The 222,468-nt window shown below is 32.9% G+C and carries 211 protein-coding genes, 7 pseudogenes and 4 riboswitches; of the genes and pseudogenes, 186 read left to right on the top strand and 32 right to left on the bottom strand.

The features are described from left to right. Nucleotides 1–222 precede the first annotated feature (222 nt). The 10 genes from def (at nt 223) to spoVM (ending at nt 9,298) form a co-directional block, all read left to right on the top strand. On the top strand, nt 223–696 hold the full coding sequence (gene def, locus CN925_RS19010; RefSeq protein WP_098848387.1) for a peptide deformylase: 474 nt from the start codon (nt 223–225) through the stop codon (nt 694–696). A gap of 8 nt (nt 697–704) precedes the next feature. Then, complete coding sequence (gene fmt / locus CN925_RS19005) at nt 705–1,649, top strand: methionyl-tRNA formyltransferase (RefSeq protein ID WP_098848386.1); 945 nt, start codon at nt 705–707, stop codon at nt 1,647–1,649. A gap of 1 nt (nt 1,650) precedes the next feature. After that, nucleotides 1,651–2,997 (top strand): 16S rRNA (cytosine(967)-C(5))-methyltransferase RsmB, encoded by a 1,347-nt coding sequence (gene rsmB, locus CN925_RS19000; protein ID WP_098848385.1) that lies wholly within the window; start codon nt 1,651–1,653, stop codon nt 2,995–2,997. A 2-nt stretch (nt 2,998–2,999) separates the two neighbouring features. Beyond that, nucleotides 3,000–4,091 carry a dual-specificity RNA methyltransferase RlmN gene (gene rlmN, locus CN925_RS18995; RefSeq protein WP_180233019.1) on the top strand — a complete coding sequence of 364 codons (1,092 nt, stop codon included), beginning with the start codon at nt 3,000–3,002 and terminating at the stop codon, nt 4,089–4,091. Nucleotides 4,092–4,095: 4 nt separating this feature from the next. Continuing rightward, nucleotides 4,096–4,848 (top strand): Stp1/IreP family PP2C-type Ser/Thr phosphatase, encoded by a 753-nt coding sequence (locus CN925_RS18990; protein WP_098848384.1) that lies wholly within the window; start codon nt 4,096–4,098, stop codon nt 4,846–4,848. Between the two features lie 8 nt (nt 4,849–4,856). Next, nucleotides 4,857–6,839 (top strand): Stk1 family PASTA domain-containing Ser/Thr kinase, encoded by a 1,983-nt coding sequence (gene pknB, locus CN925_RS18985; RefSeq protein WP_098848396.1) that lies wholly within the window; start codon nt 4,857–4,859, stop codon nt 6,837–6,839. A gap of 20 nt (nt 6,840–6,859) precedes the next feature. Next, a complete protein-coding gene (gene rsgA, locus CN925_RS18980) occupies nt 6,860–7,741 on the top strand; it encodes a ribosome small subunit-dependent GTPase A (protein WP_098848383.1) in 882 nt (293 codons plus the stop codon). 2 nt (nt 7,742–7,743) lie between these two features. Further along, a complete protein-coding gene (gene rpe / locus CN925_RS18975; RefSeq protein WP_098848382.1) occupies nt 7,744–8,388 on the top strand; it encodes a ribulose-phosphate 3-epimerase in 645 nt (214 codons plus the stop codon). A gap of 90 nt (nt 8,389–8,478) precedes the next feature. Continuing rightward, entirely contained in the window at nt 8,479–9,120 is a 642-nt protein-coding gene (locus CN925_RS18970; RefSeq protein ID WP_098848381.1) for a thiamine diphosphokinase, read from the top strand. 94 nt (nt 9,121–9,214) lie between these two features. Continuing rightward, on the top strand, nt 9,215–9,298 hold the full coding sequence (spoVM, locus tag CN925_RS18965; protein ID WP_056470930.1) for a stage V sporulation protein SpoVM: 84 nt from the start codon (nt 9,215–9,217) through the stop codon (nt 9,296–9,298). A 95-nt stretch (nt 9,299–9,393) separates the two neighbouring features. Here spoVM and rpmB read toward each other — a convergent pair whose 3' ends face one another. Next, nucleotides 9,394–9,582, bottom strand: a complete 189-nt coding sequence (rpmB, locus tag CN925_RS18960; RefSeq protein ID WP_025568947.1) for a 50S ribosomal protein L28 — start codon at nt 9,580–9,582, stop codon at nt 9,394–9,396. 343 nt (nt 9,583–9,925) lie between these two features. On the opposite strand from rpmB, the gene CN925_RS18955 reads away from it, so the two are divergent. The 59 genes and pseudogenes from CN925_RS18955 to dpaB all read left to right on the top strand — a co-directional run. Continuing rightward, nucleotides 9,926–10,288: an Asp23/Gls24 family envelope stress response protein gene (locus CN925_RS18955; protein WP_088012978.1), complete on the top strand. Its 363-nt coding sequence runs from the start codon at nt 9,926–9,928 to the stop codon at nt 10,286–10,288. Nucleotides 10,289–10,311: 23 nt separating this feature from the next. Then, nucleotides 10,312–12,000 (top strand): DAK2 domain-containing protein, encoded by a 1,689-nt coding sequence (locus CN925_RS18950; protein WP_098848380.1) that lies wholly within the window; start codon nt 10,312–10,314, stop codon nt 11,998–12,000. 228 nt (nt 12,001–12,228) lie between these two features. Then, nucleotides 12,229–12,891 (top strand): L-serine ammonia-lyase, iron-sulfur-dependent subunit beta, encoded by a 663-nt coding sequence (gene sdaAB / locus CN925_RS18945; protein ID WP_098848379.1) that lies wholly within the window; start codon nt 12,229–12,231, stop codon nt 12,889–12,891. 18 nt (nt 12,892–12,909) lie between these two features. After that, entirely contained in the window at nt 12,910–13,791 is an 882-nt protein-coding gene (sdaAA, locus tag CN925_RS18940; RefSeq protein WP_098848378.1) for an L-serine ammonia-lyase, iron-sulfur-dependent, subunit alpha, read from the top strand. Beyond that, nucleotides 13,791–15,839, top strand: coding sequence for an ATP-dependent DNA helicase RecG (gene recG / locus CN925_RS18935; RefSeq protein WP_098848377.1), 2,049 nt, complete (start codon nt 13,791–13,793; stop codon nt 15,837–15,839). Before sdaAA ends, recG begins: the two co-directional genes overlap by 1 nt. Before the next feature lie 103 nt (nt 15,840–15,942). Then, entirely contained in the window at nt 15,943–16,509 is a 567-nt protein-coding gene (gene fapR / locus CN925_RS18930; protein ID WP_097975511.1) for a transcription factor FapR, read from the top strand. Nucleotides 16,510–16,521: 12 nt separating this feature from the next. Beyond that, nucleotides 16,522–17,517, top strand: a complete 996-nt coding sequence (gene plsX / locus CN925_RS18925) for a phosphate acyltransferase PlsX (RefSeq protein ID WP_098848376.1) — start codon at nt 16,522–16,524, stop codon at nt 17,515–17,517. 13 nt (nt 17,518–17,530) lie between these two features. Continuing rightward, nucleotides 17,531–18,481 (top strand): ACP S-malonyltransferase, encoded by a 951-nt coding sequence (fabD, locus tag CN925_RS18920; protein ID WP_098848375.1) that lies wholly within the window; start codon nt 17,531–17,533, stop codon nt 18,479–18,481. Next, nucleotides 18,475–19,218: a 3-oxoacyl-[acyl-carrier-protein] reductase gene (fabG, locus tag CN925_RS18915; protein ID WP_098848374.1), complete on the top strand. Its 744-nt coding sequence runs from the start codon at nt 18,475–18,477 to the stop codon at nt 19,216–19,218. The genes fabD and fabG overlap by 7 nt, the downstream gene beginning before the upstream one ends. Before the next feature lie 67 nt (nt 19,219–19,285). After that, on the top strand, nt 19,286–19,519 hold the full coding sequence (gene acpP, locus CN925_RS18910; protein WP_088012963.1) for an acyl carrier protein: 234 nt from the start codon (nt 19,286–19,288) through the stop codon (nt 19,517–19,519). 95 nt (nt 19,520–19,614) lie between these two features. Further along, nucleotides 19,615–20,358 carry a ribonuclease III gene (rnc, locus tag CN925_RS18905; RefSeq protein WP_098848373.1) on the top strand — a complete coding sequence of 248 codons (744 nt, stop codon included), beginning with the start codon at nt 19,615–19,617 and terminating at the stop codon, nt 20,356–20,358. 158 nt (nt 20,359–20,516) lie between these two features. Beyond that, nucleotides 20,517–24,089 (top strand): chromosome segregation protein SMC, encoded by a 3,573-nt coding sequence (gene smc, locus CN925_RS18900; protein WP_098848372.1) that lies wholly within the window; start codon nt 20,517–20,519, stop codon nt 24,087–24,089. Nucleotides 24,090–24,103: 14 nt separating this feature from the next. Continuing rightward, a complete protein-coding gene (ftsY, locus tag CN925_RS18895; RefSeq protein WP_098848371.1) occupies nt 24,104–25,096 on the top strand; it encodes a signal recognition particle-docking protein FtsY in 993 nt (330 codons plus the stop codon). Nucleotides 25,097–25,325: 229 nt separating this feature from the next. Continuing rightward, complete coding sequence (locus tag CN925_RS18890) at nt 25,326–25,658, top strand: putative DNA-binding protein (RefSeq protein WP_098848395.1); 333 nt, start codon at nt 25,326–25,328, stop codon at nt 25,656–25,658. Between the two features lie 16 nt (nt 25,659–25,674). Beyond that, nucleotides 25,675–27,018 carry a signal recognition particle protein gene (ffh, locus tag CN925_RS18885; protein ID WP_098848370.1) on the top strand — a complete coding sequence of 448 codons (1,344 nt, stop codon included), beginning with the start codon at nt 25,675–25,677 and terminating at the stop codon, nt 27,016–27,018. 135 nt (nt 27,019–27,153) lie between these two features. Further along, on the top strand, nt 27,154–27,426 hold the full coding sequence (gene rpsP, locus CN925_RS18880; RefSeq protein WP_025569022.1) for a 30S ribosomal protein S16: 273 nt from the start codon (nt 27,154–27,156) through the stop codon (nt 27,424–27,426). A 14-nt stretch (nt 27,427–27,440) separates the two neighbouring features. Continuing rightward, complete coding sequence (locus CN925_RS18875) at nt 27,441–27,668, top strand: KH domain-containing protein (RefSeq protein WP_025569023.1); 228 nt, start codon at nt 27,441–27,443, stop codon at nt 27,666–27,668. 275 nt (nt 27,669–27,943) lie between these two features. Next, a complete protein-coding gene (gene rimM, locus CN925_RS18870) occupies nt 27,944–28,459 on the top strand; it encodes a ribosome maturation factor RimM (protein ID WP_098848369.1) in 516 nt (171 codons plus the stop codon). Continuing rightward, on the top strand, nt 28,459–29,205 hold the full coding sequence (trmD, locus tag CN925_RS18865; RefSeq protein WP_098848394.1) for a tRNA (guanosine(37)-N1)-methyltransferase TrmD: 747 nt from the start codon (nt 28,459–28,461) through the stop codon (nt 29,203–29,205). Before rimM ends, trmD begins: the two co-directional genes overlap by 1 nt. Nucleotides 29,206–29,335: 130 nt before the next feature. Continuing rightward, nucleotides 29,336–29,680 (top strand): 50S ribosomal protein L19, encoded by a 345-nt coding sequence (rplS, locus tag CN925_RS18860; protein ID WP_098848368.1) that lies wholly within the window; start codon nt 29,336–29,338, stop codon nt 29,678–29,680. Nucleotides 29,681–29,834: 154 nt separating this feature from the next. Further along, on the top strand, nt 29,835–30,389 hold the full coding sequence (gene lepB, locus CN925_RS18855) for a signal peptidase I (protein ID WP_098848367.1): 555 nt from the start codon (nt 29,835–29,837) through the stop codon (nt 30,387–30,389). Nucleotides 30,390–30,434: 45 nt separating this feature from the next. After that, nucleotides 30,435–31,334: a ribosome biogenesis GTPase YlqF gene (gene ylqF / locus CN925_RS18850; RefSeq protein WP_098848366.1), complete on the top strand. Its 900-nt coding sequence runs from the start codon at nt 30,435–30,437 to the stop codon at nt 31,332–31,334. Nucleotides 31,335–31,403: 69 nt separating this feature from the next. Continuing rightward, complete coding sequence (locus tag CN925_RS18845; protein WP_286138523.1) at nt 31,404–32,177, top strand: ribonuclease HII; 774 nt, start codon at nt 31,404–31,406, stop codon at nt 32,175–32,177. Nucleotides 32,178–32,528: 351 nt separating this feature from the next. Continuing rightward, on the top strand, nt 32,529–33,689 hold the full coding sequence (sucC, locus tag CN925_RS18840) for an ADP-forming succinate--CoA ligase subunit beta (protein ID WP_098848364.1): 1,161 nt from the start codon (nt 32,529–32,531) through the stop codon (nt 33,687–33,689). Nucleotides 33,690–33,705: 16 nt separating this feature from the next. Further along, nucleotides 33,706–34,620, top strand: coding sequence for a succinate--CoA ligase subunit alpha (sucD, locus tag CN925_RS18835; RefSeq protein WP_098848363.1), 915 nt, complete (start codon nt 33,706–33,708; stop codon nt 34,618–34,620). 211 nt (nt 34,621–34,831) lie between these two features. Next, nucleotides 34,832–35,716, top strand: a complete 885-nt coding sequence (dprA, locus tag CN925_RS18830) for a DNA-processing protein DprA (RefSeq protein WP_098848362.1) — start codon at nt 34,832–34,834, stop codon at nt 35,714–35,716. A gap of 240 nt (nt 35,717–35,956) precedes the next feature. After that, on the top strand, nt 35,957–38,032 hold the full coding sequence (topA, locus tag CN925_RS18825; RefSeq protein ID WP_098848361.1) for a type I DNA topoisomerase: 2,076 nt from the start codon (nt 35,957–35,959) through the stop codon (nt 38,030–38,032). 308 nt (nt 38,033–38,340) lie between these two features. Next, a complete protein-coding gene (gene trmFO / locus CN925_RS18820) occupies nt 38,341–39,645 on the top strand; it encodes an FADH(2)-oxidizing methylenetetrahydrofolate--tRNA-(uracil(54)-C(5))-methyltransferase TrmFO (protein WP_098848360.1) in 1,305 nt (434 codons plus the stop codon). Between the two features lie 64 nt (nt 39,646–39,709). After that, complete coding sequence (gene xerC / locus CN925_RS18815; protein WP_098848359.1) at nt 39,710–40,609, top strand: tyrosine recombinase XerC; 900 nt, start codon at nt 39,710–39,712, stop codon at nt 40,607–40,609. A 47-nt stretch (nt 40,610–40,656) separates the two neighbouring features. Next, a complete protein-coding gene (gene hslV, locus CN925_RS18810) occupies nt 40,657–41,202 on the top strand; it encodes an ATP-dependent protease subunit HslV (protein WP_098848358.1) in 546 nt (181 codons plus the stop codon). An 11-nt stretch (nt 41,203–41,213) separates the two neighbouring features. Then, a complete protein-coding gene (hslU, locus tag CN925_RS18805; RefSeq protein WP_098848357.1) occupies nt 41,214–42,605 on the top strand; it encodes an ATP-dependent protease ATPase subunit HslU in 1,392 nt (463 codons plus the stop codon). An 84-nt stretch (nt 42,606–42,689) separates the two neighbouring features. Beyond that, nucleotides 42,690–43,469 (top strand): GTP-sensing pleiotropic transcriptional regulator CodY, encoded by a 780-nt coding sequence (codY, locus tag CN925_RS18800; RefSeq protein ID WP_098848356.1) that lies wholly within the window; start codon nt 42,690–42,692, stop codon nt 43,467–43,469. A 1,094-nt stretch (nt 43,470–44,563) separates the two neighbouring features. Further along, a complete protein-coding gene (locus CN925_RS18795) occupies nt 44,564–45,334 on the top strand; it encodes a FliA/WhiG family RNA polymerase sigma factor (RefSeq protein WP_098848355.1) in 771 nt (256 codons plus the stop codon). 478 nt (nt 45,335–45,812) lie between these two features. Further along, nucleotides 45,813–46,511 carry a 30S ribosomal protein S2 gene (gene rpsB / locus CN925_RS18790; RefSeq protein ID WP_056470859.1) on the top strand — a complete coding sequence of 233 codons (699 nt, stop codon included), beginning with the start codon at nt 45,813–45,815 and terminating at the stop codon, nt 46,509–46,511. A gap of 127 nt (nt 46,512–46,638) precedes the next feature. Continuing rightward, complete coding sequence (tsf, locus tag CN925_RS18785; protein ID WP_098848354.1) at nt 46,639–47,523, top strand: translation elongation factor Ts; 885 nt, start codon at nt 46,639–46,641, stop codon at nt 47,521–47,523. A gap of 92 nt (nt 47,524–47,615) precedes the next feature. Further along, nucleotides 47,616–48,338, top strand: coding sequence for a UMP kinase (pyrH, locus tag CN925_RS18780; protein WP_098848353.1), 723 nt, complete (start codon nt 47,616–47,618; stop codon nt 48,336–48,338). A gap of 2 nt (nt 48,339–48,340) precedes the next feature. Further along, nucleotides 48,341–48,898 carry a ribosome recycling factor gene (gene frr / locus CN925_RS18775; protein WP_098848352.1) on the top strand — a complete coding sequence of 186 codons (558 nt, stop codon included), beginning with the start codon at nt 48,341–48,343 and terminating at the stop codon, nt 48,896–48,898. Between the two features lie 188 nt (nt 48,899–49,086). After that, the gene (locus CN925_RS18770) at nt 49,087–49,866 is read left to right on the top strand and encodes an undecaprenyl pyrophosphate synthase (RefSeq protein ID WP_098848351.1); all 780 of its coding nucleotides are present in this window, start codon (nt 49,087–49,089) and stop codon (nt 49,864–49,866) included. A 17-nt stretch (nt 49,867–49,883) separates the two neighbouring features. Further along, a complete protein-coding gene (locus CN925_RS18765) occupies nt 49,884–50,672 on the top strand; it encodes a phosphatidate cytidylyltransferase (RefSeq protein ID WP_098848350.1) in 789 nt (262 codons plus the stop codon). Between the two features lie 33 nt (nt 50,673–50,705). Continuing rightward, on the top strand, nt 50,706–51,857 hold the full coding sequence (gene dxr, locus CN925_RS18760) for a 1-deoxy-D-xylulose-5-phosphate reductoisomerase (RefSeq protein WP_098848349.1): 1,152 nt from the start codon (nt 50,706–50,708) through the stop codon (nt 51,855–51,857). 13 nt (nt 51,858–51,870) lie between these two features. After that, the gene (rseP, locus tag CN925_RS18755; RefSeq protein ID WP_098848348.1) at nt 51,871–53,127 is read left to right on the top strand and encodes an RIP metalloprotease RseP; all 1,257 of its coding nucleotides are present in this window, start codon (nt 51,871–51,873) and stop codon (nt 53,125–53,127) included. 219 nt (nt 53,128–53,346) lie between these two features. Next, nucleotides 53,347–55,044 carry a proline--tRNA ligase gene (locus CN925_RS18750; protein ID WP_098848347.1) on the top strand — a complete coding sequence of 566 codons (1,698 nt, stop codon included), beginning with the start codon at nt 53,347–53,349 and terminating at the stop codon, nt 55,042–55,044. Nucleotides 55,045–55,168: 124 nt separating this feature from the next. Then, nucleotides 55,169–58,066 (top strand): annotated as a pseudogene (locus CN925_RS18745) (PolC-type DNA polymerase III); the annotation flags it as partial. A gap of 735 nt (nt 58,067–58,801) precedes the next feature. Then, nucleotides 58,802–60,628 (top strand): group II intron reverse transcriptase/maturase, encoded by a 1,827-nt coding sequence (gene ltrA / locus CN925_RS18740; RefSeq protein WP_098848346.1) that lies wholly within the window; start codon nt 58,802–58,804, stop codon nt 60,626–60,628. Nucleotides 60,629–60,740: 112 nt separating this feature from the next. Continuing rightward, a pseudogene (locus CN925_RS18735) lies at nt 60,741–62,153 on the top strand (PolC-type DNA polymerase III); the annotation flags it as partial. Nucleotides 62,154–62,396: 243 nt separating this feature from the next. Next, nucleotides 62,397–62,870, top strand: coding sequence for a ribosome maturation factor RimP (gene rimP / locus CN925_RS18730; RefSeq protein WP_097975469.1), 474 nt, complete (start codon nt 62,397–62,399; stop codon nt 62,868–62,870). A gap of 17 nt (nt 62,871–62,887) precedes the next feature. Then, nucleotides 62,888–64,012 carry a transcription termination factor NusA gene (nusA, locus tag CN925_RS18725; RefSeq protein ID WP_098848344.1) on the top strand — a complete coding sequence of 375 codons (1,125 nt, stop codon included), beginning with the start codon at nt 62,888–62,890 and terminating at the stop codon, nt 64,010–64,012. An 8-nt stretch (nt 64,013–64,020) separates the two neighbouring features. Continuing rightward, complete coding sequence (gene rnpM, locus CN925_RS18720; RefSeq protein WP_098848343.1) at nt 64,021–64,290, top strand: RNase P modulator RnpM; 270 nt, start codon at nt 64,021–64,023, stop codon at nt 64,288–64,290. Beyond that, nucleotides 64,287–64,586 carry a YlxQ family RNA-binding protein gene (locus tag CN925_RS18715; RefSeq protein WP_098848342.1) on the top strand — a complete coding sequence of 100 codons (300 nt, stop codon included), beginning with the start codon at nt 64,287–64,289 and terminating at the stop codon, nt 64,584–64,586. The genes rnpM and CN925_RS18715 overlap by 4 nt, the downstream gene beginning before the upstream one ends. 23 nt (nt 64,587–64,609) lie before the next feature. Continuing rightward, on the top strand, nt 64,610–66,793 hold the full coding sequence (gene infB, locus CN925_RS18710) for a translation initiation factor IF-2 (protein ID WP_098848341.1): 2,184 nt from the start codon (nt 64,610–64,612) through the stop codon (nt 66,791–66,793). Between the two features lie 288 nt (nt 66,794–67,081). After that, entirely contained in the window at nt 67,082–67,429 is a 348-nt protein-coding gene (rbfA, locus tag CN925_RS18705) for a 30S ribosome-binding factor RbfA (protein WP_025568543.1), read from the top strand. A 72-nt stretch (nt 67,430–67,501) separates the two neighbouring features. Beyond that, nucleotides 67,502–68,413, top strand: a complete 912-nt coding sequence (gene truB, locus CN925_RS18700) for a tRNA pseudouridine(55) synthase TruB (protein WP_098848340.1) — start codon at nt 67,502–67,504, stop codon at nt 68,411–68,413. A gap of 72 nt (nt 68,414–68,485) precedes the next feature. Next, nucleotides 68,486–69,427, top strand: coding sequence for a bifunctional riboflavin kinase/FAD synthetase (gene ribF, locus CN925_RS18695; protein ID WP_098848339.1), 942 nt, complete (start codon nt 68,486–68,488; stop codon nt 69,425–69,427). Between the two features lie 139 nt (nt 69,428–69,566). After that, nucleotides 69,567–69,836, top strand: coding sequence for a 30S ribosomal protein S15 (gene rpsO / locus CN925_RS18690; RefSeq protein ID WP_098848338.1), 270 nt, complete (start codon nt 69,567–69,569; stop codon nt 69,834–69,836). A 221-nt stretch (nt 69,837–70,057) separates the two neighbouring features. Continuing rightward, entirely contained in the window at nt 70,058–72,172 is a 2,115-nt protein-coding gene (gene pnp / locus CN925_RS18685) for a polyribonucleotide nucleotidyltransferase (protein ID WP_098848337.1), read from the top strand. Between the two features lie 394 nt (nt 72,173–72,566). Then, the gene (locus CN925_RS18680; RefSeq protein ID WP_098848336.1) at nt 72,567–73,547 is read left to right on the top strand and encodes a polysaccharide deacetylase family protein; all 981 of its coding nucleotides are present in this window, start codon (nt 72,567–72,569) and stop codon (nt 73,545–73,547) included. Nucleotides 73,548–73,648: 101 nt separating this feature from the next. Continuing rightward, nucleotides 73,649–74,890 (top strand): M16 family metallopeptidase, encoded by a 1,242-nt coding sequence (locus CN925_RS18675; RefSeq protein WP_098848335.1) that lies wholly within the window; start codon nt 73,649–73,651, stop codon nt 74,888–74,890. Nucleotides 74,891–75,124: 234 nt separating this feature from the next. Further along, nucleotides 75,125–76,027, top strand: a complete 903-nt coding sequence (dpaA, locus tag CN925_RS18670; protein ID WP_098848334.1) for a dipicolinic acid synthetase subunit A — start codon at nt 75,125–75,127, stop codon at nt 76,025–76,027. Beyond that, a pseudogene (dpaB, locus tag CN925_RS18665) lies at nt 76,024–76,449 on the top strand (dipicolinate synthase subunit B); the annotation flags it as partial. The gene dpaA and the pseudogene dpaB, both read left to right, overlap by 4 nt. Before the next feature lie 35 nt (nt 76,450–76,484). Here the strand turns inward: dpaB and CN925_RS18660 are convergent. Next, nucleotides 76,485–77,981 (bottom strand): recombinase family protein, encoded by a 1,497-nt coding sequence (locus CN925_RS18660; protein WP_098848333.1) that lies wholly within the window; start codon nt 77,979–77,981, stop codon nt 76,485–76,487. Between the two features lie 121 nt (nt 77,982–78,102). On the opposite strand from CN925_RS18660, the gene CN925_RS18655 reads away from it, so the two are divergent. From CN925_RS18655 to dapA, 6 genes and pseudogenes are all read left to right on the top strand, one after another. Continuing rightward, nucleotides 78,103–78,279 (top strand): cell division protein FtsZ, encoded by a 177-nt coding sequence (locus tag CN925_RS18655; protein WP_098848332.1) that lies wholly within the window; start codon nt 78,103–78,105, stop codon nt 78,277–78,279. Nucleotides 78,280–78,581: 302 nt separating this feature from the next. Further along, on the top strand, nt 78,582–79,115 hold the full coding sequence (locus CN925_RS18650) for a hypothetical protein (RefSeq protein ID WP_098848331.1): 534 nt from the start codon (nt 78,582–78,584) through the stop codon (nt 79,113–79,115). Between the two features lie 145 nt (nt 79,116–79,260). Further along, nucleotides 79,261–79,443: pseudogene (gene spoVFB, locus CN925_RS21660) on the top strand (dipicolinate synthase subunit B); the annotation flags it as partial. A 181-nt stretch (nt 79,444–79,624) separates the two neighbouring features. Next, the gene (asd, locus tag CN925_RS18640) at nt 79,625–80,668 is read left to right on the top strand and encodes an aspartate-semialdehyde dehydrogenase (protein WP_142339252.1); all 1,044 of its coding nucleotides are present in this window, start codon (nt 79,625–79,627) and stop codon (nt 80,666–80,668) included. A 25-nt stretch (nt 80,669–80,693) separates the two neighbouring features. After that, on the top strand, nt 80,694–81,923 hold the full coding sequence (gene dapG, locus CN925_RS18635; protein ID WP_098848329.1) for an aspartate kinase: 1,230 nt from the start codon (nt 80,694–80,696) through the stop codon (nt 81,921–81,923). 20 nt (nt 81,924–81,943) lie between these two features. Next, the gene (dapA, locus tag CN925_RS18630; protein ID WP_098848328.1) at nt 81,944–82,837 is read left to right on the top strand and encodes a 4-hydroxy-tetrahydrodipicolinate synthase; all 894 of its coding nucleotides are present in this window, start codon (nt 81,944–81,946) and stop codon (nt 82,835–82,837) included. Between the two features lie 83 nt (nt 82,838–82,920). Here dapA and CN925_RS18625 read toward each other — a convergent pair whose 3' ends face one another. Beyond that, nucleotides 82,921–84,453 carry a multicopper oxidase family protein gene (locus CN925_RS18625; protein WP_098848393.1) on the bottom strand — a complete coding sequence of 511 codons (1,533 nt, stop codon included), beginning with the start codon at nt 84,451–84,453 and terminating at the stop codon, nt 82,921–82,923. Between the two features lie 353 nt (nt 84,454–84,806). Here CN925_RS18625 and CN925_RS18620 point away from each other — a divergent pair, with 353 nt between their 5' ends. From CN925_RS18620 to mutL, 32 genes are all read left to right on the top strand, one after another. Then, the gene (locus CN925_RS18620; RefSeq protein ID WP_098848327.1) at nt 84,807–86,477 is read left to right on the top strand and encodes a ribonuclease J; all 1,671 of its coding nucleotides are present in this window, start codon (nt 84,807–84,809) and stop codon (nt 86,475–86,477) included. A 167-nt stretch (nt 86,478–86,644) separates the two neighbouring features. Next, the gene (locus tag CN925_RS18615; RefSeq protein ID WP_286138522.1) at nt 86,645–87,328 is read left to right on the top strand and encodes a ClpP family protease; all 684 of its coding nucleotides are present in this window, start codon (nt 86,645–86,647) and stop codon (nt 87,326–87,328) included. Then, nucleotides 87,325–87,537 (top strand): YlzJ-like family protein, encoded by a 213-nt coding sequence (locus tag CN925_RS18610; RefSeq protein ID WP_098848325.1) that lies wholly within the window; start codon nt 87,325–87,327, stop codon nt 87,535–87,537. The genes CN925_RS18615 and CN925_RS18610 overlap by 4 nt, the downstream gene beginning before the upstream one ends. 123 nt (nt 87,538–87,660) lie before the next feature. Then, nucleotides 87,661–90,048 (top strand): DNA translocase FtsK, encoded by a 2,388-nt coding sequence (locus tag CN925_RS18605; RefSeq protein ID WP_098848324.1) that lies wholly within the window; start codon nt 87,661–87,663, stop codon nt 90,046–90,048. Between the two features lie 61 nt (nt 90,049–90,109). Continuing rightward, a riboswitch (purine riboswitch) is annotated at nt 90,110–90,211 on the top strand. Nucleotides 90,212–90,454: 243 nt separating this feature from the next. Then, nucleotides 90,455–91,180, top strand: a complete 726-nt coding sequence (locus CN925_RS18600; protein WP_098848323.1) for a GntR family transcriptional regulator — start codon at nt 90,455–90,457, stop codon at nt 91,178–91,180. Between the two features lie 168 nt (nt 91,181–91,348). Beyond that, entirely contained in the window at nt 91,349–92,446 is a 1,098-nt protein-coding gene (locus CN925_RS18595; protein ID WP_218937242.1) for a BMP family lipoprotein, read from the top strand. Nucleotides 92,447–92,697: 251 nt separating this feature from the next. Beyond that, on the top strand, nt 92,698–94,221 hold the full coding sequence (locus CN925_RS18590; RefSeq protein WP_098848321.1) for an ABC transporter ATP-binding protein: 1,524 nt from the start codon (nt 92,698–92,700) through the stop codon (nt 94,219–94,221). Next, complete coding sequence (locus tag CN925_RS18585) at nt 94,218–95,285, top strand: ABC transporter permease (RefSeq protein ID WP_098848320.1); 1,068 nt, start codon at nt 94,218–94,220, stop codon at nt 95,283–95,285. The genes CN925_RS18590 and CN925_RS18585 overlap by 4 nt, the downstream gene beginning before the upstream one ends. A 3-nt stretch (nt 95,286–95,288) precedes the next feature. Continuing rightward, the gene (locus tag CN925_RS18580; protein ID WP_098848319.1) at nt 95,289–96,236 is read left to right on the top strand and encodes an ABC transporter permease; all 948 of its coding nucleotides are present in this window, start codon (nt 95,289–95,291) and stop codon (nt 96,234–96,236) included. 300 nt (nt 96,237–96,536) lie between these two features. After that, complete coding sequence (yfmF, locus tag CN925_RS18575) at nt 96,537–97,814, top strand: EF-P 5-aminopentanol modification-associated protein YfmF (RefSeq protein WP_098848318.1); 1,278 nt, start codon at nt 96,537–96,539, stop codon at nt 97,812–97,814. Continuing rightward, complete coding sequence (gene yfmH / locus CN925_RS18570) at nt 97,814–99,097, top strand: EF-P 5-aminopentanol modification-associated protein YfmH (RefSeq protein ID WP_098848317.1); 1,284 nt, start codon at nt 97,814–97,816, stop codon at nt 99,095–99,097. Before yfmF ends, yfmH begins: the two co-directional genes overlap by 1 nt. Nucleotides 99,098–99,283: 186 nt before the next feature. Beyond that, nucleotides 99,284–100,012, top strand: a complete 729-nt coding sequence (ymfI, locus tag CN925_RS18565) for an elongation factor P 5-aminopentanone reductase (RefSeq protein ID WP_098848316.1) — start codon at nt 99,284–99,286, stop codon at nt 100,010–100,012. 112 nt (nt 100,013–100,124) lie between these two features. After that, the gene (locus CN925_RS18560) at nt 100,125–100,916 is read left to right on the top strand and encodes a DUF3388 domain-containing protein (protein ID WP_098848315.1); all 792 of its coding nucleotides are present in this window, start codon (nt 100,125–100,127) and stop codon (nt 100,914–100,916) included. 20 nt (nt 100,917–100,936) lie between these two features. After that, nucleotides 100,937–101,830 (top strand): helix-turn-helix domain-containing protein, encoded by an 894-nt coding sequence (locus CN925_RS18555; protein ID WP_098848314.1) that lies wholly within the window; start codon nt 100,937–100,939, stop codon nt 101,828–101,830. 72 nt (nt 101,831–101,902) lie between these two features. Next, nucleotides 101,903–102,481, top strand: coding sequence for a CDP-diacylglycerol--glycerol-3-phosphate 3-phosphatidyltransferase (gene pgsA, locus CN925_RS18550; RefSeq protein ID WP_098848313.1), 579 nt, complete (start codon nt 101,903–101,905; stop codon nt 102,479–102,481). A 24-nt stretch (nt 102,482–102,505) separates the two neighbouring features. Next, complete coding sequence (locus CN925_RS18545) at nt 102,506–103,765, top strand: competence/damage-inducible protein A (protein ID WP_098848312.1); 1,260 nt, start codon at nt 102,506–102,508, stop codon at nt 103,763–103,765. A gap of 249 nt (nt 103,766–104,014) precedes the next feature. Beyond that, the gene (recA, locus tag CN925_RS18540; RefSeq protein WP_098848311.1) at nt 104,015–105,058 is read left to right on the top strand and encodes a recombinase RecA; all 1,044 of its coding nucleotides are present in this window, start codon (nt 104,015–104,017) and stop codon (nt 105,056–105,058) included. Between the two features lie 468 nt (nt 105,059–105,526). Next, complete coding sequence (gene rny / locus CN925_RS18535; protein WP_069034493.1) at nt 105,527–107,098, top strand: ribonuclease Y; 1,572 nt, start codon at nt 105,527–105,529, stop codon at nt 107,096–107,098. A gap of 215 nt (nt 107,099–107,313) precedes the next feature. Then, nucleotides 107,314–108,105 carry a TIGR00282 family metallophosphoesterase gene (locus tag CN925_RS18530; RefSeq protein WP_098848310.1) on the top strand — a complete coding sequence of 264 codons (792 nt, stop codon included), beginning with the start codon at nt 107,314–107,316 and terminating at the stop codon, nt 108,103–108,105. A gap of 127 nt (nt 108,106–108,232) precedes the next feature. After that, complete coding sequence (gene spoVS / locus CN925_RS18525) at nt 108,233–108,493, top strand: stage V sporulation protein SpoVS (RefSeq protein ID WP_044893696.1); 261 nt, start codon at nt 108,233–108,235, stop codon at nt 108,491–108,493. A gap of 210 nt (nt 108,494–108,703) precedes the next feature. Further along, complete coding sequence (locus CN925_RS18520; RefSeq protein WP_098848309.1) at nt 108,704–109,630, top strand: dipeptidase; 927 nt, start codon at nt 108,704–108,706, stop codon at nt 109,628–109,630. A 230-nt stretch (nt 109,631–109,860) separates the two neighbouring features. Next, the gene (locus tag CN925_RS18515) at nt 109,861–111,618 is read left to right on the top strand and encodes a 2-oxoacid:acceptor oxidoreductase subunit alpha (RefSeq protein ID WP_098848308.1); all 1,758 of its coding nucleotides are present in this window, start codon (nt 109,861–109,863) and stop codon (nt 111,616–111,618) included. Continuing rightward, the gene (locus tag CN925_RS18510) at nt 111,605–112,471 is read left to right on the top strand and encodes a 2-oxoacid:ferredoxin oxidoreductase subunit beta (RefSeq protein ID WP_098848307.1); all 867 of its coding nucleotides are present in this window, start codon (nt 111,605–111,607) and stop codon (nt 112,469–112,471) included. Before CN925_RS18515 ends, CN925_RS18510 begins: the two co-directional genes overlap by 14 nt. A gap of 213 nt (nt 112,472–112,684) precedes the next feature. Continuing rightward, a complete protein-coding gene (locus CN925_RS18505; RefSeq protein ID WP_180233018.1) occupies nt 112,685–112,849 on the top strand; it encodes a hypothetical protein in 165 nt (54 codons plus the stop codon). 50 nt (nt 112,850–112,899) lie between these two features. Continuing rightward, entirely contained in the window at nt 112,900–113,145 is a 246-nt protein-coding gene (locus CN925_RS18500; protein ID WP_098848305.1) for a hypothetical protein, read from the top strand. A 215-nt stretch (nt 113,146–113,360) separates the two neighbouring features. After that, nucleotides 113,361–113,906 (top strand): GNAT family N-acetyltransferase, encoded by a 546-nt coding sequence (locus CN925_RS18495; protein WP_098848304.1) that lies wholly within the window; start codon nt 113,361–113,363, stop codon nt 113,904–113,906. A 205-nt stretch (nt 113,907–114,111) separates the two neighbouring features. Beyond that, a complete protein-coding gene (mraY, locus tag CN925_RS18490; RefSeq protein WP_098848303.1) occupies nt 114,112–115,062 on the top strand; it encodes a phospho-N-acetylmuramoyl-pentapeptide-transferase in 951 nt (316 codons plus the stop codon). A gap of 739 nt (nt 115,063–115,801) precedes the next feature. Continuing rightward, nucleotides 115,802–117,331 (top strand): tRNA (N6-isopentenyl adenosine(37)-C2)-methylthiotransferase MiaB, encoded by a 1,530-nt coding sequence (gene miaB / locus CN925_RS18480; protein WP_098848301.1) that lies wholly within the window; start codon nt 115,802–115,804, stop codon nt 117,329–117,331. After that, nucleotides 117,331–117,777: a YlbF/YmcA family competence regulator gene (locus CN925_RS18475; RefSeq protein ID WP_098848300.1), complete on the top strand. Its 447-nt coding sequence runs from the start codon at nt 117,331–117,333 to the stop codon at nt 117,775–117,777. The genes miaB and CN925_RS18475 overlap by 1 nt, the downstream gene beginning before the upstream one ends. 271 nt (nt 117,778–118,048) lie before the next feature. Beyond that, nucleotides 118,049–118,594: an outer spore coat protein CotE gene (cotE, locus tag CN925_RS18470; RefSeq protein WP_098848299.1), complete on the top strand. Its 546-nt coding sequence runs from the start codon at nt 118,049–118,051 to the stop codon at nt 118,592–118,594. Between the two features lie 152 nt (nt 118,595–118,746). Continuing rightward, the gene (gene mutS / locus CN925_RS18465; RefSeq protein ID WP_098848298.1) at nt 118,747–121,392 is read left to right on the top strand and encodes a DNA mismatch repair protein MutS; all 2,646 of its coding nucleotides are present in this window, start codon (nt 118,747–118,749) and stop codon (nt 121,390–121,392) included. A 317-nt stretch (nt 121,393–121,709) separates the two neighbouring features. Beyond that, on the top strand, nt 121,710–123,653 hold the full coding sequence (gene mutL / locus CN925_RS18460) for a DNA mismatch repair endonuclease MutL (RefSeq protein WP_098848297.1): 1,944 nt from the start codon (nt 121,710–121,712) through the stop codon (nt 123,651–123,653). A 121-nt stretch (nt 123,654–123,774) separates the two neighbouring features. Here the strand turns inward: mutL and CN925_RS18455 are convergent, their stop codons facing one another. After that, a complete protein-coding gene (locus CN925_RS18455) occupies nt 123,775–124,440 on the bottom strand; it encodes an O-methyltransferase (RefSeq protein ID WP_180233017.1) in 666 nt (221 codons plus the stop codon). A gap of 184 nt (nt 124,441–124,624) precedes the next feature. Between CN925_RS18455 and CN925_RS18450 the strand changes: the two genes are divergently transcribed. Beyond that, complete coding sequence (locus tag CN925_RS18450) at nt 124,625–125,002, top strand: VOC family protein (protein WP_098848295.1); 378 nt, start codon at nt 124,625–124,627, stop codon at nt 125,000–125,002. Between the two features lie 49 nt (nt 125,003–125,051). Here the strand turns inward: CN925_RS18450 and CN925_RS18445 are convergent, their stop codons facing one another. Continuing rightward, nucleotides 125,052–125,537 (bottom strand): QueT transporter family protein, encoded by a 486-nt coding sequence (locus CN925_RS18445; RefSeq protein WP_056470694.1) that lies wholly within the window; start codon nt 125,535–125,537, stop codon nt 125,052–125,054. Nucleotides 125,538–125,542: 5 nt separating this feature from the next. Further along, nucleotides 125,543–125,587: riboswitch (PreQ1 riboswitch) on the bottom strand. A 183-nt stretch (nt 125,588–125,770) separates the two neighbouring features. Here CN925_RS18445 and CN925_RS18440 point away from each other — a divergent pair. Further along, nucleotides 125,771–126,724 (top strand): carbohydrate kinase family protein, encoded by a 954-nt coding sequence (locus CN925_RS18440; protein WP_098848294.1) that lies wholly within the window; start codon nt 125,771–125,773, stop codon nt 126,722–126,724. Nucleotides 126,725–126,907: 183 nt separating this feature from the next. Here the strand turns inward: CN925_RS18440 and CN925_RS21420 are convergent. Both CN925_RS21420 and CN925_RS18435 read right to left on the bottom strand, forming a co-directional pair. Beyond that, nucleotides 126,908–127,039: pseudogene (locus tag CN925_RS21420) on the bottom strand (NADH-dependent alcohol dehydrogenase); the annotation flags it as partial. Nucleotides 127,040–127,062: 23 nt separating this feature from the next. Continuing rightward, nucleotides 127,063–127,599 (bottom strand): flavodoxin family protein, encoded by a 537-nt coding sequence (locus CN925_RS18435; RefSeq protein WP_098848293.1) that lies wholly within the window; start codon nt 127,597–127,599, stop codon nt 127,063–127,065. Between the two features lie 239 nt (nt 127,600–127,838). On the opposite strand from CN925_RS18435, the gene CN925_RS18430 reads away from it, so the two are divergent. From CN925_RS18430 to hisC, 6 genes are all read left to right on the top strand, one after another. Continuing rightward, the gene (locus CN925_RS18430) at nt 127,839–128,159 is read left to right on the top strand and encodes a winged helix-turn-helix transcriptional regulator (RefSeq protein WP_098848292.1); all 321 of its coding nucleotides are present in this window, start codon (nt 127,839–127,841) and stop codon (nt 128,157–128,159) included. Nucleotides 128,160–128,481: 322 nt separating this feature from the next. Further along, nucleotides 128,482–129,597 carry a 4-hydroxyphenylpyruvate dioxygenase gene (hppD, locus tag CN925_RS18425; RefSeq protein ID WP_098848291.1) on the top strand — a complete coding sequence of 372 codons (1,116 nt, stop codon included), beginning with the start codon at nt 128,482–128,484 and terminating at the stop codon, nt 129,595–129,597. Between the two features lie 12 nt (nt 129,598–129,609). Further along, nucleotides 129,610–130,221, top strand: a complete 612-nt coding sequence (locus tag CN925_RS18420) for a flavin reductase family protein (protein ID WP_098848290.1) — start codon at nt 129,610–129,612, stop codon at nt 130,219–130,221. A gap of 4 nt (nt 130,222–130,225) precedes the next feature. Next, nucleotides 130,226–131,122: a fumarylacetoacetate hydrolase family protein gene (locus CN925_RS18415; protein WP_098848289.1), complete on the top strand. Its 897-nt coding sequence runs from the start codon at nt 130,226–130,228 to the stop codon at nt 131,120–131,122. 10 nt (nt 131,123–131,132) lie between these two features. Continuing rightward, the gene (locus CN925_RS18410; RefSeq protein WP_098848288.1) at nt 131,133–132,284 is read left to right on the top strand and encodes a homogentisate 1,2-dioxygenase; all 1,152 of its coding nucleotides are present in this window, start codon (nt 131,133–131,135) and stop codon (nt 132,282–132,284) included. Between the two features lie 174 nt (nt 132,285–132,458). Continuing rightward, nucleotides 132,459–133,541 (top strand): histidinol-phosphate transaminase, encoded by a 1,083-nt coding sequence (gene hisC / locus CN925_RS18405; protein WP_098848287.1) that lies wholly within the window; start codon nt 132,459–132,461, stop codon nt 133,539–133,541. 123 nt (nt 133,542–133,664) lie between these two features. On the opposite strand, the gene CN925_RS18400 is transcribed toward hisC, so the two are convergent. Then, complete coding sequence (locus CN925_RS18400; RefSeq protein WP_098848286.1) at nt 133,665–134,090, bottom strand: SRPBCC family protein; 426 nt, start codon at nt 134,088–134,090, stop codon at nt 133,665–133,667. A 23-nt stretch (nt 134,091–134,113) separates the two neighbouring features. Continuing rightward, the gene (locus tag CN925_RS18395) at nt 134,114–135,133 is read right to left on the bottom strand and encodes an aldo/keto reductase (protein WP_098848285.1); all 1,020 of its coding nucleotides are present in this window, start codon (nt 135,131–135,133) and stop codon (nt 134,114–134,116) included. Between the two features lie 337 nt (nt 135,134–135,470). Between CN925_RS18395 and CN925_RS18390 the strand changes: the two genes are divergently transcribed. The 5 genes from CN925_RS18390 to CN925_RS18370 all read left to right on the top strand — a co-directional run bounded on the left by CN925_RS18390 (nt 135,471) and on the right by CN925_RS18370 (nt 138,253). Continuing rightward, nucleotides 135,471–135,686: a hypothetical protein gene (locus tag CN925_RS18390; protein ID WP_286138507.1), complete on the top strand. Its 216-nt coding sequence runs from the start codon at nt 135,471–135,473 to the stop codon at nt 135,684–135,686. Between the two features lie 33 nt (nt 135,687–135,719). After that, nucleotides 135,720–135,998 (top strand): hypothetical protein, encoded by a 279-nt coding sequence (locus CN925_RS18385; RefSeq protein WP_098848284.1) that lies wholly within the window; start codon nt 135,720–135,722, stop codon nt 135,996–135,998. Nucleotides 135,999–136,266: 268 nt separating this feature from the next. Next, nucleotides 136,267–136,797 carry an SF0329 family protein gene (locus tag CN925_RS18380; RefSeq protein WP_098848283.1) on the top strand — a complete coding sequence of 177 codons (531 nt, stop codon included), beginning with the start codon at nt 136,267–136,269 and terminating at the stop codon, nt 136,795–136,797. A 420-nt stretch (nt 136,798–137,217) separates the two neighbouring features. Then, nucleotides 137,218–137,757 carry a PepSY-associated TM helix domain-containing protein gene (locus CN925_RS18375; RefSeq protein ID WP_098848282.1) on the top strand — a complete coding sequence of 180 codons (540 nt, stop codon included), beginning with the start codon at nt 137,218–137,220 and terminating at the stop codon, nt 137,755–137,757. 157 nt (nt 137,758–137,914) lie between these two features. After that, entirely contained in the window at nt 137,915–138,253 is a 339-nt protein-coding gene (locus tag CN925_RS18370) for a DUF5655 domain-containing protein (RefSeq protein WP_098848281.1), read from the top strand. Between the two features lie 80 nt (nt 138,254–138,333). On the opposite strand, the gene CN925_RS18365 is transcribed toward CN925_RS18370, so the two are convergent. After that, nucleotides 138,334–138,945, bottom strand: a complete 612-nt coding sequence (locus CN925_RS18365) for a flavin reductase family protein (RefSeq protein WP_098848280.1) — start codon at nt 138,943–138,945, stop codon at nt 138,334–138,336. Between the two features lie 102 nt (nt 138,946–139,047). On the opposite strand from CN925_RS18365, the gene CN925_RS18360 reads away from it, so the two are divergent. The 14 genes from CN925_RS18360 (at nt 139,048) to CN925_RS18300 (ending at nt 149,575) form a co-directional block, all read left to right on the top strand. Next, nucleotides 139,048–139,734, top strand: a complete 687-nt coding sequence (locus CN925_RS18360) for an ArsR/SmtB family transcription factor (protein WP_098848279.1) — start codon at nt 139,048–139,050, stop codon at nt 139,732–139,734. Nucleotides 139,735–139,871: 137 nt separating this feature from the next. Beyond that, nucleotides 139,872–140,048, top strand: coding sequence for a hypothetical protein (locus CN925_RS21415; RefSeq protein WP_180233013.1), 177 nt, complete (start codon nt 139,872–139,874; stop codon nt 140,046–140,048). A gap of 382 nt (nt 140,049–140,430) precedes the next feature. Continuing rightward, nucleotides 140,431–141,348: an ATP phosphoribosyltransferase regulatory subunit gene (locus tag CN925_RS18355; RefSeq protein ID WP_098848278.1), complete on the top strand. Its 918-nt coding sequence runs from the start codon at nt 140,431–140,433 to the stop codon at nt 141,346–141,348. Then, nucleotides 141,345–141,992 carry an ATP phosphoribosyltransferase gene (gene hisG / locus CN925_RS18350; RefSeq protein ID WP_098848277.1) on the top strand — a complete coding sequence of 216 codons (648 nt, stop codon included), beginning with the start codon at nt 141,345–141,347 and terminating at the stop codon, nt 141,990–141,992. Before CN925_RS18355 ends, hisG begins: the two co-directional genes overlap by 4 nt. Then, nucleotides 141,973–143,259, top strand: a complete 1,287-nt coding sequence (gene hisD / locus CN925_RS18345; protein WP_218937241.1) for a histidinol dehydrogenase — start codon at nt 141,973–141,975, stop codon at nt 143,257–143,259. Before hisG ends, hisD begins: the two co-directional genes overlap by 20 nt. Beyond that, the gene (gene hisB, locus CN925_RS18340; protein ID WP_098848275.1) at nt 143,256–143,834 is read left to right on the top strand and encodes an imidazoleglycerol-phosphate dehydratase HisB; all 579 of its coding nucleotides are present in this window, start codon (nt 143,256–143,258) and stop codon (nt 143,832–143,834) included. Before hisD ends, hisB begins: the two co-directional genes overlap by 4 nt. After that, entirely contained in the window at nt 143,835–144,458 is a 624-nt protein-coding gene (gene hisH, locus CN925_RS18335) for an imidazole glycerol phosphate synthase subunit HisH (protein ID WP_098848274.1), read from the top strand. Beyond that, on the top strand, nt 144,436–145,167 hold the full coding sequence (gene hisA, locus CN925_RS18330) for a 1-(5-phosphoribosyl)-5-[(5-phosphoribosylamino)methylideneamino]imidazole-4-carboxamide isomerase (RefSeq protein WP_098848273.1): 732 nt from the start codon (nt 144,436–144,438) through the stop codon (nt 145,165–145,167). The genes hisH and hisA overlap by 23 nt, the downstream gene beginning before the upstream one ends. Further along, nucleotides 145,137–145,895, top strand: coding sequence for an imidazole glycerol phosphate synthase subunit HisF (gene hisF / locus CN925_RS18325; protein ID WP_098848272.1), 759 nt, complete (start codon nt 145,137–145,139; stop codon nt 145,893–145,895). Before hisA ends, hisF begins: the two co-directional genes overlap by 31 nt. Nucleotides 145,896–145,906: 11 nt before the next feature. Continuing rightward, nucleotides 145,907–146,554 carry a bifunctional phosphoribosyl-AMP cyclohydrolase/phosphoribosyl-ATP diphosphatase HisIE gene (hisIE, locus tag CN925_RS18320; protein WP_098848271.1) on the top strand — a complete coding sequence of 216 codons (648 nt, stop codon included), beginning with the start codon at nt 145,907–145,909 and terminating at the stop codon, nt 146,552–146,554. Continuing rightward, entirely contained in the window at nt 146,551–147,375 is an 825-nt protein-coding gene (gene hisJ / locus CN925_RS18315) for a histidinol-phosphatase HisJ (RefSeq protein WP_098848270.1), read from the top strand. The genes hisIE and hisJ overlap by 4 nt, the downstream gene beginning before the upstream one ends. Before the next feature lie 290 nt (nt 147,376–147,665). Further along, a complete protein-coding gene (locus tag CN925_RS18310) occupies nt 147,666–148,124 on the top strand; it encodes a DinB family protein (RefSeq protein WP_098848391.1) in 459 nt (152 codons plus the stop codon). Between the two features lie 151 nt (nt 148,125–148,275). Next, nucleotides 148,276–148,827, top strand: a complete 552-nt coding sequence (locus CN925_RS18305) for a GNAT family N-acetyltransferase (RefSeq protein WP_098848269.1) — start codon at nt 148,276–148,278, stop codon at nt 148,825–148,827. 172 nt (nt 148,828–148,999) lie between these two features. After that, nucleotides 149,000–149,575 carry a GNAT family N-acetyltransferase gene (locus tag CN925_RS18300; RefSeq protein ID WP_098848268.1) on the top strand — a complete coding sequence of 192 codons (576 nt, stop codon included), beginning with the start codon at nt 149,000–149,002 and terminating at the stop codon, nt 149,573–149,575. 46 nt (nt 149,576–149,621) lie between these two features. Here the strand turns inward: CN925_RS18300 and CN925_RS18295 are convergent, their stop codons facing one another. Together CN925_RS18295 and CN925_RS21655 are read right to left on the bottom strand one after the other, a co-directional pair. Then, the gene (locus tag CN925_RS18295; protein WP_098848267.1) at nt 149,622–149,804 is read right to left on the bottom strand and encodes a hypothetical protein; all 183 of its coding nucleotides are present in this window, start codon (nt 149,802–149,804) and stop codon (nt 149,622–149,624) included. Between the two features lie 89 nt (nt 149,805–149,893). Next, nucleotides 149,894–150,028, bottom strand: a complete 135-nt coding sequence (locus CN925_RS21655) for a hypothetical protein (protein WP_286138498.1) — start codon at nt 150,026–150,028, stop codon at nt 149,894–149,896. A 102-nt stretch (nt 150,029–150,130) separates the two neighbouring features. Here CN925_RS21655 and CN925_RS18290 point away from each other — a divergent pair, with 102 nt between their 5' ends. Beyond that, nucleotides 150,131–150,274 carry an imidazoleglycerol-phosphate dehydratase gene (locus CN925_RS18290; protein WP_098848266.1) on the top strand — a complete coding sequence of 48 codons (144 nt, stop codon included), beginning with the start codon at nt 150,131–150,133 and terminating at the stop codon, nt 150,272–150,274. Between the two features lie 142 nt (nt 150,275–150,416). Here the strand turns inward: CN925_RS18290 and CN925_RS18285 are convergent, their stop codons facing one another. Beyond that, nucleotides 150,417–150,881: a hypothetical protein gene (locus tag CN925_RS18285; protein ID WP_098848265.1), complete on the bottom strand. Its 465-nt coding sequence runs from the start codon at nt 150,879–150,881 to the stop codon at nt 150,417–150,419. 208 nt (nt 150,882–151,089) lie between these two features. Between CN925_RS18285 and CN925_RS18280 the strand changes: the two genes are divergently transcribed. Together CN925_RS18280 and CN925_RS18275 are read left to right on the top strand one after the other, a co-directional pair. Further along, nucleotides 151,090–153,843: a dynamin family protein gene (locus CN925_RS18280; RefSeq protein ID WP_180233015.1), complete on the top strand. Its 2,754-nt coding sequence runs from the start codon at nt 151,090–151,092 to the stop codon at nt 153,841–153,843. 62 nt (nt 153,844–153,905) lie between these two features. After that, nucleotides 153,906–154,234, top strand: a pseudogene (locus tag CN925_RS18275) (IS1595 family transposase); the annotation flags it as partial. Nucleotides 154,235–154,280: 46 nt separating this feature from the next. Here CN925_RS18275 and CN925_RS18270 read toward each other — a convergent pair. Together CN925_RS18270 and CN925_RS18265 are read right to left on the bottom strand one after the other, a co-directional pair. Continuing rightward, the gene (locus tag CN925_RS18270; RefSeq protein WP_098848263.1) at nt 154,281–154,847 is read right to left on the bottom strand and encodes a nucleotidyltransferase family protein; all 567 of its coding nucleotides are present in this window, start codon (nt 154,845–154,847) and stop codon (nt 154,281–154,283) included. A 189-nt stretch (nt 154,848–155,036) separates the two neighbouring features. Then, nucleotides 155,037–155,291: a hypothetical protein gene (locus CN925_RS18265; protein WP_098848262.1), complete on the bottom strand. Its 255-nt coding sequence runs from the start codon at nt 155,289–155,291 to the stop codon at nt 155,037–155,039. 628 nt (nt 155,292–155,919) lie between these two features. On the opposite strand from CN925_RS18265, the gene CN925_RS18260 reads away from it, so the two are divergent. The 8 genes from CN925_RS18260 (at nt 155,920) to abc-f (ending at nt 168,835) form a co-directional block, all read left to right on the top strand. Then, the gene (locus tag CN925_RS18260; protein ID WP_098848261.1) at nt 155,920–156,648 is read left to right on the top strand and encodes a GntR family transcriptional regulator; all 729 of its coding nucleotides are present in this window, start codon (nt 155,920–155,922) and stop codon (nt 156,646–156,648) included. After that, nucleotides 156,645–158,189, top strand: coding sequence for a gluconokinase (gene gntK / locus CN925_RS18255; protein ID WP_098848260.1), 1,545 nt, complete (start codon nt 156,645–156,647; stop codon nt 158,187–158,189). The genes CN925_RS18260 and gntK overlap by 4 nt, the downstream gene beginning before the upstream one ends. An 18-nt stretch (nt 158,190–158,207) precedes the next feature. Next, the gene (locus CN925_RS18250; RefSeq protein ID WP_098848259.1) at nt 158,208–159,554 is read left to right on the top strand and encodes a GntP family permease; all 1,347 of its coding nucleotides are present in this window, start codon (nt 158,208–158,210) and stop codon (nt 159,552–159,554) included. A 733-nt stretch (nt 159,555–160,287) separates the two neighbouring features. After that, nucleotides 160,288–161,643 carry a branched-chain amino acid transport system II carrier protein gene (brnQ, locus tag CN925_RS18245; RefSeq protein WP_098848258.1) on the top strand — a complete coding sequence of 452 codons (1,356 nt, stop codon included), beginning with the start codon at nt 160,288–160,290 and terminating at the stop codon, nt 161,641–161,643. A gap of 182 nt (nt 161,644–161,825) precedes the next feature. Then, nucleotides 161,826–163,214 carry an amino acid permease gene (locus CN925_RS18240; protein WP_098848257.1) on the top strand — a complete coding sequence of 463 codons (1,389 nt, stop codon included), beginning with the start codon at nt 161,826–161,828 and terminating at the stop codon, nt 163,212–163,214. A gap of 223 nt (nt 163,215–163,437) precedes the next feature. After that, a riboswitch (cobalamin riboswitch) is annotated at nt 163,438–163,637 on the top strand. A 146-nt stretch (nt 163,638–163,783) separates the two neighbouring features. Further along, complete coding sequence (gene metE / locus CN925_RS18235; RefSeq protein WP_098848256.1) at nt 163,784–166,075, top strand: 5-methyltetrahydropteroyltriglutamate--homocysteine S-methyltransferase; 2,292 nt, start codon at nt 163,784–163,786, stop codon at nt 166,073–166,075. A gap of 13 nt (nt 166,076–166,088) precedes the next feature. Beyond that, nucleotides 166,089–166,583 carry an acyl-CoA thioesterase gene (locus CN925_RS18230; RefSeq protein WP_098848255.1) on the top strand — a complete coding sequence of 165 codons (495 nt, stop codon included), beginning with the start codon at nt 166,089–166,091 and terminating at the stop codon, nt 166,581–166,583. 419 nt (nt 166,584–167,002) lie between these two features. Beyond that, entirely contained in the window at nt 167,003–168,835 is a 1,833-nt protein-coding gene (abc-f, locus tag CN925_RS18225; protein WP_098848254.1) for a ribosomal protection-like ABC-F family protein, read from the top strand. 86 nt (nt 168,836–168,921) lie between these two features. Here abc-f and CN925_RS18220 read toward each other — a convergent pair whose 3' ends face one another. The 3 genes from CN925_RS18220 to CN925_RS18210 all read right to left on the bottom strand — a co-directional run bounded on the left by CN925_RS18220 (nt 168,922) and on the right by CN925_RS18210 (nt 171,410). Beyond that, complete coding sequence (locus tag CN925_RS18220; protein WP_098848253.1) at nt 168,922–169,500, bottom strand: VanZ family protein; 579 nt, start codon at nt 169,498–169,500, stop codon at nt 168,922–168,924. An 85-nt stretch (nt 169,501–169,585) separates the two neighbouring features. Beyond that, nucleotides 169,586–169,960 carry a hypothetical protein gene (locus tag CN925_RS18215; protein ID WP_142339250.1) on the bottom strand — a complete coding sequence of 125 codons (375 nt, stop codon included), beginning with the start codon at nt 169,958–169,960 and terminating at the stop codon, nt 169,586–169,588. A 631-nt stretch (nt 169,961–170,591) separates the two neighbouring features. Further along, nucleotides 170,592–171,410 (bottom strand): YitT family protein, encoded by an 819-nt coding sequence (locus CN925_RS18210; protein WP_098848251.1) that lies wholly within the window; start codon nt 171,408–171,410, stop codon nt 170,592–170,594. A gap of 165 nt (nt 171,411–171,575) precedes the next feature. Between CN925_RS18210 and exaC the strand changes: the two genes are divergently transcribed. Both exaC and CN925_RS18200 read left to right on the top strand, forming a co-directional pair. After that, complete coding sequence (exaC, locus tag CN925_RS18205) at nt 171,576–173,093, top strand: acetaldehyde dehydrogenase ExaC (RefSeq protein ID WP_098848250.1); 1,518 nt, start codon at nt 171,576–171,578, stop codon at nt 173,091–173,093. A 948-nt stretch (nt 173,094–174,041) separates the two neighbouring features. Continuing rightward, nucleotides 174,042–174,314, top strand: coding sequence for a hypothetical protein (locus tag CN925_RS18200; protein ID WP_098848249.1), 273 nt, complete (start codon nt 174,042–174,044; stop codon nt 174,312–174,314). Between the two features lie 138 nt (nt 174,315–174,452). Here the strand turns inward: CN925_RS18200 and CN925_RS18195 are convergent. After that, nucleotides 174,453–174,828 (bottom strand): annotated as a pseudogene (locus CN925_RS18195) (hotdog domain-containing protein). 126 nt (nt 174,829–174,954) lie between these two features. After that, nucleotides 174,955–175,281: a YnfA family protein gene (locus tag CN925_RS18190; protein WP_098848248.1), complete on the bottom strand. Its 327-nt coding sequence runs from the start codon at nt 175,279–175,281 to the stop codon at nt 174,955–174,957. A 270-nt stretch (nt 175,282–175,551) separates the two neighbouring features. On the opposite strand from CN925_RS18190, the gene CN925_RS18185 reads away from it, so the two are divergent. Further along, a complete protein-coding gene (locus CN925_RS18185) occupies nt 175,552–176,892 on the top strand; it encodes a PQQ-dependent sugar dehydrogenase (protein WP_483295213.1) in 1,341 nt (446 codons plus the stop codon). 160 nt (nt 176,893–177,052) lie between these two features. Next, on the top strand, nt 177,053–177,526 hold the full coding sequence (locus CN925_RS18180; RefSeq protein WP_098848246.1) for an NUDIX hydrolase: 474 nt from the start codon (nt 177,053–177,055) through the stop codon (nt 177,524–177,526). A 243-nt stretch (nt 177,527–177,769) separates the two neighbouring features. Here the strand turns inward: CN925_RS18180 and CN925_RS18175 are convergent, their stop codons facing one another. Together CN925_RS18175 and CN925_RS18170 are read right to left on the bottom strand one after the other, a co-directional pair. Continuing rightward, the gene (locus CN925_RS18175; protein WP_098848245.1) at nt 177,770–177,895 is read right to left on the bottom strand and encodes a GapA-binding peptide SR1P; all 126 of its coding nucleotides are present in this window, start codon (nt 177,893–177,895) and stop codon (nt 177,770–177,772) included. 352 nt (nt 177,896–178,247) lie between these two features. Further along, entirely contained in the window at nt 178,248–179,444 is a 1,197-nt protein-coding gene (locus CN925_RS18170) for an FAD-dependent monooxygenase (protein ID WP_098848244.1), read from the bottom strand. 286 nt (nt 179,445–179,730) lie between these two features. On the opposite strand from CN925_RS18170, the gene CN925_RS18165 reads away from it, so the two are divergent. Then, nucleotides 179,731–180,201, top strand: a complete 471-nt coding sequence (locus tag CN925_RS18165; protein WP_098848243.1) for a UPF0158 family protein — start codon at nt 179,731–179,733, stop codon at nt 180,199–180,201. Nucleotides 180,202–180,340: 139 nt separating this feature from the next. Here the strand turns inward: CN925_RS18165 and CN925_RS18160 are convergent, their stop codons facing one another. Further along, nucleotides 180,341–180,898, bottom strand: a complete 558-nt coding sequence (locus tag CN925_RS18160; RefSeq protein ID WP_098848242.1) for a hypothetical protein — start codon at nt 180,896–180,898, stop codon at nt 180,341–180,343. 171 nt (nt 180,899–181,069) lie between these two features. Here CN925_RS18160 and CN925_RS18155 point away from each other — a divergent pair, with 171 nt between their 5' ends. After that, entirely contained in the window at nt 181,070–182,107 is a 1,038-nt protein-coding gene (locus CN925_RS18155; RefSeq protein WP_069034425.1) for a M42 family metallopeptidase, read from the top strand. A gap of 38 nt (nt 182,108–182,145) precedes the next feature. Here CN925_RS18155 and CN925_RS18150 read toward each other — a convergent pair whose 3' ends face one another. Next, nucleotides 182,146–183,042, bottom strand: a complete 897-nt coding sequence (locus tag CN925_RS18150; RefSeq protein WP_286138488.1) for a L,D-transpeptidase family protein — start codon at nt 183,040–183,042, stop codon at nt 182,146–182,148. 474 nt (nt 183,043–183,516) lie between these two features. On the opposite strand from CN925_RS18150, the gene CN925_RS18145 reads away from it, so the two are divergent. The 7 genes from CN925_RS18145 (at nt 183,517) to CN925_RS18115 (ending at nt 194,939) form a co-directional block, all read left to right on the top strand. Further along, nucleotides 183,517–185,145 (top strand): glycoside hydrolase family 13 protein, encoded by a 1,629-nt coding sequence (locus CN925_RS18145; RefSeq protein ID WP_098848240.1) that lies wholly within the window; start codon nt 183,517–183,519, stop codon nt 185,143–185,145. A 381-nt stretch (nt 185,146–185,526) separates the two neighbouring features. Next, on the top strand, nt 185,527–187,263 hold the full coding sequence (locus tag CN925_RS18140) for an ABC transporter ATP-binding protein (protein ID WP_098848239.1): 1,737 nt from the start codon (nt 185,527–185,529) through the stop codon (nt 187,261–187,263). Further along, nucleotides 187,263–189,050: an ABC transporter ATP-binding protein gene (locus CN925_RS18135; RefSeq protein WP_098848238.1), complete on the top strand. Its 1,788-nt coding sequence runs from the start codon at nt 187,263–187,265 to the stop codon at nt 189,048–189,050. The genes CN925_RS18140 and CN925_RS18135 overlap by 1 nt, the downstream gene beginning before the upstream one ends. Before the next feature lie 278 nt (nt 189,051–189,328). Then, complete coding sequence (locus tag CN925_RS18130) at nt 189,329–189,856, top strand: YcxB family protein (RefSeq protein ID WP_098848237.1); 528 nt, start codon at nt 189,329–189,331, stop codon at nt 189,854–189,856. Between the two features lie 202 nt (nt 189,857–190,058). Further along, nucleotides 190,059–192,332, top strand: a complete 2,274-nt coding sequence (locus tag CN925_RS18125) for an ATP-dependent DNA helicase (RefSeq protein WP_098848236.1) — start codon at nt 190,059–190,061, stop codon at nt 192,330–192,332. A gap of 79 nt (nt 192,333–192,411) precedes the next feature. Then, nucleotides 192,412–192,515, top strand: a riboswitch (SAM riboswitch). An 82-nt stretch (nt 192,516–192,597) separates the two neighbouring features. Next, nucleotides 192,598–193,767, top strand: coding sequence for a trans-sulfuration enzyme family protein (locus CN925_RS18120; protein WP_098848235.1), 1,170 nt, complete (start codon nt 192,598–192,600; stop codon nt 193,765–193,767). 5 nt (nt 193,768–193,772) lie between these two features. Then, a complete protein-coding gene (locus CN925_RS18115) occupies nt 193,773–194,939 on the top strand; it encodes a trans-sulfuration enzyme family protein (protein WP_098848234.1) in 1,167 nt (388 codons plus the stop codon). Between the two features lie 110 nt (nt 194,940–195,049). On the opposite strand, the gene CN925_RS18110 is transcribed toward CN925_RS18115, so the two are convergent. Continuing rightward, nucleotides 195,050–195,472 carry a hypothetical protein gene (locus tag CN925_RS18110; RefSeq protein ID WP_098848233.1) on the bottom strand — a complete coding sequence of 141 codons (423 nt, stop codon included), beginning with the start codon at nt 195,470–195,472 and terminating at the stop codon, nt 195,050–195,052. 379 nt (nt 195,473–195,851) lie between these two features. Here CN925_RS18110 and CN925_RS18105 point away from each other — a divergent pair, with 379 nt between their 5' ends. The 3 genes from CN925_RS18105 (at nt 195,852) to CN925_RS18095 (ending at nt 198,820) form a co-directional block, all read left to right on the top strand. Then, nucleotides 195,852–197,306 carry an NAD(P)/FAD-dependent oxidoreductase gene (locus tag CN925_RS18105; protein WP_098848232.1) on the top strand — a complete coding sequence of 485 codons (1,455 nt, stop codon included), beginning with the start codon at nt 195,852–195,854 and terminating at the stop codon, nt 197,304–197,306. Between the two features lie 148 nt (nt 197,307–197,454). Further along, nucleotides 197,455–198,249 (top strand): class I SAM-dependent methyltransferase, encoded by a 795-nt coding sequence (locus tag CN925_RS18100; protein WP_098848231.1) that lies wholly within the window; start codon nt 197,455–197,457, stop codon nt 198,247–198,249. 100 nt (nt 198,250–198,349) lie between these two features. After that, on the top strand, nt 198,350–198,820 hold the full coding sequence (locus CN925_RS18095) for a hypothetical protein (protein ID WP_098848230.1): 471 nt from the start codon (nt 198,350–198,352) through the stop codon (nt 198,818–198,820). Nucleotides 198,821–199,048: 228 nt separating this feature from the next. On the opposite strand, the gene CN925_RS18090 is transcribed toward CN925_RS18095, so the two are convergent. Further along, nucleotides 199,049–199,732: a DUF554 domain-containing protein gene (locus CN925_RS18090; RefSeq protein ID WP_098848229.1), complete on the bottom strand. Its 684-nt coding sequence runs from the start codon at nt 199,730–199,732 to the stop codon at nt 199,049–199,051. An 87-nt stretch (nt 199,733–199,819) separates the two neighbouring features. Further along, nucleotides 199,820–200,632 (bottom strand): MerR family transcriptional regulator, encoded by an 813-nt coding sequence (locus tag CN925_RS18085; RefSeq protein WP_098848228.1) that lies wholly within the window; start codon nt 200,630–200,632, stop codon nt 199,820–199,822. A gap of 235 nt (nt 200,633–200,867) precedes the next feature. Between CN925_RS18085 and CN925_RS18080 the strand changes: the two genes are divergently transcribed. From CN925_RS18080 to arsC, 8 genes are all read left to right on the top strand, one after another. Beyond that, a complete protein-coding gene (locus CN925_RS18080; protein ID WP_098848227.1) occupies nt 200,868–201,416 on the top strand; it encodes a histidine phosphatase family protein in 549 nt (182 codons plus the stop codon). 57 nt (nt 201,417–201,473) lie between these two features. Next, the gene (locus CN925_RS18075; protein ID WP_098848226.1) at nt 201,474–201,923 is read left to right on the top strand and encodes a hypothetical protein; all 450 of its coding nucleotides are present in this window, start codon (nt 201,474–201,476) and stop codon (nt 201,921–201,923) included. Between the two features lie 377 nt (nt 201,924–202,300). Then, the gene (locus CN925_RS18070; protein ID WP_353616076.1) at nt 202,301–204,298 is read left to right on the top strand and encodes a penicillin-binding transpeptidase domain-containing protein; all 1,998 of its coding nucleotides are present in this window, start codon (nt 202,301–202,303) and stop codon (nt 204,296–204,298) included. Nucleotides 204,299–204,685: 387 nt separating this feature from the next. Continuing rightward, nucleotides 204,686–204,874: a DUF2187 family protein gene (locus CN925_RS18065; RefSeq protein WP_098848225.1), complete on the top strand. Its 189-nt coding sequence runs from the start codon at nt 204,686–204,688 to the stop codon at nt 204,872–204,874. A 1,182-nt stretch (nt 204,875–206,056) separates the two neighbouring features. Continuing rightward, nucleotides 206,057–206,374 (top strand): ArsR/SmtB family transcription factor, encoded by a 318-nt coding sequence (locus CN925_RS18060; protein WP_098848389.1) that lies wholly within the window; start codon nt 206,057–206,059, stop codon nt 206,372–206,374. 59 nt (nt 206,375–206,433) lie between these two features. Further along, on the top strand, nt 206,434–206,871 hold the full coding sequence (locus tag CN925_RS18055; protein WP_098848224.1) for an ArsI/CadI family heavy metal resistance metalloenzyme: 438 nt from the start codon (nt 206,434–206,436) through the stop codon (nt 206,869–206,871). A gap of 19 nt (nt 206,872–206,890) precedes the next feature. Continuing rightward, nucleotides 206,891–207,934, top strand: a complete 1,044-nt coding sequence (gene arsB / locus CN925_RS18050; RefSeq protein ID WP_098848223.1) for an ACR3 family arsenite efflux transporter — start codon at nt 206,891–206,893, stop codon at nt 207,932–207,934. A gap of 23 nt (nt 207,935–207,957) precedes the next feature. Next, on the top strand, nt 207,958–208,365 hold the full coding sequence (gene arsC / locus CN925_RS18045) for an arsenate reductase (thioredoxin) (RefSeq protein WP_098848222.1): 408 nt from the start codon (nt 207,958–207,960) through the stop codon (nt 208,363–208,365). Between the two features lie 206 nt (nt 208,366–208,571). Here arsC and htpX read toward each other — a convergent pair whose 3' ends face one another. Both htpX and CN925_RS18035 read right to left on the bottom strand, forming a co-directional pair. After that, complete coding sequence (htpX, locus tag CN925_RS18040; RefSeq protein ID WP_098848221.1) at nt 208,572–209,444, bottom strand: protease HtpX; 873 nt, start codon at nt 209,442–209,444, stop codon at nt 208,572–208,574. A gap of 89 nt (nt 209,445–209,533) precedes the next feature. Continuing rightward, a complete protein-coding gene (locus CN925_RS18035) occupies nt 209,534–209,668 on the bottom strand; it encodes an FbpB family small basic protein (protein WP_098848220.1) in 135 nt (44 codons plus the stop codon). Between the two features lie 821 nt (nt 209,669–210,489). Here CN925_RS18035 and CN925_RS18030 point away from each other — a divergent pair. From CN925_RS18030 to CN925_RS18015, 3 genes are all read left to right on the top strand, one after another. Beyond that, complete coding sequence (locus CN925_RS18030; RefSeq protein ID WP_098848219.1) at nt 210,490–210,672, top strand: hypothetical protein; 183 nt, start codon at nt 210,490–210,492, stop codon at nt 210,670–210,672. A gap of 596 nt (nt 210,673–211,268) precedes the next feature. After that, a complete protein-coding gene (locus CN925_RS18020; protein WP_098848217.1) occupies nt 211,269–211,643 on the top strand; it encodes a hypothetical protein in 375 nt (124 codons plus the stop codon). 511 nt (nt 211,644–212,154) lie between these two features. Further along, nucleotides 212,155–212,799 (top strand): formylglycine-generating enzyme family protein, encoded by a 645-nt coding sequence (locus CN925_RS18015; RefSeq protein ID WP_180233020.1) that lies wholly within the window; start codon nt 212,155–212,157, stop codon nt 212,797–212,799. 223 nt (nt 212,800–213,022) lie between these two features. Here CN925_RS18015 and CN925_RS18010 read toward each other — a convergent pair whose 3' ends face one another. Beyond that, nucleotides 213,023–213,307: a hypothetical protein gene (locus CN925_RS18010; protein ID WP_098848215.1), complete on the bottom strand. Its 285-nt coding sequence runs from the start codon at nt 213,305–213,307 to the stop codon at nt 213,023–213,025. Between the two features lie 97 nt (nt 213,308–213,404). Between CN925_RS18010 and CN925_RS18005 the strand changes: the two genes are divergently transcribed. The 7 genes from CN925_RS18005 to CN925_RS17980 all read left to right on the top strand — a co-directional run bounded on the left by CN925_RS18005 (nt 213,405) and on the right by CN925_RS17980 (nt 216,380). Further along, the gene (locus CN925_RS18005) at nt 213,405–213,647 is read left to right on the top strand and encodes a hypothetical protein (protein ID WP_098848214.1); all 243 of its coding nucleotides are present in this window, start codon (nt 213,405–213,407) and stop codon (nt 213,645–213,647) included. 110 nt (nt 213,648–213,757) lie between these two features. Next, nucleotides 213,758–214,060, top strand: a complete 303-nt coding sequence (locus tag CN925_RS18000; protein WP_098848213.1) for a tetratricopeptide repeat protein — start codon at nt 213,758–213,760, stop codon at nt 214,058–214,060. 151 nt (nt 214,061–214,211) lie between these two features. Further along, the gene (locus CN925_RS17995; RefSeq protein ID WP_098848212.1) at nt 214,212–214,733 is read left to right on the top strand and encodes a GNAT family N-acetyltransferase; all 522 of its coding nucleotides are present in this window, start codon (nt 214,212–214,214) and stop codon (nt 214,731–214,733) included. Nucleotides 214,734–214,918: 185 nt separating this feature from the next. After that, nucleotides 214,919–215,170, top strand: a complete 252-nt coding sequence (locus CN925_RS21650) for a hypothetical protein (RefSeq protein WP_286138484.1) — start codon at nt 214,919–214,921, stop codon at nt 215,168–215,170. A 39-nt stretch (nt 215,171–215,209) separates the two neighbouring features. Continuing rightward, nucleotides 215,210–215,545: a hypothetical protein gene (locus CN925_RS21645; RefSeq protein ID WP_286138482.1), complete on the top strand. Its 336-nt coding sequence runs from the start codon at nt 215,210–215,212 to the stop codon at nt 215,543–215,545. A 149-nt stretch (nt 215,546–215,694) separates the two neighbouring features. After that, on the top strand, nt 215,695–215,928 hold the full coding sequence (locus CN925_RS17985) for a hypothetical protein (RefSeq protein WP_098848211.1): 234 nt from the start codon (nt 215,695–215,697) through the stop codon (nt 215,926–215,928). Nucleotides 215,929–216,170: 242 nt separating this feature from the next. Beyond that, a complete protein-coding gene (locus tag CN925_RS17980) occupies nt 216,171–216,380 on the top strand; it encodes a hypothetical protein (protein ID WP_098848210.1) in 210 nt (69 codons plus the stop codon). A gap of 96 nt (nt 216,381–216,476) precedes the next feature. Here the strand turns inward: CN925_RS17980 and CN925_RS17975 are convergent, their stop codons facing one another. After that, nucleotides 216,477–216,695 carry a hypothetical protein gene (locus CN925_RS17975; protein ID WP_098848209.1) on the bottom strand — a complete coding sequence of 73 codons (219 nt, stop codon included), beginning with the start codon at nt 216,693–216,695 and terminating at the stop codon, nt 216,477–216,479. A gap of 515 nt (nt 216,696–217,210) precedes the next feature. Here CN925_RS17975 and CN925_RS17970 point away from each other — a divergent pair. From CN925_RS17970 to CN925_RS17945, 7 genes are all read left to right on the top strand, one after another. Then, nucleotides 217,211–217,414: a hypothetical protein gene (locus CN925_RS17970; RefSeq protein WP_098848208.1), complete on the top strand. Its 204-nt coding sequence runs from the start codon at nt 217,211–217,213 to the stop codon at nt 217,412–217,414. A gap of 157 nt (nt 217,415–217,571) precedes the next feature. Beyond that, on the top strand, nt 217,572–217,748 hold the full coding sequence (locus CN925_RS21410) for a hypothetical protein (protein WP_180233014.1): 177 nt from the start codon (nt 217,572–217,574) through the stop codon (nt 217,746–217,748). 82 nt (nt 217,749–217,830) lie between these two features. After that, a complete protein-coding gene (locus tag CN925_RS17965) occupies nt 217,831–218,586 on the top strand; it encodes an AAA family ATPase (RefSeq protein ID WP_098848207.1) in 756 nt (251 codons plus the stop codon). 562 nt (nt 218,587–219,148) lie between these two features. Then, entirely contained in the window at nt 219,149–219,850 is a 702-nt protein-coding gene (locus CN925_RS17960; protein ID WP_286138481.1) for an NAD(P)-binding domain-containing protein, read from the top strand. Nucleotides 219,851–219,918: 68 nt separating this feature from the next. Next, nucleotides 219,919–220,425, top strand: a complete 507-nt coding sequence (locus CN925_RS17955) for a cysteine hydrolase family protein (RefSeq protein WP_098848206.1) — start codon at nt 219,919–219,921, stop codon at nt 220,423–220,425. A 316-nt stretch (nt 220,426–220,741) separates the two neighbouring features. After that, entirely contained in the window at nt 220,742–220,987 is a 246-nt protein-coding gene (locus CN925_RS17950) for a hypothetical protein (RefSeq protein WP_098848205.1), read from the top strand. Between the two features lie 208 nt (nt 220,988–221,195). Continuing rightward, on the top strand, nt 221,196–221,402 hold the full coding sequence (locus tag CN925_RS17945) for a hypothetical protein (protein WP_098848204.1): 207 nt from the start codon (nt 221,196–221,198) through the stop codon (nt 221,400–221,402). A gap of 111 nt (nt 221,403–221,513) precedes the next feature. Here CN925_RS17945 and CN925_RS17940 read toward each other — a convergent pair whose 3' ends face one another. Continuing rightward, entirely contained in the window at nt 221,514–222,023 is a 510-nt protein-coding gene (locus CN925_RS17940) for a DinB family protein (protein WP_098848203.1), read from the bottom strand. Nucleotides 222,024–222,468: the final 445 nt, after the last annotated feature.

The raw sequence follows: 222,468 nt of genomic DNA, 5'->3' as shown, positions 1-222,468 counted from the left end.
GAAAAGTGGAGGCGACTGGTTAGCTCCGGCAAGCATAAGACAAGGGCCGAAAAAGGTTGGTTTTTACCTTTATCGGACCTTGGCTTATGACCTCGAGGGGCTAACGCCTGGAGCTGGACAACTCGAAAAGCGGAAGGCGTTTGCTAGAGTCGCTAGAAGCATAAGACAAATGACGTTTTAAGAAAATAAATTTAACAAACAATCAAGATAGGAGTTGTGAAATTGGCTTTATTAAAAATAGTAGAATATCCAAATGAAGTACTTGAAACACCATGTGAAAAAGTGACGACATTTGATAAAAATTTAGTAAAACTTTTAAATAATATGTATGAGACAATGCTAGCAGCAGATGGTGTTGGCTTAGCAGCTCCACAAGTTGGGGTTCTGCAACAAGTTGCTGTTGTTGATGTTGAAGATGAGAATGGAAGAATTGATTTAATTAATCCAATCGTAATGGAAACAAAGGGTGAGCAAACTGATGTTGAAGGTTGTTTAAGTTTCCCTAATTTATATGGTGATGTAACAAGACCTAGCTATGCGAAAATAAAAGCACAAAATAAACGTGGAAAATATTTTATTATAGAAGCACGTGGATTTTTAGCACGTGCACTTTTACATGAAATTGATCATTTAAATGGAGTATTATTCACTTCTAAAGTCTCGAAATACTACGAAGAAAGTGAATTAGAAGGGTAGGCAATAAAATGACAAAGATTGTTTTTATGGGGACACCAGATTTTTCTGTTCCTGTTTTAAGAAGATTAATCGAAGAAGGATATGATGTAGTCGGAGTAGTAACTCAGCCAGATCGCCCTGTTGGTCGAAAAAGAGTGTTAACTCCTCCTCCTGTTAAAGTAGAGGCTTTAAAACATAATATCCCAGTTTTACAACCTGAAAAAATTAGACAACCAGAAGAAACAGAAAAAGTATTGGCGTTGAAACCAGATTTAATTGTTACTGCAGCTTTTGGACAAATTCTTCCTTCAGAAATTCTTGATGCTCCTAAATTTGGTTGTATAAATGTACATGCTTCATTGTTACCAGAATTACGAGGTGGAGCTCCTATTCACTATTCAATCATTCAAGGCAAGAGTGAAACTGGTGTAACAATTATGTATATGGTTGAAAAATTAGATGCTGGTGATATGTTGGCCAAGGTCGTTGTTCCAATTGAAGAAAAAGATCACGTTGGAACTCTTCACGATAAATTAAGTATAGCTGGTGCGAATTTACTTTCAGAAACAATCCCACCATTATTAAAAGGTGAAATTACGCCAGTTAAGCAAGATGAAAGTAAAGTAAGCTTTGCGAAAAATATTAAACGTGAGGAAGAACAAATTAATTGGTCAAAAACTGGTGAAGAGATTTATAATCACGTAAGAGGTTTACACCCTTGGCCAGTAGCTTATACTACATTAAACGGAGAAGTTTTAAAAGTTTGGTGGAGTGAAAAAGTAAATACGAATCAAAATTCTACACCAGGTGAAATAATTGATGTTTTAAATGATGGCATATTAGTAGCAACAGGTAATCATACTGCCATCAAAATTACAGATTTACAACCTGCTGGTAAAAAGCGAATGGAAGCAAAGCAATATATTAATGGTGCAGGTTCATTTATTGAACGCGGAATGAAGTTAGGAGAATAACATGAGTAAAAATGTACGAGAGATTGCCTTAGAGGCTCTTCTTTCAGTTTATAAAAATCAATCGTATAGTAATTTGTTAGTAAATAACTATATTCAAAAGAATGATTTATCTTCTGCTGATTCGGGACTATTAACAGAAATAATCTACGGAACAATCCAAAGAGATCAATTGTTAGATTTTTATTTAGAACCATTCATTAAAAATCAGAAAAAATTAGAAGAATGGGTTTATATTTTAATCAAACTTTCATTATATCAATTGCATTTTTTAGATCGTATCCCTCCTCATGCAGTATTAAATGAAGCTGTTAATATTGCTAAGAAGAAAGGCCATAAAGGAATTGCTTCATTAGTAAATGGGGTTTTAAGAAATATTCAAAGAAATGGTTTACGATCAATCGATGAAATAAAAGACCCGATTGAAAGGCTTTCAATTGAAACGAATCATCCAAAATGGTTAATTGAACAATGGGTCAAAGAATTCGGAGAAGAAGAAACGAGAAAAATATGTGAAGAGAACATACTTCCCCCGTTTCAAACTGCAAGAGTCAACACGATGAAAGCAACAAGAGAAGAAGTAATTAAAATGCTTGAAGATGAAGGAGTACAAGTCAAGGAAGGAAAACTGTCTCCATTTGCAATAGAAATCCAAAAAGGAAATGTTGCTCATACGAATGCATTTAAAGAAGGTTACCTTTCAATTCAAGATGAAAGTTCGATGTTAGTTGCACAAGCACTTGGAGTTGAAAAAGGTGAAGATGTATTAGATACATGTGCAGCTCCAGGAGGGAAATCAACTCATATTGCTGAGTTGTTAGGCGGAACTGGATCGGTCACTTCATTAGATTTGCACAAGCATAAAGTAAAGTTAATAAAAGACCAAGCTAATCGTTTAGGTTTAGATAATATCGAAACGAAAGCTTTAGATGCAAGAAAAGCTCCTGAAGAATTTGAAGGAAGATTATTTGACAAAGTATTAGTAGATGCTCCATGTTCTGGTTTAGGGGTAATTCGTCGTAAACCGGATATTTTATTAAAAAAGAATGCCACTGATGTATCAAACTTACAAAGAGTTCAGAAGTCTATTTTAGACGAATCTTCAAAGTTAGTTAAGCCAGGTGGAACTTTAGTATATAGCACTTGTACAGTAGGACATGAAGAAAATATTGATGTAGTTGAAGCTTTTTTAGATGAGCATCAAGATTATGAATTAGATCATTCATTAATTGATCATGTTCCGGAAAAATTAACTAAAAATAAATCGGTCCAAAAAGGGTATATACAGCTTTTACCACATTATTTTGGAACGGATGGATTTTTTATTGCAAGATTAAGGAAGAAGGTGTAACGTTGAAATTAGAAAATACAACAAATTCAATCAAAATAGAAAAAACGCATAAAACCTCAATTTACTCGTTAAAAGTGAGTGATTTAGAGGATTGGTTAAAGGCGCAAAAGCAGCAGGCTTTCCGTGCTAAGCAAATTTATAATTGGCTATATGTTCAACGAGTTGAAAGTTTTGAAGAAATGCAAAATATTCCAAAAGATTTACGTTTGTTACTTGAAGAGAATTTTACAATTACGACATTAAAAACATTAGTTAAACAAACCTCTTCAGATGGTACGATGAAATTTTTATTTGAATTACATGATGGATATTCAATTGAAACTGTTTTAATGAGACATAATTATGGCAATTCTGTATGTGTAACGACACAAGTAGGTTGTCGAATTGGATGTACTTTTTGTGCATCGACTCTTGGTGGTTTAAAACGAAATCTTGAAGCAGGTGAAATCGTAGCACAAGTATTAGAAGTACAACGTGCAATTGATGAAGTTGAAGAAAGAGTTAGCTCAATTGTAGTTATGGGTATAGGCGAACCATTTGATAACTATAATGGTTTAATGGATTTCTTACGAATTGTTAATTCTGATAAAGGTCTTAATATTGGTGCAAGACATATAACAGTATCAACAAGTGGAATCATTCCAAAAATCTATAATTTTGCTGATGAAGGTCTTCAAATTAATTTCGCGATTTCTTTACATGCTCCTAATAGTGAGTTGCGTTCTAAATTAATGCCAATTAACCGTGCATACAAATTACCGGATTTAATGGACGCTGTTCGTTACTATGTTGAAAAAACAGGTAGACGTGTAACGTTTGAATATGGTTTATTCGGTGGTGAAAATGACCAAGTTGAGCATGCTGAAGAACTTTCAAAGCTACTTAAAGGAGTTAAATGTCATGTTAATTTAATTCCAGTTAACTACGTACCTGAAAGAGATTACGTAAGAACACCAAAAGAACAAATTTTTGCATTTGAAAAAGTACTTAAAAATAATGGAGTGAATGTTACAATTCGTCGTGAACAAGGTCATGATATAGATGCAGCTTGTGGACAGTTGCGTGCAAAGGAGCGTAAAGAGGAGACGAGGTGAAACAATGCAAACTTTTTTTCAAACTGATACGGGGAAAGTTCGAGAGCATAATGAAGATAGCGTAGGTATTTTTACGAACGATTCAGGAATCGTATTAGCTGTAGTTGCAGACGGAATGGGTGGCCATTTAGCTGGTGAGGTTGCTAGTATGATGGCGATCAATTTTCTTGAAGCAGAGTGGAAAAATACTAGTAAATTTGAAACACCGGTTGAAGCCGAATCATGGCTAAAAAATATTGTAGCACAATTAAATACAAATTTATTAGTTCATTCAGAACAAAATGAAGAGTGCAAGGGGATGGGTACAACTCTTGAAGCGATTATTTGTACTCCTTTATTTTTTACGATTGCACATATAGGTGATAGTAGAAGTTACTTGAGGAATGATGAAGGGTTTAAGCAAATAACAGAAGATCATACTTTTGTCGCTGAACTTGTTAAATTTGGGCAAATTTCGATGGAGGATGCAGAAATTCACCCACGTAAAAATATTATAACGCGAGCACTTGGTACAGAGGAAACAGTTGACGTTGATATTAAAACTTTAACTTGGGAAGAAGATGATTTAATCATTTTATGTTCAGATGGTTTATCGAATAAAATATCAAATGAACTTTTCAATGAAAAATTAAATGAAAATCTACCAATCGATGTTCTCGGTAACCAGTTGATTACACTCGCAAATGATCTTGGTGGAGAAGATAACATCACGCTTGCCATTATTAAGTTTGAGCCTAGAAATATAGAGAAAGGGTGATGATGAGCGTGATTATTGGTAGACGCCTAAACGACCGATATAAGATTTTAAAATTAATTGGTGTCGGCGGTATGGCAAACGTTTATTTAGCCCGTGATATGATATTAGATCGAGATGTAGCTGTAAAAATGTTAAAAGCTGATTTTTCAAATGACCCTGATTTCTTAAGAAGATTTCAACGTGAAGCATATTCAGTTACTTCACTTTCTCATCCAAATATCGTAAGCTCATATGATGTTGGGGAAGAAGATGGATTACAGTATATCGTCATGGAATACGTTGAAGGTGAGACTTTAAAGGAGTATATTCAAAATCATACACCAATAAAGCCAAAAGAAGTATTGAGGATTATGGAACAATTAGCCTCAGCATTAGCGCATGCGCATCATTTTCAAATCGTTCATAGAGATGTAAAACCGCAAAATATTTTAATAAATAATGAAGGAAACGTAAAAGTAACTGACTTTGGTATTGCGACAGCTTCGACGGCTGCAACAATTACACAAACAAATTCAGTACTTGGTTCTGTTCACTATCTCTCACCAGAACAAGCAAGAGGTGGAGTTGCGAACAAAAAATCAGATATTTATTCTTTAGGTATTGTCATGTTTGAGCTGTTAACTGGAAAACTACCATTTTCGGGTGAAAGTGCAGTTGCGATCGCATTAAAACATTTACAAAGCGAAGTACCACCACCAACTAAATTTAATCCAGAAATACCTCAAAGTGTTGAAAATATCGTTTTAAAAGCGACAGCCAAAGATATCTTTTATCGATACGATACCGCAGATGAGATGAAGCTAGATTTACAAACAGCTTTAGATCATAATCGTTTAAATGAAAAACCTTTTGTGATTCCTACAAATGATGATGAAACAAAGGTAATACCGATTATAAAGGATATTCCTGTACCAACTAGTGATGATACAGTTGTCGTACCAACAAAGAAAAAAGCAATTAAAGAAAAAGAACCAATCAAAAAAGAACCTGTCAAAAATGATGAACCTGATAATTTAAAACGGAAGAAGAAAAATTCTTTTGCAAAGTTTATTATTGGTACATTTATTGCACTCTTAATTGGTGGTTTATTAGCAATAACATTAATTCCTGCGTTATTTTTACCTGAAGACGTAGAAATTCCTGATGTTAAGGATATGACATATGAAAGTGCAGTTACATTGCTTGCATCAAAAGGGTTAAAAATAAGCGATCCGAAAGAAATTTTTGATGATGAAGTAGATGAAGGAAAAGTAGTAAAAACCTCTCCTAATATTGGGGAAACTGTTAAAGAAAATTCATCAATAACGATCTATAAATCAAAAGGTAAAAAGAGTAACGAGATGGAAGACTTAAAAGGGTTCCTATACAACACAATAAAATCTCGATTACAAGACGATTATCGTTCGGTTACAACGCATTTTATCGAAAGTGATGCACGAGAAGGTGAAATAACCGACCAATCTCCAAACGTAGGGGCTGAAGTCGTTCCATCAGAAACAGATTTAAATGTATGGATAAGTAAAGGGGCATCGACGATCACTCTTCGTGACCTAAAAGGATGGTCTAGAAAAGATGTTGAAACCTATGCAGGTGATAATAACCTAAAGCTTAACGTAACGAAAGAAGAATCTGGAACAGTTGCTGAAAATCATGTTATTTCGCAAACTCCATCTGCTAACGTTGCAGTAAAAGAAGGAGATACATTAAATGTCGTTATTTCCTCAGGAAAACAAAAAGAAAAGACGAAAAAAGTAACGATCAATGTACAAGTTCCATACACCCCAACGAATCCTAGTACACCTCAGTTAATAGAGGTATTTATTAGGGATAAAAATAATAATGGTGAAAAACCTGCAATTTCAAAATCGATCACCGAAACAACTACTATACCAGTAGAAGTGACAATTGATCCTGGACAAACTGCTTCCTATAAAATTGTTAAAGATGGTCAAGTTATTGCAGAAAGAGATGTACCTTATCCATCGAATTAAAGAGCTGTAGGAGTGAGTATATGCCAGAAGGCAAAATCATAAAAGCATTGAGTGGATTCTATTATGTCGAGACAGATGAGACAGTTGTTGCTTGTCGTGGCAGAGGAAATTTTCGTAATAAGAAAATAACACCTTTAGTTGGAGACGAGGTAGAATATCATATCGAAAAGAGTGGAGAAGGTTATCTACTTGAAATAAAAGAGCGTAAGAATGAACTTGTTCGACCACCTATTGCGAATGTTGATCAAGCCATTTTAGTTTTTTCAGCAGTAGAGCCTGATTTTTCTCCCATATTATTAGATCGATTCCTTGTATTAATTGAATTTAATGAAATTAAACCTTTAATTGTTATTACAAAGATCGATTTGTGTTCAGAAACACAATTAAAATTAGTGTATGAATACGTTTCTTATTATCGCCAAATTGGATATGAAGTATGTTTAACTTCTTCTAAAACTGAAGAAGGATTAGAAAAAGTTCTTCCACATATGGCAAATAAAATATCTGTATTTGCAGGACAATCTGGCGTTGGTAAGTCAACTCTATTAAATGCGATAAACCCAGAGCTTGATTTAAAAACAGGTATTATTTCCTCGCATTTAGGACGAGGAAAACATACAACTAGACATGTTGAATTAATCAAAATTGGACAGGGACTAGTTGCAGATACACCTGGTTTTAGTTCTTTGGAATTTATTGGAATTGAAGCTGAAGATTTATCGTATTGTTTTGTAGAAATGCGAGAAAAAAGTCAAGAATGTAAATTTAGAGGTTGTACCCACTTAAAAGAACCAAAATGTGCTGTAAAAGCTGCGGTTGAAAGTGGGGAAATTTCTCCTAAGCGATATGATCATTATGTATCATTCATAGAAGAAATAAGAGATAGAAAGCCGAGGTATTAATCATGGTTAAAATTGCACCATCAATCCTTTCAGCAAATTTTGCTAAACTTGGAGAAGAAATTTTAGATGTAGAACGTGGAGGTGCAGATTATATTCACGTAGACGTAATGGATGGTCATTTTGTACCAAATATTACAATTGGACCATTAATTGTAGAAGCAATTAGACCAGTGACGAAGCTTCCACTTGATGTACATTTAATGATTGAAAAACCTGATCAATACATAGAGCAATTTGTAAAAGCTGGAGCAGACATTATTACCGTTCATGTCGAAGCTTGTACACATTTGCACCGTACGATTCAAACGATTAAATCATTTGGTATTAAAGCAGGTGTGGTTCTTAATCCTGCGACTCCAGTTTCAACAATTGAACAGATTATAGACGATGTCGACATGGTCCTTTTAATGACAGTAAATCCTGGCTTTGGTGGGCAGAAATTTATTCATTCAGTTGTCCCTAAAATAAGACAAGTTGCTAATCTAATTAAAGAGCGCAATCTATCAGTTGAAATTGAAATTGACGGTGGGGTTGACGAGCGAACGGCTAAAATCTGTATAGAAGCAGGTGCTACCGTATTAGTAGCTGGTTCTGCAGTTTATAATAAGGAAGACAGAAAAGAAGCAATAGCGAAAATTAGAGGATAATGTAATCATAAATTGCATGGTAAATCTAATAATGAAACAAAAAATGCAATCGACATTCGATTGCATTTTTTTTAAAGGTGGAAGAAAAAATTGATTATACATATTGTAGGTGCAGGACCGAAATCGAACACAATTACTGAAATTACTTCAAAAGACGAAAAAAAGCAGCTAATTGGCGTTGATAATGGAGCTCATTACTTAATTGAGGAAGGATTAATTCCAGAAGCAATATTCGGTGATTTTGACTCTTTAAGTGAAGAAAATTTAGAAAAAATAAAAAGGCTAGTCCCAAATGTTTTTATTTACCCTCCTGAAAAAGATGAAACAGATTTAGAACTAGCTATTCAATGGGCAATTAGACAAAAACCAGAAAAGATTATGATCCATTGTGTAACTGGAAAACGTTTAGATCATGAATTTGGTAGTATTACATTATTAATAAAATTTATGAATTCGAATGTACCAATTAAAATCGTTGATGAATATAACGAAATATATGTTATTCAACAAGGTACCCATTTTATTCGTAAATTGCAGCATTTTAAATACGTATCTTTTTTTGCTTTAGGTGCTAAAGTAAAAGATTTAACCTTAAAGGGGTTTAAATATCCACTTACTAATCATTTACTGGAGATTGGATCATCACTGTGTGTAAGCAATGAACTGTTAGAGAGTGAAGGGTCTATTTCATTTAGCGAGGGCATAGCATTAGTAGTAAGGAGCAAAGATTAACAATTTCATGTCATAGATTTCGCTCAGCGCAAGTAGAATGTAATAGGATTAATCTTTTCCTTAAAAATGCTAGAAAGCTTGTAGGAGGGAAAGCATGAGATTTTATACGATTAAATTACCAAAATTTCTTGGCGGACTTGTTCGTGCCATGCTGAGTACATTTAAAAAAGACGCTTAGTTTTAGTTGGGGTTGGATTTTTCGGTTGAGGTAAAAGGTCATAAAAAAAGTAAAAAAGCATAGCGGATCGCTATGCTTTTTAGTACGTTAATAAATTAAACGCGCTCAATTTTACCTGATTTTAATGCTCTCGCTGAAACGTAAACACGCTTTGGTTTACCGTTTACTAAAATACGAACTTTTTGAAGGTTAGCACCCCAAGTACGTTTTGAAGCATTCATAGCGTGAGAGCGACTGTTACCAGAACGAGACTTTCTACCTGTGATTACACAAACACGAGCCATCTATTTCCCTCCTAACAAAAAACGGAATAACATTTCAATGATTATTTTCATTCAAACACTACTATAATTTATCATACCGCTCTACTTAATGCAACAGTTATTGGTAAGTTGTTCAAGAAAAAAACCTTGACATTGAAATGTGTGATATACTAAATATTAAATAGGGACCTTCTGACTTATTGAAAAGAAATTCATTAAATTGTATTTCGATCATAACAGCTAAAATAGTATTAAATGCTAATATTGTAGTGAGTCGATAGAATTATTTTGAAAAAAGGTATACAATAATAGGTAAGTAGTATAACTAACTATACTTGGATTATCCAATAAGGGGGACCAAATTATGTCATTAGAAATGAAAACTCAATATGGAACAATCGAAATTGGTACAGATGTGATCGCTACAATTGCTGGTGGAGCTGCCATTGATTGCTACGGTATTGTTGGAATGGCTTCTAAGAAACAAATTAAGGATGGTCTTACAGAAATCCTAAAAAAAGATAACTTTACAAAAGGTGTTATTGTTCGCCAAGTAGGTGAAGACGTTAATATCGATATGTACATAATTGTAAGCTATGGTACGAAGATTTCTGAAGTTGCTAATAACGTACAAAATAAAGTGAAGTACACTCTTGATCAAACATTAGGCTTGTCAGTTGACTCTGTTAATATTTTTGTTCAAGGTGTGAAAGTAGCAAACCTGTAAAGACGCATTAAGGAGGAGAATTTGTGTCGATAAAACGTATTGACGGTAAATTATTTGCAGATATGGTGATTCAAGGTGCAAATAACTTAACGAAAAATGTAAAATTTGTAGATTCATTAAATGTATTCCCGGTACCAGATGGTGATACTGGAACAAATATGAATCTTTCTATTACTTCTGGATCTAAGGAAGTAAAAGAAAAACCGAATAGTCATGTAGGGAAAGTTGGTCAAAGCTTTGCAAAGGGCTTATTGATGGGTGCGCGTGGAAATTCAGGTGTAATCCTTTCTCAATTATTTAGAGGTTTTTCTAAATCAATTGAAACAAAGGAAACAATTTCAACAACTGATTTTGCTCAAGCATTAGAAGCAGGGGTAGAAACTGCTTATAAAGCTGTTATGAAGCCTATTGAAGGAACAATCTTAACAGTTGCAAGAGAAACAGCAAAAAAAGCAGTTGTCTTAGCAAAAACTCATGAAGAATTTATTCCGTTCCTTGAGGAAACAATTATTGAAGCAAATGCATCATTAAACCGTACTCCAGATTTACTACCTGTATTGAAACAAGTTGGTGTAGTCGATAGCGGAGGTCAAGGTTTAGTATTTGTCTACGAAGGATTTCTAGCATCTTTAAAAGGTGAAGAAATTTCTCTAGAAGGTGCTGAGGCGGCTCTTTCACTTGAGGAACTAGTTGAAGCAGAACATCGTAATGTACAAAGTATGTTAAATACTGAAGACATTGTATACGGATACTGTACAGAATTCATGGTGCGATTTGAAAAAGATAAATTAAAAAAACATCCATTTGACATTGATACTTTCCGTAAAGAGTTAAGTGCATGGGGTGATTCTTTATTAGTAGTTGCTGATGATGAAATTGTAAAAGTTCATATTCACGCTGAGTACCCTGGAGAAGTATTTAATTTAGGTCAACGATTTGGAAGCTTTTTAAAACTAAAAGCCGAAAATATGCGCGAACAACATTCTAACTTACTACATGAAGAGGTTTCAAATGAATCTCCTTCTAATAATGAGTCTGCAAAATCTACTGAAAAACAAGAATTTGGGATTGTTACAGTAGCAATGGGATCTGGCATTAAAGAATTATTTGAAAGTATTGGGGCAACTGTAGTAATTGAAGGCGGTCAAACAATGAATCCTAGTACAGAAGACATTGTTAAAGCGATCGAACAATGCAACGCAGAAAATGTTATTGTACTTCCTAACAACGGAAATATTGTAATGGCTGCTGAGCAAGCTGCATCTGTTGCAGAATGTAATGTAGCAGTTGTAACGTCTAAAACAGTACCTCAAGGTATGTCAGCTTTATTATCATTTAATCCTACTGCAACATTAGATGAAAATAAATCTGGAATGCAAGATGCTTTAAAGTCAGTAAAAACAGGTCAAATAACTTATGCGGTTCGAGATACTGAAATTGATGGCGTAGAAATCACAAAAGATCATTTCATGGGAATCCTTGAAAGTAAAATTGTTACAACAGATGCAAATCAATTAGAGGCGGCAAAAAAATTATTACAAGATATGATTGATGAAGATTCTGAAATATTAACAATCTTATATGGCCAAGATGTATCTGAGGAAGAAATTACAAAATTAGTTGAATTTGCCGAAGAGAGTTTTGATCACTTAGAAGTTGAAGTTCACAACGGAAACCAGCCTTTATATTCATATATTTTTTCGATCGAATAAGATAAAATATACAAAGATAGAAGAGGAAGTGTGATCACTTCTTCTTTTTTTTTGTAATTTATTTAAAGTCTAATGTAAAATAACGTAGAAGTCTGTAGAATTTCGTATTACACTATAAAGTGGACATTGGTTAGTCCATAATACCAACTTTTTATATAAATGATTTGTTCTTACAAAACAAAAAATAAATATAATACGCTTTTACTATAACGTATTGGGGGAAACGTGATGAAATATAAAAGTGTTTTTGACATAATTGGTCCAATTATGATTGGTCCTTCAAGTTCACATACAGCGGGAGCGGCTAAAATTGGTCGTGTTGCAAGAAATCTTTATGGAAAAGAACCAAAAAAGATATTGATTTCATTATATGGTTCATTTGCTAAAACATATCGTGGACATGGTACAGATGTTGCACTTATTGGTGGATTATTAGATTTTGATACATTTGATGAGCGTATACCAGAATCATTAAATATTGCAAAAGAAAAAGGCATGTCTATTGATTTCATTGAAGAAGATGCAGTAACGGAACATCCAAATACAGTGAAAATTACTATTCTTGATGATGACCAACCATTTGAATTAGTAGGTATTTCAATCGGTGGTGGGAAAATTGAAATTATTGAGTTGAATGGATTTGAACTGAAACTTTCGGGTAATTACCCTGCAATCCTAGTTGTTCATAATGACCGTTTTGGTTCGATTGCTGGTGTAACAAATGTCCTAATGAAATATGCTGTAAATATTGGCCATATGGAAGTTTCACGCAAAGAAGTGGGACAAATTGCACTGATGGCAATTGAGGTCGACCAAGACTTAGATGATAAAATTTTAAAAGAAGTTGAATCGTTACCACATATCATTCGCGTTACGAAAATGGTTGATTAAGGAGAGGGGGAACTAAAAATGTTTAAAAATGTTGCAGAATTAGTAGAATTAGCTGAATCAAAAAATGTTAAAATTTCTGAAATAATGATTCAACAAGAGATGGATTTTACAGGCAGAAGGCGTGAAGAGATTATAGCTAAAATGGAGCAAAATCTTGTTGTGATGGAAAAAGCTGTTGAAAGAGGACTTGCAGGTGTTCACTCGCCAACAGGTTTAACTGGAGGAGACGCGGTATTACTGCAAAATTACATTGCAAAAGGTAATTCCCTTTCAGGTCATTTATTATTAGATGCTGTTAGCAAAGCAGTTGCCACAAATGAAGTAAATGCCGCAATGGGGACAATTTGTGCAACACCTACAGCCGGTTCTGCAGGTGTTGTTCCTGGAACTTTATTTGCTGTAAAAGAGAAATTGAATCCTACTCGTATGCAAATGATTGAGTTCTTATTTGCATCAGGTGCTTTTGGTTTTGTTGTAGCAAATAATGCGTCAATTTCAGGTGCTGCGGGTGGTTGTCAAGCGGAAGTGGGTTCTGCAAGTGGTATGGCAGCAGCAGCGATCGTTGAAATGGCTGGTGGTACTCCAAGTCAAAGTGCTGAAGCATTTGCCATTACTTTAAAAAATATGCTTGGTTTAGTATGTGACCCGGTTGCAGGATTAGTAGAGGTACCGTGTGTTAAGCGAAATGCAATGGGTGCTGCTAATGCAATGGTAGCTGCAGATATGGCATTAGCAGGAATTACAAGTCGTATTCCATGTGACGAAGTAATCGATGCTATGTATCGAATTGGTCAAACAATGCCATCTGCGCTAAGAGAAACTGCAGAAGGAGGTCTAGCGGCAACGCCAACAGGTCGTGAATTGGAAGCAAAAATATTTGGTGTTTCGCTAAAAAAATAGTGAGTAATGAACTAGAACAAAAAGTATCTATATTAAGTGGTGTTGGCGAGGAAACTGAAACACAATTAAATGATATGGGTATTTTTACGATAAATGACTTAATCGAATATTTACCGTATCGATATGAGGATTTTCGAAATAAGGATCTATCAGAAGTAAAGCATGAAGAGCGCGTGACTGTCGAAGGGATTGTTCATAGCGCTCCTCTTCTTCAATATTTTGGCAAAAATAAATCGAGACTAACATTTCGTCTTTTAGTTGATCGATACTTAATAACAGTTATCTGTTTTAATCGACCATACCTCAAAACAAAATTAAACTTAAATGAGCTTGTAACTGTTTCTGGTAAGTGGGATCAACATAAACAAACGATTTTATTATCTGACATTGTATTTGGATCACGTACGAATAGTCATGAAATTGAGCCTGTCTATTCCATTAAGGGGAAAATGTCTGTAAAAACAATGCGTAAATTTGTTGAGCAGTCGTTTAAAAAATTTGGACATTTAATAAATGACTTAGTACCAAAAGAACTAATTCAAAAATATAAACTTTTACATCGTTCAGAAACAATGAGATTACTACATCACCCAATTGATGCGAATAGTTTAAAACAAGCTAGAAGAAGCTTTGTTTATGAAGAGTTTTTTCTTTTTCAACTAAAAATGCAAGCACTTCGAAAAATTCAGCGCAATCAATCAAAAGGTATCCCAAAAACATTAAATATTGAAAAAATTCAACAACTAATCCAATCCTTACCATTTCCTTTGACATCAGCTCAAAATAGAGTTGTACAAGAAATATTCACAGATTTAAAAAGTCCTTATCGAATGAATCGCTTATTACAAGGTGATGTTGGTTCAGGAAAAACTGTTGTCGCTACAATCGCATTGTATGCATGTACCCTTAATGGGTATCAAGGGGCATTAATGGTGCCTACAGAAATTTTAGCTGAGCAACATTTCGAATCTTTAGCAAAAATGCTGCAACATACGGAAGTAAATGTTGAACTTCTTACAAGTTCTGTAAAAGGTAAAAAGCGACGTGAAATTTTGGAACGATTAAAAAATGGTGAGGTACATATTTTAGTTGGTACTCATGCATTAATTCAAGATGAGGTTCAATTTAATAAATTAGGCATAGTTATAACAGATGAACAGCATCGGTTTGGTGTTGGTCAACGAAGAGTTTTAAGAGAAAAAGGGTACTTCCCTGATGTTTTATTTATGACAGCAACTCCAATCCCAAGAACATTGGCTATAACAGCTTTTGGTGAAATGGATGTATCGATTATTGATGAATACCCGGCTGGTCGGAAAAAAATAGAAACATATTGGGTTAAACAAGAAATGTTTGATCGCGTTTTAGATTTTATTAGTAAAGAAATTAAAAATGGACGACAAGCATATGTAATTTGTCCACTTATTGAGGAGTCAGAGAAATTAGACCTTCAAAATGCATTAGATTTACATAGTGTTTTATCTTTTCATTATCAAAATACGGCAAAGGTTGGTTTGATGCATGGAAAGCTAGCATCTTCAGAGAAAGATGACGTGATGAAGGCATTTGCTGCAAATGATGTTCAAATATTAGTTTCAACGACAGTTGTAGAAGTAGGGGTAAATGTTCCGAATGCAACTGTTATGGTTATTTATGATGCAGATCGGTTTGGACTTTCTCAATTACATCAGCTAAGAGGGCGAGTAGGACGAGGTTTTGAACAATCATATTGTATTTTAGTTGGTGATCCAAAGAGTGAAGTAGGAAAAGAAAGACTAACAATCATGACAGAAACAAACGATGGTTTTGAGTTAAGTGAAAAAGATTTAGAACTTAGAGGACCAGGAGATTTCTTTGGAAAACAACAAAGTGGTGTACCCGAATTTAAAATGGCGGATATGGTTCATGACTATCGTGCATTAGAAGTTGCACGAAACGATGCAACATTATTAGTTAATTCGGATGTATTTTGGAAAGCTAATGAATATCAAGATTTAAGAATGTACTTAGACAGAACAGGGATATTTAATTCAGAAAAGTTAGATTAGTACTAGGTATTAAAAGTTTGTCAAAAAACTATTGTAATACGTGGATTTTTAATATAAACTGTATTTAATACCTGGTCACAAATTAGTAGTTGAGGTATGTAATATGAGAAGAAATAAAAAAGATCGTCATGAATTGTTAAAAAAAATTATAAAAGAAAATCCGTTTATTACAGATGAAGATTTAGCTAATCAACTATCTGTAAGCATACAAACTATCCGTCTTGATCGTCTTGAATTATCAATTCCTGAGTTAAGGGAACGCATCAAAAATGTTGCCACTCAGCAATTAGAAGATGTAAAATCACTACCAGTTGATGAAATAATCGGTGAAGTTATTGATATTCATTTAAATGAAAGTGCCATTTCTATATTTGACGTTAAGGAAGAGCATACTTTTAGTAGAAATGGAATTGCCCGAGGTCATCACTTATTTGCCCAAGCTAATTCATTAGCAGTTGCGGTTATTCATGATGATTTAGCTCTTACAGCTAAATCCAATTTTGTTTTTATTAAACCAGTAAAAACAAATGATCGAGTAATTGCGAAGGCAAAGGTTTTACCACAAAAAGGAGATCCGAGGCGCACTACTGTTGATATCAATGGCTATGTTGAAAAAGAACATGTATTCCATGGCTTGTTCGAAATGTACCACCGAAGTATTGAAGAATAGGAAGTGAACAAGATGAAATTAGCTATCGATGCAATGGGGGGAGATCATGCTCCAAAAGCCATTGTTGAAGGTGCAATGCTTGCAGTTGAAAAATTAAATGATATACATATTACTTTAATTGGTGATGAATCAAAAATAAAACCATTCTTAACGAATGATAAAAATATAACGATTATCCATACAGATGAAGTAATTGAAGGAACTGAAGAGCCAGTTAGAGCAGTTAGAAGAAAGAAGAATGCTTCTATGGTCTTAATGGCAAACCTAGTAAAAGAAGGAAATGCTGATGCTTGTATTTCTGCTGGAAATACTGGGGCATTAATGACAGCGGGCCTATTAGTCGTTGGCCGAATGGAAGGTGTAGAGCGACCTGCACTTTCACCAACCATGCCTACTTTAGATGGCAAGGGCTTTGTTTTCCTCGATGTTGGTGCAAATGTTGATGCAAAAGCAAATCATTTACTTCAATATGCGATAATGGGCTCTGTATATGCCGAAAAAGTAAGAGGAATACAGAACCCGACAGTAGGATTACTAAATGTCGGTACGGAAGATAAAAAAGGGAATGAACTTGCTAAACAAACATTCCAGTTACTAAAAGAAAGTAATTTAAATTTCATAGGAAATGTTGAAGCTAGAGACTTAATGAACTCAGTAGCAGATGTAGTAGTAACAGACGGGTATACTGGAAATGTAGCTTTAAAAGCGATTGAAGGTACTGCACTTGCAATGTTTTCATTAATAAAAGATGCGATGCTTACTAATTTCACATCAAAGCTTGCTGCAGCTGTATTGAAACCAAACTTAAAAGGTGTAAAAAAGAAAATGGATTACTCTGAGTATGGTGGAGCAGCGTTATTTGGTCTAAAATCACCTGTTATAAAAGCTCATGGAAGTTCTGATGCTTTTGGGATTTTTAGTGCCATTAAGCAAACCAAAACGATGGTTGAACATAATGTTGTAAAACTAGTAAGTGATCACATGGAAAAAATCGAATCAAATGCATAAGGGGGTCACTCCAATGGGTAAAGTGGCGTTTATTTTTCCTGGACAAGGATCACAAAAAGTTGGAATGGGTAAAGATGTAGCTGAGAGCTATACTGAATGTGGATCTATTTTTGAAACTGCTAACGAACAAATTGGTTTTAGTCTTTCTGATATTATTTTCAATGGAACTGATGAAGAGTTAACTGCTACATATCATGCACAGCCAGCAATCTTAACAACTTCAATTGCTATGCTTGAGAAGATTAAATCAGCTGGAATTAAACCAGACTTTGTCGCTGGTCATAGTTTAGGTGAGTTTACAGCGCTTGTAGCAGCAGATAGCATTTCATTTGAAGACGGTGTTAAATTAGTACATAAACGTGGACAATTAATGGAGCAAGCTGTACCAGTAGGACAAGGTGCTATGGCAGCTGTATTATTTTTAGCTCCAGAAAAAATTGAAGAAGTGATTTCTGAAGTAAATAAAAATGGCCATTCAGTAGGTATTGCGAACTATAATTCTCCAACACAAGTAGTAATCACAGGTGATGCAGAAGGTGTGCAAATTGCTTCTGGTTTACTAAAAGAAGCTGGTGCTAAACGTGTATTACCGTTAAAAGTAAGTGGTCCATTCCACTCATCTTTAATGAAACCTGCAAGTGAAGAATTCCAAAACGAGCTTAGTAAAATAAATGTAAATGATTGTGTAACACCATTAATTTCAAATGTTACTGCTAAAGTTGTTACAGATGCAAATGAAATTAAGGAATTATTAGTGAATCAATTATATTCTCCGGTAAAATGGAACCAATCAATTCAAGAATTAGTAGACCTTGGTGTTGATACATTCGTTGAAATTGGTCCTGGTAAAGTATTAACTGGATTAGTAAAAGCAATCTCTCCATCATCAAAATTAGTAAATGTTTATGATGTTGAAACATTAAACCAATTTTTAAATGAATGGGAGGAAATCAAATCATGCTAAAAGGTAAAGTTGCATTAGTTACAGGAGGTTCTCGAGGAATCGGACGAGCAATCGCATTATCTTTAGCAAAAAATGGTGCGAATGTAGTTGTTAATTATTCTGGGAATGAAGCGGCTGCTCTTAATGTTGTAGAAGAAATTACAGCACTTGGAGTTAAAGCTATTGCATTTAAAGCAAATGTATCAAATAGTGAAGAAGTGGCTGCATTAGTAAAAAATACTGTTGATGAATTCGGTAGTATTGATATACTAGTAAACAACGCAGGTATTACAAGAGATGGTCTTTTATTACGTATGAAAGATGCTGATTGGGATGATGTAATTGATACAAACTTAAAAGGTGTATTCAATTGTATTAAAGCAGCAGCGAAGTTTATGACTCGTCAACGTAATGGCCGCATCATTAATATTAGCTCAGTTGTTGGACAAATTGGTAACCCAGGACAAATGAACTATGTAGCTGCAAAAGCGGGCGTATTAGGTTTAACTAAAACAGCAGCTAAGGAATTAGCTTCTAGAAATATTACAGTTAATGCGATTGCTCCTGGTTTTATTGAAACTGATATGACAAATGAATTAAATGAGCAAATTAGAACACAAATGTTATCGAATATTCCATTGCAATCTTTTGGTCAACCAGAAGATATTGCAAACGCAGTCGTATTCTTAGCAATGGATGCTAGTAGATATATTACTGGACAAACAATCAATGTTGATGGTGGACTTGTAATGAATTAGTTTGGCGTTTGCCACATTTTTATGTATAATGCATAAGTAGACAATATTTGGGGGGAGGTGAATAATAATGCAAGATGTATTAGAACGCGTATCAAAGATTATTGTTGACCGTTTAGGTGTTGAAGAATCTGAGATCCAAGTTACAAGCCGTTTCAAAGAAGATTTAGACGCAGACTCATTAGATGTAGTTGAATTAGTAATGCAATTAGAAGATGAGTTTGAATTAGAAATTTCTGACGAAGATGCTGAAAAAATCGTCACAGTTGGTGATGTTGTGAACTACATAGAGAGCAACATGTAATGAGAAAAGTCCCGTATTTTATACGGGACTTCTCATCATTTTCTTGACTAGTAGGTTTAGCAGCATATCAAACTGCTTTTTAGTTGGAGGTAAATATGCCGCATTCAAGAAGAGTAAGAGAATATAAACTTTCTGATGTTGAAAAAGAGAATTTTATAAAATTACAAAAACAAATAAATATTAAGTTTAATAATGAGAGCTTGCTTATTCAAGCGTTTACACATTCATCCTATGTGAATGAGCATCGTAAAAAACCATATGAAGATAATGAGAGATTAGAATATTTAGGGGATGCTGTTTTAGAGCTTACCGTTTCACAATATTTATTTCAAAAATATATTACAATGAGTGAAGGCGAATTAACAAAATTACGTGCAGCAATCGTTTGTGAACCATCACTTGTGAAATTTGCGAATGAATTAGATTTTGGTCGATATATATTACTTGGTCGCGGGGAAGAAATGACAGGTGGTAGAACACGTCCAGCACTACTTGCGGATGTTTTTGAAGCATTCATTGGATCATTATATTTGGACCAAGGATTACAAACAGTTATTAACTTCTTATCTCTTCATATATTCCCAAAAATAAACGATGGTGCTTTTTCGCATGTGATGGATTTTAAAAGTCAATTACAAGAGTTTGTACAAAGAGACTCCACAGGTTCAATCGAGTATAAAATACTTCAAGAAAAAGGACCAGCTCATAACCGAGAATTTGTTTCAAAAGTACTATTAAATGGTGAAACATTAGGAATCGGTAGTGGTAGATCTAAAAAAGAAGCGGAGCAACAAGCAGCAAAAGAAGCATTATTAAAATTAAAAGAGTCAAGGAAATAAAGTAAGAAATATCAATTAAACTGGATTTTAAGACTGATGCAAAGCGCCGTAAGACAGTTGAATCAATGAAGAAATCGAGCGTTTGGCGGGCAGTCTGCTCCCCCTTTTATGGGGGAGTTTTTGTGTATATAATTAGTATAAAAAAGGGGGAATTATAGTTGTTCCTCAAACGACTAGATATAATTGGATTTAAATCATTCGCTCAGCGAGTTACGATAGATTTTGTAAAAGGTGTTACAGCAGTTGTAGGACCAAATGGAAGTGGTAAAAGTAATATTACAGATGCCATTAGATGGGTACTAGGCGAACAGTCAGTCAAATCATTACGAGGAGCGAAGATGGAGGATATCATTTTTGCTGGTAGTGATGGACGAAAACCTTTAAATTATGCAGAAGTTACGCTGACTTTAGATAATGAAGATCAACAATTACCACTTGAGTATAGTGAAGTAAGTGTAACTAGACGTGTTTACCGTTCTGGAGATAGTGATTTTTATATTAATAAACAATCTTGTCGGTTAAAAGATATTGTTGATTTATTTATGGATTCTGGACTTGGCAGAGAGGCATTCTCTATTATTTCTCAAGGAAAGGTTGAAGAAATATTAAGCAGTAAGCCAGAAGAACGAAGAGGCATTTTCGAAGAAGCAGCTGGTGTATTAAAATATAAAAATCGAAAGAAAAAGGCTGAAGCAAAATTATTTGAAACGCAAGAAAATTTAAATCGAGTTGATGATATTTTATTTGAGTTAAGCTCTCAAATTGAACCATTAAGAATGCAAGCTTCAATTGCAAAAGAATACATAGAACATAGAGATGAACTAGAAAAGGTTGAGGCAGCTCTATTAGTATACGAAATTGAATCGCTTCACCAAAAATGGGAGGAGCTTAAAGTAGAAATTGCCCAAAACGCTGATTTAGAAATTGCGTTATCGACGGAGATTTCAACTGAAGAATCAAAACAACATGAATTACAAGAGAAATTAAATGCATTAGATGAATCAATCGATCAATTGCAACAAGTTTTATTAACTGTAACAAAAAACTTGGAAAAATATGAAGGTCAGAAAGAGCTAATGAAGGAGCGAAAAAGAAATACTTCAACTCAATCTGAACAATTAAGAAAACAAGTTGATGAAGTTACCGAACAAATAAACGAAACGAATAAATTAATCGAAGCTGAAAAAGAACAAGAAAAAATTTCTCGTCAAAATGTAAATAAAACAAAAAACAATATTGTTGAGATCCAAAATGAGATTACCTCTTATGAGGGGGATCTTGAAGAACAAATCGAATTAATAAAATCTGATTATATTGAGCTTTTAAATAATCAAGCATCGATAAAAAATGAAAAAACGATGCTAGAAAAGCAAAGCGAACAATACTCAGTAAAATCGAGTCGATTAGATTTAGAAAATGAAAAATACATTCGTCAAAGAGAGCAATTACAGAATAGAAAAACTGAATTGCTTAATGAGAAAGAACAATTTGATTTAACGTTTAAAGAGTTAAATAGTAAATTTGAATCACTGAAAAAACAGTATGATGAAACTTCATCAGTTTTAAAAGAAAAAGAAGAATTACTTAATAAAGCTTATCAGTTTATTCAACAAACAAAATCAAGAAAAGAAACCCTTGAAGAACTTCAAGAAGATTTTGCTGGTTTTAATCAAGGGGTTAAAGAAATTTTGAAAGCAAGAGGCACTAGATTAGAAGGTATTAAAGGTGCAATTGCTGAACTAATTACAACAAATAAACAATATGAAATTGCTATTGAAATTGCGCTTGGTGCAGCTACACAACAAATTGTTGTTGAAAATGACGAACATGCTAGAAGAGCCATTCAATTTCTAAAGCAACAACGATTAGGCCGAGCTACATTTTTACCAATGAATATTGTGAAAGCACGTTTTGTACCAGCTAATGTTATTGATGGATTAAAAAGAAATCCTTCCTTTATCGGTGTTGCATCATCACTTGTTAATTATTCAAGCGAGTACGAGCAGGTGATTCAAAACTTACTTGGAACAGTTTTAATCGCGCAAGATTTAAAAGGTGCTAATGAATTGGCCAAACTTGTTGGACATCGCTATCGCTTTGTTACGCTTGAAGGTGATGTAGTTAATCCTGGTGGGGCAATGACAGGTGGAGCTGTTCGAACTACGAATTCTTCACTTATTGGAAGACAGCGAGAATTAGAAGAAATTACTGTTAAGCTAAAAGATATGCAAGAGAAAACAAACTTGCTTGAGGATGAAGTACAAACTCTTAAAGCGACAAATCTCGAAAGTTCTTCTAAAGCTCAAAACTTAAATGAAGAAATTCAAAAAGTTCAGCAAACAATTGTTTCAATTATGGAACAACTAAAAAGTATCGAATTTGAAGAAAAAAATATAAACGATGCTTTAGCAATTTATGATTTAGAAATGGGAAGTTCAGCTAGTGATTTATTAAAGATTAAAGACCGACTTGAGGAATTATCATCGTTATATGCGAAAGTGAAAGATGAGATTATTTCAAAAGAGCAAAAGATCAATGAATTAACTGAACGGAAACTAAATCAAAAGGAAATAAAAGATCAATTACAATCGAAGTTAACTAGTCTGAAAATTTCCCTTGCACAAGAAGAGCAAAAGTTAAGTTATAGCAACGAAAGAATTCGCCAGTTTGAAGAAAACTCTATAAAACTAAAGCAACTTCTTGAAGATACGAAGGGAAAAATAATCTTCTTATCAAGTGAACTGATGACGAATGAAAACGGTAAGGAAGAGCTCGAGAATATTATTTCTGATACTCGTATTGAATTTTCAAAAACGACAGAAATTATTTCGAAACGTCGAGAGCAAAGAATTGCTTTTCAAACAGAACTAGAAGATTATGTTCAATCATTAAGAGAAAAGCAACGTCAATATAAGTCACTTTCGGATTTACTAAAACAGCAAGAAGTGAATAGTAATCGACTTGATGTAGAGCTTGAAAATCGTCTTGAACAACTGAATGTAAAGTATATGACTACTTATGAAGCGGCAAAAATGAAGTATACACTAGAAATGACTGTTGAGGATGCAAGGAAACGAGTTAAACTATTAAAGCGTTCAATTGAGGAATTAGGAACTGTAAATATTGGTGCAATTGATGAGTATGAACGAGTATCTGAACGACATGATTTTCTTCAGGAACAAAGAACTGATTTAAATGAAGCAAAAATCACACTTTACAATGTAATTAGTGAGATGGACGAAGAAATGACAAAACGATTCGAAACGAGTTTTAGTGCAATTCGTGAAAAATTCCAAGTCGTCTTTACTCAGTTGTTTGGTGGAGGAAGAGCTGATTTAGTTCTAACAGATGAGCAAAATTTATTGTTAACAGGTGTCGATATTGTTGCACAACCACCAGGTAAAAAGCTTCAAAATTTAGGCTTATTATCAGGCGGCGAACGAGCACTTACGGCAATCGCTCTACTTTTTGCAATTTTACAAGTACGTCCAGTACCTTTCTGTGTACTTGATGAAGTTGAAGCTGCACTAGATGAGGCCAATGTAGCTCGTTTTGCAAAATTCTTGAAATATTTTAGTGAACAAACTCAATTTATTGTTATTACACACCGTAAAGGCACGATGGAAGAATGCGATGTATTATATGGTGTTACAATGCAAGAATATGGAGTTTCTACGCTAGTATCAGTACGTCTGGATGAAGGCGAAGCATTATTATCGAATGGTAATTAGAAAGGATTGAAATTATGAGCTTTTTTAAAAAATTAAAAGAAACAATCTCAAAGCAAACGGAGTCAGTGACTCAAAAATTTAAATCTGGTTTAGAGAAATCTAGAAATAACTTAACAGAAGGGTTAAACGATTTATTTGCAAGATATCGTAAAGTAGATGAAGATTTTTTTGAAGAACTTGAAGAAATTCTAATAATGGCTGATGTTGGTGTAAACACAGTAATGGAGCTAGTAGAGGACTTGAAATTTGAAGTTAAACGAAAAAATATTCAAGATCCAAAAGGTGTACAAGAAGTAATTTCTGAAAAATTAGTTGAATTGTATAAAGGTGATGATTTAACTGAAGATTCATTTAAATTAAATTTAAATCCTGATGGTTTAACAGTTGTATTATTCGTTGGAGTTAACGGAGTAGGAAAAACAACTTCAATTGGTAAAATCGCTCATAAACTTAAAACAGAAGGTAAAAAAGTACTACTTGCTGCTGGAGACACATTTAGAGCTGGAGCAATCGATCAATTAGAAGTTTGGGGAGAACGTGTTGGTGTCGACACAATTAAACAAGGTGAAGGTTCGGACCCAGCTGCAGTAATGTATGATGCGGTTCAAGCTGCTAAAGCTCGTAAAGTTGATGTTTTACTTTGTGACACTGCAGGTCGACTACAAAATAAAGTCAACCTAATGAAAGAACTTGAAAAAGTAAGAAATGTCATTGCTAGAGAGGTACCTGGTGCACCACACGAAGTATTACTAGTAATTGATGCAACTACTGGCCAAAATGGACTTGTACAAGCAAAAACATTCTCTGAAGCAACAAATGTCTCTGGTATCGTCTTAACGAAATTAGATGGTACAGCTAAAGGTGGTATTGTTCTTGCAATCCGAAACGAATTAAAAGTACCAGTAAAATTCGTCGGCCTTGGAGAAAAGATGGACGACCTACAACCATTCCAAGCGGAACAATTTGTATATGGCCTATTTGGAGATTTAATGAATAAAGAAGCATAATTTTAAGAAATGAAGTGGATCTGTTTTAATTGAAAGATAGATCCACTTTTTTTAATTGTGTTACTAGAAAGAGTGATAACACGATGCTGGAGTGAACGAAAAGGCCCGCGAAATTGTTTTTTAATATTCGTCAAGTAAAAAACTTGACAGATATTTGTGTATTAGGTAAACTAGCATATGTAAAGGCAATTCACTTAACAAAGGAGTGATAGTTTTGGCAGATCATACAATGTTAGATAAGACGATGAGGATCAATTATCTATATGATTTTTATCATTCTCTTTTAACTCCTAAACAACAAAGTTATATGTCATTATATTATTTGGATGACTATTCTTTAGGTGAGATTGCGGAAGAGTTTAACATTAGTAGACAGGCGGTTTATGATAATATAAAACGTACTGAAGCTATGTTAGAAGAATATGAAGAGAAATTATTACTTCTAAAAAAATTTCAACAACGAAATGAACTTTTAAATCATTTGAAAACTGATGCCAAAAAAGGTAAAGTTGTAGATGACGAGTTTCTTCGAGTAATCGATGCGTTAGAGAAATTAGAATAATAAGGAGGACGGTTTTATGGCATTTGAAGGATTAGCCGACCGACTTCAAAAGACATTACAAAAGGTTCGAGGCAAAGGTAAAGTATCTGAATCTGATGTCAAGGAAATGATGAGAGAAGTACGTCTTGCTTTACTTGAGGCGGATGTTAACTTTAAAGTTGTTAAAGATTTTGTGAAACGTGTTTCTGAACGAGCTGTTGGACAAGAAGTATTACAAAGCTTAACGCCTGGTCAACATGTTGTAAAGGTAGTTCAAGAAGAACTAACCGCATTAATGGGTGGAGAACAAAGCAAAATTGCTGTTGCAAATCGCCCGCCGACTGTTATTATGATGGTTGGTTTACAAGGTGCTGGTAAAACAACAACGACTGGTAAATTAGCGAATTTACTTCGAAAAAAGTACAATCGTAAGCCACTTTTAGTTGCAGCAGATATTTATCGTCCTGCCGCGATTAAACAGCTACAAACATTAGGTAAGCAATTAGATTTGCCAGTATTTTCATTAGGAGATCAAGTAAGTCCAGTTGAAATTGCAAAACAAGCGATTCAACACGCTAAGGATGAACATCATGACTATGTCCTAATTGATACGGCTGGTCGTTTACATATTGACGAAGGTTTAATGGAAGAACTTGCACAAATTAAAGAACTTTCAAAACCTGAAGAAATCTTCCTAGTTGTTGATGCAATGACAGGACAAGATGCAGTCAATGTGGCACAAAGCTTTAATGATCAATTAGGTTTAACTGGAGTCGTTTTGACAAAGCTTGATGGCGATACTCGTGGTGGTGCAGCATTATCAATTCGTGCTGTTACAAATACGCCTATAAAATTTGTTGGACTTGGTGAAAAACTAGATGCAATTGAGCCGTTTCATCCAGAACGAATGGCATCACGTATACTAGGAATGGGTGATGTGCTTACATTAATTGAAAAAGCACAAGAAAACGTAGACCAAGAAAAAGCAAAAGAAATGGAACAAAAATTAAGAAATGCATCCTTTACTTTAGATGATTTCTTAGACCAACTTTCTCAAGTAAAAAAAATGGGACCACTTGGTGATATTTTAAAAATGATGCCAGGTGCAAACAAAATTAAAGGATTGAATGATCTGCAAATTGACGATAAACAAATCGCTCATGTAGAGGCAATTATTCAATCGATGACAAAGCAGGAAAAGCTTACACCAGATATCATTAATTCTAGTCGCAGAAAGCGAATAGCTAGAGGTTCTGGTCGCCCTGTACAAGAAATAAACCGTTTATTAAAACAGTTTGAAGAAATGAAAAAAATGATGAAAATGATGGGTGGCATGCAAAAAGGGAAGAAGAAAGGTTTTAAATTTCCGGGCTTATTCTAACCTATTTGTATAATTTTCCAACATTTAAACATCATTTTATAAAAAATTATGCTGTTAAGAAATTTTACTTTACAAACAGTATTGGTTTTTGATAATATATAAATCGTTGTAAATATTTTCGGAGGTGCTTTAAAAATGGCAGTTAAAATTCGTTTAAAACGTATGGGAGCTAAAAAATCTCCTTTTTACCGTGTAGTAGTAGCAGACGCTCGTTCTCCTCGTGATGGACGTTTCATCGAGGAAATTGGAACTTACAATCCAGTTGCTCAACCAGCTGAAATCAAAATTAACGAAGAAGCAGCATTAAAATGGTTAGGAACAGGTGCTAAACCATCTGATACAGTTCGTAACTTATTCTCTAAAGCTGGTATCTTAGAGAAATTCCACAACGCTCGCAACGGCAAGTAATGATGGAAAAAAAGATGAATACACTCATAAATGCAATTGTTTCAAGTCTTGTAGATCATCCAGAGGATATTTCACTTCAAGTAAAAGAAGATGAGAACAATCTATTCTTTCATTTACAGGTAAACCCTGAAGATGCTGGTAGAGTGATTGGCAAACATGGTAAAATTGCTAAAGCGATTCGTACGGTTGTATATGCAGCAAGTAATGAACACGCAAAACGTATTCACCTAGATATTCAGTAAATGTAAAACGGTCCTTGGCTATTGCTAAGGGCCGTTTTCAACATTACAGAGATTTACAGGAAAGTCCAATATAAAGTGGTGTGGTAGTCCCTATTGATGAATAGATAGATGTAAGTCCTTTGGGAAGAAGTAGCTTTTGATGCTTTAATAACTTTAAGTTATACTAGGTATTAAGCAATTGTCTTAAGAGACTAAGGACTTTAGGGTAGACATATATACAATCTAAATGGTCAAACTAATCATGAACATAGAAATTTTAATTTAGAGGTAAAAAAATGAAAAAATATTTAAATGTCGGAAAAATTGTAAATACACATGGCGTTCGTGGAGAGGTTCGCGTCATTTCAAGAACTGATTTTCCAGAAAAACGCTATGTAAAAGGTAATACACTTTATTTCTTTAAAGAAAACGATTCGACACCAATTGAATTAATCGTAACAAGTCATCGTGTACATAAAAATTTTGATTTACTTACATTTGAAGGGTATGATTCTTTAAACGATGTAGAACCACTTAAAAATGGGATTTTAAAGATTACTGAAGATCAATTACACAAACTAGATAAAAATGAATATTATTACCATGAAATCATTGGTTGCGTTGTTGAGACAGTTGATGGAGAAGAAATCGGAAAAATAAAAGAAATATTATCCCCAGGTGCAAATGATGTTTGGGTTATTCAAAGAAAAGGTCAAAAAGATGCCCTTATTCCTTACATTGAGCAAATTGTGAAAGAAATAGATGTGACGAATAAAAAAGTTAAAATTGAAGTAATGGAAGGTCTATTATGATGAAATTAGACTTTTTAACCCTTTTCCCAGAAATGTTTGAAGGAGTTTTAAATTCTTCTATTTTAAAAAAAGCACAGGAAAAAGAGGCTGTTGTGTTTCGTTGTGTAAATTTTAGAGATTTCTCTACGAATAAACATTCGAATGTTGATGACTATCCATATGGTGGCGGTGCAGGTATGGTACTAGCTCCACAACCGATTTTTGATGCAGTTGATGAATTAGTATCAAAAAGTGAAAATAAGCCAAGAGTAGTCCTTCTATGCCCTCAAGGAGAACGATTTACTCAACGTAAAGCTGAAGAGCTTGCTAAAGAGGAGCACTTAATCTTTATTTGTGGACATTATGAAGGCTATGATGAACGAATTCGTGAACATGTAGTAACGGATGAAATCTCAATTGGAGATTATGTTCTAACAGGTGGAGAACTTGGTGCCATGGTAATTGCTGATAGCGTTGTTCGCTTATTACCTGGAGTACTTGGTAATACGACTTCAAAAATTGAAGATTCTTTTAGTACAGGTTTATTGGAGCATCCTCATTACACAAGACCTGCTGATTTTAGAGGTCATAAAGTACCTGATGTTTTATTATCTGGAAACCATGCTCTAATCGAAGAATGGCGAACAAAACAATCTTTTAAACGAACGATCACGCGTCGTCCAGATTTGCTTGAAAATTATTCTCTTTCTAAAAAAGAATCAAAATGGATGGATGAAGTAAAAGAAGAATTAAAACAAGAAAACTAGTTGCGTGAAATAATAGAATATGTTAATATAATTTGTGGCTTGAGTAAATACTTAAGCCTTTATTCTCGGTGTTCCGCTGCGAGTCATTAAAATCTTGTAAGAGCATCGGTTGGAAAAGGAGAGCATAATTATGCAAAATTTAATCAACGAAATTACAAAAGAACAACTAAGAACTGACTTACCAGCATTCCGTCCTGGTGATACTGTACGAGTTCACGTTAAAGTTGTTGAGGGTACTCGTGAGCGTATCCAATTATTCGAAGGTGTAGTTATTAAACGTCGTGGTGGCGGAATTAGCGAAACTTTCACAGTTCGTAAAATTTCTTACGGTGTTGGTGTTGAACGTACGTTCCCAATCCACACTCCAAAAATTGCTAAGTTAGACCTTGTTCGTCGCGGTAAAGTACGTCGTGCTAAACTTTACTACTTACGTGCACTTACTGGTAAAAAAGCAAGAATTAAAGAACTTCGATAGTCTTTTGAAAGGAGCTTGTATAAAACAAGCTCCTTTTTTTCCAATATCTGTAGATTATGGTTAGAATAAAAAGTAAAATAGAATACATAAATAACGTTATTAACTTTAACTGGTTAAACTTCTAAACGTATGGTTATAAAATGGAGGGATTAGGTTGAAAGAAAGCAACAGTGGTGGAATTTGGGAATTAGTTAAAACAATTTTTATTGCGCTTGTACTTGCACTTGGTATTCGAACATTCCTTTTTACACCGGTTTTAGTTGACGGTATCTCAATGATGCCAACACTACAAGATCAAAGTAGAATGATTGTAAATAAGATCGTATACAAACTACATGAACCTAGACGTTTTGATATTGTTGTCTTCCATGCTACAAAGGAAAAAGATTATATTAAACGAGTTATTGGCTTACCTGGTGATACTGTAGAATATAAAAATGATGTCCTATATGTTAACGGTAAACCGTATAAAGAACCATATTTGAACGAATATAAAAAAGAAACAACAGATGGTCCTCTAACGGAAGACTTTAAATTAGAAGAGATTACGGGTAGAAAAACAGTTCCTAAAGGACAAGTATTCGTTTTAGGAGATAACCGTCGATTAAGTAAAGATAGTCGTATTATCGGAACAGTTAGTCAAAAAGAAATTTTAGGCCGAGCAAGTTTTGTATTTTGGCCATTATCTGAGGTTGAATTGGCGAAATAAAAGCCAAGTTAATCTTGATTATTTAATGTATAAGAAGGTGGCAACATGACGATTCAATGGTTTCCTGGCCATATGGCAAAAGCTAGAAGACAAGTAACTGAAAAACTTTCATTAATTGATGTTGTAATAGAATTAGCGGATGCAAGGGTACCGGCAGCTTCTAGAAATCCAATGATCGATGAAATAATTTCCAATAAACCAAGATTGCTTCTGTTAAATAAAGCGGATTTAGCAGATCCAAGAATTACTCAGCAATGGTTAGCTCATTATGAAAAACAAGGCGTAATGGCAATTGCGATTGATGCAGCATCTGGACAAGGATTAAAAGCAATTATTTCTTCTTGTGAAATACTTGTAAAAGAGAAGTTCGATAAAATGAGAGCAAAGGGGATTAAGCCTCGCGCAATTCGAGCATTAATTGTTGGAATCCCTAATGTTGGTAAATCAACTTTAATCAATAAGCTTGCACGAAAAAATATTGCCAAAACTGGTGACCGTCCAGGTGTAACGCAAGCACAACAGTGGATAAAAGTAGGAAAAGAAATTGAACTGCTTGATACACCGGGTATATTGTGGCCTAAATTTGAAGATCCACTTGTAGGTCTTCGTTTAGCGACTACAGGAGCAATTAAAGATAGTATCATTAATCTACAAGAAGTAATGATTTACGCGATTAAATATTTAAGAGAGTTTTATCCAAATGTATTAAAAGAAAGATACGACATGAATGAGGAAGTTTTATTTTCTGAAGAAGTCGTCGATATTTTTGATCATATTGGAAAGAAACGTGGATTACTTATGTCAGGCGGATTTGTTGATTATGATAAAACAGCTGATTTGTTTTTAAGAGAGCTAAGAGCGGGTAAATTAGGAAGATTATCTTTTGAAAATCCATCAATGCTCGAAGTGACTGATGAAATAGTAGAAGAAAGTGCGCAAGAATAAGCGTACTTTCTTCTTTTTTAATGAAATCGGGTAGTCCCAACTTAAACATGTGTATAAAAGGAGTTCGAAATTATGTCTCTGAAAATAGATGAAATAAAAAATATACTAAGTGAACTAACTGATCCAACGAATGAACTCTTAAAAGAATTTGAAAGTGATCAAAGGATTGGTGTACAAAAACTAGTAGCTAGATGGTATAAAGAGCAAGAAAAAAGAGATTTAGAGAGGAAGAAATTCCTTAAAATGATGGAATATGAACAGAATTTATATAGCCAAAATATAAAGTTAATTGCAGGAGTAGATGAAGTTGGTAGAGGTCCTTTAGCCGGTCCTGTTGTAGCAGCGGCAGTTATTTTAGCCGAAAATACGGAGTTAATTGGATTAGATGATTCAAAAAAATTATCTAAAGAGAAAAGACAGTATTTCGTTAAGCGGATTAAAGAGGAAGCCATTTCTTATGGGGTTGGTATGGCCAGTTCAACTGAAATTGATGAAATTAATATTTATGAAGCAACTAAATTAGCGATGAGACGTGCGATCGAACAACTTACTCATCCGCCTGAACATTTATTAATAGATGCAATGAAACTACCGCTAGATATTTCTCAAACATCAATCATAAAGGGCGATGCAACAAGCATCAGTATAGCAGCTGCATCTGTACTTGCAAAAGAAACAAGGGATTCTATCATGTGCGAACTTAGTTTAAAGCATCCAAATTACGGATTCGATAAACATATGGGATATGGCACAAAAGAACATCTAAAAGCGATCGATGAGCATGGAATTATAAATGAACATAGAAGATCCTTTGCACCAATAAAAGAAAAAGTTAGTTTGTAAATGATACATCAAAATACTAAAGTGGTCTAAAATATAATCGATTAACGACGTTTAATGTTACATAAGATTCTAGGTTTATGTTAAGTAGATAACTGAATTGAAATAATATAACCTACAATCAAAATGATGTGAACTGTCGTTAATCTTTTTTTTAAAATGGTAAAAATAAATTATTGGAAAAATAATATTGTAATATGATAAACTACATTAACTATTGTATATGAAAGGGTTTTCTATATAAAAACATAGAATATTTAATTCTTTTCTACTAAAGTATTTACAGTATATTCTGTAAGAGATACAATAGGGATGTGTTTTAATTTGTCTTGTTCTAAAAGGGGAGGATGGATCATGAATATCCATGAGTATCAAGGGAAAGAAATCCTACGAAGCTATGGCGTAAAAGTACCAAACGGGAAAGTTGCATTTACAGTTGAAGAAGCAGTAGAAGCAGCTAAAGAATTAGGTACAGCTGTATGCGTAGTAAAAGCTCAAATTCACGCTGGTGGCCGCGGTAAAGCGGGTGGCGTAAAAGTAGCGAAAAATTTAGATGAAGTAAATACATATGCTAGTGAAATTCTAGGTAAAGTATTAGTTACTCATCAAACTGGACCAGAAGGTAAGGAAGTTAAGCGCTTACTTATCGAAGAAGGCTGCGATATTAAAAAAGAATATTATGTTGGTTTAGTTTTAGACCGCGCTACTTCACAAGTTGTATTAATGGCTTCTGAAGAAGGTGGAACTGAAATTGAAGAAGTAGCTGAAAAAACACCTGAAAAAATCTTTAAAGAGTATATTGATCCAGCAGTAGGTTTACAAGGCTTCCAAGCTCGTCGTATTGCGTTTAATATCAATATTCCAAGCAACTTAGTAAACAAAGCAGTTAAGTTCATGATGGGCTTATATACTGCGTTTATCGAAAAAGATTGCTCAATCGCTGAAATTAACCCATTAGTCGTTACAGGTGATGGAGAAGTAATGGCATTAGATGCAAAGTTAAACTTTGACTCAAATGCTCTATATCGTCATGCAGACATTTTAGCTTACCGTGACTTAGAAGAAGAAGATCCAAAAGAAATCGAAGCTTCTAAGTATGACTTAAACTATATTTCTTTATACGGAAATATCGGATGTATGGTTAATGGTGCTGGTCTAGCAATGGCTACAATGGATATCATTAAACACTACGGTGGAGATCCGGCTAACTTCCTTGATGTTGGGGGCGGTGCTACAGCTGAGAAAGTTACAGAAGCGTTTAAAATCATCCTTTCTGACCAAAATGTTAAAGGAATTTTCGTTAATATCTTCGGTGGAATCATGAAATGTGATGTGATTGCTGAAGGTGTAATTGAAGCAACTAAACAAGTTGGTTTACACTTACCATTAGTAGTTCGTTTAGAAGGAACGAATGTTGAATTAGGTAAGAAGATTCTTAATGAGTCAGGCTTAAACATTGTTGCAGCAGATTCAATGGCGGATGGCGCTGAAAAAATCGTTGCACTTGTAGGCTAAGAAAGGGAGGATAAAAATGAGCGTATTCATTAATAAAGATACAAAAGTCATTGTACAAGGTATAACTGGTTCACAAGGCTTATTCCATACTACTCAAATGTTAGAGTATGGTACTAAAATCGTTGGTGGTGTAACTCCTGGTAAAGGTGGAACTGACATTGCTGGCGTTCCTGTATTCAATACAGTTAAAGATGCAGTTGATGCTACTGGTGCTAATGCATCTGTCATCTACGTACCACCAGCATTTGCTGCTGATGCAATCATGGAAGCAGTTGATGCAGAATTAGATATCGCAATTTGTATTACAGAAGGTATTCCAGTACTTGATATGGTAAAAGTTAAAAAGTACATGGAAGGCAAAAAGACTAGATTAGTTGGTCCTAACTGTCCTGGTGTTATCACTCCTGATGAGTGTAAAATTGGTATCATGCCTGGTTACATTCATAAAAAAGGTCATGTAGGGATCGTATCACGTTCTGGTACATTAACATATGAGGCTGTACATCAATTAACTCAAGCTGGTATTGGTCAATCTACAGCTGTAGGTATTGGTGGAGACCCTGTAAATGGAACAAACTTCATCGATGTATTAAAAGCATTCAATGAAGACCCAGAAACTTATGCAGTTATTATGATTGGTGAAATCGGTGGAACTGCAGAAGAAGAAGCTGCTGAGTGGGTACAAGCTAATATGGCTAAACCAGTAGTAGGTTTCATTGGTGGTCAAACAGCTCCAGAAGGCAAACGTATGGGACACGCTGGTGCAATCATCGCAGGCGGTAAAGGTACTGCTAAAGAGAAAATGGCTACAATGGAAAGCTGTGGTATTAAAGTTGCACTTACTCCTGCAGTAATGGGTGAAACTTTAATTGGTGTATTAAAAGAGCGTGGCTTATATGAACAATGTAAGACACATGAAGCTTTAGTATAAGCATCATAATGATTAAATTAGTAAGCCTCCAATAGGAGGCTTGCTTATTGTTAATATGGTTTAAAAATAGGATGATTAGACTTAAGTGTAATCACTTGTCTTTCGATGGGGCGGAATTACCTTTTGAAGGTAATTGGCACCACTCTTAAGAAGCTAGTCTAGGTAGCCTCCAAATCGGGGGCTACTTTCCATATTTAGAAAGGGTGAATTCATGAAAAATAAAATCCGACTTATTCATTTACATCATTTTTTATTCGAAAACTATCAAGCCATGAAGAAGATTCTTCACTATGATCCAAATTTAGAAAACCTCTATCAATATTCACCTTCTACATTTAAAACTACATTTCAAATGACTTCTAAAGCCGCAAAAATACTATATAATCAACTTCATTCAACTTCCATTTTTGATATCTTAAAAGAAAGCTATAAAAAAAATATAAAAATTATTACTATTTATGATGATCTATATCCTGATCTGTTAAGAGAAATATGTGACCCACCGTTTGTATTATATTTAAAAGGAAATCAAAATATCCTTTATGAACCATTTAGGATAAGTATAATTGGAGCTAGAAAACCAACTTTATTTGCGAAAATTATTTGTGATTCATTCATGTTAGATCTAATAAGAGAAAAATGTGTTATTGTTAGTGGAATGGCATCCGGATGTGATTCAATTGCACATAATTCAGCAATTTTTCACAACGGAACAACGATTGCAGTTGTCGGATGTGGGTTAGACTATATTTATCCGAAAGAAAACATTAACTTATTTAATGAATTGGCTATAAATCATTTGGTGATTAGTGAATATCCATATTATATTAGACCAGAAAAAAGATACTTTCCTAGAAGAAATAGAATTATTGCTGGGTTATCAAAAGGATTAATAGTTTTAGAAGCTAAGGAAAAGAGCGGAACGATGATTACTGCAAATTTTGCAATTCAATATAATAGGGAGGTATTTGCAGTGCCAGGTCCGATTATAATGGAAGAATATGAAGGAAATCATCGATTAATTCAGGATGGAGCGAAATTAATTACATGTACAAATGATATTTTAGAGGAATTTCAGGAATATACTAAAAAATAAAAAAATATGTTTATATTACAAAATATTGACAATACTAATGCAACTTGTGTTATTTTATATCTAAATAAAATTTGACTAATGTATAGAATAAACTATACAATTTGAAATTGTATGAAGGAAAATCAAAAATTTAAATTGAACTCTTCTTATTATGAATCTATTTAAGAATACATAGGAATAAAAGAAAGAAATAAGGAATACAGAGAGTAATGAATAGGAAACTCTCGGGAGGCTTAAAAAATGGCAGAAAATTTAGTTATAGTGGAGTCCCCTTCAAAGGCTAAAACAATAGAAAAGTATTTAGGTAAAAAATTCAAAGTAATCGCATCAATGGGACATGTTCGAGATCTACCTAAAAGCCAGATGGGGATTGAAATAGAAAACGATTACACCCCGAAATACATAACAATCCGAGGTAAAGGTCCAGTTTTAAAGGATTTAAGATCTGCTGCGAAAAAAGCAAAAAAAATCTATCTAGCAGCCGATCCAGATCGTGAAGGTGAAGCAATCGCGTGGCATATTGCAAATACACTTAATATCGATACTTCTTCGGATTGTCGTGTCGTGTTTAATGAAATAACAAAAGATGCTATTAAAGAGTCTTTTAAAAAACCTAGACCGATTAATATGAACTTAGTAGATGCCCAGCAAGCAAGACGTGTACTAGATCGTCTAGTAGGGTATAACATCAGCCCATTATTATGGAAGAAAGTGAAAAAGGGTTTAAGTGCTGGTCGAGTTCAATCTGTCGCTCTAAGACTGATTATCGAACGAGAAAAAGAGATTGAAAGCTTCCAACCTGAAGAATATTGGACAATTAAAAGTAAAGCTTTAACAAAGAAAGAAACATTTGATACAAATTTTTACGGTGTTAATGGTAAAAAAGTGGAATTGAATTCTGAAACTGATGTAAATAATGTTTTATCACAAATTAAAGGTGATCACTTTGAAGTTCAAAGTGTTACTAGAAAAGAACGTAGACGTAATCCAGCAACTGCCTTTACTACTTCCTTACTACAGCAAGAAGCGGCTAGAAAATTAAATATGCGTGCAAAGAAAACGATGATGATTGCACAACAATTATATGAAGGAATTTCCCTAGGTAGTGGTGGACAGGTTGGATTAATCACTTATATGAGAACTGATTCAACTAGAATATCCGACGTTGCAGCTGAGGAAGCAAAATCATATATAATTGATACTTATGGTGCAGATTTTGTTGCTACAAATAAAAAAAATGAAAAAAAATCAGATAAAGTACAAGATGCACATGAAGCAATCAGACCAACGTCAACTTTACGTTCGCCTGATACAATCAAAGCACATGTTAGCCGTGATCAATATCGACTTTATAAATTAATATGGGAGCGATTTGTAGCAAGTCAAATGGCACCAGCAATACTAGATACGGTTAAAGTTGACTTAATTAATAATGATGTAATATTTAGAGCTAATGGGTCAGTAGTTAAATTCCCAGGATTTATGAAAGTGTATATTGAAAGTAATGATGATGGAACAGAAGAAAAAGACCGTATCCTTCCACCGTTAGCTGAAGGGGAAAAAGTTAAATTAGAAGAGTTATTACCTGAACAACATTTTACTCAACCACCTCCACGTTACACGGAAGCTAGATTAGTAAAAACTCTTGAAGAATTAGGAATAGGTCGACCATCAACATATGTACCAACTTTAGAAACGATCCAGAAACGTGGATATGTTTCACTTGATAATAAACGGTTTGTACCTACTGAACTAGGTCAAATAGTATTTGATTTAGTTGTTGAGTTTTTCCCAGAAGTAATTAATATTGAGTTTACGGTTCAAATGGAAGGTGACCTTGATAAAATTGAAGAAGGTGATGTGAATTGGATTCAAATTATCGATCAATTTTATAGAGGTTTTGAAAAGCATTTAGAAATAGCTGAGAAAGAAATGCAAAAAGTTGAAATACGAGATGAACCTGCTGGTGAAGACTGTGAAGTATGTGGAAGCCCTATGGTATTTAAAATGGGCAGATATGGTAAGTTCATGGCGTGTTCAAACTTCCCTGATTGCAGAAATACAAAAGCAATCGTAAAAGACATTGGTGTTAAATGTCCTACATGTAAAGATGGAAATATCATTGAACGTAAATCGAAAAAGAATCGAATCTTTTATGGATGCACGAACTATCCGGAATGTGAATTCCTATCATGGGATAAGCCAATTGCGAGACCATGTCCGAAATGTGAAAACTTATTGGTAGAAAAGAAAATGAAAAAAGGTATTCAAGTACAATGCGTATCATGTGACTATAAAGAGGATCAACAAGTGTAAGCATTTAATTTATTCATTTTTGACTGCCATAACATTCGTTTTCTTCTGTTACTTCGCCAGTTTTTAGCGGTGTTCATTACACTTTTATGTAACATTGCTTTACAACTGGCTTCATTCCACAGAAGACAAGTGATTGCAATTAGTCAAAAAATTAAATTTAAGGAACTTTGTCTAATACATGTGTGAGCAATTTATTTGCTCACTTTTACTTTTCATATCAACTTTCTTTTAATTAAGAAATCATTAAGACTAAAACGATAAAATATTATTACGTAATTTTGAATGAATCAGCGTAGAAGGAGTTAACAATGAAAGAACAATTTATTAATGTAATTGGAGCAGGTTTAGCAGGAAGCGAGGCTGCTTATCAAATTGCAAAAAGAGGAATTAAAGTACATTTATATGAGATGAGACCAGTTAGACAAACACCGGCTCATCATACTGACAAGTTTGCTGAGTTAGTGTGTAGTAATTCACTAAGAGCGAATACATTAACAAACGCTGTAGGTGTATTAAAAGAGGAAATGAGAAGATTAGATTCAGTAATTATTCGATCTGCTGATGAGTGCGCTGTACCAGCAGGTGGTGCCTTAGCTGTAGACCGACATGAGTTTGCTAGCCGTGTTACTGAATATGTAAAAAATCATCCAAACGTCATTGTTCACAATGAAGAGATGACTAAAATTCCTGAAGGACCAACTGTCATCGCAACTGGACCTTTAACTTCACCTGAGTTATCACAGCAATTAAAAGAATTGACTGGTGAAGATTATTTCTATTTTTATGATGCAGCGGCTCCAATTGTTGAAAAAGAAAGTATTGACTTAAATAAAGTGTATTTAAAATCAAGATATGATAAAGGTGAAGCAGCTTACTTAAATTGCCCAATGACAGAAGAGGAATTTGATCGTTTTTATGAGGCATTAACTACAGCAGAAACAGTTCCTTTAAAAGAATTTGAAAAAGAGATTTTCTTTGAAGGCTGTATGCCAGTTGAAGTAATGGCTAAACGTGGAAAACAAACATTATTATTTGGACCAATGAAACCAGTAGGCTTAGAGGATCCTAAAACAGGAAAGACGCCATATGCGGTCGTACAACTACGTCAAGATGACAGTGCCGGTACACTTTATAATATTGTAGGCTTCCAAACACATTTAAAATGGGGTCCTCAAAAAGAAGTACTACAATTAATTCCAGGTCTTGAGAATGCAGAAATTGTGCGCTATGGTGTAATGCACAGAAATACTTTTATTAACTCACCAAAACTATTAGAGCCAACATACAAATTTAAAGGCCGTGATGATTTATTCTTTGCAGGCCAAATGACAGGTGTAGAAGGGTATGTAGAATCTGCAGCATCTGGTTTAGTAGCGGGAATAAATGCAGCTAGATTCGTAATGGAGAAAGAGTTGGTCGTATTCCCAGCAGAAACTGCAATTGGAAGTATGGCGAATTATATAACGACAACAAGTGAAAAACACTTCCAACCTATGAATGCGAACTTCGGTCTTTTCCCTAGACTTGATGTCAAAATTAAAAGAAAACAAGAACGATATGAAGCTTATGCAAACCGTGCATTAGAATCAATTATGAATTTTGTAGAATGTTAAGAAAATAAATTGCAAATAGCTACTTAATATGTTAGTATGTAGTGGCTTGTGAGGAGAATTTACCTTGAATATTAAAATATTGTGTCAATTATTCATTCAGTATTTACAATTAGAGAAAAACTCTTCACAATACACATTAAATAGTTATAAAAAAATTGTTGAACAATTTCTAGTTTTTATGGAACAACAATCCATTATTTCATTTTCTTCAGTTACTTATTCTGATGTTCGTCTCTATTTAACAACTTTGCATGACAAACAGCTATCAAGACGTACGATCTCAAAGCATATTTCTTGTTTAAGAAGTTTCTATCGCTTTCTTATGAGAGAAAATGAAGCAAAAGAGAATCCTTTTGTTTTAGCGTCACTTCCTAAAAAAGAAACGATGATACCAAGGTTTTTATATAAGGAAGAACTTGAAAAACTATTTAAGATTAGCGATCTAGATACGGAACTTGGACAAAGAAATCAAGCTCTTTTAGAATTGCTTTATGCTACCGGAATCCGAGTAAGCGAATGCTGTAATTTGAAATTAAAAGACATAGATTTTCAAATTGGGACTATTTTAGTAACAGGCAAAGGGAATAAACAGCGGTATATTCCCTTTGGCAGTTATGCAGAAAAAGCTCTTCATACATATATAGAAGATGGCCGAAATAGACTGATAGTAGCTAACAAGCAAATGAATGACGATCTTTTTTTAAATCACCGTGGTACAAAACTATCGACTAGAGGAGTCCGTGGTATATTAGAAAAAATGATCAAAGATACTTCATTGACTAATGAAATCTATCCACATATGTTAAGGCATACCTTTGCTACGCATATGCTTGATAACGGTGCTGATATTCGAAGTGTTCAAGAATTACTTGGACATGAGAATTTATCAACTACTCAAATCTATACACATGTAACGAAGGAAAGATTACAAAAAGTATACAATTTACATCATCCTAGAGCATAAATTCGCTCAATTTTAGAAATTAATCAACATTTCTAAGGAGGATTCACATGTCCAATTTTCATGCTACAACGATTTTTGCGATCAGACATAATGGAAAAAGTGCTATGGCTGGTGATGGCCAAGTAACTTTTGGAAATGCAGTAGTTATGAAGCATACTGCAAGAAAAGTTAGGAAGCTTTTTAATGGAAAAGTTTTAGCTGGTTTTGCAGGATCTGTTGCAGATGCATTTACTTTATTCGAACTTTTTGAAGGCAAGTTAGTTGAATATAATGGGAATATTCAACGAGCTGCTGTTGAATTAGCAAAAAAATGGAGAACAGATCGAGTATTACATAAGCTTGAAGCATTGCTAATTGTAATGGATCATAATTCATTATTATTAATTTCTGGTACTGGTGAAGTAATTGAACCTGACGATGGAATTCTTGCAATTGGTTCTGGAGGGAATTATGCCCTTGCAGCAGGCCGTGCACTAAAGGAAAACGCAGGGGAAAGTCTTTCAGCAAAACAAATTGCATATGCTAGTTTAAAAACTGCAAGTGATATTTGTGTGTATACGAACGGAAATATAATTTTAGAAGAATTAGAATAGGAGAGTGTATTATGAGTACTTCTTTCACGCCTCGTCAAATTGTTGAAAAACTTGATCAATATATTGTTGGACAGCAACAAGCGAAAAAAGCAGTAGCAATTGCACTCAGAAATCGATATCGTAGAAGTTTACTTGAAGAATCATTCCGTGATGAAATTTCACCAAAAAACATTTTAATGATTGGTCCAACAGGTGTTGGTAAAACAGAAATTGCTAGAAGAATGGCAAAACTAGTTGGTGCCCCATTTATTAAAGTGGAAGCTACTAAATTTACAGAAGTTGGTTACGTTGGTAGAGATGTAGAATCAATGGTTCGAGATTTAATCCAAACGTCTATTCGAATTGTAAAAGAAGAGCGAATGAATAAAGTGAAAGATCAAGCTGAAAAAAATGCGAATCAAAGATTAGTCAAACTTCTAGCACCGAGTACAAAAAAGCAAACTTCATTCAAAAACCCACTTGAGATGCTTTTTAATCAAGATTCACAAAACTCGAATGCTGAGCAAGAAGAGAATGATACAGAATTAACATCAAAAAGAAGAAATATAGAATTTCAACTATTATCTGGAAAACTAGAAGAAGATCTTGTGTCTATTGAAGTAGAGCAACAACAAGCTCCGATGCTAGATTTTATGCAAGGAACTGGGATGGAACAAATGGGAATGAACTTCCAGGAGTCATTAGGTAGTCTATTTCCAAAGAAAACTAAAAAAAGAAAGCTTCCTGTTAAAGAAGCTCGTAAGATTTTAACGAATGAAGAAGCTCAGAAATTAATTGATATGGATGAAGTAACACAAGAAGCAGTTTATAGGGCTGAGCAATTAGGTATTATTTTCATTGACGAAATTGATAAGATTGCAAGTAAGCAAAACTCTACTCAAGATGTTTCAAGAGAGGGCGTACAAAGGGATATCTTACCAATCGTTGAAGGAAGTACAGTTGTGACAAAATATGGACCGGTTAAAACAGATCATATCCTATTTATTGCAGCTGGTGCATTTCATATTTCGAAGCCTTCAGACTTAATACCTGAATTACAAGGTCGCTTCCCAATTCGTGTAGAATTAGCGAAATTATCTGTTGAAGATTTTGTTCGTATTTTAGTTGAGCCTGATTTTTCAATTATTAAACAATATAAAGCTTTATTGTCTACAGAAGGTATACAAATCGAATTTTCTGACGATGCTATACGTAGAATAGCAGAAATAGCATTTGAAGTTAATCAGACTACAGACAACATAGGCGCAAGAAGATTGCATACGATTATGGAAAAACTACTTGAAGACCTATCGTTTGAAGCTTCTGAAATTCAAATGGGAACAATTAAGATTACTCCACAATATGTAAATGAAAAGCTAGCAAATATTGCAAAAGATAAAGATATAAGTCAATTCATTTTATGATTTAAGAACACTTTTGAATTCAGCCATTAGAATACAAAAGTAGTTCATAGGAAACGTACAATTAAATAGGAGGCATTTAGAAAGATGCAATTATTAGACAAAACAAGAAAGATTAATAAGTTATTACAACAATCTGCAGGTAAGCCAGTAAACTTTAAAGAAATGGCAGATACATTAGAAGAAGTTATTGAATCAAATGTATTTATTTTAAGTCGTAAAGGGAAATTATTAGGTTACGGTCTTCACCAAAAAATCGAAAATGAACGTATGCAAAAAATGTTCGCCGATCGCCAATTCCCTGAAGAATATACACAAAACCTATTTAATATTAATGAAACATCATCAAATATCGACATCCACAGTGAGCACACTGCATTCCCAGTTGAAAATAAAGATTTATTTGCTGGTGGATTAACAACTATCGTACCGATTATCGGTGGTGGTGAGCGTTTAGGTACTCTTGTTTTAGCTCGAATTAATCAAGATTTTGAAAATGATGATTTAATCTTAGCTGAATACGGCGCTACAGTAGTTGGTATGGAAATTCTACGTGAAAAAGCAGAAGAAATTGAAGAAGAAGCTAGAAGTAAAGCTGTTGTACAAATGGCTATTTCATCACTTTCTTATAGCGAATTAGAAGCGATTGAACATATTTTTGAAGAATTAAATGGCTATGAAGGCTTATTAGTAGCAAGTAAAATTGCTGATCGAGTAGGAATTACAAGATCTGTTATCGTAAATGCACTACGTAAATTAGAAAGTGCTGGCGTTATCGAGTCTAGATCACTTGGAATGAAAGGTACTTATATTAAAGTACTAAATGATAAGTTCTTATTAGAGTTAGAGAAATTAAAATCTAACTAATTAAGAAAGTCACTTCTTTAATAGGACTACATTAAGTTGAACCTTTTCTCAATGCATAATTGGGAAAAGGTTTTTTGTTTTTTATACTGGAATAAAGAAGATTATTAAATCATAACGATTTTGTATTTTTGTATAAATGATCTATATAGGCGAATTGAAAATTATGGTATGATTAAAAAATATTTATAAGATTATATCAATAAAATATAATTATTATTCGTTATTTGAATGTAAATTTGAGAGAGGATTTTTAGTTTATAGAAATGTAATGGTATTTTCAACTTGGTACTACTAGTTGTTTTCAAATAGATCGTTGTTTATTGTTAGAATTTCCACCTCAGATACAAATTCACTTAATGACGAAATAATAAAGAGTAATATCCAACAATCGGGAGACGTCTTTAAATAACTATAAAAAAATTTTGGCCAAAATAGTTAATTGCTAAATAACAATGACTGGTTACTTTTTTAAAAGGATAGATTGGGGGGGCGATAAAAGTTTATTTATTTAAAGTATAAATAAAATAGTTTCTCTTTTCTAATTAAAATAGAATTCCGGAATATTAGAATCATTTTTTTGATAAAGTGAAAAAATATTATTTTTTATTATGTTAAATAAAGTGTCACATTATGTTAAAGAATGGGTAGATAAATTAGATAATTTTAATAATATAATTTATATTAGGGTGAAAAAGAGCTCAACCTGAGTTTTTATCGAAACAAAGCATCTTGAACTAAATAAATGAAATGATGCGATTACTTATTCATAAAACATATTGAATAAAATTAATAGATTCATATTTATTACTATTTAGCCATTTAATAGTAGGGAAATTGAAAGGCTAAATAGTAATGAATCAAGAATTTGATGAATATTGTAATCTCCACTTGGAGAAGAGTTGATTGGACGAAAAGGGAACTCGTTTGCTACTAGGAAGAAATAGAATTGATATTTTAGAACTTCTTATCCAATTGCAAATTAAAAACCATGTGTAAAGATTTAATCCTTTTAAAAAAATGCCAAAATATTGAATATTAAATTGTCAATCAGTTATTTAACTTAATATGGTAATTCGCTCGAGGTGAAAGACGTGTTGCAAGTTCAAAAAAATGTTTCACAAATATATTGGAAAAAGTGGATTAAAGATCGTGATATAGATGCTGGAGATGCACTAATGAGGATTTATATGCCACTAGTTCACTTTCATGTAAATCGAATAGTTCATAGATTACCTTCAAGTGTAAGTAGAGAAGATTTACACAGCTTAGCAATGATGGGTTTATATGACGCATTAGAAAAATTTGACCCGAAAAGAGATTTAAAGTTTGAAACATATGCCTCAATTAGAATAAGTGGTAATATATTGGATGGCCTTCGAAAAGAAGATTGGTTGCCTAGATCGATTAGAGATAAAGCAAAAAAAATTGAATGTGCAATTGAAAAGTTAGAACCGGCTCTTGAACGAAAAGCTACACCTGAAGAAATAGCACATTATACTGGCTATAGTTCGATAGAAGTTGTGAACGTCATAAATGATGTGTTTTTCTCTAATATGTTGTCTGTAGATGAACAAATCAAAGATGTAGGGGAAGGACAAGTTAATTTAATTCATACATTAAAAGATCATGAAACATTAACTCCAGAAGAATTGGTACTAAAAGATGAACAAATAAAGCTACTTGCCAATACGATTGGATCTGAATTAAATGAGAAAGAGCAGCTAGTTATCAGTTTGTACTATCATGAAGAATTAACACTTACTGAAATTGGAACAATTATAAATTTATCGACTTCTAGGGTTTCTCAAATTCATGCTAAGTCTATTTTCAAATTAAGGCATCTTTTAAGTAATAGTAATATTTAGGCTTGTAATATAAATGATTTTTAAGTTTATATATGATTGAATAGTGGGGATTAAGACTTACATTACATACTTTATGTACAATTTTTTTTAAGAAATTTATAAAATATGAAGAAGAATAAGATAAAATTGAATAAATTAACAAAAATTCCCAATACTGATAAAGATTTAGTTATTGAGACATGTGAAGATTCAAATCTAATTCAATACTGTAGCTCAATTTTGAGTAATAGCGGTTCGAGATTTATAAAGAGACGATCTAAGGATGAAAATGGATTATAGAGAAAAAGGAAAAGCAAACTTTGCTGAAACTTCGACAATAATTTCTTATTTTCTCTTGATAAATAATGATGTATATGCTATAGTAGTCCATGGTGTTATTACACACGCTTGCCGATTTTCTTATTGGTGCTACCCAGTTTGGGAGTGATAGGAGAAGAAGACGTGAGCGGAGGAAAAAGAACCATTAGGAGGAAATAAAATGTCAGTAATTTCTATGAAGCAATTATTAGAAGCTGGTGTTCACTTCGGTCACCAAACTCGCCGTTGGAACCCAAAAATGAAACGTTACATCTTCACTGAGCGTAACGGTATCTACATCATCGACCTTCAAAAAACAGTTAAAAAGGTTGAAGAATGTTACAACGTAATGAAAGGTATCGCTGCTGAAGGTGGAAACATCCTTTTCGTTGGTACTAAAAAACAAGCTCAAGAAGCTATTAAAGATGAAGCAATCCGTTCTGGTATGTACTTCATTAACCAACGTTGGTTAGGTGGAACGTTAACAAACTTCCAAACAATCCAAAAACGTGTTAAACGTTTAAAAGATATCGAAAGAATGCAAGAAGATGGCACATTTGAAGTGTTACCTAAGAAAGAAGTTATTCAACTTAAAAAAGAATTAGAACGTCTTGAAAAATTCTTAGGCGGAATCAAAGACATGAAGCAACTTCCTGATGCATTATTCGTTGTTGATCCTCGTAAAGAGCGTATCGCTGTTGCTGAAGCTCGTAAGTTAAACATTCCTATCATCGGTATTGTTGACACTAACTGTGATCCAGACGAAATCGATCACGTTATCCCAGCAAACGACGATGCTATTAGAGCTGTAAAACTTCTTACATCAAAAATGGCAGATGCGATTCTTGAAGCGAAACAAGGCGAAGAAACAACTGCTTAATGAGAAAGTGAAAGGTGATAAGAGGTTTTAGCCTTTTATCACCTTTTTTTAAGGTTAAAATAATCGAAAATTGTTTACCTTATAAAACGATTAATAAAATAAGCTTACATATAGGAGATGAAATATAATGGCAATTACTGCACAAATGGTAAAAGAATTACGTGAAAAAACTGGCGCTGGTATGATGGATTGCAAAAAAGCGTTAACTGAAACTGATGGTAACATGGACAAAGCAATCGATTACCTTCGTGAAAAAGGGATCGCAAAAGCTGCTAAAAAAGGTGACCGTATCGCTGCTGAAGGTTTAACTTTCGTTGAAGTAGCTGGAAACGATGCAGTATTAATCGAAGTAAACTCTGAAACTGATTTCGTTGCTAAAAACGAAGGTTTCAAAGAATTAGGTTCTGCTCTTGCAAAACATATCGTTGCTAACAAACCTGCAACTGTTGAAGAAGCTTTAGCACAAACTATGGAAAATGGTGAAACTGTTGAAACTTTCATCAACCATGCAATTGCTAAAATCGGAGAAAAAATCTCTTTACGTCGTTTTGAATTAGTTTCTAAAACAGATGCTGATGCATTTGGTGCTTACTTACACAGTGGCGGTCGTATCGGTGTTCTTTCTGTAGTTGAAGGAACAACTAAAGAAGATGTTGCTAAAGACGTATCTATGCACATCGCTGCAATCAACCCTAAATATATCTCTCGTGATGCTGTTTCTCAAGAAGAAGTTGAGCATGAGCGTGCAATTTTAACTCAACAAGCATTAAACGAAGGTAAACCTGAAAACATCGTTGCTAAAATGGTAGAAGGACGTATTGGTAAATACTTCGAAGAAATTTGCTTATTAGATCAATCTTTCGTTAAAAACCCAGACGTTAAAGTAGGTCAATTCGTAAAAGCTGCTAACGGAACTGTTAAATCTTTCGTTCGTTATGAAGTTGGAGAAGGCTTAGAAAAACGTGAAGATAACTTTGCTGAAGAAGTAATGAATCAAGTAAAAGGTAACTAATTTAGTTACTTTGAATGAAAATAGGGGACACTATGTGTTCCCTATTTTTTAAAGAAACGTAAATACATAGATGTATGTAAATGGAGGCTATTATGAATAAAGCAAAGTATAATCGCGTAGTATTAAAACTTAGTGGTGAGGCATTAGCAGGTGGGCAAGGATTTGGAATTAATCCATCGGTTATTAAATCAATCGCTCAACAAGTTAAAGAAATTGCTGAACTAGATGTTGAAGTTGCAGTAGTAGTAGGTGCTGGTAACATTTGGCGTGGTAAGACTGGTAGCGAAATGGGTATGGACCGAGCTACAGCTGACTATATGGGCATGTTAGGTACTGTAATGAACTCTTTAGCACTTCAAGATAGTCTTGAAACACTTGGTGTACAATCTCGAGTACAATCTTCTATTGAAATGCGTCAAGTTGCAGAACCATATATCCGTCGTAAAGCAATTCGTCATTTAGAGAAAAAACGTGTTGTAATTTTTGCTGCTGGTACAGGAAATCCTTATTTCTCAACAGATACTACTGCTGCATTACGTGCTGCTGAAATTGAAGCAGATGTTATTTTAATGGCGAAAAATAATGTAGACGGAGTATATTCAGCTGACCCATCAATCGATAAAACTGCTGTAAAATACGAAACTCTTACATATTTAGACGTATTAAAAGAAGGTTTAGGTGTAATGGATTCAACTGCATCTTCATTATGTATGGATAATGATATTCCATTAATTGTATTCTCAATAATGGAAGAAGGAAATATTAAACGTGCCGTACTTGGCGAAAATATTGGAACGATAGTAAAGGGGAAATAAACATGTCTAATCAAATCATTTCTTTAGCAAAAGAAAAAATGACAAAAGCAGTTGCTGCTTTCTCTAGAGAATTAGCAACAGTACGTGCTGGTCGTGCAAATCCAGCTATTTTAGATAAAGTTTTGGTTGAATATTATGGAGCTCCAACTCCAATTAACCAAATGGCAAATATTTCAGTGCCAGAAGCAAGATTATTATTAATTACTCCTTACGATAAAACAGTGATTAACGATATGGATAAAGCGATTCAAAAAGCAGATTTAGGGTTAAATCCTTCAAATGATGGATCTGTAATCAGAATTAGTTTCCCTCCATTAACTGAAGAGCGTCGTCGTGATTTAGTTAAAGTAGTTAAAAAATCTGCTGAAGATGCTAAAGTTGCAGTACGTAATATTCGTCGTGATGCAAACGATGATCTGAAAAAAGCAGAAAAAAATGGTGAAATTACTGAAGATGAATTACGTGGTCTTGTAGAAGACATCCAAAAACAAACAGATTCTCATATCGAAAAAATCGATGGAATCACAAAAGAAAAAGAAAAAGAGATAATGGAAGTTTAATACTGCATTGCAAGGTATATCTTACTAGCGCTTAGAAAAATAATGAATTTTTCATATTATGCTATTACATAATTTCATTATTGAATTATAATTAAATAAACTAAGCGCTTTGAGTAAAAAGACCCTCTGTTTAAGGGGGTTTTTTTACTCAATGCTTTAATTAGATATACTTAAACGGAGGATTAAAGATGTTTAAATTAATTTCTTTTTTTAAAAGAAATAAAGAGAAGAAAAATGTACCTCCAAGTTCGCAATTAAATGGGGTCGATGGAGTAATTCCTGAGCATGTTGCAATCATAATGGATGGTAATGGTAGATGGGCACAAAAGAGGAATTTACCAAGAGTTAAGGGACACTATGAGGGAATGAAAGTAGTTCGGAAAATCGCAAGGACTGCCAGCAAATTAGGTGTAAAGACCTTAACTTTATATGCTTTTTCAACTGAGAATTGGAAAAGACCTAAAACTGAAGTAGAATTCTTAATGAAGTTACCACAAGAATTTCTAGGGACATTTTTACCTGAATTAATTGAAGAAAATGTACAAGTACGGTTAACTGGAAATGAAGAGCAATTACCAAGCTATACAACAGAAGCAGTGTTAAAAGCAGTAGAAGAAACAAAAAATAATACGGGGATGGTATTAAATTTTGCCCTAAATTATGGTTCTCGTGACGAAATTGTTTCTGCAGTTAAAAAGATTTCTTCAGATGTATTGGATAATAAAATAAATAAAGAAGAAATTAATGAAGAATTGTTTAATCAATATTTAATGACTAGTGATTTTAAAGATCCAGATTTGTTAATAAGAACAAGCGGTGAATTAAGGATTAGTAATTTTATGCTTTGGCAAATTGCATATTCTGAACTATATTTTACTGATGTATTATGGCCCGATTTTACCGAAGCGTGTTTAATTGATGCGGTAAAAGAATATCAAAATCGAGCAAGAAGATATGGTGGTATTTAAGAAAGCGGTGAACGAACATGAAACAGCGTATTATAACAGGAGTTATAGCTGGAGCATTATTTCTAGGATTAGTAATATATGGTGAATGGCCATTTGGATTACTAGTATTTGCACTTGGCACAATCGGATATTTTGAATTGATTAGAATGAAAAAGTTTAATTTATTTAGTGCACAAACTGTACTTGGATTAATCTTAACATGGGTAGCAATTACACCAAATGATTTATCAAATAGGATATTTCCGATCGAAATCGGTAAAACGGAAATTTCTATTGTACTTATCCTATTACTTTTATCATATACGGTAATTACAAAGAATACATTTACTTTTGAAGATGCTTCTTTTGTAGTTCTTAGTAGTTTATATGTAGGATTCGGATTTCATTATATGTACGAGATGAGAAATATGGGAATTTCCTACTTCTTCTTCCCATTATTCGTAATTTGGGCAACTGATTCAGGTGCGTATTTTATTGGGAAAGCCACAGGTAAAACTAAACTTTGGCCTGATATAAGTCCTAATAAAACGATTGAAGGTTCGATAGGCGGAATTATTTGCGCTGTAGTAGTTGCAGTAATTTTATCGATTATGTTAACGTTAAATCATTCAATACTATATTTAGTACTAGTAGCTATTCTTGTTTCAATTTTTGGTCAATTAGGTGATCTCGTACAATCTGCATATAAAAGATACTACGGTGTAAAAGACTCAGGAAATTTATTACCTGGTCATGGTGGAATATTAGACAGATTTGATAGTATCATTTTCACATTGCCAATAGTCTATTTACTATTTACATTATAGTATTAGTTTTTGTATTTAAGGAGACATATGAAAATGAAGAAAATCAGCTTACTCGGAGCAACTGGATCAATCGGTATACAAACACTCGATATTATTAGAAATCAATCAAATGATTTTGAATTAGTCGCATGTTCAGCAGGAAAAAATATTGATGAATTATATAAGATCATTTTAGAATTTAAACCAAAACTAGTTTCAGTTGCAGGTAAAGAAGAAGCTGAAAAACTGATGAGCTTAGGTATCCATTCGGAAACGAAAGTTTTATATGGTGAAGAAGGACTAATTGAAGTTGCAGTCCAAGAAGATAGTACAATACTTGTAAACGCTGTAGTTGGAAGTGTAGGTTTAGTTCCAACGATGAAAGCAATCCAAAATGGAAAAACAATCGCACTAGCGAATAAAGAGACATTAGTAACCGCAGGTCATATTGTAATGGCTGAAGCTAAAAAATATGGCGTCTCAATTTTACCTGTAGATAGTGAGCATTCAGCAATCTATCAATGTTTAAATGGTGAAAACCCAAGTGAAATACATAAATTAATCATTACAGCTTCGGGCGGTAGTTTTAGAGATCGAACAAGAGATCAATTAAAAGATGTTACAATTGAGGATGCGTTAAATCATCCAAATTGGTCGATGGGTGCAAAGATTACAATTGATTCAGCTACAATGATGAATAAAGGGTTAGAAGTGATTGAAGCTCATTGGCTATTTAATATGCCATATGAAAAAATTGATGTTGTACTTCATAGAGAAAGTGTTATTCACTCTATGATTGAATTCAATGATGGAAGTGTAATGGCACAATTAGGAACACCTGATATGAGAGTGCCGATTGCCTATGCATTGAACTATCCTTCAAGAAAACCAGTTAATAATCATAAACCATTAGATTTAATTAAATTTGGGACACTTCATTTTGAGGAGATGGACTTTAATAGGTTTAAATGTTTGGAGTATGCTTATCATGCAGGAAAAGTTGGCGGTAGTTTACCAACTGTATTAAATGCAGCTAATGAGGAAGCGGTAGCTGCTTTTTTACAGAATAAAATATCATTCTTACAAATTGAGAATTTAATAGAAAATGCTCTTGAAAAACACAATGTAATAAGTAAGCCTTCATTAGAAGAAATTCGTAACATTGATGAACAAACAAGACAATTCGTTTCATCACTAATAAAGTAAGGGTGGTAATTACATGAATACAGTTATAGCGTTTGTTGTCATTTTTGGCGCACTTGTATTTTTTCATGAACTTGGACATCTATATTTTGCAAAACGTGCTGGTATATTATGTAGAGAATTTGCGATCGGATTTGGTCCAAAGGTTTTCTCTTTTTATCGAAATGAAACAACATATACAATAAGATTATTGCCACTTGGTGGTTATGTTCGTTATGCTGGAGAAGATCCAGAAATGGTACAAGTAAAGCCTGGATCTCATATTGGTTTACAATTTAACCCACACGGGGAAGTTACGAAAATTGTAGTTGATCAGTTTGATCGTTTCCAAGATCTTCGTTTTGTTGAAGTTGATTCAATCAATTTAGAGCATAAGCTAGAAATCATTGGTACTGAAGAAGGAACTGAAGACATATCAAAATTCAACGTAAATGAAAAAGCGTTCATTTATAGTGAAGGACAAGGTCATCAGATTGCTCCATATAACCGACAATTTAATAGTAAATCTGTTGGAAAAAGAGCGATTGCCATCTTTGCAGGTCCAATGATGAATTTTGTTCTTGCCTTAGTGATTTTTATTTTATTAGGATTACTTCAAGGAACGCCAGTAAATGATGCTAAAATTGGTGAATTACTTCCAAAAGGTCCAGCACAAACTGCTGGTCTTAAAGAAGGGGACATTGTTTTATCAATTGATAATAAAGATGTTTCAAAATGGGCAGAAGTAGTTAAAATTGTTAGAGAAAGCCCTAGTAAAGAGTTAATATTTAAAGTGAAAAGAGATAATAAAGTTCTTTCGATTCCAATTACGCCAAAATCAGAAGAAATCGATCATAAAGTTAATGGTCTAATCGGTGTGTATGCACCTGTTGAAAAAAATGTTTTTTCTTCGGTTAAGTATGGAATAACTGAAACAATTGGGTGGACAAAAGAAATTGTATTAGCAGTTGGTCATTTAGTATCTGGCCAATTCTCAATCAATAATCTTTCTGGCCCAGTTGGAATTTATCAGGTAACAGATCAAGCTGCACAGTCGGGTATTTTCTACTTAATGAAATGGGCAGCATTTTTAAGTATCAACCTTGGTATTATGAATTTATTACCATTGCCAGCTCTTGATGGAGGAAGATTAACATTTTTTGCAATAGAAGCATTAAGAGGTCGACCAATCGATCGCCAAAAAGAAGGTGTCGTTCATTTTATAGGTTTTGCGCTTTTAATGTTATTAATGATCATCGTAACTTGGAACGATATTAAAAGATTTTTCTTATAAGAAGCTCTGTTTAATCTAATCGTGTAATTTCATGAATTTTATTTTAAGAATCCGCGACTTACTTTTTTATAAAACGGGCTTAGTGACATCTATTTGTCAATTAGCCCGTTTTAAGTGGGAGCGGATTCTTATCTTACAATGCACTTTTGTATTGTTACATATTTTAAAAATTAATTAAAAAGTATATAAGAATAAAAGAAAAATATGAGGTGAATCCTTTTGAAACAAAGTATCGTATATAGTCCAACTCTTCGTGAAGTACCTTCAGATGCAGAGATAAAAAGTCATCAATTATTATTAAGAGCTGGTTTTATTAGACAAAATGCATCTGGTATATATAGTTTTTTACCTTTAGGCAATAAAGTTCTTCAAAAAGTAGCAAATATCGTCCGAGAAGAAATGAATAATGCTGGTGCGATGGAAATGTTAATGCCATCAATGCAAGCGCAAGAATTATGGGAAGAATCAGGCCGTTGGGATAATTTTGGTCCAGAACTAATGCGTTTAAGAGATCGCCATGGTAGAGGATTTGCATTAGGCGCAACACATGAAGAAGTTGTTACTTCTATTATTCGCGATGAATTAAAATCATATAAAAAATTACCGATTACACTTTACCAAATACAATCAAAATTCCGTGATGAAAAACGACCTCGTTTTGGTCTACTTCGCGGGCGTGAATTTTTAATGAAAGATGCATATTCTTTCCATGCATCACAAGAAAGCTTGGATGAAGTATATGATCGTTTATTTACGGCTTATAGCAACGTATTTACTCGTTGTGGATTGAATTTCAGAGCGGTTGTTGCTGATTCAGGAGCAATGGGTGGAAAAGATACACATGAATTCATGGTGTTATCTGACATTGGTGAAGATACAATCGCATTTTCAAATGAATCTAGCTATGCTGCAAATATTGAAATGGCGCCAGTTGTGACGAATTACGAACCATCTGATGAGAAATTAGAAGAAGTTCAAAAAGTAGAAACGCCAAATCAAAAAACAATTGATGAAGTAATCGAATTCTTAAACTTACCAATTGAAAAAAGCATTAAATCAATTATTTTCAAAGCAGACGAAAGTTTTGTATTAGTACTTGCCCGTGGTGACCACGAAATAAATGATATTAAATTAAAGAATTATTTAGGTGCACATTCAGTAGAGCTAGCTTCTAAAGAAGAAGTAAAAGAACTAATGAACTGTGAAATAGGTTCATTAGGTCCAATTGGCGTAAAATCTGATTTATTAGTATTAGCCGATAACGCTATTAAAGGAATCGTAAATGGTTGCTGTGGAGCAAATGAAGAAGGCTATCACTATATTAACGTAACTGTAAATCGAGATTATAACGTAAAAGATTTCGTAGATTTAAGATTCATTCAAGAAGGTGACTTATCACCAGACGGTAAAGGAACGATTTCATTTGCAAAAGGTATTGAAGTTGGTCATGTATTCAAATTAGGAACAAAATATTCTGAGTCTATGAATGCAACATTCCTTGATGAAAATGGTAAATCAAATCCAATCATTATGGGATGTTATGGAATCGGTGTATCTCGTACATTAGCTGCAATTGTAGAGCAATATCATGACGAAAAAGGTATTGTGTGGCCTAAAAACCTTGCTCCTTTTGATGTGCATGTCATTACAGTCAATACGAAGAATGAAGAGCAAGTGAATTTAGCAGACGATATTTATAAAACGTTAAAAGAAATCGGACAAGATGTATTATTAGATGACCGAAATGAACGTGTAGGTGTGAAATTCGCAGACGCAGATCTTTTCGGAATTCCTGTACGTGTAGTTGTTGGTAAAAAAGCTGCAGAAGGAATAGTAGAACTTAAAACAAGAGATGGACAAGTTAGTAAAGAAGTAGAAATTTCTAACCTTGTGAATGAAATAAATATGTTAAAATAAAATAAAAGTGGAAGCGACACCTTATGGGAATCGCACACAAATAAAAAGTACCTCTTCTTTTAGAGGTACTTTCGATTTTTTTTTACACATTTACTGAAATTTATATAAAAAGGTTGGTGAAAAAATGGGACAAACTCGTCAGGAGCGGTTTCAGCTATTATTAGATCAGCTTCAATTTCCCGAAGATATGCGAGACATGTATTTTAAAAATGGGGAAATCGTAAATCTTGAAGTAAATAAAACCGAAAAAAAATGGCAGTTTACATTTAAGATCGATAATGTTTTACCTTTTGCAACGTTCCAAGTATTTGTAACAAGTTTATTAAGAACTTTTAAACATATAGCAGATGTTTCGGTCGTTATTAATACAGAAAATCCTAATATAGATGAACAAAAAGTAGTTGATTATTGGTCATTTATGATTCAATCTGTTGAATCGAAATCCCCTATATTACAGCATATTGAATCAGCCCACCCTAAAGTTGAAAATAATAAAGTAATAATTGACTTAAATAGTCTAATTGAAGAGAATGCTTTTACAAATCGATACGTTCCTCAGTTGCAAGATTTATATCAAAAAGTAGGATTTCCTAAGTTGTTTTTTGAGAATACGATAAAAGATAATGTTGACGAAAAAACTGAGTTTCTTGAGAAAAAAGCAGAAGAAGATCGCAAGCGAGCGATGGAAGTACTTGTTGAATTAGAAAAGAAAGAGGCTGCCCAAGAAGCTGAAGGAGATGAGCCTGAGGGTCCTCTTGTTGTTGGATATTATATTAAGGAAACTGAAATTAATACGATTTCGTCTATTATTGAAGAAGAAAAACGAGTAGTTCTTCAAGGATATGTATTCGATTCTGAAATTCGTGAACTTAAGAGTGGCCGTGTTTTAATTACCTTTAAAATAACTGATTACACGAGCTCAATACTAGTTAAAATGTTCTCTAGAGATAAAGAAGATATCCCTATGCTAAATAGAATTAAAAAAGGTATGTGGGTAAAAGTTAGAGGATCTGTTCAAAACGACACTTTTGTACGTGATTTAGTCATGATTGCAAATGATATAAATGAAATTAATCCAGATGAACGCAAGGATGAAGCGCCAGAAGGAGAGCGTCGAATTGAGTTACATGCTCACACACATATGAGCCAAATGGATTCAGTCGTTTCAGCAGGAGATTTAGTTAAACAAGCAAGTAAGTTTGGACATGAGGCAATTGCAATAACGGATCATGCAGTTGTTCAAGCCTTCCCTGAAGCATATGGAGCAGGTAAGAAACACGGTGTAAAAATACTATATGGCGTTGAAATAAATCTAGTAAATGATGGTGTACCAACAGCATATAATCCATTTCATATTTCACTAGAGGAAGCAACCTATGTTGTATTCGACGTAGAGACAACAGGTCTTTCAGCTGTTTATGATACAATCATCGAGTTAGCTGCTGTAAAAATCCATAAAGGTGAAATCATTGATCGATTTGAGCGATTTGCAAATCCGCATCATCCACTATCAGCAACTACGATTGAATTGACGGGAATTACTGACGAAATGGTAAAAGATGCCCCAAATGTTGATGTCGTACTTCGTGAGTTTAAAGAATGGATGGGTGACGATATACTCGTAGCTCATAATGCTTCATTTGATATGGGCTTTATCCAAATGGGCTTTAAAAAATATGAGATAGGTATTACGAATAACGGTGTAATTGATACGCTTGAGTTAGCTAGAACTTTATATCCAGATTTTAAAAACTTCCGTTTAAATACACTCTGTAAAAAATTCGATATAAACTTAACACAACACCATAGAGCGATTTACGATGCTGAGGCTACTGGCTTCTTACTTTTAAAAATGTTAAAAGACGCAGCAGAACAAGGTATGCATTATCATGACGAGCTAAATAATAACATGGGTAAAGGCGATGCTTATAAACGAGCAAGACCATCACATGCAACTCTATTAGCTACGAATGAAACTGGACTAAAAAACTTGTTTAAAATTGTTTCATATTCTCATATACATTATCATCATCGAGTTGCAAGGGTTCCTAGATCATTACTAGTGAAACATCGAGAAGGAATATTAGTTGGTTCTGCGTGTGATAAAGGTGAAGTTTTTGAGGCAAGTGTTCAAAAATCTCCTGAAGAAGCGGAAAAGCTAATGGAGTTTTATGACTATATTGAAGTAATGCCGCCTGAGACACTTTTACATTTAGTGGAATTAGAAATTGTTCGAAATGAACAACATTTAAGAGAAGTCATTTCAAAGCTTGTAAAAATGGCTGAAAAGGTAGAAAAAATTGTAGTTGGAACTGGTAACGTTCATCACTTACAAAAAGAAGATCAAATTTATCGAAAAATATTAGTTGGTTCTCAAGGTGGTGCAAATCCATTAAATAGACATCGATTACCAGATGTTCATTTTAGAACAACAAATGAGATGCTATCTTCATTCGCATTTTTAGGAGAAGAAAAAGCAAAGGAAATAGTCGTTACAAATACTCAAAAAATTGCAAGTTTAATTGAAGATATTAAACCAATTAAAGATGACTTATATACTCCAAAAATCGAAGGTGCTGAAGATGAAGTTCGTAATATGAGTTATCAAATGGCAAGATCGATCTACGGAGAACAATTACCAGAAATTGTAGAAGCCCGTCTTGAAAAAGAGTTAAAAAGTATTATTGGGCATGGATTTGCCGTAATTTACTTGATTTCGCATAAACTTGTAAAAAAATCATTAGATGACGGATACCTAGTAGGTTCTAGGGGATCTGTAGGTTCATCATTAGTAGCGACAATGACAGAAATAACAGAAGTAAATCCACTTCCACCACATTATGTCTGTCCAAATTGTAAGCACTCTGAGTTTTTCAATGATGGATCAGTTGGTTCTGGATTCGATTTACCGAACAAAGATTGTCCAGAATGTGGTACTGCATATAAAAAAGATGGACATGATATTCCTTTTGAAACCTTCCTTGGATTTAAAGGAGATAAGGTTCCGGACATAGATTTGAGTGCGCCACGTTGCTAATTGAAAAGATTAGCCACTAGCTAAAGCTAGGAGAACTGTTAATTCGAAGTGTGGAATGAAAAGGGTAACGTCTTGAAACACACTCACTGAATCTGCGGCAAGCAAGGCACGTACTGTAATAACGTAATTTGTTTGAAGCCCGCTAAAGCCGGCTGAAGTTTACCCTAACACTAATGGTGAGGAAAGACCTTTATTGGTTGTAAATGATAGGCCGGGTGTCTACAAAACTTCTATGGTTAGAATGGATAGAATTATCTGGACGAATCCTTGACTGACTCTTCGTGAATGTCGCTAAGTAGAAATGCTTAGAGGTCCAAAATAGGACTTTCTAGTGTGGATGAGTAAACGTTAGGTTATGAAAATCCACATAGCTTTATAGGAGCTATTGTGCTAGACGGAGTATAGAGGAAACCTAAGGAAGTATGTATAGATAGAATTAACGGAACGTGGGAAGCTCCGAAGACTCGAGATGATTACACATTGCTTAAAAGTCGTTCTTCAAAAAGCTCTTATGAGTATAATGAAGATTTATCGGAGTGGCATTAAAGCCGTAGTACCGTTTGCAGGAATTGCCGTTGAAAACCGAATATATCGAATAGGTTTGAGGATAAAACAATTCTGAGGGAAGGGCTTGAGTCGTCTTTTTACGAAACAAAATCCTACACAAGTCAGTATTCTCGTATGACTAAATAGAAACGAAAGCCTTTTGGAGGTGATTAGTTGGCTGACTTAATAGTTCAAAAACTAAGAAATAATGAATATTTTAATGTTCAAGAAACATTTGATACTTTATATTCTGAGAGTAAGAATGGAAGATATTTTAAAAGGCTCTATGATTTAATCATTTCAGAAGAAAATATCCTCCTTGCTTTTAGAAATTTAAAAAGTAACACTAGATGCAAAACAAAAGGTACAAATGGTCACAATATCAAACATCTGAACAAGATGAATAAAGAAAAGCTCATTAAAATGGTTCGGAGGAAACTACACGACTACAAACCAGAATTGGTAAGACGAGTGCTAATTCCAAAGCCAAATGGTGAAAAGCGTCCTTTAGGGATTCCAACGATAGAAGATAGATTCATACAACAAATGATTTTACAGGTTTTTGAACCGATTGTTGAAGCTAAATTTCACCCATCAAGTTATGGATTTAGACCACTTCGAAATACACATGATGCACTAGCAAGATGCTATCACATGGTTAATCATAGTTATCATCATTATGTAGTCGATATAGATATTAAAGGGTTCTTTGACAACGTAAATCACAAAAAGCTAGGAAAACAACTATGGGCTATCGGAATAAGGGATAAAAAGGTACTTTCTATTATAAGGAAAATGTTAAAGGCTGAATTTGTTGGTGAAGGTATACCCGAAAAAGGAATACTACAAGGCGGTATTTTATCACCGCTTCTTGCAAATATAGTTCTAAACGAGTTAGATTGGTGGATTTCAAATCAATGGGAAACAAAGCCAACAAGAGTGAATTATAAGCTCAAAAGGAATCGAACAGATGCTTTAAAGAAAACAAAGTTAAAGCCATGTTACATTGTTCGGTACGCCGATGACTTTAAAATCTTTACAAACTCTTATGAGAATGCCTGTAAACTCTTTGTAGCAGTAAAAAAATGGTTAAAGGAACGATTAGACTTAGAGGTGAGTCCTGAAAAGAGTAAAATCATCAATCTTCGCAAGAATGGAACGGATTTCTTAGGTGTACGCTTTCGAGCAGTTCAAAAAGGGACAGCAAAAAGGGGATATATAGTTAATTCAAAAATATCTCCGAAGTCGAAAGAAAAAGTGATAAAAGTTTATCAGCATAAACTAAGTCAAATAAGAAAAAATCCAACTCCAAATAAGATTCTTGACCTTAATGCGTTCACTTTAGGTATCCATAATTACTATAAAATTGCGACGAGGGTATCCTCTGATTTCAATGATATTAGACATATCATACATTTTAAGATTAAAACCTTGCTGAAGCGGAACATTTTTAATCCAACTTCAGAAAACAATGCTGTTATAGAAAAGTTCTATAACGACTTCACATACAAGAGGTTTAAAAGTAATGGGATCCTTGTCTTACCGTTTGAATCAATAAGACACCAAATACGAGGACAAAGAGAACCTGAATTTACGATTTATGACAAAGAGAACCGCCAAAGAATTCATAAAGACTTAGTATATGTGACCGCAATTGAAATTGAACATTTAAGAAAAGGGAACTACTCATCAAAATCTACTTTGTATGAAAATAATCGGATAAGTAAATATGTAGCACAAAGAGGAAAATGCTACATTTCAGGTGAAAGGCTCATGCCGTCAAACTGTATTTGTCATCATATATTACCCACAAAAATGGGGGGAAGCGATGACTACGACAATCTGGTTATTATTAAGAAAGATTTTCATAATCTTGTTCATACAAAGAATCCGATGAAAGATCCTATTAAATTACATCATGTCAATACATTAGACACCAGAGCAATTAAGAAACTCAATAGACTACGTAAGGTTGTAGGATTCCAAGCGCTAGTTATATAAATCTTCGTAAATATAAAGACGATGGAGCGCCGTATGACTCCGAAAGGGTCACGTACGGTGTGGGACAGGGGAAAAGCTGGAGATTACTTCAAAGGCTTACCTATTGTCATATTTTAGTGGAGAATATCAACCAACTGCTCACAATTATACAAAAGTACTTTTTGGTGAGGATTATGTTTACCGTGCAGGTACAATCGGTACTGTAGCTGATAAGACAGCATATGGTTACGTAAGAGGTTATGCAAATGATCATAATCTAAATTTACGTGGTGCTGAATATGATCGATTAGCTATGGGATGTACAGGGGTAAAAAGAACAACTGGACAGCATCCAGGTGGAATTATCGTAGTTCCAGATTATATGGATATTTATGATTTTTCACCGATTCAGTTCCCAGCTGATGATGTTAAGTCTGAATGGAAGACGACACATTTTGATTTCCATTCAATCCATGATAATTTATTGAAACTAGATATACTAGGACACGATGATCCTACTGTTATCCGTATGCTTCAAGACTTAAGTGGTATCGATCCAAAAACGATTCCAACCGACGATCCTGAAGTAATGAAAATATTTGCTGGACCAGAACCATTAGGTGTTACAGAGGAGCAAATAGGCTGTAAGACAGGTACTTATGGAATTCCTGAATTCGGAACAAAATTCGTTCGTCAAATGTTAGAAGATACGAAGCCGTCAACATTTTCAGAACTAGTTCAAATTTCTGGTTTATCACATGGTACAGATGTATGGCTAGGAAATGCATCTGAATTAATAAACAGTGGAACTTGTACACTTTCTGAAGTAATTGGTTGTCGTGACGACATCATGGTTTATTTAATCTATCAAGGATTAGAGCCGTCATTAGCATTTAAAATAATGGAATCTGTTCGTAAAGGTAAGGGTGTACCAGCAGAGTGGGAAGAAGAAATGAGAAATAATAATGTACCTGCTTGGTATATTGATTCATGTAAAAAAATTAAGTACATGTTCCCTAAGGCGCATGCGGCTGCATATGTTTTAATGGCAGTACGTATTGCATATTTCAAAGTACACCATCCAATTCTTTATTATGCTGCGTATTTTACAGTACGAGCAGAAGATTTCGATATTGAAGCAATGATTGCTGGCCCAAGTACGATTAAAGCTAAAATTGAAGAAATTGCGATAAAAGGATTAGATGCATCTGTAAAAGAGCGAAATTTAATGACTGTACTAGAGTTAGCATTGGAAATGTGTGAAAGAGGTTATTCATTTGAAAAAATGGATTTATATCGATCGAGTGCAGATGAATTTTTAGTAAATGGGAACAAATTAATTCCACCGTTTAATTCGATTCCTGGATTAGGAACGAATGCAGCTAAAAATATAGTTGCAGCTAGAGAAGACGGAGAATTCCTTTCGAAAGAAGACTTACAACAAAGAAGTAAAATTTCTAAAACAGTATTGGAGTATTTAGATAAACAAGGCTGTTTACAAAACTTACCTGATCAAAACCAATTATCACTTTTCGATGGCTTTTAACAGTTTGCAAAACTTGGGAATTATGGTATAGTAGATACAGATGTAATTTAGCACGGGATTTTTCTTGAAGAGCAGGGGCAACCTGCTCTTTCTTATTACCCTTATGACCCAATTCATCTCTTACGTAGTTAGTAACTTGAATTTTAAGTTACAATAATTGCGTAAATTGGAAATACTAAAGATAATTTCCCTGCTAAATAGCAGGGAATTTTCATCTTGTAATGTTTGGAAGGAGGATACTTCTTGAGTAAGAAGGTCACAGAGGTTGTATCAGAATTAGCGCAACCAATAATTGAACAACTAGGATTAGAGTTAGTTGATGTCGAATACGTAAAAGAAGGAAAAGACTGGTTCCTTCGAGTATTTATAGATAGTGAGTCTGGAATTGATTTGGAGCAATGTGCTGCAGTAAGTGAAAGACTAAGTGAAGTCTTAGATGAAAAAGATCCAATTGAAAACCTATATTTCTTAGATGTTTCATCACCAGGTGCTGAGCGTCCTTTAAAGAAAGAACAAGATTTTATAAAAGCAATTGGAAAACAAGTTTTCATTAAAACTTATGAACCAATCCTTGACGAAAAGAAATTTGAAGGGAAATTAATTTCCTATACTTCTGAGGAAGTTCAGTTAGAGTTAACAATTAAAACAAGAAAAAAAATGATTACAATTCCAACACCAAAAATCGCAAGTGCAAGACTTGCTGTTACGTTTTTTTAAGTAGGGGGTACTTTTTAATGAGTTCGGAGTTATTAACAGCATTAGAAATAATTGAAAGAGAAAAAGGAATTAGTAAAGATGTAGTAATTGAAGCAATTGAAGCAGCTTTAATTTCAGCATATAAACGTAATTTCAATCAAGCACAAAATGTTCGAGTTGATTTTAACCTACATAACGGGTCAATTCGTGTTTTTGCAAGAAAAGAAGTAGTAAGTAATGTGTTTGATACACGTTTAGAAATTACAGTGGAAGAAGCACAACAACACAATCCAAACTTTATGGTAGGAGATATCATTGAATTAGAAGTAACACCTAAAGACTTTGGACGAGTTGCTGCAACGACTGCTAAACAAGTAGTAACACAAAGAGTGCGTGAAGCTGAACGCGGTGTAATTTATTCAGAATATATTGACCGCCAAGAAGATATGATGACAGGTACAGTTCAACGTATCGATTCACGTGCAATTTATGTTAACTTAGGTAAAATTGAAGCAGTACTACCTGTAACTGAACAAATTCCAACTGAGAAATACAGAATCCATGATCGTATTAAAGTATTTGTAACAAAAGTTGAAAAAACTTCAAAAGGTCCACAAATTTTTGTATCACGTACTCACCCGGGATTATTAAAGCGTTTATTTGAAACAGAAGTACCTGAAATTTATGATGGTGTAGTAGAAATTCGTTCTGTAGCACGTGAAGCAGGTGACCGTTCTAAGATTTCAGTATATACAAGCAATCCTGATTTAGATCCAGTTGGTGCTTGTGTAGGTCAAAAAGGTCAACGTGTACAATCAATTGTTAATGAATTAAAAGGTGAAAAAATTGATATTGTAAGATGGTCTTCAGATCCAGTTGAATTTGTTGCAAATGCATTAAGCCCATCTCAAGTTATTAGAGTTTTAGTAAATGAAGAAGAAAAAGCGACTACAGTAGTAGTTCCAGATCACCAGTTATCTCTTGCAATTGGAAAAAGAGGTCAAAATGCTAGATTAGCTGCGCGTTTAACTGGTTGGAAAATTGATATTAAATCACAGTCGGATGCAGATAAAATTGGTATTGACTATACATCAAACACCCAAGAAGTAAGTGTATCTAATGATGATTTCGATGCTTACGCTGACGACTTTAATGAGGAGTGAGTAAACTCATGAATCGAAAAATTCCTTTACGTAAGTGTGTAGTAACACAAGAAATGAAACCAAAAAAAGAATTAATTAGAATTGTTCGTTCTAAAGAAGGAGAAGTATCCATTGATCCAAGTGGTAAAAAATCAGGTCGTGGAGCTTATTTAACAAAATCTGTTGACGTTGTAAAACAAGCGCAACAAAAAAATACTTTAGAACAGCAATTAAACGCTAAAATTGATGCAAGTTTATATGAAGAACTTTTAGCGTATATTGAAAAGGAACAAGCATGACAAATAAAGGACTGTCTTTATTAGGACTTGCGACTAGAGCTCGTAAAGTGGTTTCAGGCGAAGAGTTAGTTGTAAAAGAAGTTCAACAAAAAAGAGCAAAACTTGTTATTTTGTCAAAGGATGCTTCCGATTTAACTGCGAAGAAAATAAAAGACAAGACAATTTTTTACAATACTCCACTTTGTTATGTTGAAAATCGTTTTGAATTAGGGCAGGCAATTGGGAAAGACGCTCGAGTGGTCGTTGCAATTACTGATCAAGGATTTGCAACAAAACTTCAGACATTATTAAATTAATGGACTAATCTGGGGGTGAACGTATGACGAAAATTAGAATTTATGAGTATGCTAAAAAGCAAAATGTTTCAAGTAAGGAAATTATTGAAAGACTCAAGGATTTAAAAATCGAAGTAAAGAATCATATGGCCACAATTGCAGAGGATATTGTTGAAAAATTAAATAAAAGTTTTCAACCAAAGTCTGTAGAGATCAAACAACCCCAAAAAGCCGTGTCCAAATCTTCTTTTAAGGTAATTCCTGCATTCAATGTTGAAGCTAGTGAAGAGCTTGATTATGAAGTAGACTATAAATTAGAAGAAGAAAAAGTAAAATCAAAAAAGAACAGTAATAAAAAGAAAAAGACTGATAGCCAAAAGCAAAGCAGTCAAAATGAAGATCGACAAACGACAGGGATAAAGAAAGGCAATCAAAATATGAATCATAAAAATAACTCAACCGAGAACACCTCAAATAAAATAATATTCTCAGGTTCATTAAAAGTATCTGAGCTTGCAAAAAAATTAGGTAAAGAACCATCAGAATTAATTAAAAAATTATTTATGCTAGGCATTATGGCAACAATTAACCAAGACCTTGATAAAGACACAATCGAATTATTAGCAAGTGACTACGGAGTAGAAGTTGAAGAGGAAGTTATTGTTGATGAAACAGATTTCGAAAGCTTTATTGATGAAGAAGCTGACGATGAAGCTAGTCTACAAGAACGTCCACCAGTTGTAACAATTATGGGTCACGTTGACCATGGTAAAACTACTTTACTTGACTATATTCGTAAATCAAAAGTTACTGCGGGAGAAGCAGGTGGAATTACACAACATATCGGTGCTTACCAAGTAGAAATCGAAGGAAAGAAAATTACGTTCCTAGATACACCTGGTCACGCAGCATTTACTACAATGCGTGCACGTGGGGCACAAGTAACAGATATTACAATTATCGTTGTAGCAGCTGATGACGGTGTTATGCCTCAAACAGTAGAAGCAATCAATCACGCAAAAGCTGCAGAGGTACCTATTATTATCGCTGTGAATAAAATGGATAAAGAATCTGCAAACCCAGATCGTGTAATGCAGGAATTAACTGAACACGGTATTGTATCTGAAGCATGGGGTGGAGACACAATCTTTGTTCCTATTTCAGCATTAAATGGTGATGGTGTTGATCAGTTACTTGAAATGATTCTTTTAGTTAGTGAAGTAGAAGAATATAAAGCTAACCCAACACGTAAAGCACTAGGTACTGTAATTGAAGCTGAATTAGATAAAGGTAAAGGTGCAGTTGCAACTTTATTAGTTCAAAATGGTACATTAAAAGTTGGAGATCCAATTGTAGTTGGTACTTCATTTGGTCGTGTACGTGCAATGGTAAATGACTTAGGTCGTCGAATTAAAGAAGCTGGTCCATCTACTCCAGTTGAAATTACTGGTTTAAATGAAGTGCCTCAAGCTGGTGACCGTTTTATGGTATTTGCCGATGAGAAACGCGCACGTCAAGTTGGTGAAGCTCGTGCTTCAAAAGCAGTTCTTCAACAACGTAACGAAAGTTCAAAATTATCTCTTGAAGATTTATTTGCTCAAATTCAAGAAGGTAATGTAAAAGAAATTAACATAATTGTAAAAGCAGACGTTCAAGGTTCTGTTGAAGCGATGGCTGCTTCATTACAAAAAATTGAAGTAGAAGGCGTAAAAGTTAAAATCATTCACACAGGCGCTGGTGCAATTACTGAGTCTGATGTCATTTTAGCTTCTGCATCTAATGCGATTATTATCGGTTTCAACGTACGTCCTGATGTAAATGCAAAACGTACAGCTGATTTAGAAAATGTAGATATTCGTTTACACCGAATTATTTACAAAGCAATCGAAGAAATTGAATCTGCGATGAAAGGTATGTTAGACCCTGAGTTTGAAGAAAAAGTCATCGGTCAAGCAGAAGTTCGTCAAGTATTTAAAGTATCAAAAGTTGGTACAATTGCTGGATGTTACGTAACAGATGGAAAAATCACTCGTGACAGCGGTGTACGTTTAATTCGTGACGGAATCGTTGTATTCGAAGGTCAATTAGACACACTAAAACGTTTCAAAGATGACGTTAAAGAAGTAGCAACAAACTACGAATGTGGTATCACAATCGAGAAATACAATGACATTAAAGAAGGCGACGTAATCGAAGCCTACGTAATGGAAGAAATTAAACGTAAATAATAACGAAAAGTGGAAGGCTTTCGCTAAGCCCCGACAAGCATAAGAACAAAAGCAGAAAAGGTTGGTTTTTAACCTTTACTGCTATTGGGCTTATGACCTCAAGGGGAAAGTCGCTAAAAGCTAGACAACATATTATTTTCATTTAGAAGATGATTTAGAACTGGAAATAAATAATGGACTTAACATCAATTGAATAAGTTCAGCATAATAAATAATTATTTATACAATTAGTTAAACTAATCGTATGAAAGCACGAATTGTTTTGCTTTGTAAGATAGAGGTGAAAGTATGAAAGTAAGAGCACATCGTGTTGGGGAACAAATGAAGAAAGAACTTGGTGAAATTATTGGTAGAAAAATTAAAGACCCAAGAATCGGCTTCGTCACAGTTACCGATGTTCAAGTAACTGGTGATCTTCAACAAGCTAAAGTCTATATTTCAGTATTAGGTGACGATGAACAACGTCAAAATACATTAATTGGATTAGCGAAAGCAAAAGGATTTATCCGTTCTGAGATTGGTCAACGTATTCGTTTACGTAAGACACCAGAATTAATTTTTGAATTTGATGAATCAGTCGATTATGGTAATCGAATTGAAACATTGCTAACTCAAATTAATAAAGAAAATAACTGATAATGAATGGATAGGCGAGTGATTCGTCTATCCATTTTTCATCAGGATAAAAAGAAAACAATAGGTGATAAAATGAATGGTGTAATTGCACTGAATAAACCAGCAGGTCTTACCTCTCATGATTGTGTCTTTAATATAAGAAAGATTTTAAAGACGAAAAAAGTCGGTCATACAGGAACTCTTGATCCAGAAGTAACGGGTGTCTTGCCGATTTGTGTAGGTGAAGCTACAAAGTTAATTCCATATTTAACCGATGATCGAAAAAAATATATTGGTGAAATTACTTTAGGGTTTTCTACAACAACAGAGGATGCTCATGGTGAAATAATTGATCAAAAGAAGGTAGATCGAGTTATTACTCGTGAAGAAATTTTAAACGTCTTACATCAATTAACAGGAGAAATCAGACAAACTCCTCCTATGTATTCTGCTGTTAAAGTAAATGGCAAAAAGCTATATGAATACGCAAGGGCTGGAATTGAAGTTGAACGTCCAACTAGAACGGTTACGATATTTGAAATTATTTTACTTGATGATCGAGAAGTATTCGAAGGAGAGACAATTTCGTTTAAATTTGAAGTTTTCTGTAGTAAAGGTACATATATTAGAACGCTAGCTGTTCAAATTGGGGAACTATTAGGGTTTCCTGCTCATATGTCTTATTTAACTAGAACAAAAGCAGGTGCATTTACGATTGATGATTGTGTTACATTTGCAGAATTAGAAGAAAATGCTAATGAGTTAACGTTAGATCGTGTAATGTTATCGATGGAGCAAGCTCTTAATGAGTATCCACGTCTAACTGTAAATGCCATTGAAGAGGCTAGAGTATTTAACGGAGGATTTTTCTCGAATACGATGAACTGTAAAGAAGGAGAATATATAGCAGTTTACAACGAAAGTAATAAAATTATTGCAATGTACACTCCAAATCCTAAAAATAATAAAGTTATTAAACCGACTAGAGTATTTCATAACCAATAGAAAAAACTATATAAATTTTAATCATTGTTCTATAATGGGAAAAGAGACTTGATTATAGAAAAGGTGATAAATATGACAAAAATAATAAAAATCACCCATCCTCATTCAATAAAAAAAGAAGATTGTAAAGAAACGGTCTTAGCACTTGGCTTTTTTGATGGAGTACATAAAGGACATCAACAAGTCATAAAAACTGCCAAAGAAATTGCAGATGAAAAAGGATTATTATTATCAGTGATGACATTTGATCCACATCCTTCTGCAATTCTCGGAAATCGTGATGATGCAATTTCCTATTTGACACCTTTGGAGCTAAAAGTGAAGTGGATGGAGAAACTTTGTGTAGACCAATTATTTGTAGTTGAATTTTCTGAGGAATTTGCTACTTTACTTCCACAAGAATTTGTCGATCAATACATTATTTCTTTAAATGCAAAGCATGTTGTTGCTGGGTTTGATTTTTCATTTGGAAAATATGGTAAAGGGAATATGGAATCATTACCATTTCATTCTAGAGGTGAATTTACTCAATCAACAGTTTCAAAATTCGTTTTAGACGGTGAGAAAGTAAGTTCAACACGAATTAGAGAAGCGATAAAAGCTGGTGAAATGGAAACAGCTACTCGCTTACTAGGCAGACAATATCAAATTAAAGGGATTGTTGTAGATGGAGACAAACGTGGTCGAACGATTGGTTTTCCTACAGCTAATATCTCTGTTTCCATTCCATATGCATTACCTTCAGTAGGTGTATATGCTGTAAAATGTATTGTTAACGGTGAATTATATGAAGGTATGTGTAATATAGGATACAAACCAACTTTCTATCATGAGTTCCAAAAAAAAACAATTGAAGTAAATATTTTTGATTTTAATGAAGATATATATGGAAAAGAAGTTGAAATTTTTTGGTATGCAAGAATACGTGTTGAAAAGAAATTTAATGGTATAAATGAGTTAATCGATCAATTACAAAAAGATCGTGAAACAGTAAAAAATTATTTTCGAGAATAACTAATTTAGAATACTTGCTTTTATAATTAAAACAATGTTATATTATTAAAGTACTTGAAAAACCGTTGCTTGGCAAATCGATTCACCGACGACTGCTAGGTGATAGGTGTTCAACAATAATATTATGAGGTGAAAAAACATGGCATTAACTCAAGAACGTAAAAACGAAATTATCAGCACTTACAAAACTCATGCGAACGATACTGGTTCTCCAGAAGTTCAAATCGCAGTTTTAACTGAAAACATTAACTCTTTAAATGAGCACTTACGTACTCACAAAAAAGATCACCACTCTCGTCGTGGTTTATTAAAAATGGTTGGTAAGCGTCGTAACTTACTTAACTACTTACGTAACAAAGACATTACTCGTTACCGTGATTTAATTAACAAATTAGGTTTACGTCGTTAATTTGAGTATTAATTTGATACTTTAAGAAAAAGCGGGATTCTTCCCGCTTTTTCTTATACATATCGTTTTAAAATTGAATTCTAAATTTATAAATATTTATTCTCATTTTTCTCGTTAGTTGATTTCTTTACTAAACATAGGAGATAATAGAGAATATACGATTTTTTTACATAATTAGTTTAGACTTTGAATTGTAAATTAGAGAGGGGTATTTATACCATATGGAACAACAAAAGCACGTTTTTTCCACGAAGCTTGCTGGTAAAACTCTTACTGTTGAAGTAGGACAATTAGCAAAGCAAGCAAATGGAGCAGTTTTAGTAAGATACGAAGATACTGTCGTATTAGCAACAGCAACTGCATCAAAGGAACCTAAAAAAGTTAGCTTTTTCCCATTAACAGTAAACTACGAAGAGCGTTTATATGCAGTAGGTAAAATTCCTGGTGGATTTATTAAACGTGAAGGTAGACCGAGTGAAAAAGCAATATTAGCGAGTCGACTAATTGACCGCCCAATTCGACCATTATTTGCAGATGGATTCCGTAATGAAGTTCAAGTAATCAGCATGGTAATGAGTGTTGATCAAGATTGTTCATCAGAAATGGCTGCTATGTTTGGTAGCTCACTAGCTCTATGCGTATCTGACATTCCTTTTAACGGTCCAATTGCTGGCGTAATCGTTGGTCGTATTAATGGCGAATTAGTTATTAATCCAACAGTTGAGCAAGCAGAAAACAGTGACATTCATTTAACGGTTGCTGGAACAAAAGATGCCATTAACATGGTTGAAGCTGGCGCTAATGAAGTACCAGAAGAAGTAATGCTTGAAGCAATTATGTTTGGTCATGAAGAAATTAAAAAGTTAATTGCATTCCAAGAAGAAATCGTAGCACAAATTGGAAAAGAAAAAATGGAAATCCAGCTTCATGAACTTGATGCTGAATTAGAAAAACAAATCCGTGAAATTTGTGAAACAGAATTAAATGCAGCTATTCAAGTTCATGAAAAACATGCTCGTGAAGCTGCAATTAATGAAGTAAAAGAACGTGTTGTTCTTCAGTTTGAAGAAAATGAAGCAGACGAAGAAACGATTGGACAAGTAAAAGAAATCCTTTCAATGCTTGTTAAAGAAGAAGTGCGTCGCTTAATTACGGTTGAAAAGGTTCGTCCTGATGGAAGAAAATTAGATGAAATCCGTCCATTATCATCACAAGTTGGTTTATTACCACGTACACATGGTTCTGGATTATTCACTCGTGGACAAACTCAAGCGTTAAGTATTTGTACACTAGGCGCTTTAGGAGATGTACAAATTCTTGATGGCTTAGGCATTGAAGAATCAAAACGTTTTATGCACCATTATAATTTCCCACAATTCAGTGTTGGTGAAACAGGACCAATTCGTGGACCAGGTCGTCGTGAAATTGGACATGGAGCATTAGGCGAAAGAGCACTTGAGCCAAGTATTCCGGATCAAAAGGATTTCCCATACACAATTCGTCTAGTATCAGAAGTACTTGAATCAAACGGTTCTACTTCTCAAGCAAGTATTTGTGCAAGTACGCTAGCAATGATGGATGCTGGTGTACCAATTAAAGCACCAGTTGCTGGTATTGCTATGGGATTAATTAAATCTGGTGAACATTATTCAGTTCTTACAGATATTCAAGGTATGGAAGATCATTTAGGAGATATGGACTTTAAAGTAGCAGGAACGGCTAAAGGTGTAACTGCACTTCAAATGGACATTAAAATTGAAGGTTTATCAGAACAAATTTTAAAAGAAGCATTAGAACAAGCAAAGATTGGCCGTATGCAAATCCTTGATTCGATGCTTGCTACGATCAGCGAACCAAGAACAGCATTATCTGAGTTTGCTCCAAAAATCTTAATGATGACTATTAACCCAGATAAAATTAAAGATGTTATTGGACCAGGTGGAAAACAAATCAATAAAATCATTGAAGAAACTGGCGTGAAAATCGACATTGAACAAGATGGAACAGTATTTATTTCATCTGTAGATCAACCTATGAATGAACGCGCAAAACAAATTATCGAAGACCTTGTTCGTGAAGTAGAAGTAGGTCAATTATACATGGGTAAAGTAAAACGAATTGAAAAATTCGGCGCATTCGTCGAAATCTTTGCAGGTAAAGATGGATTAGTCCATATTTCAGAACTTGCAGAAGAACGAATTGCAAAAGTTGAAGACGTAGTCTCAATCGGAGACGAAATCCTTGTAAAAGTAACCGAAATCGACAAACAAGGACGCGTAAACTTATCCCGCAAAGCTGTATTAAAAGAACAAAAAGAAAAAGCTGAGCAACAATGAAAAGTGGAGCAAGCTCGCCCAGCTCTGAAAGGAATATCTCCATTCATCTGAAGAAGTGGTGAATTTTCCACTTCGAAGATTAATGGAATATTACCGAAGAGCTAGCTTGCGGAACTAGACATCACGTAAAGCAGAAAGCTCGGTACGCTATTTCTTAAATTATTTAAAACAACAGGCACATCGAAATGAGCCTGTTGTTTTTTACATTTACCCGCTTCTTAGTCCCCTCTTTTAAAATTCCTGAATTTCATGCGTGACTAAATTTTTTTTGGTTACAATAAAAAAGTAGAACTTGAATTGATTAAATAAATTAGTTTTGCTCGTAAATCAGTACAAAGCTTGTTCTATTTTATAAAAAATATCATATTCCTTCTAGTAGGAGGGTGTTTAGGAAATGGGTAGAAATCTGTTAAAAGTCTTTGCAATCGTTATGGCATTATTTCTAGCAATTTTAGTAGTTAGAAATCCATATACTAATCAATACGTGAGAATCTTAACATCAAAGTCGTCAATTGTTTCAGCGAAAACAAATGGATTATACGATGAAATCAAATCAAAGGCGAAAAAATTCGAGATACCTCCAAAGGATGCTCATGTGGATTCGGTATGGAAAGCGATACCCGGCTATAATGGTTTAACAGTTGATATTAATGAGTCATATAAGAAAATGAAGGTAATCGGTAAGTTTGATCAGAATAAGCTCGTATTTAAAGAAGTTTCTCCAAAAGTTCATTTAAAGGATTTGCCACCATCACCAGTATATAAAGGGAATCCAGAAAAGCCAATGGTTGCATTTACAATCAATGTTGCGTGGGGAAATGAATATATTCCGAAAATGTTAGAAGTATTAAAGAAGCACAATGCAAAAGCAACTTTCTTTCTTGAAGGTAGATGGGCAAAAAATAATCCAACGGTTGCTCAACTAATCACTGCTGCAGACCAAGAAGTTGGAAACCATTCTTATTCACATCCCGATATGGCGAGATTAGGTAGTCAGGAAATAAGAAATGAAATAACAAAAACAAATTCAGTCATACTTGCAACAACTGATCAAAAAGTTGTATGGTTTGCCCCTCCAAGCGGTAGTTATCGTGATGAAGTAGTTAAAATTGCTTCAAGTTTAGGGTTAAAAACAATTATGTGGACAGCAGATACGATTGATTGGCAGAAACCACCAAGAGAAGTCATTATTAATCGTGTGATGAAAAAAGTAGGTAATGGTACAATCGTTCTTATGCATCCAACGAAACCAACAGCTGAGGCACTTGATGAACTAATTACAAGAATAGAGGCATCAGGTAGAAAAGTTGTAAATATTTCAACTTTATTAGATGAAAAACGGTACGATCCAATTAAAAAAGTTGAAAACAAATGACAATTACATCCAGCTTTGTTAAGATGATTGTAAAATATAGTTATATTTTTCAATCTTATTACAAATGTGTAAATAGATGGTGTATACATAGGAGGCATTAAATGATTGTACGACATACTTGCAAAAATGGAGTCAGAGTAGTAATTGAAAATATTTCAACTGTCCGTTCAGTTGCACTAGGAGTCTGGATAAAAACAGGTTCAAGCAATGAAACGCCAGAACTAAATGGTGTTTCACATTTTCTTGAGCATATGTTCTTTAAAGGCACAAAGACACGCAATGCGAAAGAAATCGCTGAAAGTTTCGATTCAATTGGTGGACAAGTAAATGCATTTACGTCTAAAGAATATACTTGTTATTATGCTAAAGTGTTAGATACACATGCGGATTACGCGTTAGAAGTATTAGGAGATATGTTTTTTAATTCTACTTTTGATGAAGGTGAATTAGAAAAAGAAAAAAATGTAGTACTTGAAGAAATCAAAATGTACGATGATACACCAGATGATTTAGTTCATGATTTATTAAGTAAAGTGATGTATGAAACTCATCCATTAGGTTATCCAATTTTAGGTACAGAAGAAACTTTAAAATCTTTTAATGGTGATACATTACGCCAGTACATGAAGGATTTTTACACTCCAGATCAAGTAGTCATTTCAATTGCGGGTAATATTGATGATTCATTTATTAAACGTGTTGAAGATTTATTTGGAAATTATGAGGGTAAAAAGAAAGATGTAAACTTCGGGATTCCTACAATACATTATGGACAAATTGCTCGCAAAAAAGAAACTGAGCAAGCACATCTTTGTGTTGGCTATAGAGGTCTAGAACTTGGACATAACGATTTATATCCATTAATTGCCTTAAATAATATTCTAGGTGGTAGTATGAGTAGTCGATTGTTCCAAGATGTTCGTGAACAAAAAGGACTTGCATATTCTGTATTCTCTTATCACTCTGCATACCAAGATAGCGGTACAGTTGCAATTTATGCAGGGACTGGAAAAAGCCAAATAAATCAATTATTTGAGACGATCCAAGAAACTTTAAAAGTATTAAATGCTGAAGGAATTACAGAAAAAGAATTAAATAATTGTAAAGAGCAATTAAAAGGTAACTTAATGTTAGGATTAGAAAGTACAAATAGCAGAATGAGTCGAAATGGTAAAAATGAACTAATGCTAGGTATTCATCGTTCTTTAGATGAAGTCATTCAACTAATAGATGGTGTAACAATTGATAAAGTAAATGATATCGCGAAGTTTGTTTTTACTGATAACTACGCAGTTTCATTAGTAAGTCCTGATGGAGTAATTCCAACAAATATTAAGCAATAAGTTGATAAATTAGAGAGCCTTTTTAAGGGCTCTCTTTATTTTTTTAGTTTAAGAAATAAAGATAATTGCCCATATTTAAACAGTTTATCATTACTGCTTTTTAATTTTAGAAAGAATCTTCACCAATGCATTGGAAGATTCATAAGATATTTAGGAGAAAGATGTTAGGCGGTAGTCCTGCTTACAAAGATTAATTTCCATTTACCATAGTGAAGTAAAGAAGGTGAATGCTGCATGTTAACTGGCTTGCATATTGCTGTTATTGGTGGGGACGCCAGACAGCTTGAAGTTATTCGGAAGTTAACAGAGTTAGACGCAAAGGTAACATTAATAGGTTTTGAACAATTAGATAGTGGCTTTACCAGTGCATCTAAAGAATTAATGGCAGATGTAGATTTTGAAGATCTAGATGCAATTCTTCTACCTGTACCAGGTACGAATAATGAAGGAGTTGTCGATACAATTTTTTCAAATGAAAAAGTTGTACTGACAAAAGAAATTCTAGATAGTACTCCTTCGCATTGTACGATTTATTCTGGAATAAGTAACTCATACTTAGACAGTATAGTTACAGCTTCAAATCGAAAGTTAGTAAAATTATTTGAACGAGACGATGTAGCTATTTATAATAGTATTCCGACCGTTGAAGGTACGATCATGATGGTCATTCAACATACGGAATATACAATTCATAATTCGAAAGTAGCCGTATTAGGTTTAGGTCGTACAGGAATGAGCGTCGCGAGGACTTTTCATAATTTGGGTGCAAAAGTAAGAGTAGGGGCGCGTAAATCAGAGCACATTGCTAGAATTGTTGAAATGGGCTTAGAAGCTTTTGAATTTAAGAATATAGAAGAGGCCTTAAAGGATGTCGATGTTGTAATTAATACTGTTCCAGTTCAAATTGTTACAGCAAGTGTCATTTCAAAATTACAACCTCATTCTCTAATCATTGATTTAGCTTCAAAACCTGGAGGAACAGATTTTCGTTATGCTGAAAAAAGAGGTATTAAGGCATTATTAGCACCAGGTTTACCAGGAATCGTTGCTCCTAAAACAGCAGGTCAAATAATTGGAAACGTACTAGCACAGCTATTAAAGGTAGAATTAGATAAAAGGAAGGAGCAACCAAAATGACGTTGAAAGGTAAGAAAATTGGATTTGGTATTACAGGGTCACATTGTACTTATGAAGAGGTAGTTCCTCAAATTCAAAAGCTAGTGGATGATGGAGCTGACGTATATCCTGTTGTTACGTTTACTGTAAAAAGTACAACAACTCGATTTGGTGTAGGAGAAGACTGGATCGAAAAAATAGAAGAAATTACAGGGCGTAAAACAGTTGACTCAATTGTAGGAGCAGAACCATTTGGTCCAAAAGTACAATTAGATTGTATGGTAATTGCACCCTTAACAGGAAATTCAATGAGTAAGTTTGCTAATGCTCAAACTGATAGCCCTGTATTAATGGCAGCTAAGGCTACTTTGAGAAATGGAAAACCTGTTGTATTAGGTATTTCTACAAACGATGCTTTAGGTTTAAATGGAACTAATTTAATGTGACTTAGATGGTAATACCAAATCAGTCAACAAGATCACCTAGGAAGCTTCGGAAAAAGTGTGAGTGTAAAATCATCTAGTTTTTGATGAGGTTCTTTTTTATACTCTACTTTAAATAAAACTGATTTTAGGAGACGATTTTTCAATTCAATATCAGTTGTTTTGTAATACAAATCTAACACTTTTTCAAAGGTTGGAATTATTTGATCGATTAATAACTCCTTATTATGATATTTGGCTAGTTCATCCAAAATTAACGTTTTACTATTTGAAAGTTCGTTTATTCGATTAGTGAGGATTTCAGAACGTTCATTGTAAATCGTTTCATCATAAACACCGCGTTCTAGTAAATTAAATAAATTATTTTTTTGTTTTACTACTTCACTTAAATCATTCTCGATTTGTTTAAGTGCTTGTTTTTTTAAATTAGTTACGTCCAAATCTTCCTCGTTGGTTCGATTCGTAAAACTTATTTTGTATTCTTTTAACCAAATTTCTAACCCTTGTAAAAGTCTCTCTTCAATTAAATGTGTATAGGATGCGCGAGTGTTACAACGGTTATTTGTACACACGATTTGTTTAGGTTTGCCTTTTGGATAACGCTGCTGTAATTTCGACTTGCATTTGCTGCAAATAATGATTCCGGCTAACTGATTACTTAATTTACTATTATAGGGGGCATGGTATCGACTTTTTAAAATATCTTGTGCCAAATTGTATTGATCAGGATCAATAATGGCTTCATGTTTTCCATCAACAATTATCCAGTCAGATTTTGGTTTTCTCATGCCCTTACTTGATTTTTTATTCCAAGTCACTTTACCTATATAAATAGGATTTTTTATCATCTCCAAAATGGAATGATAACTCCATTTTTTTCCTGTAAAGGAAGGGATATTCATTTGATTTAAACGGTTAGCAATTTCAGTTGCACCAATCAAATCCTTTGTATACCATTCAAAAATAGTTTTAACTACCTTCCCTTGATCGCTATTAATACGTAAAGAGCGGAATTCCTTTGTTTCATAAATCTCATAACCATAAGGAGCAAATGTTCCTAAATAATTTCCTCTTTGGACCGATAAAACTCGACCTCGTTGAAGCCTACGAGTAATTATTTTTAATTCTTTTCGGGCCATAAAAGCCTCAAATTCACTGTATTCCTCATCAAACTCGTCATGAAGGTCATATGTCTTTCTTGGTGTAATGATTTTTGTTTTAGATGATTTAAACGTTTCTAAAATAATGCCCTGCTCCTTCATATTACCGCGTCCAAGACGGTCCATATCCATTACTAACACACCATCATATTTAAATTCTTCAACTTCTTGTAATAGCTTTAACATTTCTGGCCGATAAACAAGCGATTCACCTGATGCAATTTCCTGCCTAATACAAATTATGTTTAAATCATTTTCCTTAGCGAATTTTAAAAGCTGCTCTTTATGCTTTGATAAAGTCTCACCCTCACCTCTAGCTTCTGCGTCTAAATCTGCTCGACTTTTACGTAAGTACAATGCAACTCGTTCCATTTGATCACCTCATAGACTATATATATGTCTAATTAAGGAATTAATTAATTTTTGGATCAATCGACACTAAAAGGTTGGTTAGTCCGTCAATAAACGAAACATACAATGAAATATGGGGGTGGTGATACTGAGTAAACAAACAGAATTTACTGCTACCTATCAATTTGGAAAAACAAAAGTGAATATAATTGCACCAGATGATGTAACAGAAGAAAATAAAAAGAAAATTATTGAAGAAATTCAAACGATTGGATGGAAGATTGTTAAAGAAGAATTGTTTAAGAAGGATGATAAATAGGAAGTATGTAAGCACCTAAATAAGGGTGCTTTTTTTATCTGTTTGTTTCGATTGATCTAGGAAGAATTATCTATTTTCAAATGACTAGATTCCTTAGGTAAAAATATTTTTTGTACTTTTACAACGGTAAAAAACTAAATATGCAATCATTTTACATGCACATATAATTGTGATCATGATCTAAGATTCATGTAATTTTAAAAAAATTCTGAGACAGATTACTCAAAAATCTGTCATTTTTTTTACATAATGATCGTAAATATAGTGATAGTGATTCTAAATATTCATCATAGAGAGGAATGTTGGTTATTATCGATTATCATTTAACAAAACAATTTGTTTCAAAGGAAAAATTGATCGAACGTAAGCTTGCTGATCATTTAATTTTCAATGTAAGAATAAAGGATGTCATCGAACTAGCATATAATAACTGGGTTTTAGATTATGCTAAAGGTGTAGTTGCCTTTAATCTTACAAATGGTGAATTAGTAGGATATTCACTTACTGGTACAAATAATAGAACGGATAATGATTATGAGGTTATTATTTTTGAACTAGATGCCAATGTTGACGTGGAGGATGTTACGGTTTTACTGGGGAATATTGGTGTTCGAGCTGTACGGACATTTTTTGGTATTGACGATGAAACTTTTTCAAATAATATGGTATTTTGGACTGAAACCTATTTACGATTTCATAATTTGTCGATTAAATCAATTAGAAATCGGTTTTTAAAAGTACTTTACACTGATTATAAACAAACTTTTTATACTAACTGCATTAAAAAACAACTTGATTATGTTTATGCTAAATATATTGTTCATTATAATCATTAGGGTGAGATTTTAAAAATTATTCTTGAGCTGAATTTTTTGTTTCAATCCCCTTTTATAACCTTTAGTCGGCCCCTTTTAAATTCAATTTTTTACTGTCTTAAAACCAATGATATTCCATTTAAATAGGTATTATCCTCTAAGTCATAATTTAATGCGTTTAATGAGTACAAAAAATATCTATTTTATTCCCTTTGGTCAAGATGATCCAATAAAAAAACCGAATTCACTAGTGGCAAGAATGGATTCATTGCTTGATACAGTGAAATCCTCTATTGAAGGAAAACAACTTCAACCTGTTTTAGTGGAAAAATATCGTGATCTCCAATAATTATTTTAGAAAAAATAGGACTGAATTATTTTTTCTATGATAGAATGAAGAAAATTGAGTATGTGTCATTAGGATACATACTCGTTACTATGAAATCAATTATTCAAGCGAAAACCTTTGAATATAAACTTCATTTAACGTAAACTATTTAATAAATGTGAAAACAGGGATGGTGCAAAAAGTGGGGAATAAACAAAGTTATGTAGTAGCTGTAGTAGGTGCAACTGGAGCAGTTGGACAACAAATGATTGCAACATTAGAGAAAAGAAATTTTCCAGTAAAAGAAATTAAATATCTATCATCAAAACGTTCAGCAGGAACAAAATTAACATATAAAGGTGAAGAGGTAATCGTTCAAGAAGCAACTCCTGAAGCTTTTGAAGGTGTAGATATTGCTTTATTTAGTGCTGGTGGCTCAGTATCAAAAGATCTAGCTCCTGAAGCAGTTAAAAGAGGGGCAGTAGTAGTTGATAACACTAGTGCATTTAGAATGGCTGAAGACGTACCTTTAGTTGTACCTGAAGTAAATGACCAAGATTTATTTAATCATAAAGGTATTATTGCAAATCCTAACTGTTCAACAATCCAAATGGTTGTTGCGCTAGAACCAATTCGTCAATCTATTGGTTTAAATAAAGTAGTAGTGTCAACTTACCAAGCCGTTTCAGGTGCTGGAGTTACAGCAATTGAAGCCTTAAAGGAACAAGCGCAAGCATTCTTAAACGGTGAAGAAGCAACTCCATCAGTATTACCGGTAAAAAGTGGTGAGAAACATTATCAAATTGCTTTTAACGCAATTCCACAAATCGATGTCTTTACTGAGAATGGATATACTTATGAAGAAATGAAAATGATTAATGAAACTAAAAAAATCATGCATTTACCTGAATTACAAATTAGCGCAACATGTGTAAGACTTCCTGTAATTTCTGGTCACTCTGAGTCAGTATACATTGAAGTTGATAAAGAAGTATCAGTAGCTGAACTTAAATCACTTTTAAGTGATGCACCTGGAATCGTATTACAAGACGATCCAGATCAACAACTATATCCAATGCCATTTTACAGTATTGGAAGTAATGAAGTATATGTAGGACGTATCCGTAAAGATTTAGATAATCCATTTGGATTCCATTTATGGATCGTTTCAGATAATCTATTAAAAGGTGCTGCTTGGAATTCAGTGCAAATTGCTGAACGATTAATTGAGTTAAGCATCATTTAGTGAAAACTGCTAGAGAGGTGCAAGAATGAAGATATTAGTCCAAAAATTTGGAGGGACTTCAGTACGTGACGAAAATGGAAGAAAGCACGCACTTAAGCATATAAAAGAAGCATTAGAAAAAGGATATAAATTAGTAGTTGTTGTTTCAGCTATGGGTCGAAAAGGTGAACCATATGCAACAGATACACTATTAAATTTAGTTGGCGCAAAAAAAAGTAAGGTCACACAAAGAGAACTTGATTTATTAATGTCATGTGGTGAAACAATTTCTTCAATTGTTTTTTCAAATTTATTGAATGAAAATGGTATTCATGCTATGGCAATGACAGGTGCATCTGCAGGTTTCCGAACAAATGATGAATTTGGAAATGCAAAAATTCTTGATATGAAATGTGGCCGTTTAATTAAAGAATTAGAAAACTATGATGTTGTAGTAGTCGCAGGATTCCAAGGATCTACATCTAATGGTGATGTTACGACATTAGGTAGAGGTGGAAGTGATACTTCTGCTTCTGCACTTGGGGTTGCTGTTGGTGCAGAAACAATCGAAATCTTTACTGACGTTGAAGGCGTAATGACAGCAGATCCAAGGATTGTTAAAGAAGCAAGACCTTTATCAGTTGTTACTTATGCAGAAATTTGTAATATGGCATATCAAGGTGCGAAAGTAATTCATCCTAGGGCTGTAGAAATCGCGATGCAAGGGAAGGTACCTATTCGAATTCGTTCAACGTATTCAAATAGTTTAGGTACACTAGTAACATCGAATCCTACGAAACGTATTATTGGTGAAAATATTCAAGATCGTTTAATAACAGGAATCGCACATGTACCGAATGTTACGCAAATTAGAGTAACTTCAAAGGAACATACTTTTGATTTACATTCTCAAGTATTTAAAGCAATGGCAAATAAAGGAATAAGTGTAGACTTTATTAATATCTCACCTAATGGTGTAGTATACACTGTAAGTGATGAAGTTGCTTCAAAAGCGATCGATGTATTAAAAGGAATTGGCTATGAGCCTTCATACACAACTGGCTGTGCAAAAGTATCAATAGTTGGAGCGGCAATTGCAGGAGTACCTGGCGTAACTTCAAAAATTGTAACTGCATTAGCTGAAAAAGGTATTCAAATTTTACAATCAGCAGACAGTCACACGACTATTTGGGTGCTTGTCAAAAATGAAGATATGGTCGAAGCGGTTACTGCACTTCATGATGCATTTGAACTTAGTTCAGTTAAAGTCGATTAATATTTGAGCGGAGTGGAATAATGAGTAGATTTGGTAAAATTTCAACAGCGATGGTAACGCCTTTTGATTCAAAAGGAAATATTGATTTTGCAAAAACAACAAAACTTGTGAACTACTTAATTGAGAATGGAACAGATTCAATCGTAGTTTGTGGAACAACAGGAGAATCTCCAACATTAACTTCAGAAGAAAAATTAGCATTGATTAGTCATGTAGTTTCAACGGTAGCTGGTAGAGTACCTGTTATCGCGGGTACAGGAAGTAATAATACTCGTGAAACAGTTGAATTAACGAAGAAAGTTTCTGCCTTAGGTGTAGATGCAATCATGGTAGTTGTACCTTATTATAATAAACCAAACCAAGAAGGACTATATCAACACTTTAAAGCAGCAGCAGAAAGTACTCAGCTTCCTGTTATGTTATATAATGTACCAGGCAGAACAGTTGCTAGCCTTACAGTAGATACAATTGTAAGATTAGCTGAAATTCCAAATGTAGTTGCAATTAAAGATGCTACTGGAAACTTAAGCATTATGACAGAAATTATTGACCGTACTCCTGAAGATTTTGAATTATATTGTGGTGACGATGGACTTACGCTTCCAGCCTTTGCAATTGGTTCAAAAGGAACGGTTTCTGTTGCATCACACGTGTTAGGAAATGAAATGCAGCAATTAGCTGAAAGCTTCTTCACAGGAGATATGGCTAAAGCACAATTCTTACACCGTAAACTATTGCCATTATTTGATGGATTCTTCATGGCGCCAAGTCCAGGTCCAATCAAAACAGCTTTACAAATGAAAGGGTTAGATGTTGGTGGAGTCCGTTTACCACTTGTACCACTTTCTGAAGCTGAACGCACAACGATTGGTATATTAATAAATAATTTAGACGAAGCATTACAAAATAATTAACAACAAAACCACTTACAAACAATCCGATTAATTTGGATAGCGTAAGTGGTTTTTTTACTAAATTCACAAAATTTCAAATCTCCTTATTGAATGACAATAAATGGTCTCATCATTTCATAATCCTCGTGTTCCAACATATGACAATGCCAAACATATAATCCAGTAAACGGCCCAAACCTCATGATTATTCTAGTTACTTGATTTGGATTAGCTGAAACAGTGTCCTTCCATCCACATTCTTGTGGTTCTGGTGGAATCGGTGGATCTGTGTAATGAATGACCCCTTCTTGTTTATACTTTTCTACATCAAAGTTTCTTCGATCTAAGATTTGGAACTCAATTAGATGAACATGTATAGGATGAGAATCAGGTGTTAAGTTAATCAAATACCATATTTCGATTGTTCCTAATTTCGGATTTTCTGAAATGGGAGCATCCCAATGTTTATGATCCAATAACATAATTTCTCGTCCATACTGATCCATTTTGTGAACTAATGGTAAGAAGCGTTGTTTGAATGCAGACTGTTCATTGATTTTTGGAAATTGTTGCAAATTAGCTGGTATCATACTTGTATCCACGTTTGACAAAGGCAATGTAACTTTAAATTGCATGACAGTTCCTGTATTTTCATCAACAGGTTTTCCATTTGGAAATGGGGTAGGAGCATCATTTCGCATACTAATCTTTTTACCTTCAAGATTAGTAAAATCGATGATTACTTCTGCTCGTTCTGAAGGAGATAACATGAGTTCGTGGATACCAATTGGATGCTGCATGAATCCGCGCTCTGTTGCGATTTGATACATAAGTTGACCAGAATCGAGCTTAATTCGAAAAAAGCGCGAGTTTGACCCGTTTAATAATCTAAATCGATATTTTCTTGGTTCCACTTTTAAATAAGGATGAACTTTACCATTGACGATCACTGTATCACCAAAAAATTCCGGGATAATAGATGTGTCTAGATCTTTAATAGGTTTATGTGGTTGTTTAGGATAATAAAGTGAACCATCAATATTAAAACTTTTATCTTGTATCAATAGTGGGATAACATAGCGCCCATTCGGTAAATTCAATCTACTTTCCTTCTCATCACTAATTAAATAAAACCCTACTAATCCAGCATATATATTTAGTCTTGTAATGCCTAGTGCATGATCATGGTACCAAAGGGTAGATGCGCTATTACAATTATCATATCGGTATACTTGCTTTTTAAAATAACGGCCAACTTGTTTATAATCTTTTGTAAACCAAGCTTCAGGATAGCCATCGCTTTCAGGTTCAACACAAGCACCATGTACGTGCACTACTGTCCTTACTTGGGGGACATCTTTATGAGCACCATGAACAGTAAAATCGATTGGAAACAAGTGTTTTTCTGGTAGATCATTGATCCATTTAATAAACACGATCTCACCTTTTTTTACTTTTATGGTTGGTCCAGGATAGGATCCTTCATATCCCCAAACTGTTGAATCTTTTAACTCACTATGGAGAGATTGCTTAAATTCCGTCATCGTTACCTCATAATAAGTATAATAATGATCTTTATAGCGAGGTTTTAAAATTGGTGGAATGGGTAGTTCATCTACGAATTTTGAAAGATTCATTTTTGGGGGCTCTCTGTCATTAAAATTCATTTAGACCCTCCTTTTCTAACTTAATCATATTCTTGCAATAAGTAATAATTGACCATTCACTCAAGTTCAAAAAGAATTTTTATTTGAGTTAAAAAGAAAAAAATAAGGCAGAAAAAATGTAGTAGAAACAATAAATTTTTCTTTTCAATATTAGCTATAGTCACAAGAACGCAAAAAAATGATTAAAAATACATCCCCAAAGTAATCCGATTTTCCTATTTAAGGAAGAATGTATCTTGTTTTACCTGTTCGGACTAGGATATAATGTTTGTAAGATTTTGAACGGTCTGTAAATTTAAAGAACTAACTAGGAGGAACAGGTTGTGTTGAAGGAAATGAATGAACAAGTAAAAGTTTTTGCCCTTGGTGGGGTAGGTGAAATCGGAAAAAACATGTATGTAGTCGAAGTTGGTGATTTGATTTACGTGTTAGACGCAGGTTTAAAATTTCCTGACCAAGAAATGTACGGAATAGATCATGTCATACCTGATGTAAGTTATTTAGAGAAAAATGCACATAAAGTTGTAGGTGTTTTTATAACACATGGACATGAAGATCATATAGGTGCCATTCCATATATTATGAATAAACTACCACATGTAAAGTTTTATACAAATAAATTAGCATATTTATTTATAAGAGAAAAATTAAGCGAGAAAGGTATTAAAAACCTTGAGCAATTTGAACTATATGATGAAACTACTTTATTAACATTTGAAAATAGTTCAATTAGTTTTTTTAGAACTACTCATAGCATTCCAGATTCATTTGGATTTTGTGTAAATACACCACAAGGTGCTGTCGTTTTTACTGGAGACTTCAAATTTGATCAGTCGAAAAGTCCTTATCCAGGTGCTGATTTAGGCAAACTAGCCTTAATAGGAGATAAAGGTGTTTTATGTTTGCTATCTGATAGCACAAACGCTGAAAGACAAGGGTTTTCTGGGTCTGAGAAGAAAGTATCGGAAGAAATTAAAAAAGAAATAATGAATGCAAAAGGAAGAGTTTTAGTAGCTTGTTTTTCTTCAAATATATATCGAATTCAACAGGTTATTAATGCAAGTGAAGCGGCAGGTCGAAAACTAGCAGTAGTGGGAAGTAGTATGATGAAATCAATTGAATTAGCAAAGGAATTAGATTATTTATCAATTCCGGATGATCTAATGATTTCAGTTGTGGATACAGATAACTATAAAGAAAGAGATATTGTCATTCTAACAACCGGTACACAAGGAGAACCAATGGCAGCCCTTTCGAAAATTGCTAAAGGTACACATAAGCAAGTTTCAATTCGTAAAGGTGATACTGTCCTAATGGCTGCAACAGCAATTCCAGGGAATGAAATGTTAGTTGGATCTACTGTTAATTTATTATTTAGAGCTGGCGCAAATGTTATTTATGGCTATAAAAAGGTACACGTATCTGGTCATGGTTATGAAGAGGAATTAAAGCTAATGCTTGAATTGATGAAGCCAAAATATTTCATACCAGTTCATGGTGAATTTCGAATGCAAAAAGCACATTCACATATTGCAGAAGAAGTAGGCATAGCAAAGGAAGATATTTTTATTATTGAAAAGGGTGACATCGTTTCGTTTAAAAATGGTCAAGCCACTCGAACTGAAAAAATAGAAGTTGGTAACGTTTTAATTGACGGAATTGGTGTTGGTGATGTTGGAAATATCGTATTGCGTGATCGTAAATTACTATCTCAAGATGGTATATTAATCGTTGTCGTAACGTTTAACAAGCAAAAGAAAGCAATCATATCTGGTCCAGAAATTATCACTCGCGGGTTTGTATATGTACGTGAGTCAGAAAAATTAATCACTAGATCAACTGAAATTGTAAAAGACATTACAGAAAAAATGCTACAAAACGACCAAATTGAATGGACATTATTAAAGAATTCAATAAGAGATGGATTAAGCGCTTACTTATATGAAGAAACAAAAAGAAGACCAATGATTCTACCTATATTAATGGAAGTATAATTTATATAGTGAAGTACTTCTTAATCTAAGATGGGTATGATTTCCTTATTATTTTCACATACTAATTTGTATGAAAAATGATAGGGGGAACTGTTTTGACAAATTCAAATAATGAAACACCAATTCCAAACGAAGAAGCACCTCCAAAGCCAAATGATCAAAAGGATATGAGCATTGTTGAAAAAATACAGCAATTAGGACAAACAAATGTTCCAGCAAGCAATGATTCAAAAATCCATTGTTTAACGATAATAGGGCAAATTGAAGGGCATGTAGCTTTACCACCTCAAAATAAGACAACTAAATATGAACATTTAATCCCACAATTAGTTGCAATAGAACAAAACCCTAAGATTGAAGGATTATTAATTGTTCTAAATACTGTAGGTGGAGATGTGGAAGCAGGCCTTGCGATATCAGAAATGATTGCGACATTAACAAAACCTACTGTTTCAATCGTTTTAGGTGGTGGGCATAGTATCGGAGTACCAATTGCAGTAAGTACTGACTTTTCATATATTGCTGAAACGGCAACAATGACGATCCATCCTATTCGTCTAACCGGTTTAGTAATTGGTGTACCTCAAACGTTTGAGTATCTTGATAAAATGCAAGAAAGGGTAACGCGTTTTGTTACGAAGCATTCAAATATTACGGAAGAACGTTTCAAGGAATTAATGTTTACAAAAGGAAATTTAACAAGAGATATCGGCTCTAATGTAGTCGGTGGAGATGCAGTAAAATATGGACTAATTGATGATGTAGGTGGTATCGGGCAAGCATTATGTAAATTGCAAGAATTGATTGACGAACGAAAAGAAAAGTCTGATAAAGAGGAGAATGAATTTTGATTCTATATACAATAATGCCAATTGAATCGATTTTTCCCGTTGATCAACAAGAATTCGAATCACAGCAGTTTTTAGAATACAATGGTGTTCCTATGTTGGTTGATAGTGTTGGGGGTACAGCTTTTGAAATTAAAAGAATTGTAAGTACAGATCCGCAGCATTTTATGCAATATACACCTGGTCAACGAATTTTAGTTCTACCATCTTAAGGTAATTATTAACAATACATGGTAAACATATGTTCTGATATGTTATAATAAATTCAATTTAAGAAAGCAGCCAAAAGGCTGCTTTCTTTGGCGAATCTGCAAATTTAGATGGGGGTGAATTACATGGCAAAGCAGAAGCAGCAAAAGTCAAAAGCTCGAAAGTCAGTAAGTGGCAATGGGTCAATATGGTATGAAATTAGTGGATTAATATTTTTAGCACTTTCAATCGTAACGATATTAAAACTTGGTATTGTAGGTAAAGCCTTTGTATTATTCTTGAGATTCTTCTTTGGAGAATGGTACATGCTAAGCTTTCTTTTTATAATCGGTTTATCTGCATATAGCATAATTTATCGAAAAAGACCTCCATTTGTTTCGAGTATTACGATTGGTGGATTGTTAATCTTCTTTAGTATATTGATGTTTAGTCATGTTACTCTATTTGATTTATTAGCAAAAAATAATCAATTTCATGATCAATCTGTCATAAAAAGTACGCTAGATTTATTCTTATACGAAGCCAAAGGTAAGATTAGTACGGTGGATCTTGGTGGAGGTATAATTGGAGCGATACTTTTTGCAGTTTTATATTTCTTATTTGATCGAACCGGTGCAATTCTTTTCGGTATTATTGCCATAGTTGCGGGCGTTTTATTTATTACTGGTAAGCCACTTGGAGGTTATGTATACCAATATATAATGCCAAAAGTTAGAAATTTAATTTCAGATACATGGAAGGATTTAACAAATTTTTGGAAACGTGGTCGTGAACAAAAAACAACTAGTAGACGAGCTGAGGCTAAACAAAAGAGAAAAGCAAAGAAAGATTCATATGAAGACGATGATCGTCATGAAGAAGTGTCAGGGGCTGAAAGTTTAAATTACCAAATTAATAATTCATATGAAGCTGAGATTGAGCCGAGAAAAGAAATTCAAATTGAATATTCTCCTACGTATCAGCCACCTAAAGAACCAGAATTGATCATAGCAAATAATTCAAATCAACTTCAGGCTCATTTTGCAGATGAAGACGATCATTCAATCGAATTGCCAGTTGCAGAAGTAGGAGTCGAGGATAAGATAGACTACGTATTGCCATCAATGGACTTATTAGCCTATCCAAAAGGCGCTAAAAAACGAGAAAATGAATCAAAATTAAAGGAAAATGCGGACAAGCTTGAAAGAACATTTCAAAGTTTTGGTGTAAAGGCTACTGTAACGAAAGTACATCATGGACCTGCTGTAACAAAATATGAAGTATACCCTGAAGCAGGGGTAAAAGTTAGTCGTATTGTAAACCTTAGCGATGATTTAGCACTTGCACTTGCAGCCAAAGATATTCGAATTGAAGCTCCTATTCCAGGTAAATCAGCTGTTGGAATTGAAGTGCCAAATACGAATATAACGACTGTATTACTTAGAGAAGTTCTCGAAGCAAAAAGTCCGAAATTACAAAATCCATTAGCTGTATCGCTAGGAAAAGATATTGCCGGTGATGCTGTATTTGCAGAGCTTAATAAAATGCCACATTTACTCGTAGCTGGAGCGACAGGTAGTGGGAAAAGTGTATGTATAAATGGAATCATTGTTAGTATCCTAATGAATGCAAAACCATCTGAAGTTAAGCTAATGTTAATCGATCCGAAGATGGTTGAATTGAATGTATATAATGGTATTCCACATTTACTAACCCCTGTCGTAACAAATCCTAAAAAAGCTTCACAGGCGTTACGAAAAGTTGTTAGTGAAATGGAAAGAAGATATGAGCTTTTTTCTCATTCAGGAACTAGAAATATTGAAGGTTATAACGAATTAACGAGACAAAATAATGCGATGACAGATTCGAAACAACCTTTATTACCATTTATCGTCGTGATTGTTGATGAATTAGCTGACTTAATGATGGTAGCATCAAGTGACGTAGAAGATTCAATCACTAGATTAGCCCAAATGGCTCGTGCAGCGGGGATACACTTAATTATTGCGACACAAAGACCGTCTGTTGACGTTATCACAGGTGTTATTAAAGCAAATATACCTTCTCGAATTGCTTTTAGTGTATCTTCTCAAACAGATTCTCGTACAATACTTGATACTGGTGGAGCAGAAAAACTATTAGGAAGAGGAGATATGTTATACCAACCAATTGGTGCTTCTAAACCAATCCGAGTGCAAGGAGCATTTTTATCTGATGATGAAGTTGAACGAGTAGTCGAGTTTTCAATCTCTCAACAAAAGGCTCAATACCAAGAAGAAATGATGGTAAAAGAGGAAAAAGATGGGAAATCGGAAGTGGATGATGATCTATATAATGAAGCTGTTGAATTAGTAACCAATATGCAATCTGCCTCAGTATCACTACTACAAAGAAGATTTAGAATTGGTTATACAAGAGCTGCTAGATTAATTGATGCGATGGAAGATAATGGTGTAGTTGGTCCGTATGAAGGTAGTAAACCTAGGGAAGTATTAATTAGTAAACCGGTGGAAGATGAGCAAGCCTTGTCTTAACAAAAAAGAAAAAATTGTCGAAACATTGTTGACATTTTTAGACATAGAATGATATTATTTCTTCAGATAAATGGATAGTCCTCATATAATATCGACATAATGGGTCGGAAGTTTCTACATTGCAACCAATATTTGCAATACTATGGGGAAAAAGCATTATTATGGAGAAATGATTTATATTTATGAAAATCAAAAACTCTTATAATCTAGCTTTTTCACTAAGTGGAACAGTAGATTATAGGAGTTTTTTTGTTAAATATGAAGAAATGATTCATTAACGAAATAAAAAATAAAGCGTTTACAAAAAAGTGTTGAAATGAGTAAAAAATAACAGTATAGTAAAGAAGGATTATACGACAGATGTCTAACAACTGATGTCTGAAATCCGAAGTTTGGGGGATGGGAAATGAAGATTAAAACAGACACCAGATTACTTTATCTCCAAGTGATGGATCGAATAAAGCAAGATATTGAGAATGGTATTTATTTGCCACATCATAAGTTACCATCAGAGTATGAGTTATCTAAAATATTTGGAGTAAGCCGAGCAACATTAAGAGAAGCATTAAGAGTTTTAGAAGAAGAAAATATTTTAGTTAGAAGACACGGTGTCGGGACATTCGTCAAACCGAAACCAATTTTTAGGACAGGCATTGAACAATTAAGTAGTGTCTCAGAAATGATTATTGATGCAGGTAAAGAACCTGGTACAATCTTTCTTTCTTCTAAACTATTAGTTCCTACAAAAGAAGATTTAAAAAACTTCAATATAACAGAAGATGATCGTATGCACGTAGTAGAAAGAATTCGAACAGCAAATGGTGAACCTGTCGTTTATTGCATTGATAAATTGCCGACAAATTATTTTAAACAGGTTCCGTCTTATGAAGATCATTCGTTCTTTTCATTTATCGAAAAAGAAACTGGTCGAAATATCGAATATTCAAGTGCAAGAATTGAACCTATAGGTTATCACGATAAAGTTTCTCCTTTATTACAGTGTGAACCAGATGTTTCATTATTATTAATCGAACAGCTACATTTTGACGATTTAAACCGCCCAGTATTGCATTCTAATAATTACTTTAGAGCGGATCAGTTCAGTTTTAATGTATTAAGAAAAAGAAATTAAATTGTATAGCCAAAATATTATTTACAAAAAATAAGTTTTGGCTGGTTTTCAAATATTGTTTACTGAAATTTCATTAAATATTGGGGAGGTGGATCGTTAAGGTAACGATTATAAACCAAGCTAGTACAAATGTAAATAAAAATTTAAGGGGGCAAAATTTTTATGAAGATGAAAAAAGCTGGTCTTGTTCTTTCTATGGCCTTAGCAGCAGGTACAATTTTAGGTGCTTGTGGTAAGGGTGGAGAAACAAAAGACGTAAAAGGTGCATTTAAAGTAGGGATGGTAACTGACTCAGGTACAATTGATGATAAGTCATTTAACCAAGGTACTTGGGAAGGAATTCAAGCTGGTGCTAAAGATTTAGGTTTCGACCTTAAAAAGAATACAAAATACTTAAAACCTGCTGGTGAAACTGAGGCTGATTATTTAAAAGAAATTGGAAACTTAAATGATGCGGGCTTTAAATTTATCATCACTCCAGGTTATAAATTTGAAACAGCAATTAATAAAGCGCAAGATAAATATAAAGATGACAAATTTGTCATTATCGATGGAACACCACACTCTTCTAAAGATTTTACGCCAAATGTTAAAGAAAACACAGTTTCAATTTTCTTCGCAGAGCATGAAGCTGGTTACTTAGCTGGTATTGCTACAGCAGTACAATTAAAAACTGGTGATGTTGGATTTATCGGTGGTATGGAAATTCCAGCAGTACAAAAATTCAACTGGGGATTCCAACAAGGGATTAAATATGCAAACGAAAATCTTGGAACAAGCATTTCTTTAAAAGCTAATAACGTAGTGTATTCTGGAAGCTTCACAGACAAAGCAGCAGGGCAACAAATCGCAGCTCAAATGTATGACCGTGGCGTTAAAGCAATTTTCGCTGCTGCAGGTGGAGTAGGACAAGGTGCTATTACTGAAGCTAAAAATAGAGTGGCTAGTGGTAAAGAAGCATGGGTTGTTGGTGTTGACGTAGATCAGTATGCTGATGGTGTTTATAAAGATAACAAATCAGTCATTTTAACTTCAGCTATGAAAGGTGTAGCGAAAGCAGCTTCTGATATGGTAAAAGCTGAAAAAGATAAAAAATTCCCTGGTGGAGAAACTTTAACTTATGATGCTAAAAATGATGGTATTGGTTTACCAAAAGAAAATCCAAACTTAAGCTCAGAAACTTTAACAAAAGTTGATGAAGTATTTAACAAAATTAAGTCTGGTGAAATTGTAGTAGCAAGTGAAAGAGGAAGTTTAATTAAGTAATTAATAAATGAAAGAAGAAGCATAGGAAAGGAAATCCTTTTATATGCTTCTTCTACCCTATAAATGATTTTAGCAATTCATACTTTAATCAATTGTAAGCACTTATATTGGTAAAGCTTCCAATTGATTAGGGCATGAGTATCGGGTGAGCTTAGAAAAACCCTCCCTAAAGAATAAAATCGAGAAAAATATTTCGAAATCAAGTTAAACTTTAAAAATAAATGACTTCGTAATATACAAGGAGGAAAATTATGGAATATGTAGTGGAGATGCTAAATATAACTAAAGAGTTTCCTGGCATTATAGCGAACGATAATATTACACTACGATTAAAAAAAGGGGAAGTTCATGCTTTATTAGGTGAAAACGGAGCAGGGAAATCAACTTTAATGTCCGTCCTTTTTGGAATGTACTCTCCTGAAAAAGGAATTATAAAAGTAAAAGGTAAAGAGGTTAAAATTTCAAATCCAAATGTTGCAAATGAACTAGGAATCGGAATGGTTCACCAACATTTTAAATTAGTTTCGAATTTTACTGTAACAGAAAATATTATTTTAGGTCTTGAACCTAAAAAAGGTTTAGTCGTTGATATCAAGACTGCAGCAAAACGAATCGAAGAGCTTTCTAAAACTTACGGATTAAATGTAGATCCATATGCAAAAATTGAAGATATTTCAGTAGGGATGCAACAAAGAGTCGAAATTTTAAAAACATTATACCGTAATGCAGAAGTATTAATCCTAGATGAGCCAACAGCAGTACTTACTCCACAAGAGATTCAAGATTTAATGAAGATTATTAAAAATTTAATTAATGAAGGCAAGTCTATTATTATCATTACACATAAATTAAAAGAAATTAAAGCTGTTGCTGATCAATGTACGGTTATTCGTCATGGAAAATATATTGGTACTGTTGATGTAAAACAAACGTCTGAATCTGAAATGGCGTCTATGATGGTCGGACGTCAGGTGTCTTTCAAAGTAGATAAAGTAGAATCGAAGCCTGGTGAAGTTGTATTAGATATTAACAATCTAAGTGTAAAAAATAATAAAAAAGTATTAGGTTTAAAAAATGCTTCACTTCAAGTTCGAGCAGGTGAAATTGTTGGGATTGCCGGAGTAGAAGGAAATGGTCAAACTGAACTTGTTGAAGCAATTACAGGATTAAGACCGATTGAAGAAGGTTCTATTTTATTAAAAAATCAAGATATTACAAAACATAGTATACGCGATCGAATTAGAAGCGGTATTGCACATATTCCAGAGGATCGTCAAAAAAGAGGTCTTGTTCTTGAATATACAATTGAAGAAAACGTTGTTCTAGAGATTTATAATCAAGAGCCATTCTCTAAATATGGGGTGTTAGATAAAGCTGCGATTGCCAAACATGCAAAAAAAATCATTGAAGAATTCGATGTACGTTCAGGTGAAGGTGCTAAAACAGTCGTTGAATCAATGTCTGGAGGAAATCAACAAAAGGCAATCATTGGTCGTGAAATCGAACTTAAGCCTGAGTTATTAATTGCATGTCAGCCAACTCGTGGATTAGACGTAGGTTCAATTGAGTATATTCACAAGAGATTGATAGAGCAAAGAGATAGCGGAAAAGCTGTCCTATTAATCTCGTTAGAGCTAGATGAAGTTTTAAATTTATCTGATCGAATTGCAATTGTAAACGCTGGTGAAATCGTTGATATCGTTAATGCTAAAGACACAAATGAAGATGAATTAGGTTTAATGATGGCTGGTATAAGGAGAGGTGAAGGGGCATGAAAAAGGGAGGAATCATTTCTTTAATTGCCATATTATTAGGTTTACTAGCTGGAGCACTATTAATTTTTGTAACAGGTAATGATCCAGTAGAAGGGTTTACTTATTTATTCCAAGGTGGATTAAAAGATCCAGAGCGTATTGGAAATACACTTGCTACTGCTACTCCATTAGTTCTAACAGGACTTTCTGTTGCTTTTGCATTCAGAACGGGTTTATTTAATATTGGTGCAGCTGGGCAAATGCTATTTGCAGGATTTTGTGCTTCTGCAGTTGGTTTAACTGTCGATTTACCTACGCTGATCTTAGTTCCGATTATGGTAATTGTAGCCTTTTTAGCGGGTGCAGCTTGGGCATTTATTCCAGGACTATTGAAAGCGAAATTTAATGTTCATGAAGTAGTTTCTACAATCATGATGAACTGGATTGCATACTGGACAGTTTACTATTTAGTACCACAATATTTTAAAGGTAGTACAGAAACAGAGTCAAAAATGCTTGCAGATTCTGCAACATTAAAAATGCCATTTTTATCAAATTTATTTGGTGATTCATATATAAACTTTGGTTTATTTATTGCAGTTATTATGGTAATCATCATTTCATTTATTATTAATCGTACAGTATTAGGATATGAGTTAAAAGCTGTAGGTTATAACCGTAGTGCTGCTGAATACGCAGGTATCTCTGTAAATAGAAATGTTATTTTATCAATGATGATTTCAGGCGGACTTGCTGGCTTAGCGGGTGTTGTTCAATATGCTGGTAATGCATCATTAATTCAAATAGGTGTTTTACCTACTGAAGGATTCGACGGAATTGCCGTTGCACTTTTAGGAATGAATACACCAATTGGCGTATTTTTCTCAGCAATCTTCTTCGGACTATTATATTCTGGTAAAGGCTTTATGAGTGCAATGACTTCGATTCCACCAGATATAGCTGATGTTATCATTGCAATCATTATTTATTTCTCAGCAACTAGTATTTTAATTAAAAAAGTAATCGATCGAGTATCCAAATCACGTAAGTACAAAAACAGCAATGTAGGAGAGAAGGTGAAATAAGGCATGGATTTAATTATACAAATTTTCCCATATGCAATTGCCTATACGATTCCATTATTAATCGTAGCATTAGGCGGTTTATTTTCTGAGCGAAGCGGTGTCGTAAATATTGGTTTAGAAGGTTTAATGGTCGTTGGTGGTTTCGCTAGTGCCTTAACAATTTCAAAACTTCAAGAAACTCATCAAGGTGAAGTTTGGGTAATCTGGGTAGGGATTCTTGTTGCAGTTCTTACTGGTGCTTTATTTTCTTTACTACATGCCTTTGCTAGTATTAATTTACACGCAGATCAAGTAATTAGTGGTATCGCAATTAATATGATTGCAGGTGCTTTAACAATCTTCTTAGCAAGAAATATTACTGGATCAGGAAACATCAGTATTAATGGTATAACACGTACTGATATTCCAGTTTTAAAGGACATTCCAATTCTTGGAGACTTATTATTTAAAAACACGTATTCTACAACATGGTTAGTAATCGCAATTCTAATCATTAGTACATTTATACTTTATAAAACTCGTTTAGGCTTACGCCTACGTGCATGTGGTGAATATCCACAAGCAGCAGATGCAGCAGGTATTAACGTATACCGTATTCGTTATCTTGGTGTTATTATTTCTGGTGCATTTTCTGGATTAGGTGGAGCAATTATTTTAGTAACATACTCTGGCGAATTTACAGGAAGTGTTGCAGGGCTTGGTTTCTTAGCAATTGCTGCATTAATTTTTGGTCAATGGAAACCACTTGGGATTTTAGCTGCGACATTATTCTTTGGTGTTGCTACAACAATTGCCAATGTATCGCAAGTTATTCCAAGTTTAGCTCATATTCCACCATTAGCATTAAAGTTATTCCCTTACGTAGTAACTTTAATTGCATTAGTAATTTTCTCAAAATCATCTCAAGCACCAAAATCAGTTGGTGTTGCGTATGAAAAAGGTAAACGATAAATAAAAGTGTTGAAGCTTCCTAATTTAATTAGGAAGCTTTTTTTCTGTTTAAAATGATGTTGTCAATACATCCCCAAATATATCTCAATTAAGAAAGTTTGATCTTTTTACAATTAACAAGGTATGTTCTTTAAGAAGAACAATGCCTTTTTTCAATTCTGTAATAAAATTCATCTTTTATTTGAATTAATTATTTTGGGTAAACTAAGCAGTAGGTTTTATTTTTGGTAAAATTAGAGATACAATGAAGATATTGGAAATAAACATGAGTAAATAGTATTTGACTAAGGAGGGTTCAATTTGAATTTGTTACAGTACAAAAATAGTGATATTAACGGTATTAAACTACATGTGGTAACAACTGAAAAGTTTAAAACAAATTCGATTACGTTAAAAATCCGTGGAAAACTTGAAGAAGATACAGTATCGTATCGCGGAATTTTACCTTATGTATTGCAAAGTGGGACAAAAGATCTTCCTACAAATGGTGAAATTAGAAGGAAATTAGAAGAATTATATGGGGCGACCTTTTTTGTAGACGTTTCTAAAAAAGGTGATTATCATGTTATGTCATTTACAATTGACATTGCAAATGAAAAATACCTTTCAAATCAAGGTTCATTATTAAATGAAGCGCTCATGCTGATTGCTTCAATTTGGCAAAATCCATTTTTAGAAAATGGGGTATTTTCAGCTAAACATGTTGAAACTCAAAAAAGAACACAAATACAGCGAATTCAGTCAATTAATGATGATAAATTGAAATTTGCAAATCAACGATTAGTGGAAGAAATGTTTAAGGATGACCCTTATGCATTACTTGCAAATGGAAAAACAGAAGATGTATATTCAATTACAGCTGAGTCACTTTATAAGTATTATGAAAAAGCTTTACAACAAGATTTAATTGATCTTTATATCGTTGGAGATGTTGAATTTGATCAATGTAAACAATTAGTTGAAGAGAATTTTCGAAACACAACTAGTGAAAAATTAACGGTAGATACAACAAAAGCAACGCCAGTCAATTCTCCAAATGAAGTAATTGAAGAGCAAAAATTAAATCAGGCTAAACTACACATTGGCTATACTACTGGGATTTCAATTAAAGATCCTGATTACTTTGCACTTCAAGTATTTAATGGTCTTTTTGGCGGATACTCTCATTCAAAATTATTTATTAATGTTCGAGAAAAAAATAGTTTAGCATACTATGCTGCTTCTCGTTTTGAAAGTCATAAATCAATTTTAATGGTTATGTCAGGTATAGCAAGTGAAAATTATGAAAAAGCAACAACAATTATTGCTGAGCAACTTGAAGAGATGAAAAAGGGAAATTTCACTGAAGGAGAAATAGACCAAACAAAATTAGTCATTAAAAACAGTCTTTTAGAAAGCATGGACACTGCTTATGGAATCATTGAAACATTATTCAATGACCAAGCTGCGGGAAATGAACGTCCGATTGAGGATTGGTTCCCTGAAATCGAAAAAGTTACGAAAGATGAAATCGTGGCTGTAGCAAATAAAATAAAGCTTCACACAACTTATTTCTTAAAAGGTCAGGAGGGAGCATAATGGAAAAAAAGTATTTTGAACAATTGAATGAAACGCTTTATTTCGAGGAACTTGAAAACGGTTTAAAAGTATATATTCTTCCTAAACAAGGCTACAACAAAACATATGCGACCTTTACAACAAAATACGGTTCGATTGATTCTGAATTTATTCCTTTAGGAAAAGATGAAAAATTAGTAGTACCAGATGGGATTGCTCATTTTTTAGAGCACAAATTGTTTGAAAAGAAAGATGGGGATGTATTCCAGGTTTTTAGTAAACAAGGTGCCTCCTCTAATGCGTTTACAAGTTTTACACGAACTGCTTATTTATTCTCTGCAACGAATAATGTAGAACAAAATTTAATGACTCTAATTGATTTTGTTCAAGATCCATATTTTTCTGATCAAAGTGTTGAAAAGGAAAAAGGGATTATTGGTCAAGAAATTAAAATGTACGAAGATAACCCTGACTGGAGACAATATTTTGGGATGATTGCAAATTTATATGGTAAACATCCTGTTCGAACAGATATTGCTGGTACAGTTGAATCTATTTCAAAAATTACAAAAGAATTACTTTACACTTGTTACGAAACTTTTTATCATCCAAGTAATATGTTGTTTTTTGTTGTAGGTCCTGTAGACCCTGAAAAAACAATGAATTTAATTAAAGACAATCAAAGCAAAAAAACGTTTAAAGATGCAAATGAAATAAAGAGATTTTTCCCAGAAGAAACGCCTGAATCTGCAGTGAAGAAAAAAGTGTTACATATGAATGTTCAATCATCGAAAGTATTAGTTGGTGTGAAAGATTTTTCAGCACCTAAAGGTGGAAGCGAATTACTAAAGCATGAATTATCCATTTCCGTATTACTTGACTATTTATTTGGTAAAGGTTCAAATACGTATCAACAAATGTATGAGGATGGTTTAATCGATGATACGTTCTCATATGATTACTCAGCAGAAAATGGTTTTGCCTTTGCAATCATTGGAGGAGATTCTACTTCACCTGAAAAACTGTCTGAAAAAATAAAAGAAGTATTATTAGACGCAAAAAATCAACAGTGGGAAAAAGAAATTGTCGATCGCGTCGTTAAAAAGAAAATCGGCGGCTTCTTACGCTCGCTAAATTCTCCGGAATATATCGCAAACCAATTTACACGATATGCGTTCTTAGATATGCATTTATTTGATATTGTTTCTGTGTTACAATCTATTTCTGTAGAGGATTTAAAAGAAAGTGCTAGTCATCTAATAAATGAAGACTATATGAGTGAGTTTTTTGTTCTTCCTCATTAAATAAATTAAAAGCATCCTTTAATGGGATGCTTTTTGAAATTTATAAAATTTGATGGTTATTAAAAAATCTAATTTTGATATAGATTAATAAAAATTTTTAAAGAGCTATTCCCCTCTATTCAACCTTTATATTTATTAATACTATTAATCCTGCTTTAAAACTTCATAAATGGAGATTATAAATAAATGAGAAAAAGAATTCTAGTAGTAGGAGCTAGTGGTGACATTGGCTTAGCAATTTCAAAAAAATTAATAAATGAAAAATATGATTTAGTTGTTCATTATAATAGTAAGAAAGAGCCACTTAATGAACTGGTTGAATTGGCTAATGAGTTTAAGGTAAATTGCCAATTCGTTCAAGCGGACTTATCAGTTGAAAATGGCGTTGAAATTTTAACATCACAAATTACTGATACTATTGATTCAATTGTATATGCATCGGGTTTTTCAGTCTTAGGTTTAATTAACGATGTAAGTGATGAAGAAATTGATCGAATGACTCAATTACATATTAAAAGTTTGATAAAGGTAGTTAATCATTTTCTTCCTAATATGGTTGCAAAAAAATCTGGTAGTATCGTCGTTATTTCGTCTATTTGGGGACAAATTGGTGCATCATGTGAAGTATTATACTCAACTACAAAAGGTGCTCAAAATGCCTATGTAATGGCATTAGCTAAAGAGCTAGGGCCAAGTGGAATAAAAGTAAATGCCGTTGCTCCAGGGGCCGTAAAAACGAATATGTTAAATACATTTAGTGAAGAAGATTTAAAAGAGATTGCAAATGATATTCCGATGAATCGTTTAGCTATTCCAAGTGAAATTGCAAATACAGTAAATTTCCTTATTTCCGAACAATCTTCTTATATTACTGGCCAAATTCTTGGAGTAAACGGCGGTTGGCATACTTCATAGTAAAATTTCCTATCGAAAGTTATTTATTTCACATATTTTACCTTTTATATTATGGCGAAATCGTTTATTATTAATTGTAGAGTTAAGTAGTTAACAAATAGGGGGTATAGGTATGGAGTTAATCGAATGGTATTTTGAGTATGAAATACATAAGAATCGCCCTGGACTACTTGGAGATATTGCATCACTAATCGGTATGCTAGGGATTAATATTTTAACAATCAATGGTGTCGACACAATGAAACGCGGCATGTTACTTGGTTGCGATAACGATGATCAAATTACTAGATTTGAATCAATTTTAAATACTATGGACAATATAACAATAATTAAACTTAGAAAGCCAACTCTAAGAGATCGCTTAGCTGTGAGACATGGTACTTATATTCAACGAGACGTTGATGATAAAAAGACTTTTCGTTTTGTCCGCGATGATTTAGGTATGCTTGTTGATTTTATGGCAGAGTTATTTAAAATGCCTGGCCATAAGCTAATCGGAATTAGAGGGATGCCTCGTGTTGGTAAAACAGAATCAGTTGTAGCAGCAAGTGTATGTGCAAATAAACGCTGGTTATTTGTTTCATCAACATTAATTAAACAAACATTAAGAAGTCAATTAATAGAAGACGAATATAATTCAGAAAATGTATTTATTATTGATGGCATACTTTCTCATAGAAGAGCGAATGAGCAACATTGGCAATTGGTTCGCGAAATTATGGCGATGTCTTCTGTGAAAGTAGTAGAGCATCCTGATGTATTTGTACAGCAAACTGAATACTCTTTAGAAGATTTTGATTACATAATCGAATTAAGAAATGATGAAAATGAAGAAATTAAATATGAACTTGTAGACCAAATGGATAAAAATGGACACAACTCGTTCTCAATGTTTGATTTTTAAAGTTAGTTGGGGTGTAACTTGTGACAGAATTAGGAAAATTTTTACGAGAAGCAAGAGAAGCGAAAGGCTTATCAATTGACAATGTACAAGAGTTGACGAAGATTCAGAAACGTTATCTCGAAGCAATTGAAGAAGGTAATTATGAAATATTACCAGGGCAATTTTATGTTCGCGCATTTATTAGACAATATGCAGAAACAATTGGTGTTGACGTTTCTGGATTTCTAAATGAAAAGCCAGTTGTAGAGGAATCAACAGTGGCAAATACAATAGAAGAAGTGAAGCATGAAGAAATCCCTAGTAGATCATCAAAGCTTAAAGAACCATTAAGCAATGTTAAGTCATCACGAATAATGGATTATTTACCAAGGATTCTAGTAGCGATTCTTATCATGGGAATTTGCATTGCTATTTATATGATGCTCCCGTCAAAAAATGATGATAAATCTGCGGATACGAATCAAACTCAATCTAACTCTAATTCTGAAATTGAAAAACCGAAAAATAATGCGCTAGATCAGGCAAAAGATAATAATACGAAAAAAACAGAGAAACCGAAAAATGATGTGACTGAGCAAACACCAGCACAAAAAATTACTGTTGACTCTGCAGCGGGTAAACGTACTACTATTTCTTTATCTGGTACTGATGTATTTAAATTAGAAGTAGTTGCAAATGGTGAAAGTTATGTTGATTTAAAAAATGCTGATGGGAAAATGTTCTATTCAGGAATTTTAAAACAAGGACAAACTCAAAACTACGACTTAACAGATGAAAACGAAGTAACTGTAAATATTGGTGCTTCTAATAATGTTGAGCTACGAATTAACGATGAGGTATTTAAATATCCAGTTAGTCCAACAAATGCTGTTCACCAAAAAATTACGATTAAAAATTTAAAAATGAATCAATAGTCATCTTTAAGATGGCTTTTATTCATTTATTATAAATGCTTCATTTTTTAGAAAGTTTTGGAGGGTTTTACCATGAATTTACCAAATAAGATCACAGTGTCAAGGGTTTGTTTAATTCCATTATTTATGATTGCCGTTTTAATTGATTTTGGATGGGGAAAAGTTACATTAATGGGTGATTCGATACCAGTTAATCATTTAATAGGAGCAGCAATTTTTATTATTGCCTCTGTTACTGATTTTATAGATGGTTATTACGCAAGAAAATATAATCTAGTTACTAATTTTGGTAAGTTTTTAGACCCACTTGCTGATAAATTACTCGTTTGTTCGGCATTAATTATTCTAACAGATTTTCATTATGTTCCTGCGTGGATTACGATTGTCATAATAAGTAGAGAGTTTGCTGTAACCGGTTTACGTCTCATTTTAGCTGGCTCTGGAGAAGTACATGCTGCTGCAATGCTAGGTAAAATTAAGACTTGGGCTCAAATAGTTGCGATTTCAGCCTATTTCTTACACGACTTCCCATTGAATTTCTTACCATTTTCGATTGCGGATGTAGCACTTTGGGTTGCATTATTCTTTACAGTATATTCTGGTTGGGATTATTTTTATAAAAATAGAGATGTTCTTCTTAAATCAATGTAATTTAAAATAGTAGGGGGAAATGATATGAAGCGTGCTGAAATCATCGCAGTAGGTACTGAGCTACTTTTAGGCCAAATTGCAAATACAAATGCTCAATTTTTAGCTAAACATTTATCTGCATTAGGATATCTCCATCATTTCCAAACAGTTGTAGGAGACAATTCTGAACGTCTTAAAAGTGCATTAGAAATTGCTTCATCAAGAAGTGATTTAATCATTCTAACTGGTGGACTAGGACCAACAAAAGATGATTTAACGAAAGAAGTTGTCGCAGAATATGTTCAAGAGACACTTGTTTACCATGATCAGTCACTAGAGTATATTCAACAGTATTTTGTTAAAGTAAATCGACCAATGACTGAAAATAATAAAAAACAAGCATTAGTCATTAATAATGCACATGTTTTATTGAATAAAAACGGTATGGCACCTGGAATGGTTTATGAAGCGAAAGATAAACAATATGTATTATTACCAGGACCACCTAAAGAAATGATTCCAATGGTTGACAAAGAACTAATTCCTTATTTTTTAAAAGGAAAAGAAGCAAGTACGATTGTTTCGAAAGAACTTAAGTTTTTTGGGATCGGCGAATCATTTTTAGAAACTGAAATTCTTGATTTACTTGAAAATCAATCAAATCCAACAATTGCTCCTTTAGCGAGTGAGGGTGAAGTAATGCTTCGAGTTACTGCAAGTGCTAGTAATGAACAAGAGGCAGAAAAACTAATTGGTCAAGCTGAAGAAAAAATACGTGAGCGTGTTGGACAGTTTATATATGGTACAAATAGTGAAAACTTGTTTACAGTTTTATCAAGAAAGTTAAAAGATTTTAAACTGACTATTTCTGCTGCTGAAAGTTTAACTGGAGGTCTTTTCAGTAAAAGAATGACAGATATTCCTGGGAACTCGTCTGTTTTTAAAGGTAGTGTTGTTTGTTATTCTAATGAAATGAAACAAAATCTTTTAAACGTGCCATCAGACATTCTTAATAAAAATGGAGCAGTAAGTGCAGAATGTGCAAAATCACTAGTTGAAAATATTCAAAGATTAACAGGAAGTACGGTTTCAATTAGTTTTACTGGTGAAGCAGGACCGTCTCCATTAGAAGATGTGCCAGTAGGAAAAGTATTTATCGGTATTAAAATTGGAGATTCTGAATCAATCGTAAAAGAATTTCAATTCAGTGGCACTAGAGAACAAATTAGATTATCTAGTGTTAAAAATGGCGCGAACTTGTTGATTAAATTAATTAATTCAAGTTTCGAAAGTCAAGACTTATAAATTGAAATAGAATATTTTATAATATAAAAGCTCGGTTAATTTAGCCGAGTTTTTTATTTTTATAGTTTCGATATTAATAAAAATCGAGTTTTATAGACCGTAAAATACGAAACAAGCGTTTCTATTCTTTAAAAATAAAGTTTAAATACGAAAATAATCGAATAAACGTTCTATTTTTTTGTTGGCAAACGAACAAAAAACAGTTATTATATAGTTAAGAGATAAATGAATCCTGAAGGAGGAATCTAAATGAGTGATCGTCAAGCTGCATTAGATATGGCTTTAAAACAAATCGAAAAACAATTCGGTAAAGGTTCAATTATGAAACTTGGAGAACAAACTGATCGCCAAATTTCAACTATTTCTAGTGGATCGTTAGCACTAGATGTAGCATTAGGTGTAGGTGGATATCCAAGAGGACGAATTATTGAAGTATATGGTCCTGAGAGTTCAGGTAAAACAACTGTAGCATTACATGCAATCGCTGAAGTTCAAGCAAATGGAGGACAAGCGGCGTTTATAGATGCTGAGCATGCATTAGATCCGGTTTATGCTCAAAAATTAGGTGTAAACATTGATGAGTTATTATTATCTCAACCAGATACAGGTGAACAAGCACTTGAAATCGCTGAAGCATTAGTACGTAGTGGTGCAATTGATATTATCGTAATTGATTCAGTAGCTGCATTAGTTCCAAAAGCTGAAATTGAAGGTGAGATGGGTGATGCTCACGTAGGTCTACAAGCACGATTAATGTCTCAAGCATTACGTAAACTTTCTGGTGCAATTAACAAGTCAAAAACAATTGCAATCTTCATTAACCAAATTCGTGAAAAAGTTGGGGTTATGTTTGGTAATCCTGAAACGACTCCAGGTGGACGTGCGTTAAAATTCTATTCTACAATCCGTTTAGAAGTGCGCCGTGCTGAGCAATTAAAACAAGGTAATGATATTGTAGGTAACAAAACAAAGATTAAAGTAGTTAAAAATAAAGTAGCACCACCATTTAGACAAGCAGATGTAGATATTATGTATGGAGAAGGTATTTCTAAAGAAGGAGAAATACTTGATATTGGATCTGATTTAGATATCGTTCTTAAGAGTGGAGCATGGTATTCATACAATGAAGAGCGTCTTGGACAAGGCCGTGAGAATGCTAAGCAATTCTTAAAAGAAAATAAAGAAATACGTGATACGATTAAACAATCAATCCGTCTTCACCATGGTTTAGATAACCCTGTTACTGTAACAGAAACAGATGATGAAGAACAATTCTCTTTATTAAATGAGTAATCATAAGTCAGTTTAAAACGACAGAAAAATGCGGGCGCTTATTAACAGTGCCTGCATTTTTTTTATATTTTCTTATGTCTTTAATTTTTTTAGACAGAAAAAAATAGATTGTTGTCTGTTTTTTTTTGTACTGTTATTAAAGGTATTTATGTTTATATGTAGTATTGAAAAATTCATTCAATTAACTAATTAATGAGTTCTTAATAAATAAATTAATGAATAAAATTTGGATTCTTATGTATGAAATCTAGTAAAAATGTAATAAATATTGATAAATCAAGTAAGTAAGCGAGTTACAAGGCTTGACATCATTTGGTAAGAGATTTAATATTTAAGTGTATATTCTAAAAAAATATTACTATTTTGTGAAAAATTGAATTGAAGTGTGCTGTGTGTTGATGCAATTATTTATACAATATAACAGCCGACAAAAATGAAACTAACTAAATAGCAAGAGGAGGTGAAATCATGGGTGCAAATACTATAATTTTGATCATCTTCGCATTGCTTGCCACATTCGGAGTCGGTTATGCTGTCGGATTTTTTGTCCGTAAGTCCATTGCAGAAGCTAAAATAAATGGCGCAACTAATCATGCAAATCAAATTATTGAAGATGCAAAACGTGATTCAGAAACAATTAAAAAAGAAGCTTTATTGGAAGCAAAGGACGAAATTTTCAAAATTCGTACAGATGCAGAAAACGAAATTCGTGACCGTCGTAGTGAACTACAAAAGTCAGAAAATCGTTTAATGCAAAAAGAAGAGAACTTAGATCGTAAAGATGATGGACTTTCAAAACGTGAGTCTGTTCTTGAAAGAAAAGAGGAATCTCTTGTTTTAAAACAACAGCAGATAGAAGAAATGGAAAGCAAGATAGAAGCATTAATTGCTGCTCAACAAGAAGAGTTAGAGAGAATTTCTAGCTTAAATCGTGAAGAAGCAAGACAATTAATACTTACTAAAGTCGAAAATGAATTATCCCATGAAACAGCAATACTAGTAAAAGAAACAGAAGCTCGAGCAAAAGAAGAAGCAGATAAGAAAGCAAAAGATATTTTATCATTAGCAATCCAGCGATGTGCTGCAGATCATGTTGCTGAAACAACTGTTTCGGTTGTAAATCTTCCAAATGATGAAATGAAAGGTCGTATTATTGGCCGTGAAGGACGAAATATACGTACTTTAGAAACGTTAACTGGTATAGATTTAATTATTGATGATACGCCTGAAGCTGTCATATTATCAGGTTTTGATCCAATTCGTCGTGAAACTGCACGAATTGCACTAGATAAATTAGTACAAGATGGTCGAATCCATCCTGCACGAATTGAAGAAATGGTTGAAAAATCAAGACGAGAAGTAGATGAGTACATACGTGAAGTCGGTGAACAAACTACTTTTGAAGTTGGTGTTCATGGAATTCACCCTGACTTAATTAAAATATTAGGTCGTCTGAAATTTAGAACTAGTTATGGTCAAAATGTGTTAAAGCATTCGATGGAAGTAGCGAACCTAGCTGGACTTATGGCCGCTGAACTTGGTGAGGATACTAAGCTTGCAAAACGTGCAGGTTTACTTCACGATATTGGTAAAGCAATTGACCATGAGGTAGAAGGAAGTCACGTTGAAATCGGTGTTGAATTAGCAACGAAGTATAAAGAACATCCAGTAGTAATCAATAGTATTGCATCTCATCATGGAGATGCTGCGCCAACTTCAATTATTGCTGTTCTTGTAGCAGCTGCAGATGCATTATCTGCTGCTAGACCAGGAGCACGTAGCGAAACATTAGAAAACTATATTCGTCGTTTAGAAAAACTTGAAGAGATTTCAGAATCATACGAAGGTGTAGAAAAATCATTCGCTATTCAAGCAGGTCGTGAAGTACGCATTATGGTTAAACCAGATACAATTGATGATCTACAAGCTCATAGATTAGCGAGAGATATTAGAAAACGTATTGAGGATGAACTGGATTATCCAGGTCATATCAAAGTTACGGTTATTCGTGAGACTCGAGCAGTCGAGTATGCAAAATAAAGTGGTATATGCCACTTTATTTTCTTTTTGTAACAAAATAAAGTATTTTTAAAAAATAGCTCCAACTAATACATATCTGAAATGAATCTTAGTTGAATGGCGTAGATGAATGATTCAGATTGTGCTAGTAATGGGGCTTTTCGTATTTTTGGGTAATCTAAAAGTAAAAACAAATGCTGTGTGTTTACAGTGGCAAGTTGGAAGGATGTAATGAAATGAGAATAATGTTTTTAGGCGATGTAGTTGGTTCAAATGGTAGGGCAATGGTAAAGGCGAATATTCAAGCTTTAAAAAGGAAGTATAACCCTTCAGTAACAATCATAAATGGTGAAAATGCAGCACATGGAAAAGGGATAACGGAAAAAATTTACCGCGAATTTTTAGAATTAGGTGCTCAAGCAGTAACGCTTGGTAACCATGCATGGGATAAAAAAGATATTTTTGAATTTATTGATCAAGCAAAATACTTAGTAAGACCTGCTAATTTCCCCGAGGGTACACCAGGTAATGGATTAGTATTTTTAAATTTTAATGACGTTGAAATAGCTGTTATCAATTTACAAGGAAGAACTTTTTTACCACCACTTGATTGCCCTTTTAAAAAAGCTGATGAGCTAATAACAATCGCTAAAAAACGAACAAACATCATTTTTGTTGATTTTCATGCTGAAGCAACAAGTGAAAAAATTGCTATGGGCTGGTATTTGGATGGAAGAGTCACAGCGGTTGTAGGGACACATACACATGTTCAAACAGCTGATGAGCGAGTTTTACCTGCTGGTACAGCGTTTATTACGGATGTTGGAATGACTGGTCCATATGATGGAATTCTAGGCGTTACGAAAGAAGCAGTTATTAAAAAATTCTTAACGAACTTACCAGTGAGATTCGAAGTGGATGAAGGTAGAAGCCAGCTTAGTGGTGTAATCATCGAGTTGAACAAACAAAATGGACTAGCAAAATCAATTAAAAGAATACAAATAAATGATGATCATCAAGAGCTATAAAACTTAATTAAAAGAATTGTGAAAATTTTTAAAAAACTTTTAAATATTTGCAGGAATAACTTCTTGTTATCGAGAATAGTTTTTATTGTACACAATAATAGCTTTGTAAGTACAAGGAGGATCAGGAATGGAAATATTAAAAGTTTCAGCAAAGTCAAACCCTAATTCTGTAGCAGGAGCACTTGCAGGTGTATTGAGAGAGCGTGGTTCAGCAGAAATTCAAGCAATTGGTGCTGGCGCGTTAAACCAAGCTGTAAAAGCAGTTGCAATTGCAAGAGGATTTGTTGCACCAAGTGGTGTAGACCTTATTTGTATCCCTGCATTTACAGATATTCAAATCGATGGGGAAGAGCGTACAGCGATTAAATTAATCGTAGAGCCTCGTTAATAATAACAACCTGTTAGCCTAAAGCGACAGGTTGTTTTATTTTCAATTAAGATTTTCGCAAATTTAAAAAAAGTGGGGCTTCACTTTAGCCCCTACTAAAACCTCGTCAGTCGACGAGTTTTTTTTCGTATAATTATTACTTTTAATATTGAATTTATTAATATGTTACACTAGTTTCAAAAGTCAAAAAAATGAAAGGATGTTCATATTATGAAAGTTTTTGATGCTCATTGTGATGTATTGATGAAATTATTAGAAAAACCTTGGATCAATTTCGAAAATGATGATTCATTACAAGTTTCAGTTAATCGATTAAAACAAGGGAAAAGTAAAATACAATGTTATGCCATTTATATTCCCGAAAACGTACATAAACTTATTAAATTTGATGCAGCTCTTCAATGTGTCACACTTTTTTATGAAAAAGTAGCAACTGAAAATAATCACATAAAAGTTATTCGAACAAAAGAAGATGAAGTTGGATTAAAAAGTCACGAAATGGGTGCTATTTTGACGCTAGAGGGTTGTGACGCACTTTTAGGTGATATTAATCGCTTAAAGATTTTACATCGTCTTGGCGTACGTAGTGTCGGTTTAGTGTGGAATTATGCCAATGAGGCTGCAGATGGAATTCTTGAAGAAAGAAATGGGGGCTTAACTAATTTTGGAAGAAGTGTAGTTCATTATTTAAATGAGCATAATATGTGGTGTGATCTTTCTCATTGTACTGAAGCCGCGTTTTGGGATGCATTTGAGCAAGCAAAATATCCAACTGCAACACATTCAAATGCTAAAGCGATTTGTAAACATCCAAGAAATTTAAACGATGATCAGCTAAAAGCCATGTTTAATAGAGGAGCAATTGTAGGGATTAATTTCTTCCCAACATTTTTAGTTGATGAAGGTAGTGCATCTATTTCAGATATTCTGAAACATATCGATTATATGTGTTCACTAGGTGGAAAAAAATTTATCGCGATGGGGTCAGATTTTGATGGAATCGATACTCATCCGACAAATTTACATCACGTAGGACTTTATCAAAATTTAACAAATGAATTGCTTAAACACTATACAGAACAACAGGTTAAAGGCTTTCTGTATGAGAATTATTCATCATATATACATTACAAATAACATGTTACTTGTTCAGAATAATAAAAATATAAAAATTAAAGGAATAATTTCTTTCAAAATCATTGATTTTTTCGGTTAATAGGTCTAGAATTGAAAGCGAATTAACTCATATCAAAAGATATGTTTTAAATCGCTTTCATTCTTTTATAATAAAATGAATGATATGCAAAAAAATTATCCATTTATAATTTAATTTATTACGAATGAGGGCATTCAAAGGGGTGTAGGAAATGATTGAACAACTTTCGTGGAAAGTTGGAGGACAACAGGGTGAAGGTATCGAAAGTACAGGTGAGATTTTTGCAATTGCGTTAAACCGTTTAGGTTACTACTTATACGGATATCGTCATTTCTCTTCTCGTATTAAAGGTGGTCACACAAATAACAAAATTCGTGTAAGTACAACTGAAGTTCGTGCTATTTCAGATGACTTAGATATTTTAGTAGCATTTGACCAAGAAACAATCGATGTAAACTTTTATGAATTACGCAAAGGCGGTATTGTAATTGCTGATGCTAAATTTAATCCGACAATTCCAGATTCAACTGACGTAACACTTTATTCAATTCCATTTACAGAATTAGCTACTGAACTAGGAACTTCATTAATGAAAAACATGGTTGCAGTTGGAGCTTCAAGTGCAATTTTAGGTCTATCAATTGAAGTTTTCAGAGAAGTTGTAGATGAAATTTTTGGTAAAAAAGGTCAACAAATTGTTGAGAAAAACATAGAAGCAATCGCACGTGGAGCAGAAGAAATGAGAGAAATGCTTGGCGTGAATGTAAATAAAATGCAATTAGCAGAAGCTGATGGTAAAAAACGTATGTTCCTAATCGGTAACGATGCAATCGCAATGGGTGCATTAGCTGGTGGTTCTCGTTTTATGGCAGCGTATCCAATTACGCCAGCATCTGAAATTATGGAATACTTAATTAAAAAATTACCTCAATATGGTGGAGCAGTTATTCAAACTGAAGACGAAATTGCTGCATGTACAATGGCAATCGGTGCTAACTATGCTGGTGTTCGTACATTAACATCATCTGCAGGTCCTGGTCTTTCATTAATGATGGAAGCAATTGGTCTTTCTGGTATGACTGAAGTTCCTTTAGTTATCGTTGATACTCAACGTGGTGGTCCAAGTACTGGTCTTCCAACTAAACAAGAACAATCAGACTTAATGGCTATGATTTACGGAACTCACGGTGAGATTCCAAAAGTAGTAATCGCTCCAAGTACAGTAGAAGAAGGATTCTACGATATGGTGGAAGCGTTTAACGTAGCTGAAGAATTCCAAGTGCCTGTTATCGTAATTACTGACTTACAACTTTCTTTAGGTAAACAAACTGTTGAGCCACTTCAATTTGAAAAAGTACAAATTCGCCGTGGTAAGTTTGATTACAAACAAGAATTACCTGTATCTGAAAACAAAGAGTACTTCAAACGTTATGAAGTGACTGAAGATGGAGTTTCTCCTCGTGTAGTACCAGGTATGAAAGGTGGAATTCACCACGTAACTGGTGTTGAGCATGATGAAATGGGTAAACCATCAGAATCACCAATTAACCGTAATCAACAAATGGATAAACGTATGCGTAAATTAAATAACCTAAAATTCCCTAACCCAGTGTTAGTGAACTCTAAACACGAAGATGCTGATGTATTACTAGTTGGTTTCAACTCAACTCGTGGTGCGATCGAAGAAGCAATGGTTCGTTTAGAGCAAGATGGTATCAAAGTTAACCATGCTCATATCCGTTTAATACACCCATTCCCAACAAACGAATTAATGCCTGAGCTTAAAAAAGCTAAACGTGTAATCGTTGTTGAAAATAATGCTACTGGTCAATTAGCAAGCATTATTAAAATGAATTGTGGTCACGCAGAAAAGATTTCAAGCTTACTAAAATATGATGGAAATCCTTTCTTACCAAAAGAAATTTACAACACTTGCAAGGAAGGAGTTGTTCTAAATGGCAACATTTAAAGAATTTCGTAATAATATTAAACCAAACTGGTGCCCAGGATGTGGAGATTTCTCTGTACAAGCATCGATCCAACGTGCAGCAGCAAATGTTGGTTTAGAACCTGATAACCTTGCAGTAATTTCTGGTATTGGATGTTCTGGTCGTATTTCTGGATATATTAATTCATACGGTTTACATGGTATCCACGGTCGTTCACTTCCAATTGCACAAGGTGTAAAAATGGCAAACCGTGATCTAACTGTTATCGCTTCTGGTGGTGACGGTGATGGATTCGCTATCGGTTTAGGTCATACAATCCATGCAATTCGTCGTAACATCGACATTACGTATATCGTAATGGATAACCAAATCTATGGTCTTACAAAAGGTCAAACATCACCTCGTAGTGATGTAGGTTTCAAAACTAAGAGTACACCACAAGGTTCTGTTGAATCTGCACTTTCAGTAATGGAAATGGCATTAACAGCTGGTGGAACATTCGTAGCTCAAAGTTTCTCAAGTGACTTAAAAGAATTAACTTCATTAATCGAGCAAGGTATTAACCACAAAGGTTTCTCTTTAATTAACGTATTTAGTCCATGTGTAACTTACAATAAAGTAAACACATATGACTGGTTTAAAGAAAATCTTGTTAAACTTTCTGATGTTGAAGGATATGATCCATCAAACAAAGAAATGGCTATGCAAACATTAATGCAAAATAAAGGTCTAGTAACTGGTCTGATCTACCAAAACAAAGAGCAAAAATCATACCAACAATTAATTTCAGGATACAGTGAAACACCATTAGTTGAATCAGAACTTCAATTAGAAAAAGCACAATTCGAAAAACTAGTTGCTGAATTCATGTAATAAGAAGAAAAACTCCTCATTTTTGAGGAGTTTTTTTATTTTAATTTTAGGCTCTGTTATAAAATAATGTTGATTTTCTTATTTGAAAAATGACAGATTAGTGGAAAAAGGAAAAAGGTAAATTTAAAAAGATCTCGAAGTATATATACTAATAAAATACAGATCGGATTTCGGAAGGACGGTTACTAAATAATGGGAGTCTTTAAGGGGAAAATGAGTATTTCTCAAATTGCATTTATGGCAGCATTTTATGCGATTGTAGATACAATATTAAGTAATAATATACATTGGGATAATCGTTATATCCATGGTATTTTTGGTGGATTAATTACACTTATCGGGGGAATCTTAGCTGGATTTATCATTAAAAAGGCCTAAACCTTATAATACGAACTGATTCTTTAGTTGAAGTAAAGGAGTTCAAGCAGATGGAACAATACAGTTATAAAGAATTTCTTGAAGATTTAAGCAAAGGTAGTGAAATTCACTTTAGTTATAAAAATGACAATTACTTTATTGGTCGTGGAACTGGTCTATTTATGTTTTGGAAGTTTTATGACTCATCCAGTGAAATCATTGGAGATGATCTTGAAGATTTACTTCAAAAAGTGAGACTAGATGAGAAACTAATAAAGGAAATATGGGACTTAATTGAGATTGATGACATCTTTTGATGAGTTTAAAAACCAATGAGTTGTTCAACTAAAGCAGTGCTTTAGTTGCATAAGAATAATAAGCAAAGTCCACAATTTTTTGTGGTCTTAATTTTTGTTCAAAAATTAACAATCTATTTTAACAGGGCCTAATTTTAATAGATGACCATACTGACAATGAGATGAAGGATAATACCATTTACTGTTGAAGTAATTTGTAGTAAGGAGTGTTTTTGATGATAAATATCATAATAAGAAGGCCGAAAATAGAGGATATGAAAGAGTTAAATCAATTTTTTAAAATAGTGATTACGGACACTTTTACAAAAGAAGGTATTAGCAATCAAGTGGAAAGTTTGAATGATGAAATCGAAACAAAAGAAAAATATTTAGAAAATGATTTTGAAAGTAATGGTGAAAAACGATATTTTTTGATTGCTTTAGATAACGAAAAGATTATTGGTTCGATTGAATATGGTCCAGCAAGTGATCTTATTTTAAACTGTACAAACAATGCATTGAAAGGAATGCCTGAGGTCGGAACTGTATTTGTACATCCGGATTATCAAAAAAATGGTTTAGGAAATTTATTATTAAATAAGATGTATGTTACTTTAAAGGATAAAGGGATCGAAGAATTTTGTTTAGATAGTGGTTATCGTAATGCCCAAAAAATATGGAAAAAGAAATTTGGGGAACCTAATTATTTATTAAAGGATTATTGGGAAAAGGGTTATGATCATATGATTTGGAAAATCAAAGTTAACGATATATTAAAATAGCAATAAGGATGAGTACAGTGGCGATTTATCAAGTAGGAGGTAAGGTTGGGCGTATTTACGATTCAAAAAGATTATTTCTCCTAATAAATATCGGGGTTCTTATTACTAGTGACACTGAATTCTTAAATTAAAAATCAGGAAAATAAAGGGAATCACGTGATATTATCGAATTTCTTAATTGAAAATAATCGAAAGGAGAAAAAATTTGATATCCTCACTCGTACCTGCTTTGATCACTTTTATTTTGGTAAGTATTCTTTCACCTTTTTTAATTGCTACGTTAAGAAGACTAAAGTTGACTCAACCGATAAGAGCGGAATTACCTGTTGAACACCATAATAAAAAGGGCACTCCTTTAATGCTTGGAAGTATATTTTTGATTGGTACTTTAGTAGCTTTCCTTAATTATTCAAGTCCTCTTATGCTTTTTTTAGTTGGAACCTTTATTTTATTTAGTGTCGTTGGTTTTCTTGATGACTTCCAGAAAGCATCAAAACAGGATCCAGGAGGAATATCAGCTAAAACTAAACTAGTTTTTCAATTTTCTTTTACTATTTTTTTACTGATTGTGTTAATCAACTTTTTTCAATTAGACACAACCTTTCGGATTACGGATTCTATCAATATCGTTTTACCATTATGGTTGTATTTGGCTCTAATCACTTTATTTATTGTTGGATCAGCTAATGCTATTAATTTTACTGACGGGATGGATGGGCTTCTTGGTATGGTATCAATCCCTACCTTCTTTTTCTTTTTTTTGATTTCAGATCATATTGAAGTGAAAATTTTTAGTCTTATAATGATTGCTAGTTTAGCTGGTTTTTTAATTTATAACTTATACCCAGCTAAGGCTTTTATGGGTGACACAGGTTCAATGGCAATTGGTGGTTCTTTATCATTTTTAGCGATAATTGAAAAAGTAGAAATCTTGATTCCGTTATTGTTTTTTATTTATTTAGCTGAACAGTTTTCTGTTATTTTTCAAGTTTTCTACTTTAAAAGAACAAAAAAAAGATTATTTCTTTTGGCCCCAATCCATTTTCATTATGGAATTAAATATGGTTGGTCAGAAAATATTATAGTCATGAATTTTACGATTGTTTCTTGGACAGGTTCTTTTTTAAGCTACTTATATGTTTATTTTATGATGTAAACAAAAATGCAAAAATTTATAACTGAAGAGGATCCTTTCATGGATCCTCTTCAGTGTGTTGAAATATATTGTAGTCAATTGGAACATTAACTGAATTTCAAGGAAAAATAGTCTATTTATTATTTATGTGTCCTTTTATTGATAATTGATATTGGTTGAAATATAAATGTTTTAATTAACTGATTAAGATTTAATAGGTCATCTTTTTGACAGTGAATATTTGTAAAGATATGAAAGTCGCCATCATGAGTTTCGATTTGAATTTGATTAATAAAGTGTAATTCATCGTTCAATTGAGTATTCTAATTCTATTATTTTTAGATTATTATTTTTCATAAAGAAAATGATTGGAGACCCCGCAAGGCAATGCCGAGGAGGCTCAGGTCTCGCCCCATGGAAAGCGAGCAACCTGTAGTGGAAATCACTGAAACACAACTTACTTATCAAGATTTAATTGACAAATTCTTTTTTCAACAGCGTGAAGAGGATCCTTTGATGGATCCTCTTTTTATGTTTCAAAGGGTTTTATGGTCAACTTCCACAATTGAGAATCCTATATTGGAAATCAACATATAAAGCGCTTTATTATTTTAACAATTGATTTTTCAAAATGAATAAAATTATTCAAATATACTACTATTACCAGCTTTCTTTTTTGCGTAACGCACATTGTATATTGTAGAATAACGTTATATACTTAAGTAATGTGTGGACGCTCGAGAAGAAAGGAGATTGTTTCATGAATGAACAACAACGCCTTCAAGGCACTAATATAAATAATACAAAAGATAAAAATGATAAAGATTATAGTAAATATTTTGAAAAAGTTTACCAAGCTCCATCTTTAGCTGATGCAAAGCGTAGAGGTAAAGAAGAAGTTACGTATGATCGTGGTTTCGAAATTCCTGAAGAAATGAGAAATTCTGGTGTTGGTAAGAAATTCTTAATCCGTACTTATGGTTGTCAAATGAACGAGCATGACACAGAAGTTATGGCAGGTATTTTAACGACAATGGGTTATGAAGTTGCTACTTCAGCTGAAGATGCTGATATTATTCTATTAAACACATGTGCTATTAGAGAAAATGCTGAAAATAAAGTGTTTGGTGAAATTGGTCACTTAAAACCGTTAAAACTTCAAAGACCAGATTTATTAATTGGTATTTGTGGATGTATGTCTCAAGAAGAAGCAGTTGTTAATCGAATCTTACAAAAACATTCATTTATCGATATGGTATTTGGTACACATAATATTCATAGATTACCATTTATTATTCAAGAAGCGATGTTCAGTAAAGAAATGGTGATTGAAGTATGGTCAAAAGAAGGGGATGTAATTGAGAACCTTCCTAAAGTACGTCGTGGTGAAATTAAAGCTTGGGTTAATATTATGTATGGCTGTGATAAATTCTGTACGTACTGTATTGTTCCATACACACGTGGTAAAGAACGTAGTCGTCAACCAGAAGATATCATAAATGAAGTTCGTGAATTAGCTAGACTAGGCTACAAAGAAGTTACATTATTAGGTCAAAATGTTAATGCTTATGGGAAAGATTTAAATGATGGTAAATATGGATTAGGTCATTTAATGGATGAAATCCGTAAAATTGGCATCCCACGTGTTCGTTTTACAACAAGTCACCCACGTGATTTTGATGATCATTTAATAGAAGTATTAGCAAAAGGTGGTAACTTAATGCCACATATTCATTTACCAGTTCAATCTGGTAGCTCTGAAGTTCTAAAACTAATGTCACGTAAATATGATCGTGAACAATATTTAGAACTTGTAAGAAAATTAAAAACGGCAATGCCACATATTTCGTTTACAACTGATATCATTGTTGGATTCCCGAATGAAACGGATGAGCAATTCGAAGAAACGATGACATTATATGAAGAAGTTGGTTTTGATTTAGCATTTACATTCATTTATTCACCACGTGAAGGTACACCGGCTGCAAAAATGGTGGATAATGTACCAGAGAGTGTCAAAAAGGAAAGATTACAACGTCTTAACAATCTAGTGAATGAAAAATCTGCTGAATTTAATAAACGTTTTGAAGGGCAAGTCCTTGATGTATTAGTAGAAGGAGAAAGCAAGAAAAACCCTGATGTACTTGCTGGGTATACTCCTTATAATAAACTTGTAAACTTTAGAGGTCCTAAATCAATCGTTGGTCAAATTGTAAAAGTAAAAATTACAAAAGCTAAAACTTGGTCATTAGATGGTGAACTAGTAGAAGAAACAGTTGAGGTGCTATAATGGGAAAATATACAAAAACTGATATCGTTGAACGCGCAAAAGAATTAGCAGTAATGATTTCTGAAACAGAAGAAGTAGACTTTTTTAAACGTGCTGAAGCGCAAATTAACGAGAGTGAAACTGTAAGAACTTATATTGAAGAAATTAAGTCATTACAAAAACAAGCAGTTAATTTAGAGCACTGGGGTAAGAAAGAAGCTCTTAAAAAGGTTGAACAAGAACTTGAAGAATTGAACGAAAAACTAGAATCAATTCCAGTTGTACAAGAATTCCAATCTTCACAAGTAGAGGTTAATGATTTACTTCAATTAATCGCTCACACGATCTCAAATGGTGTAACCGACGAGATCATTAAGTCAACAGGTGGTAACTTATTAAGCGGTGAGACAGGTTCAAAAGTAGCTCATGGACCGGATGCTTGCAAAACAGATAGCTGCGGTCATTAATAAAAAAGACTCAAGGAAGCAATTAATTTTGCGACCTTGAGTCTTTTTTTTATGTAAGGCTAATAAAGTAATAACTAAATAGCCTAATTATCATATTTTTATGTTTATTTTTTAATTTCTTCAAAATAGAGTCAACTTTATTAGGCTGTCGTCATACAATTTATCATCACATGTTTTTTTAACTTGTATAAAAGAATTTTCATGTCATTAACACATTCCGCATATGTCACGCATAGAATGAAATGAAAATGGAACGAGGAGGGTCACACCTATGTCTGAACGCGAACATAGAGAGATTATAACGAAGGCAGTCGTAGGAAGAGGCAAGAAATATAACAAAGTCACACATACAATCACACCAAATCATACTCCATCAAGTATTTTAGGCTGCTGGGTTATAAACCATGTATATGATGCAAAAAAATGTAAAGATGGGGTAGAAGTATCTGGTAAATATGATATTAATATTTGGTACTCCTATGGTGACAATACGAAAACAGAAGTAGTACCTGAAGCTGTTAAGTATAATGAAGTCGTAAAATTAAGACACAGAGATGAAAATTTTACTGGCGAAGATTGTGAAGTAATTGCTAGATCATTAAAACATCCAAATTGTTTAGATGCAATTATATCTCCAAATGGTAATCGATTTATTGTGACTGTAGAAAAAGAAGTATTAGTTGAAGTTGTAGGTGAAACGAAAATAGTTGTTCTTGTTGCACCGCATGGTGTACATGACGATGATGATTTCTTTGACGTAGATGATGAGTTTGAAGATTTAGATCCTGATTTTGTTTTAGAGGGCGAAGAAGAATAGTCTAGGCTAGGGAGGTGATACTTCCTAGCTTTTTTGTTTTATTAGGATTTTGCATCCTATAAGTTTTCTTTTTCTTAACTTTCGAACTTTCCAAGCCTTTTCGCAAAATATGATATAATATGCGAAGAAAGTTTTTTGATGGAGTGGATAGAATGGCAACTTATACGCCAATGATTGAGCAATATTTAAATATAAAGAAAAATTACCAAGATGCATTTTTATTTTTTAGACTTGGTGATTTTTATGAAATGTTTTTTGAGGATGCAATTAAGGCATCTCAAGTTTTAGAGATTACTTTAACCGGACGAGCAGGAGGAACTGATGAACGAATTCCAATGTGTGGGGTACCTTTCCATTCTGCTGCTGGATATATAGAACAATTAGTTGAAAAAGGATATAAAGTAGCTATTTGTGAACAAGTCGAAGATCCAACAGTCGCAAAAGGAGTCGTTAAAAGAGAGGTTGTTCAATTGATTACGCCAGGGACGCAAATGGAAGGTAGATCAATTGACGAAAAGCAAAATCATTATATCTCAACATTATCAGAAGTATCACCAAGCTCATATGCTTTAGCTTGGATTGATTTGACGACTGGTGAAGGCAATGCTTTATTACTTAACGGTTCAATAGAAGAAGCAGTTTTAAAAATTGCAGCAACTGGAACAAAAGAAGTAGTCGTAAATGAAGATTTTTCATCTAAAGCAATCCAAACACTTGAAAAAAGTTTTTCAATTACCGTTTCGTTTGAGGAGAACGATCGTTTATCAGAGGAGTTTACAAATGTTGTAAAATCTATTGATCAAACAAGTTTAAAAGCTACTGCTGCAAGATTATTAAATTATTTATCAAGAACACAAAAACGAACACTTTCTCATCTTCAAGAAATAGTCGTTATTCATCAACATGATTTTTTAAATATGGACATGTATTCGATGAGAAATCTTGAATTAGTTGAAACTCAACGTTCAAAAAACAAACAAGGTTCTTTGAATTGGTTATTAGATGAAACGAAAACAGCAATGGGTGGCCGACTACTTAAAAAATGGATTCAACGTCCACTAGTAAGTACGAAACAAATCGAGCATCGTTTGACGATTGTGGAATTACTAATGGAAAACTATTTTATCCGTGAAGACCTGAAGGAGTTATTAAAAGATGTATATGATTTAGAGCGTTTAGCTGGTAAAGTCTCATTTGGTAATGTAAATGCAAGAGATTTATTACAACTAAAACGTTCACTTCAAACAGTACCTTCAATTATTCATGCTTTAAAATCAATTAATCATGAAACGATCGATGAGCTAATTAATCAAATCGATCCATGTGAAGAGCTTCAAGTTCTTTTAGAGAATGCAATTATTGAAGATGCGCCTTTATCTATTAAAGAAGGAAACATTATTAAAGATGGATTCCATAAAACATTAGATGAATATCGATTCATTAGTAAGAACGGTAAAAATTGGCTAATGGAATTGGAACAAAGAGAAAGAGAAATTACGGGGATTAAGTCGTTAAAAATTGGATACAATCGAATCTTTGGATACTATATTGAGGTTACTAGATCAAATATTAGTCAAATTCCAGAAGGCCGTTACGAACGTAAACAAACGTTAGCGAATGCAGAACGATTTATAACAAATGAGCTAAAAGAAAAAGAAACAATGATTCTTGAAGCTGAAGAAAAAATGATTGGATTGGAATATGAGTTATTTATTTCAATAAGAGAACAAGTAAAACAATATTTATCTAGACTTCAAACATTAGGGCAAGTAATTAGTCAAATTGACGTTTTACAAAGTTTTTCTGTAGTAAGTGAAAAAAATGGATATGTAAGACCAACATTCACAGAACAAAGAGAATATATCGTGAAGAACGGAAGACATCCAGTAGTTGAAAAGGTACTTCTAGGTTCAGAGTATATTCCGAATGATACAAATTTAGATGTTGATACTCATCAATTTTTAATTACAGGACCAAATATGGCTGGTAAGAGTACGTATATGAAACAAGTTGCTTTAATAAGTATATTAGCTCAAATTGGATGCTATGTACCTGCTGAATATGCGAAATTACCTATTTTTGATCAAATTTTCACTAGAATTGGTGCTGCAGATGATTTAATTTCTGGGCAGAGTACTTTTATGGTCGAAATGTTAGAAGCTAATTATGCAATCACGAATGCAACAGAAAAAAGTTTAATCTTATTTGATGAAATTGGTAGAGGAACATCAACATATGATGGAATGGCTTTAGCGCAATCGATGATTGAATATATACATGATCATATAGGAGCAAAAACGCTGTTTTCTACTCACTATCATGAATTGACGGTATTAGCAAATCAACTTAAGTATTTAAAAAATATTCACGTAGCAGCAAAAGAGCAAGATGGAAAAGTATTATTCCTTCATAAAATCTTTGAAGGTGCAGCGGATCAAAGCTACGGTATCCACGTTGCCGAATTAGCCAATCTTCCGAAAGAGGTAATTACTCGGGCAAAAGAACTATTAAATGATTTAGAATCAACTAATCATTCGTTTGTTAAAGAAGAAATTGAAGTTGCAGAAAAAGAGAATGCAGATAGTAAAGTACCTATAAAAGAAATTGTTCAAACAATAGACAAAGAGGATGCTGAATCTCAGTTAAGCTTATTTGACGATCATCAACCAGTCGTTAAAGAAGTTGTTAAAAACCATCCTGTCATTGATCAATTAAAAGGAATCAATATACTAGAATTAAATCCAATGGAAGCATTTAATTTACTATATGAACTTCAAAAGCAAGTTAAAAAATATTAATAGGTAATAAGTATTTCTACTACAGGTTGCTCGCTTTCCATGGGGCGAGGTTCCTTTAGCCTCCTTTCCCATTGAAGCCTGGCAACCTTTCGTTCCAATCAATTTCTATATGATCAATAATGATCTTAAAAACAATAGTCAATTAAACGAATGAATTACATTTTATTCATTCGTTTAATTGAAACCTATTATGACGACATCGACATTCACATTTTTACAAATAAGTTTATACTAGTCAGTTAAAATATTTATATTTCAACACTCATACTATAACTTTTCTTAATGTATAGTATTCTATTTAGAGAGGAGGTTCACTAATGTCAAAAATACAGAAGTTAGATGAGATATTAGCCAATCAAATAGCCGCAGGTGAAGTTGTAGAACGTCCTGCATCAGTTGTGAAGGAATTACTTGAGAATGCAATTGACGCAAATAGTACACGTATTACAGTCGAGATTAACGACGGTGGACTCTCACGAATTTTTGTCAGTGATAATGGTGAAGGGATGTCAAAGGAAGATAGTGTCCTAGCATTTGAGCGCCATGCAACTAGTAAAATTAAAGATGAAAATGATTTGTTTCGAATACGTACATTAGGTTTCAGAGGTGAAGCATTACCGAGTATTGCATCTGTAAGTTATGTTACAGTAAAAACATCAACCGAGGACGGACCTGGAATTGAAACAATTTTAAAAGGTGGCGTATTACAATCCCAGAAAGAAATTGCTAAATCAAAAGGGACAAGTATTGAAGTTTCAAATTTATTTTTTAATACACCTGCTAGATTAAAATATATGAGAACGGTCCAAACGGAATTAAGTAATGTAACAGATGTTGTCTATCGATTAGCATTAGCAAATCCACAAATTGCTTTTGATTTGAAACATAATGATAAATTAATGTTTCGTAGCAATGGCAATGGCGACGCAAGACAAATTCTTGCATCATTATACGGCTTACAAATTGCAAAAAACATGGTTCATTTTAAAGGCGAGTCATTAGACTTTCAAATTGAAGGCTATTTATCCATGCCTGAATATACAAGAGCAACTAGAAATTATATTTCACTATATGTTAATGGAAGATATGTAAAACATTATGGCGTAAACAAATCAATTAGCGAAGGCTATCATACTTTGCTACCAATTGGCCGTTTTCCAATCGTTTCGTTATTTATTAAAATGGACCCACAACTAGTCGATGTAAATGTCCATCCAACAAAACAAGAAGTTCGTTTTAGTAAAGAGGATCAATTATTTACATTAATTACAGAAAGTATAAAAAAAGTTTTTAGGGGTCGTTCGCTTATTCCAGAAATAAAGTCAACAGCTCCTAAGGAAAAAATAATAAGTGAACAATCTACATTTTCGTTTGAACATTCTTCTATAAAAGAAGACGTAGAAAAGAAATTACCTTTCTCGCTTCAGGAGCGTTTTAGTACTAGTTCGAATTACTCAAATGAGACAAAAGAAACAGTCAATGTAGAAAAATCAACTGAATATGATTCAACTACTCAAAATGATTCATCAAACCGAACGGATTATGAGAGTCTTTATTTTGAAAAACATGAAATGAATAATGATATAGTTTTTTCAAATAATGCTAATGAAGACGATCAATCCAATATAGAAGAAACAGTTATTGTGAACGAAGATGTATATGATGAGCAAAATATAGACCAACTACCTCCTTTATATCCAATCGGGCAAATGCACGGAACATATATTATTGCTCAAAACGAAAAAGGATTATATTTAATTGATCAACATGCTGCACAAGAACGAGTTTACTATGAATATTTTAAGGAAAAAATAGGGGAAGTAGCATCAGAACTACAAACCTTATTAATTCCAATTACATTTGATGTATCACCAGAGCAAGCTATTTTATTAGACCAATACCATGATGAACTCCAAGAAGTTGGGTTATTTATCGAGAAGTTCGGATCGAATAGTTATGTCATTCGTGAACATCCAAATTGGTTTCCAGAAGGGCAAGAAGATACATTAATTGATGAAATGATCCAAGAACTATTAAAACGAGGAACAATTAATATAAAAAAACTACGTGAAGAAAAAGCCATCATGATGAGCTGTAAAGCATCAATAAAAGCAAATCAATATATAACAAACGACGAGATTTTTAATCTATTAGAATCGTTGAGAAAATCAAGCAATCCATTTACATGTCCACATGGACGTCCGATCGTAATCCATTTTAGTTCGTATGAGCTTGAGAAAATGTTTAAGCGAGTTATGTAATAAAAAGGGGAGCCACATCATTCAGGTTAACTGAATTAAGGGCACCCCTTTTTCAACTATTATTTGCCATGCTTCTTCATTAATATGCAAAAACAAAACGTGGGCTCCCATAAAGGAATTACTATTTAACAACCCCAATCACAAATCCATCATACCCTTTTAACCCAACAGTCTGAAGAGCGGTGGTGTCAATTCGAGAGTCTGTACTGAGTAGATCCATTAGCTGACGGACACCTTTGACACTTTCATCTTCACTTGATTCATTAATGACCTCTCCGCTTCGAACAACATTATCGACAATAATTAAGGCGCCAGAACTTGCTAATTTTAATGCCCATTTTAAATAATGTGGATTATTTGGTTTATCAGCATCGATAAATATAAAGTCAAAAAAAGGTTTTGATTCTTTTAAAGATGGCAATGTATCTAACGCTTTTCCGATGATCACTTCGACTTTATCTTGCAATTGTGCTTCTTTGATATTTTGTTTGGCAACTTTTGCATGCTCATTGTTAATTTCTAAAGTAGTTAATTTCCCATCTTCGGGAAGTGCACGTGCTAACCAAATACTACTATAGCCACCTAATGTACCGATTTCTAAAATATTTTTGGCACGTTTAATCTTTGCTAATAAATAAAGTAATTTACCTTGAGTAGGAGACACGTCTATACTAGGTAATCCCGCTTGATGATTTGCAAGTAATACATTTTCTAAGATAGGATCAGTCGGAAGGAGTTTTTCAATAAAATATTCATCAACATCATTCCAAATTACGTTTTTAGGCAAAATTACTTCCCCCTTACTTTGTACTGTATAAAAAAAAGTATATGGTATAGTTTTATAAAAATGCTTCTACAGGAAAAAAGTCATCCCTATGAAGTAAACATTCATACTTAAGCGGTTTGTTTTACAAATTTATGATTGTTAAAATAGAGTGGTAGTAAAATTAACGAGTAGAGGAGATTTTTATATGATAAATAAAATTGGTAAAGTTACTGTTTATGTTGAAGATCAAGAGCAAGCAAAAGATTTTTGGATTAATAAAATGGGGTTTGTTCTAAAATTTGAAATGCCAATGGGGCCAGATGCTAAATGGATTGAAGTAGCTCCAAGCGAAAGTGAATTTACTACTTTAGTACTTTACTCTAAACCTTCGATGGAACAATTTAAACCAGAAAAAGTAGCTCATCCAACTGTACTTTTTAGCACTACAGATATCGAAGCTGCTTATGAAAAAATGAAACAAAATGGTGTAAAAGTTGATGACCTGATGAGAATGCCATACGGTTCTATGTTTAATTTCTACGATCAAGATGGAAATGAGTATTTATTAAGAGAAGACAAATAATACATAATAAAAAGAGTTGTTTCCAATTTGGAAAACAACTCTTTTTTACTTAAATAAGATGTTCGAATTTTACTCGTTTATTTAAATAGTACATAATCGGTATACCAACAACCATTACGACAAATTCACCAATTGCTGTAGTTAAATAAGTCATTGGGAATGGTAAATGAAATGCTAGTTTTAATTCGATTGCGATTAAGAACATAGTAATCGTAAAGACAACCGTGTTAACAATCATTCTCGGAATAATGCCTTTTATAAACTTTGATGTCGCGATCGTAATTAATAAAGAAATAATCGATTGGCCAACACCAAAGACTAAATCATAAGCCATAATTGGAGAAAAGAAAAAATTAGCTAATATAACGCCTAAAACGACTCCATATATGTACTTTTTATTAAAAACGACTAAATGGTTAAATATTTCAGATACACGAAACTGTACATTCGTAAACCCGAATGGTTGAATAAAATACGTTACTGCAATATATAATGCAGCAAATACTCCATTTACAGTAATAGTTTTTAACTTCATTTTGTTTCTCCTTAGTTTTTTTTCGTGGGAGGTTCTCGAACCACGTAAAATATATTTTTTTAAACGTAAGAATAAATATTATACTTAAAAATAATTTTAGTCAATAATAATAAAGAAATTAATGATGAAAATAAGTTTAAAAAAATACTTTATAAAAAATATATTATACTGGTATAATTGGTGAATCGAAACAAATTATTTTTCTTTCAGTTTAAAGTGAAAGGACTGACAAAATGACAAATCCTTCTAATCCATATATATTAGTATTTGGTGTTTCCATATGTGATATTATCGGGTTCACGAAAAAAAATTATCGCCCATATGATTCGAATCCAGGCAGCGTAAAAGTATCGTTTGGGGGTGTTTGCCGAAATATCGCTGAAAATATGGCGAAGATCAACGTAAACACAAAGTTTATTTCGGTAATTGGTGATGATATCAATGGCATCAACATGTTAAATCACGCAAAGAATCTGAATATAGATATGGAAGACACGTTAATTATTAAGGGTGAGTCTACGCCAACATATTTAGCCATATTAAATGAAAGTGGAGAAATGGTCTCTGCGGTAGTAGATTTAGATATCACAAACAATTTTACAATGGAGTTTATAGACTCCAAAGCAGATGTGATTCGAAATGCCGAATATATGGTAGTTGACGCGGATAATCCAAGTATTTTAGCTTATTTATTAACAAATTTCCATAATGACACTAAATTTATTTTAGATCCAGTTTCTGCTTCAAAAGCTTCAAAAATAAGAGATTATATTCAATATTTTCATACGATTAAACCAAATCGACATGAAGCTGAAGTACTATGTGGATTTGACATTACTTCAGTTGAAGATGTACGAAAAGCTGGCAAATATTTTAAAGACTTAGGCGTAACAAATGTCTTCATTAGTTTAGATGCAGAAGGAATTTATTATAATAATGGTATAGAAGAGGGTATTATCCAAGCAGATGGCGTATCAGTCGTTAATGTAACAGGAGCGGGAGATGCTTTAGTTGCTGGGATTGGATATGGCTATATGAATAATATGAGCATTGTTGATACAGTTAAATATTCGGTTTCAATGTCTTCTATTACAATTTCACATGTTGATACGATTAACCCGAATATGTGTTGTAACGTTGTAGATCACCAAATTAATGAACTTAATTGGATAGAAATGCAATTTTAGTTGAAAGAACCTTTCATTAGGTTCTTTTTTTTGATAAAAATGTCAGTGAAGTCGCAAATTAAGTCTTTTAACTCATCCATTACTAGTTCAATCTAAATAAGAAAAGAACCTAGCTAAATGCAAGGTCCCCTCCAATACTAAAAAGAGCGTACTAAAATATCTGTTACACTTTCCTTATCTGGCATTTTTTTTAATACTGCCGCCACCATAAACGATAAGGATACGATGATATGCTTGTACTTCATTTGCTAATTGTTCAATTTGATTTTTCCCAAACCATAATTTCGTTGGGTTATGTTGTAAAAATGGAATCAAGTTCTTACTCCTTTTAGTTGTACTTACTTATTTTTTAATGTTGTGTTTAGTATCTTTGCTTGTTGAATGGCTAATTGATCTTCCAATATTGCACCAGGTGTATTTCCTGTTCCAATAATATATCCTTCAAGTGTTGCTCCAATAAATTCGAATATATGTTTAAATTGTAAAATTAAAGGTAGTGCTTTAATTTTCGGCTGATCTCCACCAACAATTACGACATACATTTTTTTGTTTTTCATTTTTTCTGCGAATTGAAGATCTTTATTACGAAGACTTTGAGACCAACGATCAATAAAGTTTTTCATGTACCCACTCATACCATACCAATATAAAGGTGTTGAAAAAATAATCGTATCATGCTCTAACATTTCTTTAATCATTTCCTCGTAATCATCATCAATTGGTTGGAAGCCATTTGGTTCATGTCTTTGGTCGTTTATCGCTTTTATATTTTTATGACGTAATTGCACTTGTGTTTTAACTATATCTTTCGTAATGAGATTTGTTAGCTGCTCTGTATTTCCATTTTCCCTAGAACTTCCATGTATGATAAACATATTGTTTCCACTCCTTTAAATAAATGATGATTGTAATTATGAATGATAACGATCCTAAAATAAAGTACGTACTAAAAAGTGCCTATAAGCTTCTTTTTAGTTTGCGTCTTTAGAACTAAGTAAAAAATTTTTTAAACTAATTTTATTTGAACTATAAATTATTTGTATGCTATATTTTATAAACCTTTACTGTAGGACTTAATGATAATTTATTAGTAATAAGCAATGATGGAGGATTTATGAAAGAGTATAATATGCCGATTGAAGCAGCGATTGAGGTAATAGGTGGTAAGTGGAAATGTATTATACTATGCCATTTAGAAAGCGGTAAAAAAAGAACAAATGAACTTAGAAAACTGATGCCTAATATAACTCAAAAAATGTTAACACAGCAATTAAGAGAGTTAGAAGCAGATGAACTAATTAATCGTATTGCTTATGACCAAATTCCACCTAAAGTAGAATACGAATTAAATGAATATGGCAAATCAATGAAACCAATTTTAGATCTCTTATGTGAATGGGGCCAAAATCATATAAAGAAAAGCAGAACTAATTAAAAAATTAAGAAACGACAAAAAATTTATTTAATTGAAAATTTTTTGCAGGAAATTAAAAAGAAGTGTAGAAATATTTATTTTAGAGACTACTATATAAATGTAAAATCGATTCATAAAACGATGATTACATTTATATAGTAGTAAAGGTTGTGTGTTCGTTAGGAAAATCCCTATATATTTCCAAATGGTATTCTTGGCGAATTGTCATCCTTGTTAAGAATTTTTTTTATGCGGTTTATTTATTTTGTAAGCGTTTACTTAGCGCTCTTACATAGTTTTTTCTTTTCTTTACAAAAATCGTATTTTTTAGGGGGAAATTAAAATGAAACAAGATGAATTAAAACAAACAAATACTAGCTACGATGTTTTTCCGGTACAAGATGTACATCATTTAGAACTATATGTAGGGAACGCGAAACAAACAGCTTATTTCTTCGCTAACACTTTTGGATTTACACCAATTGCTTACTCAGGTTTAGAAACAAAAGTACGCGATAAAGTTTCTTACGTTTTAAAAAATGGTAATATTCGCCTAGTTATTACTGGAACTTTAAAAGAAGATTCTAAAATTGCTGACTTTGTTAAAAAACATGGCGATGGCGTTAAAGATATCGCTTTATTAGTAGATGATATTGAAGCAGCATATCAAGGTGCAGTAAGCCGTGGAGCAATTAAGATTTTACCTCCAACTGAAGTTAGCGATGAATATGGTACAGTGAAAAAAGCTGTGATCGCAACTTATGGTGATACAATTCACACATTAATCGAAAAAGGCGACTATAATGGTCCTTTCTTACCAGGATATAAAGATCGTGCATTCACTATTCCAGTAAATGAAACAGGTTTAATCGCATTAGACCATGTAGTTGGTAATGTTGAAAGAATGGAAGAATGGGTTTCTTATTATGAAAATGTAATGGGATTCCAATCTATGATTCATTTTGACGATGATGATATTAGTACTGAGTATTCTGCATTAATGTCAAAAGTTATGACAAATGGAAGCAGAATTAAGTTCCCAATTAATGAACCAGCTGAAGGGAAAAGAAAATCACAAATTCAAGAGTACTTAGATTATAACAATGGACCAGGCGTGCAACATATTGCTTTATTAACTGAGGATATTGTTGATACAGTTACTAAGCTTAGAGCTCTAGGTGTTGAATTCTTAAAAACACCAGATACGTATTATGATATGTTAACAGAGCGCGTTGGAAAAATTGATGAAGATATTGAGAAATTAAGAGAATTAAAGATTTTAGTTGACCGTGATGATGAAGGATATTTACTACAAATCTTTACTCGTCCAATCGTTGACCGTCCAACTTTATTTATTGAAATTATTCAACGTAAAGGTGCTAGAGGATTCGGTGATGGTAACTTTAAAGCATTATTTGAATCAATCGAGCGTGAGCAAGCTCTTCGAGGAAATCTATAAGGAGTTGTAACAATGGAAATTAGACCGGATACTTTACCATGGCAAGATGCTTATAAGCTGTTAATTGGTTCAGTGTTGCCTCGTCCGATTGCATTTGTTTCAACTGTAAACTTAGAAGGTGTAGCGAATGTTGCACCTTTTAGTTTCTTTACAGCGATTTGTGCTGACCCGATGTTAGTGTGCTTTGCACCAATGCTTAGAGGGACAGACGGCGAGAAAAAAGACACATTAAAAAATATTGAACAAACGAAACGATTCATTATTAATATAGTAAGTGAAGAAATTTGCGAAAAAGTTAATAACGCTGCTGCAGATTTCCCTTATGGAGTAGATGAATTTGAGCAAGTTGGACTTACAAAAGTCGATGGATCAATTGTACAAGTTCCTCGTGTAAAAGAAAGTTTAGTAGGACTAGAATGTGAGCTTCATGAGCTATTACATTTTGGTGAGAATAAAGGTGCTGGAAGTTTAGTAATTGGTAAAGTCGTCAATGTACATATAAATGATGAATTATATGCAGATGGCAAAATCAATACTGAAAAACTAAACCCAGTTGGCCGCCTTGCTGGCCATTCTTATACACGGGCAATTTCTGATACTTTTGCAATTGAAAGAAAAAGGTGAAGGTATGAAATTTATAACTTTTCAATATGATGGTAATGAGCGTGCAGGTTTATTAGTTGAAGATCAAGTAATTGATCTAAATAAAGCTAGTAATGGCCAAATTCCAGCAGATTTACTAACGATTCTAGAAAACTATGATTTATATAAAAATATAATAGCAGAAATTAAAGGAGAAGGTATTCCGCTTTCTTCTGTTCAATTGCGAGCACCATTACCAAAACCACAAAGTATTCGTGACTTTTATGCCTTTGAAGAGCATGTGAAAACTGCACGCTCAAGAAGAGGTCTAGAGATGATACCTGAGTGGTATGACGTACCTGTTTTCTATTTTACGAATCATCGAGCGGTTATTGGACCTGATGATTATGTCAGCATTCCAGCTAATTGTAAAAAGATGGATTTTGAATTAGAAATCGCTTGTATAATCGGTAAAGAAGGTAAAGATATCCCAGTTGAAGAAGCCGATGATTATATACTTGGCTATACAATATTGAATGACTGGAGTGCTAGAGATATTCAAGCACATGAAGTAAAGGTTGGCTTAGGCCCATCAAAAGGTAAGGATTTTGCCACTTCTTTAGGACCTTGCATTGTAACGAAAGATGAAATTGAGAAATTCAGAACAGGTAAAAGCTATGATTTGAAGATGACAGCCGCAGTTAATGGAAAGGTCATATCTAGTGGCAACTTTTCTACAATTTATTATTCTGTTCCAGAATTAATTTCTCATGCTTCAAAAAATGTAACGCTTTATCCAGGTGACGTGATTGGTTCAGGAACTGTTGGAACAGGTTGTATTTTAGAACTTGGTGAAGAAATACATCGCTGGTTAGAAGATGGAGACGTCGTTGAGTTAAGCATTACAGGTTTAGGTACATTACGAAATACTGTAAGAAAGTGAGGGGAAGCGTGTGTATTATCGTAGTCTAGGTAAGATTCCAAAGAAAAGACATATTCAATTTCGAAAAGAAGATGGAACATTATATAGAGAACAAGTAATGGGTACAAAAGGATTTTCAGGTACTCAATCTATTTTATATCATAACCATATGCCTACATCAGTTAGTGAAACATCATTTTATAAATCACTTCAAATTGAATTTGAAGAACAGACATCCTTGCAACACCGCCATATTCGTACAAACAATTTGGAGAAAAAAGGTGATGCTTTAGAAGGAAGAGTATACGTTTTAGGAAACTCTGATCTGTTAATTGCAGTTGCAAACGTAACAGAAGAAAGCAAACATTTTTATCGAAATGGTGAAGGCGATGAAATGTTCTTTGTCCATTACGGTTCAGGTGAAATCCAAACAATGTTTGGAACAATTACTTACCGTAAAGGGGATTATATCATGATCCCTATTGGAACAATTTACAAAGTAGTTCCAAATGATGATACGAAATTTTTAATTGTTGAGTCTAATAGCCAGTTAACAACGCCAAGACGTTATCGCAATGAATATGGCCAAATGCTTGAGCATAGTCCATTTTGCGAACGTGATTTTAGAGGACCAGAAACTTTAGAGACATATGATGAAAAAGGTGAATTCACTGTTCTAACTAGAGCAAGAGGAAATCTTTATAAACATGTCTTAACACATCATCCATTTGATGTAGTAGGATGGGATGGGTATTTATATCCATGGGCATTTAATATTGAAGATTTCGAACCAATTACAGGAAGAATTCATCAGCCACCACCAGTACATCAAACATTCGAAGGACATAATTTTGTCGTGTGCTCATTTGTGCCAAGGATGTATGATTACCATCCTGAAGCAATTCCGGCACCTTATGTACACAGTAATGTAAATAGTGATGAAGTCCTTTACTATGTAGAAGGAAACTTTATGAGTAGAAAAGGGATCGAACAAGAGTCGATTACATTACATCCATCAGGTATTCCACATGGACCACATCCAGGTAAAACTGAAGGAAGTATTGGAAAGAAAGAAACATTAGAACTAGCCGTTATGATTGATACCTTTAGACCTCTTTATGTAGTAAAAGAAGCACATCAATATGAAGATCCAGCTTATATGGGTAGTTGGATTGAAAAGTAGAGTCTTTTGATTCTACTTTTTATTTGAATTTTAAACAAGCTATGTAAAGATAACGCAGGCATTATGGGCCTTAGATAATTTGAAATATTCTTGAAAATAGGACTAGATTAAGAGCTTAATAATATGATAAACTGACAACATTATACAAAACTTTGAATAAAAGGAGAAATAAGCATGTACGTGAAACCACAAATTTTGACTCTTCAAGCATATACACCAGGAAAACCAAGTGAAGTAGTCATGCGAGAATATGGTCTAGACAAAGTTGTAAAACTTGCATCAAATGAAAATCCATTCGGATGTTCTCCTAAAGTTTTTGAAGAACTACGTAATGTCGTAAGTAAGTTTGCGATTTATCCAGATGGAGCGACAGAAGAAATTGGGAAGAAACTAGCAAAATTTTTAAATATACAACCAGATCAATTAATATTCGGAAGTGGTGCTGATGAAGTTATTCAAATGCTTAGTCGATCATTGCTAACGAAAGAACATAATATTATACAAGCATCTCAAACTTTTTCACAATATGCTCACCACGCAGTTATTGAAGGTGCAGAAGTTAGACCTGTTCCTTTAGTGAATGGTGTGCACGATTTAGATGCTATGCTTGCACAAATAGATGAGAATACTAAAATTGTTTGGATTTGTAATCCAAATAACCCAACTGGTACATATATCGGAAGCCGCAAATTAGTCGAGTTTTTAGAAAAAGTACCAAGTACTACATTTGTAGTTGTTGACGAAGCTTACGTTGAATATGTTTCGGCATCAGATTTCCCGGATACAATCTCATTATTAAATAAATTTGAAAATCTTATCGTATTAAGAACATTTTCAAAAGCTTACGGCCTAGCATCATTCCGAATTGGTTATGGAATCGCAAATAGCAAATTAATTGAAGAATTAAATATTGCTAGACTTCCATTTAACACGTCAATGTTATCTCAAGTAGCAGCAATAGCAGCACTTGAAGACCAAGTCTTTATTAAAAACTGTGTCGAGGAAAATAAAAAAGGAATGGAACAATACGAAGAATTTTTCAACAGTTATGGAATTGAATACTATCCATCTCAAGCGAATTTTATATTTGTTCCACTTGAAAACAGTCAGGAAATCTTTAAAGAACTAGAGTCAAAAGGATATATTATCCGTGCGTTCCCTAACGGAATCCGAATTACAATCGGAACTGCTGCCGAAAATGATGGATTAATCTTAAATTTGAAGTCTTTATTAACGAAAAATACTTCTAAAATTTAAAACGTTATGTTAAATGGAGCTTTAGATCATCTATAATATAATTAACTTAATCACAGAAAAAAATCCGCTCAAAAAAATTGAGCGGATTTTTTAACCTCTATTTCACTAATGAAAATTTAGTAATTATACTGCTAAAACTTGAAATGCTTGTCTTAATGCTTCCAATCCATCACTATAAATCCCACTGAATAGTTTGATTACTTCTTCATCCGTTGCATCAACAGGTGTAAAACTGCCAGACCATTCTACAATTGATCGATTAGGATCAGAATGCTCTAAAACGCGTATTGTTGATTGATAGTTTGTAACTGGGAATGGAGCTTTCATAATTGAATACGTATAAAAATGCTCTTTATCATTAAACTCTTCAAGACGTTCTACAATTGCATCTCCATCAGGATTTGCTAAACTTCGAACACGTCCACCTTCTAATAATTCACTACTTGGGATGTATGGTAACCAATCTGGTAGCGAATTGAAACCGCCAATTAATTGCCATACTTTTTCAGGATTTGTTGGAATTTCCATTGTAACAATTGTGTTAGCCATTTTTTATCGCTCCTATATTATAGTTATTTTTTAATATCAATTGGTAGAGGTGCATTTTCTGACACTAATTTTTGTTCTCTCATTTCATGCCAGAATGTAGCTGGAATTACTTCGTTTAATGCAGCTTGGTCTTCAGCAATTCGCTCTGGTTTACTTGCACCTGGAATAACTGTTGCAACTGCTGGATTTGATAATGAAAATTGAATAGCAGCGGCTTTCACACTAATACCATGTCGATTTGCAATTCCTTTGATCTTCTCAACTTTCGAAATAATTTCAGGTGATGCTTTTTGATATTCGAAATGAGATCCACCAGCTAGAATACCAGAGCTATATGGGCCACCAACGATAATATCAACATTTTGTTTAGCAGCTTCAGGCATTAAACGTTGAAGCGCACGATCATGATCTAAAAGTGTATAACGACCAGCTAATAAACTAACATCTGGTTTGTATTCACCTAATTCTAATGCGATTTCAATTGGTTCTACTTTATTTACACCAAGTCCCCAAGATTTAATAACACCTTCGTCTCGTAATTGAGAAAGTACGCGGAAAGCACCAGTACGAGCAATTTCAAACTGTGCAATCCACTCGTCACCATAAAAGTCTTGTGCAATATCATGAACATAAACAATGTCTAATCGATCAGTTTTCAAACGTTTTAAACTTTGTTCGATTGAACGTAAAGTTGCGTCTGCACTATAGTCGTTCACAAGTTTATTCTTACGTCCAAATTCGAAAACTCCGCCTTTTTCACCTAAGTCTCGTGCTGAAACGTCTTCTAGTTCATCTAAAATTAAACGTCCAACTTTTGTACTTAAAACATAATCATCACGTTTGTATTTTGATAATACTTCTCCAAGGCGGATTTCAGCTAGACCTGCACCATAAAGTGGCGCTGTATCAAAATAGCGAATGCCATGATCCCAAGCTGCTTCAACAGTTGCCACTGCTTCTTCATCTGGGATGTTACGGAACATATTTCCTAGTGGAGCAGTTCCAAAACCTAGTTTTCCTTGAAATAAATTAGTCTCTTTCATGTAAATCCTCCTATATATAAACTTCATGAAAATGATGAAGTTAAGTTAAATTGTAGGTAGAGATTAGAAATTAGATATTCAATGGAATCCTCTAAAGAATCTATCCTCTACAGATGCTATTATGGAATATATTTAAAAAGAAAAAAAGAACGTACTTTAAAGTGCGATAGTAACTTGTATGTTCTATAGGCACCTTTTGGTTACTTAAGAATAGGCATTTTTGTCCGATAAGAGTATTAACAATATAAATGGAGACAATCAATAAAAACCACATTAATTCCAATATATGGTAATATTAAATTATCAAATAAGTAGGTAAAAAGGAGCGGGAGGAAATATGAATCCACTACATATTAATTACGAATACAAACAAAAAGAAAAGAAAAATGGTAATCATATTGTCTCAGTACGAAATAAAGGGGAGAATGCTTTACTGGAAGTTGAAAAGAAAGGAAATCAAGTAGACATTATCACTTATTGGAAGAATGAAAAAACAACGAAGTTCACTATTCCATACGAACTCTTTGAAAAAATAAGTAATGATATTCAATAACATAAAAATAGATAAATTGGTAGGTGTTTTTTGATGGAATATATGTTTATTGGATTAATATTAGTCATTATGTTCGTACTTGTAACAACAGTTATGGATAAACTTAACAAACTAGAAAATCGGATGAAAAATATCAAGATTACTTTAGATCAGATTGCAAAAGTAGTAGAAGTTCCAGAACATCCAATTAATAATGATTTACGTGAACTTTTAAAAGAAGGAAAAGAAATTCAAGCAATTAAACAGGTTAGAGCTGTTTTAGGCCTATCATTATTAGAAGCTAAACAATATGTTGATGCTTTAAAAATATGATTTTTTTCCGATTTCCTTCGTTATAGCGGACTTGTATGATGAATGACTGATAAATTTTTTGTTGAATTTGTTTTTATAGAAAGCACTGTTAAAGTGGAATGTTGATTTTTTTATTCAACTGTATGGGGATATTTACAAAAGCAAAAAAGTAAAATGATTTTTTACTCTCTATTAGATTGTAGCTAGGAATTATTTTCCGAGAGAGAAAAAAATATGTGATATTTTACCAATTTCAATATAATTGGAATAGTTAATGGAGGATAATATTGTGTTGTATAGTCCCAAATGGAGCAAAGCAAAGAAACGATTAATGAGTTTACTATGCGAACCATTACGTTCGAGAGTGGATTTTCAAGTGATTAATTACCGTAAAGCACATGATCAATTGGGTAGAGCTGTAATGACTGTCGATAAAGTAGAAGTATTAAGTATGTGTACAATACTGGCTGAAAGAGCAGAATACAAAAGAGAACGCGAGATAAGAAATGGATCTAACAAATTTAACATTAATGATGTAAATGAGAATCTTACAATACAGAACCAGGCTCATAGTATCATTAAAAAAGAAGGAATTTATGGTCAGTATGATTTTTTCTTTGCATTAGAAGAATATTTTAATTCTCCAATTGAAATATTATTAAAATCCTCAGACATTCTAATAAAAATACTGTGTCTGTTAGATCGTCGTATAGGAAAAAGAACATTAATTAAAATGGAAAAAACAATAATAAACGAACATAGACTTATTCAATACTTTTATAATCTACGTTGTAATGTTGAAGGGATTAAATTTAACTGATGTATTACTTTAGGAACGCATTGCGTCTATTGAAGTTCAGAAGCAGCCATTGACTGCTTTTTTCTTTATGTATATGGCTGTATAGTTGCATAAATAGAATGATAATTTTAAAAAAATTTTTGTTTTTTATCGGATTAATAATGTTCATGATTGGTATATACTTATCAACCTATTAGAATGTAATCGGTATGTTAAAGGCATTGCAGGCGGCATGGTAATGGGAATTAGTACTTATTTCTTGGTTACTAAAATAACTAATCCATAATTGAGCTAACTAATGTGCTAGTTACATAAGAAGCAAAAAGATCTGGTAGCCTAGATCCTTTTTTTATTGCTTATGAGAATGTTTATGTTAACTAGATTCGAACTATAATTTACATTGAATATTAGTAATAAAAATTTAGATAAGGTGTGAGGAGAATGTCAAAATCTTTAAAGCTGTATCAATTTAGTCGAAAAGTACATAAATGGTCAGGATTAATTTTATCTTTGTTTTTTATGTTTATTGCAGTAACAGGGCTCATGCTAGTTTATATGATACCATTAGGAGTTGCAGATGAGTTAAAAATAGGGAAAGAGGCGAGTCCAAGTCAAGCGATAACAATGGATAAAGTCGTTTCAATTGCGACATCTCAAGGGCTCTCAGGTGCCAATTCGGTTGAAGATATTTTTAGGATAGAATATAGACCTGGTTTAAACATTTACCAGGTTCGCTTTAATAATAGCCAAGACGTTCAAATTGATGCAAGCACAGGCAAGGTTTTATCTAAAAATCCTGATTACTCGACTTTCATCATTTCTTTACATGATGGATCCTTCTTTGGTAATTGGTATAGATACAGTATCCTAACAATGACTGGTTTATCCTTAGTACTGTTATCATTCTCAGGGTATTATATGGTGGGCTATCCAATTTATAAGCGTTTAAAGGTGAGAAAAAGAGAAAGTGTTGAATTATAATTTGTAGAAAAATTTGACTAGTCAGGCTTGTTGAACAAAAAGAGTTGCTTTGGTGACTCTTATTTTGTTTAACTAAATGGTAGTTTAGTGGAATAAGGCTTTTGGTAAAATAATGGTAATACACTTAATTGTTGGGGAGAAAGAAGGCGATAACAATATGTCTGAAGATGAATTATTCTCAAATAAGGGATCTAATGTTTATGAAATATATTTAACATTACTCGATTTATTAAAAGAAATAGGACAATTTGAAGTTGAGTTTAAAAAGACTTCTATTCATCTTTTGAATAAGTATTCATTTGGAGGAGTTCATCCAAAAAAGAAATGGCTAGATTTTAATTTAGTTACAAACCATCATATTGAACACGAGAATATTACTAAAATTGAACAAGTATCCAAAAACAGATTTCACATTAACTTTAGATTCCATAGTAAAGACGACATAAATCAAGAGTTTTTAGTTCTTTTAAAAGAATCATACCAATTGATGGGTTAGTTAGAGAAGAAGTCAGATGCCATACAAGTTGGAATCTGACTTTTATATTTGAAGTACTATTTTTTACTAAAAAGAGAGATCTATATTTCCGAACGAAAAGTTTTACCTAACTTATTTCCGAGACCGAAGTAATGGCGGAAATTATATATTAGTGGACTCCATTTATTTGGATCGATATGATTTTCTTCAATGATGATCTCATTATGAGCATGTACGTGCAAAACTTGTGTCTCGACAATTGCAAAATCAGGTGAATGTTCGGGAATACGAATGTGTTTTACAGTTGCCTCGATTTGAATTGGGCATTCCGATATACGTGTAGGTTTTACGGTTTTTGATTCGATAGCGGTTAATTTACTGATATCGTATTTTTCTTTTACATATGTAAATCCTATATTTTTCTTAAAATGAGGAACGGGATTTTTTCCGGTATATGGAGCTAACAATTCCACATTCTCCCATAATAAAGGGCTAGGAACATTGATTACACATTCAGGATGTCGCTGTAAATTTTCAATAGCTTTTCCACCAAGTCCAATTCCTAATATGATGCATTCTCCTAAAGCCCATGAGGAAGACATAGGGCTAATATTAACTGTTTGATCCTCATTTAATGTATTTAGTAAAATCACAGGTGTTCCATAGTATAGAATTTTAGGTTGTATTAACTTTGTATTTGTAAAATGACTCATTGTATTTCCTCCTAATCATTATTTCCTTCAAAATTTATTGTAGAATATAAATAGTTCTATTATCATCGAAATATGGATTACATAATGAGAGGAGAATGAAAAATGAATGCAAATCCTAATGTGGCAGTGGTTGCTACACTTGTAAGTGAAAGGTCCCGTGCGGCAATTTTAACTGTCCTTTTAGATGGAAGATTCCATCCAGCTAGCGAACTGGCATATATGGCTGGAATAAAACCACAAACGGCTAGTTTCCATTTAACAAAATTGGTCGATGCGGAAGTAGTGAGCGTAGAAAAACAAGGAAGACATCGATACTATGGTATTCGAAATCAAGAAGTTGCTCAAATAATGGAGACATTATTATCACTTGCTCCTCCCATTGAAATCAGGTCTTTAAAACAAGCTACAGAAAATACAGCAATACGTTATGCACGAACGTGTTACGATCATCCGGCTGGAAAGTTTGGGGTACTATTAACTAATTCTTTAGTTAATTTGGGTGTTATAAGTGAAGAAAGTCAAAGCTTTATTGTGACAAAAAAAGGTGAGAGATTTTTTACTGATTTTCAAATTGATCTTGAAAAAATTAAGAAGAAGCGTCGATCATTTTCACATAAATGTATAGATTGGAGTGAAAGACATTACCACCTTGGTGGGGCATTGGGAAGTGCTCTTCTAGAAAGATTTATAGAATTAAATTGGATTCAACGTATGCCAAAATCAAGGGCAGTAAAGATAACATTTGAAGGAAAAAAAGGATTTAAAGAAACATTTTTATTTGATATTTAACTAACTATTACAACAATCAACCAGAAAAATCCGGATGCATTCAAGTAAAAATATTAATACTTGAAGAGAATAAACTTTTAACTTTAGAATAAATATTATATGAAAATATAGACACTGTTGAAATGGGGATTGAGTTAATGAAAGAACGGTCGGAAAAAAGACAGATTGTTCCAGTTGGTTCAAAAAGTGCTATTACTTTCGGTTCTGCTTTAGCTATTACAATATCTTGGAGTATTCATAAATCGGTTCTATGGGCAATAATTCACGGTTTTTTTAGTTGGTTTTACGTTATTTATTATGTTTTTACAAGGTAAAATGTACGTTCAATATTTTACTATAATAACCAGTTGTTAGTAGAAAAAACAGATATTCATTCAATAGATTCAAAAAATTAAAAAACGTTAATGAAAACCCTTTCAGATTTTTTATTTTTTAAAAGGGATTGACAATTTATAACAAATTCATTAAGATGAATAAAAATAAAACGAAAAAGGAGACATGAACATGTTTTTCGCACGCACGAATAATGGGCTACAACATCATCATCCACCCAGGGTTTGAATCTATGGACAAAAATTGACCATAGATACAAGCCCTCTTCGTGTTACGAAAAAGGTGCTTGTGTCGTGCCAGAAGGCCATACAGGCATTTAACCTGTATGGCCTTTTTGTTTTTTCTAGAAGGGGGAATGTTCAATTGGATGGGAAATTAAAGCAGTCATTAGTCAATTATCAATATAAAAGAAAAATGGAAGATTATGCACTAGAACGAGGATATATCCCATTTCATCCTCAATTATTTGAAGAATATGATTCATTTTCAAGTCGAAATCCAAGATTAGCTAGAGAAGATTTAGTTGTTGTTTTAACACGGTTACAGCAAATTTTATTGTTAAGACCTGATTTAACAAGTGCACTGATGAAAGAAATTTATCCAATCGCACTGAAGGAAGAGAAATGTAAAGTATTTTATCAATCAACAATTTATCGGAATAATGGGGTGGAACTTGAAGAAATTAATCAATTTGGAATTGAAAATTTAGGTCGAATTACGGAAGAATCTGAAATAGAAGTAGTTATTATGGCAATTGATTTATTAAGTAATGTTCCATTTATTTTAGAAATCGGTCATACAGGGTTTATCGACGGATTATTTAAAGAATGTAATTTAACTGAGTCGCAAAAAAATAAATTAAAAAAGCTAATTTATTTAAAAAACATAGATGAATTAGAACGATTTATTCAGTCAATTAATTTACCATTTCAAGCTAGGAATGTTTTTGAACAGTTATTTAGTTTACAAGGTAAAGGAGAAAAGCTACATTCATTACTGAAAAGCTTAGTATTAAATAATGAAATGGAAAATGCTGTTGAAAAGGTAATCAAATTTCAAGAAATTAGTCCAAATATTCTTCTCGATTTATCAATTGTAAATGAATTTGATTATTATGACGGAATCGTTTTTAAAGGGTATTATGATCAGTTAAATAAAGAGGTTTTAAGTGGAGGACGCTATCTTCTGGTGTCTGAAGATTCGGAAAACAGCATTGATGCAATCGGATTTTCGATCGATACAAATGCTTGGATAACTTGTCAAATGAGGGATGTAAAGTGAGTTGGCTAACAGTTGCAGTTGCAAAAGGAAGACTTGAAGATGAAGTCATTAAAATATTAAGTCAATCTGGTTACAAAAAAGTAATTGATTCTAAAACTAGAAAACTAATTTTTGAAGATGAGTTACAAAAAATTAAATATTTAGTAGTAAAACCAGTGGATGTCGCTACATATGTTGAGCGAGGAGTTTGCGATCTTGGCTTTGTAGGAAAAGACATTCTGTTAGAACAAGAGAAAGATGTCTATGAGTTGATGGATTTAGAACTAGGAAAATGCATTTTTGCTGCAGCGGGTTTTCCAGGAACGTTAATTGATCGAGGTGATGAAACGTTAAGAGTTGCGACAAAATATCCAAATATTACTTCGAAGTATTTCCAGTTTAGGCAAAATATTGAACTGATTTATTTAAACGGTTCTGTTGAATTAGCACCAATTGTAGGCATGTCAGATATTATTGTTGATTTAGTCGAAACAGGAAGTACTTTAAAAGCAAATGGATTAGTTATTTTAGAAGAAATGATTCCAATCAGTGCTAGAGTGATTTCAAATCGTGTTAGTTATCGATTTAACTATTTCCGTATTACTGAATTTATCGAAAAAATTAAGAAGGGTAGGAACATATATGCTGGAAATTTTATCGATTAATCAAAAAAGCGAAAAACTTGAAAGTATTATAAACCGAACGAATTTGCCCACTGTTGAGATCACAAAAAGTGTAGAAAAGATTTTATTAAATGTGAAAGAAAATGGTGATGAAGCGGTACGTCAGTATTCTTTAATTTATGATGAGGTGAAACTAAAAAGTTTTGAAGTAAGTGAAGATGAGTTTAATGAAGCCCTAAAACAAACCGATGAAAACTTAATCAATGCATTAATTGAAGCTAAGAAAAATATAGAGACTTATCATGAAAAGCAACTGCAAGATGGATATAAAATAAATGAAAAAAATTCATATGTTCAACAAATCATAAATCCGATTGAAAGAGTTGGTGTGTATATTCCAGGAGGAAAAGCGGCATACCCATCAACCGTATTAATGAATGTAATTCCTGCCAAAATAGCAGGAGTGAATGAAATTGTCATTATAACGCCACCAAATAAAGAAGGAAAAATTAAGCCTTCCATTCTAGTTGCTGCAAAATTAGCTGGTGTTACAAAAGTATTAAAAATTGGTGGAGCGCAAGCAATCGGGGCACTGGCGTATGGAACTGAAACAATTGAAAAAGTAGACAAAATAGTTGGTCCAGGAAATATTTATGTGGCGCTTGCTAAGAAAAGCGTTTCGGGAATAGTAGGAATTGATATGGTTGCAGGCCCAACTGAAGTTGTCATTTTAGCAGATGAAACAGCCAATCCAAGATTTATTGCAGCTGACTTAATGGCACAGGCAGAACATGATGAAATGGCATCTAGTATTGTGATTACGAATTCAGAAGAGTTTGCCCAAAAAATACAGCAAGAAATACCAAACTTATTAGACGAACAGCCGAGAAAAGAAATTATTAAAAGCTCATTCGAAAATTATGGAGCCATTATCGTCGTTCAAACAATCGAGGAAGGAATTGAACTTATTAATAAGCTAGCGCCTGAACATCTTGAACTAATGATAAAAAAGCCAGAGTCGATCGTTCATAAAGTGAAAAATGCTGGTGCTATATTTTTAGGAGATTATACTCCAGAGCCTGTTGGCGATTACTTTGCGGGAACGAATCATACATTACCGACTAGCGGAACTGCAAGATTCACCTCGCCATTAAATGTAAATGATTTTCAGAAGAAAACATCCGTTGTTTACTACAATAAGGCGGCCTTAAGTGAAGCAAGAAAACATATTGAATTGATCGCAGAGGAAGAAGGACTATATGGTCACGGTAAAGCAATTAGTATTCGATTTGAGGAGGATTCAAAGTGAGAACTGCATCGATCACAAGACAAACAAATGAAACAAATATTCGATTGAAACTAAATTTAGATGGTGATGGAGAAAGTACGATTCAAACTGGTATTGGCTTTTTAGACCATATGTTAACGTTATTTTCATTCCATAGTGGCATTAATTTAGAAGTATTTTGTGAGGGGGATCTTGAAGTAGATGATCATCACACAACAGAGGATGTTGGGATCGCATTAGGTAAAGCTTTATTAATTGCGTTAGATGAAAAATTTGGCATTAATCGTTACGGCTCATGTTATATTCCGATGGATGAAACATTAGCTAGAGTAGTCGTCGATTTTAGTGGCAGACCGTATCTTGTTTATAATGATAAAACGGTGAGAGAACGTATTGGAATGATTGATACACAGAATTTTAAAGAATTTTTTAAAGCATTAAGCTCCGAAGCTAAAATGAATTGTCATATGGAAGTTTTATATGGAGAAAATGATCACCACAAAATTGAAGCTTTATTTAAAGCATTTGGTAGAGCGGTTAAACAAGCAGTTGAAGTAACTTCGACTAAATTACCTTCAACGAAAGGAATGTTATAAGTGAATATTATTATTGATTATGGTGTAGGTAATTTAGATTCATTAAAAAGAGCATGTGAGGAAATTGATTTTCCTGTGGTTATTACAAATGAAATTGAAGTAATCAAGCAAGCATCATCTATTATTCTACCAGGTGTTGGCGCATATGAAGCAGCGATGAACGAATTAAATCGACTTGGTTTAGTAGATTGTATAAAGTTAAAGGCAAAAAGCGGTACACCGATTTTAGGAATTTGCCTAGGAATGCAATTATTATATGAATTTAGTGAAGAAAACTTCGGAGCAAGTGGGCTAGGCTTAATTAAAGGTTATGTAAAACGTATACCTGACATCGTAAAAGTACCACATATGGGCTGGAACAATCTAAATTTTACTAAACAAGAATCATTTTTAAAATATGTAAATGAAGGTGAGTATGTCTATTTTGTACATTCATTTTATATAAGTTCAACAAATGAAGAGCTTTTAGCTTATTCCGACTATGGAGTGAAGATTCCAGCGATTGTTAAATCCGGTAATATTTACGGAATGCAATTTCACCCTGAAAAAAGCGCAGAAACTGGTCTAAATTTATTAAAAGCATTTAAGGAGATGTGTTTATATGATTCTATATCCAGCAATTGATTTAAAGGACGGTAACTGCGTTCGCCTTGAGCAAGGGGACTTTAATAAGAAAGTAATTTATAAGAGTTCACCACTTGAAGTCGCGTTAGATTTTGAAAAAGCAGGTGCAAAAGTATTACACATTGTTGATTTAGATGGAGCTAGAACAGGAGAAAGGAAAAATGCACAAATTATAAAAGAAATCGTTCAAAATACGAATTTAAACATTCAGTTAGGTGGAGGAATAAGATCACTTGATTCGATTTCATTTTGGTTAGAATTAGGTGTTGAAAAAGTAATTTTAGGTACAGCTGCTATTAATAATAGACAACTTTTAGAACAAGCGGTTTTACAATACGGTGATCGAATCATTGTAGGAGTAGATGCAAAAAACAGTTTTGTAGCCATAAATGGTTGGGAAGAGTCGACTAATCAAGATAGCTTTGAATTTTGTAAACTGCTAGAGTTGCTTGGTGTGAAAACAGTCGTATACACTGATATATCAAAGGACGGCATGCTTTGTGGACCTAATTTAGAAGCATATAAAAGATTAGCTGAAGAAACAAATTTAAATATTATCGCATCAGGTGGAGTGAGCTCAATCAATGATTTGAAGTCCCTTTGCAAGTTAAATATTTATGGTGCGATTTCAGGTAAAGCTTTATATGAAGGAAAATTTACAGTTGAGGAGGCACTTAAATGCTTGCAAGAAGAATTATACCGTGCTTAGACGTTCGTAATGGACGAGTTGTGAAAGGAAAACAGTTTTCAAGTATTCAAGATGTAGACTCTCCTACGAAACTAGGAAAATATTATAGTGATAATGGTGCTGACGAGTTAGTCTTTTATGATATTACAGCCTCAAATGAAGAAAGAGATATATCATTGCAATTTGTTTCAGAAGTAGCGAAACAATTGCGTATTCCTTTCAGTGTTGGAGGTGGGGTACGGTCGATTGATGATTTTACGAAACTATTAAGAAATGGAGCCGATAAAGTCTCAATCAATTCTGCTGCAATTTTAAATCCGACTTTAATTAAGGAAGCATCTGATCGTTTTGGATCACAATGTGTTGTGCTTTCAATTGATGCAAAGTTAAATAAAGATGGCAATTATAAAGTGTATATAAATGGTGGCCGAAAAGAGACTGAATGGGACGCAGTCGATTGGGCAAAAAAAGGTGTGGAACTTGGAGCGGGTGAAATTGTTTTAAATAGTATTGATGAAGACGGGATGAAAAGAGGATTTGATATAAGATTGCTTCAAAAAATTACTAATGCGGTTAATGTTCCCGTTATCGCATCAGGTGGCGCTGGTAAAGTAGAACACTTTTATGATGCGATTGAATATGCAAATGTCGATGGCGTTTTAGCTGCATCAGTATTTCATTTTGGAGAGATCAAAATTAGTGAATTAAAAGACTATTTAAATGAAAAAAATATTCCAGTTCGACTATAGGAGGAGAAAACATGTTTTTTGATATCGAAAAAATTCGCTTTAATGAACAAGGTTTAGTACCAGCAATTGTGCAAGATATTGATACGAAAGAAGTATTAATGTTAGCCTATATGAATAATGAGTCCATTAAACTCACACTCGAAACTGGATTTGCAACATTTTTTAGTAGAAGTCGTAAGTCAATTTGGAAAAAAGGGGAAACGTCGGGGAATCTGCAATATGTTAAATCAATTTCCTATGATTGTGACCAAGATTCAATTTTACTACAGGTTGAACAAGTCGGTGTAGCTTGCCACACAGGAAGCTATAGTTGTTTTTCAGAAAAATTGACTTTAAAACAAGAAAAAAATATTGTTCAAAATAAATCATTAAGTCATCTGCCAAATCTTTATGAAACGATACGAGATCGAAAAGAGAATCCAATTGAAGGGTCTTATACAACCTATTTATTTAATCAAGGTATTGATAAAATCTTGAAAAAAGTAGGGGAAGAGACAAGTGAAGTAATTATTGGTGCTAAAAATGAAGGAACTGAAGAATTAATTTATGAAATTAGTGATTTAGTCTATCACACTTTGGTTTTAATGGTTGAAAAAGGAATAAAACTTGAAGAGGTAAACAATTGCTTAATTAATAGGAAGGAGAAAGTAAAATCTTGAAAATTGATGGTCACACGCATACACAATATTGTCCGCATGGAAGTGGTGATGACGTACAATTAATGATCGAAAAAGCGATTGAACTTGGGTTTGAGGAATATCATATCACCGAGCATTCACCAGTACCATCATCTTTTCAAAACAGCTTAAAGCCAGATGAGGCAGTAGCTTCTCTAGCAATGTCTGAAAAAGAAGTAGACGAATATATTAACGAAATGTATAAAGTAAGAGATCAGTATAAGGATCGAATTCGAATAAAAATTGGTTTTGAATACGATTATTTACCGAGTGAATCAGTCTGGTTTAAAGATTTTTTAAAAGAATACGGCAAATATTGCGACACGGGACTTTTGTCAGTCCACTATCTAGAAGGAAAAAATGGCTGGCATTGTTTAGATTATAAAGCTGAAGATACGCTATCTGGTTTAGTAAATTACTATGGCAGTGCAGAAGCGTTTCAACTTGCTTATTATGATCTTGTAAAACAGTCAATCATTGATGATTTAGGTCCGTTTAAACCAAAACGAATCGGACATATGACCTTATGCAATAAATTTAAACAGTTTTTGAAATGTGATGATACACAAACGATCCTAAATAAACAAGTTGAATTATTAAAGCTAGTAAAAGAAAAAAATTATATGTTAGATTATAATACTGCAGGATTATTTAAAGAGTATTGTGGTGAATCATATCCACCAGTCCATGTCGTTGAAATTGCGAATTCATTAAATATAGAGTTTATGTATGGTTCTGATTCCCATAGTGTAAAGGATATTGGAAGAGGATATGATGTTTATTTTTCAAATAGTAAAAAATAAATTTTACTAACGATTGCTATTCACTTTGTAACTTCATAATTAATGCTACTAAAGGAGTCCTATTTGTGACTCCTTTTTGGTTTATAAGAAAGTTAAAAAATAAAAGGAAAAAATAGCCATTTGTTGAATAAATAATCAGTGGTGACCTCAAAATGGATCAATTGATATGATTTAGTTCAATTTTCATCCTCCTTTAATGACAATTTAATCGTTATGAGGAGGCTTTTCAGAAGTAATTTCTAACATTGTTAGGGTTTAAAGAAGGAGGAGATTTTTTGAATAGAAAAGAAATGTTATTAAACGTATTAGACAAAACATATGATAAGGAAAGTTGGTTTGCGCCACTAAAAGATTCAATTGAAGGTATTACAGCTGGACAAGCTAGTTGGAAACCATCAGGGGATGCAACTAAATCAATTTGGGAAAACGTTAACCATCTTCTATATTATAAAGAACGAATTGTAGCAAATTTAGAAGGTAGAGAATGGACACAAAATCTAGATGGTGACCAAACCTTTTCTTTTACTGAACAATCGAATGAAGAAAACGAATGGAAGAAAGTAGTAGAACGTTTGGATAATAGTAGTTGTAGATTAAGACAACTATTGAGTAATATGACTGATGAGGATCTAAAAAGAGATTCTTTTTTTGAATTAAAACTAATGGATCTATTACTACATGATGCTTACCATACCGGACAAATTATTCAAATTAGAAAAATGCAAGGATCGTGGCCATCACATCGTTGATATAACCGATAAAGGCAGCTTAAAGCTGTCTTTTTGTATAAAAACACTCGGATGTTGAAATTAATATTCAACAAATAGAATTAGAATTTGGATATTTCGGTAAAGAAATCGTCAAATCAGTTTAATAAAACTAAATTTTAAAGGAGAAATCATGTTTAGTTATAAAATTGAAGAAAACTTGCATTTAAAGTTATTAACTCTACAGGATGCAGAAGAATTATATAAATTAACAATTAATTCAATGGAACATTTGAAAGAATGGTTACCATTAATTGTACATAATAAAAAAATTGAGGATACAGAGAAGTTTATTAAATCTACTATGAAACAATTTGCTGAAAATAATGGATTTCAAGTTGGTATATGGTCAAATGCAAAACTTGTTGGCGTAATTGGATTCCATAAAATCGATTGGTCAAATAGGTCGACAAGTATCGGTTATTGGTTAGGAAAGGGGTTTGAAGGATCGGGCATAATGTCAAAAGCTTGTCATGCATTTGTTCATTATGCATTAACAGAATTATCGCTAAATCGGGTTGAGATTCGTGCAGCTGTTGAAAATTCAAAAAGCCGTGCTATACCTGAGAGATTAGGATTCGTTCAAGAAGGTTGTATCAGGAAAGCTGAATGGTTGTATGATCATTATGTAGACCATATTGTTTATGGTATGTTAGCGGAAGATTGGGTTTCTATAAACAAATAATGTGCAATTCATATTAAGGAACTTTTTTTCTTGCATGAAAAGTATTAATACTTCAAATACTTCATTTGAAAGGACTTTAATATGAAAAAGTAGGGCAGCTAGTGAATAGTCATAAACATAATGACTTGACTATTGAATGCTATAAACTGCATGTAAGAAAAGGAGAATATCTATGCATTGGTATGAAAAACTGAATCAGTATTTTCCAGTTGAAGAAATGAAATCAAGGGAACATATGGAGACTTTATTGAAAGAGCGGTCAGATATTTATCATAAAGATGAAGGTCCGCATCATGTGTTAATGTATGCCGAACTGGACGATTTTGTCTTTATCGATTACTTGTTCGTTTCAAAAGATGCCCGTGGTCAAGGTCTTGGGAATAAATTGCTTGATAAGCTAAAGAAGAAGGGCAAGCCAATTATATTAGAGGTTGAACCAGTTAATTATGAAGATACAGATACAGAAAAAAGACTTCGATTTTATAAAAGAGAAGGTTTTGAGCATGCTCAGTCGATTGGATATAATAGACGCTCTCTAGCTACTCAAGAAATTAACCCTATGGAGATTTTGTACTGGTCTCCAAATAATGAGAGTGAAGAAATGATTTTTAAAGCGATGAAAAAAACATATAATATGATTCATACATATAAAGATACACATTTTTACGGTGAATCCTATCAGCCTGTAGAGGAAGTTTTAACGTTTGGTGAAAATAATACCAATCAAAATCTTTTAGAAGATATATAAAAATGCAAAATCAAAAACGACTGATTACCTCAGTCGTTTTCTCTAATTACACACCCATACGTTTGCGCTGATTGTTTGGCTTTTTAGAAATTTGATTCTTTTTCGTCATATCTTTAACAGCATTTACACCAGTATTATGATTAGCGTTTTGCTGTTTTTTGCTAGCCAACTTTTGTTTCATTAATTCCTGAAGACTAACTTTTTTTGGTTCATTGTTTTTTTCACTCATAAATTTAGTTTCCTCCAATGTAATCATACTTTTATAATGACTTGTTGAAGGAAAATTAGCAAGTACATTTAAAAGAATTAAAACTTCTATTAATTTTCTTTTTCTACATTTTTCTTATGAAACTCTTCCATTTTTTTACTCTTCGAATAAGCAGATTCCTCTGAATGTCCAAATTCATCGACAGAACTTTTCTGTGGACCTTTGTTTGTATGTCCTTTTGCCATGTTTATCCCTCCTTTTTTATTATTATGTGCTTAAATTCCTTGAATAATCTTTAATTTAAAATGGGAATCTATTTATGATAAATGGAATTAGGAGGATGGAAAATGACAAGTAGAAATGGCAGTAAAGGAAGTAAAAATCAAAACGCACCGGAACTTCATGGACAAACACCTATTAGTGGTGACAATACAAAAGGAAATGTTTATCGTTCAAAAAAAGGCAGTAAATCAAAAACTGAATTGCATTAAATTAAAAGAGACTGTCCGGTAGATTTCAGCCCTGAGCTTTAAAAAACAAAAAGCAAGAATGTTGATTTAACATTATTCTTGCTTTTTTAATTTGACGTTTTTTTATCAAACAGGGCTTTTTAGTCAGCCTCTATATCTTTATTTAATCTCGAACAGTAAATCCTTCTTCATCTAAATATTCACAAGCTTCTCCATAGCTATTGAATGTCCCATCAAGATTTTCTCCTGCATAAACATTCCACATATCCATTTCTGAAACAAGCTTAAGAGTTTGTCCGTTCGCATTAACCCAGATTTCTTCTACTTCTTCATCTTCTTCATAAATTGGTTCAGTTGATAAACTTTCAATTGATTTAGTAAGTACTGTACGAAGTTCGTCTTCAGTAAATTCTCTTATATTTACCATACCTTTTTCGTTTGTTTTGTACCCCTTAATCCCTTCAGCATATACAAAGCCATTCCCATTAGGATGTAGGTGATAAACAACATTCTTTTTCTCTTTTAAACTTTCTTCATATTGAAAATTAGTACGCCCAAGTGAGACTGGCTTTTTTGTTAATTCTGGAAATGATTCAATGATTGCAAGTTTCTCTTCGTAAGTTAGCATAATGCCTCCAAATAATTATTCTTTTACCTATGTTTTGTGTGTATCGTAACAAATATAACAAAAATCTTATGAAAATGACATAGAATTGTCATAATTTCGGTTGCTCTTATTTGGTAGAATAATAATGCTGCATAAATTTAACATATTCTTTTTGGTATATTTTTTGAACTTGATTAGATTGATTTTATTATACATAGTGGGTGATAACATGACAGTGGAAGTTAAAGTAAAAGTGAAAGAACAATTTATTAAAAAACAATTTTATAAATCGTATTTAAATGAAAATGAAAACAATAGCCATCCTATTGCAGTTTTAGCTGATCTTTACAATGAACAAAATGAAGATATGGATCTTTCATCTATCCGATTTGCACAAGGTGAAGTTTATTTTGAAAATAAAGATTATGAATCTGCAGTTTTTAAATGGGAAAAAGTCGCAAACCAATTAAGCGATTGGGCAAAGAAAAATATTGCTGATTCTTATTATGAAATTGGTGCATTTGAAACGGCAGAAAAGCTATATAAAGAAGTGAAAACAGATAGTAGTACGTTAACATCTGAAATATTCTTAAAGTTATTCTCTCTTTATATCGATGTTTCGAAATACGAGGAAGCAGATCGTATTATTAAAGAAGCAGTAAAATATAATCCTGATTATCCAAACGTAACAAGAATTGCACGTAATTTTTATGAAAAACACCATGATTGGACTAGCGCTGTAGCTCTTGCTTCAGAAGAATCAATTCGAACAGAAGATTTAAAATGGTTTATTGTATTAAGAGAATACATTATAAATGGTGTAACAAAAGAGATGGCACCGAGCTATTTTGTGCAACCGTTACTATCATTAGCTAGAGTCGATCTTGAGCACTTTGAATTAATGGTAGAAGCACTTTGGAATAGTTACAGAGACCAATCAGTTTATATAAGTTGGTTACAAACATTCAATGATATGTTATTCCAAATCAATGTTGAGACAGGTGTAAAGTGGAATCGATTGCCATCAATCTATTCAATGACTTATGAGGAATTAGTTGAAGGGCAATATTTTGTTGCTCAGCTTGAGGAAATGATGCCAAGCTTCTTAACAAACTGGTTACGTATTACTGATATTAAAGGTGCGATTTTAGCAACGACTGCGACACTTGCATGGGATCGTTTATTCCCAGGTAGTATCGACTATCAAATTATTGCTGACGCAGAAAAGGCATTTGAACAATTAGTAAAAACGCCTGATTGCTTTGAAATCGGCAAAGAATTATTTGAAAACATTCTACAATGGTCTGCTTTAAATGAAATTGAAGTTGGTGATCGTTTTGAGTGGTGGACAAACAAATTAACTCAATTTGAAAATACAACAATGCTTGTTGCTGGTACAACTGGTAACGGTAAATCTTCATTTGTTAACTCGCTTTTAGGTGAGAAAATGATGGGTTCTTCTACGACAATTCCAGTATTATTTGAACAAGATAATGATTCAAATATTATCGTATTTTCGAAGGAAGGAAATACACAACTTGCTGAATTTGCTGATTTTTACGATTTAACAACAGTTGAAAATAATCTGTTAAAAGGTGATGAATTAGTATACTATAAATTACCAAATTCATTTTTAGAAAAGCATCGCCTATCAATCATAGACACACCTGGAATTGATGGGAACCAGGTTAATACTAAAGCATTATTCCAATCTGTAAAACTTGCAGATCGTCTTGTTTTTGTTTTAAATGCTACTGCACCTTATACAGCAAACGAAAGATCTTTACTAGTGAAAATTCATAAAGAATTACCAACTCTACCAATTCACTTTATTTTAAATAAGATGGATTCTATTTATAGTAAAGAAGAAATTGATCGAGTTCGTGCTGAAATCCAAGCGAAAATTAATCTAGATTTCCCAAGTGCTAAAGTATTACCTTATTCTTCAATTTATAGTAATCAGGATCAATTTAAAGATTTAGAATTATTTATTGAAAATAATGTACTATCTACTGAAGCAAATTCTAAACGAACTGAGAAATTATTATTAGCGATTCGCAAATTAATTAATTTCCTATTAGAAAAACGAGTTGAGAAGGAAGAAGAACTACTTGCTAATGTAAAATGGAATGAAGTTCTGGATGATAAATTAAATGGTCTATTACATTCATTAAAAGATAAAGAAATGGATCATTTAAATACAATTAAAAACTCTTATCGTGAATTAAAAGACGAATTAAAATATGACTTAAAGCTGAGTATTCCTGGTCTACTTAAAGAATGTAAAGAGTTAATCAAAGAAGATAGTGATTTCGGTACAATTCTTGAAACGCTTAACGAAGAGATGAATCTTCGAATTGGTGAATATGTTCGAGAGAATACTTTACCAAAACTGAATGAAGCTCTTCAAAACTGGATTAAAGAATCAGGTGTATTATTAGAAGGTACTCAAAGCTACTTAACTGAAATGAGTGATTCATTAAATGAGTACATTGGAAATGAATATTTAAAATTTGAGTGTGATTTTAAAGTATTAGATGACTGGCGCCGTGATGCTGATCGAATGACTAGTATGACTCAGTTAGATGATATGAATATTTTATTACATTCATCTCCATCTCAATTTATCTTAAAAAGCTCTGGAATCTTATTAGGCTTACTGCCACAAAATAAAGCAAAGCTTGTTGCTCAATATCAAAAGTATGTTGATAATGTCGACTATGATGGTGTAACATCAGAATTATCAACGAAGTTTTTCCTACAATTTGAAATGTTTGAAAAAACTTTACCAAGAGATCTATCAATGTTCTTACATGCTCCATTTGAGCAAATTCACGAACTAGTTGATGAAACAAGATTAGCAATTTCTAACTATATCCAAACTTTAGAAGATATGAAATCAAATCCAAGTATTTACTTCGATCCGATTACATTCTTCAAAGTAAGATTAAGACAATTAGAATTTTTAACACTGCGTAAATAATAAAAAAGAGCGTGCTAGATTACACGCTCTTTTTTCATTTGGCTTTTTTCGCGAAGATTGTTGCTATTTTGACCATAGATACGGCTACAAACTATAAGAAATTCCTCTGATAAAGGCATTGAAACACGAGCCTATTAATCTTAGTAAAGAAGGATATGTAAAAAAAGGCATCTACTACCTGAATAACGTAAACAACTATCACAAACGGTTAAAGGATTGGATGGATAGGTTTCAAGGGGTGGCGACTAAATATCTGGACAATTACCTTTATTGGTTTAGCTATCTTCAACAAAACAAGAAAATTGAAGAGAAAGAACGGATAAATCAAATGTTGCTCAGTGCTTGTCGGAACTCAAACACCATCAGAGTAAATTTTCTGCGTGAGGTATAAAAAGCCATTTCATAAAATGAAACGACTTATTTCTTAATCAGTTTTTTTATATGTGCTGGATTTTAATTTTATGCCAAATAGCCTTCCAATTCTTTTTTATAATTCGCTCCTCGTAAATTGCAGCAAGTTCTTCTGTTTCGATAAAATGGGGAGTCGGTTTCAGTTCTAAATTAATGACATCATCTATTCCACAAGGAGAAGTAAGAATCAGTTTATTAACCTTGTCTAGCTTTACTCCGAGAGCAGTTGCAGTTTCTGGAAACTTTGAAATAGCATCCTCCGATGATGTATAAGGAGGAAGATTATTAATGACGTGCATCCTTGCTTCATTTTTAACAGACCAAGGTATATTAGGCATTATGCTTTTCAACTTATTCTCTAATTCCTTTTCAAAATTCTCATCAATGTTTTCGTTATCAAAATAAATAACATCTACATCTGGGGTGTCAGTTCTTTCATTAAACCCGTGCAATGTGTCCCAGATTTTTGAACGTACAAATCCTGCACATATCCACCAATCAGGCAAATTTAATGTACTCGCAACCTTTATAATCTTCATCATTTTTTCATCGCTTTGGATTAGCTTTATTACATCTTCTTTATTCTTTAACATCTTAAAGTTATCCCACATTTAATAACAGAACATATATTCCTATTTTAACACAACAAAGCGTAAAGGTAGAATATTCCAATAAGATTTTAAAACACAGTTAATCCTTAATATCTAAAAGCAACAAAGTTTACGAAAAGAGCCTTTAATTTTAATATATGCGATTATTTATAAAGCCAATAATACATTCAACTATTCCTCTATATCTTCTTCATACGGAATATGTACAACGATTGTTTGGTAACCCTCCTTAATTTTTACATAACCACCCCAAGGGATTTGAAGTATTAAAAAGGCTCCTTTAGAATCAATTGAAAAATGTGCAATTTTTTCATGTTCTTCATCTAGCAATAGTACTTCTCGATCATTTCCAACAGTCCTAATTCCAGCGTGGCAGTGAATTTGAATTTTCCAGTTGCCTAGTCTACTTAATAAGAAATGACTCATAGTTCATATCTCCTTCTATCAGTTAGTTTCTTTAAAAAGAAAAATAGTAAGCTCATCTTTAAATTCATTCTATTCTGAAGAACGATTACTTAAAACTATTTAAGTAAGTTTGGAACTTGAGCTTTTTTTAATACTTTATGCGCTAGTAAATAACTCCCTGCACTAATCACTAACAAACAAGCCGAATTTAGATAAGGAGTTGATGTGTATTGTTTTAGATTAAAAAGAGGCATTCTACTAGTGAGTGTTATTTTATATGAAGAAAGTGACCAATTACTTAATCTAAGATAAGTGGTAATTTTTGGTATTAATTATGTAAGAATATGATGTAATTTAGGTAACAAAGTCTGTTTACTAAAAAGAACATGAAGATTTTAATTTCGTTTTTTTTTTCTAACTAAAATATTGAAATTATAGGAATCCTATAATGTATTTAGCCCCAATTAATGACTAGGAATACTTAATTGGTTCGTCGACGTTTTATACAAAATTCCTAGTAAGCATTTTTAATGATATTAAAACGTCGATTTCAGAGTAGCGTAAATTGAAGTAAAAGCGCTTGCATTTTTTTTATTATGTTCTATAATACTTGTATACAAGTATACTCGTATGAAACGAAGGTGAACCTATGTCAGAATTAAAGCAAAATCTTTATCCAGAAAAATGGTTATCAAAAGCTTCAGCTGGTGATCGTGTAACATATGAATTAAGGATGAAAATAATTTCTGGTTTAATTGAAAGCGGTACCAAGTTATCAGAAAATAAATTGGCTGCCGATTTTAATGTAAGTCGTTCTCCTATTAGAGAAGCATTAAAAACGCTTGCATCTGAAAATCTGATTTGTTTAGAAAGAATGGGTGCAGTTGTTATTGGATTAACTGATAAAGAAATAGAAGAAATATATGATGTGCGATTACTAATCGAAACATTTGTATTTGAACGATTAGTTAAATTAAACACGAAAGATTTGGTGATGGAACTTAGTAAAATTCTTGAAATGATGAAAGTTGCTATTAAATATCAAGATGCCGATGAGTTTTCATTTCAAGATGTTTTATTCCATGAAACAATTATTCGTGCCATTGATCATTCATACATTTTAATGATCTGGAATAATGCAAAACCAGTCATGGAAGCGTTTATCCTTTTATCGATGCGAGTACGATTTAAGGAAAAATACGAAGACTTTCAACGAATAGTCGATAATCATCAATTATATATTGATGCAATTAGTACGAAGAATAGAGAACTTATGATTCAATCTTTACATCAAAACTTTGACGATGTTCAAGGAAAAGTAGAAGATCTATGGAGATCACAACAAATGTTTTCAAAAGGAGTAGAACAAGAAAAATGACAAATTACATGTTAGGGTTAGACATCGGTACTACAAGTACAAAAGCCGTTTTATTTACTGAAGCAGGTGAAGTCATTCAACAAGAGAATATCGGATACCCTCTCTATACACCTGATATTTCAACAGCTGAACAAGACCCAGAAGAGATCTTTGCAGCTTTAGTACAAGCAATTTCTAAAATAATGAAACAACATGCTCAAAAAAATATATTATTTATTTCTTTTAGTAGTGCCATGCATAGTCTCATTGCCATGGATGAAAATGATCGACCATTAACGCCTTGTATTACATGGGCAGATAATCGAAGTGAGTCTTGGACTCATAAAATAAAAGATGAATTAAATGGTCATGAAGTATACAAACGTACAGGAACTCCTATTCATCCAATGTCGCCTTTAAGCAAGATAACTTGGATTGTAAATGAACGACCTGAAATCGCTCAGAAGGCGAAAAAATATATTGGGATTAAAGAATATATATTTAAAAAATTCTTCGATGAATATGTTGTCGATCATTCACTTGCTTCAGCCATGGGTATGATGAATCTTAAAACATTAGATTGGGATGAAGAAGCATTACAAATTGCAGGGATTACACCAGAACAACTATCAAGATTAGTACCTACTACTGAGATTTTTACAAATTGTAATTTTGAATTAGCTAGACAAATAGGAATTGATCCACAAACTCCTTTTGTAATTGGTGCAAGCGATGGCGTACTTTCTAATCTTGGAGTGAATGCGATTCGAAAAGGAGAAATTGCAGTCACAATCGGGACAAGTGGTGCAATTCGAACGATTATTGACAAACCACAAACTGATGAAAAAGGACGAATATTTTGCTATGCACTAACAGAAAAACATTGGGTCATCGGTGGACCAGTAAACAATGGCGGAATGATTTTTAGATGGATTCGTGATGAATTTGCGGCTTCGGAAGTTGAAACTGCAAAAAGATTAGGCATTGATCCATATGAAGTACTAACAAGGATTGCTGAAAATGTAAAACCAGGAGCAGATGGCTTATTATTCCATCCTTATTTAGCTGGTGAACGTGCACCTTTATGGAACCCAGATGTTCGAGGATCCTTTTTCGGCTTAACGATGGCACACAAGAAGGAGCATATGATTCGCTCTGCACTTGAGGGTGTTATATACAACTTATACACTGTATTTTTAGCTTTATTGGAATGTATGGATGGACCAGTAACTAACATTCAAGCAACTGGTGGGTTCGCAAGATCTAATGTATGGCGTCAGATGATGTCCGATATTTTTGATTTAGATGTAGTTGTACCAGAAAGCTATGAAAGTTCTTGTCTTGGTGCTTGTATTTTAGGTCTATATGCAACAGGAAAAATAGAATCCTTTGATGTAGTATCTGAAATGGTTGGTAATACTCACAAACATACTCCGAATGAAGAAGCAGTAAAAGAATATCGTGAATTATTGCCTATTTTCATTAGCTTATCGAGAGTATTAGAAAAAGATTATAAGAGCATTGCTAATTATCAAAGAGGATTAATAAATAAAAACAAATAAATTTTAGGGGGAATTTCCATGCCACTAGTTATAGTAGCTATCGGAATAATTGCATTACTAGTTTTAATCATGAAGTTAAAATTAAATACATTTCTTTCATTAATTATTGTTTCATTTGGAGTTGCTTTAGCACTTGGAATAAAACCAGATAATATTGGCACAACCATTGAAGCAGGATTAGGCGGAACACTTGGCCATTTAGCACTAATATTTGGACTTGGTGCAATGCTTGGTAAGTTGATCGCTGATTCTGGTGGCGCGCAACGAATTGCGATGACACTTGTTAATAAATTCGGTGAAAAGAACATCCAATGGGCAGTTGTTGTTGCTTCATTCATTATTGGTGTCGCTCTATTTTTCGAAGTAGGATTAGTATTATTGATTCCGATTGTATTTGCTATATCAAGACAATTAAAAGTTTCTATTTTATATTTAGGTATTCCAATGGCGGCTGCTTTATCTGTCACACATGGTTTCTTACCGCCACATCCAGGTCCAACAGTAATCGCTGGTGAATATCATGCAAATTTAGGTGAAGTATTACTGTACGGATTCATTATTGCATTACCTACTGTTTTTATCGCAGGTCCTTTGTTTACAAAGCTTGCTAAAAAGTTAGTACCTGAATCTTTCACTAAAACAGGTAATATTGCATCTTTAGGTGAACAAAAAACATTTAAACTTGAAGAAACTCCTGGTTTTGGAATTAGTGTTTTTACGGCTTTACTTCCTGTTATTTTAATGTCATTTGCAACAATTGTTAATTTACTTCAAAAAACAATTGGATTTGATGATAATGGCCTACTAGTAGCGATCCGCTTTATTGGTAATGCAGGTACAGCTATGGTGATATCACTTTTAGTGGCAATCTATACAATGGGATTAGCTAGAAAAATTCCTATTAAAGAAATTATGAACTCTTGTACAACTGCAATTACACATATTGGGATGATGCTCTTAATCATCGGAGGCGGCGGAGCCTTTAAACAAGTGTTAATTGATGGCGGTGTTGGTGATTATGTAGCTGAGTTATTCAAAGGAACTTCAATCTCACCCATTTTACTTGCATGGATTATTGCAGCAATCCTACGTATTTCACTAGGTTCTGCTACTGTTGCAGCATTAACTACATCTGGTTTAGTCATACCAATGTTAGGTCAATCTGACGTTAACTTAGCTTTAGTCGTTTTAGCAACTGGAGCTGGTAGCTTAATCGCTTCACACGTTAATGATGCAGGTTTCTGGATGTTTAAAGAATATTTTGGGTTATCGATGAAAGAAACTTTCTTAACTTGGACATTACTAGAAACAATTATTTCCGTTTGCGGATTGGTATTTATTCTTTTACTAAGTTTATTCGTATAAAGAACCAAGTGAGATATTTTCTTTTCTCATACGGTTAGTTAATTAATTATAAAGGGCAGTATCCTCGTTATAATACGTAGAAGCTTCTTAAGTATTATAATAGTGGTATACTGCCTCTTTATTTTATTACAGTGTTATTCTAGCCCTTCTAGGACCCCTTTTTATAGGTTTTAGGCTAGTTCATATGATTATATTTATACAAGCAATCACGCATTTTCTATGTGGTTCGAATGGTTAGTAGTGTTATTTTTAGCATCATATTTAATGTATTATTTATTTTTAGTAATAATCCTTCATGTAATAGGTACTGCTCTTACTATGGTTTTAGCAAATTTCGCGCAGCATGAACCAATTATATATAAAAAAACAAAGCAAAAGTTCAATAAGGTCCATATGATTAAACTTTTAAATAATTATGCAATTGTATAAATAGAACAATTAAAAAGCACCTCAGTTTATCAATTGAGGCTCTTTTTTTATGATTAATTTTTACTTTTAAACCAAGCATAAATGCTCTGCAAGCAACAATCTAATAGTGAAACGACTGAATAGGATCAATAGTTTTGAATATTTTGTGTCAAAATAGTATCAGACGAAGAAACAATATCTTAATATAGAATAATTTTATTGAAATTTTATTGAATTTGATAGAAATCTGAGGTAAGATTGTTTGGTCTGAAAATTAGTCCAATTGGGAAACTTTAATACAAATTATTAATCGGAGTTGTTGTTTATGTCACCAAGAGTACCTAATACTTTTATCATCATTTTAGGTTTTATGTTATTTGCACTGTTTTTTGGAGCAGGAAATCTAATTTTTCCACCCATACTTGGACAGTTAGCCGGAAAAAACTTATGGATTGCCAATGCCGGTTTTTTAGTTACTGGAGTTGGACTACCATTATTAGGTGTTACAGCTTTTGTTTTTTCAGGTGAAAAAAATTTACAATCTTTAGCTAGACGTGTACATCCGTTGTTTGGTATTGTGTTTACTACGGTTCTCTATCTAGCAATTGGTCCATTTTTTGCGATCCCTAGATCAGGGAATGTATCGTTTGAAATTGGCGTTAAACCCTTTTTGTCGAATGATGCAAATCCTGGTGCTTTAATCATATTTACAATCTTATTTTTCACAGTTACATGCTTGTTATCACTTAATCCTACAAAGATTATTGATGTAGTTGGAAAATTTCTAACTCCTATTAAATTAACGTTTATCGGATTGCTTGTTGTAATCGCTATTATTCGTCCAATTGGAAAATTTCAAGAGCCATTTAAAGGATACTCAACAAATGTATTTTTTAAAGGTTTTCAAGAAGGTTATTTAACAATGGATGCTCTTGTAGCGTTTGTTTTTGGAATTATTATTGTAAACGCAATTAAAGGAAAAGGAGTTACAACTAAAAAACAGCTAATGATCGTTTGTGGAAAGTCAACAGCTATAGCTGCTACACTTTTAGCAATTATCTATTCTGCTCTTGCTTATATGGGGGCTTCAAGTGTTGAGCAACTTGGTCGATTAGATAATGGAGCTGAAGTTTTAGCGAAAGTATCAGAGTATTATTTTGGTTCTTATGGAGCAATTTTTTTAGGTTTAATGATTACAGTGGCATGCTTAACTACGAGTGTTGGACTAATTACAGCTTGTTCTACTTTTTTCCATGACTTGTTTCCAAACATTTCCTATAAGAAAATTGCCATCATTATGACTGTATTTAGTACTCTTATAGCAAATATAGGATTAACCCAATTAATTAAAGTTTCAATTCCTGTATTAATGACATTATATCCTATTGCTATATCCTTAATTTTCTTAACATTCTTACACTATGCATTTAAAGGTAGATCAGAAGTGTATCAAGGTAGTTTAATCTTAACTTTTATTGTGAGCCTATTTGATGGGTTAAACGCAGCTGGAATACAGATTGAAGTAATTCATCATTTCTTCTCTAAGTATCTTCCGTTGTATAGTTTAGGTTTAGGTTGGATATTACCAGCTATTATTGGTGGTTTTCTTGGTTTTTATATTAGTATTTTACGTAAGAAAAATAAGAAAAATATTCCTAATTCAATTCGAAAAATAAGTTAATAATAGGAACTAAAGAAGCTTTTTAACTGTAAATATTTTTGATAAGTTAGTAATGGTTTTAGGGGAGAGGTTTTTAAGATTGATTATGACACTTGTTTTAATCAATTCAGATACAAAATCGTACTTAAGTAAAGTTTCTTAAATGAAATTTTTATTAAAGTAGTGTAAGGGGAGGAAATAAAATGGCAGAAAAGCAATTGAAAAAAGGATTGAAAGCGCGCCATATTCAGATGATTGCCCTAGGCGGTACAATCGGTGTAGGTTTATTTATGGGTTCAACTAGTACAATTCATTGGACAGGACCATCTGTAATGCTAGCTTATGCAATATCGGGGATTTTCATCTTCTTCATTATGCGTGCAATGGGAGAAATGCTATACGTTGAGCCAAGTACAGGTTCATTTGCAACATTTGGCCATAAATATATACATCCTTTAGCAGGGTATATGACTGCATGGAGTAACTGGTTCCAGTGGGTTATTGTTGGAATGTCAGAAATTATTGCAGTTGGCGCATATATGAAGTACTGGTTCCCAGATCTACCTGCTTGGATACCTGGACTTATTGCAATTGCGATTCTTGGTGCAGCAAATTTAGTTTCGGTTAAATCATTTGGTGAATTTGAATTTTGGTTTGCAATGATTAAAGTTGTCACAATATTATTAATGATTGTTGCAGGATTTGGACTTATTTTCTTCGGTTTAGGAAACGGAGGAAATGCAATTGGTGTATCTAACCTTTGGAAAAATGGCGGCTTCTTTACAGGTGGTTGGTCAGGTTTCTTCTTTGCACTATCACTTGTTGTTGGAGCTTATCAAGGTGTTGAATTAATTGGTATTACAGCTGGAGAAGCAGAGAATCCGAAAAAGACATTAAAAGATGCGATTCAAAGTCTTATTTGGCGTATTTTAATTTTCTATATTGGTGCTATTTTTGTAATTGTAACTGTTTTCCCTTGGGATCAACTAAATTCAATTGGTAGCCCATTTGTTGTAACTTTTGCAAAATTTGGTATTACAGCTGCAGCTGGAATTATTAACTTTGTCGTAATCACTGCTGCATTGTCTGGCTGTAACAGTGGTATTTATAGTGCAGGTCGTATGCTTTATACATTAGGTATAAATGGACAAGCACCTAAATATTTTACAAAAGTCTCAAAGCACGGGGTGCCTTTATTTGGTACGATCGGTGTACTAGTTGGTTTAGTAATCGGCGTTATTTTAAATTTTATTGCACCAAAGAACTTATTCGTATATGTATATAGTGCAAGCGTACTACCTGGGATGATTCCTTGGTTTGTCATTTTAATTAGTCATATTCGTTTCAGAAAAGTAATGGGAGATGAAATTAAGAATCATCCTTTTAAAATGCCTTTTGCACCATTTACGAACTACTTAACTTTAGCGTATTTAGTTATGGTATTAATCGGTATGTGGTTTAATGATGATACACGTATTTCACTTATTGTAGGGATTATTTTCTTAGCAATTCTTGTTATTTGTTTCTATGCTTTTGGTATCGGAAAACGTAAACCTTTAAATGATCAAACAGATGAAAAAATAGCTAACTAATTAATTTCTTAGTTAAAAGGATGTTCCTTTAAACAAATAATGCGTTCGTATGAATAGATCAATCAGTCATTAAACTGATGAGGTTTTCATACGAATGTTTTTTATTGTCTGAATAACTAAATTTACAGTATTCATAAAACTAAAAATGAATTTTTTTTAATTGCACGTAAAATAAAAAATAAATATTTTGACTATTTTTGCATTTTATGACAAAATGATTAAAACTAAATAGTAGGGAATAGGTGTAAATGAATTTCAAAGTTTGAAAATCATTTACTTAAAAGGGAAGTTTGGTTTAATTCCAACACGGTCCCGCCACTGTAATAGAGGAGTAAATAATAAGATGCCACTTATTAATATAGGGAAGGCTTTTATTTACAAAGATTCTTAAGTCAGGAGACCTGCCTATTCTAACGACGCTGTTTGACCTACGAGAGATAGGGAGGTGCCTTATGGAAAGAAAGCTTAAGTTAACGTATTCTAATTATTTATGTTTTCCAACTTAAAGGCATTTTTGTCTCATATGAGATAAAAATGCTTTTTTATTTTAGTTAAAAGGAGAGGGAGAAATGGTGCACATAAGTAATTTAGGATATCCGAGAATTGGTGAAAATCGTGAATGGAAAAAAACGTTAGAAAGCTTTTGGCAAAAGAAAATTGATCAAAGAGAATTTGAACAAGAAATGAAATCACTGAGATTAAACTCAATAAAGAAACAGCATGATTTAGGTGTGGAACTAGTTCCTGTAAATGATTTTACGTTTTATGATCATGTGTTAGATGTTGCAACGATGTTTGGTTGGATCCCTAGTCGATTTGGTGAAATAAATGAAAGGCCAAGCCTAGATACATATTTTGCATTAGCAAGAGGTAGTAAAAACATTGTAGCTTGTGAAATGACAAAATGGTTTAATACAAACTATCACTATATCGTCCCTGAATATCAAAAAGACAAGCAACATAGATTATTATTCAATAAGCCATTAGAAGCATACAAAGAGGCATTAACTGAGCTTGGTATAAAAACAAAACCTGTCATTCTAGGAATCTATACATTTGTACAGTTAGCAAAAGGTTACAAAGAAGAAGAAAAACGAAACATAATAAATCATCTAGTAAATCTTTATATTCAAATGCTTAAAGAGCTTGAGAATGAAGGTGTTGAGTGGGTACAAATTGATGAACCATGTTTTGTTTTAGAAGAATCAAGCGAAGATATTCATTTTATGAAAGAAATTTATGAACAAATTGCAAAAGCTGTCCCTTCATTATCAATTATGCTTCAAACTTACTTTGAAGCAGTAGAACAATATAAAGAACTAATTTCGTTTCCTGTAGCAGGCATTGGTCTTGATTTTGTTCACGGTAAAGATGGTAACTTACAGTCGATTCTTGAGTACGGGTTTCCAAAAGACAAAGTACTAGGTGTAGGAATCATTAATGGACGGAATATTTGGAGAAATGATATAAATGAATCTATTGATTTTTTAAATTCTCTTAAAAAGGAAATAAGTCCAAAAGATTGGTGGATTCAACCATCTTGTAGTTTGCTTCACGTACCAGTTACAAAAGTTGAAGAGAATTTATTAAATGATACTTTGTTTGAAGCTTTATCGTTTGCCAATGAAAAATTAGAAGAGTTAGTTTTACTAAAAAGTTTATTTATTAACAATCCGAACTTAGTTGAAAATGAAGTTAAATATGCAAGTAATTGTTTAGTAAATTTAAAACAACTAAGCCAAAAAAATAACGAAACTCTGAATGAATTAGAATCGATTAATGAAGAAGATTTTAGAAGACCAGTACCATTTCATTTAAGATATCCAATACAAAATAAAGTAATGAATTTACCAATTTTACCAACGACGACAATTGGAAGTTTTCCTCAAACGAAGGAAATTAAACAAATAAGACAGCAATGGCGAAAAAAAATGGTCGATGATTCAGAATATATAAATCAAATTAAAATGAAAATTAAAGAATGGATTGAAATTCAAGAAAATATTGAAATGGATGTTTTAGTACATGGTGAATATGAGCGTACAGATATGGTTGAATATTTTGGTGAAAAACTAGAGGGATTTGCATTCACGAAAAAAGCATGGGTTCAGTCGTATGGGTCGCGCTGTGTTAAACCGCCTATTATTTTTAGTAAAGTAGAGTTTACAAAGCCAATTACCGTAAATGAAACTGCATATGCACAAAGTTTAACAACTAAACCAGTCAAAGGAATGTTAACAGGCCCAGTCACAATATTAAATTGGTCGTTTGTTCGTGAAGATCGAACAAAAGAGGAAATAGCATATGAAATTGCATTAGCCCTACGTAAAGAAGTAAAAGCACTTGAAGCTGTTGGTATTTCAATTATTCAAGTTGATGAACCTGCCATTCGTGAAGGATTACCTTTAAAGCAAAAGGATTGGGATCAATATTTACATTGGGTAACGAGAGCATTTCGTTTAACTACATCAAGTGTCAGAAACGAAACGCAAATACATACTCATATGTGTTATAGCAACTTTAGCGATATTATGGATACAATTATTGATTTAGACGCAGATGTTATTTCAATTGAACATGCAAGAAGTCATCAAGAATTTTCTACTTATTTATCAAATTCCCCTTATCCCTTTGGAATTGGATTAGGCGTGTATGATATTCATAGCCCGAGGGTACCGTCGGTTGAGGAAATGGAAGAAAATATTATTAGCTCTTTAAGAGTATGTGATGCAAATAGATTTTGGGTTAATCCAGACTGTGGTTTAAAGACGCGTAATGAAACTGAGGTAATAGATGCCTTGTCAAATATGGTAAAATCTGCAAAAATAGTTCGAGAAAAATATTATACAATTATTAAATGATAGGGTGAAATCGATGAATGGTAGATATGTAAAAGAATCCAGAGTATTTGATAGTAGTAGAATATTTCCAACTGATTTAAATAATCATGGTACATTATTCGGAGGAAAAATGCTTGCAGCAATGGACTTAATTGCCTCCATCTCAGCTACAAAGCATTCAAGAATGGAATGTGTAACCGCATCGATGGATTCAGTAGAATTTTTATGTCCAGTTCGCGAAAGTGATTGCATATATTATGAATCATTCGTGATTTTAACAGGCTCAAGCTCAATGGAAGTATTTGTTCGAGCTACTGCCGAAGATTTACTTTCAGGTGAAAAAAGGGTTGCTGCAACTTGTTTTGTAACATTTGTTGCACTAAAAGATGGTAAACCACATAAAGTAGTAGAGGTTATACCAGAAACTAAGGAAGAAATAAAATTACAGCAATTAGCATTTAAGCGTTTAGAAAGTCGCCAAATAAGAAAGAAATTAAGTAAGGAATTGGCATTAATTTGGAAAGAATAAAAAGAAACCATTGAATTCATACTAAAAGTAAGCTAAGATTAAATTAATATTTTTAAGGAGGCATCAAATTTAGACACTATGTACAATATCCGATAACTTTTTAAGCTAACGAATTTTATAGCAAAAAAGTACTCTGCCTGAAATCAGAGAAATTGGATAAGTCTGTCTATTTATGAGCCTATACGAATATTAAATTAATCCATTGAATAAAAACATGGTTTATTTATTATTTCATTTCATTTGAAGTATAAACTCACGTATATTTTTTCATATATACATGGCTTATTAAATTACATCCAATACACACAGGCAGATACTGCTTGTGTGTTTTTTATTTTTCTCTCATTAAAAAATACTTTCGAAAACAGATCGAATTTTTTAAGCAGAGTGATCGATTAAAATCGGATGGAGTGAAGTATATGTTTATTATAAAAGCATCGAATATAGAAATAGAGTTAAATGGAAAAACAATTTTTAATAATGGAAACTTAGACATAAAAGAAGGTGAAAGGGTAGCATTAATTGGTGAAAATGGAGTTGGGAAGTCAACATTTATTAATGCACTTTTAGGTAATATTCCATTAAAAAAAGGAATGCTACAAATTCATTATTCAAAAGATGAAATTGGATGGCTTTTAACTGATGAAGAGAATCAACAAAACCTTTCAGCAAGAGAAGTAGTTGAATCGTTTGATCAAGAGAGATTTTTAATCAAAAAGAATTTAGAAAAGTATTTACGTGACTTGTCAAATGAAGAAAATCTTGCAAAATATAACGAGAGTTTAAGCAACTATTTAGAATTAGACGGCTATGATTGGGAAACGAAAATTGATCAAATTCTTAAGAAATTTCAATTACCGCAATCGTTATGGGATATCCCATTCAGTCATTTAAGTGGTGGACAAAAAACAAAAGTCAAATTAGCAAAAGTAATGTTGAAAAAACCTAAGCTATTAATTTTAGATGAACCAACAAATCATTTAGACACTGAGTCGATCCAATGGTTAACAGAATGGTTACAGAACTATAAAGGTAGTGTCCTTTTTATTTCACATGAACGACAATTTATTGATGACGTAGCGACTGTAACTGTTGAATTAACTGAAAGTGGTACCTTTAAGTATAATGGTGGCTATTCAGCATACAAAATACAAAAAGAGCATGAGAGAAAAACTCAGCAAGCACAATTTGAAAAACAAGAAGCGGAAAAGAAAAAACTTATCGAAACAATAAATCAATATAAACAATGGTTTACAAGTTCACATAATGCGGCTAGTGAACGTGATCCTTTTGCTAAGAAAAAAGCGGCAAAAAACGCATTAAGATTTAAATCAAAAGAAAAGGATTTAGAACGATTAGAAAAAAGAAAAGTAGAAAAACCAAAGGAAGTTAAAACAATTTCAGCGAGCTTTGAAAATGATTCATTTTCAGCAAAACAAATGATTACATTTGAAAAAGTTGATTTTTCATATGATGAAAAATCGTTATTTAATCAAGTTGATTTTATTTTAAATCGAGAAGATCGATTAGCTGTAATAGGAAAAAATGGTTCTGGTAAATCAACATTTTTAAAATTATTAACAGGATTAATCATTCCTAATAATGGGTGTGTAAGACATAATCCTCAATTAAAAATAGGTTATTTTATGCAGGAACTTGAAGCATTAAATGAGGATTCAACAATTTTAAATGAAATATTATCACTACCAAATTTGACTGAAACAGAAGCAAGAACAATTTTAGCATGTTTCCTTTTTAGAAGAGAAGATGTATACAAACAAATAGCGGAACTTAGTATGGGAGAAAAATGCAGAGTCGCTTTTGTAAAACTATATTTTTCAGATTCAAACCTACTTGTACTTGATGAGCCGACAAACTATTTAGACATTCACACAAGAGAAAGAATTGAAGAAGCTTTAGCATCTTATCCTGGGGCTGTAGTTGTAGTATCACATGATCCATATTTACTAAAAAAGGTCTCAAATCGTGTAATCCATATTGAAAACGGGAATCTATATGAATTCAAAGGCTCTTTTGCAGAATGGAACGGTAGACAAAGCATCTCAAATGATCAACAAACATTATTAAATGAACGAATTAAGCTACAACTAGAAATAGCTGCAATAAATGCAGAAGAAAAAGAAACAGATGAAGAAAAGAAAGCTCAAATTTCAAAAATCGTTAAATTACAAAAGGAACTAGATGGAATAAATGAGAGGTTAGTTGTAGATTTAAAAGGGAAATCAATATAAGTTATTGCATAGTGTGTAATCTTTATAATAATCGCCTAAGAATGTTGGTAAAAACATTCTAGGCGTTTATTAAATTAGATCACTTCTCAAGCATTATAAATATGTTTTAATAGCGAGTTTAATTTTATATTAGCTTTTTTTATTATTAGCTTAAATAGAAAAGAAAATAATTTGAATAGACTATATCCAATTAAAGTACCTATAAAATTAAATATGAGGTCATTTATATCAACAACTCTAAAAGAGAAACCATTAAGTAGTCCAATAATTCCTTGCAAAGACTCAATTATGATCCCTAACAATAATCCTACTATGGCTATTTTTGTTAATGTACTTTTTGTAATAAAAGGAAGTCCGAATCCAAATGGAATTGTCATCAAGACATTAAGTATAGAAGTCTCAAAATCATCCTTTGTAAGGTGTATAAGAGGAACTAGATTCAAATTCCATGCTTGTAACCCAAACATATTCCTGTATGTTTGAGATAGATAGATTGGAAATTGAGAGTATTTTAAAACATAACATAAATAGATAAACATAATAGAGAAGAAAAATAAATACACAATATCTTTTTTGAATTTTATCTTTAATACAAATAGTATCATTAATAATATCAATATAGATCCATACAAAATCCATCCATTGAAATCGATCATCTTTTTCATTTTGAGAATCCCCTCCAAAATAAACCGTATAAGAGATTGATTTTTATGACTTATAAATATTTTTGAATGTTTTAAATATATTTTTCTAATTTTTTAGTGTACCAGAACCTTTGATATTATTACCGTCGTCTAAACCATTCACTCTTGTAATTATTAAATAATATTTAGTTCCACCACCTACTGATTTAAACTTTCCTGAAAAATTACTACCTACTTTTGCTTTAACAGATCCAAAGCTATTACCAGAAGTTGCATTCCAAAGAGTAAACAATAAATCAGTAGGAGTGGTTTTAGCACCTGCATCTTTACTGAAAACATAAGTAGAACCATTAAAAGCTACTGTACCTGCATCCAGTTTGTGATAAGCTGCATTTACTCTTCCATCTAAATAAACTTTATTCATCTGGAAATTGAAGATACTTGTACTAGCTAATGCAGGGATAGTAAAAACTAGACTCAACAATGATACTGATATGCATGAAAATAACATTGTTTTCAGATTTTTTATTAAATTAGCGCTCCTTTTGTTGTAATAATATTAAACTTCTAAACTGATGGACAATCTAAAAAATATGATTTTGAACTATTAGTATTGTGAGATTCAAGTCACATAAGAGTAGAAAGGTGAAATGTAACCAATGCTACAAATACATTCGGATAACAGCAAGTGTTGCATGTAGCTTTCTGAAATAAGTGAGTTAAAGGATACAAAAGCCTAAGGGTAGAGAATTACCTGTTGATGGAGATAATCAAGTGATCTGTGGCAAAGAATATGAAGGGTTTAAACAAGAAGTTGTTATAAAATTAATTGTTTTTTGTCGCACCTCCTTCTCAAAGTTATAACGATTTACAATTTGACTTTACCATTTATTTCATATAAAAACGGTTAAAGATGTTACAAACTGTTGAAATATACTAACGATTTTAAAAAACAGACAAAACTGCATAAAAAAAACAATGACTTATTAGCCATTGATTAGTGGTGTCGAAAATGATGTGCGACCATAAAGCGAAAGCAATTTAAAAGAAAAAAACAAATCACTTAAGTTTGATTACTTAAAGCGATTTGTTTTTTTATTTACTTAAATCTTTTATCCTGCTTTCAACACGTCATTTACATCATGTATTACGACAAATGCTTTTGGATCAATTGTATGAATTATTTTTTTTAGTTCAAATAGTTCTTTATTATTAAGAATAATATATAAGGACTCTTTTCTTAAGCCAGAGAAGTGGCCTTTTGCAGGATAAATCGTTACTCCTCGATTCATTTCGTTTGATACGATTTGGGCAATTTCATTCGCTTGGTCGGATATAATCGTAATCGCTTTTTTAGGATTTAATCCTTCCATGATAAAATCCATAACTTTAATACCAATATAAATAGAAATTACAGTATATAAAGTCTTTTCAAAGCCGATTACAAAATAACCACCTAAAACGACGATTAGATCAAATAATAGTAAAGATTTACTAATACTCCACCCAAAGGATTGATGAACCATTTGAGCAAGTACTGTAGAACCACCTGTTGTACCCCCCGCACGAAAGACAATTCCTAAACCTAGACCAATTAAAACACCAGCAAAAATAGTGCCTAGTAAAGTTTCGTTTGTTGGTACGCCATAACCGTCCGTAATACGTAAGAAAAATGAAATTGCTACTATGGAAATAACTGTATATATGATTAGTTGTTTCTTTAAATATTTATATCCAATTATTAACAAGGAAGCATTTAAAACAAAATATACGACATCAGGTGACCAATTAAATAAATAATAAGTAATCATCGTAATGCCGGTAAAGCCACCCTCAGCTAATTTATTCGGTATAGCAAAGAAGTTAACACCAACTGCAAATATAGCTGACCCAACAAGGAGATATAAAATATCTAGGAAGTTTTTACGCACAGTGACCCCTCATTTTCTAACAGATTTTTTCACTTCTATCATTCTACCTAATAATTCGTTATGAATCAAAAAAATTTTCCAAATTAAACGATCTATTTATTAGTCATAGATCGTTTCACATGTTCATAGGCTTATAAAGAGACAAGCTAATAAGGAGGAATCATTATGGTTTACGCAACACCTGGAAAATCTGGTTCATTAATTACGTTTAAAAATCGTTATGACAATTTTATTGGTGGGGAATGGGTAAGGCCAGTAAGGGAACGGTATTTCGGAAATGTATCGCCTGTAACTGGACAAGTCTTTTGTGAGGTAGCTAGATCGACTTCAGAAGATATCGAAAAAGCACTTGATGCGGCACACAGTGCAAAAGGTAAATGGGGGAGAATGTCAGTAACTGAGAGGGCAAATATTTTACATAAGATTGCTGATCGTATGGAAGAGAATAAAGAATATCTTGCAATCGCTGAAACTTGGGAAAATGGTAAACCTGTTCGTGAAACTTTAGCTGCAGATATTCCATTAGCAATTGATCATTTCCGTTATTTTGCCGGTTGTATCAGATCGCAAGAAGGATCACTCGGTGAACTTGATGGTGATACAGTTGCATATCATTATAAAGAGCCATTAGGAGTTGTCGGTCAGATTATACCTTGGAATTTCCCAATTTTAATGGCTGTTTGGAAACTTGCTCCAGCACTAGCTGCGGGGAATTGTGTTGTTTTGAAACCGGCTGAGCAAACGCCAACTTCTGTGTTAGTTTTAATGGAACTAATTCAAGATTTATTGCCACCTGGAGTTGTTAACATTGTAAACGGATTTGGACTTGAAGCGGGTAAACCATTAGCTTCAAGTGATCGAATTGCGAAAATTGCATTTACTGGTGAAACTTCAACTGGGCGACTGATTATGGAATATGCTTCAAAGAATTTAATTCCTGTTACATTAGAATTAGGTGGTAAATCTCCTAATATATTCTTTGAAGATGTAGTAGACAATGAAGAGTTTTTCGATAAAGCACTTGAAGGGTTTACGATGTTTGCCTTAAATCAGGGAGAAGTATGTACATGTCCATCAAGAGCACTAATTCATGAATCAATTTATGAAGAATTTATGGATAGAGCAATAAAACGAGTGAAAGCGATTAAACAAGGAAATCCATTGGATCCTCAAACAATGATTGGCTCCCAAGCTTCTCAAGAGCAATTGAATAAGATCTTATCTTATTTTGAAATTGGAAAGAATGAAGGGGCAGAAGTTTTAGTTGGCGGTAGTCGCAATGTTCTTGATGGAGAATTGAAAGATGGTTTTTATGTAAACCCTACTGTTTTTAAAGGGAACAATAAAATGAGAGTATTCCAAGAAGAAATTTTTGGTCCTGTTGTCTCGGTCACTACATTTAAAACAAAAGAAGAGGCATTGGAAATCGCTAATGATACATTATATGGATTAGGGGCGGGTGTATGGACTCGTGATATGGATACGGCTTATCGATTCGGACGCAACATCGAAGCAGGTCGAGTTTGGGTAAACTGTTATCATGCATATCCTGCTCATGCTGCTTTTGGTGGCTATAAAAATTCAGGAGTAGGTCGTGAAACGCATAAAATGATGTTAGACCACTACCAAAATACAAAGAATTTGCTTGTCAGTTATTCACCGAGTAAACTAGGATTCTTTTAAAATCTTTTTCACTCCAGTATTTATTTACTGGAGTGTCAGACTGTTGAAATATTTTGTTGTCAATATAGAACAACAGAAGTCTCAGTATATATTATTTAAGCAAAAATTTGAAAGGTTNNTCATAACAGGTTCATGAGGAAGTAAGCTAGTGAAAATTTGAAAGATACTTCCTCATAAGCGGTTCATGAGGAAGTAAACTAGTGAAAATATGAAAGGTACTTCCTCATAAGCGGTTCATGAGGAAGTAAACCAACGAAAATATGAAAGATACTTCCTCATAAGCGGTTCATGAGGAAGTAAACTAGTGAAAATTTGAAAGGTATTTCATCATAAGCGGTTCATGAGGAAGTAAACCAACGAAAATATGAAAGATACTTCCTCATAAGCGGTTCATGAGGAAGGAAACCAACGAAAATATGAAAGGTACTTCCTCATAAGCGGTTCATGAGGAAGTAAACCAGCGAAAATATGAAAGATACTTCCTCATAAGCGGTTCATGAGGAAGGAAACCAACGAAAATATGAAAGATACTTCCTCATAAGCGGTTCATGAGGAAGTAAACCAGCGAAAGTTTGAAAGTTTCTTACTCATGACTGGTTTTAGTGGAAATCAACCAAAAATTAGCGTAACTCCAGTATTTATTTACTGGAGTCAGACTGTTGACAAACGCTCGCTTTCTTCGTTGCTTCGCCGGTCTGCGATGCTCATTACCGTCTAAGGTAACTCCGCTCCTCACCAGGCTTCGCGCCTCGAAAGACAAGCGCTTGCAATCAGTCTGAAAATCAGATTTTTTGTACTTTGTCTACACACTGACTCCAGTATTTTTTTACTGGAGTGTTTTTTTAAATAGAAAAAATACATTAAAATAATAAAATTCGAAAATCCATACATAAAAACTAGTAGTTATTTATTATGTTTAATAAAAAGTATAAATTGGAGGGACTAAATATGTTAGATCTAGCAATCTATGTATTGATCATGATAGTACTGTATAGTTTCATTCAATTATATTTAAACCAAAAGTGGAAGTTAATTTATACTACGTATGGTTATGAAAACTATTTTATGATTATAGGGAAATTGAAGAAGAATGGGATTGAGTACAAGACAAAACTACCGATGAATTTTAGCGGTAGGAGATTTAATGAAAATACTCAATATGATATATATGTAAAAAAAGATTTAGAACATTTGGCATTACAGTCATTATATCAAAATTAATAAGGAATCAATTGTAGGATGTTCGAGTTCTGAGACTATGGCCATAAAATGTGAACAATGTCTTAGCACTTCTCCAATTGGAGTCGGACATCCTTCATTTAGTTGCTAGAAAAGAAGAATGCTAGTTGGTTTCCTTTGTTATAATATTACTCCCGCAAAGCTCCCACTTAATACTTGTTTTTTATTCTGATTTGTACATAAGAAAGATGACATGATCGATATTCTATTCTCTTTTCTTTCATATTTCTAAAATTGTAACTTCACATGTTATTGTATCACCAGAGTAAACTGGTCTTAAAAATTCGAAATTTACCGTTCGTGCTAATACGTTGTGATCTCCACCTATTTTAGTTGGTAAAGTTGCAGTCAACAATCCTTGAATGACAAGCCTTCCTTGTTCATCAGGCGTAATATGGTGTGCGCCTGTATCACCAGAAACTTTCGTAAACAATTCAACGTCTTCTACCGTAAAAGTACGTTCGAATGTAATCATATCGCCTACTTGTATTGACAATTTTTTTCCTCCTTAATCATAAAAAAATTAATTTTCTTAATTAAATAGTTCAATTTCTTATTGTACTATCCTTCAAAATCGCTAAATAAAAACCGTTTTGCTGTTTTATTGCATTACGAAAGGGTTTTAATTACGAGGTGCCCATAAAATGACAGTCACACCGATTAAACAAATTGCTGCTCCGATCCAATCATATAAATCAGGTGATTTTTTATCAACACCCCAGCCCCATAAAATTGAAAGAACGATAAATACGCCTCCATAAGCAGCGTAAACTCTACCGAACGATGGGAAAATTTGGAACGTTGCAATGACACCATAAACTGCCAAAATAAACCCACCGATTAAACCTAAATAAGCAGATTGACCTTCTCTTAACCATAACCATATAAGGTATCCTCCGCCAATTTCAGCTAAACCGGCTAATACAAATATAAATATTGCAGTTATCAAAGTTACTTCTTCCTTTCTTTAAAAGACAAATGGTGAAAACATATGTACAGGCTTATACTCTATATTTTAACAATAAAGACGAAAAGAAACGATCATTCTATTTGAATCATTAAAAGCTTTTTATCGTGTTCTATTCGAAATGAATTGAGGTACTAATAGAACTATTCCAATCATAATTTTATAGAAGAAAATAATATGAAGGAGGTGTATCGATCGTTGATAAAAGTTAATTTACGTCCAATCGTTAGTAAGATTAATATACCAACCGTTATGAAGACAACTATTCTTCCAGTTGATTTTGTTGAAAGATTGTTTATAGCAACACAAGTAGGAGAGATTTTTTACATAGGAAATGGAGAAATCAAAACATTTTTAGATATTCGCCCCCGGGTACTAAAATTAGGTGAGTCTGGAGGCTATGATGAACGCGGCTTGCTTGGGTTAGCATTTCATCCTAATTTTTATCATAATGGGTTATTTTATCTACATTATTCAGTAGCTGGTTCTCAAGGGCCCGGTGCTCTTTCTAACTCTTTTAAACCTAATCCATGTGATCCTAAAACATTAAACTTGAAATGGGAAAATAGAAAAACTCAATATGACCATATTGATACAGTTGAAGAATGGGTATTACAATCAAATGCTCAGCCTCAGAAACGACGGACATTATTGAACATCCGAAGACCGTTTTCGAATCATAATGGACTTAACACCTTAAATTTTTCACCCGAAACAAGTAAACTTATTTTAACAACAGGAGATGGTGGATCAGGCTATGATCCATTTAACTTAAGCCAAGATAATTTGGAAATTGCGGGTAAAATCATTGAAATTGATGTAGATAAACATATAAACGGCAATAATCCACCAATTGTCACACGTTTTAATGAACTTCCAACAAGTATTCTAGAATCTCTCACAGTACTAGCTAAAGGGGTTCGTAATGTAACAGGAATTTCATTTCAAAAATTTTATAATCAATATATTAAATATATTGGAAATGTCGGGCAGGATTTGGTCGAGTCACTTTTTTCATTTGTTCAATATAAACCAATACCTGCTTCTTTTTTAGTCAATATGCATTCAGAATCTGAGATGGAAGGATTTATAAACTTCGGCTGGAGAGGATGGGAGGGTTCTTTTCCAACTTCGACAATAAAAGGATGCAATGAAAATGCAAATTTGGATGAGAAAACAATAGCTTATTACAATCAGGCAGTAACACTTTCAACAAGTCGTCTGCCACCTTTAACTAGTTATTTTCATAAAGATCCAAGACCAGATAAGTTTGAGGGAACTGCACTTACGGGAGTCCAGCCATATATGGGGAATGAAATACCTAGTTTAACTGGTAGCGTTTTGTTTACTGATTTGGTAAGAAAGGGCTCTCAAGCACAAGTTAAAGGGGTTTTAGCTTATACGAAATTAAGGTTAGATGGTAAACAAAGTGATTACAGTATCATACAAACAGATTATAACTTCGGATCACAACCGGCCTATTTTGTGGGTTTAGGATCGAATTTGAATCAAACAAAAATTTATTTAGCGGTTTATGGGTCTATGAAAGTGACGGATTTGAACATGGGTACGATTTTTGAGATATTACCGTGACTTTTAGTTAATTTATCCTATGCGAGTCTATAAACAACCACGGAGGAAATTTACATATCCCGTGGTTGTTTTATTTTTTTGAGTAAGTTAAATGGTCTAAAATGGGGTTATTTGGTAAAATTGAATTGGAAATAATCATCGTATATTGGGGAGGAATTAAGTGGGTTATATTATGGATTTAAGAAAAGTTGTAGGTAGCCGACCGATCTTAATGGCAGGTGCAAATGTTATCTTATTAGATTCACAAAGGAGAGTTTTATTACAATTAAGGAAAGATAATAAGACTTGGGGGTTACCTGGTGGTTCATTAGAGTTAGGTGAAAATTTAGAAGAAGTGGCTAAAAGAGAATTGAAGGAAGAAACTGGTCTAACAGCATTAAACATCGAGTTTTTTAACATTTTTTCTGGAAAAGAATTTTACTATAAATATCCTCATGGAGATGAGGTATATAATGTAATTGCGACTTATATATGTACTGAATATACTGGTCAATTAGAGAAGGAAGAAAGCGAAGTACTCGAGTTACGCTTTTTTAGTCTACACGACCTTCCAACAGAAATTAATCCACCCGAACTTCCTATTTTAAATGTGTTTAAGGATTCAATTAAACTTCATGATATGGAATGTAAATAAAAATAAACGTGGCAGTCCCCGAAGGTAGAATTCAGCCTTGAAATTTAAAAAAATAAAAAGCAAGAATGTTGATTTAACAGCATTCTTGCTTTTTTAATTTGACGTCTTTTTAATCAAACCGAGCTTTTTTAGAGAGCCTCTTTTTAAATTTTCAATAATCTATTAGTTGATATTTTGTTTAACCTTTAAAAATTAAGTATTTTATTTAAGGTCATGATGACAAAATAGTTTCTTTGTTCTATGTTATTTTTCAGTTGAAGTTACTGCTTCGTTTTTGCAGTTTTCGCAAGTTGAATAAATTTTCACTACTTTTTTATACTCCGCGTAATCAATAGTTTCTTCGCATTCTTTACAGATTAAAATTTGCATTAGAAACACCTCCTAAACCCACTATAACACGTTCAAATCACTATTTCTCCAGGGACTTTACCCACCCTGTGGACGTAAAATGTCCCAGTTGAAAAAACGTTGAAATAGCAAGGTTTTCAAGTGGGAATGTGCTAAAAAAAATTTTTTTCTCACGTTTAAAAAAAACGAAAAATAGAGGCTTGTGATTTTGATTCTGGTAACAATTTCGAACATGAGAAACAATTAACAAATTTGAAATTAAGAATAAATTTTTTCACAATAAAACTCACTATTCATTATGTATGCTAATTATTTAACGCTCAGAATTTATACTGAGCGCGGTTTCATTTAGTAAACTAAAAAATGTTATAGATTAATATTCTTTCAGTTCAATCTCTTTGGCAGCTTTAACGATCATTCTCGTAATCATTTTAAACATTGCATTCATTAAGATGGGAAAACGTAACATCGTATTGCGTAATAAAATTTTAAAGTTTGATTTTTCAACCAATCCTCCAGCTGATAAAAGCCCTATTTTTTGATTTTTTTCAACAAAATTTCGCATCTCTTTTTCATAGCATTTGAATGACCTGTTGTAATCACCATTAGCAGCTTTCAGCTCTCCTGCAAGTACATATGCTCCGACAAGCGCAAGGCTAGTACCTTGACCTGAAAGGGGAGAGGGACAATAAGCAGCATCACCAACTAAAGCAATTCGGCCATCTGACCATGTTGGCATGTGTATTTGACATACTTCATCAAAGTAAAAATCTGAAGCATGAATCAATTTTTTGAGCAAGTTCGGTGTTTCCCAGCCCTTAAGTTCTTCAAAAGCATTTTTAATCAGATTTTTTTGTTCTTCCGTATTATAGCGATCATACTGAAGTGGCTCGGATTGGAACACAAACATGCCTTTTGCTTCCGATTTATCATTTGCACTATACATTCCAACAGTTTTGCCCGGAACGGTATAAAGCATTTGAGAGTGATCTAGATTAAGATAATTTTCGAATTCGAAAATGGAGATATGACAACCAAGAGTACGTTTAAACTGATCTTCGTCACCAAATTTCAACGTACGTACGTTGGAATGGATTCCATCAGCCCCTATAATTAAATCAAATGTATCTGGTTTCGAATTAATAAAGTGAACTTCTACCCCTGTCATTGATTCATCTAGAGAGGTAATTGAATCTCCCCAAATATATGTAACTTTATCCTTGGTCAAATCGAACAAAATGGTACTAAGATCCTCACGCATAATTTCAATATCCATTCCGTGCTGATTACCTATACTTGCTTCGCTGATTTTACCTTTCACTTTACCTTTATCATTCACGAAGTAAACGCCAGTCATTTGTGTATCTAATGAACGAACTTGATCGAGAATACCCATTTTTTCAAGCACGGAAATTGCAGCGCCACGAATATCAACAGAGTATCCCCCAAGGCGTAATGCGGGTGCTCTTTCTACTACAGTCACTTCAAAACCATAGTGATTAAGCCAATATGCAAGGGCTGGCCCTGCGATGCTCGCTCCGGAAATAAGAACACGTTTTGGTTGCTTCATAATTATTTAATCACTCCTAATCTAAAAAAATAAACAACATAACAACAATATATTCACTGTTTTTTTACATATGTACTATCGTGAAATTTTGACAACGGTCCAATCTTTGCACAGCTAATTGTATTAAATATGCCAATACTATGAGGTGAATTAAGGCATTCCAATTTTTTTTAGTGAGTTTGAGTTTTTTTAGAAGGAAACTACTTTCATTACTAAACTATCAAGTATAATTATCTGTGTAACAAAACTGACTTGTCTTAAATTAAAAATAAGAAGGTGATTTATTATGTCAATTAAAGCAAAGTTAAGATATATAATTGAAGAAATGGAAATGCAAATGGATGGATATCGTTCATTTATTAAAATTAGTACTGGTGAAGTTTTTTCTGTTGCTGAAGAAGACCTTATTGATGCAGAAGATGGAAATCTGATAGATGATGATTTACAAGATTGGCAGATCGAAAATTTAGAGGTCGCAAATGAAATAGTGGAAAACTTTGAGGACTATAAAGAATTACCTTCAAAATATGAAATTGATGAATATAAAATGGTTAAAGACTTTTGTTTAACTGTTAATGATGTGAAAATACAAAACATTTTACTGATAACGATTGAAGGAAAAGGCGCATTTAGAAGGTTTAAGGATGCAGTGATAGAATTTGATCTTGAAATGGATTGGTATAGTTATCGTGACAGACGTTATAAAGATTTAGCGATTGTATGGTGTCAAACTAATGATATCGAGTACGTAGATTAAGAGTTAATTGATTTGTGCAGGGAATAACAGGAAGTTAAAGCAAAAAAATGAATCCCTTCAGCTAAATCTGAAGGGATATTAAACGTTTCCTTATGTAACTAGTTTGAACTAAGTGTCAGTTATTTTATAAGAATGTTCGTTAATTCGAAAGAGCCAATCTTTTAATAATCATTAAAGAGGTTTCAACCCATAACCAGCAATAAAGAAATGAAAATACTAAAATAATGAGAACTGTATAGATTGAAAAAGAATCAGAAATTCCCGGCCCTAAGACTGGAAAGTTGAATAGAAATAATAGGCTCGAAATACCTAGCGATAAAGCCATAGCTCCAACTGCAATGATCGATAATCTCTTTTTAAAGAAGTGAAAAGCAAGGCCTATTCCAAGTCCTAATAGTCCTGTTGTAAAAGGAAAGACAATTAGTTCAGTTGGCTGCAAGGTGAATAACAACATGATTGTTAGAATATAAGACTTTATTCCATTTGAAATAGAAAACATGGAACATAATAAAATTGGTGCGGTTGCGAGCGGACTTAACAATAATCCGATAGCTGGTAATAGGCCACCTGCAGCTTGAAACAGTGCAGAAATGCAAGCAAAAATAGAAACTAAAATAAATTTCTTAGTTTTATTTTGATTAGTAAATTTTAGTTGAAACAATCTGACCTTTTCAGTAATCGGTTTGAAAAAATACACATATTCACCTCATTTACTATACGATCTCTATCATTTATATGAGAATAATCGAATTGCAATACACTAATCATGTTAAGGCAGAATGATGAATGATTGATAACAAACATAAATAAATGTATGATAAATACGTTGAGAATTGCATGAAAATTTCAAAATTGAAGGGGAAAATCTATGAATATTAAAATTGATAAAGAATATGTGCTACAAACAGCAAAACAATTACTAGAATTTAATAGCCCAAGTGGTTTTTGCTTTGAAATTATGGAATTAATTCAGTCTTGGACAAATAGTTTAGGATATGATTTTGAAACGACTAATAAAGGTTGTGGCGTGATTACAATTCCTGGTAAAAGCAATGAGCAAGTTATTGGATTATCAGCACATGTCGATACATTAGGGGCAATGGTTCGATCAATTACAAGTAAAGGTACCCTAAAATTTACAATTATTGGTGGACCAATCGTACCAACGCTTGATAGTGAATATTGTCAAATTAGAACGCGTGAAGGAAAAATTTATACGGGTACATTTTTATCTACAAGTCCTTCAATTCACGTATTCGAAGATAGTAAAACAAAAAAACGTGACCCAGAAAATATGGAAGTTCGTATTGATGAATGCGTTAAGTCAAAAGAGGATGTATTAAATCTTGGCATTAGCCCAGGAGACTTTATCTTCTTCGATCCGAAAACGACAATTACAGAAAGCGGATTTATAAAATCAAGATTTATTGATGATAAAGCAAGTGTAGCCTGTTTAATTGGTTTACTTGAATTATTTAAAAGGGAAAAAATAGTTCCTACATATACAACAAAATTATTTATTTCAACGTATGAAGAAGTTGGACATGGTTCTTCTTATATCCCATCTGATATTACTGAATTAATTTCAGTTGACATGGGTTGTATCGGAGATGATTTAAGCTGTACTGAATATGATGTCTCGATTTGTGCAAAAGACTCTGGTGGACCATATGATTATAATATGACAACTGATTTAGTAAACTTAGCGAAGGAAAATGAGCTTAGTTATGCGGTAGATATTTATCCGATGTATGGTTCTGATACAGTTGCTGCTTTACGCGGGGGGCAAGATATTCGCGGAGCGTTAATTGGGCCAGGAGTTCATGCTTCTCATGGTATGGAAAGAACGCATTATAGCGCGATGGAAAATACGATGAAACTGTTGTACTTATATTTAACGAAATAATAAAGAGAAAAAAGCTGTTGATGGGTTCAACAGCTTTTTTAGTAATTTAGTTTTTGTACCCCATTTAAATGACTATCAGTACGAACCGCACCATTTATCTTTATATTTTTCTTTAATGTAAAAGTATAAAAATAGGCTGACACCAATTCCCGTTTTTTATCACGGAGTTTTTCGATTAATAATTTTTTTGTACCTGCCCCAACGACTCCATCAACTTCTAATCCATTAACTAGTTGAAAAGCTCTTACAGCTTGATCAGTTCCTTTAGCAAAATAACCATCAACACCATTTGTAGAGTATCCTAATTTTGTTAAAGTGTCCTGTAGCCATTCAACTTCTGAACCGACACTACCTAATTTTAAGCTAGTTGGAATATCTGTTGGTTTTGTTACAACAACACTATCAGATTCATCATCAAATAAATGATTTGCAATGGCTATATCTTGAAATGATTTAGTTGATGAGGTGATTAAAACAGTGGTATTTTTGTTAACACGATCAAATAACCACTCTACTTCCTCATCATACATTCTTACACAGCCGCTACTAGCATAAGTTCCGATTGAACTAGGGTTATTATTTCCATGGATTGCATAGGTTGTACCCCAAGTACCTCTAGCGTTTAAACCTAACCATCGATTACCAAGTGGGTTCTTTGGGTCACCACCAGGAATATGATCCTTATAGTAAGGACGATTTACAATTTTATTAACAATCTTAAATTTACCTTCAGGAGTTAAATCTTCACTTCTTCCTGTCGCAACTTTAAACTCTCTTACCAATTTACCATTCTCATAAAAAGCTAATCTATTAATCGTTTTATTAATAATGATAAATTGTGAAACAGGCTTTGCATCTGCAGCGTAAGATTGAACAAAAGTAGTGCTCAAAAATAAAAGAAGTACTAATAAAAAGTTAAAACAGCGCTTAAACAACATCTTCCCCCCAACAATATTAAAAAGTACATAGCTTTATATAGTATGATGGGATAGCTTGTCTTATCTAATAAAAATTCTAAATTAGGAAAAAAATAGTTTAATTGTATAACTGAAAAAATGGATATATCAATCTACTGATCAGGTTTACTATACATATAAACGTTGTTACTATTTATGAAGAAAAATGAAAATGTTTGCATAAATGATTAAACTTGTTAAAATAGAAAATGTAAGCGGTTAAATAGAACTTCGTATAAACATTTTCTATAAATAGAACAATTTATAGAACGATTTATAGAACGATTTATAGAACGAAAAAATGCACACGGTTGCACATTTTTAGAGAAGGTTTGAACACAGTCTAATTTCACGTACCGTATTAATGTATCTAGAAAAAATCAACTGAGTAACTTGTTTAAGTAGTAAAGATTAAAGATATTAATTTTTACAAAAATCTAGGAGGAAGTTTAAATGGAGAAAAAATGGTGGCATAATAGTGTAGTTTATCAAATATATCCTAGAAGTTTCATGGATAGCAATGGTGATGGAATAGGTGATTTAAAAGGAATAATCGAAAAGCTTGATTATTTAAAGCTTTTAGGAATAGACGTTATTTGGTTGAGTCCTGTATATAAATCTCCTAATGATGATAATGGTTATGATATTAGTGATTATTGTGACATTATGGAAGAGTTCGGTACGATGAATGATATGGATGAATTAATTTCTGAAGCGAATAATCGAGGGATTAAAATCGTAATGGATTTAGTTGTGAACCATACATCTGATGAGCATCCGTGGTTCATTGAATCTAGAAAGAGCAAAGACAATCCATATAGAGACTATTATATTTGGAGAGATCCTGTGAATGGAAGTGAACCAAATGACCTTCCTTCTGTTTTTAGTGGCAGTGCTTGGGAATATGATGAACAAACTGGTCAATACTTCTTGCATTTATTTAGTAAAAGACAGCCAGATTTAAACTGGGAGAATCCAAAAGTTCACGAAGAAGTATATAATATGATGAATTTTTGGCTTGATAAAGGAATTGGTGGGTTCCGAATGGATGTAATAGATTTAATTGGGAAAATTCCTGATCAAGAAATTACAGCAAACGGTCCAAAGCTACATGAATACTTACAAGAAATGAATAAAAAAACGTTTGGAAATCATGATGTACTGACCGTTGGTGAAACTTGGGGAGCAACTCCTGAAATTGCAAAGCTTTATTCAGATCCTGCCCGTAACGAATTAAGTATGATCTTTCAATTTGAGCATATCGGTCTTGATCAACAAGAAGGTAAAGAAAAATGGGATTTAAAGCCATTAAATTTGTTAGAGCTAAAAGAAGTCTTTCATAAGTGGCAAACTCAGCTTGATGGGAAGGCATGGAATAGCTTGTTTTGGAACAATCATGATTTACCAAGGATTGTTTCTAGATGGGGTAATGATCAGGAATATCGTATTGAAAGTGCGAAAATGCTTGCTACAATCCTTCATTTAATGCAAGGTACACCTTATATATATCAAGGTGAAGAAATTGGAATGACAAATATTCAATTTGAAAGCATTGATGAATATGACGATATTGAAACGAAAAATATGTATTATGACCGTATTGCAAAAGGGTATAAGCACGAAGACATAATGGAATCGATTTATACAAAAGGTAGAGATAATGCACGTACTCCAATGCAATGGAATGGCGAAAAGCATGGCGGTTTTACAAAAGGAAACCCTTGGTTAACAGTAAATCCGAATTTTACTAAAATAAATGTTGAACAATCGATAAATGACCCAGATTCAATTTTTCATCATTATCGAAAGCTAATCCAATTGCGAAAAGAAAACCCTGTTATTGTTTATGGTTCTTTTGAAATGCTTGCAAAAGATGATGAAAAAGTATTTGCCTATATAAGACAGTATAATGATGAAAAATTATTAATTGTAGCTAACTTTACAAATGAGGAATTAAAATTTAGTCATAAAGAGCGCTATGATGAAGTAAGTATACTATTAAGTAATTATAAAGATTCAAGTCTAACGGGTGTGAATAGTAGCTTAAGACCTTATGAAGCAGTTGTTTATAAAATTAAATAATTAAATTAATAAAAATAGTTTGACATTTTAAAGTACACTCGTATATGATAAGAATATCAAATAAGAAGGAGGTAGGTTAACATGATGATTGTAAGAAAATTAAACAAAAAAGCACCACATAATTTCATAATGATTATGAACCCTATCTCTACGCAGGACGGACCACGTTGAAACTTAGATTTCAAATGACGATCTAGCCATGGGTTTATATTCCCCATGGCTTTTTTGTGCCAATAATAAACAATACACTCTTGTTTGTTATAGGTCGAAACGTTTCTTTATGGCCATGGGATATGGAAAATAATCCCATGGTCTTTTTATTGTCAAAAAAAGTGGAGGGTTGCGTAGAGTTAGGTTAATTGATAACAGGGAGGTATAATTTTGTCTCGAATTTTAAAATATGTCTTTAGGCATAAGCTTTCATTTATTATTGGTTCAATTTCAATGATTTTAGTAATTGGCGTGGATCATTTCATTCCTTATTTACAAATGATTCTAATCGATGAGGGGATTACGAAAGGAAAAGCATCAATCGTAGTTCCGGTTATTGGCGGTATTATAGGTGTTACAATTATTAAATCAATTTTTGGTTATGTAAAAGAATATTTATATGACTTAGTCAGTTCAAAAGTACATGAAGATATAAAAAATGATATGTTCAAGCATATTCAAAGTTTTGAGTTTAAGTATTTTGACTCGATGAATACGGGAGAATTACTTTCGAGAATAAATGAAGATGTGGAAAATATATGGCAAACAATTGCGTTTGGACTAAGATTATTTATTGAAAATATTATTTATTTTACTGCTAGTACAGTGATCTTATTTTTGATTAATTGGCAGTTGGCACTAATCTGTTTAGCAATTATGATCCCAATTGGCTATATGGGTACACGTTTAAATCGCTTGCTTAATAAAGGTTACGGAAAAATTAGTGACCATACAGCTGAAATTAATACAACAGCGCAACAAAATATTGCGGGTGTAAGATTAGTTAAAGCATTTGCTAGAGAAAAGCACGAGACTTTGAAATTTTTGAAAATGAATCGTGGATATTATGATTTAAATATGGCTCAAGCTAAAACAATGCGTAAATATTTTCCTAGTATAGAATTCTTAACAAATATTGCGCTTGTAGCAATGATCATTATCGGTGGATATTTCGTTTTACAAAATAGTATGACTCTAGGTGAACTAGTTGCATTTAGTGGATATATTTGGAATTTAATTTGGCCGATGAGAATGTTAGGTTGGTTAACAGATGTACTTTCCAAAAACCAAGCTTCTGCGAAGAAGATTTTTGAAATTTTAGATCGTAAAACAGAAATTGAAAACAAGGAAGGTGCATATACACCTAATCTTGTTGACGGTTCAGTGGAATATAAAAATGTAAGTTTTAAATACAATGATGAAATGGTCTTAAAAGATATTAATCTATATATTCCAAGCGGAAGCAAAGTAGCTATTATGGGAACGACAGGTGCTGGGAAATCTTCAATTCTCCATCTAATTGGTCGCTCTTACGATGTAGCTGAAGGTGAAGTTCTAGTAGATGGCGTAAATGTGAAAGATTTTAATCTGACATCATTACGTCAAAATATGTCTCTAGTTTCTCAAGATACATTCCTTTTCTCAGATACAATTGAAAACAATATTAAACTAGGAAACCCAGAAGCTACAATGGAGGAAATCCGTGAAGCTTGCCGTATTGCTTGCTGTCTAGACTTTATTGAAGATCTAGAAGAAGGCTTCAATACGGAAATTGGTGAACGAGGAATTGGTTTATCTGGTGGTCAAAAACAGCGTATTTCAATTGCTCGCGCATTATTAAGAAATGCTCCAATCTTAATTTTAGATGATGCAACTTCTGCTCTTGATATGGAAACGGAGTATGAATTATTACACAATTTAAATAAACGTTTCTCACATAGTACAACATTTATCATTGCACACCGTATTTCAGCTGTAAAAAATGCCGATGTCATCTTATTTGTTGAAAATGGAGAAATAGTAGAAAAAGGAAATCATAAACAATTACTTGATAAAAAAGGAAGATACTTTGAAGTCTACGAAGAACAATTCAAAGATTTTGAAACAGTAGAAAGCGGGGTGTTATAATGGCACAAAATACGATAAATCGTGATGAAGACCAACTAAATCGGAGTAAAACCGAGCTTATTCTTAGGCTCGGGACTTATTTAAAACCTTATAAATTAAAAACATTTACCGTTATTTGTTTAATGTTATTTGTAATGGTAATTGGAATATTAAACCCATATTTATTAAAAGTAGCGATTGATACAAATATTAAAAATCACGATGTAAAAGGGCTAATAATGATCGGAGTTGTATTATTAGCACTAAATTTCTTAGCAATGATTGCTTCAAAAATACGCTGGACGATGATTAGCTCGGTGACGAATAATATTTTAGTCAATATTCGTCACGAGCTTTACACTCATATTCAAAAACTCTCATTTACGTTTTTTGATAATCGTCCAGTAGGAAAAATTTTGGCTCGTGTAATGGGGGATATTAGTGCTCTCCAAAATTTATTCAACCAAAGTATTCAAACATTAATTCCGGAATTACTAAGCTTAGTTTGTGTTACAGTCGTAATGTTTTTTTTAAATGTTAAACTTGCAATCGCATCAGTATCAATTCTTCCATTTTTAGCAGTTGCTATGTTTTATATTGAAACACGCGCACGTAAAAGATGGGATGATTACAGAAAGAAACGCTCAAATTTAATTGCGTTTATACATGAAGATTTTTCAGGAATAAAAGTAGTTCAATCCTTTGCGAAAGAAAAAGATAAAGAAAAGGACTTCAAAGAAAAAGTTTCTCAATTAATGGGATCATTCATGAGAGCGGTAAAAATGAATGACTTTTTCTGGCCACTAGTTGAGCTATCATGGGGTGTTGGTACAGTAATTGTATTTTATGTTGGATATAAGCTTGTAACTAGTCAAGAAATTGAAGTTGGAACGCTAATCGCATTTTCAATGTATATTGGCATGTTCTGGCGTCCAATTATGAACTTATCAAACTTTTATAATACATTAATATCAAACTTCTCGGCAGCTGATCGTATTTTTGACATTATGGATATTGATCCAGAAATTATTAGTGAAGAAGATGCACCTCCAATTGGACGAATTAATGGTGAAGTTCAATTTAGAAATGTCACTTTTGGTTATGATGAAAACTCTACAGTCCTAAACAATGTAAATTTCACAATTAATCCTGGTGAAAAAATTGCATTAGTAGGTGCAACCGGAGCAGGGAAAACAACGATTGTTTCACTGTTAAGTCGTTTCTACGATCCTTTAAAAGGTGAAGTTTTAGTAGATGGAAATGATATTAAAAAAGTAGACTTAGAATCTTTTAGAAGTCAAATGGGAATTATGCTGCAAGATACATTCCTATTCTCAACATCAATTATGGAAAATATTCGATACGGTAAATTAAATGCTACAGATGAAGAAGTAATAGCTGCAGCCAAAGCAGTCCACGCACATGACTTTATTATTAAAATGGAGAATGGCTATGATACGAATGTAAACGAGAGGGGCTCAAGACTTTCATTAGGTCAAAGACAATTAATCTCTTTTGCTCGTGCTCTACTAGCTGATCCAAGAATTTTGATATTAGACGAAGCAACTTCAAATATCGATACACATACAGAGAAGCTTGTTCAAAATGGGATCGAAAAGCTATTAGAAGGTCGTACTTCTTTTGTTATTGCCCATCGATTATCAACAATTCGTGACTGTGACAAAATTATGGTAATCGGAAACGGAAATGTTGAGGAAAGCGGTACACATGAAGAGTTATTGGCATTAAAAGGACATTATTATAAGCTATACATGGCGCAATATAGCTTCATTAATGATGGAGCATAATTGAACTGTTTTAATTAGACTGGGGGTTGCCTCAAAAGTCAGGTTAACTGACTTTTGAGCTGCCCCTTTTTTATTTAGAGTTAGGACATCCATTTTTATGCCAAAAATTTATCATTAGAACTTTAGAAATGAATAATTACAAATTCTTAATATAAGAATTAATTCTATGAATCTTGAAAAGTCAACTTAACAGTAGTAGATAAAATATCTTTATATTCTATTTTTTCCTAATGTTAGAATGATAGTAATGAAAGAAATGATGAATTTGGAGGTAAATTATGAAATTTAATTATGAAATTAATTTGGATGATTATATTGAATTTAATTTACATCATTTAAAACATTCAAAAAGTGTACAAAAGTCATTGCGTAAACAACGAATTACTGTGAGTCTAATTTATTTAGTCATACCATTTATTATTTCTTACTTTTTTAATCAACCTCTATTTGGTTACTTACTTGCCTTCTCGTCAGCTTCAATACTTTGGTTCTGTTATTTTCCAAAATATTTTTACCGTTCAACAAAAAATAAATTGGTTAAGCATATAAATAAAAAAAATGACGAAGCACTATTGGGTGAACATTTACTTAAGGTTGATGAGAATGGGATCAAAGAAATTACACAATCAAGTGTTCATGAAATAAAGTGGGATCATATAGTTGAGATCAAAGGAACAAAGGATTATTTTTATATTTATATTACAAATATGAAAGCCATTATTGTGCCCTTAGAAGCAATAAAAGAGGATATGGATAAACTATTACAATATTATAGAAAAAATAATATTGAACTATTATACTGTTAATAATTAAATCACCCTTATAAATTTGAAAGTTCAAGTTAATTTAATAACTTGAACTTTTTTTGTGAAAAAGTAATAGGGCTATTTTTATTATTTCTTCTTTTTTACTTTGTGGTTCTTTAAGTAAAGAGAACCTTCTTTAAAAGTTCATTTTTAATCAAGAAAGAAGAATTATGATAAAATGGAAAAAAGGAGGGTACTCAATTTGGAGAATTGTATAAAGGTATCAGTTCGAACGCTAGTTGAGTATGCTCATACGGCGGGAAGTATCGATGTAAAATTTAAAAGTTCGGTTTCATTAATAGAAGGAACAAAGGCACATCAAAAAATCCAAAGAGAGTATGGTGAACTGGATGTAAAGGAACGACCTATATCCGGTACCATAACATTTGATCAATTGGTGTTTCAGATAGAAGGCCGCCTTGATGGATTATTACTTAAGGATGATCAATATATAATAGAAGAAATTAAATCAACAATGAAGGATTTGGATGAAGTAAATGAAAATTCATATCCTGTTCATTGGGCTCAAGCAAAAGTTTATGGATATTTTATTTGTGAAGAATTGCAGCTTGAAAAGATTACACTTAGACTTACATATATTAATATTTTGACTGAGCAAAAAATAAGCTTCGATCTTTTATTTACAAAGGATGATTTAACAAATTACATATACAAAATGTTAGACATTTATTATCCTTATGCAAAATGGAAATACGATCATATTGAGTTAAGGAATGAGACAATAAAAGAATTAAAATTTCCCTTTCCTTCATTTAGAAAAGGTCAGAGAAAGCTTGCAGGTGCGGTATATCAAACGATTCAGGAAGGTAATAATTTATTTGCTGTTGCACCAACTGGAATAGGAAAAACGGTTTCAACTATTTTTCCAACCGTTAAAAATATTGGTGAGAATAGTATGAATCGAATGTTTTACTTAACTTCAAAGACGATTACTAGAACTGTTGCGGAAGAAGCATTTAAGCGCATGACAGATCAAGGACTTTGTATAAAGTGTACGACCATTACAGCAAAAGATAAAATCTGTTTTAAAGAAGAGACGATTTGTCAAAAGGATTATTGTGAATTTGCCAATGGTTATTATGACCGGATAAATGATGCTGTTCTTGATATTCTTTCTTCGGAACAAGTGCTAACTAGAGAGAAAATAGAAGAATATGCACGAAAACATACAGTTTGTCCATTTGAATATTCATTAGATTTATTAAATTCTTCAGATGCGATTATATGTGATGTAAATTATATTTTTGATCCTAGAGTATCGTTAAAACGATTATTTGATGAACATAAACGAAGTTCAGTTTTATTAATTGATGAAGCACATAATCTTGTTGATCGGGCAAGAGAAATGTATTCTGCGAGTTTATTCAAATCTAAATTTTTAGAGTTAAAAAATCGATTTAAAAATTTAAAAGATGAACTTTATACTATAATAAATGATGTAAATAAGCGATTTATTGAATTGAGAAAAAAATGGAAGGACGTTGTAACCCCAGTTTCAAAGGACATAGATGGGGATTTAATAGAACTGCTACATACATTTAATGAAATTGTAGAAATAAAGTTACAAGAAATGGACGAGGATGAAAATAAACAACTTCTACTTGATACTTATTTTGAGTCACTCAACTTTGTCAAAATTGCAGAGTTTTTTGATGAAAATTACGTATGTTACTATGAATTATATAAAAGTGAAGTTCATTTAAAATTATTTTGCCTTGATCCGTCTAAAGTAGTAAATGACATTATAAAAAGATTTCGCTCTACAATTTATTTTTCAGCAACTTTAACGCCAATACAATATTTTCAAGATATGCTTGGGGATCAAAGTCGCGATTATACAGTTTCAATCGGTTCTCCTTTTCATAAAGAGCAACTAGAAGTAACAATCGAACCTCTATCAACTCGATATCAAGATCGAGATAGAAATTTAGAAAGATTAATTGATTCCGTGTTTAAAGAAGTTACAAAGAGAAAAGGTAATTATTTAGTTTTTTATCCGTCATATCAATATTTAACTAAAAGTGTAGACTTATTTAAAGAGAAATACCCTAGCATAAAAACAATCGTTCAGGAAAATGGTATGACTGAAATTGAACGAGAAGAGTTCCTTTTACAGTTTGATAGTCAAAATGAGGAAACGTTAGTTGGCTTTGCTGTATTAGGTGGTATATTCTCTGAAGGGATTGATTTAAAGGGCGATCGATTAAATGGTGTCGTAATAGTTGGTGTAGGATTGCCGCAGATTTGTTTAGAAAGAAATATTTTAAAGGAGCATTTTAATTCGGTTGGAAAAAATGGGTATTATTATGCGTATGTCTTTCCAGGTATGAATAAAGTAATGCAAGCTGGTGGAAGAGTTATTCGATCTGAATTAGATGAAGGGACTTTATTACTAATTGATGATCGATATAAGAGTACACTTTATCAAAGTTTATTACCTGATGAATGGAAATGAAAAGCTAATCTTTAAATAACGAAAAAAAAAGATTGATAATTATCAGAGTTTTTAATATACTAGTCAATATAATTTAATAATCTTATCAAGAGTGGTGGAGGGACTGGCCCGACGAAACCCGGCAACTCTAGTGAAAACTAGAAAGTGCTAAATCCTGCAGGTGAAAAACCTGGAAGATAAGAGCGATATGTATATTTTGCGGACATAACCACTTCTTATTTTTTAGGAAGTGGTTTTTTTATTTGACTAAAATGGAGGATTTATAATGACGAACACAAAAGAGGCTTTAAAAACGAATAAAAAATCGATTGAAACAGTAGCTGTTCACGGAAACAAGGGCTATGATCCATTAACTGGTGCGATTAGTTATCCAATTTATCAATCTGCTACATTTAAGCATGCAGGACTAAATCAATCAACTGGTTATGATTATGCAAGATTACAAAATCCAACTCGAGAAGAAGTCGAAAATACTGTCGCAAAATTAGAAAGTGCTAATTATGGTGTTGCTTTTTCAACAGGAAATGCAGCTGTTACTGCAGTATTAAGCTTATTTAAAAAAGGTGACCACCTAATTGTTTCAGATGATTTATACGGTGGTACATATCGCTTATTCGAAGAAATTTATTCGCCATATGGACTTGAGCATCATTTTGTTGATACGACTGAAATTGAAAATATTCTTGATGCACTTAAACCAAACACAAAAGGTATTTTTATTGAAACACCATCAAATCCAATGATGAAAGTAACTGATTTAAAAAGAGTAGTAGAGATTGCAAAAGAAAGAGATATTATTGTGATCGTTGATAATACATTTTTAACACCTTATTTCTTTAGACCAATTGAATTAGGGGCAGATGTAGTTGTTCATAGTGGAACAAAGTATTTAGGTGGCCATAATGATACGCTTGCTGGTTTCGTCGTTACGAATTCAGAGTATACGAATGAACGAATTCGCTATTATCAAAAATCAACAGGTGCAACATTAGCTCCATTTGACTCTTGGTTAATATTAAGAGGAATTAAAACATTACATTTACGTATGGAATATAGTCAAAAAAATGCGATTGTACTTGCGAAGTTTTTAGAAAATCATCCGAATGTTACGGAAGTATATTATGTAGGGTTACCAACGCATAAAGGGTATTCAATTATTAAGGAACAGGCAAATGGATTTGGTGCAATGATTTCATTTAAAGTAAAAGATTTAAGATTAGTTGAACAAGTTTTAGGTAGTGTAAAAGTCATCACGTTCGCGGAAAGTTTAGGCGGGGTCGAATCGTTAATTACTTATCCACATACGCAAACTCATTCAGAAATGCCGGAAGAATTTAAAAGAAAGCTTGGTCTAGATGATCATACATTACGTTTATCAGTGGGAATTGAACACATAGATGATTTATTAAATGACTTAGAAAATGCATTGGGGTGATGAGCATGCAATTTGGAACGAAATTAATTCATAACGGAAACGAAATTGATCAAACAACAGGGGCATTAAGTATACCGATTTATCAGACTTCAACATTTCATCAGTTTGATACAGAGAAATTTGGTAAATACGATTATGCAAGAAGTGGAAATCCAACAAGAGAGGCGTTAGAAAATACAATTGCAAAATTAGAAAACGGTGTACGAGGTTTTGCATTTTCATCAGGAATGGCTGCCATTTCATCAGTATTGTCTTTGTTTTCAGCAGGAGATCATATCGTCATTTGTGAAGATGTTTATGGAGGAACATTTAGAATTGCTACAAAAGTATTAAATCGCTTCGGAATCGATTTTACTTTCGTAGATGCTTCTAAATTACGAGAAATTAAAGATGGAATAAAGCCAAATACAAAAGGGCTATATTTAGAAACTCCATCTAACCCTCTTTTGAAAATTACTGATTTAAGTAGTGCAATCAAAATAGCAAAAGAAAATGACATACTAGTCATAGTAGATAATAGTTTTTTATCACCATATTTACAAAGACCATTAGACTTAGGAGCTGATATTGTCGTTCATAGTGCAACAAAATTTATTGCAGGGCATAGCGATGTAATCGGAGGTCTAGCGGTCGTAAATTCGGAAGAACTTGCAAATGATTTATACACAATTCAAAATTCATTCGGAGCAATTTTAGGTCCACAAGACTGTTGGCTCACATTAAGAGGATTAAAGACACTAAAAGTTCGTATGGATGCATATGAACAAACTGCAACAAAATTAGCAAACTGGCTTTTAGAACAAGAAGAGGTTGAGGATGTTTTTTACCCTGGACTAAAAAATCATCCAGGTCACGATGTGCATTTTGAGCAGGCAACTGGAGGTGGAGCAGTTCTTTCGTTTACATTAAAAACGCTTGAACAAACGACAAGTTTCCTACAATCAGTCGAAAACGTTGCAGTTGCCGTTTCACTAGGTGGAGTTGAGACAATTGTTTCATACCCTGTAAAGATGTCTCATGCTGCTATACCGCTTGATGTTCGTGAAAGATTAGGTGTAAAAGATACATTAATAAGAGTATCCGTTGGTTTAGAAGATGTTGAAGACTTGATTGCAAGCTTCAAAAAAGCATTAAATGCAGGAGTAAGAGAAAAACAAGTAGTGAAGGAATAGGGAAACAAAAATAATTAAAATGTTAAAATTGTCCTACAAACATGTTATTAAAAATCCCACATGGAATTTCTGTGGGATTTATTTTATATTTTTTAATTTTTCGTTTATAACTATGAAAGAAATAATTCCCCGTCACCAATTTCTTCTTGAATTACCTCGGATGCACCAATAAGTGCCAATGCATTCCCAACTAATTGAATAGAATCAGAAAGGACGATTTTTCTTTGTAATTCAAGTAAATCTTTTTTATCTGAAGTGAACAATTGCTTAGAAACGTGATAAGCTACGGAAAATTGACCAGCAGTACCAATCCACATTCCCGACAAGATGTCTCTTTTTCCTTGAAAGATTGGGTCTTTGTCAATCGTGTATAATTTTGATAATGTGATCGTTTCATATAATTGTGCAACTGCTTTAACCCATGTTACAGCAACAATTTTTCTCTCAAGACTCGATTGTAATTCTTTATCTTCTAAATTAGTTTTCTGATAATGATCTTTACCATCCTTTTCCTTTATATTTTCTTCAAGCATATTTTCCATCTCCAATATAAAAAATCAGTTATTTATATAACTATTCAATTTAGTATCATAGTGTTTCTATCTAAAGAGGTATTTTTGTGTTTCAGATAGTAAATTTTTAATTAAAATACGATGAAATACTAATAATGTTAATATTAAATAGATGAAATTAATTAATCTTCAAGTTTGAATTGTCTAATATTGGATAAAAAAGCTAATTGACAGATGCTAATTTCGAATGAAAAGGTTTCACTTTATTAATTAACGAATATTTTTTTAAAAAAATACAGAAAATGTTCGTGTTTTTACTTGAAACGTGTTCTTATTGATGGTATTCTATTTTAGGTTGATTAAATGAAATAATTTGAACCTTATTTGGAGGTATATATAGATGTATGATGTAATCGTTGTTGGAGCAGGACCTGCTGGAATCTTTACTTGTTATGAATTAACGTTAAAAATGCCTGATGCTAAAGTACTACTAGTTGATAAAGGACATGATATTTTCGCTAGACATTGCCCGATTTTACAAAAGAAAATTGAAAAATGTCCGCCTGCTGCAGGTAAAAAAGAATTTTCTGGTTGCTTACCAGCTTGCTCAATTACAAATGGTTTTGGTGGTGCTGGAGCATATTCTGATGGGAAATTTAATATTACAAGCGAATTTGGTGGATGGATGACAGATTATTTATCTGATTCACAAGTAGTAGAATTAATCAAATACGTTGATGAAATTAATTTAAAACATGGTGCGACTGAATCGATTACTGATCCTTTAACAGAAGAAGTTAGAGATATTGAGCGTCGTGGTTACGCAGCAGGACTTAAATTATTACGTGCACAAGTTCGTCATTTAGGAACGGAACAAAATTTAGAAATTCTAAAGAGCATTTATGAGTACTTAAAAACGAAAATAGATATGATGTATAAAACTGAAGTAGAAGACTTATTAACTGAAAAGGTTGAAGGTACTCATATTATAAAGGGAATTAAATTAAAAAAAGGTGAAGAATTACACGCAAAGAAAGTAGTAATTGTACCTGGTCGTGATGGCTCAAAATGGTTAACGGATGTGATGAAAAAACGTCGATTAAAAATGTCAACGAATCAAGTAGATATTGGTGTTCGTGTTGAGACTTCAAACGTTGTAATGGAAGAGATTAACAAACACTTATACGAAGGGAAATTTGTATTTAATACTAGCGTGGGTACAAAAGTCAGAACATTCTGTAGTAATCCTTCTGGACACGTAGTAGTTGAAAACCATTCAGGAATTATGACTGCTAATGGACATGCTTATAAGGATCCGAAATTAGGAAGTCCAAATACAAACTTTGCTTTATTAGTATCACATCAATTCGCTGAACCATTTGACAAACCAAATGAATACGCACACGAGGTTTCACGCCTTGCAAACATGCTTTCACACGGTGGAGTAATCGTACAAAAATACGGAGATATTTTAAAAGGTCGCCGTTCAACTGAAAAACGTATTAAAGAAGGCTTTTTAGAACCAACTTTAAAAGAAGCAGTACCAGGAGACTTAGGATTAGTTTTACCATATAATACAATGAAAAGTTTAATTGAAATGGTAGAGGCATTAAATCATGTAACCCCAGGTATTGCTGCAGAACATACACTTTTCTACGGGGTAGAAGCAAAATTCTATTCAGCTCGACCAAAGCTAAATGAACACTTTGAAAGTGAAATCTCTGGTTTATATCTAGGTGGAGATGGAGCAGGTGTTACTCGTGGCTTAGCCCAAGCAAGCGCATGTGGTGTTTGGATCGCCCGTGATATCGTTACGAAAATCGGAAGTAAAGAGAAAGAATTAGTTACGGTTTAATTCTTAATTAACAAACCTCTAATGCATCATTGTATTAGAGGTTTGTTTTGTTTGATTTGCGAATTTTTTTTGCATTATATTAAATAAAGAATTAAAGAGAATTTTTTATGAAGTATAATTTAAATAAAACTAAAAGGCAGGAAATAATTTGAAATTAAAACCTAAATATAAAACATGGATTCGGATCTATAAGCTGCTTATATTTCTTGTGATCTCAATAATCTTTCTTACGGTAGAAATTTTACCTGTTAATACATATATACGAATTCTAACAGGAATTTTAGCGGTACCATTTCTATATATAACATGTATACTTTCTTATTCTGTGTACCAATTTTCATCAATTGGAGGGAATTATCAGTCGAAAATTCATGACTTAATTGTGTCCAAAGTGAAGTTAGATGTAGACGGAACACTTTTAGATATTGGTACGGGGAGCGGTTCGTTAATTATTAAACTTGCAAAGGCTTTTCCTGGGTCAAAATTAACTGGAATTGATTATTGGGGTGAAAATTGGGAGTATTCAAAAGCGCAATGTCAACAAAATGCAGAAATTGAAGGTGTTTCTCATCAGATTCATTTTCAGAAAGCAAGTGCTTCAGAACTTCCTTTTAATGAGAATGAGTTTGATGTAATTGTAAGCTGCCTTACATTTCATGAAGTAAAAGATCAAAGTAATAAAACGGAAGTCATTAAAGAGGCATTAAGAGTGTTGAAACCTGGTGGACATTTCGTCTTTTTAGATTTGTTTATGGATGAAAAGATATTTGGAGATGAAAAAGAGCTTTTAAATGAGTTGAAAAAATATGGATTATCAGAATTGAACAGATCTAAACTTGAAAAAGAAATGAAATTGCCAAAAATTTTATTGAACAAAAAAGTATTAGGAAATGCTGTGATTTTGAGTGGGAGGAAACAAAAGAGTTTATTGGCAATAAATTAACTACATCAGATCAAAGAGGCAGATGAAAAATACTCTCTAGGACTATTTAAAAATCTAGTGAATATAATTTAATAGATTTGAATAGAAGTGGGGGGTAAAAATGAAAAGAGTTGCATTTTGCATCTTCAGTTTCTTTTTGTTGTTTTTATCTAATGTATCAACATCAAATGCAACATCGCGCTATTTAGATCAAATTGATAAACATAATCGCAATGAAGTTCATTACTATGTTAAGAAATCAACGGTGATTGTCGAACAAAAAGAATTTAGTTTAATAAATAAAGAGAAAAACACAAACGAAAGCGTAGTAGCTATTGCAGCAAAATATGATACAGTAAGAGATCGTTTCTTTAAAACTGCGAACTATGATACGTATTTACTAGATGAACAAACAGGAGAAATACTAGATCCAGGAAATTTTGTTTCATCGAAAATATATGATGAATTCATAAACCAACATAAAAATGATGGAGAAAATGATTTTAGATGGAAAAATTCTTTAATCGTTTTGGCATTAATATTTATTACAGTAGTAATTATTCCACTTCTTACTTCTAAATTAAATGACTAGTTCGAAGGCTGTTTCGGCAGTCTTTTTATTATGCTAAATAGTTGATTAATTGATGAAGGATCAATATTAAGTTGAACTATCGAATAAATAGTAGTACGTTTAATAATAAGAATGTAGTAATTGAAGTTTAAAAAACTCCAATTTATTTGTATTGATATACTTTAATAAGAAATTAGGGAAACTTCAATTTGTGAGATTCCCTAATTTCCTTAATTAATTTCAAAAACATTATAGATGGAATAAATGCATAAATAAAAAGACAATAGGAGGGATCATTAATGATGGTAGAAGATTTAAAGTATTACATTTCTTAATCCCCAATATACTTAGACCTGACGCTAAAATTAATATACCTCCTACAATCGTCACTTCATTTAGAAGATCATTGCTTAAGGAATTCTTCATTAAGATTGCTATTAAATAGATGGAACCCTGCCATGTAAATAAAGCAATCCCAGCAAAAATGATTCCAATACCAAAAGTGGATGCTAGGACAATTGAAGTAATGCCATCAAGCGTACCATTTGCGAGTAGATACGTATAATCCCCCTTTAAGGCTGCTTCTACAGGTCCTAATATCGATAAAGTTCCAATACAAAATAATAAAATAGCAGTTGATAACCCTTCAGCCAAATTGCCATTAGAGAATTTATTAACTAAACGATTAAATCTTGATTCTAATTTTAGTTTTTGTCCTATTAATCCACCAATCGCTAAACTTACAATAAAAAGCACTGGATATTTACTAGAAGGCAAATGTTGAACTAGTGAGTTTATCCCTAAACCCAAAGCTACTAACCCCATTGCCTGCATAAGGATTTCATGATATTCCTCTTTTATCCCTTTTTTAAAGATGCTTCCAATCATGCTCCCAGCTATAATCATCACAGTGTTAAAAATCGTGCCAAACATTTTGCCATTTCTCCTTTTTAAATAATCTATTCATAAAAAATAAACCCTCTAGTAACTAGAGAGTCAAGTAATTTTTTATGATTAAGTTTACTCGTAAGGTAATAAAATTTCCGTGACATGCTTTTCTTCATCGTTTGTAAAGCCATAATCAATAAGTGTAATTTCAAAAGAATCATCTAACAGCTTATAATTGTGTTTCTTCATATAGGTTAACAATTTTTTATAATAACCAACTGCATCAATATGAGTACCTTTAAATCGAACTTTTAAATAATCTCTTGAAGGAATAAGAATGGAAGTTGGAGGTATGTGATCACCATCTTCAAGTATCATGAAAATACTAGAATATTTATCAAAAACATTATTTTTCAAATTTGAAGCTGAGATCGATATGCCTATTTTTCCTAAAAAAATTTCTTCATTAATGCCAAAACTGTTCCTTAATTCTGTAATCGGTAATTCAATGTCATCACCTATAACATAATCATGGCGTAAATATGCTACATGCATTTCGGGAAGTGTGATTTCCGATATTTTATCTAAAGGTGAACTAACTGCATCTTCAATTTGCAATAGGCGGCGAGAAATTTTCGTTTCAATAATCTCCAATTCATTCTTTTTCTTTGCAACTTCATCTTTTTGTTTTTTTAACATTTCAACAAGAGCATCAATTTCCCGATTATTAAAAAAATCTATAATTTCGTTAATTGGTAAGTCTAGTGCCCTCAAATATTTAATGGAATTCAATCTTTCAAACTGCTGTGTTGAATAATATCTATAGTTGGTCTTCTTATCGATAAATTCTGGACGTAAAAGACCAATCTGATCATAATACCTAAGAGTCGCAATTTTGACTTGGAATAATTTTGATACTTCACCAATTGTAAAATACTCTTTCATTTCTTAAAAACCCCTCAATTTGCCAATAAAATGTTTTTATATTTTTGATAAATAAAATTATCTTCCCAAATGATTGTTATAATTTTAATAATACATTCAATTCAGAACATCATCAATTTATAAAAAATGATCAAAATTAAAACCAGAAAATTCAATCATTAAAATCAGGGTGGTTAATGATAATATAGAGTAATAGAGTGAAAATTTGTGAAATTAATAAGTAGGAGCGGATATTATGGAAAAAGAGATTTATTTAATTAGACACTGTGAAGCGGACGGACAGCCATATGAGGCGAATCTAACGAAGCAAGGGTTAAAACAGGCTAAGCAATTGGGGGATTTTTTCGCAAAGATTAAAATTGATCAAATTATTTCAAGCCCTTTCTTACGTGCAATTCAATCAATTGAACCGACGAGTAATGAAAAGAATATCGATATTGTTCTCGATGAGCGACTATCTGAACGTAAGCTAAGCTCAACTGATTTACCTGACTGGCTAGAAAAATTAAAAGCTACCTTTGAAGATATGGAATTGAAATTCGACGGTGGTGAATCAAGCCAAGAGGCTACAAATCGTGTAATAAGCGTAATAGATGAAATCATCAAAAGTAAAAATCAAACTACAATCGTTGTAACTCATGGGAATTTGTTGTCTTTACTATTAAAACATTTTACAAAAGAATTTGGCTTTGAGAATTGGAAAAGTTTAAGCAATCCTGATCTTTATCTTTTGAAGTGTAAGAATAACGAGTTTGTTTGTGAGCGTATGTGGCAAGTTGAATAAGAGAGTTGGTATTAAAAAATATAATATTTTTATGGTTTTGATAGAGGGGGAAGGGATTTGAAGAAGTTTTTATTAGTATTATTAGGATTACTTACTTTTAGCGGATTATTATTTGTATACTTAAATGGTAATCAGAAGCAAGAGGAACCAAAAATCCTTTCTGAATTAGTGGATAGAGGCAAAGTTAATGGAAAAAGGGAGTTTCTTTTTAAGATGACCAATTTGGGTAAGGAGAATGCTACATTAGAATTTCTTACTTGGTTGGAGTACAATGTGGCCATTAATAATTTAGATAACAAAGAAATACCTACTGATAAAATAATAATGGAACACTTAGATTTAAAAGAAAACAATAAAAATGGTAGACAATTGGTTTTAGAACCAAATCAGCAAATTGATTATCGATTGTTGATAAGTAAAATTCCAAAAGGAAACTATGAAATTACAATAAGTTCTGCATCGGGCTATGGCGGTGTTCAGAGTTCTGAATTTAAGATTGATAATTAGGTTAAACTACTTAATTGAATAAACACAAACTTAAAAAACATATTGCAGACAATGAATCAAATAAATTTGATTCTAATAGTGTTAGAGTTTTTGAGAGAATAGTAGTCCCATAATAACTTATTTAATTAAATGGCGTATTTCCAGAACATGGAAAACGTCTTTTTTATTGGAAATTTTAGGATTGTTTAATATTACAAATTTTGAAATAATTGTAATAAGCAAAAGGGAAGTTATTTGAATAAGAAGAATTGAAATAAATTAGGAGGGGATGTATTGATTTGAAATAGGAAAGAAATAAAATTTTAAAAGGTGCAAGGGAAAGCAATAATGATCTAGGTTGTATACACTTCATATTTTATATAGAAGGAAGGTAGCATATGATGAAAAAGTTATTAGGGTTGCTATTTATCGTCGCGATTTTTACATCAGGATGCAGCAAATCACCAAACCCGCAAGAGAGATTCTCAGAATACATAGCATTATGGAATGAGCAAAAATTTGATAAGATGTATGATTACCTTACGAGTGATGCGAAAAAATCGATCACGAAAGAGGAATTTACGAACCGTTATCAAAAAATATACGTAGACCTACAAATCACTGATCCTAAGATTACTTTCAAACAGTCAAAAGATGATAATCAAGCTAAGGGAGAAAAGGCTGATTATACATTTTCTACAAATATGGATAGCATCGCAGGTGAAATCAAGTTTACTCAAAAAGCCAATTTGAAAAAAGAGGAAAGAGACAAAAAGAAAAATTGGTATGTCGACTGGAACACTACATATATTTTTCCAGAGTTGAAAGAAGGCGACAAAATTGGGCTAAGTACAACTTCCCCGAAACGAGGAGGAATATTCGATCGTAGCGGTAAAGGATTGGCAGTAAATGGAGAAGTGTACGAAGTTGGCGTAGTACCTGGAAAATTAGCGGATCAAAAAGATGCTGTTATTCAGCAATTATCCAGTCTCCTTAAATTAACTCCAGATCAAATCAATAAAGCCTTGGGTGCGAGCTGGGTAAAGCCGGACTTGTTTGTTCCATTGAAAAAAGTTTCGATGGACGATAAAAAGCGTATCGAGCAGTTAGTCGCTTTAGAACCGGTGCAAATGAAGAAGGTAGAAGCACGTATTTATCCGTATAAAGATGCCGCGGCTCATTTAATCGGCTATGTTGGATCAATCACGGCGGATGAATTAGAGAAACTAAAGGGTAAAGGCTATACAAGCACTGATGTTATCGGTAAAAGAGGTCTTGAGCAGGTGTTTGATGAACAACTAAAAGGAAAAAACGGCGCGAAAATCACCATTAAAAAGAAAGACGGAAGCGAGAATGTCATAGCTGAAAAAGTAGTTGAGGACGGGAAAGACTTAAGTCTTACCATTGATTCCAACTTACAGGTTAATATGTTTAAAGAGTTAAAAGGGGAAGCGGGCGCAGCGTCTGCAATGAATCCTAAAACTGGTGAAACACTAGCACTTGTTAGCAGTCCATCATTTGACCCGAATCAAGCCAATTTAGGATTTTCAGCTGACGAATGGAAAGCTCTTCAGGAAGATAAACAGCAGCCATTGATGACGCGCTTTAAACAGAACTATGCACCTGGTTCTGTTCTTAAACCAATCACTGCTTCAATTGGGTTGACAAACGGAGCAATCACCCCTGAACAATCACTGGAAATTGAAGGGCTGAAATGGCAAAAGGATCCTTCTTGGGGTAGCTATTATGTCACGAGAGTCCACAAAGCAAATCCGGTAAACCTTGAAAAAGCACTCGTTCTCTCTGATAATATTTACTTCGCTCAAACCGCATTGAATATTGGCAAAGATGCATTTGCACAAGGTTTGAAAGGGTTTAATTTTGAAGAGGAACTCGTTTATCCATTCCCATTGCAAACATCGACGATTGGTAGTCTTGATAAGGACATTTCACTCGCTGATTCCGGCTATGGACAGGGACAAATCCAAATGAATATCGTACATTTAATGGCTGCCTACACGCCACTTATGAATGACGGAAATATGATTAGGCCTATTCTTTTACTTGATGAGCAAAAAAGTCAGGTGCAAAAGCAGCAGGCAATGACTAGTGAGAACGCGAAGATGATTTCATCAATGCTTAGGAAAGTAGTCTCTGATAAACACGGAACAGCACATGCTGCTGAAATGGCAAATTATCCACTTTCAGGCAAAACTGGCACTGCTGAAATCAAACAAAAACAAGGTGAAAAAGGGATCGAAAACGGATGGTTTATCGCATATGATACGAAATCTTTAAATCTAATGGTCGCAATGGTCGTTGAAAATGTACTAGATAGAGGCGGTTCAAAGGTTTCAGTGAAAAAAGTGAAAAATATCTTTTCACGAGTAAAATAAAAACAGAGCCTTTCCGGTCTTACATAAATAGATATGATTATGTAGTTTGCCAAAATTGGTGCATTATTACACAATTAACCTCGTAAAATGCACCAATTTATAAAATATCAGCAGAACTTGTGTTGCATTTTTCTATGTTAAATCTCTGAATCTATTAAAAGAACTGAATTTACTACAATATTATATTATTGGCTATATTGAAAGTAAGTTAGAAAATCAAATAATTCTTCAAAATTAGAATTATTATCACATGGACCGATAAATTCTATCAGGAATTCATTATGCTAAGAAAAAATACATTATCAGTTGCAGCATTTAATAAAAGAGCCAAATGTGATATGATAAGGTTTAACTACAAGTACTTACTTGATGGGAGGGAATTTCGGGATGGTAAAAACAAAAAAGATTGCAGAATTAGGTGATCATGTCCTGTTTAAGAATGCAATTAAAGGGATCGTTGTGAAGGTCAATGAAAACACAGTCATTGTGAATATAATAGAAAACAAGACCAGTTTGGAGTTTGAAGGAAATAGAACCGTTGTATCGCATAAAAATTATCAAGTTATTGGTGCTTAAGTGAAGATTATTTCATATTTATCCGATCTACTATGAAACTATTTTTAAAATTCAACCAAACCCAGTAATGTAAACGTTTTCTTAACTGATAACTAACTGATTGTAAGAGATGAGCTAAATAAAGATTTGCAATAAAGAGAAAAATAGCAATAGGTCAAGAAATAGAGCATGGATTCACGGTTCATTCTTTTTGCTTATTATGGATAACGGATTGAATTTGATAATCTATAGAAACCACTTTTCTTTGGAATTGTATATAGTCATGAAAAAGTAGATTCCTCATGTATAGGAATCTACTTTTTTATGTGTATACTTCCTTAGTAAATATAAAAGTTGTTACTCCATTCTAAACACGTAATATTATACAACTACTTTTAACTAGCCTTTATTAACTATTTCGATATGGGCTCTCTCCTAAAGATGTAAGTTGCATACCCTTACTTTTAAGTTGGATATTTCTAGTAAGCGTGGGATTTTTTACATTGCTAGTGCAGATTCTTCTAATTCCTCTTTATTTGCTCTCCTTCTTTTACATTTTCAAAAAAGCGACTTTTCATTAGTAGAAGAAGATTAAAGTGTTAGTACATCTTTTTGTCAGTAAAGTAATTGTAAAGGTAGTAACCTGATTATCTCCCATGTAAGAATTTTAATAAGGTTAAAATAAAATGTTACACATACTTTAAATGAAATACGGATTCACTATGTTAAGATAATGCAAAGCATGTTCTTAAGAGGTATTTTTTAAAGACAAGCATGAAAAAGTGGAAGGACTAAAGGCAGCAAATCATTTGCAAAATGATCTGATTTATTTGGACAAACTTTCACAATTTGAGAAAAGAAGTTAGCAAGACTTTAGACAATGATTAACGCAATTTTACAAATGGAGTAACTAGTAATTATAAGTATCCTGCAACCAACTAAAGAAAGGACTGTTGAGTATGTTTCGAGACAATCTGATAATTATGTGGTTTGGATTAGTGGTAATTCTACCACTAATTCTGCAAGTTGTTACCGTTGTTCAAAAATAACACATTGATTGCTAATACCCCCAGTAACTGATTTGAGAAGAGGAATTTTAATCTAAATCAATTTTTTTTGATTAATATGTTGCATATATCTGGTAAATTAACATATACTAAATTCATCAAGAAAATTTGATGAAGGAGAAAACATATGACTGAGATGACACAACAGTTCTTAAAATATGAGCAGAAATTTAAAGCGTTAGCTGACCAGAAGCGTTTAGAAATCATGTATGAACTTTGCCAAAGAGGTAGTACATGTGTATGTGATTTAACGGAAGCGTTCGATATGACACAATCAAAGCTTTCTTATCATTTGAAAATCTTACTAGACGCAGGGCTCATTGTAAAAGAGACAAAAGGTACATGGAGTTATTACGATTTAAACGACACAGAAGTTAACAGTTTGCTATCAGAAGAGCTTTGTTGTATTTTCCGAAAATCAGATAACGCTAATCGTAACAGTAATTGTTGCTAAATTTTTTTAATCTTTAAATCAAATTTTTTTGATTTAACAAATTAAGGGAGGAATTCTGTATGAAATATGTTCATGTAGGTGTTAACGTAACAAATTTAGAGGCATCAATCGTTTTTTATCAAAAGGTATTTGGTATATCACCTCTTAAAGTGAAAGAAGGATATGCGAAATTTCTGTTAGAAAATCCAGGTCTTAATTTCACGTTAAATGTTCGTGATCTAGTTGAGGGAAATCAAGTAAATCACTTTGGTTTCCAAGTTGAAACAGCTGAAGAAATCTTAGCTCATAAGGAAAGACTAGAAAAAGAAGGTTTCTTTGCACGTGAAGAAATGGATACAACTTGTTGCTATGCCGTTCAAGATAAGTTTTGGGTAACAGATCCAGACGGAAATGAGTGGGAATTCTTCTATACTAAAGCAGATAGTGAAGTTCAAAAAATAGAAAATACGTCTTGTTGTCAAACTTCAACTGAATCTAAAGTTACTTCTTGTTGTTAGTGTGTAAAAGGAGAAGAAAATGAAACGATTATCATTTTTAGACAGATATTTAACCCTTTGGATATTCGTAGCAATGGCAATTGGGATAATTCTTGGCATATCAACACCTCGATTTGTAGATAGCCTAAACAAATTACAAGTTGGAACGACTTCAATACCTTTAGCTATTGGATTAATTTTAATGATGTATCCGCCACTGGCTAAAGTTCGTTATGAAGAGATCGGTAGAGTATTTAAAGATGTAAAAGTATTATTTCTATCATTAATTCAAAACTGGTTAATTGGACCAGTATTAATGTTTTTATTAGCAATTATCTTTTTAAGAGATTATCCAGAGTATATGGTTGGTCTAATCATGATCGGTTTAGCACGATGCATTGCGATGGTAATCGTATGGAATGATTTAGCAGATGGTGATCGTGAATATGCAGCGGGATTAGTAGCCTTTAACTCCATTTTCCAAATGATCTTCTACTCTGTTTACGCATATTTCTTCGTAACAGTATTACCAAAAGTTTTTGGTTTAGAAGGTATGACAATCGATATTACAATGCCAGAGGTAGCAAAATCAGTTTTCATCTATTTAGGAATTCCATTTTTAGCAGGACTATTTACAAGGTTAATTCTTGTAAGAGCCAAAGGTAGAGAGTGGTATGAAAAAGCATTTATTCCTAAAATCAGTCCAATTACGTTAATTGCATTATTGTTTACAATTATTGTGATGTTCTCATTGAAAGGAGAAGTAATTGTAGAGCTTCCTTTAGATGTTGTTCGTATCTCAATTCCTCTATTGATCTATTTCATCATTATGTTCTTTGTTTCTTTCTTCTTAGGGAAGAAAACAGGAGCAAGTTACGGAGTTTCAACAACTTTAGCTTTCACAGCTGGAAGTAACAATTTTGAATTAGCAATTGCAGTTGCGGTAGGAGTGTTTGGAATTAATTCAGGAGCAGCATTTTCAGCAGTAATTGGTCCATTGGTTGAAGTACCTGTAATGATTGCGTTGGTTAACGCAGCGTTGTGGATGAGAAGAAAATATTTTGCAAATGAAACAACAATATAAATTTAATCAAAGGTGAAATAGACATGGCAAATAATAAAAAAACAATTTACTTCTTATGTACTGGAAACTCCTGCCGCAGCCAAATGGCAGAAGCTTGGGGGAAACAATATTTAGGAAATGAATGGAATGTCTTATCAGCTGGAATCGAAGCACATGGTGTAAATCCAAATGCAATTAAAGCAATGGATGAAGTTAACATTGATATCCGAAATCAAACTTCAGATGTAATCAATAATAACATCTTAAACAATGCAGATTTGGTAGTGACTTTATGTGGCCATGCGAATGATGTATGTCCAGTAACTCTACCACATGTAAAACGTGTTCATTGGGGATTTGATGATCCGGCAGGTCAAGAATGGAACGTATTCCAAAGAGTTCGTGACCAAATCGGAAATCGTATCAAACAATTTGCTGAAACTGGGGAATAGGAAAAGAGCCTTCTATCATGAGGGCTCTTTTGTTTTCCTTGTATTACTAATAAATTAGTTGTACAACAAGATCAGCTATCTAGTTGATTTTTTTTATTCAACAAAATGGCAAATTAGTCTTAGTTGAGCAAATAATTTATTACAAAGCTTTTAAATCTTATTAAAAAGGATATCTACACCTATAATCGTAGACATCCTTTTATATATTATAATGAGTTTAAACATTCGATACGTTTTTCTAAAGGTGGGTGTGTAGAGAATAACTTAGAAAATTTCTCTTTACCACTAATTTTAAAAGCTGCAATAGATTTTTGGCTATTGTCTACTTTGTTAAGATTGTGTTGTAGGGATTTCAAAGCGTGGATCATGTTATCTTTTCCACCAAGTTCGGCACCTAATCGGTCTGCTTTAAACTCTCTTCTTCTAGAATACCAGAAAATAATTGGACTACTTAAAATGCTAAAAATAATTTCAAATATCATCGAACAAATGAAGTAAACAACTGACGTTAACTCTTCTCGAACAAAATTTGATACAATTTTAGCAACTAAACGTGAAAGGAAAATAACAAATGTATTAATTATCCCTTGTAATAATGTTGTGGTAACCATATCACCATTTTTTATATGAGCAATTTCGTGAGCAATAACTCCACTAATTGCGTTACGATCCATTGATTGTAACATCCCACTTGAAACCGCAACTAATGAACGATTTTTGCTTGGTCCAGTAGCAAATGCGTTAACTTCTGCAGAATGATAAATACCTACTTGTGGCATCCTTTTTAACCCTGCAATTCTTGCTAAACGGTAAGTTTCTTCTAATATAAACAATTCATGTTCACTTTGTGGAGAACGTTCATCAATTAATTGAACATTCATTAACCATTTTGCCATCATACGAGATATTAATAAAGAGATGATCGCACCGCTAAAACCTGCAATTAAACTAAAGGCAATTAGAAACAGGTATTCACCACTAATTAGATAACTTTGAATACCAAATAATGATGTAATAATAGTAATTGTAATACCTACTAAAATATTAATAAAAATAAATAAAGAAATACGTTTAAACAAAAAAATCCCCCCTCGTTTTTACTGTCCTAATTGTTTAATTTGATTAATGATACCAGCTATTTCCTGAAAGATTGCCTACATTCTATTTGTCATTTAGAAGATTGTGAATACTTGTCTTCAATTTTCTTCTCAATTTTCTCCATTTCCTTCTCATTACTCATTAGTTCCTTTTTGTTTTCCAACACCAACTGTTTAAATGACAGTTTAATCGTTTTTCTCATCATCGATCACCTTCTTTTAATAAATTTTTTATAAGGTATCTAAAACCTCTTTTTTCCTTTTCTCTTTCTAAGTTCATTCATGATGATAGAGATCAGTTTTTTTGCCATTTTTATTCCTTTTATCAATACAGTGCTTTTTAGTATTTTGAAAGTTTAGACATGGTCGTGCTCCCTTCTGTTACCGACTTTCCTGAAACTTTGGAATCCTCCTTTGGAAAAAAAACGAATAATTTTTTTCGAAAATGAAAAAACACCTTTACCAATTAGCCGGTAAAGGTGTTAAACATAAAAGACCTTTACCAACTACATTGGCAAAGGTCTCGCTTACAATCGCAATTGCCAGCAAAGCCGAGGATTTAAATCCCGTAATGACGACTTTGCTGTATTAGCTACTCCCCTTTGGAGAAAACACGTTTCATTTAATTGAACTCATCTTAACCCGGAACAGTCTGATACGTCAAGCAAAAACTCTAAATAGAAAAATAGGTAACTAGTATTAACAGACATTGATTTCAAGAGTTATTGTCAATGTTAACCGTAATAAAAAGTCAATTTCATTAATGTAAAAGTTTAGTTATTTCATTGATCTCTATTTCAGTATGTGACCCGATTGTTGAATATCACCTTTATGCAACTACCATGGGAGTACGATATAAACTTCCATTCAATGTTGTGAATACAAGGATTCATGGATGGCTAACGCATGCGTAAGTTGGACAATATAAGTTGCTACGGCAGCTTATTTTTTTTGAAGTAAATGGTAGTAAAGCTGAATAAGATTATAGTGTTGGTAATGTGAATCAAACCATTTACGGGGGGATTTTATGGGAGATGGGTTTGTTTTAATATCGTTTATTATGTTATGCGCTGTTGCTTTTTTTACTTGGGCAATAATAAGTATCAATAACAAACTTAGACTCTTAATAAAAATTAATCTAAAACAAAATGACACTCATTTTAATGATAAATATATAGAAGAAGAAATAGAAAAGTACAGAGATAAATAAAGATTTATGTAAAAAAGTGGGATTCGCAGTAAATATAGAGAATTTAATTTCAAAGAGAATGAAAAAATTGGAGTAAAATATGTTACCAAGTAAATCTTTATTTATAAATTTTTTACTGAGTATTTCATTTGTAATCTCCTTTTTAGTGATAGCATTTATAATGAATGAAACTTTAAGAATTTCAAATTTTACCGTTGCTTTAGGAGGAGGAGTTGCACTTTTTCTCTATGGTATATTTAAAAAGAACACTTCCTCTAAGAAATAGGAAGATATGGAAAAATACATACTTATCTAAAGCAATGCATTAGTAGGAAGTTCAAAGATATTAACTCCAGTAGTGGTTACATATACAAATTAGTAAATTTATCATGTTATTAGAATGAATTAAAATTCCCCCAAGTTTTTTGTTTGATGTCACATTAAATTTAGCTAGAATGTAGCTTGTTCTATATATTTTTAAGACTTTCGACATAATAAACATTCAATATTTAGTTAATTTTGCAAGTATCCAAGCAAAAAAACCCCCAATTTACTGAAAATTCCCGAAGAATTAAAATATGAATATCGAGTGTAATGATTAAGACTGGAGGTTTTATATGAAGAAAATTTTCATTTTATTAAGTTGTACGCTAATTTTATTCGGATGTTCAATGAATACGAAAACAGAAAATAAAAATCCTCAAACTGTTGCGGTTATTGGGATAACAAGTATCGATACGGTTATTCGTACGGCAGATACAGACCGTGATTTAATTGAGGAAATTGAAAAAGGATTCAAAGCAAAAAAATTGCAATCTGGTCAGATCGAAGCGCAAGCGTCTAACTTAACATTATGGTTTATCAATGATGTAGGGAAGAAAGAGGAATTTACTGTAAATTATAATCATAGTTTGGTATCAGGCAACAGTGGAAAAGTATACAAACTTGATGCAAAGACAATCCAATTACTTCAAGAACAATTTATGAATTAGAAAAAACAGAATCATCTATGAAAAAAGTAATTCGAGATACTTTAAGAGCAACACAGCACAGCATCACTTGCAGCATCCTCAGGAATGTAGATTTTATTATTTTTAACTGTATAAGGAATCCAAATTCAATTATCTTTCACTATTGTAAGGTGCTTTTTTTTCAATTTTATTACATAGCATATATATTATTGTTAAGAATTTTTACTTTAAACCTTCTTAACCTTTATTAGCACTAAATCTTACTTATTCAACAAAAGTATGAATTAGTGATCCATGAATCCATAGAATCACAACAGTGAATGGAAGTTTATATCGTTCTCCTATGATAGTTGAATAAGGAATATGCTGCTTTGCAATCCTTTTTATTTTCCTAACGGATTTTTATCTATAAAAAACCAACGTAATTTTTGAATTGATTTTATGGTTCTTAATGAGGTGATTTTTATTAAATCCCGATTATTAGGAGGAAGGCAGAGTGTCAAATGAAATTAAGAGTTACATTGACGATCAAATGGTAAAAATTCCAAGGGGAGATATAGAATTAAGAGACGATAGAACAAAAAGTAAATGGAAAACTGAAATAAGACCATTTCTTCTTGCCCAGTATCCTGTAACTAAGGGTATATACAATACTATAACAAATAAATCACTTAATACTTTTGACAGTGATCTAAAACCAGTTGTGAATATTACTTGGAATGACGCAATTTCTTTTTGTAATCTACTTTCACAGAAAGCAGGACTGCAAGAGTGTTATTCAATAAGTTATGATGGCGAAAGCATATTTTGTGATTGGGAATCAGATGGCTATAGACTTCCTACAGAAGCAGAGTGGCAATATGCGTGTAAAGCAGGGACTACTGGGTATAGATACGGTGAACTTGATAAAATTGCCTGGTATTATGATAATTCTGGAGATAAAATCCATGAAGTAGGAAAAAAGGAACCAAATGCATGGGGTCTGTATGATATGTTAGGAAATGTTTGGGAGTGGTGTTGGGATTTATATGATGAACAAGTCTATGGGTCCTACCGAATTTTTCGAGGTGGAAGCTGGGCAGAGGAAGCTAGAGGTTGTGGGGCTTCATGTCGTCGTCGTAGCCATCCGTCATTTCACATAGACGACCTTGGATTCCGCCTTGCCAGGTCTTTTTAATTTCTTAAACGGATGTGGCAGTTATTAGTCAATGCTTAAACATCCATATTCAACGAAGGCTGGGTTAATTTAATTAAGTACTAAAAATGTTATTGTAGTAAATGAAGAAATTAATTCTTCTTTCTATTCTTCTTTTTTGTCTAAAATGTAAGACATTAAACATTAAATAAAAACACTTCTATATAAATGGTTTTATTAATCACTTGACTTTGAATTTTAAAAATTAATCTTCATTATTTTCACTTCTAAAAGACTTTATGGCAGTTTTTAAAGAAGAATAAGAACCGATAGCAGCATAGCCGTAAAACCAACCCATAAAAATACCAGCGAAAAGATGATGTCGATGGCTTATAAAAACTGAAATACATAATGCCAATACTAATGCTATTATCGGTACATACTTTCTTTTAATTTTTAAAAATATTTTTAATAGTTGAGTTAACAACATTACAATTGGAACTGCAAATATAGCGTCCCAAAAATTAGTTTGAATAGTAGGGAAATCCATTCTGACAACACCTTTTTATCTTATTATCTACACTCTGATCTATATAATATTCAATAGAAAAAAGCTAGTTATAAAATGGTATTGGATAGATGAAGGAATGGCTAGTTCATTTGCACAGAATCTTGCTCCTATCCCGCTCGATGAACTTTCAGAAAATTATAAGACGCAACCGTTAATGAACATAAAACCAGAAAAAACAGGTGCATATAAACCTAGTACCTATTTATTGATGATGTTTGCAGTTGAATATCTCATTCATCATTATGATGAAAAAATTGTTAGCAATCTTGTCGATCAAACGAAAAAAACAGAGGACTTTTCAAAAGCCTTTATGAACTAACCTCACTTAATTTAAAGATATATCATACAAAATTTAATGATAATATTGAAAAAATAAAGGAATTCGAACAACTCTTAGCAGACAAAAAAGAACAAGAAGCAGAAATACAGATGCGTCTTTATCTAGATAAACGAGGAGATTATTTTGTAAATGCTTCGTTACTATTTAGTTTACTAGGGAATTTATACATGTCTCAAGGAAGGTATAGTGAATCCTTGAATATAATGGAAAAGGTATTGCAATTCCAAGACGTCCCACAAGTTTATAAGGTTCTTTCAAAAGTAGCAATGCACGTTGATCATAAAAAGGCAGTTGAGTATGCCGAGGAATCAGTTGAGTCAGCAAAAAGGAATAATTGGAATGTAGAAATTTTTAAGGCTTATTTGAAGAAAGTAATTGATCGTTCTTATTGAACTACCTCATGCAATAGTTGCATAGCCATAGACTACTTAGTTAGTCTATTTTTGTTTTGTTTACTGGTGGTAAGTTCATAAAAGTAGAAGGACTATCGAAGAATTTAATTTAATATATATATTTAATTCTTAAAAATATGAGGTGGACTAAGTGAATATTAGAAAGGCTAATCTAAAAGATGCAAAAGGTATAGCTAAGGTACACGTTGATAGTTGGAGAACTACTTATAGAAATATACTACCAGATAATTTTTTGCAAAGTTTATCATATGATCAAAGAACTGAATCTTGGAAGCAGAATTTTTCTGATGAAAGTAATTATATTTACGTAGCAGAAAATAACGATGGAGATATTATTGGATTTGGAACTTGTGGTAAAAGAGAAACAAATAAAGTCAACAATTCTGGAGATTTAACGTCTATTTATCTACTTGAAGAATTTCAAGGAAAAGGCATTGGTAAAGAATTAATGAAACAACTTTTTTTACAATTTGAAAAGCTGGATTTTAATAAGGTGTTTGTCGAAGTATTAGAAGACAATAAAACTCGTTTTTTTTATGAGTATTATGGTGCTGAATTATTAAAAACAGAAAAGATAAAGATTGCAGGTGTTGTATTAAATCTCCTTACTTATGAATGGAATGACATAAAAGGTGTTGTTTATAAAATTTGAAGAAAAATTTTCTAATAGAACTAACGATAGCATTAGTTGAACAACAAGATCGGCTGTTTAGTTGATTTTCTTATTCAACAAAATGGGAGGATAGTTCAATAAGAATTTTATTAAGAAGTTTAAGGGAAAGGAAAATAATGGGTTTATATAGAAACTCCTATATATGATTAAATAGAGGATTTTTTATGTCTGAATTCAAAAGCATTAATGTTGAAAATATAAATATTGTTGATAAAGATGGAACAGTAAGAATGAGAATTTTTAATAATGATAACATTCCACCTGAAATTATGGATGGAAAAGATTTTCTTCCAGGTCATAGGCAGAAAGATCCTATTGCTGGATTAATGTTTTATAACAGAGAAGGTGATGAGTGTGGAGGACTTATATATGGAAGTAAAAAAGATGAAATGGGAAACTATGAATCCTACGCATAATTAACCTTTGATCAGTATAAACAAGATCAAGTCGTACAAATGCATTATATTGATGAGAATGGGCAAAGAAATTATGGGATTTCAATATATGATAGACCTAATACACCTTTACCAGACCTTGTAGAAAAAACACATAAAATACAAAACTCTGAATTAACTGATGAGGAAATTGATAAAGAGTTAGAAAATATTTGGGAAGGAAATACACCTCGCGCCTTTATGGGTAAAAATTTGAAAGGAGAAGTAACAGTTCAACTATCAGATAGTAAAGGAAAAACTAGAATCAGAATGGTAGTAGATGAAAATGATATTCCCGGTATGGAATTTTTAGATGGAGAAGGTAACGTTACATTTAAAATTCCACCTGAAGTGTAAATTTATCTTTTATTATCCAATTCCTTATGCAACTTACGACAACAAAATGACAGTTTAGTTCATAAGACTAATTAAGTTAATCATAGTATTATATTTATAATAATAAAATGTAATAATTTACCAAAATTTAAATTAAGGGTGGTATTTGAATGAAAAAGAAAACTTTCTGGATTCCTGTAATTTTATTTATCGTTACAACTTTTACATTATACTTATGTGGTTATTTGTTTAACATCGAATATTTAAAATGGTTCAATTTTGAGGTAACCTCAAATGGCGGATTTACCTTTGATGGTTCATTGAATCCAATTATCTTTGGTTTTGTTATCGGATTCGTTGCGGAAAGGATATATGAAAGTAGGAATAAAAACCGCACAGCTTAAACTCACATTTTAGTTAAGTTTACTGTGTGTGGTTTATTTTAATTTAGTGACTTATAAATTAAAATGTTTTTTAAACTAAAATAGATTTTCTCATTAGATAATTTAAAAAAACTCTTATTCAACTAGCGTATGCTTTAGTTGAAGATCACGAGTTGCTTGCAGCTCGTTTTTTTATTGATGTAAAGTTCAATAAGAAATATTGTTAAGCTTGGATAAAATACATTAAAATTAGGTGGATAAATATGGCTATTATTTTTCCTGCTGTATGGCTTGGTATAACTTTACCTATCCTTTTATCTCTAGTTTTCGGATTACTCGAACCTATTGTTACGGGTGATAGTACTGGAATAAGTATGATAATCATTGCATTACTAATTACAGTATTGGACGGTTATATAGGAATAAAAATATTTAACAAATTTCAACTTTGGTACGAAAATCGAAAAAGATAGTGGAAGAAAATCTAATTCAATTACCATGGAAGTTTATATCGTACTCCCATGGTAGTTATATAAGTGGCTCTTTTTCTGTAACTATTGCATGATACCTTATGAGCAACACAGCACAGCATCACTTGCAGCATCCTCAGGAATGTAGACTTTATTATTTTTAACTTTATAAGGAATATTATTTTCTTTAAGCTTCTTCACGTTGACACTTTTTATTGTGTCACCCCATCTAACATATTTACCTTTGTACGCATTTTGACAAGCAGACACTAATAAAAGATTGGTAACATATAATAATAAAATTAGAATTTTTTTCAAAGCTCTATCCCCTTTGTTAATAATTCATAGTTGCATTCAGATATTTTAAAATGTAGCAAGCAGTCAACGAATCTTCTTGCTTAAATTTTACCATAATTATCCATCTTACTGTTATGTTATTCTTAGAACCTTTAAACAAAAAAATAGGAGCCGATGATCGACTCCCAGTAGTTATTCAACTAAAGCATTATATAGTTTAATAAGAAATTACATATTTATGGTAAAATATACCAAAGGGGTGATGGAGAATTAAGAAAAAGAATTATACAGTTTTCTTTTTGCTATTGTTTACTGCATCTATTTCTGGAGGTATGGCACTTAAAGATTATTTTGATTATTCAGTGATTATTGGTGTTGGAATAGCTATGATATTTCTTTTTGCTTCTGTTTATTCTCTCGAGAAAAAGAATAGGGATAATAACTTACATAACTAAATAGTTTATACAACTAACGCAAGCGCAGTTGACAAATGCTTTTAGCCGATTCGGTCTTTTAACTGTAAGGAGGAATTGTTCATGAAGGAAAAGTTAGATAGTATCTTTTTAAATAGTGCAAACTCACAGGTAGAATTATATAGTTCTATTGCTAGTATCATCCTCGGAGTAATTATTTTCTTTGTAGCACTTCACTATAAGAAAAAGCAAAAGAACTGGTGGGTAATCGTTTCATTGATTGGGATGGTTGCGATTATTATCAATGGTGTAAAACTAATTAATTAAAGAAGTTCGGAAAGAGGAACTCAAATTAAGCGTCAGACTATGCCCATGGTTTGGCTTAGTTAAGAAAAGGACTATTATCTTTAATATAGAATTAATAATATTAGTTAAAACATTTGTAAAATATTGGTATTACAGTAAAAAGGTCAGAGAGGATAAAATGATAAAATTTTTAGTAATTAGCTTAATCTTTGTTCCTGTTGTTATCATAGTCACAAATTCGAATTTGCAAAATATTAGTGTTTGGATACTTTGCTTGCTATTTGCACAAAGTGCTGTCTATTCCATTTGGGACTATGTCGTAAAAAGAAAAACGAATAAGAAACTATTAAACTAAAGCATTGTTTAGTTCAATATGACAAGTACCTCAAGGACATAATTATTTTAAAAGGTTTGAAGATAAAACGAGGTGTATATTTGTGAAATTAAATCAAGAATCTCAATACATTAGGTCTGTAAATCTTAAAAATGAGCAAATATATTCATATGATCAATTCCCGCTTAATCTCCCAGTCATTCGGAATTTTCAAGAAATAACGTTTCATCCGAGTGTTACTTATATTATTGGAGAAAATGGAATGGGTAAGTCAACATTACTTGAGGGGATTGCTATAGCTTTAGGATTTAATCCAGAAGGTGGTACGTTAAACTTTAATTTTTCTAGTTATGACTCCCACTCAAATTTGGATGAATATCTCAAAATAGTAAAAGGAGTAAACAGGGCAAAGGATTCTTTTTTCTTTAGAGCAGAAACTTTTTATAATATAGCAACCAATATAGAGGAATTAGATAAGCAACCATTCTCTGGTCCTAAGATAATTGATTCTTATGGAGGAAAATCATTACATGAACAATCTCATGGTGAATCTTTTTTCTCTGCATTTATGGAGCGTTTTCAAGGTAATGGTTTATATATATTAGATGAGCCTGAAGCAGCCTTGTCTCCATTAAGACAAATGTCGATGTTAGCTAGAATTAACGAACTTGTTAATCAAGGTTCTCAGTTTATTATCTCTACCCATTCTCCTGTTATTATGGCTTACCCGAATGCTAAAATTATTCAGCTTACAGAAAAAGGAATGAGTGAATCGAAATTAGAAGACACGAATCATTATTCAATTATGAAACAGTTTTTTGAAGATAGGGATCGATTATTGCACCATCTTTTCGAGTAAAGTAGTAATTACTGCTAAATTCTTAATAAACTAATTCAACTAAAACAAGTATTAGTTGAACAACATGATCGGCACTACGTTTCGTGTCGAAAAATTCAGGTAATTTTTATTTCTTGGGATGATTTCATCGATAGTTTACTTTTTACGACGATTTCGAATGTCACATTTAACAGCTATAAACAAGGTATGCATTAGACTGCTAGATACATAAATGATCGCCCACTAAAAAAAATTCACTGGTAACCCTTCGTCCTTTTTGTAGTTTCATAGGTTCGCTTGTTATAAGGAATCTAAGCCTAACCAGCTCTAATGCTTCAACAAATAGTGGGTGAACTGTTTAGTTGTGGTGGCCAAAGCCTCACGCATGCAACGTTCTACCCCGGCTATCATTATAAAAAAACATATAATACGAACACATTCATTAGTTAGAGAATAAAAGGTTGATACAGCCTTTTTATTTTGCCCTGAGGCAGTAAGGATATAAAGAAGGAATATACAATTAGAGTAAAGAACTTTAAGTTGTATGTAAAAAATAGCAATTTATATTAAAGGAGGAACTCTATTGAAACATCTTCTTTTAGGGAAACAGAACCGGATTGGCTTAGTGGGTATTGGAAAATTGGGTAATGCGTTGATGAAACATTGGTGTGATCAACAAATACCAATTGGAGTTTATCACCCTAATCAGTCAAAAGCTGAGCACTTCATTGCTCGTTATTCAAATGGATATCTAATTAAGAAAGAAGAAATTAATGAATTAAGTGTTTGTATTTTGGCTCTGCCTTCAGATTCTGTGGTTCCATTTATTTCAAAACTCGTTTCTCCACAATTCCCCCTTGAGAATACTTACTTAATCAATATGGCAACCGCTTTGAATACAAATGAGCTTTGTAGCAAATTTCCTGACTTATCTATTGCTGGTATGAAATATATGGGTCATTCCAACGACTTATATGAACATGGGGATGGATTATTTATTACAGAACATTCCTTACCTGATGGGATTTTAGCGTTATTTCGAGTTCTTGGAGAGGTGAAAAGAGACAGTGAAGAAATAGTAATGACAGTTAACAAGACTGCTACCTATCAAGCAGTCAAAGCAGCCATCGAGCTCGAAGAAGAGTTTGCAAAGAAAAACCTCCCAGTTGAATATAAAAACAGAGCCCTAACATCACTTTTTCCAGAAGTAGTACGTTCATACAGTAAGGGGAACCTTGGACATTTTGCAATCGAAATCGTAAATGAAATAAAACATAGAAAATAATGCTATTGTGGTAGTACTGTTCGCTAAGTAACTGACTTTTTAAGGTCGGTTTAAAGGAGGAAACAACAATGAGTAAAGTATTAATTGTAATGGATATACAAAATGATTACTTCCCTGGAGGAAAATTTCCATTATGGAATACAGATGCAACATTAACGAATATTGAAAATGCAATTCAAAGAGCAAATGACAAAGATATTCCTGTTGTACTTATTCAACATATTGCAGATAGCAGTTCTCCATTTTTAAACGAGGGAACAGAAGGTGCTGATATACACCCAACAATTAAAAAAGTTGCACCGAATGCTAAAATTATTAAAAAGGCATTTGCAGATGGATTCTATCAAACTAAGTTAGAAAGTATTTTAACTGAATTAGGTGCAACAGAATTATTAATTTGTGGTATGATGACACAAAATTGTGTTACCCATACAGCAATATCAAAAACAGCTGAGAAATACGATGTGAAGATTCTGTCAGATTGCTGCACAACAGTTAATGAAATGATTCACTTAATCGCATTACGTGCTGTTTCAACACGTGTATGTATCGTTCCATCAACGGAAGAATTCTAATTGTAAAGTAAGGATCCTTCAGAAATGATTTCTTCTATTTCTATCCAATTTTTGTATTATAAATGACCTACAACATTGCAGAATTTTTTTATAACTAATACATACAATAATTGAACCACCTAAAAGCTGCTTCGGTAGCTTTTTCTTATTCAAGAGATATTAGTTCATTAAAGAATATTAAAATATGTATATTAATCTTTAACGATAATGGTACGGGTAAAAAGGTGGTTCACAAATACAACTTCCTTTAACAGTAGAACAATTTAAAAGTATTGAAGTTAGTAAAAACAAATAAAATAAGGAGGATAATTTTAATATGACAAGAGATGAGGCAAAACGAATCCTTTCAGAAGAAGGATTAAAATATTATAACTGGTTTTATCAAAAAGATATCGGTCCAAATGTGGTTCTAATTTATAAAGAGGATACTAAGTGGGTTGTTTGTGCAACTGATGAGAGAGCGAGTATTGTAGAAACATCAATTGCCCATTATGGTAATGAAGAAGAGGCATTAGATGATTTTATTAAACGAGTAAGACTGGAAAAGATATTAAAGCCATGAATATAAAGTAGAAAACTAACGCAATGAGCTTCTATCTCCTGATTTAAAGGAACATCAAAAGAATTATCTGAAAGTCTATTAAAAAAAGGCAAATCTAATTAAAAAAACATTAAATTCACATGGTTTGCAATAATTGAAGGAATTTGTCTAGAGGAAACTACCAAATTAAGTTGAATTTATTTATAAAAGACTGAAAGGTGGTAGTAAAATGACTTTACTAAAAGCAAAAAAAAGCGAAACCTTAATGGATCTTTTGGTAGTTAATGGTCTAATGCGTGACCAAATAAAAAAACTAACTGAACATGACTCTGCGCTGATGGATAAGGAACTTTTATTAATCGTACAAAAGCTGGTTTATTTGGATAGCAAAATGGCAGATATGTTAAGCGCTTTGTCAAAAGAAAAAACAGAATGACTACTCCTATCGGCAATAAAAAAAGGACCTTCTAAGAAGATCCTTTTTTGCTGTTTATTCAACTAACGCACCCTATATAACAAATTAGGTTTTTTCATTAATAGAAAAGACTTATAAGTATTTATCACTAATCACTTTCATATGGTGTAACTCGTGCCCGGCAATGCCATATGCAATGGTACCTAACGAAACTGGACTGTTCATTACAGTTCCATTACGATCCCACGCTGCGTCATCGATTGTTGAAATAAGGCTTAACGTGTTGGAGCGTACCGTGTCTAAACCAGCTAGTAGCTGCTCCCAGGATAATTTGTTGAAGTTTGCCGCAGAAACGTATTGATCCTGATCCATTGCTGGGAGTGGTGCACTTTCATTTCGTGCAATGGCAAGCATTCGATACGACATCACACGTTCCGAGTCGGTCATATGCCCAATCACTTCTTTTAAGGTCCATTTCCCTGGTGCGTACGCCTTCCTTGCTGAGTCCTCTGATACGCTGCTTAAGAGGGTAATGGTCTTAGTTCGTTGCTTACTAAGTATTTCTATAATATCTCCATCTGGCACAAGACTAACATACCTATCATGCTCTGGATTTTCAATAAATAATGGTCGTGGACGCACAAGAATCCTCCTCATCGGAATAGTTAATTATGGTTCTAGGCAAATATTCGACTGTCAGGAAGATATTTCCTTTATTTTTGATATTTAATTTTATTACGGCAAAATAATTGCAAATTAAACAACTTTTTCGATACATATATTTTGAATTTTTTATGCAACTAAAGCTTGCATTATTTGTATAACTTGAGTCGTTAAATGTGACTCTTTTTTTATTCAACATAATGGCAGATTATTTGAACAAGGTGATTTATAATTTTTATCGAACTAATTAACTAATTAATAAAAATATACAACGAGAGGAAGTTAGTTTATGGGGTTTATTTTATCGTTAATACAATTCATTTTTGTGCCTTTTTGTCTTGCTGCAATTACTTATTTTTTATCTGAAATTTTAAAAGAGTTAAGAAGTAGATAAAAATACATATTCAACTAAACCAGCTAATAG

It is taken from the genome of Bacillus sp. AFS055030 (assembly GCF_002574545.1).
Classification (GTDB): Bacteria; Bacillota; Bacilli; order Bacillales; family Bacillaceae_G; genus Gottfriedia.
Note: the sequence above shows the minus strand (reverse complement) of the source record. Positions and strands in the feature narration are given on the sequence as shown.

Excerpts from the sequence above, each read along its gene's own strand:
- fmt (WP_098848386.1), top strand. The coding sequence starts at position 705 with ATGACAAAGATTGTTTTTATGGGGACACCAGATTTTTCTGTTCCTGTT.
- rsmB (WP_098848385.1), top strand. The coding sequence starts at position 1,651 with ATGAGTAAAAATGTACGAGAGATTGCCTTAGAGGCTCTTCTTTCAGTT.
- CN925_RS18990 (WP_098848384.1), top strand. The coding sequence starts at position 4,096 with ATGCAAACTTTTTTTCAAACTGATACGGGGAAAGTTCGAGAGCATAAT.
- rsgA (WP_098848383.1), top strand. The coding sequence starts at position 6,860 with ATGCCAGAAGGCAAAATCATAAAAGCATTGAGTGGATTCTATTATGTC.
- rpe (WP_098848382.1), top strand. The coding sequence starts at position 7,744 with ATGGTTAAAATTGCACCATCAATCCTTTCAGCAAATTTTGCTAAACTT.
- spoVM (WP_056470930.1), top strand. The coding sequence starts at position 9,215 with ATGAGATTTTATACGATTAAATTACCAAAATTTCTTGGCGGACTTGTT.
- rpmB (WP_025568947.1), bottom strand. The coding sequence starts at position 9,582 with ATGGCTCGTGTTTGTGTAATCACAGGTAGAAAGTCTCGTTCTGGTAAC.
- CN925_RS18955 (WP_088012978.1), top strand. The coding sequence starts at position 9,926 with ATGTCATTAGAAATGAAAACTCAATATGGAACAATCGAAATTGGTACA.
- sdaAB (WP_098848379.1), top strand. The coding sequence starts at position 12,229 with ATGAAATATAAAAGTGTTTTTGACATAATTGGTCCAATTATGATTGGT.
- sdaAA (WP_098848378.1), top strand. The coding sequence starts at position 12,910 with ATGTTTAAAAATGTTGCAGAATTAGTAGAATTAGCTGAATCAAAAAAT.
- fapR (WP_097975511.1), top strand. The coding sequence starts at position 15,943 with ATGAGAAGAAATAAAAAAGATCGTCATGAATTGTTAAAAAAAATTATA.
- plsX (WP_098848376.1), top strand. The coding sequence starts at position 16,522 with ATGAAATTAGCTATCGATGCAATGGGGGGAGATCATGCTCCAAAAGCC.
- fabD (WP_098848375.1), top strand. The coding sequence starts at position 17,531 with ATGGGTAAAGTGGCGTTTATTTTTCCTGGACAAGGATCACAAAAAGTT.
- fabG (WP_098848374.1), top strand. The coding sequence starts at position 18,475 with ATGCTAAAAGGTAAAGTTGCATTAGTTACAGGAGGTTCTCGAGGAATC.
- acpP (WP_088012963.1), top strand. The coding sequence starts at position 19,286 with ATGCAAGATGTATTAGAACGCGTATCAAAGATTATTGTTGACCGTTTA.
- rnc (WP_098848373.1), top strand. The coding sequence starts at position 19,615 with ATGCCGCATTCAAGAAGAGTAAGAGAATATAAACTTTCTGATGTTGAA.
- ftsY (WP_098848371.1), top strand. The coding sequence starts at position 24,104 with ATGAGCTTTTTTAAAAAATTAAAAGAAACAATCTCAAAGCAAACGGAG.
- CN925_RS18890 (WP_098848395.1), top strand. The coding sequence starts at position 25,326 with ATGTTAGATAAGACGATGAGGATCAATTATCTATATGATTTTTATCAT.
- ffh (WP_098848370.1), top strand. The coding sequence starts at position 25,675 with ATGGCATTTGAAGGATTAGCCGACCGACTTCAAAAGACATTACAAAAG.
- rpsP (WP_025569022.1), top strand. The coding sequence starts at position 27,154 with ATGGCAGTTAAAATTCGTTTAAAACGTATGGGAGCTAAAAAATCTCCT.
- CN925_RS18875 (WP_025569023.1), top strand. The coding sequence starts at position 27,441 with ATGAATACACTCATAAATGCAATTGTTTCAAGTCTTGTAGATCATCCA.
- rimM (WP_098848369.1), top strand. The coding sequence starts at position 27,944 with ATGAAAAAATATTTAAATGTCGGAAAAATTGTAAATACACATGGCGTT.
- trmD (WP_098848394.1), top strand. The coding sequence starts at position 28,459 with ATGAAATTAGACTTTTTAACCCTTTTCCCAGAAATGTTTGAAGGAGTT.
- rplS (WP_098848368.1), top strand. The coding sequence starts at position 29,336 with ATGCAAAATTTAATCAACGAAATTACAAAAGAACAACTAAGAACTGAC.
- ylqF (WP_098848366.1), top strand. The coding sequence starts at position 30,435 with ATGACGATTCAATGGTTTCCTGGCCATATGGCAAAAGCTAGAAGACAA.
- sucC (WP_098848364.1), top strand. The coding sequence starts at position 32,529 with ATGAATATCCATGAGTATCAAGGGAAAGAAATCCTACGAAGCTATGGC.
- sucD (WP_098848363.1), top strand. The coding sequence starts at position 33,706 with ATGAGCGTATTCATTAATAAAGATACAAAAGTCATTGTACAAGGTATA.
- dprA (WP_098848362.1), top strand. The coding sequence starts at position 34,832 with ATGAAAAATAAAATCCGACTTATTCATTTACATCATTTTTTATTCGAA.
- topA (WP_098848361.1), top strand. The coding sequence starts at position 35,957 with ATGGCAGAAAATTTAGTTATAGTGGAGTCCCCTTCAAAGGCTAAAACA.
- trmFO (WP_098848360.1), top strand. The coding sequence starts at position 38,341 with ATGAAAGAACAATTTATTAATGTAATTGGAGCAGGTTTAGCAGGAAGC.
- hslV (WP_098848358.1), top strand. The coding sequence starts at position 40,657 with ATGTCCAATTTTCATGCTACAACGATTTTTGCGATCAGACATAATGGA.
- hslU (WP_098848357.1), top strand. The coding sequence starts at position 41,214 with ATGAGTACTTCTTTCACGCCTCGTCAAATTGTTGAAAAACTTGATCAA.
- codY (WP_098848356.1), top strand. The coding sequence starts at position 42,690 with ATGCAATTATTAGACAAAACAAGAAAGATTAATAAGTTATTACAACAA.
- rpsB (WP_056470859.1), top strand. The coding sequence starts at position 45,813 with ATGTCAGTAATTTCTATGAAGCAATTATTAGAAGCTGGTGTTCACTTC.
- tsf (WP_098848354.1), top strand. The coding sequence starts at position 46,639 with ATGGCAATTACTGCACAAATGGTAAAAGAATTACGTGAAAAAACTGGC.
- pyrH (WP_098848353.1), top strand. The coding sequence starts at position 47,616 with ATGAATAAAGCAAAGTATAATCGCGTAGTATTAAAACTTAGTGGTGAG.
- frr (WP_098848352.1), top strand. The coding sequence starts at position 48,341 with ATGTCTAATCAAATCATTTCTTTAGCAAAAGAAAAAATGACAAAAGCA.
- CN925_RS18770 (WP_098848351.1), top strand. The coding sequence starts at position 49,087 with ATGTTTAAATTAATTTCTTTTTTTAAAAGAAATAAAGAGAAGAAAAAT.
- CN925_RS18765 (WP_098848350.1), top strand. The coding sequence starts at position 49,884 with ATGAAACAGCGTATTATAACAGGAGTTATAGCTGGAGCATTATTTCTA.
- dxr (WP_098848349.1), top strand. The coding sequence starts at position 50,706 with ATGAAGAAAATCAGCTTACTCGGAGCAACTGGATCAATCGGTATACAA.
- rseP (WP_098848348.1), top strand. The coding sequence starts at position 51,871 with ATGAATACAGTTATAGCGTTTGTTGTCATTTTTGGCGCACTTGTATTT.
- nusA (WP_098848344.1), top strand. The coding sequence starts at position 62,888 with ATGAGTTCGGAGTTATTAACAGCATTAGAAATAATTGAAAGAGAAAAA.
- rnpM (WP_098848343.1), top strand. The coding sequence starts at position 64,021 with ATGAATCGAAAAATTCCTTTACGTAAGTGTGTAGTAACACAAGAAATG.
- CN925_RS18715 (WP_098848342.1), top strand. The coding sequence starts at position 64,287 with ATGACAAATAAAGGACTGTCTTTATTAGGACTTGCGACTAGAGCTCGT.
- infB (WP_098848341.1), top strand. The coding sequence starts at position 64,610 with ATGACGAAAATTAGAATTTATGAGTATGCTAAAAAGCAAAATGTTTCA.
- rbfA (WP_025568543.1), top strand. The coding sequence starts at position 67,082 with ATGAAAGTAAGAGCACATCGTGTTGGGGAACAAATGAAGAAAGAACTT.
- truB (WP_098848340.1), top strand. The coding sequence starts at position 67,502 with ATGAATGGTGTAATTGCACTGAATAAACCAGCAGGTCTTACCTCTCAT.
- ribF (WP_098848339.1), top strand. The coding sequence starts at position 68,486 with ATGACAAAAATAATAAAAATCACCCATCCTCATTCAATAAAAAAAGAA.
- rpsO (WP_098848338.1), top strand. The coding sequence starts at position 69,567 with ATGGCATTAACTCAAGAACGTAAAAACGAAATTATCAGCACTTACAAA.
- pnp (WP_098848337.1), top strand. The coding sequence starts at position 70,058 with ATGGAACAACAAAAGCACGTTTTTTCCACGAAGCTTGCTGGTAAAACT.
- CN925_RS18680 (WP_098848336.1), top strand. The coding sequence starts at position 72,567 with ATGGGTAGAAATCTGTTAAAAGTCTTTGCAATCGTTATGGCATTATTT.
- CN925_RS18675 (WP_098848335.1), top strand. The coding sequence starts at position 73,649 with ATGATTGTACGACATACTTGCAAAAATGGAGTCAGAGTAGTAATTGAA.
- dpaA (WP_098848334.1), top strand. The coding sequence starts at position 75,125 with ATGTTAACTGGCTTGCATATTGCTGTTATTGGTGGGGACGCCAGACAG.
- CN925_RS18660 (WP_098848333.1), bottom strand. The coding sequence starts at position 77,981 with ATGGAACGAGTTGCATTGTACTTACGTAAAAGTCGAGCAGATTTAGAC.
- dapG (WP_098848329.1), top strand. The coding sequence starts at position 80,694 with ATGAAGATATTAGTCCAAAAATTTGGAGGGACTTCAGTACGTGACGAA.
- dapA (WP_098848328.1), top strand. The coding sequence starts at position 81,944 with ATGAGTAGATTTGGTAAAATTTCAACAGCGATGGTAACGCCTTTTGAT.
- CN925_RS18625 (WP_098848393.1), bottom strand. The coding sequence starts at position 84,453 with ATGAATCTTTCAAAATTCGTAGATGAACTACCCATTCCACCAATTTTA.
- CN925_RS18615 (WP_286138522.1), top strand. The coding sequence starts at position 86,645 with ATGAGCATTGTTGAAAAAATACAGCAATTAGGACAAACAAATGTTCCA.
- CN925_RS18605 (WP_098848324.1), top strand. The coding sequence starts at position 87,661 with ATGGCAAAGCAGAAGCAGCAAAAGTCAAAAGCTCGAAAGTCAGTAAGT.
- CN925_RS18600 (WP_098848323.1), top strand. The coding sequence starts at position 90,455 with ATGAAGATTAAAACAGACACCAGATTACTTTATCTCCAAGTGATGGAT.
- CN925_RS18595 (WP_218937242.1), top strand. The coding sequence starts at position 91,349 with ATGAAAAAAGCTGGTCTTGTTCTTTCTATGGCCTTAGCAGCAGGTACA.
- CN925_RS18590 (WP_098848321.1), top strand. The coding sequence starts at position 92,698 with ATGGAATATGTAGTGGAGATGCTAAATATAACTAAAGAGTTTCCTGGC.
- CN925_RS18585 (WP_098848320.1), top strand. The coding sequence starts at position 94,218 with ATGAAAAAGGGAGGAATCATTTCTTTAATTGCCATATTATTAGGTTTA.
- CN925_RS18580 (WP_098848319.1), top strand. The coding sequence starts at position 95,289 with ATGGATTTAATTATACAAATTTTCCCATATGCAATTGCCTATACGATT.
- yfmH (WP_098848317.1), top strand. The coding sequence starts at position 97,814 with ATGGAAAAAAAGTATTTTGAACAATTGAATGAAACGCTTTATTTCGAG.
- ymfI (WP_098848316.1), top strand. The coding sequence starts at position 99,284 with ATGAGAAAAAGAATTCTAGTAGTAGGAGCTAGTGGTGACATTGGCTTA.
- CN925_RS18560 (WP_098848315.1), top strand. The coding sequence starts at position 100,125 with ATGGAGTTAATCGAATGGTATTTTGAGTATGAAATACATAAGAATCGC.
- pgsA (WP_098848313.1), top strand. The coding sequence starts at position 101,903 with ATGAATTTACCAAATAAGATCACAGTGTCAAGGGTTTGTTTAATTCCA.
- CN925_RS18545 (WP_098848312.1), top strand. The coding sequence starts at position 102,506 with ATGAAGCGTGCTGAAATCATCGCAGTAGGTACTGAGCTACTTTTAGGC.
- recA (WP_098848311.1), top strand. The coding sequence starts at position 104,015 with ATGAGTGATCGTCAAGCTGCATTAGATATGGCTTTAAAACAAATCGAA.
- rny (WP_069034493.1), top strand. The coding sequence starts at position 105,527 with ATGGGTGCAAATACTATAATTTTGATCATCTTCGCATTGCTTGCCACA.
- CN925_RS18530 (WP_098848310.1), top strand. The coding sequence starts at position 107,314 with ATGAGAATAATGTTTTTAGGCGATGTAGTTGGTTCAAATGGTAGGGCA.
- spoVS (WP_044893696.1), top strand. The coding sequence starts at position 108,233 with ATGGAAATATTAAAAGTTTCAGCAAAGTCAAACCCTAATTCTGTAGCA.
- CN925_RS18520 (WP_098848309.1), top strand. The coding sequence starts at position 108,704 with ATGAAAGTTTTTGATGCTCATTGTGATGTATTGATGAAATTATTAGAA.
- CN925_RS18515 (WP_098848308.1), top strand. The coding sequence starts at position 109,861 with ATGATTGAACAACTTTCGTGGAAAGTTGGAGGACAACAGGGTGAAGGT.
- CN925_RS18510 (WP_098848307.1), top strand. The coding sequence starts at position 111,605 with ATGGCAACATTTAAAGAATTTCGTAATAATATTAAACCAAACTGGTGC.
- CN925_RS18505 (WP_180233018.1), top strand. The coding sequence starts at position 112,685 with ATGAGTATTTCTCAAATTGCATTTATGGCAGCATTTTATGCGATTGTA.
- CN925_RS18500 (WP_098848305.1), top strand. The coding sequence starts at position 112,900 with ATGGAACAATACAGTTATAAAGAATTTCTTGAAGATTTAAGCAAAGGT.
- CN925_RS18495 (WP_098848304.1), top strand. The coding sequence starts at position 113,361 with ATGATAAATATCATAATAAGAAGGCCGAAAATAGAGGATATGAAAGAG.
- miaB (WP_098848301.1), top strand. The coding sequence starts at position 115,802 with ATGAATGAACAACAACGCCTTCAAGGCACTAATATAAATAATACAAAA.
- CN925_RS18475 (WP_098848300.1), top strand. The coding sequence starts at position 117,331 with ATGGGAAAATATACAAAAACTGATATCGTTGAACGCGCAAAAGAATTA.
- cotE (WP_098848299.1), top strand. The coding sequence starts at position 118,049 with ATGTCTGAACGCGAACATAGAGAGATTATAACGAAGGCAGTCGTAGGA.
- mutS (WP_098848298.1), top strand. The coding sequence starts at position 118,747 with ATGGCAACTTATACGCCAATGATTGAGCAATATTTAAATATAAAGAAA.
- mutL (WP_098848297.1), top strand. The coding sequence starts at position 121,710 with ATGTCAAAAATACAGAAGTTAGATGAGATATTAGCCAATCAAATAGCC.
- CN925_RS18450 (WP_098848295.1), top strand. The coding sequence starts at position 124,625 with ATGATAAATAAAATTGGTAAAGTTACTGTTTATGTTGAAGATCAAGAG.
- CN925_RS18445 (WP_056470694.1), bottom strand. The coding sequence starts at position 125,537 with ATGAAGTTAAAAACTATTACTGTAAATGGAGTATTTGCTGCATTATAT.
- CN925_RS18440 (WP_098848294.1), top strand. The coding sequence starts at position 125,771 with ATGACAAATCCTTCTAATCCATATATATTAGTATTTGGTGTTTCCATA.
- CN925_RS18435 (WP_098848293.1), bottom strand. The coding sequence starts at position 127,599 with ATGTTTATCATACATGGAAGTTCTAGGGAAAATGGAAATACAGAGCAG.
- CN925_RS18430 (WP_098848292.1), top strand. The coding sequence starts at position 127,839 with ATGAAAGAGTATAATATGCCGATTGAAGCAGCGATTGAGGTAATAGGT.
- hppD (WP_098848291.1), top strand. The coding sequence starts at position 128,482 with ATGAAACAAGATGAATTAAAACAAACAAATACTAGCTACGATGTTTTT.
- CN925_RS18420 (WP_098848290.1), top strand. The coding sequence starts at position 129,610 with ATGGAAATTAGACCGGATACTTTACCATGGCAAGATGCTTATAAGCTG.
- CN925_RS18415 (WP_098848289.1), top strand. The coding sequence starts at position 130,226 with ATGAAATTTATAACTTTTCAATATGATGGTAATGAGCGTGCAGGTTTA.
- hisC (WP_098848287.1), top strand. The coding sequence starts at position 132,459 with ATGTACGTGAAACCACAAATTTTGACTCTTCAAGCATATACACCAGGA.
- CN925_RS18400 (WP_098848286.1), bottom strand. The coding sequence starts at position 134,090 with ATGGCTAACACAATTGTTACAATGGAAATTCCAACAAATCCTGAAAAA.
- CN925_RS18395 (WP_098848285.1), bottom strand. The coding sequence starts at position 135,133 with ATGAAAGAGACTAATTTATTTCAAGGAAAACTAGGTTTTGGAACTGCT.
- CN925_RS18390 (WP_286138507.1), top strand. The coding sequence starts at position 135,471 with ATGAATCCACTACATATTAATTACGAATACAAACAAAAAGAAAAGAAA.
- CN925_RS18385 (WP_098848284.1), top strand. The coding sequence starts at position 135,720 with ATGGAATATATGTTTATTGGATTAATATTAGTCATTATGTTCGTACTT.
- CN925_RS18375 (WP_098848282.1), top strand. The coding sequence starts at position 137,218 with ATGTCAAAATCTTTAAAGCTGTATCAATTTAGTCGAAAAGTACATAAA.
- CN925_RS18370 (WP_098848281.1), top strand. The coding sequence starts at position 137,915 with ATGTCTGAAGATGAATTATTCTCAAATAAGGGATCTAATGTTTATGAA.
- CN925_RS18365 (WP_098848280.1), bottom strand. The coding sequence starts at position 138,945 with ATGAGTCATTTTACAAATACAAAGTTAATACAACCTAAAATTCTATAC.
- CN925_RS18360 (WP_098848279.1), top strand. The coding sequence starts at position 139,048 with ATGAATGCAAATCCTAATGTGGCAGTGGTTGCTACACTTGTAAGTGAA.
- CN925_RS21415 (WP_180233013.1), top strand. The coding sequence starts at position 139,872 with ATGAAAGAACGGTCGGAAAAAAGACAGATTGTTCCAGTTGGTTCAAAA.
- hisA (WP_098848273.1), top strand. The coding sequence starts at position 144,436 with ATGATTCTATATCCAGCAATTGATTTAAAGGACGGTAACTGCGTTCGC.
- hisF (WP_098848272.1), top strand. The coding sequence starts at position 145,137 with ATGCTTGCAAGAAGAATTATACCGTGCTTAGACGTTCGTAATGGACGA.
- hisIE (WP_098848271.1), top strand. The coding sequence starts at position 145,907 with ATGTTTTTTGATATCGAAAAAATTCGCTTTAATGAACAAGGTTTAGTA.
- CN925_RS18310 (WP_098848391.1), top strand. The coding sequence starts at position 147,666 with ATGTTATTAAACGTATTAGACAAAACATATGATAAGGAAAGTTGGTTT.
- CN925_RS18305 (WP_098848269.1), top strand. The coding sequence starts at position 148,276 with ATGTTTAGTTATAAAATTGAAGAAAACTTGCATTTAAAGTTATTAACT.
- CN925_RS18300 (WP_098848268.1), top strand. The coding sequence starts at position 149,000 with ATGCATTGGTATGAAAAACTGAATCAGTATTTTCCAGTTGAAGAAATG.
- CN925_RS18295 (WP_098848267.1), bottom strand. The coding sequence starts at position 149,804 with ATGAGTGAAAAAAACAATGAACCAAAAAAAGTTAGTCTTCAGGAATTA.
- CN925_RS21655 (WP_286138498.1), bottom strand. The coding sequence starts at position 150,028 with ATGGCAAAAGGACATACAAACAAAGGTCCACAGAAAAGTTCTGTCGAT.
- CN925_RS18290 (WP_098848266.1), top strand. The coding sequence starts at position 150,131 with ATGACAAGTAGAAATGGCAGTAAAGGAAGTAAAAATCAAAACGCACCG.
- CN925_RS18285 (WP_098848265.1), bottom strand. The coding sequence starts at position 150,881 with ATGCTAACTTACGAAGAGAAACTTGCAATCATTGAATCATTTCCAGAA.
- CN925_RS18280 (WP_180233015.1), top strand. The coding sequence starts at position 151,090 with ATGACAGTGGAAGTTAAAGTAAAAGTGAAAGAACAATTTATTAAAAAA.
- CN925_RS18270 (WP_098848263.1), bottom strand. The coding sequence starts at position 154,847 with ATGTTAAAGAATAAAGAAGATGTAATAAAGCTAATCCAAAGCGATGAA.
- CN925_RS18265 (WP_098848262.1), bottom strand. The coding sequence starts at position 155,291 with ATGAGTCATTTCTTATTAAGTAGACTAGGCAACTGGAAAATTCAAATT.
- CN925_RS18260 (WP_098848261.1), top strand. The coding sequence starts at position 155,920 with ATGTCAGAATTAAAGCAAAATCTTTATCCAGAAAAATGGTTATCAAAA.
- gntK (WP_098848260.1), top strand. The coding sequence starts at position 156,645 with ATGACAAATTACATGTTAGGGTTAGACATCGGTACTACAAGTACAAAA.
- CN925_RS18250 (WP_098848259.1), top strand. The coding sequence starts at position 158,208 with ATGCCACTAGTTATAGTAGCTATCGGAATAATTGCATTACTAGTTTTA.
- brnQ (WP_098848258.1), top strand. The coding sequence starts at position 160,288 with ATGTCACCAAGAGTACCTAATACTTTTATCATCATTTTAGGTTTTATG.
- CN925_RS18240 (WP_098848257.1), top strand. The coding sequence starts at position 161,826 with ATGGCAGAAAAGCAATTGAAAAAAGGATTGAAAGCGCGCCATATTCAG.
- metE (WP_098848256.1), top strand. The coding sequence starts at position 163,784 with ATGGTGCACATAAGTAATTTAGGATATCCGAGAATTGGTGAAAATCGT.
- CN925_RS18230 (WP_098848255.1), top strand. The coding sequence starts at position 166,089 with ATGAATGGTAGATATGTAAAAGAATCCAGAGTATTTGATAGTAGTAGA.
- abc-f (WP_098848254.1), top strand. The coding sequence starts at position 167,003 with ATGTTTATTATAAAAGCATCGAATATAGAAATAGAGTTAAATGGAAAA.
- CN925_RS18220 (WP_098848253.1), bottom strand. The coding sequence starts at position 169,500 with ATGAAAAAGATGATCGATTTCAATGGATGGATTTTGTATGGATCTATA.
- exaC (WP_098848250.1), top strand. The coding sequence starts at position 171,576 with ATGGTTTACGCAACACCTGGAAAATCTGGTTCATTAATTACGTTTAAA.
- CN925_RS18200 (WP_098848249.1), top strand. The coding sequence starts at position 174,042 with ATGTTAGATCTAGCAATCTATGTATTGATCATGATAGTACTGTATAGT.
- CN925_RS18185 (WP_483295213.1), top strand. The coding sequence starts at position 175,552 with ATGAAGACAACTATTCTTCCAGTTGATTTTGTTGAAAGATTGTTTATA.
- CN925_RS18175 (WP_098848245.1), bottom strand. The coding sequence starts at position 177,895 with ATGCAAATTTTAATCTGTAAAGAATGCGAAGAAACTATTGATTACGCG.
- CN925_RS18170 (WP_098848244.1), bottom strand. The coding sequence starts at position 179,444 with ATGAAGCAACCAAAACGTGTTCTTATTTCCGGAGCGAGCATCGCAGGG.
- CN925_RS18165 (WP_098848243.1), top strand. The coding sequence starts at position 179,731 with ATGTCAATTAAAGCAAAGTTAAGATATATAATTGAAGAAATGGAAATG.
- CN925_RS18155 (WP_069034425.1), top strand. The coding sequence starts at position 181,070 with ATGAATATTAAAATTGATAAAGAATATGTGCTACAAACAGCAAAACAA.
- CN925_RS18145 (WP_098848240.1), top strand. The coding sequence starts at position 183,517 with ATGGAGAAAAAATGGTGGCATAATAGTGTAGTTTATCAAATATATCCT.
- CN925_RS18135 (WP_098848238.1), top strand. The coding sequence starts at position 187,263 with ATGGCACAAAATACGATAAATCGTGATGAAGACCAACTAAATCGGAGT.
- CN925_RS18130 (WP_098848237.1), top strand. The coding sequence starts at position 189,329 with ATGAAATTTAATTATGAAATTAATTTGGATGATTATATTGAATTTAAT.
- CN925_RS18120 (WP_098848235.1), top strand. The coding sequence starts at position 192,598 with ATGACGAACACAAAAGAGGCTTTAAAAACGAATAAAAAATCGATTGAA.
- CN925_RS18115 (WP_098848234.1), top strand. The coding sequence starts at position 193,773 with ATGCAATTTGGAACGAAATTAATTCATAACGGAAACGAAATTGATCAA.
- CN925_RS18110 (WP_098848233.1), bottom strand. The coding sequence starts at position 195,472 with ATGCTTGAAGAAAATATAAAGGAAAAGGATGGTAAAGATCATTATCAG.
- CN925_RS18105 (WP_098848232.1), top strand. The coding sequence starts at position 195,852 with ATGTATGATGTAATCGTTGTTGGAGCAGGACCTGCTGGAATCTTTACT.
- CN925_RS18095 (WP_098848230.1), top strand. The coding sequence starts at position 198,350 with ATGAAAAGAGTTGCATTTTGCATCTTCAGTTTCTTTTTGTTGTTTTTA.
- CN925_RS18090 (WP_098848229.1), bottom strand. The coding sequence starts at position 199,732 with ATGTTTGGCACGATTTTTAACACTGTGATGATTATAGCTGGGAGCATG.
- CN925_RS18085 (WP_098848228.1), bottom strand. The coding sequence starts at position 200,632 with ATGAAAGAGTATTTTACAATTGGTGAAGTATCAAAATTATTCCAAGTC.
- CN925_RS18080 (WP_098848227.1), top strand. The coding sequence starts at position 200,868 with ATGGAAAAAGAGATTTATTTAATTAGACACTGTGAAGCGGACGGACAG.
- CN925_RS18070 (WP_353616076.1), top strand. The coding sequence starts at position 202,301 with ATGATGAAAAAGTTATTAGGGTTGCTATTTATCGTCGCGATTTTTACA.
- CN925_RS18065 (WP_098848225.1), top strand. The coding sequence starts at position 204,686 with ATGGTAAAAACAAAAAAGATTGCAGAATTAGGTGATCATGTCCTGTTT.
- CN925_RS18060 (WP_098848389.1), top strand. The coding sequence starts at position 206,057 with ATGACACAACAGTTCTTAAAATATGAGCAGAAATTTAAAGCGTTAGCT.
- CN925_RS18055 (WP_098848224.1), top strand. The coding sequence starts at position 206,434 with ATGAAATATGTTCATGTAGGTGTTAACGTAACAAATTTAGAGGCATCA.
- arsB (WP_098848223.1), top strand. The coding sequence starts at position 206,891 with ATGAAACGATTATCATTTTTAGACAGATATTTAACCCTTTGGATATTC.
- arsC (WP_098848222.1), top strand. The coding sequence starts at position 207,958 with ATGGCAAATAATAAAAAAACAATTTACTTCTTATGTACTGGAAACTCC.
- CN925_RS18035 (WP_098848220.1), bottom strand. The coding sequence starts at position 209,668 with ATGATGAGAAAAACGATTAAACTGTCATTTAAACAGTTGGTGTTGGAA.
- CN925_RS18030 (WP_098848219.1), top strand. The coding sequence starts at position 210,490 with ATGGGAGATGGGTTTGTTTTAATATCGTTTATTATGTTATGCGCTGTT.
- CN925_RS18020 (WP_098848217.1), top strand. The coding sequence starts at position 211,269 with ATGAAGAAAATTTTCATTTTATTAAGTTGTACGCTAATTTTATTCGGA.
- CN925_RS18015 (WP_180233020.1), top strand. The coding sequence starts at position 212,155 with ATGGTAAAAATTCCAAGGGGAGATATAGAATTAAGAGACGATAGAACA.
- CN925_RS18010 (WP_098848215.1), bottom strand. The coding sequence starts at position 213,307 with ATGGATTTCCCTACTATTCAAACTAATTTTTGGGACGCTATATTTGCA.
- CN925_RS18005 (WP_098848214.1), top strand. The coding sequence starts at position 213,405 with ATGGCTAGTTCATTTGCACAGAATCTTGCTCCTATCCCGCTCGATGAA.
- CN925_RS18000 (WP_098848213.1), top strand. The coding sequence starts at position 213,758 with ATGCGTCTTTATCTAGATAAACGAGGAGATTATTTTGTAAATGCTTCG.
- CN925_RS21650 (WP_286138484.1), top strand. The coding sequence starts at position 214,919 with ATGTCTGAATTCAAAAGCATTAATGTTGAAAATATAAATATTGTTGAT.
- CN925_RS21645 (WP_286138482.1), top strand. The coding sequence starts at position 215,210 with ATGCATTATATTGATGAGAATGGGCAAAGAAATTATGGGATTTCAATA.
- CN925_RS17985 (WP_098848211.1), top strand. The coding sequence starts at position 215,695 with ATGAAAAAGAAAACTTTCTGGATTCCTGTAATTTTATTTATCGTTACA.
- CN925_RS17980 (WP_098848210.1), top strand. The coding sequence starts at position 216,171 with ATGGCTATTATTTTTCCTGCTGTATGGCTTGGTATAACTTTACCTATC.
- CN925_RS17970 (WP_098848208.1), top strand. The coding sequence starts at position 217,211 with ATGAAGGAAAAGTTAGATAGTATCTTTTTAAATAGTGCAAACTCACAG.
- CN925_RS21410 (WP_180233014.1), top strand. The coding sequence starts at position 217,572 with ATGATAAAATTTTTAGTAATTAGCTTAATCTTTGTTCCTGTTGTTATC.
- CN925_RS17955 (WP_098848206.1), top strand. The coding sequence starts at position 219,919 with ATGAGTAAAGTATTAATTGTAATGGATATACAAAATGATTACTTCCCT.
- CN925_RS17950 (WP_098848205.1), top strand. The coding sequence starts at position 220,742 with ATGACAAGAGATGAGGCAAAACGAATCCTTTCAGAAGAAGGATTAAAA.
- CN925_RS17945 (WP_098848204.1), top strand. The coding sequence starts at position 221,196 with ATGACTTTACTAAAAGCAAAAAAAAGCGAAACCTTAATGGATCTTTTG.